Source organism: Krasilnikovia cinnamomea, from assembly GCF_004217545.1.
Taxonomy (GTDB): Bacteria; Actinomycetota; Actinomycetes; order Mycobacteriales; family Micromonosporaceae; genus Actinoplanes; species Actinoplanes cinnamomeus.
The window spans coordinates 978,804-1,209,489 of the sequence record NZ_SHKY01000001.1 but is presented as its reverse complement, the minus strand read 5'-3'; the positions used below and the strand labels follow the sequence as shown (position 1 = coordinate 1,209,489).

191 protein-coding genes, 3 tRNA genes and 1 riboswitch (2 of these 195 only partly in view) are annotated in these 230,686 nt (G+C 72.3%); of the genes, 91 read left to right on the top strand and 103 right to left on the bottom strand.

Translation table 11 applies throughout. The features are described 5' to 3' along the window. Nucleotides 1-364 carry the final stretch of a GNAT family N-acetyltransferase gene (locus EV385_RS05245; RefSeq protein ID WP_165449397.1) on the top strand. Its footprint begins 827 nt before the window's first position, so the window shows 364 of its 1,191 coding nt (coding positions 828-1,191); its start codon lies beyond the left edge, outside the window; the stop codon is at nt 362-364. A gap of 43 nt (nt 365-407) precedes the next feature. Here EV385_RS05245 and EV385_RS05240 read toward each other — a convergent pair whose 3' ends face one another. The 4 genes from EV385_RS05240 to EV385_RS05225 form a co-directional block, all read right to left on the bottom strand. Further along, the gene (locus EV385_RS05240; protein WP_130513093.1) at nt 408-1,142 is read right to left on the bottom strand and encodes an FAD:protein FMN transferase; all 735 of its coding nucleotides are present in this window, start codon (nt 1,140-1,142) and stop codon (nt 408-410) included. Nucleotides 1,143-1,173: 31 nt separating this feature from the next. Next, the gene (locus tag EV385_RS05235; RefSeq protein WP_130508425.1) at nt 1,174-1,674 is read right to left on the bottom strand and encodes an FMN-binding protein; all 501 of its coding nucleotides are present in this window, start codon (nt 1,672-1,674) and stop codon (nt 1,174-1,176) included. A gap of 11 nt (nt 1,675-1,685) precedes the next feature. Continuing rightward, nucleotides 1,686-3,239 carry a ferredoxin reductase family protein gene (locus EV385_RS05230; protein ID WP_130508424.1) on the bottom strand — a complete coding sequence of 518 codons (1,554 nt, stop codon included), beginning with the start codon at nt 3,237-3,239 and terminating at the stop codon, nt 1,686-1,688. A gap of 108 nt (nt 3,240-3,347) precedes the next feature. Then, nucleotides 3,348-4,367, bottom strand: coding sequence for a phosphatidylinositol-specific phospholipase C (locus tag EV385_RS05225; protein WP_130508423.1), 1,020 nt, complete (start codon nt 4,365-4,367; stop codon nt 3,348-3,350). A 200-nt stretch (nt 4,368-4,567) separates the two neighbouring features. On the opposite strand from EV385_RS05225, the gene cbiE reads away from it, so the two are divergent. The 3 genes from cbiE to EV385_RS05210 all read left to right on the top strand — a co-directional run bounded on the left by cbiE (nt 4,568) and on the right by EV385_RS05210 (nt 7,469). Further along, entirely contained in the window at nt 4,568-5,782 is a 1,215-nt protein-coding gene (gene cbiE, locus EV385_RS05220; protein WP_130508422.1) for a precorrin-6y C5,15-methyltransferase (decarboxylating) subunit CbiE, read from the top strand. Continuing rightward, complete coding sequence (gene cobM / locus EV385_RS05215; RefSeq protein ID WP_242624718.1) at nt 5,734-6,522, top strand: precorrin-4 C(11)-methyltransferase; 789 nt, start codon at nt 5,734-5,736, stop codon at nt 6,520-6,522. Before cbiE ends, cobM begins: the two co-directional genes overlap by 49 nt. Nucleotides 6,523-6,689: 167 nt before the next feature. After that, complete coding sequence (locus tag EV385_RS05210; RefSeq protein ID WP_341273918.1) at nt 6,690-7,469, top strand: cobalt-precorrin-6A reductase; 780 nt, start codon at nt 6,690-6,692, stop codon at nt 7,467-7,469. A gap of 100 nt (nt 7,470-7,569) precedes the next feature. On the opposite strand, the gene EV385_RS05205 is transcribed toward EV385_RS05210, so the two are convergent. From EV385_RS05205 to EV385_RS05195, 3 genes are read right to left on the bottom strand one after another with little or no spacing between them, the layout of a single operon-like run. Further along, complete coding sequence (locus EV385_RS05205) at nt 7,570-9,210, bottom strand: precorrin-2 C(20)-methyltransferase (RefSeq protein ID WP_130508421.1); 1,641 nt, start codon at nt 9,208-9,210, stop codon at nt 7,570-7,572. Further along, on the bottom strand, nt 9,207-9,824 hold the full coding sequence (locus tag EV385_RS05200) for a precorrin-8X methylmutase (protein ID WP_130508420.1): 618 nt from the start codon (nt 9,822-9,824) through the stop codon (nt 9,207-9,209). The genes EV385_RS05205 and EV385_RS05200 overlap by 4 nt, the downstream gene beginning before the upstream one ends. Beyond that, nucleotides 9,824-11,248, bottom strand: coding sequence for a precorrin-3B synthase (locus EV385_RS05195; RefSeq protein WP_207229752.1), 1,425 nt, complete (start codon nt 11,246-11,248; stop codon nt 9,824-9,826). Before EV385_RS05195 ends, EV385_RS05200 begins: the two co-directional genes overlap by 1 nt. A gap of 128 nt (nt 11,249-11,376) precedes the next feature. Then, a riboswitch (cobalamin riboswitch) is annotated at nt 11,377-11,448 on the top strand. Nucleotides 11,449-11,497: 49 nt separating this feature from the next. Between EV385_RS05195 and cobN the strand changes: the two genes are divergently transcribed. After that, the gene (gene cobN, locus EV385_RS05190) at nt 11,498-15,313 is read left to right on the top strand and encodes a cobaltochelatase subunit CobN (protein ID WP_130508419.1); all 3,816 of its coding nucleotides are present in this window, start codon (nt 11,498-11,500) and stop codon (nt 15,311-15,313) included. 34 nt (nt 15,314-15,347) lie between these two features. Here the strand turns inward: cobN and cobF are convergent, their stop codons facing one another. Together cobF and dinB are read right to left on the bottom strand one after the other, a co-directional pair. Beyond that, nucleotides 15,348-16,106, bottom strand: coding sequence for a precorrin-6A synthase (deacetylating) (gene cobF / locus EV385_RS05185; RefSeq protein ID WP_130508418.1), 759 nt, complete (start codon nt 16,104-16,106; stop codon nt 15,348-15,350). Nucleotides 16,107-16,173: 67 nt separating this feature from the next. Continuing rightward, nucleotides 16,174-17,364, bottom strand: coding sequence for a DNA polymerase IV (dinB, locus tag EV385_RS05180; protein WP_130508417.1), 1,191 nt, complete (start codon nt 17,362-17,364; stop codon nt 16,174-16,176). Between the two features lie 143 nt (nt 17,365-17,507). On the opposite strand from dinB, the gene EV385_RS05175 reads away from it, so the two are divergent. Further along, nucleotides 17,508-17,945, top strand: coding sequence for an Hsp20/alpha crystallin family protein (locus EV385_RS05175; RefSeq protein ID WP_130508416.1), 438 nt, complete (start codon nt 17,508-17,510; stop codon nt 17,943-17,945). Nucleotides 17,946-18,012: 67 nt separating this feature from the next. Here EV385_RS05175 and EV385_RS05170 read toward each other — a convergent pair whose 3' ends face one another. The 5 genes from EV385_RS05170 to EV385_RS05150 all read right to left on the bottom strand — a co-directional run bounded on the left by EV385_RS05170 (nt 18,013) and on the right by EV385_RS05150 (nt 24,166). Continuing rightward, entirely contained in the window at nt 18,013-19,062 is a 1,050-nt protein-coding gene (locus EV385_RS05170) for an ABC transporter ATP-binding protein (protein ID WP_130508415.1), read from the bottom strand. 11 nt (nt 19,063-19,073) lie between these two features. Continuing rightward, nucleotides 19,074-20,162, bottom strand: a complete 1,089-nt coding sequence (locus tag EV385_RS05165; protein ID WP_130508414.1) for an ABC transporter ATP-binding protein — start codon at nt 20,160-20,162, stop codon at nt 19,074-19,076. Between the two features lie 49 nt (nt 20,163-20,211). Beyond that, nucleotides 20,212-21,189: an ABC transporter permease gene (locus tag EV385_RS05160; RefSeq protein WP_130508413.1), complete on the bottom strand. Its 978-nt coding sequence runs from the start codon at nt 21,187-21,189 to the stop codon at nt 20,212-20,214. A gap of 168 nt (nt 21,190-21,357) precedes the next feature. Continuing rightward, nucleotides 21,358-23,106: an ABC transporter substrate-binding protein gene (locus EV385_RS05155; protein ID WP_130508412.1), complete on the bottom strand. Its 1,749-nt coding sequence runs from the start codon at nt 23,104-23,106 to the stop codon at nt 21,358-21,360. Between the two features lie 31 nt (nt 23,107-23,137). Then, nucleotides 23,138-24,166 carry an ABC transporter permease gene (locus tag EV385_RS05150; RefSeq protein ID WP_130513089.1) on the bottom strand — a complete coding sequence of 343 codons (1,029 nt, stop codon included), beginning with the start codon at nt 24,164-24,166 and terminating at the stop codon, nt 23,138-23,140. Between the two features lie 1,242 nt (nt 24,167-25,408). Between EV385_RS05150 and EV385_RS05145 the strand changes: the two genes are divergently transcribed. Further along, nucleotides 25,409-26,131 (top strand): dienelactone hydrolase family protein, encoded by a 723-nt coding sequence (locus EV385_RS05145; protein WP_130508411.1) that lies wholly within the window; start codon nt 25,409-25,411, stop codon nt 26,129-26,131. A gap of 4 nt (nt 26,132-26,135) precedes the next feature. On the opposite strand, the gene EV385_RS05140 is transcribed toward EV385_RS05145, so the two are convergent. From EV385_RS05140 to EV385_RS05120, 5 genes are all read right to left on the bottom strand, one after another. Continuing rightward, a complete protein-coding gene (locus tag EV385_RS05140) occupies nt 26,136-26,957 on the bottom strand; it encodes a hypothetical protein (protein WP_130508410.1) in 822 nt (273 codons plus the stop codon). A 194-nt stretch (nt 26,958-27,151) separates the two neighbouring features. Next, nucleotides 27,152-28,198 (bottom strand): LacI family DNA-binding transcriptional regulator, encoded by a 1,047-nt coding sequence (locus EV385_RS05135; protein WP_242624717.1) that lies wholly within the window; start codon nt 28,196-28,198, stop codon nt 27,152-27,154. A gap of 63 nt (nt 28,199-28,261) precedes the next feature. Continuing rightward, entirely contained in the window at nt 28,262-31,051 is a 2,790-nt protein-coding gene (locus EV385_RS05130) for a putative bifunctional diguanylate cyclase/phosphodiesterase (RefSeq protein WP_130508409.1), read from the bottom strand. 236 nt (nt 31,052-31,287) lie between these two features. Further along, a complete protein-coding gene (locus EV385_RS05125) occupies nt 31,288-31,716 on the bottom strand; it encodes a PPOX class F420-dependent oxidoreductase (RefSeq protein WP_130508408.1) in 429 nt (142 codons plus the stop codon). A gap of 64 nt (nt 31,717-31,780) precedes the next feature. Further along, nucleotides 31,781-36,082 carry a GH92 family glycosyl hydrolase gene (locus tag EV385_RS05120; protein ID WP_130508407.1) on the bottom strand — a complete coding sequence of 1,434 codons (4,302 nt, stop codon included), beginning with the start codon at nt 36,080-36,082 and terminating at the stop codon, nt 31,781-31,783. 338 nt (nt 36,083-36,420) lie between these two features. Here EV385_RS05120 and EV385_RS05115 point away from each other — a divergent pair, with 338 nt between their 5' ends. Next, a complete protein-coding gene (locus EV385_RS05115; protein ID WP_242624716.1) occupies nt 36,421-38,022 on the top strand; it encodes a tetratricopeptide repeat-containing diguanylate cyclase in 1,602 nt (533 codons plus the stop codon). 123 nt (nt 38,023-38,145) lie between these two features. Here the strand turns inward: EV385_RS05115 and EV385_RS34845 are convergent, their stop codons facing one another. The 7 genes from EV385_RS34845 to EV385_RS05080 all read right to left on the bottom strand — a co-directional run bounded on the left by EV385_RS34845 (nt 38,146) and on the right by EV385_RS05080 (nt 44,945). Beyond that, nucleotides 38,146-39,018: a hypothetical protein gene (locus tag EV385_RS34845; RefSeq protein ID WP_242624715.1), complete on the bottom strand. Its 873-nt coding sequence runs from the start codon at nt 39,016-39,018 to the stop codon at nt 38,146-38,148. Nucleotides 39,019-39,180: 162 nt separating this feature from the next. Then, nucleotides 39,181-40,140 (bottom strand): non-homologous end-joining DNA ligase, encoded by a 960-nt coding sequence (ligD, locus tag EV385_RS05105; RefSeq protein WP_130508406.1) that lies wholly within the window; start codon nt 40,138-40,140, stop codon nt 39,181-39,183. Nucleotides 40,141-40,175: 35 nt separating this feature from the next. Then, entirely contained in the window at nt 40,176-40,538 is a 363-nt protein-coding gene (locus EV385_RS05100; RefSeq protein WP_130508405.1) for a hypothetical protein, read from the bottom strand. 86 nt (nt 40,539-40,624) lie between these two features. After that, on the bottom strand, nt 40,625-41,521 hold the full coding sequence (locus EV385_RS05095) for a carbohydrate ABC transporter permease (RefSeq protein WP_130508404.1): 897 nt from the start codon (nt 41,519-41,521) through the stop codon (nt 40,625-40,627). Next, nucleotides 41,518-42,411: a carbohydrate ABC transporter permease gene (locus EV385_RS05090; protein ID WP_130508403.1), complete on the bottom strand. Its 894-nt coding sequence runs from the start codon at nt 42,409-42,411 to the stop codon at nt 41,518-41,520. Before EV385_RS05090 ends, EV385_RS05095 begins: the two co-directional genes overlap by 4 nt. Nucleotides 42,412-42,482: 71 nt before the next feature. Beyond that, the gene (locus EV385_RS05085) at nt 42,483-43,748 is read right to left on the bottom strand and encodes an ABC transporter substrate-binding protein (protein ID WP_130508402.1); all 1,266 of its coding nucleotides are present in this window, start codon (nt 43,746-43,748) and stop codon (nt 42,483-42,485) included. Between the two features lie 168 nt (nt 43,749-43,916). After that, the gene (locus EV385_RS05080; RefSeq protein ID WP_130508401.1) at nt 43,917-44,945 is read right to left on the bottom strand and encodes a LacI family DNA-binding transcriptional regulator; all 1,029 of its coding nucleotides are present in this window, start codon (nt 44,943-44,945) and stop codon (nt 43,917-43,919) included. 247 nt (nt 44,946-45,192) lie between these two features. On the opposite strand from EV385_RS05080, the gene EV385_RS05075 reads away from it, so the two are divergent. Together EV385_RS05075 and EV385_RS05070 are read left to right on the top strand one after the other, a co-directional pair. Continuing rightward, entirely contained in the window at nt 45,193-46,287 is a 1,095-nt protein-coding gene (locus EV385_RS05075; RefSeq protein WP_165449396.1) for an acyltransferase family protein, read from the top strand. Nucleotides 46,288-46,432: 145 nt separating this feature from the next. Further along, on the top strand, nt 46,433-46,891 hold the full coding sequence (locus EV385_RS05070) for a hypothetical protein (protein ID WP_130508399.1): 459 nt from the start codon (nt 46,433-46,435) through the stop codon (nt 46,889-46,891). 74 nt (nt 46,892-46,965) lie between these two features. Here EV385_RS05070 and rnhA read toward each other — a convergent pair whose 3' ends face one another. Next, entirely contained in the window at nt 46,966-47,442 is a 477-nt protein-coding gene (gene rnhA / locus EV385_RS05065; protein WP_207229750.1) for a ribonuclease HI, read from the bottom strand. 124 nt (nt 47,443-47,566) lie between these two features. On the opposite strand from rnhA, the gene EV385_RS05060 reads away from it, so the two are divergent. The 11 genes from EV385_RS05060 to EV385_RS05010 all read left to right on the top strand — a co-directional run bounded on the left by EV385_RS05060 (nt 47,567) and on the right by EV385_RS05010 (nt 61,741). Then, nucleotides 47,567-48,487: an ABC transporter ATP-binding protein gene (locus EV385_RS05060; protein ID WP_130508398.1), complete on the top strand. Its 921-nt coding sequence runs from the start codon at nt 47,567-47,569 to the stop codon at nt 48,485-48,487. Between the two features lie 41 nt (nt 48,488-48,528). Continuing rightward, entirely contained in the window at nt 48,529-49,287 is a 759-nt protein-coding gene (locus EV385_RS05055; RefSeq protein ID WP_130508397.1) for an ABC transporter permease, read from the top strand. Between the two features lie 473 nt (nt 49,288-49,760). Continuing rightward, nucleotides 49,761-51,323 (top strand): sugar transferase, encoded by a 1,563-nt coding sequence (locus EV385_RS05050; RefSeq protein WP_130508396.1) that lies wholly within the window; start codon nt 49,761-49,763, stop codon nt 51,321-51,323. Nucleotides 51,324-51,426: 103 nt separating this feature from the next. Further along, nucleotides 51,427-52,314 carry a phosphatase PAP2 family protein gene (locus EV385_RS05045; protein WP_341273988.1) on the top strand — a complete coding sequence of 296 codons (888 nt, stop codon included), beginning with the start codon at nt 51,427-51,429 and terminating at the stop codon, nt 52,312-52,314. Beyond that, nucleotides 52,311-53,282, top strand: a complete 972-nt coding sequence (locus tag EV385_RS05040; RefSeq protein WP_130508394.1) for a glycosyltransferase — start codon at nt 52,311-52,313, stop codon at nt 53,280-53,282. The genes EV385_RS05045 and EV385_RS05040 overlap by 4 nt, the downstream gene beginning before the upstream one ends. Before the next feature lie 8 nt (nt 53,283-53,290). Next, the gene (locus tag EV385_RS05035; protein WP_242624714.1) at nt 53,291-55,237 is read left to right on the top strand and encodes a delta-60 repeat domain-containing protein; all 1,947 of its coding nucleotides are present in this window, start codon (nt 53,291-53,293) and stop codon (nt 55,235-55,237) included. A gap of 102 nt (nt 55,238-55,339) precedes the next feature. Continuing rightward, a complete protein-coding gene (locus tag EV385_RS05030; protein ID WP_130508393.1) occupies nt 55,340-56,980 on the top strand; it encodes a hypothetical protein in 1,641 nt (546 codons plus the stop codon). Continuing rightward, the gene (locus tag EV385_RS05025; protein ID WP_242624713.1) at nt 56,973-57,896 is read left to right on the top strand and encodes a glycosyltransferase family 2 protein; all 924 of its coding nucleotides are present in this window, start codon (nt 56,973-56,975) and stop codon (nt 57,894-57,896) included. The genes EV385_RS05030 and EV385_RS05025 overlap by 8 nt, the downstream gene beginning before the upstream one ends. Beyond that, complete coding sequence (locus EV385_RS05020) at nt 57,889-59,259, top strand: O-antigen ligase family protein (protein WP_242624712.1); 1,371 nt, start codon at nt 57,889-57,891, stop codon at nt 59,257-59,259. Before EV385_RS05025 ends, EV385_RS05020 begins: the two co-directional genes overlap by 8 nt. Next, nucleotides 59,256-60,857 (top strand): lipopolysaccharide biosynthesis protein, encoded by a 1,602-nt coding sequence (locus tag EV385_RS05015; RefSeq protein WP_130508392.1) that lies wholly within the window; start codon nt 59,256-59,258, stop codon nt 60,855-60,857. Before EV385_RS05020 ends, EV385_RS05015 begins: the two co-directional genes overlap by 4 nt. After that, on the top strand, nt 60,854-61,741 hold the full coding sequence (locus EV385_RS05010; RefSeq protein ID WP_130508391.1) for a sulfotransferase: 888 nt from the start codon (nt 60,854-60,856) through the stop codon (nt 61,739-61,741). The genes EV385_RS05015 and EV385_RS05010 overlap by 4 nt, the downstream gene beginning before the upstream one ends. Here the strand turns inward: EV385_RS05010 and EV385_RS05005 are convergent. From EV385_RS05005 to EV385_RS04985, 5 genes are all read right to left on the bottom strand, one after another. After that, nucleotides 61,681-63,096, bottom strand: a complete 1,416-nt coding sequence (locus tag EV385_RS05005; protein ID WP_423203017.1) for a hypothetical protein — start codon at nt 63,094-63,096, stop codon at nt 61,681-61,683. The two genes, EV385_RS05010 and EV385_RS05005, sit on opposite strands and share 61 nt — an antisense overlap. 37 nt (nt 63,097-63,133) lie before the next feature. Then, nucleotides 63,134-63,973 (bottom strand): glycoside hydrolase family 16 protein, encoded by an 840-nt coding sequence (locus EV385_RS05000; RefSeq protein WP_130508390.1) that lies wholly within the window; start codon nt 63,971-63,973, stop codon nt 63,134-63,136. 115 nt (nt 63,974-64,088) lie between these two features. Further along, nucleotides 64,089-66,062 carry an ABC transporter ATP-binding protein gene (locus EV385_RS04995; protein WP_130508389.1) on the bottom strand — a complete coding sequence of 658 codons (1,974 nt, stop codon included), beginning with the start codon at nt 66,060-66,062 and terminating at the stop codon, nt 64,089-64,091. A 91-nt stretch (nt 66,063-66,153) separates the two neighbouring features. After that, on the bottom strand, nt 66,154-67,890 hold the full coding sequence (locus tag EV385_RS04990; protein ID WP_130508388.1) for an ABC transporter ATP-binding protein: 1,737 nt from the start codon (nt 67,888-67,890) through the stop codon (nt 66,154-66,156). A gap of 1 nt (nt 67,891) precedes the next feature. Next, entirely contained in the window at nt 67,892-68,539 is a 648-nt protein-coding gene (locus EV385_RS04985; RefSeq protein ID WP_242624711.1) for a TetR/AcrR family transcriptional regulator, read from the bottom strand. A 235-nt stretch (nt 68,540-68,774) separates the two neighbouring features. Here EV385_RS04985 and EV385_RS04980 point away from each other — a divergent pair, with 235 nt between their 5' ends. The 3 genes from EV385_RS04980 to EV385_RS04970 all read left to right on the top strand — a co-directional run bounded on the left by EV385_RS04980 (nt 68,775) and on the right by EV385_RS04970 (nt 73,468). Further along, nucleotides 68,775-70,478, top strand: coding sequence for an alkaline phosphatase family protein (locus EV385_RS04980; protein ID WP_130508386.1), 1,704 nt, complete (start codon nt 68,775-68,777; stop codon nt 70,476-70,478). Between the two features lie 92 nt (nt 70,479-70,570). Then, nucleotides 70,571-71,635, top strand: a complete 1,065-nt coding sequence (locus EV385_RS04975) for a LacI family DNA-binding transcriptional regulator (protein WP_130508385.1) — start codon at nt 70,571-70,573, stop codon at nt 71,633-71,635. A 126-nt stretch (nt 71,636-71,761) separates the two neighbouring features. After that, nucleotides 71,762-73,468, top strand: a complete 1,707-nt coding sequence (locus EV385_RS04970) for a glycoside hydrolase family 13 protein (RefSeq protein ID WP_130508384.1) — start codon at nt 71,762-71,764, stop codon at nt 73,466-73,468. Nucleotides 73,469-73,603: 135 nt separating this feature from the next. Here EV385_RS04970 and modA read toward each other — a convergent pair whose 3' ends face one another. After that, nucleotides 73,604-74,371, bottom strand: coding sequence for a molybdate ABC transporter substrate-binding protein (modA, locus tag EV385_RS04965; protein WP_130508383.1), 768 nt, complete (start codon nt 74,369-74,371; stop codon nt 73,604-73,606). Here modA and EV385_RS35605 point away from each other — a divergent pair. Then, nucleotides 74,310-74,438 carry a hypothetical protein gene (locus EV385_RS35605; protein ID WP_278045039.1) on the top strand — a complete coding sequence of 43 codons (129 nt, stop codon included), beginning with the start codon at nt 74,310-74,312 and terminating at the stop codon, nt 74,436-74,438. The genes modA and EV385_RS35605 overlap by 62 nt on opposite strands. A 282-nt stretch (nt 74,439-74,720) precedes the next feature. Here EV385_RS35605 and EV385_RS04960 read toward each other — a convergent pair whose 3' ends face one another. Beyond that, nucleotides 74,721-76,361: a beta-1,3-glucanase family protein gene (locus EV385_RS04960; RefSeq protein ID WP_130508382.1), complete on the bottom strand. Its 1,641-nt coding sequence runs from the start codon at nt 76,359-76,361 to the stop codon at nt 74,721-74,723. Between the two features lie 304 nt (nt 76,362-76,665). Between EV385_RS04960 and EV385_RS04955 the strand changes: the two genes are divergently transcribed. The 3 genes from EV385_RS04955 to EV385_RS04945 are packed head-to-tail and all read left to right on the top strand — an operon-like array spanning nt 76,666 to nt 80,999. Beyond that, complete coding sequence (locus tag EV385_RS04955; RefSeq protein ID WP_130508381.1) at nt 76,666-77,835, top strand: NAD(+)/NADH kinase; 1,170 nt, start codon at nt 76,666-76,668, stop codon at nt 77,833-77,835. 39 nt (nt 77,836-77,874) lie between these two features. Continuing rightward, on the top strand, nt 77,875-79,533 hold the full coding sequence (locus EV385_RS04950; protein ID WP_130508380.1) for an NAD(P)/FAD-dependent oxidoreductase: 1,659 nt from the start codon (nt 77,875-77,877) through the stop codon (nt 79,531-79,533). A 2-nt stretch (nt 79,534-79,535) separates the two neighbouring features. Then, the gene (locus EV385_RS04945; protein WP_130508379.1) at nt 79,536-80,999 is read left to right on the top strand and encodes an ATP-binding protein; all 1,464 of its coding nucleotides are present in this window, start codon (nt 79,536-79,538) and stop codon (nt 80,997-80,999) included. A gap of 1 nt (nt 81,000) precedes the next feature. Here EV385_RS04945 and EV385_RS04940 read toward each other — a convergent pair whose 3' ends face one another. Together EV385_RS04940 and EV385_RS04935 are read right to left on the bottom strand one after the other, a co-directional pair. Continuing rightward, entirely contained in the window at nt 81,001-81,501 is a 501-nt protein-coding gene (locus EV385_RS04940; RefSeq protein ID WP_130508378.1) for a mycothiol transferase, read from the bottom strand. Next, nucleotides 81,498-82,871 (bottom strand): MFS transporter, encoded by a 1,374-nt coding sequence (locus tag EV385_RS04935; protein ID WP_130508377.1) that lies wholly within the window; start codon nt 82,869-82,871, stop codon nt 81,498-81,500. The genes EV385_RS04940 and EV385_RS04935 overlap by 4 nt, the downstream gene beginning before the upstream one ends. A gap of 902 nt (nt 82,872-83,773) precedes the next feature. On the opposite strand from EV385_RS04935, the gene EV385_RS04930 reads away from it, so the two are divergent. Beyond that, nucleotides 83,774-84,742: an endonuclease domain-containing protein gene (locus tag EV385_RS04930; RefSeq protein WP_242624710.1), complete on the top strand. Its 969-nt coding sequence runs from the start codon at nt 83,774-83,776 to the stop codon at nt 84,740-84,742. Between the two features lie 172 nt (nt 84,743-84,914). Here EV385_RS04930 and EV385_RS04925 read toward each other — a convergent pair whose 3' ends face one another. The 8 genes from EV385_RS04925 to EV385_RS04890 all read right to left on the bottom strand — a co-directional run bounded on the left by EV385_RS04925 (nt 84,915) and on the right by EV385_RS04890 (nt 96,221). Then, complete coding sequence (locus EV385_RS04925; RefSeq protein WP_130508375.1) at nt 84,915-86,951, bottom strand: alpha/beta hydrolase family protein; 2,037 nt, start codon at nt 86,949-86,951, stop codon at nt 84,915-84,917. Between the two features lie 17 nt (nt 86,952-86,968). Beyond that, complete coding sequence (locus tag EV385_RS04920) at nt 86,969-88,741, bottom strand: N-acetylglutaminylglutamine amidotransferase (protein WP_130508374.1); 1,773 nt, start codon at nt 88,739-88,741, stop codon at nt 86,969-86,971. A gap of 10 nt (nt 88,742-88,751) precedes the next feature. Then, entirely contained in the window at nt 88,752-91,340 is a 2,589-nt protein-coding gene (locus tag EV385_RS04915; RefSeq protein ID WP_130508373.1) for a carboxylate--amine ligase/circularly permuted type 2 ATP-grasp protein, read from the bottom strand. 171 nt (nt 91,341-91,511) lie between these two features. After that, nucleotides 91,512-91,802, bottom strand: a complete 291-nt coding sequence (locus EV385_RS04910) for a hypothetical protein (RefSeq protein WP_242624709.1) — start codon at nt 91,800-91,802, stop codon at nt 91,512-91,514. Between the two features lie 299 nt (nt 91,803-92,101). Next, nucleotides 92,102-93,313 (bottom strand): MFS transporter, encoded by a 1,212-nt coding sequence (locus EV385_RS04905; protein ID WP_130508372.1) that lies wholly within the window; start codon nt 93,311-93,313, stop codon nt 92,102-92,104. A gap of 5 nt (nt 93,314-93,318) precedes the next feature. Next, on the bottom strand, nt 93,319-93,537 hold the full coding sequence (locus EV385_RS04900) for a DUF397 domain-containing protein (RefSeq protein ID WP_130508371.1): 219 nt from the start codon (nt 93,535-93,537) through the stop codon (nt 93,319-93,321). Nucleotides 93,538-93,555: 18 nt separating this feature from the next. Further along, nucleotides 93,556-94,434 carry a helix-turn-helix domain-containing protein gene (locus EV385_RS04895; RefSeq protein WP_130508370.1) on the bottom strand — a complete coding sequence of 293 codons (879 nt, stop codon included), beginning with the start codon at nt 94,432-94,434 and terminating at the stop codon, nt 93,556-93,558. Between the two features lie 140 nt (nt 94,435-94,574). After that, entirely contained in the window at nt 94,575-96,221 is a 1,647-nt protein-coding gene (locus EV385_RS04890; RefSeq protein WP_130508369.1) for an RICIN domain-containing protein, read from the bottom strand. Nucleotides 96,222-96,497: 276 nt separating this feature from the next. Here EV385_RS04890 and EV385_RS04885 point away from each other — a divergent pair, with 276 nt between their 5' ends. Then, nucleotides 96,498-97,088 carry a GNAT family N-acetyltransferase gene (locus tag EV385_RS04885; protein WP_130508368.1) on the top strand — a complete coding sequence of 197 codons (591 nt, stop codon included), beginning with the start codon at nt 96,498-96,500 and terminating at the stop codon, nt 97,086-97,088. A 106-nt stretch (nt 97,089-97,194) separates the two neighbouring features. After that, nucleotides 97,195-97,902, top strand: a complete 708-nt coding sequence (locus EV385_RS33770) for a hypothetical protein (RefSeq protein ID WP_165449394.1) — start codon at nt 97,195-97,197, stop codon at nt 97,900-97,902. Nucleotides 97,903-97,905: 3 nt separating this feature from the next. On the opposite strand, the gene EV385_RS04875 is transcribed toward EV385_RS33770, so the two are convergent. Continuing rightward, the gene (locus EV385_RS04875) at nt 97,906-98,271 is read right to left on the bottom strand and encodes a MerR family transcriptional regulator (protein ID WP_130508366.1); all 366 of its coding nucleotides are present in this window, start codon (nt 98,269-98,271) and stop codon (nt 97,906-97,908) included. 152 nt (nt 98,272-98,423) lie between these two features. On the opposite strand from EV385_RS04875, the gene EV385_RS04870 reads away from it, so the two are divergent. The 3 genes from EV385_RS04870 (at nt 98,424) to EV385_RS34245 (ending at nt 103,002) form a co-directional block, all read left to right on the top strand. Beyond that, nucleotides 98,424-99,497: an alkene reductase gene (locus EV385_RS04870; protein WP_130508365.1), complete on the top strand. Its 1,074-nt coding sequence runs from the start codon at nt 98,424-98,426 to the stop codon at nt 99,495-99,497. A gap of 78 nt (nt 99,498-99,575) precedes the next feature. Then, on the top strand, nt 99,576-101,483 hold the full coding sequence (locus EV385_RS04865) for a PAS domain S-box protein (protein ID WP_130508364.1): 1,908 nt from the start codon (nt 99,576-99,578) through the stop codon (nt 101,481-101,483). 382 nt (nt 101,484-101,865) lie between these two features. Beyond that, nucleotides 101,866-103,002: a glycoside hydrolase family 26 protein gene (locus EV385_RS34245; RefSeq protein ID WP_207229749.1), complete on the top strand. Its 1,137-nt coding sequence runs from the start codon at nt 101,866-101,868 to the stop codon at nt 103,000-103,002. 26 nt (nt 103,003-103,028) lie between these two features. Here EV385_RS34245 and EV385_RS04850 read toward each other — a convergent pair whose 3' ends face one another. From EV385_RS04850 to EV385_RS04825, 6 genes are all read right to left on the bottom strand, one after another. Then, nucleotides 103,029-105,998 (bottom strand): discoidin domain-containing protein, encoded by a 2,970-nt coding sequence (locus EV385_RS04850; protein ID WP_130508361.1) that lies wholly within the window; start codon nt 105,996-105,998, stop codon nt 103,029-103,031. Between the two features lie 14 nt (nt 105,999-106,012). Then, complete coding sequence (locus EV385_RS04845) at nt 106,013-107,614, bottom strand: glycoside hydrolase family 13 protein (RefSeq protein WP_242624706.1); 1,602 nt, start codon at nt 107,612-107,614, stop codon at nt 106,013-106,015. A 27-nt stretch (nt 107,615-107,641) separates the two neighbouring features. Next, entirely contained in the window at nt 107,642-108,592 is a 951-nt protein-coding gene (locus tag EV385_RS04840) for a carbohydrate ABC transporter permease (RefSeq protein WP_130508360.1), read from the bottom strand. A 10-nt stretch (nt 108,593-108,602) separates the two neighbouring features. Continuing rightward, nucleotides 108,603-109,490, bottom strand: coding sequence for a carbohydrate ABC transporter permease (locus EV385_RS04835; RefSeq protein WP_242624705.1), 888 nt, complete (start codon nt 109,488-109,490; stop codon nt 108,603-108,605). 2 nt (nt 109,491-109,492) lie between these two features. Then, nucleotides 109,493-110,842 (bottom strand): ABC transporter substrate-binding protein, encoded by a 1,350-nt coding sequence (locus EV385_RS04830; RefSeq protein WP_130508359.1) that lies wholly within the window; start codon nt 110,840-110,842, stop codon nt 109,493-109,495. A 241-nt stretch (nt 110,843-111,083) separates the two neighbouring features. Next, nucleotides 111,084-112,130 carry a LacI family DNA-binding transcriptional regulator gene (locus EV385_RS04825; protein ID WP_130508358.1) on the bottom strand — a complete coding sequence of 349 codons (1,047 nt, stop codon included), beginning with the start codon at nt 112,128-112,130 and terminating at the stop codon, nt 111,084-111,086. A gap of 187 nt (nt 112,131-112,317) precedes the next feature. Between EV385_RS04825 and EV385_RS35600 the strand changes: the two genes are divergently transcribed. The 5 genes from EV385_RS35600 to EV385_RS04800 all read left to right on the top strand — a co-directional run bounded on the left by EV385_RS35600 (nt 112,318) and on the right by EV385_RS04800 (nt 116,550). Continuing rightward, the gene (locus EV385_RS35600) at nt 112,318-112,824 is read left to right on the top strand and encodes a methyl-accepting chemotaxis protein (RefSeq protein ID WP_130508357.1); all 507 of its coding nucleotides are present in this window, start codon (nt 112,318-112,320) and stop codon (nt 112,822-112,824) included. Nucleotides 112,825-112,911: 87 nt separating this feature from the next. Then, a complete protein-coding gene (locus EV385_RS04815; protein ID WP_165449392.1) occupies nt 112,912-113,355 on the top strand; it encodes a YchJ family protein in 444 nt (147 codons plus the stop codon). A gap of 74 nt (nt 113,356-113,429) precedes the next feature. After that, a complete protein-coding gene (gene kynA, locus EV385_RS04810) occupies nt 113,430-114,305 on the top strand; it encodes a tryptophan 2,3-dioxygenase (RefSeq protein ID WP_130508355.1) in 876 nt (291 codons plus the stop codon). Further along, nucleotides 114,302-115,531 (top strand): kynureninase, encoded by a 1,230-nt coding sequence (gene kynU, locus EV385_RS04805; RefSeq protein ID WP_130508354.1) that lies wholly within the window; start codon nt 114,302-114,304, stop codon nt 115,529-115,531. Before kynA ends, kynU begins: the two co-directional genes overlap by 4 nt. Next, complete coding sequence (locus tag EV385_RS04800) at nt 115,528-116,550, top strand: amidohydrolase family protein (RefSeq protein ID WP_130508353.1); 1,023 nt, start codon at nt 115,528-115,530, stop codon at nt 116,548-116,550. The genes kynU and EV385_RS04800 overlap by 4 nt, the downstream gene beginning before the upstream one ends. A 146-nt stretch (nt 116,551-116,696) precedes the next feature. Here the strand turns inward: EV385_RS04800 and EV385_RS04795 are convergent, their stop codons facing one another. From EV385_RS04795 to EV385_RS04780, 4 genes are all read right to left on the bottom strand, one after another. Next, a complete protein-coding gene (locus tag EV385_RS04795; RefSeq protein ID WP_130508352.1) occupies nt 116,697-117,830 on the bottom strand; it encodes a glycosyltransferase in 1,134 nt (377 codons plus the stop codon). Between the two features lie 254 nt (nt 117,831-118,084). Further along, a complete protein-coding gene (locus tag EV385_RS04790; RefSeq protein WP_130508351.1) occupies nt 118,085-118,456 on the bottom strand; it encodes a VOC family protein in 372 nt (123 codons plus the stop codon). Nucleotides 118,457-118,539: 83 nt separating this feature from the next. Next, a complete protein-coding gene (locus EV385_RS04785) occupies nt 118,540-120,885 on the bottom strand; it encodes an ATP-binding protein (RefSeq protein WP_130508350.1) in 2,346 nt (781 codons plus the stop codon). A gap of 86 nt (nt 120,886-120,971) precedes the next feature. Beyond that, complete coding sequence (locus EV385_RS04780; protein WP_130508349.1) at nt 120,972-121,178, bottom strand: DUF5999 family protein; 207 nt, start codon at nt 121,176-121,178, stop codon at nt 120,972-120,974. A 218-nt stretch (nt 121,179-121,396) separates the two neighbouring features. On the opposite strand from EV385_RS04780, the gene EV385_RS04775 reads away from it, so the two are divergent. After that, nucleotides 121,397-121,675, top strand: coding sequence for a sigma factor-like helix-turn-helix DNA-binding protein (locus EV385_RS04775; RefSeq protein WP_242624704.1), 279 nt, complete (start codon nt 121,397-121,399; stop codon nt 121,673-121,675). Nucleotides 121,676-121,725: 50 nt separating this feature from the next. On the opposite strand, the gene EV385_RS04770 is transcribed toward EV385_RS04775, so the two are convergent. Further along, nucleotides 121,726-123,909, bottom strand: coding sequence for a peptidoglycan recognition protein family protein (locus EV385_RS04770; protein WP_207229748.1), 2,184 nt, complete (start codon nt 123,907-123,909; stop codon nt 121,726-121,728). 185 nt (nt 123,910-124,094) lie between these two features. On the opposite strand from EV385_RS04770, the gene EV385_RS04765 reads away from it, so the two are divergent. The 4 genes from EV385_RS04765 to EV385_RS04750 all read left to right on the top strand — a co-directional run bounded on the left by EV385_RS04765 (nt 124,095) and on the right by EV385_RS04750 (nt 128,560). Further along, entirely contained in the window at nt 124,095-126,410 is a 2,316-nt protein-coding gene (locus EV385_RS04765; protein ID WP_242624703.1) for a putative bifunctional diguanylate cyclase/phosphodiesterase, read from the top strand. 26 nt (nt 126,411-126,436) lie between these two features. Further along, nucleotides 126,437-126,958, top strand: coding sequence for a hypothetical protein (locus tag EV385_RS04760; RefSeq protein WP_130508347.1), 522 nt, complete (start codon nt 126,437-126,439; stop codon nt 126,956-126,958). A 68-nt stretch (nt 126,959-127,026) separates the two neighbouring features. Continuing rightward, a complete protein-coding gene (locus tag EV385_RS04755) occupies nt 127,027-127,623 on the top strand; it encodes a cysteine hydrolase family protein (RefSeq protein WP_130508346.1) in 597 nt (198 codons plus the stop codon). A gap of 7 nt (nt 127,624-127,630) precedes the next feature. Then, nucleotides 127,631-128,560, top strand: coding sequence for a GlxA family transcriptional regulator (locus tag EV385_RS04750; protein WP_130508345.1), 930 nt, complete (start codon nt 127,631-127,633; stop codon nt 128,558-128,560). A 60-nt stretch (nt 128,561-128,620) separates the two neighbouring features. Here EV385_RS04750 and EV385_RS04745 read toward each other — a convergent pair whose 3' ends face one another. Continuing rightward, on the bottom strand, nt 128,621-129,538 hold the full coding sequence (locus EV385_RS04745) for a DUF389 domain-containing protein (RefSeq protein WP_130508344.1): 918 nt from the start codon (nt 129,536-129,538) through the stop codon (nt 128,621-128,623). A gap of 160 nt (nt 129,539-129,698) precedes the next feature. Between EV385_RS04745 and EV385_RS04740 the strand changes: the two genes are divergently transcribed. From EV385_RS04740 to EV385_RS04720, 5 genes are all read left to right on the top strand, one after another. After that, the gene (locus tag EV385_RS04740; RefSeq protein ID WP_130508343.1) at nt 129,699-131,072 is read left to right on the top strand and encodes an FAD-dependent oxidoreductase; all 1,374 of its coding nucleotides are present in this window, start codon (nt 129,699-129,701) and stop codon (nt 131,070-131,072) included. A gap of 81 nt (nt 131,073-131,153) precedes the next feature. Further along, entirely contained in the window at nt 131,154-132,107 is a 954-nt protein-coding gene (locus EV385_RS04735; protein ID WP_130508342.1) for a hypothetical protein, read from the top strand. Next, nucleotides 132,104-132,559 carry an ABA4-like family protein gene (locus tag EV385_RS04730; protein WP_130508341.1) on the top strand — a complete coding sequence of 152 codons (456 nt, stop codon included), beginning with the start codon at nt 132,104-132,106 and terminating at the stop codon, nt 132,557-132,559. Before EV385_RS04735 ends, EV385_RS04730 begins: the two co-directional genes overlap by 4 nt. A gap of 4 nt (nt 132,560-132,563) precedes the next feature. Further along, the gene (locus tag EV385_RS04725; protein ID WP_130508340.1) at nt 132,564-133,739 is read left to right on the top strand and encodes a sensor histidine kinase; all 1,176 of its coding nucleotides are present in this window, start codon (nt 132,564-132,566) and stop codon (nt 133,737-133,739) included. After that, nucleotides 133,736-134,365: a response regulator gene (locus EV385_RS04720; RefSeq protein WP_130508339.1), complete on the top strand. Its 630-nt coding sequence runs from the start codon at nt 133,736-133,738 to the stop codon at nt 134,363-134,365. The genes EV385_RS04725 and EV385_RS04720 overlap by 4 nt, the downstream gene beginning before the upstream one ends. 146 nt (nt 134,366-134,511) lie before the next feature. Here the strand turns inward: EV385_RS04720 and EV385_RS04715 are convergent, their stop codons facing one another. Continuing rightward, nucleotides 134,512-134,733, bottom strand: coding sequence for a hypothetical protein (locus EV385_RS04715; protein ID WP_207229747.1), 222 nt, complete (start codon nt 134,731-134,733; stop codon nt 134,512-134,514). Nucleotides 134,734-135,281: 548 nt separating this feature from the next. Between EV385_RS04715 and EV385_RS04710 the strand changes: the two genes are divergently transcribed. The 4 genes from EV385_RS04710 to EV385_RS04695 all read left to right on the top strand — a co-directional run bounded on the left by EV385_RS04710 (nt 135,282) and on the right by EV385_RS04695 (nt 139,873). Beyond that, on the top strand, nt 135,282-135,881 hold the full coding sequence (locus EV385_RS04710) for a winged helix-turn-helix domain-containing protein (RefSeq protein ID WP_130508338.1): 600 nt from the start codon (nt 135,282-135,284) through the stop codon (nt 135,879-135,881). An 83-nt stretch (nt 135,882-135,964) separates the two neighbouring features. After that, complete coding sequence (locus EV385_RS04705) at nt 135,965-137,302, top strand: FAD/NAD(P)-binding protein (protein ID WP_130508337.1); 1,338 nt, start codon at nt 135,965-135,967, stop codon at nt 137,300-137,302. Between the two features lie 256 nt (nt 137,303-137,558). Beyond that, nucleotides 137,559-138,557, top strand: coding sequence for a S1 family peptidase (locus EV385_RS04700; RefSeq protein ID WP_130513076.1), 999 nt, complete (start codon nt 137,559-137,561; stop codon nt 138,555-138,557). Between the two features lie 122 nt (nt 138,558-138,679). Further along, nucleotides 138,680-139,873 (top strand): cytochrome P450, encoded by a 1,194-nt coding sequence (locus tag EV385_RS04695; protein ID WP_130508336.1) that lies wholly within the window; start codon nt 138,680-138,682, stop codon nt 139,871-139,873. A 38-nt stretch (nt 139,874-139,911) separates the two neighbouring features. Here EV385_RS04695 and EV385_RS04690 read toward each other — a convergent pair whose 3' ends face one another. After that, nucleotides 139,912-140,244, bottom strand: coding sequence for a hypothetical protein (locus EV385_RS04690; RefSeq protein WP_130508335.1), 333 nt, complete (start codon nt 140,242-140,244; stop codon nt 139,912-139,914). A gap of 186 nt (nt 140,245-140,430) precedes the next feature. Here EV385_RS04690 and EV385_RS04685 point away from each other — a divergent pair, with 186 nt between their 5' ends. Next, nucleotides 140,431-141,291, top strand: a complete 861-nt coding sequence (locus EV385_RS04685) for a serine hydrolase (RefSeq protein ID WP_242624702.1) — start codon at nt 140,431-140,433, stop codon at nt 141,289-141,291. 8 nt (nt 141,292-141,299) lie between these two features. On the opposite strand, the gene EV385_RS04680 is transcribed toward EV385_RS04685, so the two are convergent. Both EV385_RS04680 and EV385_RS04675 read right to left on the bottom strand, forming a co-directional pair. Then, nucleotides 141,300-141,914, bottom strand: coding sequence for a DedA family protein (locus EV385_RS04680; protein WP_165449391.1), 615 nt, complete (start codon nt 141,912-141,914; stop codon nt 141,300-141,302). Continuing rightward, the gene (locus EV385_RS04675; RefSeq protein ID WP_130508334.1) at nt 141,911-142,687 is read right to left on the bottom strand and encodes an MBL fold metallo-hydrolase; all 777 of its coding nucleotides are present in this window, start codon (nt 142,685-142,687) and stop codon (nt 141,911-141,913) included. Before EV385_RS04675 ends, EV385_RS04680 begins: the two co-directional genes overlap by 4 nt. An 84-nt stretch (nt 142,688-142,771) precedes the next feature. Between EV385_RS04675 and EV385_RS04670 the strand changes: the two genes are divergently transcribed. The 3 genes from EV385_RS04670 to EV385_RS04660 all read left to right on the top strand — a co-directional run bounded on the left by EV385_RS04670 (nt 142,772) and on the right by EV385_RS04660 (nt 146,414). After that, nucleotides 142,772-143,731: a diacylglycerol/lipid kinase family protein gene (locus EV385_RS04670; protein ID WP_130508333.1), complete on the top strand. Its 960-nt coding sequence runs from the start codon at nt 142,772-142,774 to the stop codon at nt 143,729-143,731. Next, on the top strand, nt 143,728-144,744 hold the full coding sequence (locus EV385_RS04665; protein WP_130508332.1) for a YihY/virulence factor BrkB family protein: 1,017 nt from the start codon (nt 143,728-143,730) through the stop codon (nt 144,742-144,744). The genes EV385_RS04670 and EV385_RS04665 overlap by 4 nt, the downstream gene beginning before the upstream one ends. A 179-nt stretch (nt 144,745-144,923) precedes the next feature. Beyond that, nucleotides 144,924-146,414, top strand: a complete 1,491-nt coding sequence (locus EV385_RS04660) for a phosphatase PAP2 family protein (protein ID WP_130513073.1) — start codon at nt 144,924-144,926, stop codon at nt 146,412-146,414. On the opposite strand, the gene EV385_RS04655 is transcribed toward EV385_RS04660, so the two are convergent. Together EV385_RS04655 and EV385_RS04650 are read right to left on the bottom strand one after the other, a co-directional pair. Beyond that, nucleotides 146,302-147,912: a tetratricopeptide repeat-containing diguanylate cyclase gene (locus EV385_RS04655; protein WP_130508331.1), complete on the bottom strand. Its 1,611-nt coding sequence runs from the start codon at nt 147,910-147,912 to the stop codon at nt 146,302-146,304. The genes EV385_RS04660 and EV385_RS04655 overlap by 113 nt on opposite strands. Nucleotides 147,913-147,992: 80 nt before the next feature. Next, the gene (locus EV385_RS04650) at nt 147,993-149,885 is read right to left on the bottom strand and encodes a fibronectin type III domain-containing protein (protein WP_130508330.1); all 1,893 of its coding nucleotides are present in this window, start codon (nt 149,883-149,885) and stop codon (nt 147,993-147,995) included. A gap of 87 nt (nt 149,886-149,972) precedes the next feature. On the opposite strand from EV385_RS04650, the gene EV385_RS04645 reads away from it, so the two are divergent. Continuing rightward, on the top strand, nt 149,973-150,971 hold the full coding sequence (locus EV385_RS04645; protein ID WP_130508329.1) for a hypothetical protein: 999 nt from the start codon (nt 149,973-149,975) through the stop codon (nt 150,969-150,971). Nucleotides 150,972-151,028: 57 nt separating this feature from the next. Here the strand turns inward: EV385_RS04645 and EV385_RS04640 are convergent, their stop codons facing one another. Both EV385_RS04640 and EV385_RS04635 read right to left on the bottom strand, forming a co-directional pair. Further along, nucleotides 151,029-151,484 (bottom strand): RrF2 family transcriptional regulator, encoded by a 456-nt coding sequence (locus EV385_RS04640; RefSeq protein WP_130508328.1) that lies wholly within the window; start codon nt 151,482-151,484, stop codon nt 151,029-151,031. Nucleotides 151,485-151,831: 347 nt separating this feature from the next. Continuing rightward, nucleotides 151,832-152,263, bottom strand: a complete 432-nt coding sequence (locus tag EV385_RS04635; RefSeq protein ID WP_130508327.1) for an SsgA family sporulation/cell division regulator — start codon at nt 152,261-152,263, stop codon at nt 151,832-151,834. A 332-nt stretch (nt 152,264-152,595) separates the two neighbouring features. On the opposite strand from EV385_RS04635, the gene EV385_RS04630 reads away from it, so the two are divergent. Further along, on the top strand, nt 152,596-153,027 hold the full coding sequence (locus EV385_RS04630; RefSeq protein ID WP_130508326.1) for a TIGR02611 family protein: 432 nt from the start codon (nt 152,596-152,598) through the stop codon (nt 153,025-153,027). 59 nt (nt 153,028-153,086) lie between these two features. Continuing rightward, nucleotides 153,087-153,161: transfer RNA gene (locus EV385_RS04625), tRNA-Val, on the top strand. A gap of 64 nt (nt 153,162-153,225) precedes the next feature. Here EV385_RS04625 and EV385_RS04620 read toward each other — a convergent pair. The 5 genes from EV385_RS04620 to EV385_RS04600 all read right to left on the bottom strand — a co-directional run bounded on the left by EV385_RS04620 (nt 153,226) and on the right by EV385_RS04600 (nt 159,502). Beyond that, the gene (locus EV385_RS04620) at nt 153,226-154,449 is read right to left on the bottom strand and encodes a tyrosine-type recombinase/integrase (protein WP_165449390.1); all 1,224 of its coding nucleotides are present in this window, start codon (nt 154,447-154,449) and stop codon (nt 153,226-153,228) included. 1,316 nt (nt 154,450-155,765) lie between these two features. Then, nucleotides 155,766-156,131 (bottom strand): helix-turn-helix domain-containing protein, encoded by a 366-nt coding sequence (locus EV385_RS04615; protein WP_207229746.1) that lies wholly within the window; start codon nt 156,129-156,131, stop codon nt 155,766-155,768. Nucleotides 156,132-156,284: 153 nt separating this feature from the next. Next, the gene (locus tag EV385_RS04610; protein WP_130508324.1) at nt 156,285-156,698 is read right to left on the bottom strand and encodes a hypothetical protein; all 414 of its coding nucleotides are present in this window, start codon (nt 156,696-156,698) and stop codon (nt 156,285-156,287) included. Next, a complete protein-coding gene (locus EV385_RS04605; RefSeq protein WP_130508323.1) occupies nt 156,695-158,068 on the bottom strand; it encodes a DUF3631 domain-containing protein in 1,374 nt (457 codons plus the stop codon). Before EV385_RS04605 ends, EV385_RS04610 begins: the two co-directional genes overlap by 4 nt. 711 nt (nt 158,069-158,779) lie before the next feature. Further along, entirely contained in the window at nt 158,780-159,502 is a 723-nt protein-coding gene (locus EV385_RS04600) for a hypothetical protein (RefSeq protein ID WP_165449389.1), read from the bottom strand. A gap of 604 nt (nt 159,503-160,106) precedes the next feature. Between EV385_RS04600 and EV385_RS04595 the strand changes: the two genes are divergently transcribed. After that, nucleotides 160,107-161,507, top strand: coding sequence for a helix-turn-helix domain-containing protein (locus EV385_RS04595; RefSeq protein ID WP_165449388.1), 1,401 nt, complete (start codon nt 160,107-160,109; stop codon nt 161,505-161,507). A 443-nt stretch (nt 161,508-161,950) separates the two neighbouring features. Here the strand turns inward: EV385_RS04595 and EV385_RS04590 are convergent, their stop codons facing one another. After that, nucleotides 161,951-162,190, bottom strand: a complete 240-nt coding sequence (locus EV385_RS04590) for a hypothetical protein (RefSeq protein ID WP_130508320.1) — start codon at nt 162,188-162,190, stop codon at nt 161,951-161,953. A 136-nt stretch (nt 162,191-162,326) separates the two neighbouring features. Here EV385_RS04590 and EV385_RS04585 point away from each other — a divergent pair, with 136 nt between their 5' ends. Then, the gene (locus EV385_RS04585; protein WP_130507934.1) at nt 162,327-162,758 is read left to right on the top strand and encodes a transposase; all 432 of its coding nucleotides are present in this window, start codon (nt 162,327-162,329) and stop codon (nt 162,756-162,758) included. After that, on the top strand, nt 162,755-163,780 hold the full coding sequence (locus EV385_RS04580; RefSeq protein WP_130507935.1) for an IS3 family transposase: 1,026 nt from the start codon (nt 162,755-162,757) through the stop codon (nt 163,778-163,780). Before EV385_RS04585 ends, EV385_RS04580 begins: the two co-directional genes overlap by 4 nt. Before the next feature lie 82 nt (nt 163,781-163,862). Here the strand turns inward: EV385_RS04580 and EV385_RS33765 are convergent. Beyond that, nucleotides 163,863-163,990: transfer RNA gene (locus EV385_RS33765), tRNA-OTHER, on the bottom strand. A gap of 280 nt (nt 163,991-164,270) precedes the next feature. Between EV385_RS33765 and EV385_RS04575 the strand changes: the two genes are divergently transcribed. The 4 genes from EV385_RS04575 (at nt 164,271) to EV385_RS33760 (ending at nt 166,099) form a co-directional block, all read left to right on the top strand. Continuing rightward, nucleotides 164,271-164,771, top strand: coding sequence for a hypothetical protein (locus EV385_RS04575; RefSeq protein WP_130508319.1), 501 nt, complete (start codon nt 164,271-164,273; stop codon nt 164,769-164,771). A gap of 347 nt (nt 164,772-165,118) precedes the next feature. Next, a complete protein-coding gene (locus tag EV385_RS04570; protein WP_130508318.1) occupies nt 165,119-165,445 on the top strand; it encodes a hypothetical protein in 327 nt (108 codons plus the stop codon). Beyond that, the gene (locus tag EV385_RS04565; RefSeq protein WP_130508317.1) at nt 165,442-165,756 is read left to right on the top strand and encodes a hypothetical protein; all 315 of its coding nucleotides are present in this window, start codon (nt 165,442-165,444) and stop codon (nt 165,754-165,756) included. Before EV385_RS04570 ends, EV385_RS04565 begins: the two co-directional genes overlap by 4 nt. A gap of 267 nt (nt 165,757-166,023) precedes the next feature. After that, nucleotides 166,024-166,099: transfer RNA gene (locus tag EV385_RS33760), tRNA-Val, on the top strand. Nucleotides 166,100-166,154: 55 nt separating this feature from the next. Here EV385_RS33760 and EV385_RS04560 read toward each other — a convergent pair. Then, complete coding sequence (locus EV385_RS04560) at nt 166,155-168,761, bottom strand: tetratricopeptide repeat protein (RefSeq protein WP_130508316.1); 2,607 nt, start codon at nt 168,759-168,761, stop codon at nt 166,155-166,157. A gap of 622 nt (nt 168,762-169,383) precedes the next feature. On the opposite strand from EV385_RS04560, the gene argG reads away from it, so the two are divergent. Next, nucleotides 169,384-170,805 carry an argininosuccinate synthase gene (gene argG / locus EV385_RS04555; protein WP_130508315.1) on the top strand — a complete coding sequence of 474 codons (1,422 nt, stop codon included), beginning with the start codon at nt 169,384-169,386 and terminating at the stop codon, nt 170,803-170,805. A gap of 15 nt (nt 170,806-170,820) precedes the next feature. Here argG and EV385_RS04550 read toward each other — a convergent pair whose 3' ends face one another. Continuing rightward, nucleotides 170,821-171,462, bottom strand: coding sequence for an MBL fold metallo-hydrolase (locus tag EV385_RS04550; protein ID WP_242624701.1), 642 nt, complete (start codon nt 171,460-171,462; stop codon nt 170,821-170,823). 134 nt (nt 171,463-171,596) lie between these two features. Between EV385_RS04550 and EV385_RS04545 the strand changes: the two genes are divergently transcribed. Further along, nucleotides 171,597-172,352 carry a M23 family metallopeptidase gene (locus tag EV385_RS04545; RefSeq protein WP_242624700.1) on the top strand — a complete coding sequence of 252 codons (756 nt, stop codon included), beginning with the start codon at nt 171,597-171,599 and terminating at the stop codon, nt 172,350-172,352. A gap of 152 nt (nt 172,353-172,504) precedes the next feature. Here the strand turns inward: EV385_RS04545 and EV385_RS04540 are convergent, their stop codons facing one another. Continuing rightward, entirely contained in the window at nt 172,505-172,849 is a 345-nt protein-coding gene (locus EV385_RS04540; protein ID WP_130508314.1) for a hypothetical protein, read from the bottom strand. Nucleotides 172,850-173,064: 215 nt separating this feature from the next. Between EV385_RS04540 and EV385_RS04535 the strand changes: the two genes are divergently transcribed. After that, the gene (locus EV385_RS04535) at nt 173,065-173,835 is read left to right on the top strand and encodes a hypothetical protein (RefSeq protein WP_130508313.1); all 771 of its coding nucleotides are present in this window, start codon (nt 173,065-173,067) and stop codon (nt 173,833-173,835) included. Between the two features lie 58 nt (nt 173,836-173,893). Here EV385_RS04535 and EV385_RS04530 read toward each other — a convergent pair whose 3' ends face one another. The 4 genes from EV385_RS04530 to EV385_RS04515 all read right to left on the bottom strand — a co-directional run bounded on the left by EV385_RS04530 (nt 173,894) and on the right by EV385_RS04515 (nt 179,902). Then, nucleotides 173,894-176,095 (bottom strand): MMPL family transporter, encoded by a 2,202-nt coding sequence (locus EV385_RS04530; protein ID WP_130508312.1) that lies wholly within the window; start codon nt 176,093-176,095, stop codon nt 173,894-173,896. A gap of 76 nt (nt 176,096-176,171) precedes the next feature. Further along, a complete protein-coding gene (locus EV385_RS04525; protein ID WP_242624699.1) occupies nt 176,172-176,789 on the bottom strand; it encodes a TetR/AcrR family transcriptional regulator in 618 nt (205 codons plus the stop codon). A gap of 96 nt (nt 176,790-176,885) precedes the next feature. Further along, on the bottom strand, nt 176,886-178,586 hold the full coding sequence (locus tag EV385_RS35595) for an urease accessory protein UreH domain-containing protein (protein WP_130508311.1): 1,701 nt from the start codon (nt 178,584-178,586) through the stop codon (nt 176,886-176,888). Further along, the gene (locus tag EV385_RS04515) at nt 178,583-179,902 is read right to left on the bottom strand and encodes a tetratricopeptide repeat protein (RefSeq protein WP_165449387.1); all 1,320 of its coding nucleotides are present in this window, start codon (nt 179,900-179,902) and stop codon (nt 178,583-178,585) included. Before EV385_RS04515 ends, EV385_RS35595 begins: the two co-directional genes overlap by 4 nt. Before the next feature lie 166 nt (nt 179,903-180,068). Here EV385_RS04515 and EV385_RS04510 point away from each other — a divergent pair, with 166 nt between their 5' ends. Then, the gene (locus tag EV385_RS04510; RefSeq protein ID WP_130508309.1) at nt 180,069-181,469 is read left to right on the top strand and encodes a DUF4331 domain-containing protein; all 1,401 of its coding nucleotides are present in this window, start codon (nt 180,069-180,071) and stop codon (nt 181,467-181,469) included. Between the two features lie 79 nt (nt 181,470-181,548). On the opposite strand, the gene EV385_RS04505 is transcribed toward EV385_RS04510, so the two are convergent. Both EV385_RS04505 and EV385_RS04500 read right to left on the bottom strand, forming a co-directional pair. Continuing rightward, nucleotides 181,549-182,691 (bottom strand): transporter substrate-binding domain-containing protein, encoded by a 1,143-nt coding sequence (locus EV385_RS04505; RefSeq protein WP_130508308.1) that lies wholly within the window; start codon nt 182,689-182,691, stop codon nt 181,549-181,551. 82 nt (nt 182,692-182,773) lie between these two features. Further along, nucleotides 182,774-183,292, bottom strand: a complete 519-nt coding sequence (locus EV385_RS04500; protein WP_130508307.1) for a DUF6879 family protein — start codon at nt 183,290-183,292, stop codon at nt 182,774-182,776. 134 nt (nt 183,293-183,426) lie between these two features. On the opposite strand from EV385_RS04500, the gene EV385_RS04495 reads away from it, so the two are divergent. Both EV385_RS04495 and EV385_RS04490 read left to right on the top strand, forming a co-directional pair. Continuing rightward, nucleotides 183,427-183,813 (top strand): PadR family transcriptional regulator, encoded by a 387-nt coding sequence (locus EV385_RS04495; protein ID WP_130508306.1) that lies wholly within the window; start codon nt 183,427-183,429, stop codon nt 183,811-183,813. Beyond that, nucleotides 183,810-184,820, top strand: coding sequence for a hypothetical protein (locus EV385_RS04490; protein WP_130508305.1), 1,011 nt, complete (start codon nt 183,810-183,812; stop codon nt 184,818-184,820). The genes EV385_RS04495 and EV385_RS04490 overlap by 4 nt, the downstream gene beginning before the upstream one ends. Nucleotides 184,821-184,991: 171 nt before the next feature. Here the strand turns inward: EV385_RS04490 and EV385_RS04485 are convergent, their stop codons facing one another. Beyond that, a complete protein-coding gene (locus tag EV385_RS04485; protein ID WP_130508304.1) occupies nt 184,992-186,239 on the bottom strand; it encodes a YncE family protein in 1,248 nt (415 codons plus the stop codon). A gap of 182 nt (nt 186,240-186,421) precedes the next feature. On the opposite strand from EV385_RS04485, the gene EV385_RS04480 reads away from it, so the two are divergent. The 3 genes from EV385_RS04480 (at nt 186,422) to EV385_RS04470 (ending at nt 189,125) form a co-directional block, all read left to right on the top strand. After that, a complete protein-coding gene (locus EV385_RS04480) occupies nt 186,422-187,600 on the top strand; it encodes an RsbRD N-terminal domain-containing protein (RefSeq protein ID WP_242624698.1) in 1,179 nt (392 codons plus the stop codon). A 101-nt stretch (nt 187,601-187,701) separates the two neighbouring features. Beyond that, nucleotides 187,702-188,352, top strand: coding sequence for a DUF6230 family protein (locus EV385_RS04475; protein WP_130508302.1), 651 nt, complete (start codon nt 187,702-187,704; stop codon nt 188,350-188,352). A gap of 38 nt (nt 188,353-188,390) precedes the next feature. Then, complete coding sequence (locus tag EV385_RS04470) at nt 188,391-189,125, top strand: hypothetical protein (protein ID WP_130508301.1); 735 nt, start codon at nt 188,391-188,393, stop codon at nt 189,123-189,125. A 6-nt stretch (nt 189,126-189,131) separates the two neighbouring features. On the opposite strand, the gene EV385_RS04465 is transcribed toward EV385_RS04470, so the two are convergent. Further along, nucleotides 189,132-189,839, bottom strand: coding sequence for a TetR/AcrR family transcriptional regulator (locus EV385_RS04465; RefSeq protein WP_130508300.1), 708 nt, complete (start codon nt 189,837-189,839; stop codon nt 189,132-189,134). A gap of 33 nt (nt 189,840-189,872) precedes the next feature. Here EV385_RS04465 and EV385_RS04460 point away from each other — a divergent pair, with 33 nt between their 5' ends. Next, nucleotides 189,873-190,811, top strand: coding sequence for a ribose-phosphate diphosphokinase (locus EV385_RS04460; protein ID WP_130508299.1), 939 nt, complete (start codon nt 189,873-189,875; stop codon nt 190,809-190,811). Between the two features lie 174 nt (nt 190,812-190,985). Then, nucleotides 190,986-192,776 carry a serine/threonine-protein kinase gene (locus EV385_RS34240; RefSeq protein WP_242624697.1) on the top strand — a complete coding sequence of 597 codons (1,791 nt, stop codon included), beginning with the start codon at nt 190,986-190,988 and terminating at the stop codon, nt 192,774-192,776. Between the two features lie 259 nt (nt 192,777-193,035). Here the strand turns inward: EV385_RS34240 and EV385_RS04445 are convergent, their stop codons facing one another. Then, nucleotides 193,036-193,839 carry an SGNH/GDSL hydrolase family protein gene (locus EV385_RS04445; protein WP_130508297.1) on the bottom strand — a complete coding sequence of 268 codons (804 nt, stop codon included), beginning with the start codon at nt 193,837-193,839 and terminating at the stop codon, nt 193,036-193,038. Nucleotides 193,840-194,078: 239 nt separating this feature from the next. Between EV385_RS04445 and EV385_RS04440 the strand changes: the two genes are divergently transcribed. Continuing rightward, nucleotides 194,079-194,486, top strand: coding sequence for a hypothetical protein (locus tag EV385_RS04440; RefSeq protein ID WP_207229745.1), 408 nt, complete (start codon nt 194,079-194,081; stop codon nt 194,484-194,486). 102 nt (nt 194,487-194,588) lie between these two features. Here EV385_RS04440 and EV385_RS04435 read toward each other — a convergent pair whose 3' ends face one another. Together EV385_RS04435 and EV385_RS04430 are read right to left on the bottom strand one after the other, a co-directional pair. Continuing rightward, nucleotides 194,589-195,302, bottom strand: a complete 714-nt coding sequence (locus tag EV385_RS04435; RefSeq protein ID WP_130508296.1) for a hypothetical protein — start codon at nt 195,300-195,302, stop codon at nt 194,589-194,591. After that, nucleotides 195,299-195,826, bottom strand: a complete 528-nt coding sequence (locus EV385_RS04430; protein ID WP_130508295.1) for a SigE family RNA polymerase sigma factor — start codon at nt 195,824-195,826, stop codon at nt 195,299-195,301. The genes EV385_RS04435 and EV385_RS04430 overlap by 4 nt, the downstream gene beginning before the upstream one ends. Before the next feature lie 139 nt (nt 195,827-195,965). On the opposite strand from EV385_RS04430, the gene EV385_RS04425 reads away from it, so the two are divergent. Continuing rightward, nucleotides 195,966-196,625: a hypothetical protein gene (locus EV385_RS04425; protein WP_130508294.1), complete on the top strand. Its 660-nt coding sequence runs from the start codon at nt 195,966-195,968 to the stop codon at nt 196,623-196,625. Here the strand turns inward: EV385_RS04425 and EV385_RS04420 are convergent. Then, complete coding sequence (locus EV385_RS04420; protein ID WP_130508293.1) at nt 196,622-197,464, bottom strand: patatin-like phospholipase family protein; 843 nt, start codon at nt 197,462-197,464, stop codon at nt 196,622-196,624. The genes EV385_RS04425 and EV385_RS04420 overlap by 4 nt on opposite strands. Nucleotides 197,465-197,611: 147 nt before the next feature. On the opposite strand from EV385_RS04420, the gene EV385_RS04415 reads away from it, so the two are divergent. Further along, nucleotides 197,612-198,364, top strand: coding sequence for a hypothetical protein (locus tag EV385_RS04415; RefSeq protein ID WP_130508292.1), 753 nt, complete (start codon nt 197,612-197,614; stop codon nt 198,362-198,364). Nucleotides 198,365-198,541: 177 nt separating this feature from the next. On the opposite strand, the gene EV385_RS04410 is transcribed toward EV385_RS04415, so the two are convergent. Then, entirely contained in the window at nt 198,542-200,416 is a 1,875-nt protein-coding gene (locus EV385_RS04410; RefSeq protein ID WP_130508291.1) for an IPT/TIG domain-containing protein, read from the bottom strand. A gap of 149 nt (nt 200,417-200,565) precedes the next feature. After that, nucleotides 200,566-201,720, bottom strand: a complete 1,155-nt coding sequence (locus EV385_RS04405) for a glycoside hydrolase family 26 protein (protein ID WP_130508290.1) — start codon at nt 201,718-201,720, stop codon at nt 200,566-200,568. Between the two features lie 338 nt (nt 201,721-202,058). On the opposite strand from EV385_RS04405, the gene EV385_RS04400 reads away from it, so the two are divergent. The 3 genes from EV385_RS04400 to EV385_RS04390 all read left to right on the top strand — a co-directional run bounded on the left by EV385_RS04400 (nt 202,059) and on the right by EV385_RS04390 (nt 205,247). Then, complete coding sequence (locus EV385_RS04400; protein WP_242624696.1) at nt 202,059-203,276, top strand: glycoside hydrolase family 64 protein; 1,218 nt, start codon at nt 202,059-202,061, stop codon at nt 203,274-203,276. A gap of 110 nt (nt 203,277-203,386) precedes the next feature. After that, the gene (locus EV385_RS04395; protein WP_130508288.1) at nt 203,387-203,815 is read left to right on the top strand and encodes a DUF6220 domain-containing protein; all 429 of its coding nucleotides are present in this window, start codon (nt 203,387-203,389) and stop codon (nt 203,813-203,815) included. A 7-nt stretch (nt 203,816-203,822) separates the two neighbouring features. Further along, complete coding sequence (locus tag EV385_RS04390; protein ID WP_242624695.1) at nt 203,823-205,247, top strand: multicopper oxidase family protein; 1,425 nt, start codon at nt 203,823-203,825, stop codon at nt 205,245-205,247. A gap of 7 nt (nt 205,248-205,254) precedes the next feature. Here the strand turns inward: EV385_RS04390 and EV385_RS04385 are convergent, their stop codons facing one another. The 7 genes from EV385_RS04385 to EV385_RS04355 all read right to left on the bottom strand — a co-directional run bounded on the left by EV385_RS04385 (nt 205,255) and on the right by EV385_RS04355 (nt 215,400). Next, nucleotides 205,255-206,430: a DUF5925 domain-containing protein gene (locus EV385_RS04385; protein ID WP_130508287.1), complete on the bottom strand. Its 1,176-nt coding sequence runs from the start codon at nt 206,428-206,430 to the stop codon at nt 205,255-205,257. A gap of 103 nt (nt 206,431-206,533) precedes the next feature. After that, complete coding sequence (locus EV385_RS04380) at nt 206,534-206,974, bottom strand: nitroreductase family deazaflavin-dependent oxidoreductase (protein WP_130508286.1); 441 nt, start codon at nt 206,972-206,974, stop codon at nt 206,534-206,536. Nucleotides 206,975-207,026: 52 nt separating this feature from the next. Next, entirely contained in the window at nt 207,027-208,196 is a 1,170-nt protein-coding gene (locus EV385_RS04375; RefSeq protein ID WP_130508285.1) for a VWA domain-containing protein, read from the bottom strand. A gap of 42 nt (nt 208,197-208,238) precedes the next feature. Continuing rightward, nucleotides 208,239-210,461, bottom strand: coding sequence for a DUF5682 family protein (locus EV385_RS04370; RefSeq protein WP_130508284.1), 2,223 nt, complete (start codon nt 210,459-210,461; stop codon nt 208,239-208,241). Beyond that, nucleotides 210,454-211,515, bottom strand: coding sequence for an ATP-binding protein (locus EV385_RS04365; RefSeq protein ID WP_130508283.1), 1,062 nt, complete (start codon nt 211,513-211,515; stop codon nt 210,454-210,456). The genes EV385_RS04370 and EV385_RS04365 overlap by 8 nt, the downstream gene beginning before the upstream one ends. Continuing rightward, nucleotides 211,512-214,484, bottom strand: a complete 2,973-nt coding sequence (locus tag EV385_RS04360) for an SWIM zinc finger family protein (RefSeq protein ID WP_242624694.1) — start codon at nt 214,482-214,484, stop codon at nt 211,512-211,514. The genes EV385_RS04365 and EV385_RS04360 overlap by 4 nt, the downstream gene beginning before the upstream one ends. Further along, nucleotides 214,474-215,400: an EamA family transporter gene (locus tag EV385_RS04355; protein ID WP_242624693.1), complete on the bottom strand. Its 927-nt coding sequence runs from the start codon at nt 215,398-215,400 to the stop codon at nt 214,474-214,476. The genes EV385_RS04360 and EV385_RS04355 overlap by 11 nt, the downstream gene beginning before the upstream one ends. A gap of 93 nt (nt 215,401-215,493) precedes the next feature. On the opposite strand from EV385_RS04355, the gene EV385_RS04350 reads away from it, so the two are divergent. Beyond that, complete coding sequence (locus EV385_RS04350; RefSeq protein ID WP_130508281.1) at nt 215,494-215,988, top strand: MarR family winged helix-turn-helix transcriptional regulator; 495 nt, start codon at nt 215,494-215,496, stop codon at nt 215,986-215,988. A gap of 15 nt (nt 215,989-216,003) precedes the next feature. Here the strand turns inward: EV385_RS04350 and EV385_RS04345 are convergent, their stop codons facing one another. Further along, nucleotides 216,004-217,008 (bottom strand): glutathione S-transferase family protein, encoded by a 1,005-nt coding sequence (locus tag EV385_RS04345; RefSeq protein WP_130508280.1) that lies wholly within the window; start codon nt 217,006-217,008, stop codon nt 216,004-216,006. 80 nt (nt 217,009-217,088) lie between these two features. Here EV385_RS04345 and EV385_RS04340 point away from each other — a divergent pair, with 80 nt between their 5' ends. Beyond that, nucleotides 217,089-217,874 (top strand): AfsR/SARP family transcriptional regulator, encoded by a 786-nt coding sequence (locus tag EV385_RS04340; protein ID WP_130508279.1) that lies wholly within the window; start codon nt 217,089-217,091, stop codon nt 217,872-217,874. A gap of 13 nt (nt 217,875-217,887) precedes the next feature. Here the strand turns inward: EV385_RS04340 and EV385_RS04335 are convergent, their stop codons facing one another. The 4 genes from EV385_RS04335 to EV385_RS04320 all read right to left on the bottom strand — a co-directional run bounded on the left by EV385_RS04335 (nt 217,888) and on the right by EV385_RS04320 (nt 222,359). Then, on the bottom strand, nt 217,888-219,432 hold the full coding sequence (locus EV385_RS04335) for a ricin-type beta-trefoil lectin domain protein (RefSeq protein ID WP_130508278.1): 1,545 nt from the start codon (nt 219,430-219,432) through the stop codon (nt 217,888-217,890). After that, a complete protein-coding gene (locus EV385_RS04330; RefSeq protein WP_130508277.1) occupies nt 219,432-220,115 on the bottom strand; it encodes a type II secretion system protein in 684 nt (227 codons plus the stop codon). Before EV385_RS04330 ends, EV385_RS04335 begins: the two co-directional genes overlap by 1 nt. Continuing rightward, the gene (locus EV385_RS04325; protein ID WP_130508276.1) at nt 220,112-221,872 is read right to left on the bottom strand and encodes a putative Ig domain-containing protein; all 1,761 of its coding nucleotides are present in this window, start codon (nt 221,870-221,872) and stop codon (nt 220,112-220,114) included. Before EV385_RS04325 ends, EV385_RS04330 begins: the two co-directional genes overlap by 4 nt. Nucleotides 221,873-221,987: 115 nt before the next feature. Further along, complete coding sequence (locus tag EV385_RS04320; RefSeq protein WP_130508275.1) at nt 221,988-222,359, bottom strand: VOC family protein; 372 nt, start codon at nt 222,357-222,359, stop codon at nt 221,988-221,990. A gap of 96 nt (nt 222,360-222,455) precedes the next feature. Here EV385_RS04320 and EV385_RS04315 point away from each other — a divergent pair, with 96 nt between their 5' ends. Genes EV385_RS04315 through EV385_RS33755 form a run of 3 tightly spaced genes read left to right on the top strand, consistent with a single transcriptional unit; the run spans nt 222,456 to nt 225,050 of the window. Further along, nucleotides 222,456-223,145 carry a response regulator transcription factor gene (locus tag EV385_RS04315; protein WP_242624692.1) on the top strand — a complete coding sequence of 230 codons (690 nt, stop codon included), beginning with the start codon at nt 222,456-222,458 and terminating at the stop codon, nt 223,143-223,145. Further along, nucleotides 223,138-224,490, top strand: coding sequence for a HAMP domain-containing sensor histidine kinase (locus EV385_RS04310; RefSeq protein ID WP_130508273.1), 1,353 nt, complete (start codon nt 223,138-223,140; stop codon nt 224,488-224,490). The genes EV385_RS04315 and EV385_RS04310 overlap by 8 nt, the downstream gene beginning before the upstream one ends. A 35-nt stretch (nt 224,491-224,525) precedes the next feature. Further along, the gene (locus EV385_RS33755; protein ID WP_165449386.1) at nt 224,526-225,050 is read left to right on the top strand and encodes a hypothetical protein; all 525 of its coding nucleotides are present in this window, start codon (nt 224,526-224,528) and stop codon (nt 225,048-225,050) included. 45 nt (nt 225,051-225,095) lie between these two features. On the opposite strand, the gene EV385_RS04300 is transcribed toward EV385_RS33755, so the two are convergent. Continuing rightward, a complete protein-coding gene (locus EV385_RS04300; protein ID WP_130508272.1) occupies nt 225,096-225,866 on the bottom strand; it encodes a DUF5995 family protein in 771 nt (256 codons plus the stop codon). Between the two features lie 162 nt (nt 225,867-226,028). After that, nucleotides 226,029-228,851, bottom strand: coding sequence for a helix-turn-helix transcriptional regulator (locus EV385_RS04295; RefSeq protein ID WP_130508271.1), 2,823 nt, complete (start codon nt 228,849-228,851; stop codon nt 226,029-226,031). A 174-nt stretch (nt 228,852-229,025) separates the two neighbouring features. Between EV385_RS04295 and EV385_RS04290 the strand changes: the two genes are divergently transcribed. After that, nucleotides 229,026-229,646 (top strand): adenylate/guanylate cyclase domain-containing protein, encoded by a 621-nt coding sequence (locus EV385_RS04290; RefSeq protein ID WP_130508270.1) that lies wholly within the window; start codon nt 229,026-229,028, stop codon nt 229,644-229,646. A gap of 158 nt (nt 229,647-229,804) precedes the next feature. After that, on the top strand, nt 229,805-230,686 hold the 5' portion of the coding sequence (locus tag EV385_RS04285; RefSeq protein ID WP_130508269.1) for a DNA gyrase/topoisomerase IV subunit B. The gene runs 1,176 nt beyond the window's last position; the window shows 882 of its 2,058 coding nt (coding positions 1-882); it begins with the start codon at nt 229,805-229,807; its stop codon lies beyond the right edge, outside the window.

The window sequence follows — 230,686 nt, the reverse complement described above, 5'->3', positions numbered from 1 at the left end:
GACCGAGGGCCGGGTGGCGTACCCGACCGCGAACTCCCCGATGGCCCGGCTGTTGTCGGTGGAGGCCCTGTCGGGCGCGGCGGTGGGGGAGGCTGCCGGGGTCACCGTGACGGTCGTCGACGACGACCTGATCGGCGGGAGCTACCGGCTGGCGGGCGTCGCCGGGCGCCTCACGGTGGAACGAGACCCCGGCGGCGGCGCTCAGGCAACGCTGAACTGCGCGGGCCTGTCCGGCCTCGCATACGGGGTACTGGATCCGGTCGACGTAGTGGTCCGTGGGTTCGGTCAGGTGGATCGGGAGGCGGTGGCGCCGCTGCGGGCGCTGTTCCCGCGCACGATGCCCTACGTGTTCGCAGACTTCTGACCACCACGGGCGAGGGCGGCCCGGGCGATGGACGGGAGATCGCCTACGCGTCGTCGACGGCGGGCAGGCCGGCGGTGCGGAAGGCGCGGCCGTCGTCGGTGACCGCGGCGGACTCGTACCCGTCGGCGGCGAGTTTGCCGAGCCAGCCGATGCCGGGCTCGCCCATGGCGAGCGCGGCGGTGGCGTACGCGTCGGCCAGGGCCAGGTCGGCGCCGGTCACGGTCACTGACCGCAGCCCCTGCGCGGCCTGCCGGGTACGCGGGTTGAACACGTGCGCACCCCGCTCGTACGTGCCGGAGGTGGCCACCGCCCCGTCCGTCAGCTCCAGCACCCAGCTCAGCTTGTCCGCCTGCCAGGGGTGCCGGACGCCGACCCGCCAGGGTCGGCCGTCCGCCTTGTGGCCGCGCATCCGGATGTCGCCGCCCGCGTTGAGGCAGTGGTTGACACTGCCCGCCTCGGCCAGCCGGGCCGAGGCCACCTCGATCGACCAGCCCTTGACGTAGCCGGACGGGTCGAGCGGCCCGGCGGCGTACGCGTCGAACCAGCCGTCGGTGTCGCGCCACAGGTCGGCGCAGGCGGCCAGGACGTGTCGCAGGTCGGGGGAGGCGTCGTCGGCCTTGAGCTCGCCCCGGCGCAGCCGCATGACCTCGCTGTCGTCGGCGTACGTGGTGAACCGGCGGTCCACCTCGTGCAACCAGTCGCAGGCGTCGCCGATCAGTGCGGTGAGCCGGTCGGCGGGCAGCTGGTCGGCCAGCTCGATGCTGACCACGGTGCCCATGACATGTTCGACGTGCCGCACCCGGTCGACCCTACGCGTTCGCCTCGTCGAGGGCGGCCTGCAGCGACTCCACGTACGACTTGCTGGTGATGGTGGCGCCGGAGACGGAGTCGATGTCGGCGCTCTGCGCCTGGAGAGTCTGCTCCTTGAGCTGCGCCACGGCGCCCGGGTTGATGGTGGCGCTCTCGCCGGTGGTCGGGTACGTGACCGCCGTCTTGCTGATCTTCCCGTCGGTGACCCTGATGCTGACCTGCACGGTGCCGTACGGGTTGCGGACGGCCTTGCCCTTGTACGTGCCGTCGGTCAGGCCGCTCTCCCCGCCCGCGGTGCCCGAGTTGTCGTCGCCCTCTTCCTTTTCCTTCTTCTTGCCGGACGACTTCGAGGGCTCGGGTTCGGCGCCCAGGTCGTTGTTGGCGACGTCGACGGCGGGTGGCGCGGCGGTCACTACGGGCGCGGACACGCTGAGCCGTACGCCGATGATCAGGGCGGCGCCGGTCAGGGTGCCTACGGCTGCTGCGGTACTACGTCGCATCGGTGTCTCCGTCAGAACTCGAAGGGGTCGAGGTGCATCTGGCTGTCGGGTACGTCGAGCTCGCGCAGGGTGCTCACGGCCGCGCTCACGAGCCCGGGCGGGCCGCACAGGTACACGTCCCGGCGGTTGACGTCGGGAACGAGGCCGAGCATCCCTTCCGGGGTGAACAGGCGGCGGGGGCCGGCGTCGGAGCGGGAGCCGACGATGTAGCGGACCCAGGCGTCGCGCCGCTCGGCCAGGTCCTCCAGCTCCTCGCGGAACACCAGCTCGTCGGGGCGGCTGGCGCGGTAGATGACGATGGTGTCCGGCGGCATGTCCTCCAGCAGCGCCCGGATCGGCGCGATGCCGCTGCCGCCCGCGATGAGCAGCGCCCGCCGCCGGGTGCGGTGCTGGGCGGTGAACGTACCGAAGGGGCCTTCCGCCCAGACCGGGGTGCCGGGCTCCAGGTCGCCCAGCCGCGCGGTGTGGCCGCCGGCGACGGTGACCGTGAGCCGCAGCCAGTCGGAGTTCGGGGCGGCCGACAGGGAGAACGGGTGGGACTGCCACCAGCCGTTGCGGGTCAGGAACCGCCAGCGCATGAACTGCCCGGCCTGGGCGGGCAGCCGGTCCAGGTTGTTGCCGTCGATGTAGATCGAGAAGGTGTTGGCGCCCTCGGGTACCACCTCGGCGACCGCGAAGCGGTGCCGCACGTTGAGCCACACCGGCTCGACCAGGCGGCCCCAGATCAGCGCGGCGATGACCAGCGCGCCGAGGCCGGGCCAGAAGATCTTCGCGTACTGGCCGCTGAGGTCGGCGCCGGTGGCCACCTGGTGGCCGTAGCCGAGCAGCAGCACGAGGTACGCGGCGAGGTGGGTGAGGTGCCACAGCTCGTACGGCAGCTTGGTGCGGGCGGCGCGGATCGACAGCAGGCTGATCACCACGAGCAGGACGGTGGCGACCGTGGCGCTGATCATGTCGGGCAGCGTGGTGATGATGTCGATGCCCTGCTTCACGACGTCGGCCTGCGCGGCCTTGGCGTACCCGAAGACGATGAACACGATGTGCGCCAGCACCGCGACCACGAGTGAGGTGCCGAGCCAGCGGTGCCAGCGCAGCAGGTCGCGGGCGCCGACCCACTCCTCCAGCCAGGACACCCGGCTCATCATCAACAGCTGGACGAAGAGCAGGTAGCCGCCGATCAGGCCGGTGACCCGGCCGACCGCCGTCAGCAGGGTGGCGGTGTCGTTGATCGCGCCGGGCTGGGTGTTGAAGACCCACAGGGCGACGCTGGTGCCGAGCCCGGCGAAGAACAGGATGATGGTGAGCAGCCGGTTGCCGGAGACGCTCTCGGCCGGGGGCCGGTCGTCGACCGGGACGGCCGGGCCCGACTCGGTGCCGCGCCAGCCGCTGGGGTCGGTGGGCGCCTCGACGATGATGTCGCCGCGGGCGTACTCCTGTCGCGGCTGGGTCCGCGCCAGGAAGCGGGCCGTCGCCACCGGCTCCGGCCGACGGTTGCGCTGGTCTTCGAAGGTCTGGAACGCCCCCGGCCCTTGTCGGCCGGCGACGTCACCCTGCACCCGCGCCATCGCCTCTCACCCGCCCAGCAGTCGTCGTCTCGCGTCTGCCACCCCCCGGCGGCGGACGTGACGACCGGAGGCCGTCGGGCTTTGGTACGCAGCGGGCGCCGCGAAGGCTCAAGCCGACGCGGAAAAACCCGGGTTGAACCTGATCAGCCGGTCGATGAGGCCGCCGCCCGGGAAGTCCATCACGACCATTCCGGTGCGGTGCGTGACGTGCCCCTGGTTCAGGTAGTCCAGCAGGAACGGGTTGACCCCCGGCACCCACAGCGCGCCGCCCGCACACCACTGGGGCTGCACAAACGCGCTCGCGCCGCTGGTGAAGTTCACGTACATCTTGGTCGGATCGCCGGCGTCCGTGGCGTCCAGGAAGCGGCGTACCTGATCACGCTTCGTGGCGATGGCGCCGATGTTCGGGACGTTGTAGTTGTCCTGCACGTAGGTCGAGGTGCCGTTCCAGTCCAGGAACTGGATAAGCCCGTAATGTTCGATCGGTCCGCCGAACGCACCGTGCAGCACCGCGAGGACGAGTTTGCCGCGAATCGCCCCGAGCGTGGGGGTGGCCGCGGCGGTGCCGCGCTGGATCGAGGGCTGCCAGAACAGGGCGGGACGTTTCGCGGCGTACAGGTCGAAGATGTCCGGGAAGCTCAGCTGGCCGGGCGCGTCCGTGCAGGAGCCGAGCTCGCCCGTGCACTCCTGCTTGAGCCGCATGACCACGGTCTCGGACGGGTGCGCGCCGAGAAACGCGGCCAGCTTGTCGAGCACGTCGTCGAAGTTCGCGTGCTGGTACACCGCGCCGTGGTGGATCGTGAACGTGTTGCCGCCGTTCACCCGGGCCCGGATGTCGATCATGCGGATGCCGGCCGCCAGCTGGGCCGTGAGGGTGCCGCCGCTGTCGCCGAAGTCCTCCTGGGTCTGCGTCGGCCCGCCGCCGTGGATCGCCATCGTGTCATGGGTCCCGGGCAGCGACAGCGCGGCCAGGCCGGTCGCGTCCGGCACGGCACGCATCCAGTCCGGGTGGTGCGCCGTGCTCAGCGTCCGGTAGGACGCGTCGGCGGCGACGGTGGCGGCCGCAGCGGGGTGGGGCGCCGCGACCAGCGTCGTGATCAGGGTGAAGACCGCGAGGGCGCGCTTCATGCATAGAAAGATATCGATCTAATCGTACGGCGGGAAGACGCGAACCCGGGTCAGTCGCGGATGATGTCCCCGACCACCACACGCACCGCGGCCCGTCGCCGGATCCTGTCGCATACCGGACCGTTCCCGCGCGAGACCCGTGCGGGCGCTCCGCGAGCCCTGCGGGCCGGTTCGCCGCTGGCGGGCGATAGCGTCAGGCCGTGACCGCCGAACCGCACCCGCTGACCGTCGTCGGGATCGGCGCGGACGGTTGGGACGGCCTCACCGGCCCGGCCCGGGCCGCGCTGACCGGAGCCGACGTCGTGTTCGGCGGCGACCGGCAGCTCGCGCTGCTGCCACCGGCCGTCGCCGCGCGACGCGTTCCGTGGCCGTCGCCGCTGCTGCCCGCCCTGCCCGGCCTGCTCGACGACCACCGAGGACAGGCCGTCAGCGTGCTGGCCAGCGGCGACCCGATGTGGCACGGCATCGGCGCCACCCTGGTCCGGCTGGCCGGGCCGGACGCCGTCCGGGTCCTGCCGCACCCGTCGTCGGCCTCGCTGGCCGCCGCCCGTCTCGGCTGGCCGCTGGCCGACACCGACGTGCTCAGCCTCGTGACCGCGCCCGTCGAGGAACTGCACCCGCTCGTGCACCCCGGCCGGCGCATCCTCGTGCTCAGCCGCGACGGCGCCACCCCCGCCCGGGTGGCCGCGCTGCTCACCGCGCGCGGCTACGGCGACAGCCCGCTCACCGTGCTGTCCCAGCTCGGCGGCCCCACCGAACACGCCGTCACCGGCACCGCCGCGGACTGGGCGCACCCGGACACCGACCCGCTCAACGTGATCGCGGTCGACTGCCGGGGGCCCGGCCGCCCCGTACCGTGCGTGCCCGGCCTGCCCGACGAGCTGTACGACACCGACGGGCAACTCACCAAGCGGGAGGTCCGCGCGGTCACCCTCGCCGCGCTCGGCCCGCAACCCGGCGAGCTGCTCTGGGACGTCGGCGCGGGCTCCGGCAGCATCGGCATCGAATGGATGCGTACGCATCGCTCCTGCCGGGCCGTCGCGGTCGAGTCGGCCGCCGAGCGCGCCGCCCGTGTCCGCGCCAACGCCGCGGCCCTCGGCGTGCCCGCGCTGCGGGTGGTGCACGGCCGCGCCCCGGACGCGCTGGCCGGGCTGGACGCCCCCGACGCCGTGTTCATCGGCGGTGGCCTGACCCGCGACGGCGTGCTCGACACCTGCCTGTCCGCCCTGCGCGGCGGCGGCCGCCTGGTCGCGAACGCGGTCACCGTGGAGTCCGAGGCGGTGCTGGCCGCCTGGCACACCCGGCTCGGCGGCGAGCTGAGCAGGATCGCGGTCAGCCGGGGCGCGCCGGTCGGTGGCTTCACAGGATGGAGAGCGATGATGCCGGTGACGATCTGGTCGGTGACCAAGCCGTGACGGTGCACTTCATCGGCGCCGGCCCCGGCGCCGCGGACCTCATCACCGTACGGGGGCAGCGGCTCATCGCCGCCGCACCCGTCTGCCTGTACGCGGGCAGCCTCGTCCCCGCCGAACTGCTGGCGTCGTGCCCGCCCGGGGCGGAACTGGTCGACACCGCGCGGCTGAGCCTCGACGAGATCGTGGCGCTGATGGTCGCCGCGCACGCCGACGGGCACGACGTGGCGCGGCTGCACTCCGGCGACCCGTCGGTGTTCAGCGCGGTGGCCGAGCAGATGCGCCGCCTCGACGCGGCCGGGGTGCCCTACGACGTGACGCCCGGGGTGCCCGCGTTCGCGGCGGCCGCCGCGTCGCTCGGGCGCGAGTTCACGGTCCCCGAGGTCGCGCAGACGGTCATCCTCACCCGTACCGCCGAACGGGCCACGGCGATGCCGCCCGGCGAGGATCTGACCACGCTGGGCGCCAGCCGCGCCACGATGGTGCTGCACCTGGCCGTGCAGCGCATCGACGCGGTGGTCGCGGAGCTGACCGGCAGCTACGGCGCGGACTGTCCGGTCGCGGTCGTGGCCCGGGCCAGCCGCCCGGACGAGCTGATCGTCCGGGGGACCCTCGCGGACATCGCCGGGCGGGTGGCCGAGGCGGGCATCCGGCGGACCGCGGTGATCGTGGTGGGTGCGGCGCTGACCGCGTCCCAGTTCCCGGACAGCCACCTGTACTCCGCGGACCGATGCCGGACCTGAGCCGGCCTGACGCGGGCGATCCCGACGTTGCCGGGCATGACGGCCCCGGAGGTGACCCCGACGTTGCCGGGCGTGACGGCCCCGGAGGCGACTCTGGCCTTGCTGGGCGCCATGACTCTGGAGGTGGCTCCGACGCTGACGGCGGGCTGTTCGGCGCCGGGCTGCGGGTGTTGATTCTCGGGGGGACCTCGGAGGGGCGCGCGCTGGCCGCCGCCTGCGCGGGCGTGGCCGGACTGCACGTCACCAGCTCCCTGGCCGGGCGCACCAGCGCGCCCCTGCTGCCAGCCGGTGAGCTGCGCGTCGGCGGGTTCGGCGGCGTCGACGGGCTGACCTCCTACCTGAGGTCCGAACGGATCGGTGCGGTGGTCGACGCCACGCATCCGTTCGCGGCGACCATGTCGGCGCACGCCACGGTCGCGGCCGCCCGGGCCGGGGTGCCGCTGCTCGTGTTGCGCCGTCCGGGATTCGTGGCGCGTCCCGGCGACGACTGGCACCGGGTGCCGTCCCTGGCCGCCGCCGCCGAACTGGTGCCCGCCCTGGGTCAGCGGGTGTTCCTCACCACCGGGCGGCAGAGCATCGCCGCGTTCGCCGGAGTCGGCGGGCGCTGGTTCCTGTCCCGGTCGGTGGAACCACCCCGGCCGCCTGTCCCGCCCCGGCTGGAGGTCGTGCTGGACCGGGGGCCGTTCACCGTGGAGGGTGAGCGGGCCCTGCTCGACAGGTACCGGATCGACGTGCTGGTCACCAAGGACAGCGGCGGACCGGCACCCAAACTGGACGCCGCCCGCGAACGCGGCATCCCGGTCGTGATGATCGACCGCCCACCGCCCCCCGGTCACGGGCCGCCGTTACCCAGCGGGCCGACCAGCACGAACCCCGTCGTCGCGACGGAGACCGTCGCGACGATCCCCGCGGCGCTCGCCTGGCTGACCGCCCGCGTCGCGAACTGACCGTCGCCGCGCACCGCCACCCCGATCTTGAGCACTTCCGGTCAGGAGCTGACCGGAAGTCTTCAACGAAGGGACGGGCCGCACGCAGGCGGAGCCGGAATCAGGTCGGGTAGTGGCGGGGAGTGAAGACCAGGGCCGTGCCATCGGGGCGGGTGGACGCGCGGGTCTGCGACGACCCCACGATGAGCAGGCAGCGCATGTCGATCGTGGCCGGATCCAGCTCGGCCAGCGTGGTCACCCGTACCGTCTCGGACGGGCCACCCACGTCGCGGCCCACCACCACGGGCGTCTGCGGAGCCCGGTACGCCAGCAGCAGCTCCCGGGCCCGGACCAGCTGCTCGCGGCGGCTGTTCGACGCCGGGTTGTACAGGGCGATCACCAGGTCGGCGCCGGCCGCCGCGGTGAGCCGGTCGGCGATGACCCGCCACGGCTTGAGCCGGTCGGACAGCGACACGATGCAGAAGTCGTGCCCCAGCGGCGCGCCCACCCGGCTCGCCACCGCCTGCGCGGCGGTCAGGCCGGGCACCACCCGCACCGGTACGTCCTTCCACTGCGGATCCTCGCTCACCTCCAGGACGGCGGCCGCCATCGCGAACACGCCCGGGTCACCCGAGGACACCACGGCCACCCGGCGCCCCCGCTTCGCCAGGTCCAGCGCGAACGCCGCCCGCTCCGCCTCGACCCGGTTGTCGGAGGGATGCCGGCGCTGCCGCGGGTTCGGCGCGACCCGGTCGAGGTACGGGCCGTACCCGATCAGATCGTCGGCCGCCGCGAGCGCCGCCTGGGCCTGCGGAGTAAGCCAGTCACGCCCGCCCGGCCCCAACCCGACCACGGTCACCGAGCCGGCCCCATCCGCCGCCACCGAAGCAGCCGGGCCCGCTGTCACCGAACCGACCCCGTCCAGCCCGACCGAGCCGTCTCGCGCGACGGAACCGTCCAGCCCGACCGAGCCCTCCGAACCGTCCAGCGCTACCCGGCTGCCCAGCGCCGCAGGTTCCGGCGCGACCGGGACGGCTGCCGGGACGGCTGCCGGGCTGGGCAGCAGGGCCAGTGAAAAGTACGGCACGGTGGCCGGATCGACTTCGGCCAGTGGCTCCGTCCGCTGCCGGTCCGTGGTGGCCCGCTCCACGTACCACGCGTCGTCGAGGCGGCCCGCCTTCTCCAGCGCCTCCCGCACGCCCGTGAAGGTGCGGCCCAGCTTCATGATCGCGGCGGGTCCGGCATCCGCCAGACGGGTCGCCAGATCGTCGGGGGCCAGCGTGCCGGGCAGCACCGTGAGCACCTCGTCGCGTTCCACGAGGGGACGGCCGAGGGCGGCCGAGGCCGCGCTCACCGAGGTCACCCCGGGCACCACCTCGGTGGGGTACCGGTGCGCCAGCCGCTTGTGCATGTGCATGTACGAGCCGAAGAAGAACGGATCCCCCTCGGCCAGCACCACCACGTCCCGGCCCGCGTCCAGGTGGGCGGCCAGCCGCCGGGCCGCGTCCGCGTAGAACTCGTCGATGGCACCCTGGTACCCGCCCGGGTGGTCTGTGGTCTCCGTGGTGACCGGGTAGATCAGCGGCTCCTCGACCTGCTCGGACCGCAGGTACCGCGCGGCGATCGCGCGGGCGTTGCTGCGCCCGTGCCGGGCCGCGTGGTACGCCACCACGTCGGCCGCCCCGATCAGCCGCGCCGCCTTCACCGTGATCAGCTCCGGATCGCCGGGCCCGACGCCCACTCCGTACAGCCGCCCGCTCACTCGTCCTCCGATGCCAGGGCGTTGACGGCCGCCGCCGTGATCGCGCTGCCGCCGCGCCGCCCGCGTACGATCAGATACTCCAGTTCGGAGGCGGCCAGCGCCTCCTTCGACTCGGCCGCGCCGATGAAGCCGACCGGGATGCCGAGCACCGCCGCCGGGCGGGGCGCCCCCGCCGCGATCAGCTCCAGCAGCCGGAACAGCGCGGTCGGCGCGTTGCCGATCGCCACCACGGCACCGTCCAGCCGGTCGCCCCACAGGTCCAGCGCCGCCGCGCTGCGGGTGTTGCCGAGCTCGGCGGCCAGGCCGGGCACCGCCGGGTCGCGCAGCGTGCAGATCACCTCGTTGTCCGCGGGCAGCCGCCGCCGGGTCACCCCGGACGCCACCATCTCGGCGTCGCACAGGATCGGGGCGCCGTCGCGCAGCGCCTTGCGGGCCGCGGTGACCACCCCGGGGCTGTGCCGGATGTCGTCCACCAGGTCGACCATCCCGCAAGCGTGGATCATGCGGACGGCGACCCGGGCCACGTCCTCGGGCAGCCGGGACAGGTCGGCCTCGGCCCGGATCGTGGCGAACGACCGGCGGTAGATCTCCGCCCCGTCGCGTACGTACTCCATCAGTTCCTCCTCGCGGTGGCGACCAGATCGGCCACCCCGTCCGCGCTCGCCCGGCCCGACCCGGCGGGGGAGCGCACCTCGTAGTCCCGGCCGGTCGCCTCGACCCGTACATGTGGCCCGGCCGGGCTGCCGCAGCCCCGCGCGCAGCCCACCCAGTGCACCGGCAGGCATCCGCGGGCCGCCGGGCCCGCACCCGGCTCTGTCCCGCGTACGGCCCGGGTGGCGTCGGCGCGCACGTCGGCCAGCGACTTCGCGCACCCCGGCAACCCGGCGCAGGTGGTCACCCCGGCCCACCGGGACCCTTGCGCGACCTCCAGGCCGACCCCGGCCAGCGCTCGCGACCACGACCCGGCTTCCGCGGGCCCCAGTCCGGGCACGACCACCCCGCGCCACGGCGTCACCACCAGCGTCGCGGCCCGTTCCAAGACCTTCATCTGTACGGCGCTCCACCGCCCGAGCGGCACCACCGCCCCGACACTGACCAGCCCGCCGGGCCCGGCGACCAGCCCGACCGGCGGCACCATCCCGGGCCGTTCCAGGGCAACCGGCTCGGCCAGTCGCACCCCGGTCGTAGCCGCGACACGCGCCGCCAGCCGGCCGGGCCCGTCCACCAACTCCCGCACCCGCCACGCACCACCCACCCCCGGCGCACTCGCGGTCCCATCGCCAGATCTTGGCGGCCGGTGGCCCTCCTGGGGGCCAGGAGCCTCCAAGATCTCGGAGGTCTCCGCCGGTGCCGTGTCGGCCAGCAACGGCGGGGCCGCGGGCGGTGCGGCCGGTGACGGCGCGGCACGGGGCGGTGCGGCAGCGGGTGGCGTGGGTGGGACCGTGGGCCGTGGTGCCTCGCGTTCGGACAGGAAGGCGTGCGCGGCGGTCAGCAGCGCGGGAACCACCTGTCCAGGGGGCACCCGCAGCCCGGCGTCGACACCCGCGAAGAGGATCGCGACCGCGTCACCGAGCGGGTACGCCGCCACGTCCGCCGCGAACGCCACGTCACCGCGCCCGCTGTCGAGGGCGAACAGGAACCGCCCCGGCAGCCCGGCGAGGGCGGGGTCCGCGCACAGTGCCCGGTCCAACGCGCCGACCAGCGGTGCCACGTCCAGGGCACCGCCGGGAAGGGGGGACGCGGCGATGTTGCGTACCAGCTCGTGGGTGGGTGAGGGCAGCAGGCCCGCATCCGCGAGCCGCCCGGCCAGCCGCCCGGCCGGGGCGGCGGTGAGGGCACGCAGCTGCACGTTGCCCCGGGACGTCAGCTCGACGTGCCCGTCGCCCCACTCGTCCGCCAGCTCGCGCAGCACCCGCACCTGGGCGCCGGTGAGCCGCCCGCCGGGCAGGCGGACCCGCGCCAGCGGCCCGTCGGCCGCGGCGTGCAGCCGTAGCGCTCCGGGGCAGGCGTCGACGCTGACGCGACGTGGGGAGGACACGGCCCGGATACTACGGGCGGGCGGCGACCGTTCCGCCGCACCCGTCGTTGTTGTCGGACGCGGCACGCCGCCTTGACGTGGTCGGCACCACTTGCGCAGAGTGGGAGTCCACGTGCGGCGACGCCGCGGAGGAAGCCGGTGCGAGTCCGGCGCGGTCCCGCCACTGTCACCGGGTCAGCTACCCCGGGAGCCAGGAACTCCGGTCGCCGTGACCCTTCGACCCGGGGCGCGGACCCCGAGGGGAGAGCCGTGTTTCTGCTGCTGTCGACGTCCGACACCGACCTGCTCAGCGCCCGCGCCAGCGGCGCCGCGTACCGCCTGGCCAACCCGGCCCGTACGGAGGTCTCCGAGCTGCCCGCCCTGCTCGAGGGTGTCGAGCTGGTGGTCGTCCGCATTCTCGGTGGCCGCCGGGCCTGGGAGGAGGGCTTGGACGCGCTGCTGGCCGGAACCGTCCCGGTGGTCGTCCTCGGCGGGGAGCAGGCTCCCGACGCGGAGCTGATGCAACTCTCCACAGTGCCCGCGGGGGTGGCGGCCGAGGCGCACGGCTACCTCGCGCACGGTGGCCCGGCGAACCTGGCCGCCCTGCACAGTTTCCTGTCCGACACGGTGCTGCTCACCGGGCACGGCTTCGCCCCGGCCGAGCCGGCCCCGGACTGGGGCGTGCTGGACCGTGCCACCGGCACGGGGGAAACGGCCGTGGCGTCCGAGGCCACGGTGTCGGGACCTACGACGGCGGGGACTCACGCATCGGGAGCCGTGGTGACCGGCGATGCGGCCTCCGGCGGCGGGCCGACGATCGCGGTGCTCTACTACCGCGCGCACCACATGGCGGGAAACACCGCGTTCGTCGAGGCCCTGTGCCGCGCGATCGAGGACAAGGGCGGGCGGCCCATGCCGATCTTCACGTCGTCGCTGCGGACCGCCCCGCCCGAGCTGCTGGCCGAGCTGCGCCGCGCGGACGCGCTGGTGGTGACGGTGCTGGCCGCCGGCGGCACCCGGCCCGCGACCGTCTCGGCGGGCGGTGACGACGAGGCGTGGGACGTCGGGGTGCTGGCCGAGTTGGACGTACCGATCCTGCAGGGGTTGTGCCTGACCAGCGGCCGCGCCGCCTGGGAGGACAGCGACGACGGGCTGACCCCGCTGGACGCGGCGACGCAGGTGGCGATCCCGGAGTTCGACGGGCGGATCATCACGGTGCCGTTCTCGTTCAAGGAGATCGACCCGGACGGCCTGTCGGTGTACGTCGCCGATCCCGAACGCGCCGCCCGCGTCGCGGGGATCGCGGTGGCGCACGCCCGGCTGCGCCACATCCCGCCCACCGAGCGCCGGATCGCGGTGATGCTGTCGGCGTACCCGACGAAGCACTCGCGGATCGGCAACGCGGTGGGCCTGGACACGCCCGCCTCGACGGTCCGGCTGCTGGCGGCCATGCGTGATCGCGGCTACCAGACCGGGTCGTTCCCGGGCTACGACGGCGACGGCCTGATCCACGCGCTGATCGCCGCGGGCGGCCAGGACCCGGACTGGCTGACCGAGGAGCAACTGCGGGGCAACCCGGTACGGATCAGCGGCGCGCGCTACGCCGCCTGGTTCGCCACCCTGCCCGAGGACCTGCGCGAGTCGGTGACCCGGCACTGGGGACCGCCCCCCGGCGAGCTGTACGTCGACGGCGACGACATCGTGCTGGCCGCCCTGCGCGACGCGAACGTGGTGGTCATGGTGCAGCCGCCGCGCGGCTTCGGCGCCAACCCGGTCGCCATCTACCACGACCCGGATCTGCCGCCGAGCCACCACTATCTGGCCGCGTACCGGTGGCTGGCCGACGACTTCGGCGCGCACGCGGTGGTGCACGTCGGCAAGCACGGCAACCTGGAGTGGCTGCCCGGCAAGAACGTCGGCATGTCCGCCTCGGACGGCACGGACGCGGCCCTGGGTGACCTGCCGCTGATCTACCCGTTCCTGGTCAACGACCCGGGGGAGGGCACCCAGGCGAAGCGGCGCGCCCACGCCACGCTGATCGACCACCTGATCCCGCCGATGGCCCGCGCCGAGTCGTACGGCGACATCGCCCGCCTCGAACAGCTGCTGGACGAACACGCCACGATCGCCACCCTGGACCCGGCGAAGCTGCCCGCCATCCGCGCGCAGATCTGGACCCTGATCCAGGCCGCCCGGATGGATCACGACCTCGGGCTGGCGCACCGGCCCGGCGACGAGGAGTTCGACGACTTCCTGCTGCACGTCGACGGCTGGCTGTGCGAGGTCAAGGACGCCCAGATCCGCGACGGCCTGCACGTGCTGGGCGCCGCCCCGACCGGCGAGGCGCGGATCAACCTGGTGCTGTCGATCCTGCGCGCCCGCCAGATGTGGGCGGGTCAGGTCGCCGCGCTGCCCGGCCTGCGGGAAGCCCTCGGCCTCACCGAGCCCGGCACACCCGGAGCCGAGGCGGCGGGCAAGGCCGGAAACGAGGCGGAAGGCAACGCCCGAAGCGAGGCGGCGGGTACGGCCGGAAGCGAGGCGGAAGGCAACGCCCGAAGCGAGGCGGCGGGCACGGCCGGAAGCGAGGCGGCAGGCGCGGTTGGCGCCAGGACGGGACGCATCAGCGTGGACGCGGTCGAGGCGACCGCCCGCGAGCTGGTCAACGCGATGGAGGCGCTTGACTGGTCACCCGCCGCGGTGGACCCCGCGGTCCGCGAGGTGCTCGGCCGCACCGACGAGACGGTGGCCGCGGTCCTCACGTTCGCCGCCACCGAGGTCGTGCCCCGGCTGGCCCGCACCACCGACGAACTGGACCACGTGCTGCACGCCCTCGACGGCGGCTACGTGCCCGCCGGTCCGAGCGGCTCCCCGCTGCGCGGCCTGGTCAACGTGCTGCCGACCGGCCGTAACTTCTACTCCGTCGACCCCAAGGCCATCCCCAGCGCCCTGGCCTGGGAGACCGGTCAGGCCATGGCCGATTCGCTGCTGGCGCGCTACCGCGCCGACACCGGCGACTGGCCGCGCTCCGTCGGCCTGTCGGTCTGGGGCACCAGCGCCATGCGTACGGCCGGAGACGACATCGCCGAGGTCCTGGCGCTGATGGGCGTCCGGCCGGTGTGGGACCAGGCGTCGCGCCGGGTCACCGGCCTCGAACCGATCGACCTGGCCGAGCTTAGCCGCCCCCGCATCGACGTGACCGTGCGCATCTCCGGGTTCTTCCGCGACGCGTTCCCGCACGTGGTGGCCATGTTGGACGACGCGGTCCGGCTGGTCGCGGCGCTGGACGAGCCCGCCGAGCAGAATTACGTACGGGCCCACGCGGTCGCCGACGAGTCTGCGCACGGCGACTGGCGCCGTGCCACCACCCGCATCTTCGGCTCGCGCCCCGGCGCGTACGGTGCGGGCATCCTGCCGTTGATCGACAGCCGGAACTGGCGCGGCGACGCCGACCTGGCCGAGGTGTACGCGGTGTGGGGCGGCTTCGCGTACGGCCGGGACCTGGACGGGGTGCCCGCCCGCCCGGACATGGAGAACGCGTACCGGCGCATCGAGGTGGCCGCGAAGAACGTGGACACCCGCGAGCACGACATCGCCGACTCCGACGACTACTTCCAGTACCACGGCGGGATGATTGCCACGGTGCGGGCGCTGACCGGCAGGGCGCCCGCCGCGTACATCGGTGATTCGACGAATCCGGACGCGGCCCGCACCCGCAGCCTCACCGAGGAGACCGCCCGGGTGTTCCGCGCCCGGGTGGTGAACCCGCGCTGGATCGCGGCGATGCGCCGCCACGGGTACAAGGGCGCGTTCGAGCTGGCCGCGACCGTGGACTACCTGTTCGGCTACGACGCCACCGCCGGGGTGGTGGCCGACTGGATGTACGAGCAGCTCGCCGCCACGTACGTGCTGGACCCGGAGAACCAGAAGTTCATGACCGAGTCCAACCCGTGGGCGCTGCACGGCATCACGGAACGCCTGCTGGAGGCGGCCGAACGCAGCATGTGGGCGGAGCCCGATCCGGACACGCTGGCCGCGCTGCGGCAGGTGTATCTGGAGGCCGAGGGCGATCTGGAGGGCGACGACTAGTCCGGCCCGGGGTGCCGATCGCGCCCCGCGCCGGTCACGCGCCGCGGCGGCGCAGCAGGTACGTGTCCATGATCCAGCCGTGCTTCGCGCGGGCCTCCGTGCGCACCCGGATGATCTCGTCGGCGACCTCGGCCAGCGGCCCGGACACCAGCAGCTCGTCGGGGGTCCCCACGTACGCCCCCCAGTAGATGTCCACCTCGGCGTCCCGGTACGCGTCGAACGCGTGCTGGGCGTCGAGCATCACGATCAGGTCGTCCACCTCGGACGGCCAGCCCTCGCCGAGGCGCCGCCCGGTGGTGACCTGGAACGGCCGCCCGACCCGGTTCAGCCCCACCCGGTGCTTGGCGGCGAGCGCGGAGACGCTGCTGATGCCCGGAACCACCTGGTACTCGAAAGTGGTCTCGCCCTGGGCGAGGATCTCCTGCAGGATCGCGATCGTGGAGTCGTACAGCGACGGGTCACCCCACACCAGGAACGCCCCGGTCTCGCCGTCGCGCAGGTGCTCGGCGATCAGCGCCTCGGTGATCTCGGCGCGGCGGTGCCGCCAGTCGGCGATCGTGCCCGGGTAGTCCGCGGGGGTGCGGTCGCGGTCGGGGTCGCGTCCCTCGGCGACCCGCCTGCCGGGCCGCCCGTACGCCTGCATGAGCTGCCGGCGCAGCTCGATCATGCTGTCCTTGGCCTCGCCTTTGTCGAGCAGGAAGAACACGTCGGTCCGGCCGATCGCCTTGGCCGCTTGCAAAGTCAGATGGTCGGGGTCGCCCGCGCCGATCCCGATGACGTAGATCTTCCGCACGCCGCCAGTCTGCCGTACCCCCGGCCCACCCCGCGCCACCGGCCCTGGCGCGGGACCGGCAGGCCTGTCAGTCCGGCAGGATCGGGACCGAAGGGCCAAGGTCGCGGCCGAGGTTGGCGGCCCGGGTCACGGCGGTGCCGCCGAAGCGGTCGCGTACCGCGTCGAGGGCGGCGTCGAGGCCGTGGTCGTCCTGCTGCTCGAACGGCAGCTCCAACTGCACCGCGCCGTCGGTGTCGAGGTTGCCGACCGCCACGCCGACCAGGGTGAGGCCGCGCTCGTCGATGAGCGGCCGGGCCTGCGTCAGCAGCGCCCGCGCGGTCTGCAGCACGACCCGGGTGTGCAGGGTCGCGGTGAGCAGGCTGCGGGAGCGGGTGGCCCGGGTGAAGTCGGCGAAGCGCAGCCGCAGCGTGACCGTGCGCCCGGCGCGGTGCGCCGCCCGCATCCGCCGGGTGACCCGGTCGACCAGCGCCGCGAGGGTCGCCTCCACCTCGGCGAACGGCCGGGGTCGGCTCCCCAGGGCACATTGGGCACCGATGGAGCCGCGACGCTGACCGGTGCGGACGCGGCGCGGGTCGCGGTTGTGCGCGAGGGCATGCAGGTGCCGTCCCGCGTGGGCACCGAGCATCGTGACCAGCGCGGCCTCGCCGAGGCGGGCGACGTGGCCGACGGTGTGGATGTGCCGCTCGCGCAGCTTGGCCGCGGTCACCGGGCCGACGCCCCAGAGCCGCTCGACCGGCAGCGGGTGCAGGAAGGCCAGTTCCCGCCCGGGTGGCACGACCAGCAGACCGTCGGGTTTGCCGACCCTGCTGGCCACCTTGGCGAGGAACTTGGTGCGGGCCACCCCGACGGTGATGGGCAGGCCGACGCGGGCCCGGACGTCGGCGCGCAGCCGGGTGGCGATCTCGGTCGGCGTGCCGCGGATCCGCAGCAGGCCGCCGACCTCCAGGAACGCCTCGTCGATGCTGATGCCTTCGACGATCGGGGTGGTGTCCCGGAACACCGCGAAGACGTCCTTGCTGGCCCGGGAGTAGGCCCGCATGCGGGGCGGCACGACGATCGCGCCGGGGCAGAGCGCCCGGGCCTGGGTGAGCCCCATGGGGGTGCGCACCCCGTACGCCTTCGCCTCGTAGCTGGCGGCCAGCACGACGCCCGCACCCACGAGGACCGGCCGGCCGCGCAGGCCGGGGTCGTCGCGTTGCTCGACCGATGCGTAGAAGGAGTCGAGGTCGGCGTGCAGGATCGTCGCCGTGTCAGCCACCGGCACATCCTCGCACACATGTTCGAACGACGAGGTGGTGGCCCAGGTCACACCACGACGCGGAAGACGCACGGGGCCCGTCCCGTTACAAAACTTGAGCGCGCCACGCTCAACCTTGAATCTGCTTAGCTGGAGGATCGACCATGTTGCTGCGCACCGACGCTTTCCGTGACTTCGACCGGCTCACCGCCCGGGTCTTCGACACCGCCCAGCGCGGCACCGGCGCCCAGCTGGACGCCTACCGCGACGGCGACGCGTTCGTCATCGCGATCGACCTGCCCGGCGTCGACCCGGCCGGCATCGAGGCGACCGTGGACCGCCGGGTGCTGACCGTGCGGGCCGAGCGCAAGCCCACCGCCCCAGCCGGTGCGAAGGTGGTCGTCCGCGAACGGCCGACCGGCGTGATCACCCGCCAGGTGGTGCTCGCCGAGTCGCTGGACGCAGACCAGCTGGAGGCGCGGTACTCCGACGGCGTGCTGACGCTGCGGGTGCCGGTCAAGGAGCAGGCCAAGCCGCGCCGCATCGCGATCGTCGCGGGTGGCGACCAGGCCGCCGGCGACCCCGAGCTGAACGTGGCCTGATCGAACACACGACACGGGCCGCACACCCATCGGTGTGCGGCCCGTGTCGCTGTTCTGGAACGCGCGGTCAGCCCGCCTCGGCGAGGATCGACTCGGCCGGCGGCTCGGCGAAGTGGCAGGCCACCCGCTGCGCGGGCGCCTTCTCGTCCAGCGGCGGGGCCACCTGGGCGCAGATCTCCTGCGCCTTCCAGCAGCGCGTCCGGAAGCGGCAGCCCGACGGCGGGTCGACCGGGCTGGGCACGTCGCCGAGCAGGCGGATCCGCTGCTTCGGTGGCGTACCGCGCACCACCCCGATGTCCGGCACCGCCGACAGCAGCGCCTGCGTGTACGGGTGGTGCGGGGAGCCGTACAGGCCGTCGCGGGTGCCCTCCTCCATCACGCGGCCCAGGTACATGACCGCGATCCGGTCGCAGAAGTGCCGGACCACGCCCAGGTCGTGCGCGATGAAGACGAACGCGATGCCGAACTCCTTGCGCAGGTTCTCCAGCAGGTTCATCACCTGCGCCTGGATGGAGACGTCGAGCGCGCTGACCGGCTCGTCCGCCACGATGATCTTCGGGCGGGCGGCGAGCGCCCGGGCGATGCCGATGCGCTGGCGCTGACCGCCGGAGAACTCGTGCGGGTACCGGTTGTAGTGCTCGGGGTTGAGGCCGACCACCTCCAGCAGTTCCTGGACGCGGGGCAGCTCACCCTTCTTGGACACCATGCCGTGGGTGCGCAGCGCGGTGCCGACGATGGCGCCGACGGTGTGCCGCGGGTTCAGCGACGAGTACGGGTCCTGGAAGATCAGCTGGATCTCCCGCCGGTACGGCCGCAGCTTGCGCTCCGACAGGTGCGCGATGTCGTGGCCCTGGTACAGGATCCGGCCCTGGGTGGGCTCCAGCAGCCGGGTGATCAGCCGGGCGGTCGTGGACTTGCCACAGCCCGACTCGCCGACCAGGCCGACGGTCTCACCGGCGTTGACCGTGAGGTTCACGCCATCCACGGCCTGCACCCACTTGGTGCCGCGGGACAGCATGCCGTCGCCCTTGGCCTTGAAGTGCATGGCCAGGTTGTCGAGCTGGAGCAGGGGGGCGCCGTCCACCTTGGGGACGCGCGATTCGGTCGAAGCGGTCATCGTCGGAGTCCTTACGGCAGCCGGGGCAGAACTTCGTTGGCGAACACCTGGTCGGGATCGCGCAGGTGGCAGCGCGCCGCGCGGCCCTGGTCGGCGGTCCGCGCCACCAGCTCCGGCCGGGTCGTGAAGCACAGGTCGCCGCTCACCCGGCCGCGGTACTCGCAGCGCGGGTGGAACGCGCAGCCGCTGGGCACCGCCAGCAGGCTGGGCGGGGAGCCGGGGATCGGGTGCAGCGGCTGGGGCTCTCCGGTCAGCGCGGGGATGCTTTCCAGCAGACCCCACGTGTACGGGTGCAGCGGGCTGCCCAGGATCTTGTCGACCGGGCCGTGCTCGATGGCCGTACCGGCGTACATGACCATGATGTCGTCGGCGATCTCGGCGACCACCCCGAGGTCGTGGGTGATGAAGACGACCGCCGAGCCGAAGTCACGCTGCAGGTCCGCGATCAGGTCGAGGATCTGCGCCTGCACGGTCACGTCCAGGGCGGTGGTCGGCTCGTCCGCGATCAGCAGCTTCGGGTCGTTGACCAGCGCCATCGCGATCATCGCGCGCTGGCGCATGCCGCCGGAGAACTCGTGCGGGTAGTTGTCGACGCGCCGCTTCGGGTTCGGGATGCCGACGCGGCCGAGCATGTCGATCGCGCGCTGCTTCGCCTTGCTCTTGCTCACGCTGTGGTGCGCCCGGTACGCCTCCATGATCTGGTCGCCCACGGTGAAGTACGGGTGCAGCGAGGACTGCGGGTCCTGGAAGATCATCGCGGCGTCGCCGCCCCGGAACGCCTCCAGGTCCTTGTCGCTCATGCCGACGATCTCCCGGCCGCCCACCTTGATGGAGCCGGAGATCCGTGCGGTCTTGCGGTCGTGCAGGCCCATCACGGCCATGCTGGAGACGCTCTTGCCCGACCCGGACTCGCCCACGATGGCGAGCGTGCGGCGCAGCGGCAGCGAGTAGCTGAGCCCCTGTACGGCCTTGACCAGCCCGTCGGCCGTCGGGAACTGCACCTGCAGGTCGGTGACCTCGAGGTAGGCCTCTTCGTTCTCCGCGCGGGTGCGGGGAACGCGCGTCACCGTGTGCGGGGCGCGGATGGTCTGGTCGCTCATGCTGCCGCCTTCGTGCTGCGGATATCGGGGATGGAGGGCGCGGTCGGGATCATCCGAGCCGTACCCGCGGGTCGAGGACCGTGTACGCGATGTCCACGATCAGGTTCATGACCACGAGCACCACCGACCCGACGAGCACGCCACCCATGAGGACGGGCAGGTCGTACTGGCCGAAGGCGCGCAGGGTGAGCAGGCCGAGCCCGGGCAGGCCGAAGATGCTCTCGGTGAAGATGGCGCCGGTGAGCTGGAAGGCCAGGTCGATGCCGAAGATCGTGGCAACGGGGGTGAGAGCGGCGCGCAGACCGTGACGGTAGACGACGCGGCGCCGGCTGATGCCCTTGGACGTGGCGGTGCGGACGAAGTCCTGACCCAGCGACTCGATCATGGAGGCCCGGGAGTAGCGGGTGTACGACGCCGCGTTGGTCACGCCGACGCACAGCCACGCCGCGACCAGACCGGTCGCCCAGGCCCAGGGATTCTCCGTGAACGGGGTCCAGCCCGACTGCGGCAGGAACGTCGCGTACAGCGCGACCAGGAGGGCGAAGACGAAGTACGGGAAGGACGCGATCACCAGGGTCGTGCCGACCGTGAACTTGTCCATCGGTGTCCCGCGGACCTGGGCGGCGATGGTGCCGGCCAGGATGCCGAAGGTGAGATAGACGACGGCCCCGCCGATGACGATGGAGATCGTGACCGGCAACGCGTTCGCCAGCAGCTTCGTGACCGGCTGGCCGAGTGTGTAGGAGTAGCCCATGCAGGGCGCGGAGCAGTGCTGGGTGACACCGCCCGAGGTGTACTCCCGGCCGACCACGAGCCCCTTCATGTAGGAGGCGATCTGCTGGACGGCCGGCTTGTCGAGGTCGAGGCTCTGCTCGATGTTCGCCAGGCGCTCGGGGGTGCAGCGAGGGCCGCAGATGACCCCGGCGGGGTCCGTCGGTGCGAAGAAGAACAGCGCGAAGCTGGCCACCAGCGTCACGATCACGACCGATATCGCGCTCAGGACGCGCCGAAGGATGTACAGCAGCACCGCTTGCTCCTCTTTTAAATCACGGCGCCGGGTTCGTGTCCCGGGGGAGAACGCCGCATGCCGGCCGGTCGGCCGTCGCGCGGCATGGGGGGTGTGGTTGGTGTCCGGGGTGGTCCGGCGACGCCGGTGACGGCGGGCCGGACCACCCCGGGTCCTGCTAGAAGAGCGTCAGCTCTTCAGGTACATCGAGGTGAACAGCGGCATGCCCATGGTCGGGTCGCCGACCGTGGTGCCGACGTTCGTGCCCTGCAGGACAGCCATCTTGTCGTAGTAACGCGGGATGGCGACGTACATCCCCATGATCTTCTTGTCCAGCTCGGCCCACTTGGCGGTGGCCTGGTCGGCCGGCAGGTTCGCGACGTCGTTGATCTCCTTGTCCAGGGCGGGGTCGCTCAGCATGCCCCAGCTCTGGCCGTCGGCGATGCTGTGCGTCTGGAACAGCACCGGGAACCACGAACCACCGGACGGCCAGTCGGAGCACCAGCCGGACGGGCTCTGGCCCAGGTTGACCGGGGCGTCGTAGTTCGACAGCTTGGCGCGCAGGTCGGCGGTGGCGACACCGATCGGCTTGACCTTGAAGCCCGCCTTGGTCAGCGCGTCCGCACGGACCTGGCTGGTCTGCTGCGTCTGCGGCTTGGTGTTGTCGAAGTACCAGCTGACCTCGAAGCCGAGCTTGCCGGCGGCCTCCAGCAGCTTCTTCGCACCCTCCGGGTCACCGGTGCCACGGCCGGTCAGGTCCGGCAGCGGCTCGTACTTGGTGTAGCCCGGGACCGACGGCGGCAGGACCGTGCTGGCCGGCTCCGCCACGTAGTCGTTGAGGCCCGCGACCTTCCAGATCTGGTCGCTCGGGTACGCCTTGGCGATCGCCTTGCGGACCTCCAGCGGGATCTTGCGGGTGTCCATGTTCACGACGATGGTGCAGGGGCTCTCACCCTGGACGAGCTGCGACTTCTTCTCGCCGTTGAGCTGCGGGATCAGCGTGGCGTCGAGAACGTCGTAGCTGATCGTGCTCGCGTCCTTGGGGTTCTTGCTGTTCAGCACGGCCTGCTGGGCCTTGACCGCGTCCGCGCCCCACGCGAAGTCGATGCCGTCCAGGTACTGGTGCCGCGCCGCGTCCGTGTTCGCGTCCCAATGCGGGTTCTTCACCAGGTTCAGCGAGGTGCCCGGGACGTAGCTCTTGAACATGTACGGGCCGGTGGCCAGCGGGTGGTTCTTGTAGTCCTGCTTGGTGTCCTTCGCCTTGGGGATCGGCGTGAACATCGGGAAGGTCATGTAGAACGGCAGGTCCGAGAACGGCTTCGCCAGGTGGATGATCAGGGTGTCGGTGCCCTGGGTCTCCACGCCGGAGTAGTTGTCGCCGCTCTTGTACGGGCCCTTGTACTTCTCGCCGTCCTTGAAGAACTGCATCTGGTAGGACGGGCCGTTGGCGTAGATGTCGTGCGCGAAGGAGCGCTTGATCGCGTACGCCAGGTCCTCGACCTTGATCGGGGTGCCGTCCTCGTACTTGATGCCCGGCTGCATCTTGAACGTCCACGTCAGCTTGTCGGCCGAGACGGTGCCGAGGTCCGTGAGGTCCGGCACGAGGGTCGGCTTGCCGTTGCGGATGTCGAACTGCGTCGGGGTACGGAACAGCAGCTTGCCGATCTCGTTCGAGTCGACGTAGTAGATGTCCGTCGGGTCGAACGTGTTCGGGGTGGTCTGCGCGACCACCTGCAGGGTGCCGCCCTTGCGAGCGCCGGGGACCTCGGGAGCCGGGCCCTTGGCGTTCGGGTCGAGCGCGTTCTGCTGCTGCGTGATCTTGCCGGTGTCGGCCTTGTTGCCCGAGTTCTCGTTGTTCGATGACGGGCTGCTGCAGCCGGTCAGGCCAAGGGCCACGGCGGCGGTCGCCGCGACGGCCACGTTAAGTCGCCTTGCCATATCTCCTCTTCTCATACTGGGCGTCACCACGTCACCGTCGGGTGCGGGGATCGAATGCGTCACGGACTGCGTCACCGAGCAGGCTCAGTGCCAGGACCAGGATCGTGATGGCCAGGACCGGGATCCACAGGTACAGCGGATCGGCCCGATAGAAGTTCTGCGCCGCGGCGATGGTCAGACCCCAGGACGGCGTGGGCTCCGAGAGACCGACGCCGAGGAAGGTCAGGCCCGCCTCCGTGACGATGTAGCTGGGCAGCGCCATCGAGACTGAGATGACGATGGGCGCCACCAGGTTGGGCAGCAGTTCCTTGAACAACACCTTGCGAGTGGGTACGCCGAGCACCTTCGCGGCGGAGATGAACTCACGCTCGCGCAGGGACAGCACCTCGCCGCGGATCAGCCGGGCGAGGCTCGCCCAGCCGAAGAACGACAGGACGATGATCAGGGAGTAGAAGCGCACCGTGGCCACGTCCTCGGCGGAGGCGTTCTCCGCGTCGGCGCCGATGAACACCGCCAGCAGCGCAGCCGGGACGGCGATCGCGAACAGCAGGTACGGCAGGCTCAGGACGAAGTCGATGACCCAGGAGAGGGTCCGGTCGATCCAACCGCCCAGGAAGCCGGTGATCAGGCCGACGATCACACCGACAATCGTGGTGACGATCGTGACCGTACCCGCGACCAGCAGGGACGGCCGGGCCCCGTAGACGAACCGGGCGAACAGGTCGCGGCCCGTGCGTGGCTCGACGCCGAACCAGTGCTCGCTGGTGGGCCCGATGGTGGGGAAGCCGTAGTCGTCGATCAGATCCAGGTGGTACGTCGTCGGGTCCTGGCCCTCCAGCTTGGCCAGCAGCGGCGCGAAGATCGCGATCAGCACGAAGAAGATGAAGATGCTCGCGCAGACGACGGCGACCTTGTCCTTGCGGAGGCGCGCCAGGGCGATGCCGGTCGGGGACTTGCCCCGGGTCTTGCCGGTCTTCTTCTCCGTCGCGGAGTTCGCGGCGGACGTGGGTCCCGAGCCGGACGGTAGGCCGGTCCTCGTGAGATCGGCTTCCTCAATCATCGGTTCCACGCGTTAGTCACCTCCATGGGACACGACACCTCCACGTGCGTCGTGCGTGAGAGGTATTCGGACGCTGCGCTTGGAACGTAGTCGGCAAGTGGGCCTTAGGAAATGAGTTGACGCATCGAATGAATAACAGCTCAGGTGCGATGGGCCATGATCGCCGTCACAAGTCCCCACCACACATAACGATCAAACACCAAGGACCAGCGAGAAGGCGGACTTTTCGCCTGACCGTTATGTCGGGTAGGCGTCGCTCTTCATCACATGGTGTAACGGCCATAGTGCCCACGGTACTTGCATCGGATTTGCCAACCCTCCGGTCAAGTGTTTCGGGCGGGTTTCGTGCTCGGCGGCGTGTCGCGGGAAGCGCCACGGCAGGACGCATGATCAACGGGAAGATCTTCGGTGACGAGCCGGGCATATCGACGGAACCGCGCGATCCGGCGCGACATGGATGTCGGCTCAGAAGGTGCCCATCGGGTGCCCTCGAGGGGCCCGGGGAGGCGTTCGGGGGGTGCCGCGCGGTGTCCTTCGCCACAGCCACGACGCCGGGCGAAGGCGGGGAATCGCACTCGAGAACGCATCGGCGTCAATGTGGCGACCGGCTGTGCGCCCTCACCGCGTACGCATGATGCCGTACCGGGGAAACCGGCAGCCGTATCCGGTGGGTGCCGATGGGTAATCGTTCGCGTCAATTCCGCGCCCGGTAGCTGGTCGGGCGGCCGTCCCGGGCGGTCGCCCCCTCCCCTGGGGCGACCGCCCGGGGGCGCCCGCACGGGCGCGGGCCTCCGGGTCCCGCACGGTCCGGCCCGGCGGCGCCGTGACCGTCGCCGTCCTGACCGGGATCGCCGCGAACGGCCGAGATCCGTCCGCCGGTGGCCCTTTCGCCCGACAATTCCGTGCAAATGTGTTCGCCCTCAGTTCAACGTCGCACGGAATGATGCCCGATAGTCCGGTTCGCGCCTATTCAGTAGGGCGGTGGTGCGATTCGGTTGATCGAGCTTCGGGCCATTCCCCGGACCGCGCCTTCGGTCCGGGGAATGGCGCGGGCTCAGTGGGCCGGGGGCGAGTCCGGTGAGGATCTTCTCGGCGCGATCGGTGGCCGCCCGCGGGCTGCGACCGATCAACCTGCGGTCACCGTATGCGGGGCCGTTCCACGGTGGCCCGGTCATTGCCCGCAAGGGCAGAACCTGCCGCGGGTCATGTCCACCCGCGCCGCGCGTCACTAGGATGATCACAATGGGATTCGTCGATCTGAGCGAGGCGAGCGCGGCCAACGCCGGCTCCCCGACGCTGCGCGCATACGTGGCCACGCCGCCCGGCGACGGACCGTGGCCGGGCATGCTGGTGATCCACGAGTCCTTCGGGCTCACCGACGTGGTGCTGCGCCACGCCGACCGGCTCGCCGCCGCCGGATACCTGACCCTCGCGATCGACCTCTACAGCGCCGGCGGTATGCGGCGCTGCCTGGTCTCGACGGTGCGCGCCGCCCGGCGTGGCGAGGGCCGGGCGTTCACGGATCTGGAGACGGGCCGGGGCTGGCTCACCGCCTCGCCGCAGTGCACCGGCAAGGTTGGGGTCATCGGCTTCTGCCTCGGTGGCAACTTCGCGCTGATGCTGGCCGGCACGGGCCGTTACGACGCCGCCGCGCCGAACTACGGCGAGTTGCCTCGCGACCTGGACGGCACCATGGCGGGCGCCTGCCCGGTGGTGGCCAGCTACGCGGGTCGCGACTGGCTGCGCGGGTCGGCCCCCAAACTGACCGCCGCGCTGACCCGGGCCGGGGTGCCGCACGACGTCAAGGAGTACCCGGCCGCCGGGCACTCGTTCCTGAACGAGGGACCGACCGGTCCCAAGATCCTGTGGCCGCTCATGCGGATGGCGAAGATCGGTCCGGAGCCCGGGTCCGCCGCGGACGCGTGGCAGCGCATCGAGTCGTTCTTCGCCGAGCACCTGCGCTGATCGTTCAGGCCGGGGCCTGTGCCCGCGCGTACGCGCGTACCGGCAGGCGCTGGGCGGCGGCCCGGCCCGGTGTGACGGTGAAGCCCAGCGGCGCGGCGATCCGCCGTACGTCCGAGAGGTGCAGGGATCCGTGCCGCTCCACCGTGAGCATCGGGGACGGGCCGGTGCCGGGGTCGTGGAACGACACGAGCGTCACGGACATCGGCAGATGCCGCGGGTACGCGTTGCGGGCCGCCTCCTCGTCGCGGTGCGCGATGACGGTCAGGTCCGGCATGTGGCGCAGGTCCACCTCCAGCTCGGCGGCACGCCAGTGCGCGGGCTCCTCCGCCGCCCCGGTCGCATGCCGGGAACGGTTCGCGGAGGTGACGTACAGGTGGTCGCGGCCCAGCGCCGCGGTCGCCTGCGCGAACAGCGCGTTGGACGGGCACGCGGTGCCGGGGGTGATCACCTGGGCGGTACGGACTCCGGCGTCCACCTGGGTCAGGTGCTCGGGCAGGTGCGGGGCGGCCGGGCCGCGGAATCCGATCGGTCCCGTCCGGGCCAGTGCCACCAGCAGCGCGGCCAGTCGCGGGACGTCGAGCCGCCGGGCGACCTCCGTCCAGTCGAACAGGGCCGGGATGCCGTCCGCGGCGGCCGTGACGCTGCCGATCTGACCGGCCGGGCGCCCCTTGGCGAGATTGACCCGGCGAACGGCCGTCGCCGACGGCTCGGCGACGATGGCGTAGATGTTGCCGAACGCGGTGGCGACCACCCGCCCGTCGTGCAACGCCCGCGCCGCGAGGGCGACGTCGGCAGGGCTGTCGATGGTCAGGAAATCGGCGGACATGCAGCCGTTTGTACCGGCCCGGCGCGTCGGGCCGGTCGGCCTGTCGGGTTTGCGATCGGCGCCCCGCCCGTGCGGGTGACGGCGCACCCCTTCCGAGGGACCCCCGTCCGGCGGCGCTGACCGACGCGGGACTCGCCGGGCGGGCGCTAGCGGCACTCGCTTCGCCGGGCCGGCTGGGCCCTCACTTCGCTCGCTTACGCGGTGTCGCGGGCGACGAGGGTGGGTTGGAACGTCACCGAGTCCGGCAGCCGCCCGGGCGAGGCGATGTGCGCCAGCAGCATCCCCGCCATCTCGGCCGCCATCTCCTCGACGGGCTGGCGGACCGTGGTCAGCAGCGGCCGGCAGTCCAGGGCCGCGCTGCTGTCGTCGAAGCCGACGACGGCGACGTCCTCGGGCACCCGGCGGCCGAGGTCCTGCACCGCGCGCAGCGCCCCCTCGCTCATCAGGTCACTGGCCACGAAGAGGCCGTCCACCTCGGGGTGGCGACCCAGCAGCTCGCGGGTGAGCCGCTCCGCCCCGGCCCGGGTGAAGTCGCCCTCCAGGTACGGCACCTCGGACAGGCCGTGGGCGGCCAGGTACGACCGGAAGCCGTCGAAGCGGTCGTGACCGGCGGGGGAGTCCAGCGGCCCGGTGATCGTGGCGAGCCGGCGGCATCCCCGGGCCAGCAGGCGGTCGGCGGCCAGCCGGGCGCCGAGGCGCTGATCCACGTCGACGTAGCTGACCGCCAGCGACCGCGGGGGCCGGGCCGACACGACGGCCGGGATGCCCAGGTCGAACACGAGCCGGGGGAGCCGGTCCCGCCCGTGGCTGCTGATCAACAGCACCCCGTCGACGTGGCCCTGGCGCAGGTAGCGCAGCACGTGGTGGTGGCCGGACGAGTCCGTCGGGACGATCACCAGGTGGATGTCGTGGGGGCGCAGCGCGCCGGTGGCCCCGGCGGTGATCCGGCCGAAGTAGGGGTCGGTGAAGACCCGGTTGAGAAACGACGAGTCGTTCGGGCGTTCGGGCTCGGAGATGACCAGGGCGACCGAGTTGGTCCGGCGGGTCACCAGGGTGCGGGCGGCGCCGTTGGGCACGTAGCCGGTCTCGGCGATGGCGCGCTGCACCACCTCGCGGATCTTCGCGTCGACCGTGGGCGCGCCGTTGATGACGCGGGACACCGTGGCCCGGGACACCCCCGCCGCCTGGGCGACCTGGTCCATTGTGGGGTTACGCCCACCGCGCGGGGGCCACGTACTCATGGCGATTGTTATAACACCGGGCTCGGCGGGTGGCGCGGGAAGCGTTTTCTCAGACCGGCCTGGTCAGGGGCGGTGTGCCGCCGCACCCTCCAGCAGCAGGCGGTGGGCCTCGTCGGCGGGCACGGGGTGGGAGAAGTAGAAGCCCTGCGCCTCGTTGCAGCCCATCTCGCGCAACGCCGCGAGCTGGCCGTACTCCTCGACACCCTCGGCGACCGTGGACATCCCCAGGCTCTCGCCGAGCTGCACGATCGTCTCGGCCAGCGCGGCGTCGTCGGCCTGCTCACCCAGCCGCTCCACGAAGGACCGGTCGATCTTCAACGTGTCGACCGGGAACCGCCGCAGGTACGCCAGCGAGGAGTAGCCCGTGCCGAAGTCGTCGATCGCGAGGCGTACCCCGAGCGCCTTGAGCCGGATCAGCTGCGCCAGGTTCTCCTCGGTGTCGGTCATCAGCACGCTCTCGGTCATCTCCAGGCAGAGCCGGTCCGCGGGCAGGCCGGACGCCGTGAGCTGCTCGGCGATCTCGGAGGCCAGGTCGGTCCGGTCGAACTGGCGGACCGACACGTTGACGGCCATGGTCACCGGCTCGGCGCCCTCGGCGTTCCAGGCGGCGGCCTGCCGGCACGCCTCGGTGATCACCCAGCGGCCCACCTGCGCGATCAGGCCCGTCGCCTCGGCCATCGGGATGAACTGCATCGGCTCGATGAGGCCGCGGGTCGGGTGCTGCCAGCGCACCAGCGCCTCGAAACCCACCACCCGGTTGTCCGCCAGATCGATCGTCGGCTGGTAGTGCAGCAGCAGCTCGTCGCGTTCCAACGCCAGCCGCAGGTCGGCTTCCAGCTCCAGGCGCTGGATCAGACCGGTCAGCATCTCCGGGTCGTAGCTGGCCAGGCCGCTGCCCGCCGACTTCGCCCGGTACATGGCCAGGTCGGCGTTGCGCATGAGCTGCTCGGCCTCGGCCGCCTCACCGGTCAACCGCTCCACCCCACCGGGTGTGGACTCGCCACCGGTGCCGGCGGCCGCGAGCCCGATGCTGGCCCGTACGTGCAGGTCGCGGCCGTCGAAGGTGAACGGCTCGTGCAAGCCCGCGAGGATGCGGCGGGCGACCCGCTCGGCGTCCGGTGCGTCGATGGGCGCCTGCACCAGCACCGCGAACTCGTCCCCGCCGAAGCGGGCCACCAGGTCGCCCGGGCGGACGCAGGCCTGCAACCGCTCCGCGACTCCGACGAGCAGCCGGTCGCCCGCAAGGTGGCCGAGGCTGTCGTTGACCTCCTTGAACCCGTCCAGGTCCAGGTAGAGCACGGTCACGTCGGTGTCGGGCGTGCGCTGCCGCAGGGCCGTGGAGACCTGCTCGTGGAACCGCGTGCGGTTGGCGAGCTGCGTCAGGGCGTCGTGGTACGCCGCGTGCACCAGCTGATCCTGCAACTGCTTGCGATCGCTGACGTCGCGCGTGTTGAGTACGAGGCCGCCCACGTTCGGATCGGCCAGCAGGTTGGTCACCGTCATCTCGGCCTGGCGCGGCCGGCCGCTGCGGTGCGGGACCAGGAGCTCCACCACGACGCTCTCGTCGGGCCGCTGCAGGACCGCCGCTAGCGCCCCGGTCAGCCGCTGCGCCGACTCGGTGTCCAGGAGTTCGGTCAGCACGCGCCCGGTCAGGTGCCCCGGGCGGAATCCCAGCACCCGCTGCACCGACTCGCTCTGGTACAGCACGCGGGCCCGCGGGTCGACGACCGTGATCACGTCCGAGCCGTACTGCACGAGGGCGTGGTACCGGTGCTCGCTGGCGGCCAGCTCGGCGGTCTGGTCCGCGACGCGGAACTCCAGGGTCCGGGTGAGGTTGCGGTTCTCGGCCAGGGCCAGCAGCTGGCGGCCCACGATGAGCAGGGTCAGCGCGGTCCGGGTGTAGGTGATGAACGTGCTGCTGTAGCCGTTGCGCGACGACCACCAGATGCAGACGGCCAGCGCGACGAGCACGGCCACGTACGGCAGCAGCACCCCGATCGGGCGCCGGGTCTCCACCCGCTCCTTGGGCACATCGTCGGCCTGGTCCGGCGCGCACGCCGCCAGTAGGAGCAACGCGAAGCCCGCGAACCACCCGGTGTCGGTGACCGCGCCGGAGGCGTACGTGCCGACCAGGTTGAAGTACGCATACCCGATGTCGGCGACCGCGAAGGCCGTCATACCGGTGCCGACCAACGCCAGGCGCACGGTCACCGCGTGGGTGCGGCGGCGCAACACGAACATGTAGACGACGATCGTGACGATCACGATGTCGGCCAGGGGATACGCCAGGCTGATGGCGAGCGCGAGGCCCCCGTTGCCGCCCGCGTGCAGCAGCGGCTCGATCGCCACCAGCCAGGCGACCAGCGCCAGCGAGGTGGCGACCATGAGCCCGTCGAGCAGGCTGCGGGCACGGTTCGCCAGGGTCTGCGCTTCCGCGGGCAGCACCAGCAGGCCGGCAGGGGTGAGCAGGACCATGCCGGCAAAGCCGATGTCGGCCACGGAGGGGAACGGCAGCTTGTCGGCGTGGACCAGAGCCAGATAGAGCCAGCACAGCTGGCCCAGTGCCCAGGACAGCACGCCGAGCCCGACCAGGGTCCAACCGAGCCGGCCGCGACCGGTGTACCTCCGCGAGCGGATCAGGATGGTGGTGGCCGTGACGAGCGCGGCGACCGCGAGCCCGACCATGGAGATCATCCGGGAGGCACCGGCACCGAACGGGTCCGTGCCCAGAATGCCACCGAAGAGGGCCACCACGACGGCGACCAGCACGCCCAGCCGCGCCCAGGCGCGCCGGTGCGGCGCGCGGCGCTCGGACGCGGCGGTGGGCACCGGCGCGTCAGTCACCGCTGCCATCGTTATCTCCGGCTCCAGGGGAACGCCCTGCGGGTCGGGTGGCCATGCCGCAGACATCGGGTCCGGGCCGTGCGACCTTGAGACAAACCTGCGGTGGAGACGCCCGGCGCGGGGTGCAATCGGGTTGCCGCCTTGCCCTGAGCCGCCGTGCGGGACCTCCGGCCCTTGCGCCGCACGGCTGGAGGCGGCTAAGGACCGCGGCCTACGTGCCGCACGTCACGGCATGCGGCCGGGGGTCAGGACAGCACCCAGCCGTACAGGCGCTCGACGCGCAGGCGCAGGACGAGGCGGCCGTCGGCCACCATCGCCCGCCGGTAGTCGTCCCAGTCGGGGTGCTCCTTGCCCGCGGCCTGCCGGTACACCTCGATCAACTCCTCGACGGTGGCGTCGTGCTCGTCGGCGGCGGGCGCGGACAGCTCGGCGGTCGCCTCGACGACCGCGTACCCGGCTCCGCCGGGCGCGGTGACCTTCAGGCTGGCGCGGGGGTCGCGCCGCAGATTCTTGACCTTGGCCAGTTCGGTACGGGTGGAGATGCGCAGCACCCGGGCGGCGGCGTCGGCGGTGTAGTTGACATCGGACAGCTGGGGCCGCCCGTCGCGCTTGATCGTGGCGAGCGTGCCCAGGTTGGCGGCGACGACGAGATCCCACAGACCTTGCTCAGACATGGGACCACTCTATGCAACACGCCGTGGTCCGGTGGGACCACGGCGCGTCGGCACTCCCGGCGGATCAGAGCGTGGCGCACTGACCCCGGCGCGGGCCGGACACCGTGTTGTCCAGGCCGTTGTCGACCGGCGCGGGATGGTTGCCCGTGCAGGTCAGCGCCCCGCCGATCGTATTGCCGGAGATCAGTGTGGTGCCGCGGTTGCGCAGCAACGACACCGGTCCCGAAACGGTGGAGTCCTCGATGGACACCGCGGTCGCTCCGGTCGCGGTGACCGGCCCCGTCACGGTGGTGTGCTGCAGCGACACCGTGCCGGCGTCCGTGGCGGTCAGCGCGGCGCGCAGGTTCGCGTCCGTGGCGTACAGCGAGGCGCCGTCGCGGACGCTGATCAGGCCGGTGACCGTGGCCCCGCGCAGGCAGGTCACCCCGGAGTGCACGGACAGGGCGCCAACGACCCGGTCCGCGATGGTGGTCGAGCACACCGGGGCGGGATGGCCGAGCAACTCCACCTCGGCCAGGGTGGTGCTGGGCTGGCCGGTGTTCCCGGTCACCTCCAGCCGGTAGTAGCGGTACGTGCCCGGCGTAGCGATCTTGAACGGCCGGGTCTGCAGCCGCCACTCGAAGCTCTGCGCACTGCGCTCGTCGATCGTCGTCCAGCGGGTGCCGTCGTACGAGCCGCGCAGCCGCCAGCCGGTCGGGTCGCCCGCGACCGCGCCCGAGGTGAGGGTGTAGAACTCGGCGCGCTCCCCGGCACCGGTGAACTGGTACTGCCAGGCCGGGGTCGCGGAACCGAAGACCGCCCGGGTGGCCGTCGTGTCGTCGACCAGGGTCGGGTCCGTCGCGGTGCCCTTGCCCGGGGCGGCCAGGTCGCGCAGCGGGTCGGGCGCGGCGCTGCCCGTGGTCAGCGACGGCGGGGCGGCGTCGGCGCCGGTGCCCCAGTCCGACGGCCGGTCGCCCATCGTGAAGTCCAGCGTCGCCCCGCCCGCCAGCAGCGCGTGCGGCAGCGACGTCGAGGTGTACGGCTGGCCGTTGACCGTCAGCGACTGCACGTAGACGTTGCGGGCGCTGTTGTTGCGGGCGTTGACGACGATCTTCCTGCCGTTCTCCAGGTTCACCGTCGCCTTGGTGAACAGCGGCGAGCCGATCGCGTACGCGGGGCTGCCCATCTGCAACGGGTAGAAGCCGAGCGCGCTGAAGACGTACCAGGCGCTCATCTCGCCGTTGTCCTCGTCGCCCGGGTAGCCCTGGCCGATCTCGCTGCCCAGGTAGAGCCGGGACAGGGCCTCGCGGACCAGCGCCTGGGCCTTCGCGGGCTGACCGGCGTAGTCGTACATGTAGATGATGTGGTGCGAGGGCTGGTTGCTGTGGCCGTACTGGCCGAGCCGGACGTCGCGGGCCTCCAGCATCTCGTGGATCGTGCCGCCGTACGAGCCGGGGAATCCGGCGGTCTCCGGGGTGGCGAAGAACGTGTCCAGCTTCTTGGCCAGGGCGTCGCGGCCGCCGTACAGGTTGGCCAGGCCCTGGCCGTCGTGCGGCACGTGGAACGCCATGTTCCAGCCGTCGGTCTCGGTGTAGTCGTAGCCCCACACCCGCGGGTCGTAGCGGTCGGCGGGCAGCCGCCAGGTGCCGCCGGAGTCGCGGCCCTGGAAGAACTTCACGGACTCATCGAACATGTGCACGTAGTTCTGGGCCCGGTTGCGGAAGTACTCGGCCTGCTCGGCGTACTCGGATGCCTTGGGGCCGCCCCGCTTGGCCAGTTCGGCGGCCATCCCGGCGATGCCGAAGTCGTTGATGTAGCCGTCCATCGCCCAGGACATCGCCTCGCCGGTGGCGTCGCTCGGCGTGTACCCCTTGAAGATCGACGTGGCGAGGCCCTTGCGGCCCACGTTGGCGTTCGGCGGGGTGACGGTCGCGTTCCTCAGCGCGGCCCGGTACGCCGTCTCCGCGTCGACCGTGACCCCCTTGCGGAACGCGTCGGCGAACGCCACGTCGGAGCTGGTGCCGACCATCAGGTTGGCGTAGCCCGGCGCGGACCACCGGGAGATCCAGCCGCCGTCGCGGTACTGCTGCACGAACCCGTCCACCATCTCGCCCGCCTCGCCCGGGGTGAGCAGTGCGTACGCGGGCCACGTGGTGCGGTAGGTGTCCCAGAAGCCGTTGTTGACGTACACCTTGCCGTCCTTGACCGGGGCGCCGGTCTCGGTGGGTGAGCTGGCCGGGGTGGTGGTCGACGACTGCACCGCGTGCCGGTACACGGGCGCCTCGGCGCTGCCGGTGTTCTCGTACCCGGAGTTGGGGTAGAGGAACAGGCGGTACAGGTTCGAGTAGAGGGTGACCAGTTGGTCCTCGGAGGCGCCCTCGACCTCGACGGTGTGCATCCGGGTGTCCCACTGCCGCTGGGCGGCGTCGCGCACCGACTCCACGGTCGCGGAAGCGGCGAGTTCCAGTTCCAGGTTGTGCCGGGCCTGCGCGACGCTGATCAGCGACGTCGCGATCCGCAGCGTCACGGTCTTCTGCGTCGAGGTGTCGAACGCGAGGTAGCCGGTCGACGGGCGGTTCCCGCTGGACAGCGAACCGCTGGCGGCCACCGGGCGGTCGGCCACGGCGTACATGAACATCCGGGTCCATCCGGCGGACAGCCCGCCGCTGTTCACGTCGGACCAGCCGGAGACGGACCGGTTCGCGGCGTCGATGCTCAGGCCCGCGTTGCCGTTGACGTTGTCCAGGATCAGGTTGCCGCGGTTGCCGGTGAACGTGAAGCGCATCAGCGCCGCATGATCGGTCGGTGCGATCTCGGTCTTCATGCCGTTGTCGAACGTGACCCCGTAGTAGTACGGGCGGGCGACCTCGTTGTCGTGCCCGAACGCCAGGGCCCGGTTGGCGCGGCCCGCGTCCGGCACCCCGGTGGCGGGTGACGGCATCACCTGGAAGGTCTGCCGGTCGCCCATCCACGGGCTGGGCTGGTGGCTGGCGGAGAACGCCTGGATGGTCGGCCGGTTTGCGGCGTTGTTGTCGCGGTGGTACTCGTACAGCCAACTGGTGGTGCCCGCGTCGGTGACCGGGGTCCAGAAGTTGAAGCCGTGCGGCACCGCGGTGGCCGGGAAGTTGTTGCCGCGCGAGTAGTCGCCGGACGACTGGGTGCCGCGCCGGGTGTCCGCGTACTCGGACAGGTGTGCCCGTGGCGGCGCGGGCGGCGCGACGCGCAGCGCGATGTCGTCGAACCAGGCCCGGAAGCTGGTCGGCCCGGCGGGCTTGTCGTAGCCCACCAGGATCCGGTCGACGATCCTGCCCGCCGCGACCGCGCCGATCCGGGCCGTGCGCTGGTTCCACTGCTGGGTGTAGAGCGTCTTCGCGGCGCCCTGGGCGGCCGGGCTGAGCACGACACCGTGCTGGTCGGTCGCCTTCAGATCAGACAGGTACGTGCCGTCGGTGAAGGCCAGATCCACCGCCGTGTACGTGGCCGGGTTGCTCAGGTCGTCCCGGTTGAACTCGGGGAAGACGAGGTACGACAGCTCGGTGTCGGCCGTCACGGTCAGGTTGACGTCGAAGACCTTGTTGTACGCGTACGCCCGGCCGCCGGTGAGGTGGCGGCCGCCGATCAGGAACGCGTTGCGCCCGGTGTAGCCGACGTTCGCCTTCGCGGTGGGTGAGGAGGCGGGGCCGCCGCCGACCCGGCTCTGCATGTTCGTCGCGGGCGGGGTGGTGGTGTCCTCGGTGGCGATCTGCCAGTCGGCGAGCTGGGTGAGGCTGCCGGACGGGTGGCCGGTGATGCTCAGCCGGTACACCGCGAAGGAGCCCGGGGTGGCCACCTCGTACGTGTGGGTCTGGAACCGCTGGTCGAAGCTCTGCCCGGTGCGGGTGTCCACGGTGGTCCAGGTGGTGCCGTCGGCGGAGCCCTCCACGGTCCAGTCGCGCGGGTCGCGTTCGGGGGCGTCGTTGGCGGAGGTGAGCGCGTACCGCACGACGCGGGCGGGGGAGTCCAGGGTGTACCGGGCCCAGCTCGTGGGGGTGTCGACGAGCCACTTGGTCGCCGGGTCGGCGTCGTTGAGGTTGGCGCCGTTCTCGTCCGGGTTCGGCTCGGCGTTCACGGCGATCCCGGTGACGTGCTCGCGGAGGCTGCCCGGCAGGCCGACCTGGACGCTGCCGTCGACGCCGCCGCTGCGCGGTGCGCCGTCCGGGCCGGTCTCGACCGTGTCGCGCCAGTCCGGCGCGGGCTCGCCCGGCTCGAACGAGGAGGCGAACGCCCCGGTGCCGCTTTCGCCCGGGTCGGTCGGCGCCGCGGACGCCGCCCCGCCGCACGCCACGGCGGCGGCCGCGACGACGAGGGGGACGCAGAACAGCGCGACAGCCCATCGCGACCGGTACATGCCGCCTCCTTCGCCTGGTGGCCCGTGAATCGGGCACTGGCGCGAGGGGTGGGCGCGCCGGTGCTCGAATCACGAACCTACGAAACGTCCGCGACACATGCTTACGTCCACGTCCATCGATGCGCAAGACTTTGACCACACTCGATTGACATCGATGTCAGGCGGCCGTCACCGGCGAGCGAGGAAATCGCTGTGAAGCAGCTCACTCCACGTGGAGATCAGGGTGCCTCGGGACGAACAAGGCATACCGGCCCGGGCGTGTGTCGCGGTGCATGGCACCGAATGTTCATCCCGCGCTCCGGCAAGCCGATCGGCACTACGACGACCGGGGGTGACTGGTGGACCGCAGTGTCCTGAGCGCGGAGGAGCTGTCGGCTGCCCTGCTGGCACTCGAAGACCAGGTCGTGACGCACATCGAGGACTGCTACACCGCAGCCGTCGAACTCGAACGGCTGGCCGCGCCGCTGGGCGACGAGGGGCTGCTGGCACGCGCCCAGCTCTGCGCGGCCGGCATGCGGCTGCGGGCCGGTGACGTCGCCACGGCCACCCGGCAGATCTACGCCATCCACGAGTGGGCCGCTCAGCACGGCGACCGTCGGCTGCAGGCACGTACCCACAACGCCTGCGCGCACGCCCACCGCTTGGCCGGTGATTCCGCCAAGCGGCTGGAGCACGCCCTGAGCGCGGTGGAGCTGCTGGACGACACCGCCACCCCGTTCATGCAGGTGTTGCACCGCCTGGGGCTGGCCGAGGCGCTGGCCCTCAACGGCGCGATGGAAGCCGCCCGGCCCCGTTTTAGCCAGGCCGAGCGGTTGGGCCGGGAACTGCAACAGTGGCGGCAGGTCACCGTCGTGCTCAACAACTGGGCGTACATCGAGTTCACCACCGGGGAGCTGGAACGCGCCGAGGAGATAGCAAACCGCCTCCTGGAACACGCGGGCGCACGCGGGCTGACCCTGTCTCCCGCCGTCCTGGACACGATCGGAGCGATTCAGATCGCCAACGGCCTGTACGCCCAGGCCGAGCAGACCCTACGGCTGTGTATCGAGCGCTGGGAGGCCGGGGAGAACGAGAACGCCGACGACATGGCCGAGTATCAGCTGACTCTGGCCCGGGCCCTGCGTGGCATGGGTGAACTGGACCGGGCTCAAGCCGCCCTGAACTCCTCCGGTGCGCTGTGCACCGAGCGGGGGATGCCCGAACTGATGGTTCGCGTACACCTGGAGCAGGCCGAGCTGTACGCCGCCGGCGGTGACCATGCCGCGGCGTTCGCCGAGCACAAGGCGTCCTTCGCCGCCCGGGAGAGCCTGCGCCGCAAGGAACGGCAGGCGCAGGCGCAGACCCGGCAGGTCATGTTCGAAACCGCCGAGGCCCGCCAGGAGGCCGAACGGTTCCGGGAGCAGGCCCGCCACGACCCGCTGACCGGGCTGCGCAACCGCCGCTACGTCGACGAGGAGCTGCCCGTCCTGATCGCCGCCGACCCGGACCTGGTCGTGGCGATCGCCGACGTCGACCACTTCAAGCGGATCAACGACACGCTGTCGCACGACACCGGCGACCAGGTGCTGGTGCGGGTCGCGAGAATGCTGGAGGCCGGGCTGGCCGCCATCGCCCCGGCGGGGTTCGTGGCCCGCATCGGCGGCGAGGAGTTCCTGCTGGTCCTGCCCGCCACCCCGGTGCCGTCCGCGACCAAGTACCTCGACGAGATCCGCTGCGCGATCGGCGAGTACGGCTGGCAGGACATCACGGGAGCACTGCCGGTTACGGTCAGCATCGGCGTGGCCGGGGTGAGCGAGAGCGTTCCGCCCAGCCAGGCGGGGGCGCTGTCCGCCGCCGACCGCAACCTCTACGCCGCCAAGAACGCCGGTCGCAACCGCGTCGTCGCGCAAACGCCACGAGAGTTCCGTACCCGCGCCCACCGCGACCGCGACCTGGCCTGACCCGCCACCGCGCCGGTCTGGACCGCCGCTTGGGCGACGACGACCTCGGCCTCCGGCACGCCGGCCATTGTCGCGGGGGCGACCACGGACGTCACCGCGTTTCTCGTGCGATTCGCCCAGTGTTCAGGCGGCGCTGTTGAGTTGGCGGACGAGAGACCGCAGCCACGGTTGCGCCAGGGCTGGCTCGCCGTCGATGGCCCGGGCGAGCGCGCGGCGGCCTTCGCTGCCGCGTCCGTAGGAGACAACGGCCACGGCCTCGGCAAGTGCCTGGCGGGTCCGCTCATCGCGTCGTGGGCCTTCCTCGGCGGCGAGCCAGCGGTCGGGGCGGAAGGACCTCGTGAGCTTCGTCTGGTAGTCGCCGAAGTACGACCACACCTCGGGATCGAGTGACACGTTCACGACGGCGCGGGCGGGGAGACGCCGGGTCCAGGAGGCGTGCTGCTGCCACCGCCACGTCTTGGGACTCGTGGCACGGCGCACCGTGATGCCCACGAAACGCAGCTTCTTCCGGATGACTTCCCACGGCTCGCGGCTCTCGACGATCCACTCGTCCAGCAGGGCGAACAGGTCGGCGAAGGTGCCGCCGGCATCCACCACGTCGACGAAGGTGGCGGGGCGGCTGCGGCGGGCCAGGGCGCGAGGCGTGATGCCGATGCTGCCCAGGAGGCGGCGTGCTGCTGCCTGCTGGTCGGCAGTCCACTTCGAGCGGCGCGGTTGTCCGGCCTGGCGTTGGAAGGAGAACGGTGCCCGGGCCACGAGGTTCGGCGCGGTCAGATCCGCCAAGGCACCGCTGAGTAGATCGAACATGGAGTCGAGGGACCGGCCCACGAAGAACAAGTCGCCGTTGCCACTACGGGCAACGACCCGGCCGGCACATTGCACCAGGTCCGGCATGAACCACAGGTCGGGTTCGGCGGTGCCCTCGAGCATCGAACCGAGTTCGTCCGGGCTGACCAGGTCCCATCGGAACGGTGGGCCGTCGACTGGATCAAGCACTCCGCGATTGTGCCTGCCCGTCCCGCACGCACGCTGTGAATTTCCTGACCCGGCTCGGTACGTTGAGAGCCGGGTGCGGGAAGCGCTCGACGCCGACCACCACGGGACACTGAGGTATCTGCAAGGCGGGCGCCCCGGGTGAGACCGCCGGCCGTCGGGGTGTCAGGGGGTGGTGTCCCGTCGCGCCCGGGCCCGGCGTTTGCCCTCGTGCATCGCCGCGACCCGCGCGATCGGGATCGTGTGTCCCTCCTCGACGAGGCCGGGGTCCAGGGTCTGCGGCGCGGGCATGGCGTCCGCCCACGGGTCGCGTCCGGCCAGCAGCGCGGGCGCGGTGTGCAGTGTGAAGTCGGCGGGGCCTACATCGTCCAGGTCGTCCCAGGCGACCGGGAACGACACCGGGACCCCGGGCCGCGCCCGCGGACTGTACGCGGCGACGACCGTCGCGCCGCCCGCCCGCGTCGAGTCTAGGAAGACCTTGCCGTGCCGGTCCTCGCGGATGAACGCGGTGGTGGTCAGGGCCGGGTCGAGCCGTTCCGCGCGGGCGCCCACCGCCCGGGTGGCGGCCGCCACGTCCGCCACGTCGACGTCGGCCGGCAGCGGTACGAACACGTGCACTCCCTTGGCGCCGCTGGTCTTCACCGCACTGGCCATGCCCGCGTCCGCCAGCACCTGCCGGACGAGCCGCGCCGCGCGGACCGCCAGCGTGAACCCGCCGTCCTCCGGTGGGTCGAGGTCCATGATGAGGTGGGTCGGGTGGTGGCTGCCCGCGAGCGCGAGCGTCGGGTGGTATTCGACGGCCCGCTGGTTGGCGAACCACAGCAGGGTGCGGCGGTCGTTGCACAGGGCGTACTGGACCTCGCGCTGGGACGCCTCCGCCCACACCGGCACCCGGGGCACCCAGTCCGGGGTGTATTTGGGGAGGTTCTTTTGCATGAAGCGGTCCTGTCCGCGCAGCACGCGCACCACCGACAGGGGGCGGTCCCGCAGGACCGGCAGGATGGCGTCCCGGGCGGCGTCGAGATAGTCGACCAGGTCCCGCTTGGTCGCCCCGGCGCCGGGGAAGAGCTCCTGGTCCAGGTTCGTCAGGGGTACGCCGTCGCGTTCCTCGCCGCCCGTACTCATGCCGCCCATCCTGCCCGACCGCGCGGGTGCGCGGGTCAGCTCGCCGCGCGGGCGATGATGACGGCGGGCACCACCATGGCCAGGGTGAGCACGACGTAGAGCCCGCCCAGCCAGACCCGGCCGTGCCGGGTCGCGATGACCGCGGCGACGAACGGCAGCAGCACCACGAGTACGGCCGCCAGCGTGAACGCCCCGCCGGGTGGGCTGCCGGGCGTTGCGGTGAACCCCCAGCCGAGCGCCAGCGACACCGAGACCAGCCAGGCCAGCGTCACGGCCGTCACCCGGAGCCTGACCGTGAGCCGCCGTTCCGCCTCGAGCTCGGCCTGCCGGATCTCCCGCGCGGTTCGGGCCGTGACATCGGTGCGCCGGATCAGCGGCGGCACGGCCTCGGGGGTCACTACCGCACTCTAAGCGCCCGGGCCGGTTCCCGCCCGGTGCGTGCGGACCCGAGAGATCGGCTCGGGGTACGGCCCGGGACGGGCGTTCAGCTCTTGACGGAACCCGCCATGAGGCCCCCGATGAACCAGCGGCCGAGCAGCACGTACACGATGAGCGTGGGCAGCGACGTGATGAGCGCGCCCGCCATCGACGCCGCGTAGTCCGGCGACTGGGCGCCCGCCAGCGCATTGAGCGCGATCGTGATCGGGCCGTTGCGGGTGTTGGACAGGAAGATAGCGAAGAGGTAGTCGTTCCAGGCCGAGGTGAACTGCCAGATGACCGTCACCACGAAGCCGGGGATCGAGATCGGCAGGATCAGCGACCAGAACGTGCGCAGCAACCCCGCCCCGTCCACCCGGCCCGCCTCGATCAGCTCCTCCGGGACGGTCGTGGCGTAGTAGTTCCGGAAGATCAGCGTGCAGATCGGGATGCCGTAGACGCAGTGCACGAATACCAGGGTGGGGATGCCCGGCGGGATGCCGATCGTCGTGACGATCTCCCGCAGCGGGATCATGACGGCCTGGTAGGGGATGAACATGCCGAACAGGATCAGCGTGAACACCAGGTCGGCGCCGGGGAAGCGCCAGCGCGAGAGCACGAAGCCGTTGGCCGCGCCGATGAGCGAGGAGATCACCGCGACCGGGATGGCCAGTTCGAAGGTACGGACGAACGACGGCTGCAGTGACCGCCACGCCTTGGCCCAGGACGCGGTCGTCCAGTGCTCGGGCAGGTTCCACTGGCCGGTCACCCCGATCTCGGAGCCGGACTTGAAGCTCGTCACGATCAGCACGTACGCGGGCATCAGCACGATGAACAGGAAGAAGAGCACGAGTGCGTACTTCACCGCGCGGCCCGCGACCGTGCGGGGCGTGCCGGAGCGCGCGGCGCGCGGGGCCGTGGACACCGGCTCGGCCGCCGACCGGGTCGTCGTGGTGGCGGTCATGAGCGCTGCTCCGTCCGGTTGGTCCAGATCAGGTACGGGACGATGACCATCGCGACGAGCAGCAGCAGGATGATCGAGATCGCGGCCGCCTTGGCGTAGTCGCTGGTCAGCAGCGCCTGCCAGACGTAGACCGCGGGCACCTCGGTGAGCCACTGGGCGCCGGACACGCTCATGATCAGGTCGAACATCTTCATCGACATGTGCCCCACGATGATCAGCGCGGAGAGCGCGACCGGGGTGAGCTGCGGGAAGATGACGTTGCGGTACAGCCGGTAGGTGCTGGCCCCGTCCATGGCGGCGGCCTCGCGCAGTTCCTGCGGGATGCCCCGGAAGCCGGCCAGGAACAGCGCCATCACGTACCCGGAGAGCTGCCAGATGGCCGGCATCGCCATGGCGGCCATGCCCCAGTTCGGGTTCGTCCACCACGTGTTCTGCAGGAACTCCAGGTGCAGGGCGCCGAAGACGGCGTTGAGCCCGCCCGCGTCCTCGCCCGTGCCGGGGTTCATCAGCCAGCGCCAGACCACCCCGGAGGCGACGAACGACACCGCCATCGGGAACAGGTAGACCGTACGGACGAAGCCCTCACCGCGGACCCCGCGCTCCAGCAGGAACGCCCAGAGCAGGCCCATCACCATCGTGCCGGCCATGAACACGACCGTGAAGATCAGCAGGTTCTTCAGCGAGTGCAGGAACCGGTCGTTGATGTCGTTGGTGAACAGGTTGACGTAGTTGTCGAGCCCGACGAAACCCTTGGAGCCGCGGGCGTTGTGCTCGTCGGAGACGGAGACCTTCGTGGTCCAGGCGATCAGCCCGTACACGAAAACGGCGAGCAGGATCAGTGAGGGGGAGAGCAGCAGCAGGCCCGGTCCCCAATGCCGGAGTCGGCGCATCGGGCTCCTTCGTGGTGGTTCAAGGGTGCGACGGCGGGGCGGCCGCCAGCCGCCCCGCCGTCGCGGTCTCGTTACTTGCCGGCGTACTGCTGCGCCGCGGCGGCGAGCGCCTTCTGCAGTGCGGCGGCGTCCTGGTTGGTGGAGAAGGCGCCGAGCGCCGAGTTGGCCGCCTGCTGCCAGCCCTGCGAGCAGGCGGAGCCGTGGGCGCAGGACGGTACCTGGGTGGCGGACTTCCAGTCGGCCATGGCGGACTGCTGGTACTTCGGGTAGTCCGCCGGGTTGGCGTCGGTCCGGGCCGGGATGGAGCCCTTCTTGGTGTTGAAGGCCTTCTGCCCGTCCGCGCTGCCGACCGTCTTCAGCCAGCACTTGGTGCCGTCGGGGTTCTTGGCGCCCTTGGGCAGCACGAACGAGTCGGCCAGCCACTGGAAGGTGGTGCCGTTGCCCGGGAAGGTGAACCAGCCGTAGTCCTTGAAGCCCTTGGCGTCGAGGTCGGCGGCCTCCCAGTCGCCCATCAGCTGGTAGCCGGCCTTGCCGTCCATCACCAGCTTCTCGGCGTCGGTCCAGTCGAGGGCGTCCCGGTCGCTGTTGGAGTAGGTCTGCAGCCGCTGGAAGTCGGCGATGGCCTTGGTGACGCTGGCGTCGTTCCAGTCCGTCTTGCCCTGCCACAGGCCGGTGAACTTCTCCGCGCCGAGGTCCGAGATCAGCACGGATTCGAACAGCATGAGCTGCGTCCAGTCCTTGCCGAGCGCCAGCGGCGCCTTGACGCCCTTGGCCTTGAGCTTGTCGAGGGCGGCGAAGAACTCGGTGAGGTCCTTGGGGTCGGCGGTGATGCCGGCGCCGGAGAGCACCTTCTTGTTGCTCCACACGACGTTGGCGCGGTGGATGTTCGCCGGCACCGAGTAGATCTTGCCGTCGACGGTGAGGTTGCCGATCAGGCCCGCCGGGAACGCCTGCTTCAGGCCCCAGCCGTCGTAGTCGGCGCTGATGTCCTCGACCTGGCCCGCGTTGATGTAGTCGAGCAGCTCGGCGCCCGCGTGTGCCTGGAACGTGTCCGGCGGGTCGTTCTGCTGCAGGCGGGACGCAAGCACGGACTTGGCGTTGGCGCCGGCGCCGCCGGCCACCGCGCCGTTCTGGAAGGTCTGGCCCGCACAGGCGGTGCCGAAGACGCCGACGAGGCCGTCGAGTCCGGCCTTCTCGCCCCCGTCCGCCCACCAGGTGAACACTTCGACGTTCTTGGATCCGGTGCCGCCGTCGCTGTCGCTGCCTCCGCACGCGGATGCCGTGAGTAGGGCGGCGACGCCCACTACGGCCACCGCGGCCCGTCGCGTAAAGCCCATGGTCCTCCCCAATCTTTGACATCGTTGTCACAGACAACGGCGAATACGCTGCTCCTTCCAATCAGGGGTGTCAATCGCAGGTCAGCGCTTGTATCCGTGTTGTAACGTGAGCGGTCTTGTTCGACTCGGATTGCGAGTGTGTCCGTCCCCGGAGCCGGGAGTCGGCGGTCAGTTCGGGGGGCGCTCGCCGGAACCGCGGGCGATCACCGACGTCGCGACGACGATCGTGCGGGCCGGGCCCTCGTGCCCGCCGATGCGCTCCTGCGCCAGCCGGGCCGCCGAGCGGCCCAGCGCCATCGCGTCGTGGGCGACCACGGTCGTACCGACCACATCGGCCAGGTCGAAGTCGTCGAAACCGATCAGCGCCGGCGGGCGCGGATGCCCCCGCAACGCCCGCAGCGCACCCGTGGTCAGCCGGTTGTTCGTGGTGAACACCGCGGTCGGCGCCGGGTCCGTCGCCAGCAGCTCGCGGACCGTGCGCTCCGCCTGCCGTACGTCGTGCACATCCGTGCGCAGATACGGCCGCCACTCGTCGTTGCCGGCCTCCGCCATCGCCTCGACGAAGCCGTCGATGCGTCCCCGCTGCGGCGCCATCCGGGCCAGGTCGGCGACCAGCGCGACCCGCCGGTGACCACCGGCCAGCAGGTGCAGCGCGGCGGCGCGGGCGCCACCGTGGTTGTCGATGACCACGGTGTCGGCGGCCATGCCGACCGGCGGCCGGTCGAGGAAGACGAACGGCACCCCGCGGGTGCCCTCGATCGCCAGGTACCCGTGGTCGGTGCCGCTGGGCACGATCAGCAGCGCCCGCACCCGGCGTTCCAGGAACGCGTCGACGAGGGCGCGTTCGCGTTCGGCGTCCTCGTCGTTGTTGGCGGTCACGAGCTGCAGGCCGTGCTGGCGCAGCTCGCGTTCGATGCCGCTGGCCACCGCCGAGTAGAACGGGTTGGTGAGGTCGCCGCTGATCAGGCCCACGAGCGCCGACGTGGCGCCCCGGCGCAACTCACGGGCGATGCCGTTGAGCCGGTAGCCGAGCTGGTCGGCGGCGGCGCGTACCCGCTCGCCGGTGGTCTCGGCGACGTTCGGTTCACCGTTGAGCGCCCGGGACGCGGTCTTCAGGCTGACGCCGGCGAGCGCGGCCACCTGGGTCAGGGTCGGCCGCCGTACGGCCTGCCCGTCGGCGGACCCGGGTGCGGACATGGCGCTCCGTACTGTGCTGGCGGGCATGCGGGCGTCGATCGAGGTCGCAAGTATGGCATCGATGTCCGGCCGTGGGTCGCGCTCCACCGCATCGACCGGCGCTCCCGTTCGGCGGAGGTACCTGATCGTCCGCCGAATCAGTGCCCGGAACTGGCCGTTCGGGGACTCCGCGAAGGTTGTGCAGAACACTACGTTTTGTAGCTGCCACGCGGGGTGGTCACCCACAGTACGAGCAGCTGGAGGCGTTGTGGCGGACGGTAAGAAAGCCGGCCGAGACAGGTACTTCGACACTCTCCGTGCAGTTGCCATCATCCGGGTCGTTCTGTTCCACGCCTATCCGGTCGCCGCGTTCGAGCTGATCTTCCCGTCCATGGGGGTGATGTTCGCGCTCGGCGGCTCGCTCATGGTCAAGTCCCTCGACCGCAACGCACCCCGGGCCGTACGTAACCGTCTGCGCCGCCTTTTACCAGCACTGTGGGTGATGGGACTCATCGCCGTGCCGGTCATGATCCACCACGGCTGGCCGGACCGCCCGTCCTGGCCGCGCCTGCTGCTGTGGGCGTTCCCCATCGCCGACCCGCCGTCCAGCGAGTTCGGCTACCCCGCCGCCGGCGTCCTCTGGTACCTGGTCACCTACCTGTGGCTGGTGCTGCTCTCGCCGGTGCTGCTCAAGCTCTACCGCCGCTGGAACCTGCCCACCGTGCTGCTGCCGCTGGTCGCGCTCATGCTGCTGATGGCGTACCCGGACATCGTCGGCGCGACGGTCTTCTGGGTGCTGCTGAACGTCCTCGGGTTCGGCTCCTGCTGGGTGCTCGGCATGGCGCACCGCGAGGGTGACCTGGCCCGGCTGCGTACCCCCGTCGTCCTGGGCATCGCCGTGGTCTGCGTGGCGGGCGCGCTGACCTGGGCGTACACCCACCCGGGCGAGCACGGCGTCAACATGGCCGACCTGCCCGTGGCGTACGCGGTCTACTCCATCGGCTTCGTCCTGGCGCTGCTGCGCTGGGCGCCGCGGATGGACTGGCTGACCCGCGCCCGCCCGGTGGACAGCTTCGTGTCCATGGTGAACAACCGCGCGGTCACCATCTATCTGTGGCACAACGTCGCCATCACCGTCGCGGTCGCCCTGATCGTCCCGCTCAGGCTCTGGGAGATCCCGAACGAGACGCTGCAGTATCTGGCAGACTTCGCGATCGCCATGGCCATGCTCGTGGTCTGTGTGCTCTCGCTCGGCTGGGTGGAGGACCTCGCCGCGCGTCGCCGTCCCCGCATCTCGCCGTTCGTGCGGCGGCGGCGTACCCGGCGTGCGACGCCGGTCGCCGTGCCGCCCGTCGTGGCCTGAAGCCCTCGTCCGGGCGGCGCCTGATGGGCGTCGGGCGCCACCCGGGCGAGGCCCCGTACGCCCCGGGGCGCAGAGCGGTACGTCGATCGGGGTACGTCAAACGGGCCATAGCTTGCGGTCTATCCCATTGGCCAGAATCTGTCGCATGACCGCCCCCGGAAACTCCACTCTGCTCCTGACGCTGCTGGCCGCCTTCATCGCGTGCACCGGGTACGCGGCCGGCCGCCTGCACCAGTGGTACCGGACGGGGCTGGACCGCGACGAGGCGTTCCGCGACGGGTACGACACGGCCACCCGCAGCGTGTTCAGCCTGGCCGCACGCATCATGGCGCCGCGACGCGGCGATCGGACCGCGATCAGCGCCTCGGCCGCGGTGATCGTGCCGCCGCCCGCGGTGGTGGAGGGCTCGGCGGAACCCCTGCCGGCCGCCGGGCCCTCCGGCCGTCATCAGGTGCCGGACGAGCTGGTCCAGGCCCCGACGTACCGGCTGCCGGCCGACCGGGTGGCCCGCGCCAAGGTGCACGGCGCCGGTGGTGGCGTCGACGCGGAGGTCGCGGCGCGCCCCACGACCCGCATCACCGTGCCGAAGCCCCGCTCGTCCTGAGCCGCTCACCCGCCCGCTGAGCCGCTCACCCGCCCCATGAGCCGCTCATCCGCCCCCCGAGGCCGGCCGGCGGGTCAGCCGGCGCTTGCGCGTGCCGCGCTGAGAGCCTCCTGCAGGCCGCGGGCGGCGAGGCGGTCGGCGCGCTCGTTCTCCGGGTGGCCGTTGTGGCCCTTCACCCAGTGCCACCGCACGTCGTGGCGCCGCACGGCCGCGTCCAGCAGCTGCCACAGGTCGACGTTCTTGACCGGCTGCCGGGCGGACGTCAGCCAGCCGTTGGCCCGCCACCGCGGCAACCACTTCGTGATGCCGTCGCGGACGTAGATGCTGTCGGTGTACAGCAGGACGGTCAGCGGCGCCCGGGTCAGGCTCTCCAGCGCCCGGATCGGGGCCGTCAGCTCCATCCGGTTGTTCGTGGTGGGGGTGGCCTCGCCGCCGCACAGGTCCTTCTCGGCGGTGCCGTAGCGCAGCACGGCACCCCACCCGCCCGGGCCTGGATTCGGGACGCACGCCCCATCGGTGTAGATCTCCACCACGGCGCTGTTGTCGGTCACGCGGGCACGATACCGAGCGGCGGGGACCGTCCCGCATACCCGGTGGGCACCGGTACCGGCGGTGACCGCGAGCACACCGGCGGGCTCGGTATCGTTGCCGCGGCGAATCCGACGGAGGGTTGACATGGGCGACGAAGACGCCGTGGTGGTGCGGGATCTGGTGATCCGGTACGGCACCCGCACCGCGGTCGGCGGGGTGTCGCTGGCCGTCGCGCGTGGCGCGGTGCTGGCGCTGCTCGGCAACAACGGCGCCGGCAAGACCAGCCTGCTGCAGGTGTGCGAGGGCTTCCGCAGCCCGGACGCGGGCACCGTGCGCGTGCTCGGGCTGGACCCCGTCGCCGACCACGACGCGCTCATGCCCCGGCTCGGCATCATGCTGCAGTCCGGCGGGATGTACCCCTGGGCCACCGCGGGCGAGATCCTCCAGCTGTTCGCCTCCTTCGCGGCGCGGCCGCTGGACACCGGGATGCTGCTGGACCGGCTGGGCCTGCGCCGGGTGGCCCGTACGACGTTCCGGCGCCTCTCCGGCGGCGAACAGCAGCGCCTGGCCCTCGCGGTCGCCCTGGTGGGTCGCCCCGAGCTGGTCTTCCTGGACGAGCCGACCGCGGGCATGGACACCGAGGCCCGGCACACCACGTGGGGGCTGGTCGAGGAGCTGCGCGCGGACGGCGTCACGGTCCTGCTCACCACGCACCTGCTCGACGAGGCCGAACGGCTCGCCGACCACGTCGTGATCATGCGGTCGGGGGTGGTCGCCGCCACGGGCACCCCGGCCGAGCTCACCGCCGCCGCCGGCATCGACCTGCTGCAGGTCCGCGCCGACCCCGGGCTGCCGGTCGGCGACCTGGCCGCCCGGCTGGACGGCGTCACGGTCACCGAAGCCTCGCCCGGTGAGTACGCGCTCGCCGGCCCGCTGCACACCGACGCCCTGGCGCGGGTGCTGGCCTGGTTCGCCGCGCAGGGCGCCCAGGTGACCAGCGTCGACACCCGGCGGCGCACGCTCGAAGACGTCTACCTGGCCCTCACGGCCGGGGCCAGCCGGTGAACGGCGCAGGTCAGCCGGTGGACAGCACAGGGAGGCCAGCGATGACGGGAACCTTCACACCGGCACCGGGCCGCGCGCCGATGCGCGCCGTCCTGTCCCGCCAGATCCGTACGGAGCTGCTGCTCACCGCCCGCCGGGGCGAGGCCGTCGTGCTGGCGATGGGCGTACCCCTGCTGGTCCTGCTCGGCGCCACCCTGACCCGGGCGACCAATGTGCCCGCCGCCGACCGCCCGGGCTACGTCGTGCCCGGCGTGCTGGCCCTGACGGTGTTGTCGACGGCCTTCACCGGCCAGGCCATCACCACCGGCTACGAGCGCGGCTACGGCGTCCTCAAGCGGCTCGGCGCCTCACCGCTGACCCGGCCCGGCCTGCTGGCCGCGAAGACGACGGCGGTGTGGTGCCTGGTCGCGGTGCAGCTGCTGGTGCTGGCGGTCGTGGGTGTCGCGGTGGGCTGGCGTCCGCAGCTCGGCCAGGTGCTGCCCGCCGTCGGTGTCACGGCCCTGGCCACGGCGGCGTACTGCGGTCTGGCGCTGCTGCTGGCCAGCCTGCTGCGGCCCGAGACGGTGACCGCCGCGGCGACCCTGATCTACGTGCTGATGCTGGCCGCGGGCGGGATCATGTTCGCCGCCCCGGATCTGGGCCCGGCCGGGTACTTCCTGCTGCCCGTGGCCGCGCACGCCGCCGCGCTGCGCGCCACCCTCACCGGCGGCGCCCCCGTGGACGGCTGGATCTGGGCCAGCCTCGCGCTGTGGGCGGCCGGTGCCCTGGTGGCCGCCGCCCGCTGGTTCCGCTGGGAGTGACCCGCTGACACCCGATCGGGTGGACCTCGGACCGCTTCCGGCAGGTTCGTGGCCGTCGATGCGGGTCATCGATGATCGGCAGTACCAGAGGCCTTGTCTGGGGTGTCTTTTGTGCTACCGTGCGGTGGCCCGATTCACACCGCCGGGCAAATCGTAACCGCCAATGCATAATCCGGTGCGGATGGTAAGGGAGCGCTTCCGCCTTCCGCGGGGGTCGATGCCCTTGCTATTTTGTCCGGCGTGGACGTGAGTCCATCCGCAATGCCACGGATGTCACCCGGGATCGGCGTCCGCGCATTGCTCCTGTCGTTTGTCGAAATCGCGATCGAGGGGTCGGGTTCCCACCTGGAAACAGTCCGGCGTCACCGCCTCTGACCAACCGCACTTCCGCGGGAGATCAGGGATGGGGACGTCTTGGTGCCGTGCATGAAAATGCCGAGTGGGCGTGGGGTCTCACTGGAGGCAAGGGCGTCGTGACTACGACGGATACCGCGGCGGACAACGCCGCGTCAGCTTCATTTGCCGCAACATCGTCATTTGCGGAAACAACACCGCCACCGTCGGCGACGGCGACGGCGGCGTATTACGGCACCACCGAAAGGGATCTCGGTGGGGTCGCCGGGCAGGCGCACGCCGACCGCTGGGTGTGGGAGGCGCGCTACGTCAGATATCTACTGATCATCGACGTCGGCGCGGCACTGATCGCCACCCTGGCCGCGTTCGTGCTGCGCTTCCAGGGCGCCCGCTACGCGAACTGGTACCTCGCGCTGTCCGTACTCATCCCGCTGGTGTGGGTCGCGATCCTCGCGCTGACCCGCGGGTACGAGCGGCGCCTGCTGTTCGTCGGCACCGAGGAGTACCAGCGGGTGCTGCGCTCCGCGGGCCGGCTCACGGCCGGGTCGGCGCTCGCCGCGTACGTGACCCATGCCGGGGTCGCCCGCGGCTACCTGCTCATCGTGCTCGTGCTCACCACGGGCGGCTCGCTGCTGGGCCGGTTCGCGCTGCGCCGGGCGCTGCACCGGGCCCGCCGGCGCGGCACCTGCATGCACCGGGTCCTCGCCCTCGGTCACGCCGACGCGGTGGCGCGGCTGACCCGCCAGCTGCACCGCAGGCACCACCACGGCCTGCAGCTCGTGGGCGCCTGCGTACCCGAGGGCCAGCTGGCCTCGGCGGCCGCGACGGTGCCGGTGCCGGTCTACGGCGCGCTGTCCGCCGCCGCGAACTGCGCCGCGGCGGCCGGGGCGGACACCGTGATGGTGCTGTCCTGCCCGGAGCTCGACGGCGCCATGCTGCGCCGGCTCGCCTGGGAGCTGGAACGCGACGACATCGACCTGATCGTCTCCTCGTCGCTGGTGGACACCTCGGGGGACCGGGTCACCGTGCGCCCGGTGGACGGGCTGCCCATGATGCACGTCGAGCACCCCCGCCTCGGCGGTGGCCGCCGCCTGATCAAGTCGGTGTTCGACCTGTCGCTGGCCGCGGTGCTGCTGCTGGTCTCCGCCCCGGTGTTCCTCGCGGTGGCGCTCGTGGTGAGGCTGGACACCGGTGGCCCGGTGTTCTTCCGGCAGACCCGGGTGGGGCGCGGCGGCGAGCCGTTCCGGATGTACAAGTTCCGGACCATGCACGTCGACGCCGAGCAGCGGCTCGACACCGTACGGGCGCAGAACGAGTGCGCGGGCGTGCTGTTCAAGATGCGCCGGGACCCGCGGGTCACCCGTTCCGGCCGGGTGCTGCGCCGCTGGTCCCTCGACGAGCTGCCCCAGCTGTTCAACGTCCTGCTGGGCGACATGTCGCTGGTCGGGCCGCGCCCGCCGCTGCCCGCGGAGGTCGAGCGGTACCCGCAGGACATGCGCCGGCGGCTGATGGTCAAGCCCGGCATGACCGGGCTGTGGCAGGTGAGCGGCCGCTCGGACCTCTCCTGGGAGGACTCGATCCGGCTCGACCTGCGGTACGTGGAGAACTGGTCGCTCACGGTCGACCTGGTGATCCTGCTGCGCACCGCGATCGCGGTCCGGCGCGGCGCGGGGGCGTACTGAGCAGCGCGCACGTCCCGGCGTGGGGGAACGGCGACCGGGCGCCGCTCGGATGGCAGGCAGTGCGGTCGGTACGCCGCAGGATGGGGACGGTTCGTTGGGCACGATGTACTTCGCGGCCGCGCTGGCGGTGCTGCTACCCGCGGTCGCGGGACCGGCGCTGGCGTGCGGGCCGGGCCGGCGCTGGCCGCGCAGTGGGCTCGCGGGCCGGGTCCGCGCCGCGCTGTCCGCCCTGGTGGCCACGATCGGGCGCCCCGCCACCGCGGTGGCGTTCCTGCTGGCCTGGTCGGCCGCCGTGGTGGCGGTGTTCTGGCCACTCGGTGAGCTGGCGCACCGGCTGGAGCCCACGGTCGACGTGCCGGTGCACGCGTGGGTGAGCACCCGTCTCGACCCGTCGTTCGCGCGGCTGAACTGGGCGTACACGGCGCTGGGTGACCGGGCCCCGCTCAAGGTGGTCACCATCGTCGGCGCCCTGGTCTTCGCGGCGCTGTGGCGGCGCCGGTTCTGGATCCCGCTGGTCGCGATCCTCGCCCAGTTCCCGCTGGAGCAGTACGTGCAGGCCGTGCTCGCGGGCATGGTGGACCGGGGGCACCCGCCGACCGGGCTGGGCACGTACCCGTCGGGCGGGATCGCCCGGATCGTGATGACCTTCGGGGCGCTGGCCCTGTTCGCGGCGCTGACCTTCCGGCTCGGCCGCCGGGCCCGCGTCGGCCTGGGCACGGCCGTGCTGGTGATGGCGGTCGCCGAGGGCTACACCCGGATGTACGTGCAGAAGCACTGGCTCACCGACGTGATCGCGGGTCTCCTGTTCGGACCGGCGCTGTTCCTCGGCTGGGCGGTCGCGGTTCTCGTCCTCGTGGGCCCGGCGGCCCGTCCACGGCCCGGAACCGGCGATGCCCGGCCGGCAGGTGGCGAGGCTTCGTCCGCGCCGGGCACCGTCATCTCGTCGGCGCTGGTCGCCGCGGGCGCGCCCGGCCCCGGGGCGGCGCGGTGACCACGCTGCTGGTGGCGTCCACGGGCGGCCACCTCGCCGAACTGCACGACCTGCGGCCGCGCCTCGGTGTGGGCGCGCACCGGTGGGTCACCTTCGACAGCCCGCAGAGCCGGTCGCTGCTGGCGGGCGAGGACGTCGTGCACGTGCCGCCGGCCACCAGCCGGGACCTGGTCGGCGCCGCCCGCGACCTGGCGGCGGCGCGGCGGCTGCTGCGCACCGGGCGCTACGACCGGGTGATCAGCACCGGCGCCAGCGTCGCCGTGTCGTTCTTCGTGCCCGCCCGGGCGGCCGGGATCGACTGCGCCTACATCGAGAGCGCCACCCGCACCCGGGGGCCGTCGCTGACCGGACGGCTGGCCGCCCGGCTGCCGGGCGTCCGGCTCTACACCCAGTACCCGGGCTGGGCCGGGGGCGAGTGGCGCTACGGCGGCTCCATCTTCGACGCGTTCGTCGCCGAGCCGCTGCCCGCGCCGCCGCCCGTACGCAAGGTGGTGGTGAGTCTCGGCACCCACCCCCGGTTCACCTTCCCCCGGCTGCTGAACCGGCTGGTCCGGATCCTGCCGCCCGAGCTGGAGGTGCTCTGGCAGGTCGGTGCCACCGTGGCCGGGCGTATGCCCGCCGGGGCCCGCGCCCAGGTCCCGGTCGCCGAGCTGCGCGAGGCCATGCGCGAGGCCGACGTGGTGATCACCCACGCCGGGGTCGGTTCCGCGCTGGCCGCGATGCGGGCGGGCCGCCGCGCCGTGTACGTGCCGCGGCGCCGCGCCCACGGCGAACACGTCGACGACCACCAGGCCGACATGGCGGCCGAACTCGCCGCCCGCAACCTCGTCGTCGCCCGCGAGGCCGACGAGATCGACCTCGCCGACCTGCGGTCCGCCGCCGCCTGGTCGGTCCGGACCGGACCGGCACCGCCGCCGTTCCGGTTCTGCCCCCAAGCCCCGTCCCACCACCCCTCATACTCCGAATAGGAGGGCACGTGTCCCTGCCCCGTCGACTTCGGCCCCGCGCCGCCGCCAGCCTCCTGGCGGCCGCCGCGGCGCTGAGTACGGTCGCCCTGACCGCCATCCCCGCCCAAGCCGTGTACGTCCCGCCGAACGTCACGTCCACCCTCGTCACGGCGAACCCGGCGGACACCACCCCGCACGTGCAGAACGGCAGCGTGCGGGCATTCGCCCAGATCGGCAACACCGTGTACGCGGGCGGCTCGTTCACCGGCGCCAAGAACGCCGGGGCCGGTTCCTGGACGACGGTCAGCTACCTCATCGCGTACGACGCGACGAGCGGCGCGCTCAAGACCGGCTTCAAGCCGACCTTCGACAACGCCGTGCAGACCCTCGCGGTCAGCCCCGACGGCAAGCTGATCGTCGGCGGCAACTTCGGCACGGTCAACGGCGTGGCCCGCAAGAACCTCGTCGAGCTGGACCCCAGCACCGGTGCGACCATCACCAGCTGGGTCGGGCGCGCCGACGGCGGGGTGGTGCGCCGCGCCATCGTGCACGGCAACCACCTGTACCTCGCGGGCGCGTTCCACTACGTCAACGGCACCAAGCACTCGCTGCTGGCCCGGCTGAACGCCACCACGGGCGCGATCGACTCCTCGTTCCAGATCGACGCGAGCGTCGCCCGCGCCAGCAGCGAACTGGTGTGGGCCCTCACCGTCTCGCCCGACGGCCGGACGGTCGTCGCGGCCGGCAACTTCAGGAAGGTCAACAACCTGGCCCGCGAGCAGGTTGTCATGATCGACGTGTCGGGCACGCCCAAGGTGGCCGACTGGAGCACCCAGCGGTTCGCCCCGGACTGCCAGATCGAGACGTTCCCGTTCTACGCCCGCGACGTCGACTTCTCCGACGACGGCAGCTACTTCGTCATCGGCGCGGACGGCGGCATCGGCGGCGACGCGTTCTGCGACACGATCAGCCGCTGGGAGACCTCGGCGCGCGGCAGCAACCTAGACGCCACCTGGGTCAACCGGACCGGCCACGACTCGATCACCTCGGTGGAGGCGGCCGACAACGTGGTCTACCTGGGCGGGCACTTCCGCTGGCTGAACAACGCCAACGGCGACGACAAGGCCGGTCCCGGCGCCATCGACCGGTACGGCTTCGGCGCCCTCGACCCGGGCAACGGCCTGCCGATGGCCTGGAACCCGGGCCGCTCCCCGGGCAGCCACCTGCCCTCGGGCGGCACCTCCTGGGGCCCGATCGTCTGGGAGATCTGGAAGGGGCCGTCCGGCCTGCTCATCGGGCAGGACTCCGACGGCGTGGGCAACGAGTACCACGGGCGGCAGGCGTACTTCCCGACCTCGGGTGGGCGTACGGTCGCGCCGGTCGACGCGCCGCAGGCGGCCTCCGGCTTCCTGTACCTCGGCGCGGGCAACGGCAAGCTGACCAAGGTGCCGTACGGCCCGTCCGGGGCCGGCGCGGCGACGGTGACCAACCAGCCGAACCTGACCTCGGCCAAGGCCGCCTTCTCGGTGTCGAACAAGCTGTGGTGGGCCAAGGGCGACGTGCTGCAGCTGTCCATGTTCACCGGCGGCACGGTCGGCGCCCCGTGGGTCAGCAGCGGCTTCAACTCCTGGTACCAGGCGGGTTCCATGACCGGCGCCTTCTACCTGCGGGGCCGCATGTACTACACGACCTCCAGCGGCAACGCGCTGTACTACCGCTACCTGGAGCCGGACGGCTCCATCGTCGGCTGCACCGAGTTCAAGCTGCCCACCTCGGGCATCGACTGGCGTACGGTGCGCGGTCTGACCTGGGTCGCGGGCAAGCTCGTCTATGGCTCGACGGACGGCTCGCTGCGTACGGTCGCGTTCGACCCGGCCGCGTCCACCGCCGTCAACGGCGCTTCGGCGACCGTCGTGGCGCGCAAGTCGACCGGGGCGAACTGGTCCAACCCCACCCTGTTCTTCGCCACCTCGTAGGCGAACGACCGCACCACTTCACCCCCGGCCGGACGCCGGTGCCGCACCGCAGCGGCCCGGCGCCCGTCCGGGGGCCGGGCACAAACCTGCGGGGAGAGACCCATGGATGTGACTGATGCCGCCGCCGGTGGCCGGCAGCGCGTCGTCGGCTTCGCCGACGTCGTCCGGATCCCGGTGCGCCGGTGGCGGACCGTGGCGGCGACCGCGGCGGCCGTCGTCCTGGCCACCGTCGGCTACCTGATCTTCTTCCCCGCCACCTACCGCGCGACCACGGTGGTCGTGCTGCGTCCCGTGGTGACCGACCCGTTCACGCTGCCCGCGGGCGGCGCGGACCGGGCCATCAACATGACCGCCGAGAACGGCATCGCGCTGGGCAACGAGGTCGTCGACGCCACCGCGCAGACGTTGGGCCGCGACGCCGACGACGTCCGCGACGCGCTCTCGGTGGAGGTGCCCACCGGCGGGCAGGTCCTGCGCTTCGCGTACGCGGGCGACACCGAGGCGCAGGCGATCACCGGGGCGAACGCCGCCGCGCAGACGTACCTGAAGGTGCGGGAGGCCATCTACCAGCAGCAGCGCGCCGCCCTGCTGCTCTCCTACGACAGCACGATCAAACAGGTCACCAGCCAGCGCAAGGCCGCGCAGAAGGAACTGCCGGAGGAGGGTACGACCAGGCCCGGCCCCGCCTCCCCGCGCGTGCAGGCCATGCTGGACCAGGTCAGCAAGCTCAACGACCAGCTCGCCCAGCTGGCCAACGCCCGCGCCAAGGTCGCCTCGGCGGACCTGAGCCCCGGCGCGATCACGGCCGCGGCGCGTACCCCCGTACCGTCCAGCCACGACAACGCGGCGCTGTACCTGCTCGGCGCGCTGCTGGGTGGCGCGCTGCTCGGCCTGATGGCCGCACACGCGCGGGAGGCGCTCGACCGCCGGGTACGCTCCGTCGAGCAGGCCGCCGACCTGGTCGGGGTGCCCGCCCTCGGGGTGGTGCGCGCGGGCGGCGGCGGTGACGCGGCCGCGGCCGCCGACGCCCGGTACGTGTCGCTGGCCGTACTGAAATGGCTCGGCCGCCATCCGGACCGGCCGCTGGTCGTGCTCTCCGGCCGGGACGACGAGGGCCGCACCGTGGTCACCGGCAACCTCGCGGTGGCGCTGGCCGAGGCGGGCCAGGACGTGCACCTGGCGGCCCCGGCCGAGAGTGAGGCCGAGCTCAAGCAGATCCTGTACGCCGCGCAGCGGCGCACCCCGCCCCGGCCCCGCCTGCTGCCCGAGGCCGACGCCGCGCCGCGCCTCAACGGGGCCGCCCGGCCCGGGCTCGCCCAGGGCGGTGCCCTGCCGATGCGGCCCGGCTTCGCCCGGCCCGTCGCGGGGATGCAGCCCGGCGCGGATCTCGACGCCACCATGGTCATGGAGGCGGCCGTGTCGCGCCCGAGCGCGGCACCGATGCTGGCGCCGCGCCCCGGCGACGAGGCCGACGGGCGGGGACCGCTGGCCGTGCTGATCGGCGGCGGCGCGGTACGCCTGCATCCCCTCGGGGAACTGCCCGACCACGGGGTGGTCGTGGTGGACGCGCCGCCCTCCGACACCGACGAGCGCGGCGTACGGGCCGCGCAGTCCGGGGTGGCCCTGCTCGTGGTCGCCCGCGACCGCACCCGCAACGCCGAGCTGACCCGGCTCGTGGACCGGCTGCGCTCGGCCGGCGCCCAGGCCGTCGGGTTCGTCCTCACCGGGGGCCGGCGTGGGTGAAATCGCCCTGCCGTACCCGTCGGTCAGCGTCGTGGTGGCCACCAAGGACCGTCCCGGCCTGCTGGAACGGGCCGTCGCGGCGATCCTCGGCCAGGTCTACCCGGGCCCGGTCGAATGCATCGTCGTCTACGACCACGTGCCCGTCCGCGAGCTGGACGTGCCCATCGGCGCCTACCGGACGTTGAAGGTCATCTCCAACGGGCGCCGCCCGGGTCTGCCCGGCGGGCGAAACAGCGGGGTCGACGCGGCCACCGGCGAGCTGCTGGCGTTCTGCGACGACGACGACATCTGGCTGCCCGCCAAGCTGAGCCGCCAGGTGGCGCTGCTGGCCGACCCGGCCGTCGGCGCGGTCAGCTGCGGGCTGCGCCTGCGGGGGCCCGGCATCGACACCGAACGGGTGCTCACCCGCGACCGGGTCATCCTCGACGAGCTGCTGGCCGACCGGGTGATGGAGGTGCACTCCAGCACGATGCTGCTGCGCCGCTCGGCCTGGCTGGCGGCCGGGGAGGTGGACGAGGACATTCCCGGCGGGTACAGCGAGGACTACGAGTGGCTGCTGCGGCTGGCCGCACACACCCCGATCGCGATCTGCCGGCAGCCGCTGGTGGTGGTCGACTGGCACGGCGGCTCGTTCTACTTCGGCCGGTGGGCCACGATCGTCGAGGCGCAGCGCTACCTGCTGCGCAAACATCCGGAGCTGGCGCTCAGCCGTACCGGCACGGCCCGCATCCGGGGTCAGATCGCGTTCGCGCTGGCCGCCGGCAACCGGCGGCTGGAGGCCATCCGGGAACTCGCCGCGGTGCTGCGGCTCAACTGGCGCGAGAAACGGGTGCTGGTCATCGTGCCCGTGATCCTCGGGCTGGTCACCGGCGAGCGGGTACTGCGGATGGCGCAGAGGCGGGGCCGCGGTGTCTGACACCGCCGTGCGCGGCCGGCGGCTGCGGTGGCCCGTACGGGCGGTCGCCGCCGTCCGGGCCCGGGCGGTCGCGCCGGTCGAGCCGGGGGTACGCGACCGCGGTGCCTGGGTGGTGCACACCGCGCGGCTGCCGGTGTGGCCGCTGACCGCGATGTTCGGGTGCATGCCGCTGTGGTGGGCGCTCGGCGCCTTCCAGCTCGCCTGGCCGTGCTTCGGGGTGCTGCTGTTCGTGCTGCTCACCACGCGCGGGCGGATCCGGCTCCCGGCCGGCACCACCGTGTGGCTGGTGTTCCTCGGCATCGTGGCGGTCAGCGCGGTACGGCTGAACCGGCCCACCGCGCTGGCCACCTTCTCCCTGCGGCTGGGCATGCTCGTCACTGCGTTCCTGGTCGGCCTGTACGTGTACAACCTGGCCCGGGACCGGGTGCCGTGGGCGCGCGTCGCGGCGCCGGTGTGCGTGTACTGGGTGGCGGTGGTGGCGCTGGGCTGGCTCGGTGTGCTGGCGCCCCGGTTCAGCGCGGCCAGCCCCGTGGAGCTGGCCCTGCCGGTCGGGTTGGCCGCGCAACCGTTCCTGCAGGACCTGACGCACCTGGACGCGACCGAGTTCAACCCGTACAGCGCCAATCCGATCTACCGGCCGGCGGCGCCGTACCCGTACACGAACAACTGGGGGACGGGGCTCGCGTTCCTGGTGCCGTTCGTGCTGGCGTACCTGACGGCGGTGCGGCGCGGCCCGCTGCGGCTGGTCCTGCTGATATCGCTGCCACTGTCGCTGGTCCCGGCGTTCCTGACCCTGAACCGGGGCATGTTCATCGGCCTCGGCGCCGGGGTGTTGTACCTGCTGGGCCGCGAGATCGCCCGGGGCCGGGTGCGGCTGCTGCTGCCGGTCGCGGTGATCCTGCTGGTGGGTTGGCTGGTCACCCTGATCATCCCGGTGGTGGACCTGATCCGGAACCGGACCTCCACGACGGACACCAACATCGACCGCTACGACCTGTACGTGCAGACGTGGGCCGCGGTCCTGCACTCCCCGCTGCTCGGCTACGGCCAGCCCACCTCCGTCGACACCACCCATTCGGTGGAGCCGCTCGGCACCCAGGGCCTGCTCTGGCAGCTGCTGTACAGCTACGGCATTCCCGCCGCGGCCTGCTACTACCTGCTGCTGCTCGTGGTGGCGCGGCGGCTGTCCGCCGCCGTGTCGGCGAGCGGGTTGTGGCTCAGCGCGCTGCCCGTCATCGCGGCCGTGATCACCCCGTTCTACGGGTACGTCGATCCGAACATGTCGGTGCTGTTCGCCGGGGTGGGGCTGGGCCTGGCCGCGGTGGACGGGGCGGTCAACCGCGATCCGGGAGTTCCCCGATGACCGCGATCGCCCGCAGCGGCGCGCTGGGTCTGCTCGGCGCGGCCGTGAACGGCGTGTGCGGTTTCGTGCTGACCGCGGTGATCGTCCGGGTGCTGGGCGCGCCGGGGGCGGGCGCGATGTTCGCCGTCATCGGGCTGGTCAGCATCCTCGGTCCGTTGTGCTGTCTCGGCGCGGACACCGCCCTGATGTGGGCGCTGCCGCGCCGCGCCGCCGGTCCGGCTGGAGACGCGGCCCGGCTGCTGCCGCTGGCCGTGGCGCCCACCCTCGCGCTGGCCACGGTCGTCGCGGCGGCCGGGTGGGTGGCCGCGCCCACCGTCGACGCGGCACTGCTCGGCTCGGGCGACGCCACGCTGGTGCGGCTGGCGTTCGCCGGGGTGCCGGTGTTCGCCGTAGCGACCGTGCTGCTGGCCGCGCTGCGGGCCACCCGCCCGGTCGCGGCGTACGTCGGGGTGCAGCTCGTCGCGGTGCCGGTGGCGCGTCCGCTGCTGATCGGCGCGGCGGTCGCGGCCGGTGGCTCGGTGACGGCCGCGTTCGCCGGGTGGCTGCTACCGATGGCCGCCGCCGGGGTGGCGGCGGTGCTGCTGGTGGCCGGGCCGCTCGGGCTGGGCCGGGGTGCCCGCCTGCGGCCCACGGCGGCGGACCGGCGCCGGTTCTGGGGATTCGCGCTGCCCCGCGCGGTGTCCACGGTGATCGACGCGGGTGGCATGTGGTTTGGGGTGCTGCTCACCGCCGCGCTGGCCGGGCCCGCCGAAGCCGGCGTGTTCGGCGCGGTGTGCCGCTACGCGCTGGCCGGGCTCCTGGTGATGCAGGGCCTGCGGGTGGCGATCGCCCCGCAGCTGTCCCGGCTGCTCGGTGCGGGACGCACGCCCGAGGCGGCCGCGGTCCACCGGCGGGTCACCACGGTCGTGGTGCTGCTGTCCTGGCCCGCGTACCTGTTGCTGGCGGTGTTCGCGCCCGCGTTCCTGGCGCTGTTCGGCGCGCCGTTCGCGGCCGGGGCCGCCCCGATGGCGGTGCTGGCGGTGGCGATGCTGGTCAACGTGGGGGTCGGCACGGTGCAGACCGTGCTGCTGATGAACGGCAACAGCCGCGGCCACCTTCTCGCCGCCGCGACCGGCCTGGTCGTGTACCTGATCGGCTGCCTCGTGCTCGTCCCCCGGCACGGTGCGCTGGGCGCGGCCGTGGCCTGGTCGCTCGGCATCGTCACGGAGAACGTCATCGCGGCCGTCCTGGTCCGGCGGGTACTGGGCGAGCCGCTGGCCGGACGTGCGGTGGCGGGTACCGCCCTGGCCGCCCTCGCCGGAACCGGCGCCGCGGCCGCCGTGGGCGCCGCGGCCGGGGGCCGTGGACCGGGTGGGCTGGCGTTGACGCTCGGCCTCCTCGCCATCGGCGCTCTCGCGCTTCTCCGCAGCGCCCGCGTCCGCGCGGCCCTGCGCGCCGCGCTCGTCCTGCTGCGCCCGGGCCGGACCGCGCCGGATCAGCCCGGCGCGACGCAGCCCGGCCGAGCCGGGCCGGATCAGCCCGGCGTCGCGGGCCGCCCGCCCGCCGCATCGACGTTCCATCCCCCGGATCGTCCGCACACACCGGAGGTTGTTCCGTGACCGTCAAGGACCGCATCAAGCAGGCCGCACCGCGGCAGGCCCGGGAGGGGGTGCGCGACCTGCTGGCCCGCTACGGGCAGCGGACCAGCGACCGCCGCCCGCTGCCCGACTTCCTGATCATCGGCACCAAGCGGGGCGGCACCACCTCACTGTGGCGCTACCTGCTGCGCCATCCGCTCGTGCCGCGCCTGTTCCCCGCGTGGAACACCAAGACCTCGCACTTCTTCGAGGAGAACTGGTCGCGGGGGGAGGCGTGGTACCGCTCGCACTTCCCGACGCAGCGGCAGCGGGCCGCCCTGGAGCGCCGGCACGGCGCCCCGTCCCGGGTCGGGGAGGCGGCGCCGCTGTACATGTTCCATCCGCTGGCGGCGGACCGCGTCGCCACGCTGATGCCCGGGGCCCGGATCATCGTGCTGCTGCGCGACCCGGTGCAGCGGGCGTTCTCGCACTGGAAGGAACGGCGCACGGAGGGCGTGGAGCCGCTGGACTTCGCGGCGGCGCTGGCGGCCGAGCCGGAACGCACGGCGGGGGAGCGGGAGCGGCTGATCGCCGAACCGGGCTCGCACAGTACGGCGTACGACTGGTATTCGTACCGGGCGCGGGGCCGGTACCTGGAGCACCTGGAGCCGTGGCTGCGCCGGTTCGACCGCCGCCGGTTGCTGTTCGTGCCGAGCGAGACGCTGTACCGCGAACCCGCCGCCACGTACGCGGGGGTGCTCGACTTCCTCCAGTTGCCGCGCCACGAGCTGCCGTCGTACGACGTGTTCAACGACCGGCCGGGCCGGGGCATGGACGAACAGGTGCGGGCGGAGCTGACCGCGTACTACCGGCCGTACAACGCGGCGCTGTCCGCGCGGCTGGGGATGTCCTTCGACTGGTCCTGATCGGGCGGAACGTCGCTCCTGGCGGCCCGGCTCGCCGGGCCGGGACCGAGCCGCTCCGTCAGCAGGTGCAGCAGGGCGGGATGCAACCGCGGATTCCACCCGGCTCCGCCGGCCGACAGCTCGTAGGTGCGCAGCCACAGCTCCACCAGGTACGCGTCGGCCACCAGCCGCTGGCGGGCCGCGTCGAGCCCCAGGCCCGGCCCGTACCGGCGCAGTGCCGCGTCGGCGGCGGCCGCGCAGTCCGCGGCGGGCCGCCCGTGCAGTGACAGCGCCGTCTGGAACGCCTGATGGGCGAGGTCGAAGCCGACCGGTACGCCGGATCCCCGGTTCTCCCAGTCCCACAGGTACAGGCGGCCCCGGTGCCGGGCCATGTTCCAGGGCACCCAGTCACCGTGCCAGTCCCCGAATTCGCATGCGAGATCCCCGTCGCGGGCCCCGATCGCGTCGATGGCCTCGCCGATGGACATCGCGGCCGGGTGCGCCCCGGATGGCGCGACCGCCGGGGCACCTGCCGCCCGGCGGCGCCAGTCGTCCAGCAGCGGTGCGTCGCGCAGCGGCCGAGGTGCCGTGGCCGGGCCGCCCCGGCGGGCGACCGCGAGCATCGCGGCCAGCCGGGGCCGGTCGGGGCCGCGCAGGCGGCGGACGCGCCGGGGCATCGGCGCCACGACCGCGACCTCCCGGTCCTGCCAACGGGTGTGCAGGACCAGCCCCGGCACCACGGGCAGCGCGCCGCCGGGCCGGGGCAGGTCGGCCAGGCAGGCCGCCTCCGCGCGGACCATCGCCCGGGTGCCGTCGTTCCAGCCGATCTTCGCGTACCCGCGCGGCCGTCCCGCGTCGTCGAACAGTTGCAGGGTCGGCTTGTGGTGGGGGTCGGGTGGCCGGATGCCGATGGCGGCGTGCAGCCCGGGCACGCCGAGCAGGCCGGCCAGATGGGCGCAGAGCAGCACCTCGCCCGGCTCGACCCCGGCAGGCACGTGCACGGACAGCACCGGCGCCCCGGTCAGCCGCAGCGCCCCGGCCCAGGCCAGCAATCCCACGGCGGCCCGTCCGGCGCGGACCCGGGGTGGCCGCAGCGCGTTGTACGCCAGCACGGACCCGGCGGTCACCCGCCGCCCGGCCAGGGGCAGCAGGAACCGGGCCCGCTCCAGCGACGGGACCACGGCGTACGCGAGCGTGGCGCCCGCGTCGGCGCCGAGGCTGAGCCGCAGCCGGGAGTCGCCGAACACCGCCCGGGTCACCCAGCCCAGCCCGTCGCCACGCCCGCGCGGATCCCCGGGGCTCGCGGCGGGGCCGGCGAGCGGGTCCGACGGCGCGCGCTGCCCCGGGACATCGACGCGGATGGAATGCTGCCGCACGCGCACACAATAGCGGCCCGCCGGTACGGCGGTCGGCTCAGCGCTGGTACACCCGCACGTAGTCGACGACGAAGTCGGCGGGGAAGGCGGTCCGCGCGTCCGGCTCCCCGAGCCACCCGCCGACCTGCAGGTTGAGCCGGATGTTGTACGGCTTGTGGAACACCTCGTCGAACCACCCCGTCGTGCCGCGATCCCGGCTCCACACCAGGGTGCCGTCCACGTACCAGCGCAGCGCGGTGGGGTCCCACTCCGTCGCGTACGTGTGGAAGCCGTCGCCGGGGTGACCACCGCCGGGGAGTGCGATCCTGGTGTCCTGCTTCACCGGCGAGTAGTCGTGGAAGATGGCCACGGTAAATCGGTCGTACCAGGCGGCGCCGCCGGGCAGTTCCGTCACGTCGATCTCGCCGTGCCCGGCGTCGTCCGGGCGCAGCCAGAACGCGGGCCAGATTCCGGCCGAGGTGCGCGGTCCGCCCGGTGACCTGGCGCGGATCTCGAACCGGCCGTACGTCCACGACGCCTTGCCGATGGTGTCCAGGTACGCCTGCGTGTACCGGCGCGTGGCCCGGCCGCACGGCACGTCCTCGCGCAGTGCGCGCAGGGTGAGGGTGCCGCCGGTGACGAAGGCGTTCCGTGGGCTGTCCACACTGCATCCCGAGTCGACGTCGCGGCCTTCGCGGCGGCGCAGGTTCCACCGGCTCCGGTCGAGGCCGGTGCCGTCGAACTCGTCGGACCAGGCGAGGCGCCAGCCGCCGCCGGCCGGCGCGGGTGTCCCCGGGGCACCCGGGGCGTCGCCGGGGATCGCCAGCACGGCCGCGCCGAGCACGAGCGCCGCGAGCGCTCGCCGGTACCGGACGGGCGGGCGGGCCGGGCGTGGCATGGGCGGTGGGTACCTCCGGGGCGGCGGGTCGTCCGGCGTCGCCGGTCGGGGGCGAGGATAGCGAGACGGTGGCGGGGCGGCCGGATGGGCCGCCCCGCCGCTGCCGGCCCGCGCCTCAGTCCACCTCGACCGCGGCCTCGGCGAACTGGGCCGAGTACAGCCGGGCGTACGCGCCGCCCGTGGTGATCAGCTCGTCGTGGGTGCCGTGCTCCACGATCGCCCCGGACTCCATGACCAGGATGACGTCCGCGTCGCGGATCGTGGAGAGCCGGTGCGCGATGACGAAGCTGGTCCGGCCCGCGCGCAGCGAGTTCATCGCCCGCTGGATCAGCACCTCGGTCCGGGTGTCGACCGAGCTGGTCGCCTCGTCGAGGATGAGGATGCTCGGCTCGGCCAGGAACGCCCGGGCGATCGTGATGAGCTGCTTCTGCCCGGCGCTGACGTTCGAGCCGTCCTCGTCGATGACGGTGTCGTAGCCGTCCGGGAGCATGCGCACGAACCCGTCCACGTGCGCCGCCTCGGCCGCCGCGGCGATCTTCTCCGGGGTCGGGTCGTCGGCGGCGTACGCGATGTTCTCCGCGATCGTGCCGCCGAACAGCCAGGCGTCCTGCAGCACCATGCCCATGTGTTCGCGCAGCTCCGGGCGGGGCATGGTGGCGATGTCCACCCCGTCCAGGGTGATCCGCCCGCCGGTCACCTCGTAGAAGCGCATGAGCAGGTTGACCAGGGTGGTCTTGCCCGCGCCGGTCGGGCCGACGATCGCCACGGTCTGTCCGGGTTCGACGGTCAGCGACAGGTGGTCGATCAGCGGCTTGTCGGGCAGGTAGCGGAACGACACGTCCTCGAACGCGATCCGGCCGCGTACCGGGCCGGGCAGCACCGGGCCCTCCGGGTCGGGGCTCTGCTCGTCCGCGTCGAGCAGCGCGAACACCCGTTCGGCCGAGGCCACCCCGGACTGCACGAGGTTCGCCATGCTGGCCACCTGGGTCAGCGGCTGGCTGAACTGCCGCGAGTACTGGATGAACGCCTGCACGTCGCCCAGCGACAGGCTGCCCGAGGCCACCCGCAGGCCGCCCACCACGGCGACCAGCACGTAGTTCAGGTTGCCGATGAACATCATCGCGGGCTGGATCAGCCCGGAGATGAACTGGGCGCGGAAGCTTGACGCGTACAGTTTCTCGTTGTGCTGCCGGAAGGTGGCGGCGGCCTGGGCCTGGCGGCCGAAGACCCGCACCAGCGAGTGCCCGGTGAACATCTCCTCGATGTGGCCGTTCAGGCGGCCGGTGGTGCCCCACTGCGTCACGAACTGCGGCTGGGCCCGTTTGCCGATCACGGTCGTGATCAGCACGGACACCGGTACGGTCAGCACCGCGATGAGCGCCAGCAGCGGCGAGATCCAGAACATCATGCCCAGCACCCCGATGATCATCAGGAGCGCGGTGACGAGCTGGGCGAACGTCTGCTGCAGGGTCTGGGCGATGTTGTCGGTGTCGTTGGTGGCCCGGCTGAGCACCTCGCCGCGCGGCTGCTTGTCGAAGTAGGACAGCGGCAGCCGCGACAGCTTGGCCTCCACCTCCGCCCGCAACTGGAACACGGTGGCCTGCACGACCCGGGCGGTCAGCCGACCCTGCAGCACGCCGAAGATCCAGGCGCCGGCGTACACCACGAACACCCAGGCCAGCAGGTGCGCCAGCTGGTTGAAGTCGATGCCCTGGCCGGGCACGACGTCCATGGACGCCAGCATGTCCGCGCGGTTGTTCTGGCCCTGGGCCCGCAGCGCGGCCACCGCCTCGGCCTTGCTCGCCCCGGGCATCGTCTCGCCCAGCATCTTGCCGACCACGCCGGAGAAGATCAGGTCGGTGCCGTGCCCGAGCAGTAGCGGCCCGAGTACGGACAGGAAGACGCTGCCGCCGCCGAGCCCCAGCACCATCGCGACCAGCCACCGGTGCGGCCGCATCAGCCCGAGCAGCCGTTTCGTGGAGCCCCGGAAGTCCTCCAGCTTCTCCGGCGGCATCCCCCCGGCCATCATCCGCGCGGCGGGTCCGCCCATGGGCGGACCCGCCGGGGGCCGCCGGGCCGGCGCCGTCATTCCCCGCCTCCGGACATGCCCTCGCTGCACTCGGTCATGCTGTGCCTTCCAGACATGCCCTCGCGGCCCTCGCTGCGCTCGGTGCACTCGGTCATGCGGCTGCCTCCTGCTCCGTGAGCTGGGAGAGCACGATCTCCCGGTACGTCGGGTTGGTGTCCATCAGTTCGCCGTGGGTGCCGGCGCCGACCACGACGCCGTCGTCCAGCACGACGATCCGGTCGGCGTCGCGGATCGTGCTGACCCGCTGCGCCACGATGACCACGGTGGCGTCGGCGGTGCGGTGCGCGAGCGCGGCCCGCAGCGCCGCGTCCGTGGCGTAGTCGAGCGCCGAGAACGAGTCGTCGAAGAGGTAGATCTCGGGCCGCTGCACGAGCACCCGGGCGATGGCCAGGCGCTGCCGCTGTCCGCCGGAGACGTTCGTGCCGCCCTGGGCGATGCGCGCGGAGAGCCCGCCGTCCATCCGCTCCACGAACTCGCGGGCCTGCGCCACCTCCAGCGCCTGCCACAGCTCCTCGTCGGTGGCGTCGGGGTTGCCGTAGCGCAGGTTCGAGGCGACCGTCCCGGTGAACAGGTACGGCTTCTGCGGCACCAGGCCGACCGTGCGCGACAGCAGCGTGCCGTCCAGTTCCCGCACGTCGACGCCGCCGACCAGCACCTGCCCACCGGTGACGTCGAACAGCCGGGGCGCGAGGTTGAGCAGGGTGGTCTTGCCGCTGCCCGTACTGCCGATGATCGCGGTGACCTCACCCGGGCGGGCCACCAGTCCCACCCCGCACAGTACGGAGGCCTCGGCCCCCGGGTACCGGAAGTCGACGTCGCGCAGTTCCAGGTGGCCGTGGCTGCGCAGCTCCCGTACCGGGTCGGTGGGCGGGCGGACGCTGGACTCGGTGCCCAGCACCTCCACGATCCGGTCGGCGCACACCTCGGCGCGCGGGATCATGATGAACATGAACGTGGCCATCATGATCGCCATGAGGATCTGCATGAGGTAGCTGAGGAACGCGGTGAGCGCGCCGATCTGCATCCCACCGGAGTCGATGCGGTGCGCACCGAACCAGAGCACGGCCCCGCTGGAGACGTTCACCACGAGCATCACGGTCGGGAACATCAGGGCCATCAGCCGCCCGGCGCGCAGCGACACGTCCATCAGGTCCTGGCTGGCCTCGCCGTACCGGTCCTGTTCGTGCTCGTCGCGGACGAAGGCCCGGATGACCCGGATGCCCGCGATCTGTTCGCGCATGACCCGGTTGACCCGGTCGATGCGCTCCTGCATGGACCGGAACAGCGGCCGCATCCGGGCGATGATCAGTCCGATCAGGATGATCAGGATGGGCACGATGACCAGGAGCAGGGCGGACAACGGTACGTCCTGGCGCAGCGCCAGCACGATGCCGCCGACGCACATGATGGGCGCCGAGACCAGCAGGGTGAAGGTCATCAGCACCAGCATCTGTACCTGCTGGACGTCGTTGGTGGTCCGGGTGATCAGCGACGGCGCGCCGAACTGGCCGACCTCGCGGGCCGAGAAGTCCTGCACCCGGGCGAAGATCGCGGCCCGGACGTCGCGGCCCACCGCCATGGCGGTGCGCGCGCCGTAGTAGACCGCGACGATCTGCGCGGCGATCTGGATGAGCGTGATGCCGAGCATCGTGGCGCCGGTCCGGATCACGTAGCCGGTGTCGCCGGTGACCACGCCCTTGTCGATGATGTCGGCGTTGAGGGTGGGCAGGTAGAGCGTCGCCAGCGTCTGCAGGAACTGGAACGCGACGATGAGCGCGATTTCTCGGCGGTACGGGCGCAGTTGCGCCCGCATGAGTTTGATCAGCACCTCATGGCACCTTCGGGGTCTCGGTCCGGGTGGGACGGTGATCTTGGTCGGAGTCGTTCAGCAGGCCGTCGAGCAGCAGCGACACCGTCTCGGCGCCGTCGAGGTGCTCCGGGTCGCCGAACGGCCCGTACGTGTTGGCCCCGCAGAACAGCAGCAGCAGCCGGGCGACGGCGGTGGGGGAGCGGCGCAGCCGCGCCGCGTCGGGTTCGATGACCGCGGTGAGCGCCGCGAGCAGCCGTTCCCGGGCGGCGGCCATGGCGTGCCTGGTCTCCGGGTCGGCGCCCGCTGTCCCGGCGAGGCGGCGGGCCCCGGCCATCAGGTGGGCGTTGCCCGCGAAGCGCCGGTGGATCAGGTCCGCGGCCTCGGTCATGCGTTCCCGCAGCCCGGCGCGGGGGTCGATGGCGGCCAGCGCGTCCAGGGTCGGCTGCGGGTCGAGGGCCTGCGTCAGCGCGGCCACGACCAGCGACTGCTTGTCGGGGAAGACGCCGAAGATGGTGCCCTCGGCCACGCCCGCGGCCTGGGCGATCTGCCGGGTGCTCACCTCCAGCCCGCAGCGGTGCAGCAGCGGCACGGTCGCGGCGACCAGCGCGGCGCGGCGTTCCTCGGGCGCCAGGGCGGGGACCCGGCGGCGGCGTTCCTGGGATGTCACCCGGCCGATACTAATGAGCGAGTACTCACTCAGCCACCGGTATTTTGTCATGGGCGTCGCCCGCCGGTCACCCGATCGGACCGGGTGACCTCCTTCTTCAGGCGATCCGGCATGGGCCGTAGATGATCGAGTTCACCGGTGTAGGGTCGCCGACCCCGTGCTGGTGAACCGACCCGGCGGCACGGACGTGTCACTAAGTGCTGTCGCTGCTCCGCCAAGTATCGAAGGAATCCCGGTGTCGCTTCTCACCCGCTTGCGTCCGCCGCCGCCCGCCCGCACGGACAACCCCGACGCCGGGGCCGTGCCGCGGCGCACCTGGCGGATCGTGCTGCGCCGTACGCTGACGGTCCTGTCCGCCGCCCTGATCGTCGCGGCCCTGCTGCTGCCGAACCAGCTCGGCCAGCTCACCCCGGCCGCCTTCCTGCGGGTGCCGGTGGAGGCGCTGATCGCGGTCGCGGTCCTGCTGGTGCTGCCGGGCCGCGTACGCGGCGTGGTGGCGCTGCTCGGTGGCACCATGCTCGGCCTGCTGACCCTGGTCAAGGCGCTCGACCTGGGCTTCTGGTCGTTCCTGAACCGGCAGTTCGACCTGGTGGCCGACTGGGGCCTGCTGGACGACGGCCTCGGGGTGGTGGAGGACTCGATCGGCCGCGCCGGGGCGCGCGCCGCGGCGGCCGGGGTGGTGGTGCTCGCGCTGGCCGTGGTGGTGCTGCTGGCGCTGGCCGCGCTGCGGCTGTCCCGGGTCGCCGGGCGGCACCGCACCGCCGCCACCCGCACCGGGATCGGGCTCACCGCCGCCTGGGTGGTCTGCGCGACACTCGGCGTCCAGGTGGTGCCCGGGCTGCCGGTCGCCTCGCGCAGTGAGGCGGACTTCGTCCGCGATCGGGCCCTGCTGGTCCGTCAGGGCGTGCACGACCAGCGGGCGTTCGAGCGCGCCGTCGAGGTGGACGGCTTCGGCGACATCCCGGGCAGCCAGCTGCTCACCCACCTGGCCGGCAAGGACGTAGTGGTGTCCTTCATCGAGAGCTATGGCCGGTCCGCGATCGACGACCCGGCGCTGGCGCAGTACGTCGACCCGGCGCTGGCCGACGGCACCAGGCAGCTCACCGCGGCCGGGTTCGCCACCCGCAGCGCGTGGCTGACCTCGCCCACGTTCGGCGGGTACAGCTGGCTGGCCCACTCGACGCTGCAGTCCGGGCTGTCCATCGACAATCAGCAGCGCTACCGCAGCCTCGTCTCCACCGACCGGCTCACCCTGACCGGGGCGTTCAAGCGGGCGGGCTGGGACACCGTCGGCTTCGAGCCGAACAACACGTACGCGTGGCCCGAGGGCGACTTCTACGGCTACCAGCGGGTCTGGGACGCGCGGAACCTGGGCTACCGGGGACCGCAGTTCAGCTGGTCGCGGATGCCGGACCAGTACACCCTCGCGGCGATGCAGCGCAACGAGTTCGGCCGGGCCGGGCGTGGTCCCCTGTTCGCGGAGGTAACGCTGAGCTCCAGCCACACCCCGTGGGCGCCACTGCCGCAGATGATCGACTGGGACGCGGTGGGTGACGGCTCGGTCTTCGGCGCTCAGGCCGCTGCGGGACAGTCCGCGGACCAGGTGTGGAAGGACCCGAAGCGGGTGCGCACCGAGTACGCGAAGTCCGTCGCCTACTCCGTCTCGGCGCTGACCTCCTGGGCGCAGAAGTACGGCGACGACAACCTCGTGCTGGTCTTCCTCGGCGACCACCAGCCCGCCCCGATCGTCACCGGTGAGGGCGCCAGCCACGACGTGCCGGTCACGATCGTGGCCAAGGACCCCAAGGTGCTGGACCGGATCGCGGGTTGGGGCTGGCAGGACGGGCTGAAGCCCGGGGCGCAGGCTCCGGTGTGGCCGATGGAGGCGTTCCGGGACCGCTTCCTGACCACCTTCGGCCCGCAGGGGGACCCGCACTGAGGTGCTCCCGCGCGCCGCGCCGGTCCCGTACGGCGCGCGGGGTGTTGAGCGCGATATCGTGATCGCCCATCACATCTGCGGAATCGGGGCGCATGGCATCGAAGAGGTCCGGTGCCGAGCCGGGCAGAGGCCGCAAGCCGACCTCGGGTGACGTGGCCGCGGCGGCCGGGGTCTCCCGCTCGGCGGTGTCGTTCGCTTTCAACAACCCGCAGCGCATCTCGGCCGCGACGCGGGACCGGATCATGGCGGTCGCCCAGGAGATCGGGTACACGCCGAACACCCTCGCGCGGATGCTGCAGTCCGGGGCCACCCAGTCGCTGGGGGTGCTGCTGCCGCAGCGGCTGGCCCGGATCCTGGAGAACCCGTACTACGCGCGTTTCCTCATGGGTGCCGGGCAGGTGTGCGACCAGGAGGGCTACACCCTGCTGCTGACCCCGCCGCTGCAGGATTCGGTGCTCAAGGCGATTCCGTACGCGGCGGTGGACGGCTTCATCGTCTGCGGGCTGGAGACCGACCGGGGCGAGGTCGCCGAGTTGCAGCGGCGCAACATCCCGTTCGTGCTGATCGACAGCGACGGGCAGTCCGGGGCGCCCAGCGTGGACGTGGACGACCAGGGCGGCGCCCGCGACGTCACCCGGCATCTGCTGGAGCTGGGGCATCGCCGCATCGCGGTGGTGTCCATCGGTGCCGGCGGCCCGGAGCCGGGCGAGCACTGGGGGCCGCTGGCCCGCCGCCTGGACGGCATCGCGGAGGCGCTGGCCGAGGTGGGCATGACGTGGGCGGACGTGCCCATGGCCGAGGTGCCGGTGACCCGTACGGACGGGTATCAGGTGACCCGGGCGCTGATGGCGCAGCACCGGCCGACCGCGATCCTGGCGCTGTCGGACGTGCTGGCGTACGGGGCCGTGGACGCGCTGCACGAGCTCGGCGTCGACGTGCCCGGTGAGGTCTCCGTGACCGGTTTCGACGATCTCGCGGAGTCTGCATGGTTCCGCCCCCGGTTGACCACGGTGCGCCAGCCGATCGTGACCAAGGGCCGGACGGCCGCCGACTTCCTGATCTCCGCGATCCGGGGTGAGGACCAGCACCCACACCAGGTGCTCGGCACGTCACTGGTGGTACGCGACTCGACCGCTCCACCCGTCGCCAGGGCGTAATTCCCGCCCTGGGGCCTTCCGTCGTGACTAACTCGTGAAGTAAAACGTGTTAGTCACTGTGCTAACGTGGCCCGTCTCACGCACCCGAACCCGTCCCTCGGGCGCCTGACCTCGCAGTGAGGACCCATGACCGATCAACTGACCGTCGCCACCGCGGACGAGAACGCCGCCGGTGCGGCCGGCCCCGCGCCCTGGTGGCGCGACGCCGTCATCTACCAGATCTACCCGCGCAGCTTCGCCGACTCCGACGGCGACGGCATCGGCGACCTGCCCGGCATCCGCAGCCGCCTGCCGTACCTGCAGGAGCTGGGCATCGACGCGGTGTGGCTCTCGCCGTTCTACGCCTCGCCGCAGGCCGACGCGGGCTACGACGTGTCCGACTACCGGACCGTCGACCCGATGTTCGGCACCCTCGACGACGCCCGGGAGTTGATCACGGACGCGCACGCCCTCGGCATGCGCGTCATCGTCGACCTGGTGCCGAACCACTCCTCCGACCAGCACGAGTGGTTCCAGCGCGCCATCGCCGAGGGCCCCGGCTCGCCCGCCCGCGACCGCTACCACTTTCGCCCGGGCAAGGGCACGGACGGCGAGCAGCCGCCCAACGACTGGCAGTCGCTGTTCGGCGGCCCGGCCTGGACCCGCACCACCAACCCGGACGGCACCCCCGGCGACTGGTACCTGCACCTGTTCGCCCCCGAGCAGCCCGACTTCAACTGGGAGCACCCGGCGGTCGCCGACGAGTTCCGTACCATCCTGCGGTTCTGGCTCGACCTGGGCGTGGACGGCTTCCGCATCGACGTGGCGCACGGCCTGGTCAAGGCCGAGGGCCTGCCGGACGCGGGCGACGCCAGCGAGCTGCACCTGCTCGACGTCGCCGCCAGCCCCTGCTTCGACCAGGACGGCGTGCACGAGATCTACCGCAGCTGGCGGCAGATCCTCGACGAGTACCCCGGCGAGCGCATCGCGGTGGCCGAGGCCTGGGCGCCCAGCCTGGAGCGGCTGTCGAAGTACGTGCGCCCCGACGAACTGCACCAGTCGTTCAACTTCAGCTACCTCGGTGCGGCCTGGACCGTCGAGGCGCAGCGAAAGATCATCGACGAGTCCCTGGCGGCCATGCGCTCGGTCGGCGCCCCGGCCACCTGGACCCTGTCCAACCACGACGTCGTGCGGCACACCACCCGGCTCATGAACTCGATCTCCGGCGACGCCGCGGGCCGCCGCCCCACCGCCGCGGACCCGGTCGCCGGGCTGCGCCGGGGTCGGGCCGCCACCCTGCTGATGCTGGCCCTGCCCGGCTCCGCGTACCTGTACCAGGGCGAGGAACTGGGCCTGCCCGAGGTCATCGACCTGCCGCCGGAGGTGCGCCAGGACCCGGCGTTCCACCGCGCCACCGGCCAGGACGGCTTCCGCGACGGGTGCCGGGTGCCGCTGCCCTGGTCCGGCGACGCGGCACCGTACGGCTTCGGGCCCGAGGGCGGCCCGAGCTGGCTGCCGCAGCCGGACAGCTGGGCGCGGCTCAGCGTCGCCGCGCAGGACGGGGTGCCCGAGTCCACGCTGGAGATGTACCGGTCCGCGCTGCTCATGCGCCGCGCCCACCCGGCCCTGGGCGCGCCGGACAACCTCACCTGGTGCGAGGCGCCGGAGGGCCTGCTCGTCTTCGAGCGCTCCGCGCCCGACGGTCCCGCCTTCCGCTGCACGGTCAACCTGACCGACGCGCCGATCGTCATCGCCAAGCCGGGCCAGGCCCTGGTGGCCAGCGGCCCGGTCGACGACGAGGCGGCGCAGGTGCTCATCCCCGCGGACACCACGGTCTGGTGGTCCGTGGCCTGACCGCGGGAACCCGCCCGTCCACGGACGGGCCGGCTGCGCCGCGCGCCCCGCTTCCCCGCTGGGGCGCCGGCGCAGTCCGGGTGCGCCTACGTCCTCGCCTCCCCGGTGGACGTCGGCGCGCCCGGGCCGGCCGGGTCAGGGCGATTGGAATCCGGCGTCCGCCAGCATCTGCTGGGCCTGGGCGCCCAGCACGTACGTCACGAAGGCGGCGGCACCGACCGGGTTGGCGGCGTCCTTGAGCGCCGCGATCTGGTACAGGTTGACCGCCTGGACCGACTCGGGGAACTCCACGCCCTCGACGCCGGAACCGGCGGCCCGGGCGTCCGTACGGTAGACGAGCGCCGCGTCCGCCTCGCCGCGCTGGACCTTCGCCAGCGCCGCCTTCACGTCCGGCTGCCGGGCGGCCGGCGTGAGCTCCACCCCCGCCGCGCCGAGCACCCTGGCCGTGGCCGTCCCGCACGGCACCTGGGCCGCGCACAGCGCGACCCGCACCCCGGGCCGCGCCAGGTCGGCCAGTGAGTTCAGCCCCTTCGGATTGCCCTTGGGTACGGCGATGACGAGCTGGTTGCGCGCGAACGTGTCCGGGGTGTCCGCGGTGTCCCCCGCGTCCGTGACCGTGCGCATCGTGGCGGCACTGGCGGCGGCGAAGACGTCCGCGGGTGTTCCGGAGACGATCCGCTGGGCGAGGTCGTCGCTGCCGCCGTACGACAACGTCACCTTCGTGTGCGGATGCGCCGTCTCGAACGCGGCCCCGATCCGGTCGAACGCCCCCTTCAACGACGCCGCCGCCAGCACGGTCACCGTGCCGGACACCGGGTCGACGCTGGAGGTGGTCGAGCGCATGCCGGAGTCGCACGCCGCCGCCGAACCCGGCACGACGATGCCGAGCATCGTGGCCACCATCGCGGCGCTCAGCCGCAGCCTCGGGCGTGACCCGCGCGGGCTCGGAGCGCCGGATGCCGCGCCCTGACGGCGTACTCCCCATCGCCGTCTCCGCCTCAACGCCCGTCCTTCCGCCGCACCACAACGGTGATCGTCCCGATCACCGGGGGTCTAACCCGCCGTGTGGCCGAGGTCAGCCGCCATGGGGGCGCCATCCGGGATCGCCCGGCTGGCCGCAGCAACAAGCACACCTACGGGGAAGAATAGGGCATCCGTCAGATATCGGTGGGCCTTACGAACGGACGAGCCGCCGCGGCGCGAGGCGCGCCGCGGCGGCATGCGGAGCACAGGCTCAGCCCGGATATCCGGCTCAGAACGGGGTCAGGGTGATGGTCGCCGTGCGCGGGTCACCGTCGTGCACCAGCGACTCCTGGTTCTGTACGTCGTCGAAGGCGAACGCGTACGCCTTGCCGTCGACCATGTTCTGGTGGATCACCTTGGCGTAGGTGTTGGGGTCCTCGCCGCGGTAGAAGTCGGCCGCGCCGCCGCTCGGCTGGTTGTCGAGCGTGCCCAACGTGCCCCGCGTCAGCGCCGCGCACAGCGTCCGGGCGATCGGGCCGACGACCTGGTCGTTCGGGGCACCCAGCGCGCCGTCGCAGCCCCACACGTTCGCGGTGCTGGGCTTCGGGAAGGACGCCACCGTCTTGCCCGAGCCGTCGGTGAAGTTCAGCACGTCGCCCGAGGTGCGGCCGAAGAACTTCGTGTCCGGCCGGTCGCTGAACGGCGCCACGGTCAGGGTTCGGCTCGCGTACGCCTTCCACGCCTCGTCGATGGACTCGTTGAGGTAGGTCGGGTCCATCAGGCCCGCGTCGGCGGCCTTGCCCGGCGCCAGCACCCGCAGCACCGTGCCGTCGGAACCCTTGACGACGCTCTTGGCGAAGTCCGAGTCGGCCTTGACCGCGTCGATGACCTTGTCACGGCCGTCGGCCTTGAGCTCACCGGTCTTGGTCACCACGCCGTTGCCGCCCTGGACGCTGACGATGTGCGGCACCGCGAACATGTCGACCTGCGAGCTGTTCAGGAACAGCCCGCCGTTGTCCAGAGTGAACTCGCTCCAGTCGAACAGGATGTTGCGGTTCGGGTCGCCGCCGGCCCACGGCGCGGGCTGCACCAGCCCGCCCGAGGTGAGCCGGAAGTCCAGCTTCTTGGCGAACGAGAAGTACACCCGGCCGGACAGTCCCTTCGGGACCTTGATGGTGGTGCTGGCGCCGTCCTTCGGCCCGGGGATCGACACGTCCGGCGCCGGTACGGGCTCCGCGCCCGCCCCCGGCCACGCCGTGAACGTGCCACCGGCGTCGACGTAGCCGAGCTTGCCGCTCTTGAGGTCGGTGCCCAGGACGTACAGGAACGTGTCGTCGCCGCGTCCGGTCCTGTTGCTGACCTTCAGCGGCAGCCGGTCCGCGGCCGGGGGCGGCGGGGCCGTTTCGCCGCTGGTCGGCGCGGTGGCCGGGGGTTCCGTGGGCGGCGTGGTCGCCGGGGCGGTGGGTGGCACCGTCGCCTTGGTCGTCACCGGGGTGGCGGGCGCGGAGGTCGCCGCCGACGTGGCGGGCGCGCCGCCGCTGCCACCGCAGGGCAGGCCGTTGAGCCGGCAGTTGGTGGGCAGCGGGCCGGAGCCGATGAAGCCGAAGGAGACCTTGTCGCCGACCTTGACGCCGCCGTTCCACGGACGGCTGCTGAACGTACGGTGGCTGCCCGTGGCCTTCATGTCGGCCTCCCAGAAGCTGCCGACCGTGCTGTCCTCGGGCAGGTCGAACTCGACCGTCCACGATGTCATCGCGGACGCGCCGGTGTTCGAGACGGTCACATCGGCCTGCCAGCCCGTGCCCCAGTCGGCGACCGTACGCAGCGTGGCGGTGGGGGCGGCGGCGGAGGCCGGCAGCGCGATCCAGGCGGTGCCGGCCGCGGCAACTGCGGCGGCGACGGACAGAATCAGTGTTCGCTTGCGGCGCATCGCGGGTGAGCCTCCGAAGAAGTGGGAAACAGTTCCCGCCGATTATGTGGACTCCGGAGCGCTTCACGGTTCTTTCTGTCGATCAATAAAGTTCTTTTAACCGCGATCGTCACGTACGGTCGCGTGTCGATGGCGGTCAGCGCGATCGGTGCGCGATAACACTTTTTCGAGCCCTATTCTTCCGTCGGCGCATTCGAATGAGCGTCGAATTCCGTCACCACGGCGTCACCGTGACCCGACGGATGCTCGCCGTTGTCGGTCCCGCGTGCGAGGCTGAAGGCCGGTGCGCGCGGAGGGGGCTGCGATGGGCATGATCGAGGTCGTCGGGTTGGTGTTGCATCCGCGGCGGGACTGCGGTGCGGCGATCGACGCGATCGTGGACTGGGCCGCCAGCCGCGACGTGACCGTGCTGGGGCTGCCCGACGAGATCACCCGGATCGACTGCAAGGCCGTGCCGGTCTCCGCCGACGAGCTCGTCGAGCGGGCCGGTCTGCTGGTCAGCCTCGGCGGCGACGGCACGATGCTGCGTACGATGCGGCTGGTCGAGGGGCGCAAGACCCCGGTCCTCGGGGTCAACGTGGGGCGGCTCGGCTTCCTCGCCGAGGTCGATCTGCCCGACCTGCCCTCGGCCCTGTCCGCCATCGACGAGCACAGTTACACGGTCGAGCCGCGCGCCGCCGTGCGCACCGTGCTGCCCGACGGCACCGAGGTGTCCGCGTTCAACGACATCGCCCTGGTGCGGGTGCCCGGCAGCGGGCTCGCCGGGATCGGGATCACGGTCGAGGGCAGCACCTTCGTCAACTACGCGGCGGACGCGGTCATCGTGGCCACGCCCACCGGCTCCACCGCGTACAGTTTCTCGGCCGGTGGCCCGATCGTGTCGCCCAATGTGGAGGGCCTGCTGGTCAGCGCCGCCGCCGCGCATTCCTCGTTCAACCGTTCGCTCATGTTGGCCGCGGGCGAGCACCTGGCGCTCGACGTGCTGCCCACCAGCGGCCGGGTCGCGATCGAGGTGGACGGAATCGTCGCCGGGCACGCCACCGGCGGCGACCGGCTGACCATCACGCAGGTGCCCGGCGCCGCCCAGGTCATCCGGTTCGGCCGCACCTCCTTCTACGAGCGGGCCCGCCGCAAGCTGCGGGTCGAGGGCAGCGCCCAGGTCGCGCCGGGCGGCGCCGCCGACGCCACCGTCGTGGACAGCTTCGAACACTCCCGGTACGAGATCCTGCTCGGCGGCGAGGTCGCCGGGGTGCTGACCTACCGGCGCGGCGACGGCCGCGTCGAGCTGCTGCACACCGAGGTCGACCAGGCGTACGAGGGGCGCGGGCTGGCCGGGCGGCTGGCCGCGGCCGCCCTGACCGACGCCCGGGCCCGCGCCACCACCGTCATCCCCACCTGCCCCTTCGTCGCGGGATACCTGCAACGGCACCCCGAGTTCCGCGACGTGCTCGATCCCGGGGCGGCTCCCCGATGATCGTGGCCCGCTTCCCACCCCGATAGGACGGACCGGCCCATGGGACAGCCCGCCATCCTCACGGTCGACGACGACCCGTCGGTCTCCCGTGCCATCGCCCGCGACCTGCGGCGCCGGTACGGCGAGCAGTACCGCATCCTGCGCGCCTCCTCCGCCGCCGACGCGCTCGACGCGCTCAAGGACCTCAAGCTGCGCGGCGGCCGGGTGGCCGTGATCCTGGCCGACTACCGGATGCCGCAGACCAACGGCATCGAGTTCCTCGAACACGCCATGGACCTGTTCCCGAACGCGCGCCGGGCGCTGCTCACCGCGTACGCCGACACCGACGCGGCGATCCAGGCGATCAACGTGGTGGACGTCGACCACTACCTGCTCAAGCCGTGGGACCCACCGGAGGAGAAGCTGTACCCGGTGATCGACTCGCTGCTGGAGGCCTGGCTGGCCACGGGCGACCGGGAGGTGGCCGACATCCGGGTGGTCGGGCACCGGTGGAGCGCGCCGTCGTACCAGATCCGGGACTTCCTCGCCCGCAACCTCGTGCCGTACCGGTGGCTCGGGGCGGACGAGCCGGAGGGCCGCCGCCTGCTGGAGGCGGCCGGGGTCGGCCCCGAGGCCATCCCGCTGGTCGTCACGGCCGACGGCCGGGCCCTGTCCCGGCCCGGCACCGCCGAGGTCGCGGAGGTCGCCGGGCTGTCCACCGCCCCGAACCGCGACTTCTACGACCTGATCATCGTGGGCGGCGGCCCCGCCGGGCTCGGCGCCGCGGTGTACGGCGCCTCCGAGGGCCTCAAGACCCTGCTGGTGGAGCGGCGGGCGGTCGGCGGCCAGGCCGGGCAGAGTTCCCGGATCGAGAACTACCTCGGCTTCCCCGACGGCATCTCGGGTGCCCAGCTCACCGACCGGGCCCGGCGGCAGGCGGGCAAGTTCGCGGCCGAGGTGCTCAACACCCGCGAGGTGGTGGGGCTGCGCGCGGACGGCTCGGCGCGCACCCTCACGTTCGCGGACGGTGGCGAGGTGTCCGCGCACGCGATCGTGCTGGCGACCGGGGTGGCCTACCGCCCGCTGGTGGCCGACGGCGTCGCCGAGCTCACCGGCGCCGGGGTGTACTACGGCTCGGCGGCCACCGAGGGCCCGTCCTGCTCCGGCTCCGACGTGTACATCGTCGGCGGGGCCAACTCGGCCGGGCAGGCCGCCCTGTTCTTCGCCCGGTACGCCCGCACGGTCACCCTGCTGGTGCGCGGCGACTCGCTGGAGTCCTCGATGTCGTACTACCTGATCCAGCAGCTCGACCGGATCGACAACATCACCGTGCGGACCCGCTGCGAGGTGGTCGGCGCCGAGGGCGGGGACCACCTGCGGGCGATCACCATCTGCGACGGCAAGACCAGCCAGCGGAGCACGGTCGAATGCGGCTCGCTGTTCATCTTCATCGGCGCCGAGCCGCGTACCGACTGGCTCGGCGACGTCGTGGCCCGCGACGAGCGCGGCTTCGTCTACACCGGGCCGGATCTGCTGTCGAACGGGCGGCGCCCGCCGGGATGGGATCGCGACCGCGACCCGTTCTACCTGGAGTGCAGCGTGCCCGGCATCTTCGCCGCGGGCGACGTGCGGGCCAACTCGGTCAAGCGGGTGGCCTCCGCGGTCGGCGAGGGCGCGATGGCCGTCACGCTGGTCCACCGGTACCTGGAGGCGCGATAACCATGACCGAACCGGAGGCGGTGCGGCTCGTACCCTGCGAGCCCGGGCGGCTGACGAACGACGAGCTGCGGAGCCTGTTCCTGTTCGAGAAGCTGTCGGACGACCAGCTCACCTGGATCGGGGAGCACGGCTGCACCATGCGCGTCCCGGCGGGCGGGCTCGTGCTGCGCGAGGGCGACCCGGCCGACCAGTTCTTCATGCTGCTCAGCGGCACGATCTCGCTGACCCGCCGGGTCGGCGACGACGACGTGCAGACCGTCCGCACCGAGCAGCGCGGGGTGTACATGGGTGCCACCCAGGCGTACCTGCGCGATGACGGTGTCCCCCGCACCTACCAGGCGTCGATGCGCGCGCTCGACGACGCCGAGTTCTTCGTCATGCCCGCGGCGGACTTCGGCCACATGATGCGCGACTGGTTCCCCATGGCGATCCACCTGCTGGAGGGCCTGGCGCTGGGCATGCGGGAACGCCAGGCCGTGGTCAGCGAACGGCAGCGGCTGGCCGCCCTCGGCGCCCTGTCGGCCGGGCTCATGCACGAGCTGAACAACCCCGCCGCCGCCGCGTCGCGGGCCACCAGCGCGCTGCGCCAGCGGGTCGCCGGGATGCGCCACAAGCTCGGCATGCTGGCCGCCGGCAAGGTCGCCCCCGCCCAGCTCAACGCGCTGGTCGAACTGCAGGAGGAGGTCATCGAACGGGCCGCCAAGGCGCCCGAGCTGACCGCGATGCAGGCCGCCGACCGCGAGGACGAGCTGGGCGACTGGATGGACGAACGCCAGATCACCGGCGCCTGGGATCTCGCACCGGTCTTCGCACAGGGCGGGATCGACCTCGACTGCCTCACCGCGATCGAGCGCAAGGTCGACCCGGGCCTGCTCGATCAGGCCGTGCACTGGATCGGGTACGCGATGGAGACCGAGCAGCTGATGAGCGACATCGAGGACGCCACCGGCCGGGTGTCCTCGCTGGTCTCCGCCGCCAAGCAGTACTCGCAGATGGACCGCGCCGCACACCAGTGGATCGACGTGCACGCCGGGATCGACAGCACCCTGGTGATGCTCAACCACAAGATCGGCGACGGGATCACGGTCGTCAAGCACTACGACCGCGCGCTGCCGCAGGTCCCGGCGCACCCCGCCGAGCTCAACCAGGTGTGGACGAACCTCATCGACAACGCCGTCCAGGCGATGAACGGCGCCGGAACCCTCACCATCTCGACGTACGCCGACGACGACCACGTCGTGGTGTCCGTGGGCGACACCGGCCCGGGCGTCCCGGAGAATCTGCGCAAGCGCGTGTTCGAGCCGTTCTTCACCACCAAACCCGTGGGGCAGGGGACCGGGCTCGGCCTCGACATCTCGTACCGGATCGTGGTGAACGGCCACGGCGGCGACATCCGGCTGGAGTCGCAGCCGGGCGACACCCGCTTCCTGGTACGGCTACCGGTGACCGAACCCCCGTCCGCGTAAGTCAGAGCAGGCCGCGGACGTACGCGGCCTGGCCGGCGTGCTGGGCGTCGTCGTCGATCACGCTGACCAGGCGGACACCCAGGGTGACCGGCGGATCCCAGCGCTCGTCGACGACCCGGTCCAGGTCGTCCGGGGCCAGCCCGGCGACATAGTCGCGGGTCCGCTCGTGCACCGCGGTGTAGTACTCGACCAGCGCCTGCCAGCTGTCCGGCCGCACCGCGGCCACCTCCGCCGCCGTGTGCCCGTACCCGGAATCGTCGGGGTCCGGCTTGCGCCCGAACCGGGCCGCCCAGTCGCCGGTCAGGTAGATCTGCTCCGCGCCGAGCAGCTCCGCCACGTGGCCGTCCTGCACCCGGGTCAGGTGCCACACCAGCCAGCCGATCGAGTTGGCGCCCGCGGCCGGGGCCCAGTGCAACTGCTCCGGGGTCAGGCCCTCGACGGCACCCCGCACCAGGTCGGGCAGCCGGCCCAGCGCCTCGTTCAGTACCTCGCTCACGTTCACCGTGCACGCTCCTTCGGGTGAGTACCCTCCGGATTGTCCCCCCGCGTCAACGTTTCCCGACGCCCGAACCACCCCCGGTCGGCCAGCACCTCACGCATCGGCCGCACGACGAGTCCCTGCTCGTCGGCCAGCCGCTGGCGGGCCAGCCGCCGGGTCCGCAGAATCCCGACCACCCCCAGGCCACCGATCAGGTACTGCACCGACATGGCGAGCTTGAAGTCGTCGATGCCGTACCCCGCCCGGCCGCCCGTGCGGGCATCCAGGACCAGGCCGACCAGCAGGATCGTGACCAGCGACGCCACGAACCCGCCCACGTTGACGATGCCGGTCGCGGTGCCCAGCCGGTTCGGCGGATTGAACGTACGGGCGAACTCGAAGCCGATCATCGAGCCGGGCCCGCCCAGCCCCAGCGCCAGCACCAGCAGCACGAGCAGCGGCAGCGGTGCCCGGCCCGGCCAGGCCAGCACGAGCGCCCAGGCGAGCGCGTTCGCGCCGATCACGCCGAGCACCAGCCAGGAGCGGCGCATCGGATGCCGCTGCACCAGCACCCCGATCACCGGCCCGGCCGCCATGCCGGTCAGCACGAACACGGTGAGCAGCGCGCTGGCCTGGCTCCGGGACAACCCCTCGCCCGCCACGAGGAACGGGTAGCCCCACATGAGCGCGAACACCGTACCGGTGAACTGGGTGCTGAAATGCGTCCACAGCCCGAGCCGGGTGCCCGGATGCCGCCACGCGGTCACCAGGTCGGCGCCGAGCTGCCGGGGCGTCATCGCGGCGCCGGAACTGACCCGTCGCTGCGGCGAGTCGTGCAACGCCGCCAGCGCCACCAGCCCCACGAACACCCCGGCACCGGCCGCCGCCCCGAACGCCGTGGACCAGCCCCGCCCCGCCAGCAGCGCCGCCAGCGGTACGGCGCTGAGCACCTGCCCGGCCTGCCCCATCAGCCCCGTCAACTGGGTCAGCACCGGCACCCGGCGGGTGGGAAACCACTGCGGCACCAGGCGCAGCACGCTGATGAAGGTCATGGCGTCGCCCGCGCCGACCAGCACCCGGGCGACCACCGCGCCGGTCATGTCGTGGGTGACCGCCATCAGCGCCTGCCCGGCCGCCATGAGCAGCGCCCCGCTCACCACGAGCCGCAGCGACCCAAACCGGTCCAGCAGTACACCCACGGGCACCTGCAGTGCCGCGTACACGAGCAGTTGGAGAACGGCGAACGAGGCGAGGGCGCCGGCCCCGGCCTGGAACCGGGCCTGCGCGTCGAGTCCGGCCACGCCCAGCGACGTCCGGTGCAGCACGGCCACGACGTACGCGGACAGGCCGACACCCCACACCGCCCAGGCCCGGGCCTCGGGTCGCAGGGCCATCTCACGCCTTCCCGTCGTGCGGGCACAGTCCGCCCTCAACCCTGCTTTCGATCCACCCCGATCACAGCGAGTTACCTCACAAATCCTCGGTGGTCCGCGTCACGGCCTCCTCGTGGTGGCGCGCTGGTTTCGCGGACCGTGCGCCTGGCTCCGCTCCGTGCCTCTGCCTGGGTTCTCGCTTGTCTTCCTGCCTCGGTACCCGTCCGTGCGTCCGCCCTGGTCTCGTCCTTGCGTCTGCCCTGGTTTCGCCCTTGCGTCCCGCCCTGGTTTGCCCTTGCGTCCGCCCTGGTCTCGCCCTTGCGTCTGCCCTGGTTTGCCCTTGCGTCTGCCCTGGTTTTGCCCTGGTTTTGCCCTTGCGTCCGCCCTGGTTTTGCCCTTGCGTCTGCCCTGGTTGTGGTCCCTTCGCCCGCCCGCCTGGTGGTGGTCGGGTCCTCGTGTTGGCGTAGGTGGGGGATACGTCCTTGATGAGTTCGGGTCAGCTCCTCACCCGAACTCATCAAGATCGCGGCCTGCGTCTGGGTGACCGCTTGGCGTGCGTGGGGCCGCTCCGAAACTTGGTGAGTTCGGGATCGCTCCTATCCAAGAGTCATCAAGATCCGGGCCTGCGGCGGCGCGGATTGCCCCGGTCCTGGCGCTGGCCGACCGGGTCGGTTCCGCGCCTGGAGCCGCCGGTCAGTTCGCCGCCGTGCGCTGTCCACAGTGGCTGCGCGTTCTGCGGCCGAGAGTGGGGGCGCGGTGTTCTGCGGCCGAGAGTGGGGGCGCGTTGTCCACAGGCGTCGCCCGCGCCGGCGTCGAAGGTGGGAAGGTGGCACCGGCGGCGATGACATCGATGCATAACGACTGTTTGGCCGGTGGTTCTCGGTGCGCCGAGGCGGCAGGTCATGAGAGACGTGGATGGTTGCGTGCGAGGTAATGGCGGTGGTGGTGGGCCCCGGCGCGACGCCGATCTTCTGGAGTGGATCGGTTTCGAGCAATGCGGCGTCCTGACGGTCGCACAGGCCGTGGCGGCGGCCGGGCGGGGTGTCGTGCGTGGACATCTGCGGCTCGGACGCTGGCGACGGATCTGTCGCGGCGTACTGCTGACCGAGAACGGTCGGCTCGGCTGGGATCAGCAGCTGTGGGTCGCGGTGCTGGCGGCGGGCCCGGGCGCCCTTCTCGGAGGCGTGACGGCCGCAACCCTCGGCGGCGTCCGTGGCCTGCGGGCCGGGCCAGTGGACGTCCTGATCCCCGCCCACCGCACGGTGACCCGACGGCTGACGGGCCTGCCGCTGGACATGCCCGGCGTACGAGTGCATCGGAGCACGCTGCTGACGCCCGGGACGCGACTCGGCCGACCGCCGCGGACGACGGTGGCCCGCGCGGTGGTGGACGCCGCCTCGTGGGCCCGTACGGATGACGAGGCCCGCGTCGTGCTGGCCGCGGCCTGCCAGCAGCGCCGGGTCCTGCCGTCGCAGCTGCACGAGGTGGTGGCCGCCCACCCCCGGTCGCCACGGCGGGCACTCATCCGTGCCACGATCTCGGATCTCGACGGCGGCGCCCAGGCCCTCTCCGAGCTGGACTTCGTCGCGCTCTGCCGCCGGTACGGGCTGCCGTCACCCGATCTTCAACAGCACCGTACGGACGCGCGGGGCCGTCACCGCTACCTGGACGCGTACTGGCGACAGTGGCGGCTGCACGTGGAGGTCGACGGCGCACACCACATGGACGTGCGGCACTGGGCAGCCGACATGCTGCGCCAGAACGAGGTGTGGATCTCCGGTGACCGGATCCTGCGCTTCCCGTCCTGGCTCCTGCGGGGCCGGCCCGACGAGGTCGCCGCGCAGATTCGGGCCGCCCTGACAGCGGCCGGCTGGCGCGAGCCACCGTCGTGACGATCAGCGCCCATCCCGGAGCAGTCGGCGCCGGGATCAGAAGGGCCGGGGTCAGGAGGTCAGAAGGGCCGGGGTCAGGAGGGTCAGGAGGGGCCGGGGGTCAGGAGGTCAGGAGGGCCGGGGTCAGGAGGGTCAGGAGGGGCCGGGGGTCAGGAGGTCAGGAGGGCCGGGGTCAGGAGGTCAGGACGTGTGCCTGCAGATGCTTTGCCAGCCAGTCGGTGGTCACTCGCAGGTATTCGGCGCGGGCGGCGCGGTGCAGCAGCTCGTGCCCTTCCCCGGGGAACAACAGATAGTGGTGCGGCACCCCGCGCTCGGCCAGGGCGGCGACCACCTGCTCCGACTCGATCACCGGCACGTTGCTGTCGTTCGCGCCGTGCACCACGAGCAGTGGCGCGCGCAGCCGGTCGATCCGGGTAATCGGGGACAGGTCGCGCAGCAGCTCGGCGTCGGCCACCGGGTCGCCGTACTTGGTGACTGCGGCGGCGGCGATCCATGGCTCGGTGTGCGCGTAGAACGTGGCGAAGTTCGACATGCCGCACACGTCGACGCCGACCGCGAACAACTCCGGGTACCTGGTCAGTGCGGCCAGCGTCAGGTAGCCACCGTACGAGCGGCCGGCGCAGCCCACCCGGGCCGGGTCGGCGATTCCGGCCGTGACCAGGTAGTTCACACAGGCGGCCACGTCGGCGATCGCGGCGTACCGCAGCGGGCCGTTGTCGGCGGCGACGAAGCTGCGCCCGAAGCCGGACGAGCCGCGCACGTTCGGTGCGAAGACGGCGACGCCGCGATTCACCAGCGACTGGAACAGCGGGTTGTGTCCGGGCCGTTCCTGCGCCTCGGGGCCGCCGTGCAGCCACAGCACGGCGGGGTGCGGGCCGTCACCTGCGGGCCGCAGCAGCCATCCGGTGATCTCCAGGCCGTCGTGCGACCGCAGAGTGTGCAACACCGGCCGCGCCGTGCCCCGTTGCGCTGGGGATGCGCCGGCTCCGGCCGGATGTGGCGCGTCGGCCTCGGCGGCCCGCAAACGGTCCCGCCCCGACGACCCGCCCGGGCGGGTCACGGAGTCGCCGTCGCCGATCCCGAACAGCTCGAGGGCGCCCGGTTCGACCGCGACGGGCAGCGGCTGCCCCTCGACCGGGCAGGTCCAGACGCCATGCGGCTGCCCCGGACCCTCGGCCGTGAACGCCAGCGTGCGGCCGTCCGCGCTCCACGCCAGGCCGCCGACCACGCTGCCCGGCAGCGGATCCACGACGCGGCGTCCATCGTGGGCGAGGTCGAGCAGCGCGAGTTCCGACTCCCCGCCCCGGACGTTCCACAACACGGCAACGGTACGGCCGTCCACCGTCAGCGCAAACGACTCCACCTCCCCGCGCCCGGCGTCGGCCACCACCTCGACCCCATCGGCCACCTGACCAGGCCGGGCGTCGGCCACCACCCCGGCGGCGTCGGTCACCACCCCGGCGGCGTCGGCCACCACCCCGGCGGCGTCGGCCACATTCCCAGGTCCGGTGCCGGCCGCCACCTCCCCGCCGTAGCTAGGCCACCGGATCAGCACCGGGAACTCTCCCGCGTCGCTGACCGCGTACACGGAATGCCCGTCCGGGCCGAAGCACCCTTGCTGGCCTTGGGTCACGTACCGTTCGAGGCCGCTGTGCAGGTCGCGCACGACAAGCCGGCGCGCCCCGCGCGGGCCGCGCCGCAGCAGCGCCCGGCCGTGGTCCGGGCTGACGTCGAGCAGCGCGATGAGCTCGCCCTCAGCGACGACGTGCCGTTGGCCGGTTCCGGCGTCGACGAGCAACGCCCGGCTCAGGTTCTCGGTGACCGCCAGCAGCGGGCGGCCGGGCAGCCAGCGGATCGCGTCGGCGGTGTCCGCGCCGAAGCCCGCCACCTGGTGCGACGCGGAACCGTCGGGACGCACCAGCCACACCTCGTGCCGGGGCGCCCCGCCGGGACTGACCTGGCAGGCCAGCCAGTCGCCGTCGGTGGACCAGTGCACCGCGGCGACCGGCTCGCCGCCGGTGTCGATGACGAACGCCAGGTCGCTGCCGATCGGCTGCACCCAGACCTGGGGGGTGCCGCCCCGGTCGGATACGTACGCCGCGTGCCGCCCGTCCGGCGACAGGGCCGGCGACCAACAGCCGGCTACCTCAGAGACCGGGGAGGTGATCCCTGCCACGGGCAGCACCGCCCCGTCGAGCTGTCCGGTCACCCAGCACTCCCCATCCGTCAGATTCCCTTGTCCTGCAACCACATCTCGAGCAGCCCGAGCTGCCACAACTGGTTCGCACCGAGGGTGGTGCGGGCGGTGTTCGGGTCGGCCAGCAGCGCGTCGACGTACTCCGCGCGGAACAGCCCCCGGGCCCGTGCCGCCGGTGCGTGCAGCGCGTCGCGTACCCGTTCCAGGATGGGGCCGTCGAGGTGCCGGATGGCCGGAACCGGGAAGTAGCCCTTCGGCCGGTCGATCACCTCGTCGGGCACCAGGCCGCGGGCCGCGTCCTTGAGTACGCCCTTGCCCTCCTGGGCCAGCTTGAGTTCCGGGGGGCAGGCCGCGGCCAGCTCGACCAGCTCGTGGTCCAGGAACGGTACGCGCGCCTCCAGCCCCCACGCCATCGTCATGTTGTCCACCCGCTTGACGGGGTCATCCACGAGCATCACCTGCGAGTCCAGCCGCAGCGCCGCGTCCACGGCGGTGACCGCACCGGGGCGGGCGAAGTGGGCCGCGACGAATTCCCGGCTCACGTCGGTGTCGGTCAGCCAGTCGGGGGACAGTTGCCGGGCCAGCGTCGCGTGCGGGCGGTCGAAGAACTCCCGCGCGTACGCGTCGACCGCGGCCGACCGGGGCACCCCCGACAGCGGCGGGTACCAGCTGTACCCGGCGAGGACCTCGTCCGCGCCCTGCCCCGACTGCACCACCGTGACGTGCTGGGACACGTCCTCACTGAGCAGGTTGAACGCGACGCAGTCGTGGCTGACCATCGGCTCGCTCATCGCCGCGACCGTACGTTGCACGGCGGGCAGGAAGCGCTCGCGTCCGATCCGGATCTGGTGGTGGTCCGTGCTGAACTTGCGGGCCACCAGGTCGGAGTACGCGAACTCGTCGCCGCTCTCCCCGGCCGCCGCCTCGAACCCGATGCTGAACGTGGTCAGCCCACGCTGCCCCTGCTCGGCCAGCAGCGCCACGATGTAGCTGGAGTCGAGCCCGCCGGAGAGCAGGACCCCGACCGGCACGTCGGCGACCATCCGCCGCCGCACCGCGGTACGCAGCGCGTCGTGCACCTGCTCGGCCCACTGCTCGCGGCTCAGCGACCGGGTCCGCTCGAAGGTCGGCTGCCAGTACACCCGCTCGTCGCTGCTGCCGTCGGCCTGGATGGTCCGGACCGTGGCGGGCGGCAGTTTGCGGACCCCGTTGAGGATCGTGCGCGGCGCCGGAACGACGGAGTGGAACGTCATGTAGTGGTGCAGGGCCACTTTGTCCAGGGAGGTGTCGACGTCACCGGCGGCCAGCAGGGCGGGCAGCGTGGAGGCGAAGCGCAGCCGCCCGGGTGTTTCGGCCAGGTACAGCGGTTTGATGCCGAGCCGGTCGCGGGCCAGCGTCACCGTACCGGTGGCGTGTTCGACGATCGCGAACGCGAACATGCCGAGCAGGTGCTGCACGCAGTCGGCGCCCCACCGGTGGTACGCCTTGAGGATCACCTCGGTGTCCGAGGTGGAGACGAACCGGTAGCCCTCGCCGCGCAGCCGCTCCCGCAGTTCCCGGTAGTTGTAGATGCAGCCGTTGAAGACCAGGGTGAGCCCGAGTGTCTCGTCGGTCATCGGCTGTGCGCCGGCCTCCGACAGGTCGATGATCTTCAGACGGCGGTGCCCGAACGCGACCGGCCCGCGCCGCCACACGCCTTCGCCGTCCGGGCCGCGCGACGCCAGGTGCGGCAGCATCCGCCGGACCGCGTCACTGTCCGCCGCGTTGCCGTCGAAGCGCAGTTCGCCGCCGATTCCACACATCCGTTCCTCCTCAGGGCCTGTCCAGCAGCCAGGTGTCCTTGGAACCGCCGCCGCGCGACGAGTTGACGATCATGCTGTCGGCGGGGGCGACCCGGGTGAGGGCGGCGGGTGCCACCACCGACTCGGTGCCGGTGAACACGAACGCCCGCAGGTCGACGTGGCGCGGCGCGAGTTCGTGGCCGTCGAACACCGGGTGGGTGGAGAGCTGCACGACCTCCTGCGCCACCCAGCGGTGCGGGGCGGCGAGGATCTGCCGGCGCACCGCGGCCAGGTCCTCCGCCGTGGCGTGCGGGCCGATGACGACGCGGTCGCCGCCGTACCCGTCGACCGGCTTGCAGACCAGCTCCGGCAGGCGCGCCAGCACCTCGGCGCGCTGCTCCTCGATGCCGCACAGGTAGGTCGGCACGTCCGCCAGCAGGGGGCGTTCGCCGAGGTAGTAGGTGATCAGCTTCGGCACGTACGCGTACACGGCCTTGTCGTCGCCGATGCCGTTGCCCAGCGCGTTGGCCAGCACCACCGTGTCGGCGTGCAGCGCGGCCACCAGGCTCGGCCCGAGCGGCATGCCGTCCGCGCCGGGGGAGTGCACCAGGCTGTCCTCGCCCATCCGCAGGTAGATCACGTCGACCCGGTGCCGGTGGCCGTCCGCCAGCCGGTACACGATGCCGTCGTCGACGAGCAGGTCCGTGCCGCGCACCACCGGCACCCCCATCTCTTCGGCCAGCATCCGGTGCTCGAACCACGCCGAGTCGTCCGGCCCCTGGCTGAGCAGCACCACCGCCGGGTCGTCGCCCGCGGCCGGTCCGGCCGCGTCGCGCAGGGCCTGCAACAGCATTTTCGGTACGCGGTCCGGCGCGGCCAGGCCGGCCGGGCGGGGCAGCTCCGGCAGGACGGCGTCGGTGAGCCGCCGGTTCTGCATGGCGTACGCGATCCCCGACGGCACCCGCAGGTTGTCCTCCAGCACGCACCACGTGCCGCCGGCGTCGCGGACCAGGTCGACGCCCGCCACCTGGGCACGCACCGCGGGCCGGTGCAGCAGGGCGCCGCTGGGCCGCAGTTCCGGCGAGCCCGTGAGCACCCAGCCGGGGATCACCCCGTCGGCGATCGCGGCGCGCTCGCCGTACACGTCGTTGACGAACGCGTCCAGGGCCCGGACCCGCTGCACCAGCCCGGCCTTGAGCCGCGCCCAGTCGTCCGCCGCGACGATGCGCGGCACGAGGTCGAACGGGAACAGCCGGGTGGCCGCCTCCCCGGCCACGCTGAACGTGACCCCGTTGGCGCGCTGCTCGTCGTCCTTGGCGTCCTCGCGGCGGCGCAGCCCCGCCGGGCCGAGGCTGCTCAGCACGTCGACGATGCCCTGGTAGACCGGCGCCACGTCGCCGCCCGGGAACGCCTCGTCGCCGATCGCCGCGTACGGGGTGAGCCCGGCGGGCACACTCTGCCCCTGCGGACCGATCCCGGTCGCGCCGCCACGGGTGTCCGCGAGGAGCAGGTCGACCACGTCGGACAGCCGCCCCCGGCGGCTCATCGCCCGCCGCTGCCGGGCCGCCGAGCTGCCCCGGCTGAGCGCCGACACCGAGAGGTCGACGACCTGCTCCCAATCGCCCAGCTCCTCCAGCCAGGGGCGCAGGTCGGCGACGAGCCGTTCCACGGCGACGGCCGCGGGCACCGGGGCGGGGGAGCGGGGCAGGTCCAGCAGGTCGCCTTCCAGACCGGAGCGGGCGGCCCGCCACATCGCCGCCCGGTGCAGCGGCGCCCGGACCCGCGCGGGCGGCTCCCCGGCCCGGTGCTCCTGGCGGGCCCGCAGCACCAGCGCCCGGAACAGGCCGGCCAGCAGCACCACGGTGTCGACGTCCGGGCTGGAGTCGGCGACCCGCAGCTCGACCGTCGGGACGTGCGCGGACGGGCGTACATCGAAGTAGATCATCTTGGGGTCGGTGATGGTGCCGGAGGCGATCAGGTCCGCGACCAGCGCGTCGTGGTCCGCCGCCGAGGTCACGGTGCCGCTGTCACCGGCGGTCGGCCAGCGCATCCAGATCAGCGACCGGGCGCTGGCGTATCCCGAGTCCTCCAGCATCCAGTACGGCGAGCTGGCCGACAGCGCCAGCAGCACCGGCAGGAACGGGGTTACCCGCTGCGTCACCGCGACCGCCTCGTCGCGGTCCGGCACCCCGACGTGCACCTGCGCGCCGCAGATCAGCTGCTCGCGGACGAGCAACTGGTAGTCGTCGAGCATGCGGCGAAACCGGGACGTCGGCGTCACCGGCGGGGTGTCCATGTCCGCCAGGGGTACCGTGCCCGCGGCCACCAGGCCCAGCCCCTGCGCCTCCGCGACGCCGATGGCCCGGCGACGCAACGCCACGATGCCGTCACGCAAGTCGTCCAGGGTGGCCGCGACCGGGGTGTTAGTCTCCACCACCGAGCGGTGCAGCTCGGCGGAGTAGTGGTCCTCGTCGAGGTGGGCGAGCACCTCCGGTGCCCGGGGCACCAGCTCGCGGGTGCGCAGGTCCACGACGTGCAGCTCCTCCTCGACGCCGAGGGTGAGAACCGCGCGACCCGGCGCCGGGGCGCCGTCCTCAGTGACGCTCAGTGACTCCGTCATGCGATAACCCGCCTTGTCGTTCTGTCCGGCGAAGCTGCCCTGTTCGGGAGCCTGGCCACCCCGTATGCCGAACATGTGACGTGCCCATTTCCGGCGTGAACCAAGCATGTCGATGGCTGCGCCGGGCCCGGGTAGGTCGAGGCCGGGGCGGGTTCCGGCCTGCTTCGGCACTCAACGGCGTGAGCGGGCCCACGCGAGGAAGCGGTCGTGCCAGTCCGGCGGTCGTGGCTGATCGGGCCCGTGCAGGTCGGCGAGCGCGTCATACATCTGCGCCGCCAGGTACACCGTCAGGGCCGAGGGCGCGGCCTGGAACTCCGCCAGCAGGTCGGCCTTCGCGGTCGCGCAGGGCCACGGCTCGGTGCAGGCTCGGCAGGACCAGGCGGGCCGGTCGGGGGTGTGCCTTTGGGTACGGGTCATCGCGGCGCGCGGCGAGCCGGTGCGCCCGTCCGATGCTGCGGACACTCCAGCGACCCACCACACACCGGACACCACCGCTGCTTCACCCTGAAGGTGAGTAGTCCGCCGAGAAAGCCGATCATCAGTGCGGCCACCACCGCTACTGCCAGCGTCATGAATCGCCCCTTCGGTGCGGGTGGCTTGGAGCACGCGTTCCTCCGGCGGCATCCGCGCCGTGTTCGGGGCGGCCAAAATGGCCCGCCTCCTCCGCTGCGGTCGGACCCACACGATTCATGCGTGCATGGATACTATGCTCGCATGCATGGCGGCGGCGCCAGGTGTGTCGCCAAGCGAGTTGAGGAAGTTCAGGCTTGCTGGGTCGTAACCTGCCAGGTCACTAGGCTCCCCAGCAGCACGACAACGGCGGCGGCAACGAGTGGTGCCACCGTCCCGTAATGGCTGGCGATCGCTCCGCCGATGAGCGCACCGATCCCGGCGGCGCCAATCCCGAACAACCGGAACGCCGCGACCACGCGGCCGAGCAGGTTGTCCGGTGTGAGCGCCTGACGTGCCGAGCCGACGGCCACGCTGGACAGTGATGATCCGGCACCGAGCACGGCCAGGAGGCCGGTGGCGATCCAGGCGTTGCCTGACCAGGCTATGCCCGCCCACGTCAGGGCTTGCAGCAGATGCGCGACGGCCATCGTCTGCCCGTACGAGAGTCTGCGGGTGAGAGGCCCGGCCTGCCACCCGGCCAGCACGCCCCCGAGTGCGCTCACCGCCAGCAGGATGCCGTACGCGGCATTCGCCACATGAAGCACGTCGGTGGCATAGAGCACGAAGGGCGCCATGGCCATGTTGAAGGCCCCGTTGTACGCCCCCATGCTGAGCGCGAGAGCCCGAAGGTCGCGGGTGCCGACGAGATGCCGCACCCCCGACCGGATTGCGGCCGCAACGCTCTCGTGTGGCCCGGCCGGGGGAGGAGCACCGGGCAGCAGTCGAAGCAGCGCGGCCGATGCGACAAAGGAAAGGGAGTCGGCAGCGAAGGGTAGGGCACGGCCGAGGGCGAAGGTTACCGAGCCCAACGGTGGCCCGACCAGGGCCCGGCCGGCGGTGTCGAGCGCCCAGTACCTGCCGTTTACCTTTGCCAGGGCGTTTTTGTCACGCCCGACGATCGTCGGAATGACCGCCTGGGCGGCAGAGTCGAAGAAGCATTGCGCAACCCCGACCAGAAGTACGGCCGCGACGAGCATGGGCAGGGTCAGGATGCCGCTCAGCAGCAACCCGACCAGCACAGCCAGCACTGCGGCGCGGAAGAGGTCGGCCGTGATCATGACTCGCCGGCGGTGCCAACGATCGACCAGGGCGCCCGCTGGAAGGCCGAACACGAGCCACGGTACATAGACAGCGGCAGTTACGGAGGAGACCGCGAGGGGATCGCGGGTGAGGGTGGCGGCCATCAGGGGAGCGGCAGCCAGGAATGCGCCATCCCCCGTGACGGAGATTGCGGTTGCAGCCAACAGGGGAGCGGCGCGCCGGATTCCCCGTGCGCGCTGCTCCGCTGCCTCCGCTGCCATCTGGCTCAGCTCGCGAGCCGCCCGATGTCGAATTCGCCGGCGCGAGCGCCGGCGAGGAATGCCGCCCACTCGCGTTCAGTGAAGGTCAGCACGGGGCCGCTGCCGCGATCCTTGGTGTCGCGGACGCCAACCTCACCGTTGACGCACGCGACCTCGACACATCCGCCATCGCCACTCACGCTGCTCTTTCGCCACCGAGCGGCACCGAGGTCCGGACGGTTCATTCCCAGCCGCCTCCCCACCTATGGAACTGCCACGTATCGCCGCACGTCAGTCGCAAGCGATCGAAGGTATCCAATCGAATGTTCGGCGGTCAGCGCAACGCCCCGCAGCTTCTTGAACAGTGCGGCGTAGCGGTTCACGTCCTCGGTCGCGGAGAAGTAGACGTCGCCGGTTGGTGCCTCGATCCATGCGACCGAGGGACTCTCGTCGGCCTGGAATTCGTAGATCGTGAACCCGACGGTAGAGAACACTGGCACGACAGCACCGAGTGGGATCACGCGCAGGTCCAGCCGGCGCAGCGTCTCGGCCCGCTCAGCGACGGCATGGAGCTGACGCTTCATCAGATCGACGTCGCCGACGCCCAGGAGCAGGGCGCGGGCATCCAGTACCACCTCGTACTTCGGACCGGCCTTCGCGGCCAGCATCTCCTGGCGACGCATGCGCGCGGCCGCGATGGCGTCGGGGTCTTTCGCCCCGGCGGCCGAGGCCACCGCGCGGGCATATTCGTACGTCTGCAGCAGGCCGGGCACGACGACGGGTTGATGATGCCGGATGCGTTTGGTGCCTGACTCGAGCGACGCGATCGAGTCCTGGCGGTGCGGGAAGCCACCCGCGCGCACGATCCATGCGCCCTCGCCGGTGTCCTCGGCGGTAGCACCGAGCAACTCTGCGCGCACGTCGTCCGGGGTTCCGTAGAGAGCCAGCAGGCTGGCCACGTCCTTGACTGTGAACGCGGTCCGCCCTGCCTCAATTCGAGAAACCTTGGGCTGCGACCAACCAAGCGTGCGCGCCACTTGCTCGCCCGAGAGCTGCGCCGTCTCTCGAAGGCGGCGCAGGTCGGCGCCGATTCGGAGCCGCTGGGCAGATGCGTCCGTGGGCACTCCGACCCCCTCATGCATGCATGAATGCCTGGAGGACGACCCTACGCTGGTGAGCCGTGGAAGTCGCCATGAACCTCCATGGCACCTCGTCAAGCACTGCGGTGAAACCAACCGGGGCCCGCGTCGCCCGACGCGGACCCCGACCCGGCTTCAGCCGGTCAGAACTTGTACCAGGTGGCGGCGGCTTGGCCGCCGCAGCCCCACTGCTGGGCCTTGGCGCCGTTCGCCGAGGTCGCGTTGTTCATCTCGAGGCACTTGCCGGTCAGCACGTTGATCAGGTTGTACTTTCCGGCGCCGAGGTGGCGCCACGTCCACTGGGCGGTGGGCTGGTTGCCGCACTGCCACAGCTGGGCCACCGCGCCGTTGAGCGTCGAGCCGTCCGGGATCTCCACGCACATGTTCGGGTGCGCACGGTGACGCAGCCGGTAGATCGGGTCGTTGCCGCTGGTGCCGACGAACTCCAGGTTCCAGTTCGCGGCCGGCTGGCCGCCGCACGTCCATTGCTGGATCTGGGCGCCGTTGTTGCCGGCGTTGTTGTCGGTCTCCAGGCACTTCCCACTGACACCATTGCGGACGGTGACCGTCTCGTCCCGGTGCCAGGTCGCGGCGGCCTGGCCGCCACAGCCCCACTGCTGGGCCTTGGCGCCGTTCGCCGACGTCCCGTTGTCCACCTCGAGGCACTTGCCGGACTTCACGTTGATCAGGTTGTACTTTCCGGCGCCGAGGTGGCGCCACGTCCACTGGGCGGCGGGCTGGTCGCCGCACTGCCACAGCTGGGCCACCGCGCCGTTGAGCGTCGAGCCGTCCGGGATCTCCACGCACATGTTCGGGTGCGCACGGTGACGCAGCCGGTAGATCGGGTCGCTGCCGTTCTTTCCGACGAACTCCAGATCCCACTTGGCGGCCAGCTGGTCACCGCAGGTCCATTGCTGGATCTGGGCGCCGTTGTTGCCGGCGTTGTTGTCGGTCTCCAGGCATTTCCCGCTGACGCCGTTACGCACCCCGATGGAACCGGTCCGGATGTAGGTGGTCATCCAGTCGTTGAGGTCGTCGACGCGGGTCTCCACCGCGCCCTGACGCGTTTCGGTGCTGCCCAGGCAGCCGCTCTGCGTGGAGCTGTGGTGCATGGCGACCAGCTCGACCTTGCCCGCGGCCTCGCGCAGCGCCGGGCCACCGGCGTCGCCCTTGCAGATGCCGCTGTCCGCCGGGGTCTGCGGGGCGATGTCCACCGTGTCACCGGCCACCGCGGTCACCGCGTAGGCGGCGGTGTGCAGTCGGTTCGGTACCCAGTCGGTCTTGGTCCGGCCGTAGCCGGCGACGGTGAGCACGTCGGCGGTGCTGGGCGCGGTCGTGGCGATCGCCACGGGCTGGACGGAGGTGACCGGGCTTACCAGCCGGGCGAGGGCGACGTCGCGGCCGGGCCGCGAGACGAGCTCGGCAACGCGCACGGCCTGACCGGCGGTCGTGGTGAGGTCCGCCCGACCGACGGTCACGGTGGTCGGCTTGCCGGGGGCCCCGAACGGCAGGGTTGTCTGGCCCGGCTCGAGGAAACAGGCCGCGGCGGTCGCCACCCACTGGGGGGCGATGAGCGCTCCGGTGCATGCCCTGCCACCGGCTCCAGGCTCGCCGATCTGGACGTGGGCGACGAATCCGTACTTGCCGTCGGCTGCCGGCTCGCCCTCGACCGCGTGCGCCAGCGTGGTCCCCGCCAGCAGGCCGGCGACCACGACGGCCGACAGCCCGGCTATCGCGACGCGCTTGCGGCGACGGGTCGAGGATTGTGGAGACTTGCGGATTTCACTCAACACTGAACCCTTTGCATGGAGGAGCCGTGCCGTCTTGCCGGCATGGCTCGCTCTTTCCCCGATGAACAGAACGCGCCAGACATTAACGGGTATGAGAGTTACGCGGTCCGACGTGTGATCTAGAGCAAGTTCCGAGCGGATGTTTGGTTCGGATTCGCGGGAAATAGCGGCATTGTGCCGACGGAGAACGTGGCGAAGTAGAACGCATGTGCGCCCCGATCATGCACACTGGATCGGGGCAATCTCATCCGCCTGGTGGACGGAGGAGTCTCGTACATGCCGGAACGTGATGTCGCCAGCAATGAGGCGTTGTGGACCACGCGGCTGTCGCTGCGTCGTCCTTCCCGTACGGATATTGAAGCCATCTACCGGATCCACAGCGACCGCCGCGCCTGTGCGCACAACCCCTCCGACATGCTGGCCGACCCCGCCGATGCCGAGCGCCGGTTCGTGCGGTGGAGCGGCCACTGGGAGCAGCACGGTTTCGGCTACTGGACCGTCCACGGCTCGCCGGACCTGCCCGACGATCATCCGCTCGGATTCTGTGGCGTCAAGCTGATGCGCCTGCACGGCCGGATCGTGCTCAACCTCTTCTACCGGCTGGATCCGCGGATCTGGGGCAAGGGCGTGGCCACCGAGGCGGCCGGCGCGGTGCTGCGGTGGGCGGTCACCCATCTGCCGGACCGCACGGTCATCGCCCGGGTCCGCCCCGAGAACACGGCCTCCCTCAAGGTCGTCACGCGCATCGGTCTGCGCCGCGCGCGGCAGTTGGACACCATCGGGTACGACGGCCCCGAACTCATCTACACCTCCAACGGCTGGGCGCGAACAAGCAGACGGCGGGCGGATCCTCCGGGATCACGCTGACCCCCCGCACGACGCCGGGTGACGTTCGCAAACGCGAATTTCCGGCGCCCGGCGTGGGCCGCTGCGCTCCACTGGACGTGAATCTCACGATGACCAGGGGGCGAACATGGCTGGTGGTGATCACGCGGGAACGGGTCCGGAGCCCGCCGCGCGGCTGGACGAACTCAAGTGGGGGCGCTCGCCTCAGGAGGCCGGCGAGGTCGGACTCGCATCCCTGCTGATGTCGCTTCAGCTGCTGGCCGACGACAAGGACCGGGAAGGCGCGGTCAGCGCGTCCTGGAACGCGGACACCCCGCCGTCCGTGCAGGCGATCAAGTCGGGAGCGACGGCCATCACCCGGGCGATGACCAAGTGGGTCGGCGGCGTGGGCGGTGTCGCCGCGGCCCTGTCCGCGGCGGCCGCGGTCGTGGTGCCCGTCGTGGGTCAGGTCGGTCAGGCGGTCGTGGTCGCCCTGATCGCCAGCGCGGCACTGCTGGGCAGCGGCGTGGCGATCGCCTGCGCCCTGCTCATCAGCGGCGACCTGCGGGCGCGTGGTGAGGCGACCGCCGCCCGTCATGCGGGGCGTGCCGAGGTGGCTTCGGCGTTCCTGCGGGCGACGGCGACCGCTCCCATGCTGAACCAGGTGCACCAGAACGACATCCTGTTCGCGCTGTCCTCGTTCCCGGGCAAGGTGCGACTGATAGCCAAAGGGGAGAATCATCCGGAGCTGGCGACGGGCATCAGAACCCAGGCCGATCACCGGGTGCAGATCGGCACGAAGTCCGGTGACTGGAAGTTCCTGGAGGAGATCGAGGGCTACACGACCAGCCCGTGAGCGCTATCCGGCGAGCCGGGCGCGGTGCTGGCGGTTCATCTCCATGAGCAGGTCGAGCGAGTCCCTGGCCCGGGTGAGCTCCTCGATGTTGGCGGTGATCCGGTCCCGTTCCTCGGTCAGCCGCTGCCACGCGGTGTCGGCGTTGTCCGCACTGGGTGAGTCGACGCACGGCAACAGCTCGGCGATCGTACGGCTGGAGAGCCCGGCCGTGTACAGGCGCTGGATGAAGCGCACCCGGGCGATCTCCTTCTCGGTGTAGTGGCGCTGGCCGCCGGGGGTGCGGGTGCTGGCGAGCAGCCCCTGCTCCTCGTAGTACCGCAGCGAACGCACACTGACTCCGGCGTGCTCCGCGAGCTCACCGATCCGCATGGGTGCCTCCCTGGATGTGATCCGCCGCGCAACGCTTGCATCTGACGTCAGTGTCAGGTCCTAGCGTAGCGGCACGCCCGATCGCTGGGCGTGACCGCCGGCCGCTCACCCGGGCCGGTGGCCCCGAGGCGGCTCCTGGAAGGCACTTACCCATGACGACCCTGTTCGACCGCTTCCAGCTCGGCGAGTTGGTCCTGCCCAACCGCGTGGTGATGGCCCCGCTCACCCGGGTCCGCGCCGCGGCGGGCGGCCTGGCGACCCCGTCGATGGCGACCTACTACGCCCAGCGCGCCACGGCGGGGCTCATCGTGACCGAAGGCGTTCAGCCCAGCGCCGTCGGCCAGTCCAACCCCGGCACCCCGGGCCTGCACACCGACGAGCAGGTCAAGTCGTGGCTGCAGGTCACCGACGCGGTGCACACCAACGGCGGGCGGATCTTCGCCCAGATCATGCACGGCGGCCGGGTGTCGCACGAGGAGACGACCGGGTTCCAGCCCGTCGCCCCCTCGGCGGTGCCGTTCGACGGGGAGATCTTCACCCCGACCGGGCGCAAGCCCGCGCCGGTGCCGCGCGCCCTGGAGACCGCGGAGGTGCCCGAGCAGGCGAACTCGTACGCCGAGGCTGCCCGGCGCGCGATCGACGCGGGCTTCGACGGGGTGGAGCTGCACGGCGCGAACGGCTACCTGATCTCGCAGTTCCTCTCCAGCGCGGCGAACCAGCGCACCGACAGCTACGGCGGTTCGATCACCAACCGGATCCGGTTCGCGGTGGAGGCGGTGGTCGCGACCGCCGAGGCGGTGGGCGCGCACCGTACGGGCATCCGGCTCTCGCCGGGCGCCGGCATCTGGGGCGCGGCGGAGACGGACGTCCCCGAGATGTACGCGGCGTTGCTGGCTCAGTTGGCGCCGCTGGGACTGGCGTACGTGCACCTGGAGCTGACCACGGCCGAGGAGGTGCTGGTCGGGCTGCGCCGGGCCTGGCCGGGCACCCTCATCGTGAATCCGGCGTTCCCGATGGGGCCGACGAAGGCGGACCGGGCGGCCGCCGACCGGTGGCTGGCGCTGGGCGCCGACCTGATCAGCTTCGGGCGCGCCTTCATCGCGAACCCCGACCTGGTCGAGCGGCTCCGCCTGGGCCTGCCGATCGCCGAGGACGACCAGCGCACCTGGTACGCGGGCGGCGACGAGGGGTACCTCACCTACCCCACGTACCAGCACGCGGCATAAGGCCCGTCCCGGGGCCACCAGCGTGTCATTCTGAGACGCGGTGGCCTTCCCCCGGGGAGGCCCAGACGGGGGCTGGGCATGAGGTACGGGATTGTGCGGCGGCAGCGTGCGGGGGCGCTGGAGAGCGGATGGCGCTCCGGGCTGCTCGTGATCGCGACCCTGCTCGCGATCGTGGCGGCCGTCGCCGACTTCCTGACCCCACCGGACGTGGTGTTCTTCTGGTTGGTCGTGATGGCGCCGGTGCTGGCGGCGACGCTGCTGCGCCCGTGGGCGGTGGCCGTGGTCGGGCTCGTCGCGCTGCTGATGGTCTGGGTCATGACCGTGCGGCACGGGTTGGCCGGCACCACCGCCCAGACCGTGCGCCTGGGCGCGATCCTCGGGATGACTGTGCTCAGCGCCGCGTTCGCCCACCGGCTCGGGGTTCTGGAGAGCCGGGCGCACCGGGGGGCCGAGAAGGAGTCGACGCTCGCCGCGATCGTGCACTCGACGGAGGACGCGGTCATCATGACCGACCTCGACGGCACCATCACCACCTGGAACGAGGGCGCGACGCGCCAGTACGGGTGGTCCGCCGAGGAGGCGATCGGGCGCGAGATCTCCCTCGTCTATCCGCCGGACTCAATGGACGGGCTGCCCGAGACCTTGGCGACGTTGCGCCGGGGCGACGGCACCGGTGCGTTCGAGGCGCGGCGGGTCCGCAAGGACGGCGCGGTCGTCGACGTGTCCGTCAGCATGTCTCCGGTACGCGACCGCCATGGCCGGGTGGTCGCCGTCGCGTGCATCGAACGCGACGTCACCGTCCTGAAGCGCGCCGAGGAGCAACGCCGCCAGATCATGGAACGCTCGGCGCTCGCCGAACGGCTGGAGTCCCTCGGTCAGCTCGCCGGTGGTGTCGCACACGACTTCAACAACCTGCTGGCGATCAATCTCAACTACCTCGACTTCGTGCTGGAGCAGACCTCCGACCCGGACGCCCGGCAGGACCTCACCCGCGCCCGGGCCAGCGCCGAGCGGGCCCGCGAGCTCACCCGGCAGCTGCTGCTGTTCGCCCGGCAGGAACCGGGCGACGGCGACGTCATCGACCTCGACTCGGTGATCGAGGATGCCCGGGCGCTGCTCGGCCGCACGATCGGCGGTCACGTCGAGCTGATCACCCGCCCGTCCCCGCAGCCGCTGGCCATCCGTGCCGACTGGGGGCGCATGGAGCAGATCCTGCTCAATCTGGTGATCAACGCCCGCGACGCGATGCCGGACGGCGGCACGGTCATCATCGAGGCCGCTCCCGTCGAGCTCGACGACGATCCCGACCGGCTGCCGCCGCTGCCGGCTGGTTCGTACGCGCAGCTTCAGGTGAGCGACACGGGCACCGGCATGACCCCGGAGGTCGCCGCCCGCATCTTCGAGCCGTTCTTCACCACCAAGGCCAAACAGCACGGTACGGGACTGGGCCTGGCCACGGTGTACGCCATCGTGACCGAGTCGGGTGGCGACATCTCCGTGACGTCGGAACCGCAGGTCGGCACCACCTTCCGGATTCTCCTGCCAACCGTCACCGCGGGCACGGCACCCCCGGACGACGCCGCCACGCAGGCGTCGGGCAGTGCGGGGCGGCGCGTTCTCGTCGCGGAGGACGACCCGGAGGTCCGGCGGATCGCCGTACGGATTCTGGAGACCAACGGCTATCAGGTCAGCCAGGCCGAGCACGGCCGGGCGGCGCTGGACCGGATCCACCGCCGGCCGTTCGACCTGCTGATCACCGATGTGATCATGCCGGAGATGTCCGGGTCCCGGCTGGCCGAGACGGTACGCATGCAGTACCCCGGGCTCCGCATCCTGTTGATCTCCGGGTACAGCGAGGAGACGGCCAGGGTGCAGCATCTGGTGATGGACGGGGTTCCGTTGATCCACAAGCCGTTCACGGCGGTGGAGCTGCTGGACGCCGTGCGCCAGGCACTGGGTGTGACCGCCGACGCCGCGAACACCTGACCGGCGGCGGATACCCCGCGAACCGCGCGAATCGGGCGTCTAGTCCAGGGTTTGCCGGGTCCGGCGCCAGGTGCGGACATCCGGCCACGCACCGTCGGCCGGAACACGTACCGGTGTGGGTTGATCGGAGACGGCGGCTCGCCGTTTCGACCGAGGCGGGCTCGCGGCAGACCCTCCCGCGAGGGCGCCGATCGGACACAAAATACGAAGCACGGCATTCTCCAAGAAAGCCCTACCACGGCTCAAATCTGGGTTTGTCGTATCCCGGAGTAATGCGGTTCCTTGGGCAAAATGCGCCGTGGGGAATGGTTGCCCACGACATATTTATGCGTTTCGGGCCGGTAGCCTTCGCCGCGGACACGACCCGTACGCGAGGAGAACCATGACCACCGCACCATCCGGCAGGCCCCGGCTTCCGCGCCGTGGGCTGCTCACGCTGGCCGCGTTGGCGACCCTCCCGGCCGCGTGCTCCCGAGTCTCCCGCGTCGCCGAGGCGGCGCCCGCGCCGGGTGCCACCCCCGCCGGTGCCGCCACCAGCGCCAGTGCCAGTGCCAGCGCCGCGAGCAGCGCCAGCCCCACCGCGAGCCCGTCCGCCACGGCGACCGCGCAGCCCACCCCGTCCCGGTCCGCCACCCCGACCGGGTCCGCGTCCCCCAGCACCCGGGCCGCCGCGGGCCGGTCGGGATTCGGCGGCCCGGTGCCGTTCGGGCAGGGCAAGGTGAAGCTCGGCGCGTACCTGAGCCTCAGCGGCCGCTCGCTGTCGTCGAGCATCTCCCTGCGCCGCGGCCAGCTCGGTCGCGAGCAGCGCATCGTGCACGCCTTCTACGGCTTCGGCGAGCGGCTGCACCGGCCCTCGATCGGCGACAGCACGCTGCTGGCGTCCTGGCACGGCGTGCCGTACTCCCGGATCAACGGCGGCGGATCCGACAAGCTGATCGCGTCGGCGGCGCGGGACCTGCGCGGGCACAAGCGGCCCGTGCTGCTGCGCTGGGGCTGGGAGATGAACGGCGACTGGTTCGAGTGGGGCGGCGCGAACAACGGCCAGGACACCGCCGGCTACATCCGGGCGTGGCGGCGCATGCACGACATCTTCCGCCGCGAGGGCGCCGACAACGTCGCGTGGGTGTGGAGCCCGAACTGGAACTCCGGCCCCAACACGTCGTGGAACAAGATGCAGCGCTACTACCCGGGTGACGCGTACGTCGACTGGGTGGGGGTGTCGGGCTACAACTTCTACAAGGAGTCGCCGCGCACCCTGTTCAAGCCGGTCGTCAGCGCGTACGGCGGGAAGAAGCCGATCATCGTCACCGAGACCGCGGCGATCGACCACGGCGGCAACAGCAAGGCCGACTGGATCGCCGACCTGTCCGCGTACGTGAAGTCGACGCCGCAGATCGGCGGGCTCGTGTGGTTCGACACCGACACCCATGACGCGCCGCACAACTTCCGGATCGACACCAGCAGCACGAGCCTGGCCGCGTACAGGGCGATGGCCCGCAGCTCCCGTTTCGCCGGGTAGGGACGGAAGCTGCGGGCCCGCCGTACTCAATTGCGGCGGATCGTGAACGTGGTGGTCGGGTTCTCGATGTCGCGGTGGTTGTTCGCCAGCCGCAGGTTGGTGAAGCTCACCTCGCCGACGGCCGGGCCCTGACCAGCCTCGGGCATCGGGTTGGCCCAGATGCCGAAGCCGGACTTGGCGTCGAACGCGTCACCGCTGCGCTGCGCGCCGGTGATGGTGACGTTCGTGAACGTCGTGTCCTTGATCGGGAACTGTGGTTGGCCGCCCACGTAGTTGGTCTGGAACATGATGCCCGAATACGTGGGGTCGATGATGTCCACATTGCTCACCCGGATGCCCTGGAACACCTTCGAGGCGGAGAACACCCAGATCGCGGGAAAGGTCTGCGCGCCCCAGAAGTGCCCGCCCGCGCGGACGATGGTGACGTTGTCGAAGACGGTCGGCGGGTCGGCGCCGAAACCGTTCATCGGGATGCCGAAGTCCAGCGAACTGATGGTGATGCCGGAGTACACCAGCGTGTCGGCGATGTAGATGTTGCGGAACTTGTTGTTGTAGCCGCCGTACACCGCGACCCCGGCGGCGCGCCAGGTCAGGATCGAGGTCAGGTTCTCGTACACGTTGCCGGTCTCGTCGGCGCCGCCCGCGTCGATCGCCGAGAACAGCGCGAAGCTGTCGTCGCCGGTCGCCCGCGCCTCGATGTTGACCACGTGGTTGTCCGTGCTGCCGTTGGTCATGTTGAGGCCGTCGGCGAACGTGTTCCGGATCCGCGAGTTGCTGAGGGTCATCCGGTCGGTGTTCGCGCCCCAGTACAGGCACACCACGTGCTCGGCCCAGATGTTGTCGATCGTGATGTCGGCGATGTTGCTGAAGTCGAACACCTTGCCGGGGCCGTCCCGGCGGATCGTGTAGTTGCCGAAGAACGCGAAGTTCTTGAACGCCGAGCCGCCCGCGCCGCTCTGCGCCGAGAACCCGGCGTCGGTCTCGGTCTGGTCGGTGGGCGTGGAGAAGCGGGTGTACCACGGTCCCGCGCCGACGACCTGGATCGCCCGGCCGAACACCTGGAACTTGCCCGTGGTGCGGTAGTCACCCGCGGGCAGGTACACCCCGGTCTTGCCGGTGTCCATCCGGGCCGCGTCCAGCGCCGCCTGCACGGCCTGCTGGTCGAACCCGGACGGGACCACGTACTTCGCCGGGTCGGGGTTCGCGATCGGGGTGACCTGTTCGGTGTTGATGAAGTCGATGGCGATCGGGCCGGGGTTCGCGCCGTCCTTCTGCAGGCGGATCGTGCTGCCCGCCGCCACGGTGCCGGTCAGCATGATGTTGGCCTCGTCGTAGATGTGCCGGGCGCCGGTGCCCGAGTTCTGCGGGTTGGCCTCCTCGCCGTACAGCCACGCGTACTTCGAGGTGAGGGGCAGGGTGCGGTTCAGGGTGCCGTCGACGTACACGTTGATCGAGCTGTTTGTGCCGTCCGGGATGGAGAAGCGGGCGACCAGCGTGTTCGTCTTCGCCTTGGTGGTCCACTGGACGGACGCGCCGATCTGGTTCAGCGTGACGGCCCGCCGCCCGGAGGCCTCCCCGGCGAGGTCGCCGATGGTGCGGTTCGGGCCGACGACCTGGGCGCCGCCGCCGAGCTGACCGTCCTCGGCCTCGTAGGAGTCGTACGGCATGTTCGCACCGCGACCCACCAGCAGCGGCGTCTCGGTGGTGTTGTTGGCCCTGCGGTCCGGCAGCTCGCCGGGGTCGTCCGCGATCACGGTACGCACGGTGTACCGGCCGGTGGCGGCCGTCCAGGAACCGAGCGCGATCGGCGGTGCCGAGGCGCCGGGCGCCAGGGTTCCGGTGTACGAGCCGGTCAGGGTGCGTACCGTGGTCGAGCCGTTGAGGATCGTGACCGTGACGGCGTGCGCGCCGGACGCCGAGGCGATGTTCCCGGCGTTGCGCAGGGTCACCGAGAAGGTGACCGGGTCGCCCGCGGCCGGGTTGCCCGGCGACCACGAGGCGGCGCCGACCAGGTCGGAGGTCTCGGGTTCCGGCACCGGGGTGCCGATGACCTGGAACTCCGCCACCTGGCCGCTCGGTGCTCCGGTGTTGGCGGTGAAACCGAGCCGCACGTCCGCGACGGTCGCGCTGACCGCGACGGTGACCGTGTTACCCGAGGCCGGATCGAAGCGGTACGTCGCGGATCTCACCAGCGTGGTGAACGCGGACGCGTCGTGCGCCCGCCCCAGGATCGAGAACGTCTGGGTGCGCGCCGCCCAGATCGGATCCGGGTTCAGCTTCACCACGACGGCCTTGGTGACCGCGTCGGAGCCCAGCTTCACGGTGAGGTTCGCCGGGTACGCGCTGCCCTCCCAGTAGGTCGCCACGTTGCCGTCGTTCGCGTTGGTGGCCGCGAACGAATACATCGTGGACGACGCCTCGATCGGCTTGCCGGCGGCGAGGTCGGTGCCGGTCGGTGGTGGTGTGGTCGGCCCGTACACCTCGAGCTCGGCCAGCTGACCGGCGGGCCAGCCGGTGTTCGCCGTGAAGGTCAGCCGCAGGTAGCGGGTGGTGGTCGCGGGCAGGTCGACGGTGACCGTGTTGCCGCTCGCCGGGTTGAAGACGTACCCGGCGCCCGGCTTCAGCTCCGCGAAGGTCGAGCCGTCGGTGCTGCCCCTGAAGGACACGGTCTGGGTGCGGGTCGCCCATGCCGGGGCCGGTGGCAGCCGCAGCACGACCTTGTCGAGCGCGACGGCCGAGCCGAGGTCGACCTGAATCCACTGCGGGAACGCGTTGTTGGCGCTCTCCCAGTACGTGTCCGCGTCGCCGTCGCCGGCCCTGCCCGGCTGGTAGACCTCGGTACTGCTGCTGGCGGTGAACGCCTTTCCGGCCGCCAGATTGGTCTCGGCGGCGCGGGCGGGAGCCGTGGCGGTGAGGGATGCGGCGGCGACGACGCTGGCGAGGACGGCCAGCAGGCGCCGCAGCCGGGGATGGGAGGGGGAGGGGCGGATGGCCATGGGGATCCCTTTCGTCAGGTGGCCAGGTGATCGGGAAGTCGGTCCTGCCGCAGGCGCAGCCACACCGCGGTGTCCGGGGGCAGCAGGTCACCGTCGAGGGGGCTGCTGGCCAGCAGGCGGGTCTCGTGGTCCGGCAGCGCGACCGGGGCCGTGGACAGGTTGACGACGCAGGCGAATCCGGGCCCGCGCGTGTAGGCGAGCGTGCCCGGCGCGCTCGGCAGCCACGTCATCGCCGGGGTGTGCAGGCCCGGCTCGGCCCGGCGCAGCCGGATCGCGGTGCGGTACAGCTCCAGCATCGAGCTGGGGTCGCCGCTCTGGGCCGCCACGGTCAGGCCCTTCCACTCCGGCGGTTGCGGCAGCCACGGCTCGGCGGTGCTGCCGGGGGAGAAGCCGAACGGCGGCTCGTCGCCGTGCCAGGGCAGCGGCACCCGGCACCCGTCGCGGCCGTGGCCCGAGCGCGCCCACATCGGGTCCTGCCGCAGCCCGGGCGGGATGTTCTCGTGCTCCCACAGGCCCAGTTCCTCGCCCTGATACACGTACGCGGTGCCGGGCAGCGACAGTGACAGCAGGGCGGCGGCCCGGGCGCGGCGGGTGCCGAGTTCCAGGTCGACCGGGGTGCCCTCGCGTTTGGTGGCGAAGCTGAAGGTGGTGTCGCGGCGGCCGTACCGGGTGACGTGGCGGGTGACGTCGTGGTTGGACAGCACCCAGGTGGCGGGGGCGCCCACGGCGGCGTGGACGTGCAGGGTCCGGTCGATGCACTCGCGCAGCAGGTCCGGGTCCCAGGCGCAGCCGAGGAAGTCGAAGTTGAAGGCGGCGTGCAGTTCGTCGGGGCGCAGGTAGCGGGCGAACCGCTCGGCGTCGGGCAGCCACACCTCGCCGATCAGCGCCCGGTCGGGGTAGCCGTCGGCCACCCGCCGCCAGGACCGGTAGATGTCGTGCACCCCGTCGAGGTCGTGGTACGGGTGCGGTCCGTGCTCCGGCACCTCGGGCAGCGCGGGGTCCTTGAGCAGCAGGGCCGCCGAGTCGATCCGGATCCCGTCGACCCCGGCGTCGAACCAGAACCGCAGGATGTTCTCGAATTCGGCGCGCACGTCGGGGTGGTCCCAGTTGAGGTCGGGCTGCTCGGGCGTGAACAGGTGCAGGTACCAGTCGCCGCTCACCGTGCGGGTCCAGGCGGGCCCGCCGAACTCGCTGCGCCAGGAGTTCGGGGCCGCCCCGCCCGGGCGGAACCAGAAGTAGTCGCGTTCGGGGGCGTCCGGCGCGGCCAGGGCGGCCGTGAACCACGGGTGGTGGGCGGAGACGTGGTTCGGGACGATGTCGACGATCAGCCGGATCCCGGCGGCGTGCGCCTCGCGGATCAGGGTCCGGGCCTCGGCCATGGTGCCGAAGACGGGGTCGATGTCCCGGAAGTCGGCCACGTCGTAGCCCGCGTCGGCCATCGGGGACGGATACCAGGGACTCATCCAGATCGCGTTGACGCCCAGGTCCGCGAGGTGCCCCAGGCGGCGGCGGATGCCGGCGAGGTCGCCGATGCCGTCGCCGTCGCCGTCCGCGAAGCTGCGCGGGTAGATCTGGTAGATCACCGCATCGCGCCACCACTGGGTAGCCACGGTCACCTGCTTTCTCCGGTAGGGAGGGTGGGGTCAGCCCTTGAGCGAGCCGGCGGACAGGCCGCCGATGATGCTGCGTTGGAAGATCAGGAAGACGGCGATCATCGGTACGCTGGCGATGACGAGCCCGGCCAGGAACTGTGTCGGCGGCACCTGGCTGGTGTTCGCCAGGCGGCTCAGTGCGACGCTCAGGGTCTGCGCGTCCGGGTCCTGCAGCACCAGCAGCGGCCACAGGAAGTCCTTCCAGGTCCCGATGATGGCGAAGATCGAGACGACGCCGAGGACCGGCCGTGACAGCGGCAGCACGACCGACCACAGCACCCGCAGCCGCCCGGCGCCGTCGATCGCGGCCGCGTCCAGCAGGTCGTTCGGGATCTGGTCGAAGAACCGCTTGAGGACGTACACGTTGAAGGCGTTCGCGGCGGCCGGCAGCCACAGCGCCCACGGGGTGTTCAGCAGGTTGACGTGCAGCAGCGGGACGTCCGTGACGGTCAGGTACGCCGGGACCAGCAGCGCGGCGGCGGGCAGCATGAGGCTGGCCAGCATGGCGCCGAGCACGACCCGGCCGAACATCGGCCGCAGCTTGGACAGCGCGTACGCGGCGGCCACCGCGACGGTGAGCTGGACGAGCCAGGCGCCGAGCGCGTAGCCGACCGTGTTGAGGAAGTACCGGCCGATCCGCATGGAGTCCCACGCGGTCGCGTACGTCTCGGGGTGCACGGTGTGCGGGACGAGGGTGGGCGGGTTCTGCGCGAACTCCTGCGGTGACTTCAGCGCGCCGCTCGCCATCCAGTACAGCGGGAACAGGAACACCAGGCAGAAGGCGACCAGGGTCAGCGCGAGCACCACGAGGTAGGCGACGCGGTGCCGGTGGAGGTCGGCGGCGGAGATCAGGGTGCGTGGTCCTGATGCCCGGGGGCGCCGGCGAGCCGGAGCCGTCGCGGGCGGGGTGACCCGCGTGGGGGGTGGGGCGGTCAGGGTCATGCGTCGCTCCTCAGTCCGCGTTCCGGGTCAGCCGCAGGTACAGCGCGGAGAACGCGCCGAGCACTCCGAACAGCAGCACGCTCATCGCGGCGGCCAGGCCGAAGTCGTTGTTGACCGTGAACGCGTACCGGTAGATCAGCACCATCACGGTGATGGTGTCCGGGCTGGACGTGCCGGTGAGCTGGAACGGCTCGATGAAGACCTGCATCGTCGCGATGATCTGCAGCAGCAGCAGGACCAGCAGGACGAACCGCAACTGCGGGATCGTGACGTGGCGCAGCCGCTGCCAGACGCTCGCGCCGTCCAGCTCGGCCGCCTCGTACAGTTCGCCGGGCACGCCCTGCAGCGCGGCCAGGTACATCAGCGTGGCGCCGCCCATGTTCGCCCAGGTGGAGACCAGGACCAGCGAGATCATCGCGGTGCGCGGGGACTGGGTCCACTGCGACTCGGGCAGCCCCACGCCGCGCAGGACGGTGTTGAACAGCCCGTCGCCGGGGTCGTAGAAGTAGCGCCACAGCAGGACGCTGACGATCGGCGGCAGCATGACGGGCAGGTAGACCAGCACCCGGAACAGCCCGGTGAGATGACGGAACTCGTTGATCAGTACGGCCACCGCGAACGGCAGCGCGTACCCGAGGACGAGCGCCATGCCGGTGAAGACCAGCGTGTTGCGCCAGGCGGTCCAGAACAGCGGGTCGTCGAAGAGGGCCCGGTAGTTGTCCAGGCCCACCCACCACGGGTCGGTGACGAAGTTGACCTGCTGGAAGCTCAGCACGATGCCGCGCACCAGCGGGTACCAGGAGAACAGCGCGAAGCAGGCGAGGCCCGCCGCGAGGAAGGCGTACGCCAACAGGTTGTCCGCGGCCTTGCGGCGCAGGCGGGCCATCGGCTGCGTCACGGCTACCGGACCCCGGCCAGGATCGAGTTGACCTGCTTCTCGGCGTCGGTCAGGAGCTGGTCGACGTTCGCGTTCCGGTCGGTGAGCACCTTCTGCATCGCGACGTCGAGCACCGCGTAGATCTGCTGGGCGTTCGGGGGTTCCAGCTTGACCGGGACGCGGCCTGCGACGAACGGCGCGTAGTTCTGCTGCGGGACGTTCGCGTACTGCTTGTCGGCGGCGGCCTGCTTGGCGGCGGCGTCGCCGGTGTAGATGGCGGGTTCGGGCAGGCCGACGGGCTGCTTGGTCTCGCTGGCCCACTTGTTCTCGGCGGCGATGCGGTCGGGGGAGGTGAACCAGAACGTCAACCACTTCAGCCCGGCCCGGATCTTCTCGGGGCTCAGCCCCGCCTTGAACATGTAGCCCTCGCCACCACCCAGCGTGCCCCGGCCGTCCGGGATCGGCCCCAGGCCGTACGTCTGGTAGTCGCCCTTGTACTGGTTGACGATCGTGGGGATGTTGTCGGCGGTGGCCAGGTACATGCCGAGCTTGCCGCCGCCCATCATCTGCAGCAGGTCGGCCCATTCGAGCAGCTGCCTGCTGCCCATCGAGTTGTCCGTCCAGCGCATGTCCTTGAGCTGCTGCAGGACCTGGCGGCCCGGTGCGGTGTTGAAGGCGGCCTTCCAGGTGCCACCGTCGTTGACGGCGACGTCGCCGCCGAGCGAGTAGAGCTCCGTGGTGAAGTGCCAGCCGCCGGTGTTGCTCTTGCTGTAGTCGCCGTACCCGACGTGTCCGGCGCCGAGATCGGCGATCTTCTTGGCGGCCGTGCGCAGGTCGGCCCAGGTCGCGGGTGGGGCGTTCGGGTCCAGCCCGGCCTTGGTGAACAGGTCGCGGTTGTAGAGCAGACCCATCGAGTAGTTCTTGTACGGCAGGCCGTACGTGCCGCCCTTGCCGTCTTGGAAGACCCGCAACACCTCGGGCTTGATCTGGCTGGTGGCCGGGAAGTCCTTGAGGTACTTGCTGACGTCGGAGACCTGGTGCTTGGCGATCAGCCCGGCCGGGTCGGTGAAGTAGACGTAGAAGACGTCTTCGAGCTGGCCGCCCGCCAGCTTGGCGGGGAAGGTCTGCGGGTCCATCTTGCCCTCGCGGGCGTCGATCGTGATGTCCGGGTTCGCCTTCTCGAACTCGGCGACGTTGGCCAGGAACCGGTCGTGGTTGGCCTTCTCGGTGGCCGGGGGCAGGCCGTTGATCACGAGAGTGACCTTGCCGTCCTTCGTGGCGGGGGCGTCGTCGTCACCGCATCCGGCGGCGGACAGGCAGACACCGGCGGCGAGCAGCAGCCCGAGCGCGGCGCGCAGCGTGAACGTGGACATATGACATCGCCCTTTCGCAGGGGTGGGTGAGGCGTGGGGATGTGGAGGGGACGGGGGTTCGAAGCCCCGTATGTTTCGTGGCGATGACGATACAAAGGCGAACTGAACTCCGCAAGAATCGGATCAGAAGAAGAAAAAACACGACTGCAACGAGGGCCGGGAAGCAGTGAAGGGCGGGCCGGATCGGCCCGCCCTTCGGCGTCGATGAATGTCCTGCGCTGCGGGGCCTGCCCCCGGGGCGTCAGACCGTCCCGGGCCGCGGCCCGGTGGCTGTCGCGGGAACGCGCGCCGGTGCCCGGCCGGTGGAGCCGCGCACCACCAGCTCCGGCTCGAACAGCAGCTCGTCCGTGCTGGCCGCGCCGCCCTCGATCTGGTGCACCAGGACGTCCACGGCGGCCTGGCCCATCAGCTCGATCGGCTGGCGCACCGTCGTCAACGGCGGATCGGTGCAGGTCATCAGCGCGCTGTCGTCGAAGCCCACGACCGAGACGTCGTCCGGCACGGCCAGCCCCAGCCGCCGCGCGGCCCGGATGGAACCCAGCGCCAGCACGTCACTGGCGCAGATCAGGCCGGTCGCGCCGCGCTGCATCAGCCGGGTCGCGGCCAGCCGGGCGCTCTCCATGGAGAAGGTCGTGCGCTCCACCAGCGCGTCACGGTCGGCCTCGGACCAGCCCGCCACGGCCGACACGGCCGCCAACTTGCGGCGCGACGGCACATGATCCTGCGGCCCGGTGACCAGGCCGATCCGCTCGTGGCCGAGCGAGCGCAGATGACCGTACGCCTGCTCGACCGCGACCGCGTCGTCCGTGGAGATGTGCGGGAAGCCCAGCCCCGGCACGCCCGCGTTGACCATGACCACGGGCATGCGCCGCTCCCGCAGTTGCCGGTAGTGGCCGTGTTCGGCCTCGGCCAGCGCGTACGCGCCGCCCGCGAAGACCACCCCGGAGACCTGGTGGTCGAGCAGCATCTCGATGTAGTCGCGTTCCGGGACGCCGCCGATCGTGCGCGCGCACAGGGCCGGGGTGAAGCCGCGCTGCGCCAGCGACGCGGTCACCACCTCGGCCAGGGCCGGGAAGATCGGGTTCTGCAGTTCCGGCAGGACCAGGCCGACGAGGCGGCCACGCTCCCCGCGCAGCTTCGTCGGTCGCTCGTAGCCCAGCACGTCGAGCGCGGTCAGTACGGAGGTCCGGGTCGCCGCGGAGACCCCGCTGCGCCCGTTGAGCACCCGGCTGACGGTCGCCTCGCTGACGCCCGCCTTCTTCGCCACCTCGGCGAGACGCTTGGTCACGCGCGCAATCGTACGTCGGATTCTTGAAATTCTTGCAGCAAGGGTGGTCGGGTCTTGCAGTCGCGGCCGGTGAGCGGTCGCCCGGGAGTCCGCGGATTCGACGAGTGCCACGAATCAGGCCAAAATGGTGCGCTTGCCCCGGTCGGGGTGCGATGTTGGGACCAGGGGGAAGGGATGGTCGCTAAGCATGACCGACTGGGACATCACCGCCACTGACGAACAGCAGGACGAGGGCACATACGAGTACGGCGGCGCAGGCCGCGGCGACTCGGTACAGCGGCTCGCCGACGTCAGCAACACCATGGCGACCGCCACCAGGCAGGCCGTCAAGGCGGCCGAGATGGCCGTCGCCGTGATCCAGCGGCTCGACGCGAGCAGCACCGAGATCGGCAAGGTCGTGCAGCTGATCGCCACGATCGCCAAGCAGACCAACCTGCTCGCCCTCAACGCGACCATCGAGGCGGCCCGCGCCGGCGAGGCGGGCCGGGGGTTCGCCGTCGTCGCCAGCGAGGTCAAGGACCTGGCCAACGAGACCGCCACGGCCACCAACGAGATCGGCGGACAGGTCGGCGGCATCCGCGCGGACACCCAAAACGCCGTGTCCGCCATCGAGGAGATGCAGCACCTCATCGCCGAGCTGGACCGCTGCCAGCAGATCATCAGCGGCATCGTCGCCGAGCAACAGGCCGGCTGACCGGCGCGCTTCCCGCTTGTCGCGCCGCAGCCGGCGGGATCACCGGTACCCGGTCGCCCGGCGGGGCCGATGCGCGAGGATGGGGAGATGGCTCGACGTACCGCGCGCCACACCGCGCCCCGCCCGACCGCCGACGCCGCGCCGTGCCCGTGCGGGCTCGGCCTGCCGTACGCGCAGTGCTGCGGCCCGGCCCACCACGGACACGCCCCGGCGGGCGCCGAGGCCGTGATGCGCGCCCGGTACAGCGCATACGCCCGCGACGACGACGGGTACGTGCTGCGCTCCTGGCATCCCGACACCCGGCCCGCCGAGGTCGCGGCCGCCCCCGGCCCGACCTGGACACGTCTCGACGTGCTCGGTACCAGCGGGGGAGGGCTGTTCGACGCCGAGGGGGTGGTCGAGTTCCGCGCCCACTACCGCGACCACGGCCGCCCCGGCGAGCTCCACGAGCGCAGCCGATTCGTGCGCCACGACGGGCAGTGGGTGTACTGGGGTCCCGTCCTCGGCGACGGCGACCTCGCGCACCCCTGAACCATGTGATGTGCTGAGCTTGGGGCGAAGAAGATCGTCAGCACGACAAGGATCAGCACAACGAGGAGCCGTCAATGTCGACGCGCAGCCACGAGCGACCACTCGAGGACGAGATCGTCCGCGACTTCAAGGTCAACCTCTCGTACGGCAAGTACCTGCACCTGGATGAGATCCTGTCCGCGCAGCACCCCGTCAGCGAGCCCGTGCACCACGACGAGCTGCTGTTCATCCTGCAGCACCAGACCTCCGAGCTGTGGCTCAAGCTGATCCTGCACGAGCTGCGCGAGGTGCAGCGCCGGCTGGCCGCCGACGAGCTGCGCCCCGCCCTGAAGGGCCTGGCCCGGGTCAAACACATCCAGCACTGCCTCACCGAACAGTGGTCGGTGCTGGCCACCCTGACCCCGACCGAGTACGCCGAGTTCCGCAGCTTCCTGGGCACCTCGTCGGGCTTCCAGTCGTACCAGTACCGGGCGATCGAATTCACCCTCGGCAACAAGGACCGGGCGATGCTGTCGGTCTTCGACCACGACCCGGCCGCCCAGGCGATGCTCACCGAGGCCCTGGAAACGCCCACCGTGTACGACGAGTTCCTGCGCCTGCTCGCCCGGCGCGGCCACGAGGTGCCCGCGACGATCCTGGAACGCGACGTCACCGAGGGCTACCAGATGCATCCCGAACTGGTGCCGGTGTTCGTCAACATCTACGAAAACGCGGGGCAGCACTGGGAGGCCTACGAGGCCTGCGAGGAACTCGTCGACCTGGAGGAGAACTTCCAGTACTGGCGGTTCCGGCACCTCAAGACCGTCGAACGCACCATCGGCTACAAGCGCGGCACCGGCGGCTCCAGCGGGGTCGCGTTCCTGCGCAGGGCGCTCGACCTGACCTTCTTCCCGGAGCTGTACGCGGTGCGCACGGAGATCGGCGTATCCGGCGGGAACGACGCCCCATGACCGACGACCTGCTCGCCCGCGCCGAAGCCCTCGACGCGGCGGACCCCCTGGCACCCCTGCGCGCCCGCTTCGTCACCCCCGACGGCCACGACGTCATCTCCTACCTCGACGGCAACTCGCTGGGCCGGCCCCTGGAGGCAACCGCCCGGCTGATGGAGTCGTTCGTCCGTGAACAGTGGGCCGGGCGGCTCATCCGTGGCTGGACCGACGGCTGGCTGGAATGGCCCCAGGTCCTCGGCGACCGGCTCGGCGCGGTCGCCCTCGGCGCCGGCCCCGGCCAGGTGGTGATCGCCGACTCCACCACCGTGCTGCTGTACAAGCTGGCCCGCGCCGCCGTCGACGCCCAGCCCGGCCGCCGCCGGGTCGTCCTGGACACCGACAACTTCCCCACCGACCGGTACGTGCTGGAGGGCATCGCCGCCGAACGCGGGCTGGAGCTGGTCTGGATCGAGACCGACCCCGCCACCGGCATCCACCCGGGGCAGGTCGCCGCCGCGGTCGGCGGCGACACCGCGCTGGTGCTGTTCAGCCACGTCGCGTACCGGTCGGGGTGGCTGGCGGACGCCGCGGAGATCAACCGGATCGCGCACGCCGCCGGGGCGCTGACGATGTGGGACCTCAGCCACTCCGTCGGCAGCGTTCCGGTCGAACTGGACGCGTGGCACGCCGACCTCGCCGTGGGGTGCACGTACAAGTATCTGAACGGCGGGCCCGGCGCGCCCGCCTTCGCCTACCTGCGCCGCGACCTGCAGGACCGGCTGCGCCAGCCGATCTGGGGCTGGATGGGCCACCGCGCCTCCTTCCACATGGGACCCGGCTTCGAACCGGCGCCGGGCGCCCGCGCCCTGCTCAGCGGCACCCCGCCGATCCTGGCCATGGTGCCGCTGCACGCCAACCTCGACCTGCTGGCCGACGCCGGCATCGCCGCGGTCCGGGCCAAGTCGGTGCAGCTCACCGGGTACGTGCTGGAACTGGCCGACCGCTGGCTCGCGCCGCTGGGCGTCGAGGTGGTCAGCCCCCGCGAGGCACACCGGCGGGGCGGCCACGTCACGCTGTGCCGGCCCGGATTCGAGCAGCTGCTGGACGCGCTGTGGGGGCAGGGGGTGATCCCGGACTACCGCCGCCCCGACGGCATCAGGATCGGGCCCGCACCGCTGAGCACGAGCTTCGCCGAGGTGTACCGCGGCCTGTCCGTACTGCGCTCCCTGCTCGAAAAGCAGCGATGAACCCGGGTACCGAATGGCTGGTGGCCGAATCGCTGTGGTGGGACGGGCGGCTGCGGCACGGGGAGGCGTTGGAGCTGCACGACGGGGTGCCGGTCGCAGCGGTGCCCGCCGCGCGGGTGCCGTCGGGCGCGGACCGCCGGCGGCTGCCCGGGACCCTGCTGCCCGGGCTCTGCGACGCGCACGCGCACTCGGCGCTGGTCGACCTCGGCGCCGTCCGGGCGGGCGGGATCGCGGCGGTCTGGGACCTGGGTGGCGTACCGGCGGCGGTCGCCGCGCTCGCCGACCGGGCCGCGCGGCCCGGCTCCGGCCTGCCCCGGATCCGCCACGCCGGGCCGTTCCTGACCGCACCGGGCGGGTATCCCAGCGACCGGCCGTGGGCGCCGCCGGGAAGTTGGCGGGAGGTGCGCTCACCGGCCGACGCGGCCGAGGCCGTGGGGGAGGCGCACGCGGGCGGGGCCACGCTGATCAAGGTCACGCTGCACGCCGGAGGGCCGATGCCGTCGCCGGCGACGCTGACGGCGCTGGTCGACGCGGCCGGCGGGTTCGGCCTGCCGGTGGTCGCGCACGCCGAAGGGCCGGGTACGGTCGCGGCCGCGTACCGGGCCGGGGCCGGGGTGCTGGCCCACACGCCGTGGACGGAGGCGCTCGACGCGGGGCTGGTACGCGACTGCGCGGCGCGGATGACCTGGATCAGCACCCTGGACATCCACGGGTGGGGGTCGCCCGACCCGGCCCAGGAGACCGCGATCGGCAACCTGCGCGCCTTCCTGAGCCAGGGCGGCACGGTCCGCTACGGTACGGATCTCGGCAACGGCCCGCTGCCGCTCGCGGTCAACCCGCGCGAGCTCCGGGCCCTGCAGCGGGCCGGGATGAGCCCGGACGACATCCTGACCGCGATGACGGCCCCGGCCGCCGAGCCCTGCTGGATCCCCGGTGGCCTGGGCCTCGACCCGGACACCTTCGCCGACGTGCTGGCCACCGCGCGGGTGGTCGGCCCCGAGGTACGGCCCCGCGAATGAAGGTGGAACTGGCCGCCGTGGACCCGGCGGTGCCGCGGCTCACCGGGCGTCCGGCCACGTCGTTCACGCAGGTGCTGGCCGGGCTGGCCGTGCCGTGGCGCGGGCTCGGCCGGGTAGCCGGGCGGGTAGCCGGGCGGGTTCGGCCGTCAGCCCCGGCGGCGGGAGGGCGTCACGGTCCGGCCGTCGCGTGGTTGGCGGGCCGCCAGCGCCCGGGCGTGCTGGAGGATCGACAGCAGCGCGAGGGTGGCCTCGGCGCCCTGGTGGTGATCCGGGCCTGCCGGGGTCAGGGCGTCGTATCCGCCGCCGGTCAGCGGGTCGTACATCACCTTGCCGGCGTCGTTGGCGCCGAGGAACCACGTGACGGCCTGGAACAGCGGGACGTCCCAGCGGTCGTCGCCGGTCACGGCCACGGCGGTGGCGCAGGCGTCCGCGGTGGCGGCGACCTCGGCCGGAAGCTGGGCGCCGGGCGCGGCCGGTGGGTGGGCGGCGTGTGCGGTTCCGCCGCCCGGTGCCCCGGGGCGCAGGCCGCCGACCGGGACCGGGGACAGGTGTCCGTCGTGGTCCTGGATGTCGCACAGCCAGGCGAGCATCCGTAGGCCCTCGGCGAGCAGGGCCTCGTCGCCGAGCAGGTCACCGGCCGCGACGACGACCTCGGCCAGGGCCGGATTCGCGGCTGTCAGCTCGGGTTCCGGCCACGCCCACGACGGGTCCCCGCCGGGCAGGCCGACCACGGTCGCGGCGTCGGCCAGCAGGTCCGCCGCAGCGGTGGCGCGCGGGTCGGCGCGCAGCATCTCGGCGGCGCCCAGCCCGGCGAGTGCCATGGCTCGCGGTTGAGGCGAGCGCAGGTCCGCGCCCAATCGGAACGCGTCCTGGGCGCCCTGGCGGATCCACGGCACCGGACTGCGGGCCGCGGCGGTGCCCAGGCCCCACATCGCGTGGCCCCACGGTTCGCCGGTCGACGGCTCGTCGAGCCAGTGCCGGTCGTAGCCGAGGCGACCGCGGAACGCGCCGTCCGGGGCCTGCGCGTGCAGGAGGAAGGCGAGATAGCGTTCGGTCAGGCCGACCAGCTGAGCGCTCGGGCGCGGGTCGCGGCTCGCCACGAGCAGGGCGCGGGCCGCGTCGGCCACGCGGTAGCCGTACTCGCGGCGGGCGATCGCGGTGTGGGCGTGCCCGAGCAGACCCGTGTCGTCGGTGAGCCGGGCGATCTGCGCCCAGCTCGGTGCGGGCGCGTCGGCAAGCCGGACCGGCGGCGGCACCAGCCGCAAGGTCTGCGCGGGCATGACCGGCCTCCCTGCTCGGCGGCTGCCTCCCCGCAGCACGGATGGGCGCGGTCCACCTCGCGACAACGAACCGGCCGGTTCCGGCATGACCGGGAGTACCGTGCGGACCGCGGGTCACGAGGGCATGTGGAACGGGCACACGTCCTCGGTCCCTCGGCGACGGTAACAAGCGGGACGCGGGTTCCGGCTCGTTCGCGGAAACCGGCCGGACCGGGTTGCCCCGGTCTTGTTCGCCGCACGGACCGCCTGCCGGCCTAGCCCTGTGGCCGCGCGCAGAGGTCGAACGGGTGGCCGCCCGGGTCGAGCAGCACCCGCCACCGCTGCGGCTCCGGCTGCGCGTCGGGCTTGCTGGCGCCGAGCGCGAGCGCCTGCTCCTCGGCCTTGTCCAGGTCGTCGACGTACAGGTCGAGGTGGAAGCGCTTCGGGGTGGTCTCGCCCGGCCAGCCGGGCCCCGCGTAGCCGGGCAGCCGTCCGAACCCGATACTCATCGTGCCGTCGCTGACCATCGCGTAGTCGTCCGCGCTGTGCACGACCTCCCAGCCGAGGAGCCGGGAGTAGAAGGAGGCGAGCGCCGCCGGGTCTGCGGCGTCAATGTTGATCATGGCCAGGGTGGCGATTCCCGACATGCCGGGGACCTTTCTCCGACGGGCGACGCCGTTCGTCGCCGACATCGCCGATCCTGCCCCAGGGGTCCGACAACTTCGGGCCGTCAGGAAGCGGCGCCGGGTTGCTGCTGCGCGGCCAGCCACCCGGCCACCTGGGCGCGGGAGGTGAAGCCGAGCTTGCTGAGGATGTTCTCCACGTGCCCCTCGGCGGTGCGCTGGGCCACCACCAGCCGGGCCGCGATCTCCCGGTTGGTCAGGCCCTCGGCGATCAGCGCCGCGACCTCCCGCTCGCGGCGGGTCAGCCCGAAGTCCGCACCGGCCGGGGCGTCGGTACGCGGCATCGGCACCCGGCCGGGCTGCTCCAGGGCCGCCGCGACCGCCTCCGCCGGGGTCCACTCGGCGCCGCGGCGCAGCGCGGCCTCGAACGCGCGCCGGCCCAGGCGGCCGCGCACCGCGGTGGCGCACTCGTCGTGGAACTCCTTCAGGCTTCGGAACGACGACAGCGAGGTGTGCATCGCCCGCCACATCCGGTCCGACGCGCCGAGCAGTTGCGCCGCCCGCTGGTCGCGGCCCTCGCTGCCGGCGATCCAGGCCAGCGACTCCAGCGACAGGCCGACCGTGAACTGCTCACCCGCGACGAACCGCTGCACCTCCAGGCTCTCCTTGGCCGCCTCGCTGGCGCCCGCGTCGTCACCGGCCCGCCAGCGCAGCACGCTCAGCGCCCACAGCGCGAACGAGCGCCACCACACCTCGCCGCTGGCGGCGCCCATGTCCCGGCAGGCGACCAGGTCGGCGTATCCGTCCGCCGGGGATCCGGTGAGTCCGCGGGTCAGCCCGAGCACGGCCAGCGTCCACATCTGCCCGCTGCGCCCGCGCAGCTCGCGGAACAGGCCCAGCGCCTGTTCGAACAGGGGCAGGGCGGTCGCGTGGTCGCCCGAGAAGAGGGCGATGTTGCCCTCCACCAGCGGGATGTACGCCAGCTCCACCGAGCGCGGCAGTTGTTCGGCCAGCTCCCGGGCGTCGGCCAGCAACGCCTGGGCCCGGTCCCGGTCGTCCTGAATCGTGGCGATCCAGGCGGCGACCCGCAGGGCCTTGACCCGGGTCCAGTGTCGCGGCGCGGGCATGGCCAGTGCCCGGTCGAGCCAGTGTCGGCCCTCGGACAGGAAACCCCGGACGAACCAGTGGTTCTCCAGGTCGGCGGCGAACCGCAGCGCCCGCTCGGCGGGGCCCGCGGTCACCGCGTACTCCAGTGCCACCCGCAGGTTGGCCTTCTCCTGGCGCAGCCGCAGCATGAGCGCCGCCTGGTCGGGGCTGACCCAGTGCCGGTCGCCGTACGCGGCGAGCTCGGCGAACCACCGGCAGTGCCGTTCCGTCACGGCCCGCTGCTCACCCGCCTCGGCGAGTCGCAGGGCGCCGTACTCGCGCACCACCTCGAGCATCCGGTAGCGGGCCCGCTGGCCGTCCCCGCTGCGGCTGAGCACGGACTTGTCGACCAGCGACGCGATCAGGTCGAGGATCGACTCGGCGGGCAGTTCGTCGTCCGCGCAGACCTGCTCGGCGGAGTCCAGCTCCAGCCCGCCGGAGAAGACCGAGAGCCGCGACCACAGCGCCCGCTCGGCGGGGGCGCAGAGGTCCCAGCTCCAGTCGATGAGTGCCCGCAGGGTCTGCTGGCGTGGCGGCGCGTCGCGGGTCCCCGAGGTGAGCAGCCGGAACCGGTCGGTGAGCCGGTCGAGGAGCTGGTCGAGGGAGAGCACCCGCAGCCGGGCCGCGGCCAGCTCGATCGCCAGCGGTACGCCCTCCAGCGCCTGGCAGAGCCGGGCGATGGTGGCGCAGTTGCCGTCCGTGACCGCGAAGGCGGGGTCGGCGGCGGTGGCGCGCTCCACCAGCAGGCTGGCCGACTCGTACCGGTCCAGTTCCCCGGCGGTGCAGGGGGTCTCCGGGTCGGGCACGGACAGCGGTTGCACGCTCAGGGTCGCCTCGCCGGCCAGCCGCAGCGCGTGCCGGCTCGTCGCCAGTACGCGCAGCTCAGGGCAGGTCCGAAGCAGCGTCTCGGTCAGTTCGGCGCAGGCCGCCACGAGCTGCTCGCAGTTGTCCAGGATGAGCAGGATCCGCTGGTCGGCCAGGAACTCCGCGAGCCCGGGCGCGCCCGGGCCGACCGCCTGTTCGCGGATGCCGAGCGCCTCCGCCACGGCGACCGCCAGCAGGTCGGGATCGCGCAGCTCGGCGAGCTCCACCAGCCACACGCCGTCGGGGAACGCGCGGCGCATCTCCGCGCCGACCCGCAACGCCAGCCGGGTCTTGCCGACCCCGCCCGCGCCGGTCAGGGTGACCAGCCGGCTGCTGGACAGCATGCGGCGGACCAGCGTCACCTCCGCTCGGCGGCCCACGAAGCTGGTCACCTCGGCGGGCAGGTTGCCCAGGAAACCGCGCGGGGTCGTGGCGGTGCTCATAGGAGCACCGTAGTGCCGTACCGGGCGGTCGCGGCGAGCGGATCGCCGCGCCGCGGCCGGTTTCGGCGCTGCTCGCGCCGGACGCCCTAGCCGACGGCTGCGGCGAGCTTGCGTACGGCGGGGCGGTGCGGGTCGACGACCGTGCCGTCCGGCAGGATCTCGCCCGTGTCATCGAAAGTCACCACTCCGTTACAGAGCAGGCTCCAACCCTGCTCAGGGTGAGTGGCCACCGCTCTCGCGGCGTGGTGGTCGGGGTCGGCCGCGCGGGGGCAAGGCGGCGCGTGGTCACACATGTCAGTCCCTCCTGCCTGCAACCATGCGCTCCCGTCCGGGGAACGGACACGGGTGAACTACCTACCCGGTACCCGAATTCCGGTGACGTTCAGTTCTGACACTACGAATACGGGTAGTGATCCGGGTAATTGTCCCGGTGGCGCCGCCGGGTGCCCACCGCACCATGGACCGCACCGCCCGCGCGGCGGTGATGTGTTCACGAGAGCGAGGTACGCGCATGGGCCGCCACGCCCGGCAGTCGCGGAACGGGCGCCCCCGGCTCGGCGCGGCGTCGGCGCCGCCCGGCACCACGGTGCTGCGGGCGCTGGACGAACTCTCCGCCACGCACCGCGACGTGCTCGTGGAGCTGTTCTACCGCGGCGACTCGCTGGAGGAGGCGGCCGCCGCCCGGGGCGTACCGGTGGAGACGGTCAAGTCCCGGCTGTATTTCGCCATGCGGGCGTTGCGCGCGGTGCTCGACCGCCAGCTCGCCGGGGACCCGCCGGGCGCCCGCTGACCCGGCGCCGCCCACGAAACGTGCCGGGACGGCACCACGCCGGGCGAAGATCAGCGCAGCAGGACCAGCCCGTCCAGGGCCACGCCCGGTCGCCCGGTCGTGCCCTGGACCACCACCCGTACGGTATGGGTCGCGCTGGCCGGCCACGAGCGGGCCCAGACCGCCATCCGGTGGCTCGTCGTGCGGGAGCGCAGGTCGACGACGCCGGAGTACCGGCCGTCCACGTAGACCTTCAACCGGCCGGAGGTGGGGGTCCGGCTGGCGGCCAGCGACGCGGACGAGCCGGTGAACGTCCACGTCATGCTCGACCCGGCGGTGATGCTGCGCAGCGCGCTGCCGCCGAAATACCCCCGGCCCGTGACGTTCGCCCAGCGCCCGGTACGCGCTGTGGTGCGCTCGGTGAGTAGCAGTGGCGTACGGGTCACCGTCGCCGTGCGGGTGTTGCCGGCCCGGTCGGCCGCCCGGATCGACCAGGTCGTCGGCCGGCCCGGCGTCGCGGTGCCCGCCCAGGCGCGCGCGGTGGTGCCCAGGGCGACGACGCTCGGCCTGGTCAGGGTCACGGAGCGCAGCCCGCCCGGGTCGGTCGCCGTCCAGCGCAGGTAGATCGGCACCGAGCCGTCCAGCGACCCGCCGCGCAGCCATACCGCCGGGCCGGACGTGTACGTCGGTGCGGTGCGGTCGACGACCAGCGCGCGGGTCTGGCTCACCGCGCGGCCGGACAGGTGGTAGGCACGCACGGTGACCACGTGCCGGCCCGGATTCAGATTGAGCAGCGTGGTGCGGTGCGCCCGGGGCGCGGAGGCGACCACGGCGCCGTCGACGATGACGTCGAAGCGGTTGAGCAGCGCGGTGGGGGTGGTGGTGGTCCACAGCGGCCGGACCGGGCCACGGGCGTAGAACGCGGCGCCGACCTGCGTGGCGCCGGTCATCCGGGCCATCTTGAAACCGGCGGGGGCGCCGCCCGCCAGGCCGCGGATCGTGCCGAGCTGCCCGTACAGGGCGTTGCCGGGGCAGGCCGTCCTGCCGGCGTCGCGGTGCCCGGAGACGCGGTTGAACGTGACCCGGGTGCCGGCGGGGAAGCGCTCGCCGCCCGACGACACGAGCGCGGTCCGCTCGGTGGCCAGATGGCCGTACATGCCGATTTTGTACGCGGCGACCTGCGCGATCACCCAGCGCACCTTCGTGGAGACGGCGCGGCCGGTGTAGTCGCCGATGACCGCGATGGCCGCACTGTGCGAGTTGAAGCCGAGGGTGTGCGCGCCGAGCACGGGCTGGTCCACCCCGCCCCCGCGCCCCTCGAACAGGGTGCCGCACTTGTCGACCAGGAAGTTGTAGCCGATGTCGTTCCAGCCGTTGCTGCGGACGTGGTACGCCTGGATGCCGCGCACGATCCGTGCCGAGTCCGCGCACGAGTAGTCGTTGCTGGTCGCTGTGTGGTGCACGAACAGCACCTGCACGTCGGTCGTGTATTCCGGGGGGTCGGCGACCATGGCCTCGTTCGCGCGCCAGCCGGCGCGGCTGACAACGGCGGGCGCGGGCCGCGGCGGCACGGCGACGGCGGTTCCCACGGCCGCCCGGCCGGTACCGGCGACCGAGCCACCGCCGACCTGCGCGGCGGAATCCGAGGCGCCCGAGGCGGAGGCCGAGGCGGCCGGGCCGGGGGAGGGGGTGCCCGCGACCGGCGCGGGCAGGTCGGCGTCGGGGTTGATCAGGTCCAGGCGCAGGCCTGCGGGCAGGGGCCGGGTCCCGTCGCCGGTCGCGACGCGGGCCTCGACCGCGTCGGAGTCGCCCACCCAGACGGGATCGGTGCTGCCGCGCCCGCCGGCGTCGGCGCTGCCCGGCGCGGCCGGGCTGGTGCCGTCCGATTCGAGGGTGCGCCAGGCGCTCCACCGGCCGTCGGCCGCGGCCCGGGTACGGACCTGCACGGTGCCGCCGAGCCGGGCCTGCGGATCGGTCCAGGTCGCCCCGAGCAGGCTGAACGGCTTCGTGACCCGCGGCGCGACCGCGAGCCCGGTCCCCCCGGCGCGGGCGGTGCCCGGCGCGGCGAACGACGTCCCGGCGGGCGTGGCGCCGGATGTTGTCGGCAGCGCCAGCGTCTGCAACGCCGGTTCCGCGGCGGGCGCCGCGTATGCGGGCGGGGCGGGTGCGGCGGTTCCGGTCACGGTGCCGGTGATGGCCACCGCCGCGCCGGTCACGGCGGCGACGATCCGGTTGCTGGTCCGAGTCACGTCCACGGATCTCCTGTCGGCAGGTACCGATACAGGATGAATCGAGCAACTCGGTTATGTCCGACGTTGCCGGGTCGGGTGACCGCGATCACCTCCTGGGAGGGGAGATTTGCCCGGATTCGGTTGCGCGCCTGCACAATTCGTAATAATGGCCGTCCGCGAGCCGATGGACAGGCGTGCTCTCTCTGTCTGTGCGCCCTGAGCAGGCCGGTGGCCAACCCCCCTCCGGCGGGTTCCGGCCAGCGCCCCAGCGCCGGGTCACCACGCTGGCGTGGGCCTTCGTGGCCGCCAGCGTCGGCGTGCTCGCGCTGGTCGCCTGGGGCCCGGCAGTGCTGCGCGCCCCGTTCACGCTGCTCGCTCTCGCGGGTGGCCTCTGGGCACTGACGTACGGAATGCGCCGCAACGCCGCCCCCGAGCAGCGCGGCCCGTGGCGCTGCCTGCTGGTGGCCGCGTGGCTGTTCCTGGTGGCCATCGTGCTGCGCGCCGTCGTGCCCGGCGCCGCCGCCACCCCGCCCGGACCGATGGTCCTGATCCCCGACGCGTTCGTGCTTCCGGCCTACCTGATCATGGGGTACGGCTTCGCGGGCATGCTGCGCCGCCGCCGCGCCACCGAGGACGCCCCCGCGCGGGTGGACGCCCTGCTCGTCGGGCTCGCGACCGCGTTCATGACCTGGACGTACGTCATCGCCCCGCAGCTCGGCCACGACGGCGTCAACGTCCTGCGGCTGGCGAACTCCTGCTTCCCCGTCATCGACGTGGTCCTGCTCGTGCTGGTCGCCCAGCTCACCCTGGCCGGCGGCGCCCGCCAGCCCGCGCTGTGGTTGCTCATCGGCGGGTCCACCGCGATGTTCGCCGGTGACTTCCTGTTCACCCTGCGTGACGGACAGATCCTGGACCTCTCCCAGCACACCGTGGAGACCCTCTTCGTCGCCGTGTTCCTGCTGGTCGGGGCGTCGGCGCTGCACCCGTCCATGCGGACGCTGACCCAGCCACAGCAGATCATCGCCCAGGACCTGAGCAAGGTCCGTACGGTCCTGATCGCGCTCGTGGTCGTCGTGCCCACGGTGATCACCACGCTGGAGCCGCCGCGCGGCGTGGTCGACGCCGCCGTCCGGTCCGTGCTCTGCGCCCTGCTTGTCATCGGCGTCCTGGCCCGGGTCGTCCGGGCCAACAACTCCCAGGCCCGCGCCGAGCAGTCCATCCGCCGCCGCGCCACCCACGACGCGCTGACCGACCTGCCCAACCGCGAACTGCTGGCCGAGACCATCGCCACCTGGGGCGACCGGGCGGTCGCCGAGCAGCTGGAGATCAGCCTGCTCTTCATCGACCTCGACCGGTTCAAGATGGTCAACGACCACTGGGGACACCAGATCGGCGACGAGCTGCTCTGCGCGGTCGCGGGCCGCCTCGGCACCCAGGTACGCGAGGACGACCTGGTGTGCCGGATCGGCGGGGACGAGTTCGTCATCGCCCTGGCCACCCCCTCGCACTCCCGGTACGCGGAGTCGCTGGCCGAGCGGGTGCTCGGCGAGTTCGTGCGACCGTTCCGGCTCAGCGTCGGCGAGGTGGTCATCTCCGCCTCCATCGGCGTGGCCAAGTCGCTCGGCGGGGCGCACGCCCTGGAACTGATCCGCGACGCCGACACCGCCATGTACAAGGCCAAGGGCTCCGGTCGCAACGCCTTCGCCATGTTCGACACGTCGCTGCGCGACGAGGTGCGCGACCGGATGAACCTCGAACAGGCGCTGCGTGGCGCCCTGGAACGCGACGAGCTGTCGGTGCACTTCCAGCCCATCGTGGACCTCGGCACCGGGGAGCTGGAAGGGTTCGAGGCGCTCATGCGGTGGCGGCACCCGGTGCTCGGCGCGGTGTCACCGATGCAGTTCATCCCCATCGCCGAGGAGACCGGTCTCATCGTCGAGGCCGGCGCCTGGCTGCTGCGCGAGTCGGCCAACCAGCTGACCCGCTGGATCGCCGAGCGGCCCGGCGGCGCCCGCGAACTGCACGTCTCGGTCAACGTCTCCGTGCGCCAGCTACGCGACGGCGCGCTCGTCGACGTCGTACGCGACGTGCTGGCCGAAACCGGCCTGCCGCCGCAGGCGCTCTGGCTGGAGATCACCGAGTCCGGCGTCATGGAGGATCTGAACACCGCGCTGGCCACGCTGCACGCGCTGCGCGAGCTCGGCGTCGTGCTCTGCATCGACGACTTCGGCACCGGGTACTCGTCGCTGAGCTACCTCAACCGGCTGCCGGTCGGCATCGTCAAGCTGGACCGCTCGTTCGTCTCCGAGGTCGGCGAGAGCGGTGCCAACGAGCCGATCGTGCGGGCCGTGCTGGCCATGACGGGGGCGATGAACCTGCGGGTGGTCGCCGAGGGCGTCGAGACCGAGGTGCAGCGCGACTGGCTCCGGGCCCAGGGCTGCGACCTGGCGCAGGGCTGGTACTACGGCGCCGCGAAGGTGGCCACCGACCTGGACGACTGGATCCGCCCACCCGCGACGGTCTGACCCCGCACCCTCGCTACCGTTGTCGGGTGGCTGAGATCCCGTGGTGGGGGCTGCCCCTCATCGCTGCCGTATTCGCCCTGGCCGGCGCCGGGGTGACGCTGCTTGTGACAGCCCGCGACCGCCGTCCGCGCACCCGTTCCGGCAAGGGCCACCGCTGGTACACCGAGCGCAGGGACGCGTACGTCGCGCTGATGGCGGCCTACGAGCGCGTGGTGCACCGGCTGCGGGCCGGATACACCGCCGGGGTCACCGAGCCGGATCCCGCCCGCTACTTCGACGAGGTCGGTCCGGCGCTCATGCGGGTCCGGCTGATCGCCTCGGCGCCGACCCGCAGCGCCGCTCTCGCCGTACATCTGGTGCTGGAGCAGCTGCACAACCGGTGCCCCGCACCCGGTACGGCCACCGACCGGCCGTTTCTGGAGCTGCTCGGACACGTACCGCTGCTGATGCACGAGTTCGAGGTGGCCGTCCGCGAGGAACTGGGCATCGAACCGAGCCCGCCGCCCGAGCCGGGCGAGGCGTCCGTGCCGCCGGTGCGCCCCCGGTGACCGGATCGTTCCGGTGCCGGACGTGATCCGGCCTTCCGGCGGGACCGAACCCGGCTCAGGATGAAGTCATGACCTCCGCGCTGCTCGTCATCGACGTCCAGGAATCGTTCCGGGCCCGCCCGCTGTGGCAGGCCGTCTCCAACCCCGCCCTGGTCACCCGGGTGCAGCGCCTCGTCGACGCCGCCCGCGCCGCGGCCGACCTGGTCGTCTGGGTGCTGCACGCCGAACCCGGCACCGGTGGGGAGTTCGACCCGGACAGTGGCCTGGTCCGCCTCATCGAACCGCTGCGCCCGGCCGCCGGGGAACCGGTACTCACCAAGACCTCGCGCAACGCGTTCACCACCACGAACCTCGCCCAGCACCTTACCGCGCGCGGCATCCGCGACCTCGTGATCTGCGGCATCCAGACGGAGCAGTGCTGCGAGACCACCGCCCGGGTCGGCGCCGACCTAGGGTACGCGGTCACGTTCGTCACCGACGCCACCGCCACCTTCCCGATCCCGCACCGCGACGCCCCGGCCGGACGCAGCGTGGCGGACCTGCTGGCGGACCCGCGTACGCTGCGCGCCGTGGACATCGTCGCGCGCACCGAGTACGCGCTGGCCGGCCGGTTCGCCACGATCCGGACGGTCGACGAGCTGACCGGCGCCATTGTGGGCCGGTGACCGGATCGTGAGCCGGGTGGTGTTCGTGCTGGCGCCCCGGGTGCACCTGCTCGACCTGGCCGGGCCCGCCCAGGTGTTCGGCACGGCCACCGACCAGGGCCACCGGTACGACCTGGCGTACGTGGCCGACACCCCGCAGGTCAGCAGCGCGCAGGGGCTGAACCTGCAGGCCACCCTGGACTGGCCCCCGCTCACCCGCGACGACCTGGTCGTGGTGCCGGGCTGGCGGGCGCCCACCCTGGCCCGCTCGGGCCGGTTCGGCCGCCCGACCCTGAGCCGCATCGCCGCGCACCACGCGGCCGGCGGGATGGTGGCCAGCGTCTGCGCGGGCGCCGACGCGCTGGGGCGGGCCGGACTGCTCGACGGGCGCCGCTGCACCACGCACCACGACGTGCAGGACGAACTGGCCCGGCGCTACCCGAGGGCGCAGGTGGTCCGCGACGTGCTCTACGTCGAGGACGGCCGGGTGGTCACCTCGGCCGGCATCGCCAGCGGCATCGACCTCGCGCTGCACCTCGTCGCGGTCCGCCACGGTCCGGCCACCGCCGCCCGGGTGGCCCGGCAGATGGTGGTGTACGCGCGCCGCAACGGCGAGGCCCAGCAGGCCAGCGCGATGCTGCGGCACCGGGGCCACCTCAGTGACGCGGTGCACCGGGTGCAGGACCGGATCGACGCCCAGTTCACCGAGACCCTGACCCTGGCCGACCTGGCCGCCACGGCAGGGGTCAGCGAGCGCACCGTGACCCGGCTGTTCACGGCGGCCATCGGGCAGACCCCGCTGCGCTACCAGCAACTGCTGCGGGTGGAACGCGCCGAGCACCTGATCTCCCAGGGCGCCACCGTGGAGGCCGCCGCTCGTGCGGTCGGCTTCTCCGACGCCCGCATGCTGCGCCGGCTGCGCGGGCGCGTCACCGTGGTCCCCGATCTCCGCCAGTGAACCTGAAGAGTTCAGGTTCGAAGCTGACCGGAATTCGTCAAGGTCCTTTGCGCCCCGGGCTCAGCTGCGCCAAGCCAGGCGCTGCACGATGAGGGTGAGCACGCCCGCGACCGCGATCGCGGCGAGGTTGATGACCAGTTGCAGCGCCGATCCGGCGGCCTCGTTCATCACCCCGTACGCGAGTGCCACGGCCGCGTTGGCCGCCGCCGGGACGGTGGTCACCGAGATCAGCACCCCGACGAGCGCGCCCGCCTTGGCCGACGTCAGCGACAGCATCCCGGCGACCCCGGCCAGCATGCCGACCACCCAGCTCAGCGCGTCCGGCTGCCAGATGAAGGCGGTCAGTGGGCGCTCACCGAGCAGCATGTCCTTGCTCACCAAGTCCATCCAGTCCAGCGCCCACGTGCTCAGCACCGTGCCCAGCATGCCGACCGGGAACCCCACGAGCAGGGCCGTCAGAGCGCGGCTGATCAGCCGGCGCCGGAACCGCACGATGCCGACGCACAGCGCGGCCAGCGGCCCGAACTCCGGGCCGACCACCATCGCCCCGACGATGAGGATGGGCTGGTCGAGCAGCACACCGATGCCCGCGATCGCGGTCGCCACGATCATGAACGTCAGGTACGCCCCCGACAGCTTGCACTCCTCGCCCGTGGCGTGCTCGATCTCCTCCCAGACGACCGCGTCCGCGCCGTGGCCCGGCACCTGGCGCGCCGCCCGGTCCGCGGCGGCGGACAGCATCGTGTCCACCCGCTCCAGCATGATCGAGCCGTCCTGGTCGATCCGGAGCTGCCGCAGCTGGGACAGCACCCCGCTGGCGGCCTCCCGGACCACGTCGCAATAGAGCACGTCACCGTTCGCCGGGTCGCGGGCCGCCCCGGGCAACACCACGAGGTGGGTGACGCCGGGGTCCCCGTTCAGCACCTCCTCGACCGCGGCGGTCCGGTCGGCGGGCGCGATGATCCGCAATTGCAGCACCGGGTAATCACATCACCGATCTTGGGTGGATGGGGCCGCCCGTGCCGCCGGGGCGGGCAGGATGTCCACTGAGCGTATCGGCCCAGGCACGCGCTGACGGAATCCCGACTGACGGGCTCGGCGGCCCGATCATAGGCTGCCCGCAACATCAGGGGGCGACATGCACGCAGCCATCGTCGGGGCGGGGCCGACCGGACTGTTCACCGCGATCGCTCTCGCTCGCCGGGGGCACCGGGCCACGGTGGTGGACCGCGACGCCGGACCGGCACCGGACGGCTCGTGGGACCGGCGCGGCGTCATGCAGTTCCACCACCCGCACGGCCTGCGGCAGCAGATCGTGGAGGCGCTGGAGGCGGAGCTGCCCGAGGTGCGCGACGCGCTGCTGGCGGCCGGTGCCGCACTGACCATTGTGCCGGCCGAGGGCGAGCACCCCTCGATGGTGGTCGGCATGCAGTGCCGCCGGTCGACGTTCGAGCGGGTGCTGCGCGCCGCGGCGGTCGCCGAACCCGGCGTCACGCTGGTCCGCGGGCACGCCGACGACGTGCTGCGCGGCCGGGGGCGGGCGGGCGGGGTGCGAGTGGACGGCCGGGAACTGGACGCCGACCTGGTCGTCAACGCCACCGGGCGCAGCGGGCGGTTCGCGGACGATCTGCGCGCGCCGGGCACGGCGGCGGACTGCGGCCTGGCGTACGTGTCGCGCCAGTACCAGCTGCTGCCCGGCGCCGAACGCGGGCCGGTCAACGCCCCGGTCGGGCTGATGATCCGGTTCCGCGGCTACCTGGCCGGGGTGTTCCTGCACGACAACCGTACGGTCTCCGTGCTGATCGCCCGGCCGAGCACCGACCGGGCGCTGGCGCTGCTGCGCACCACGGCCGCGTTCGACGCGGCGGTTCAGGCGATCCCGGGCCTGGACGCCTGGACCTCGCCGGAGCGCACCCGGCCGATCACCCCGGTGCTGCCGGGTGGGCATCTGCACAACACGTACCGTGGCCAGCTCGACGCCGACGGGCGGGTGGCGCTGCCGGGCCTGGTGCATCTCGGCGACGCGGTGTGCACGACGAACCCGACCGCCGGGCGCGGCATGGCCACCAGCCTCATGCAGGCACACCGGATCGTGCTGTCGCTGGCCGGGCACCGTGGCGACGTCGAGGCCGCGACCCGCGACTTCGACGCCTGGTGCACCGAGGAGATCCGGCCCTGGTTCCTCGACCACCTCGCGGTGGACGCGGACGAGACACGCATGTGGGCGGGCGAGGACGTCGACCTGAGCCGACCGCTCGGTTCGGGGCACATCGTGGCGGCCGCCCGGGCCGATCCGCGGCTCATGCGGGTCGTCGGGCCGTACCTGAGCATGCGGGCGCTGCCGTCGTCGCTGGCCGAGGCGGAGCCACGGGCCCGCGAGATCTACGCCGGGGGCTGGCGTCCGCCCATCCCGGACGGCCCGACCCGCGACGACCTGGCCGAACTGATCGCTCCGCTGGCGAGCGCGCCGTCGCGGGCTCTCCTGCCGCACCAGGCCCTCCTACCGCGGTAGGAGGGCGGCTCCGACCGGCGGCCGCGGGGTGCGGCCCGGGGACGGACGAAACGGTCCCGCGCGGCCGCGAACATCGATGGCATGACATCTCTCGCAGTGCGCCGGGTGGCCGGCTGGCACCGCCCCCTGGTGGTCTTCGCCGCCCTGATGGGGGTGGCGGCGCTGGCCACCCTGGTCGGGATCGTCGCGGACCCGCGGGTGCTCACGGGCGTGCCGATCTGGCTCAAGCCGTTCAAGTTCGCGGTGTCGTTCGGGGTGTACACCCTGACCATCGCGTGGATGCTGTCCCTGCTGCCGCGCCGCAGCCGCCTCGCCGAGTGGGCGGCGACCGCGATCGTCGCCACGGCGGCGGTCGAGATGGCCGTCATCGTCGGCCAGGTGGTCCGCGGCCAGACCAGTCACTACAACGAGACGACGCCGCTGAACGCGGCGTTGTGGCAGGCCATGGGTACGGCGATCATGGTGCTGTTCGCCGCGCAGTTCGTGGTCACCGCGGTACTGCTCCGGCAGCGGCAGGCCGACCGCGTCGCCGGGTACGGCCTCCGCCTCGGCCTCGGGCTGTCGCTGCTGGGCCTGGCCGCCGCCATCCCGATGGTGCTGCCGACCGCGGCACCGGATACGCCCGGCATCGCCGGCGCGCACAGCGTCGGGGTGCCCGACGGTGGTCCCGGCCTGCCGCTGGTGGGCTGGAGCACGGTCGGCGGGGACCTGCGCGTCGGGCACTTCGTCGGGTTGCACGCCCTGCAGGCGTTGCCGCTGCTGGCGCTGCTGCTGGGCCGGTTCGCGGGCCATCTGGACGAGGCCGTCCGGGCCCGGCTGATGCTCGTGGCCGGCGCCGCGTACGGGGGGCTGACCGTGCTGCTGACGTGGCAGGCTCTGCGGGGCCAGCCGCTGCTGCGCCCGGACGGCCTGACGCTGGCCGCGTTCGGCGTGCTGGCCGCCGCCACGGTGGCCGCCACGGTGGCCGTGCTCCGGGGCGAGGGCGGCAAGGACCGGGAGGGCAGGGCATGGGTGGCACAGGAGGCGCGGCGATGACGGAATCGTTGTTCACGCTGACGTTCGCGGTCGCGGCCCCGTTCTGGGCGCTGATGATCCTGCTGCCCCGGTGGTCGTGGACCGCACGGGTGGTCGGTTCTCCGCTGATCGTGCTGCCCGTCGTGGTGATCTACCTGGCGTTGGTGCTGCCCGCCCTCGGCACGGTGCTGCCCGCGGTGGCCTCGCCCACCCTGGACAGCGTGCGCGACCTGCTCGGCACCGACCGTGGTGCGGCGGCGGCCTGGGCCCACATGATCGGCTTCGACCTGTTCGTCGGGCGGTGGGCCTGGCTGGACTCCCGCGAGCGGGGCATCCCCGCGCTGGTGATCTCGCCGGTGCTGGTGCTCACGATCCTGCTCGGGCCGCTCGGCCTGGGCACATATCTGGTGCTGCGGTCCAGGTGGCCCCGGCCCGCAGCGGTCCCGGCGGCCGCCGAGCAGCGCCTAGGCTGATCGCGTGGGTTGGGTCAGCCGGCTGTTCGACGCGCGCGACACGCGCGTACGGATGCTGCTGCTCGATCTCAGCGGGGTCGCCTACCTGGTCTTCGGTCCGCACACCGGGCGCACACCGACGCCGACGCAGTGGGTGCTGGCGGTGGTCGCCTTCACCGCGGCGCTGGTCCTGCACCGCCGCCCGGTGGTGAACCTGCTGGTGCAGACCGCGCTGCTGGTGGTCGCGTTCACGGTGATCGACGACGCCACCATCAACGAGGTCGGCACCAGCTGGGCGCTGCTCGAGGTCACGATGGCCGTGAGCCGGGTGTGGATGATCTGGGCGGCGGCCGCCGTCGTGGTCGCCGCGCACCTGGTCGACTTCGCCGGAATGCCGCTGTCCGCGTTGCCGCAGTGGGTGCTCCGGCTGGTTGTCGTCGTGGGGCTGCCGGTCCTGTTCGGCCTGGTGATCCGGACCAGCCGGGAGCTGGCCCGGCAGGCCGAGGAGCGCGCCGCCGAGCAGCGGCGCCGCCACGAGTCCGAGGAACGGGCGGCCCGTGCCGCCGAGCGCGGCGCGATCGCCCGCGAGCTGCACGACGTGGTGGCCCACCACGTCGCGTCGATGGTGCTGCGGATCGGGGTGGCGCAGCACGTGCTGCCCGAGGCCGACCCGCGGGTCGCGGAGGTCTTCGACGACGTGCACCGCACCGGCACCGCCGCGCTGGCCGACCTGCGCCGCCTGGTCGCGGTGTTGCGCGACCCGGATGCCGAGGGCACCGACGCGGGCCTGACCGCGATCGAACCGGCCGCGCTGCCGGCGGCCCTGCGCGCGGCGGTGGACACGGCGGCCCGCGCCGGTCTCACGGTGCATGCCGAGATCGACCCGGCCGTGGGCACGCTGGACGCGGTGCGCGGGCTGGCGGTGCTGCGGCTCACCCAGGAGGCGTTGACGAACGTGGCCAAGCACGCCGGTACGTCGGCGCACGCCCGGCTGCGGGTCGGGATGCGCGACGGGGACCTGGAATGGGAGGTCCGCGACGATGGTGGCGGCACCCCACCGGCCGCGGTGCCGTCCGGCGGGCACGGCCTGACCGGCATGCGGGAGCGGGTGGAGGTTCTCGGTGGGCGGCTCTCGGCGGGGCCGGCCGAGGGTGGCTGGCGGGTGCACACCACGCTGCCCGCCACGGTGGGGCCCGCGTGATCCGCGTCCTGCTGGTCGACGACCAGCCGCTGATCCGGGCGGGCCTGCGGATGCTCTGCGACGCCGAGGAGGACCTCAGCGTGATCGGGGAGGCGGACAACGGGCGGGACGCGGTGGCGCTGGCCGGCCGCCTGGCGCCGGACGTGATCGTGATGGACCTGCGCATGCCGGGAATGGACGGCATCACGGCGACCGGGCGGATCCTCGCCGAGCGGCCGGCCGCCCGGATTCTCGTGCTCACCACGTTCGGTGACGATGACCATCTCTATCCGGCGCTGACCGCCGGGGCGTGCGGGTTCCTGCTCAAGGACGCGCCGCCGAGCGAGTTGCTCGACGGCATCCGCCGGGCGGCGGCGGGGGACAGCCCGTTCAGCCAGCAGGTGCTGCGGCGGCTGGTGCGGCGGGCCGTGGACGCCCGGGTGGAGGAGCCCCGCCCGGCGGCCGGGCTGACCACCCGCGAGCGTGAGGTGCTGGATCTGGTGGCCGAGGGACTGTCCAACATCGAGATCGCGGAACGGCTGCACATCGGGGTGACGACGGTGAAGACGCACGTCACGAGCCTGATGACAAAGACGGACAGCCCGAACCGGGTCCGTCTGGCCCTGTACGCCCGCGGCGTCGCCTGACCCGGCCGGAACGAGGAAGGCCGGGAGCCCGTGGCGGCGAGTTCCCGGCCTTGCTGCGTACAAGCTATCGCGACCCGCGCGGCCGCGTGGGCGGTTTCCGGCGGATGCGATCGTGCGGGTCGGCGCGGCCGCCTGGGGCACCGCCGCTACGGGTGGGCCGGGGCGCGGTCGGTGGCGAGGCGGACCGCGAGCCCGCCCAGCACGGTGCCCATGAACCAGCGTTGCGCCCGCAGCCAGCCGGGCCGGCGGGCGAGGAAGACCGCGATGGTCCCGGCCGCCGAGACGATAAGCAGGTTGACCGTCAGGCTGACCACGATCTGTACGCCGCCGAGCAGGAACCCCTGCACCCCGAGCAGCGACGTGATCATGTCATCAGCCTGGCCGGGCGGGCAGGCGCGGGGGAGAGCCAATGCACACCCGGTGGCCATATCCTAGTAAACCTATGGGGAATGGTTGACAAGGCCGGCCGGGTCGGCGAGAGTGATGGCCATGTCGTTCGTTGGCTCGGCTCCGGTCCCGCCTCCGGCCGCCGCGTCCACGTACCGGTCGTCGCAATCCACTGTGATGCGTGCGGAAATGCATTTGATGTGCGCCCCGTCACCCATTCCGGTGACAGCGCAAGTGTTTCCTCGTGACGCATTCCCGCATGGTGGATTATCTTTGACCTCTCAAGCCGGTCTCACAACGATGAACGGTATGCGGCTGCACGAGATCAAACTCACGGCCCGCCTCGCTATTGACCTGCTCCGATGCGCGAGCGCGCGGTGTTGCTCCGGTCGCTGATCTCCCGGTGACCTTCCCCGGTCGAGCCATCCACGCCAGCGCCATGCGTCCGTAACCCTATCCCGCACATGGGATAAGAATTGTTGCCGTCGTCGAGATCCGGCGGGCGGCCAGAGCATCCGGAGGAAAGACCATGTCCGTTCTCGCAGTCGCCGATCTCCATGGCTCCGCCCGTCCCACCCCTACGCGCGGGCGGTTGGGCCGGCGGCGAACAGCCCGGCTCCGGCCGTTGCCGGACAACGCGCGCTCGGTCACCGTGACGGTCACCATCGGCGTGGGCGGCTCGCCCGAGGGGGAGCGGGTCCTGGCCGCCCTGAACGACCTCGTCGCGGCGGCCGGGCCGCGCGCCGACATCGTCGTGGACGGCACCGAGCCGCTTGCCGCCGACACGCCCGGCGCGGCGCCGTTCGGGCTGGCCGCCCCCGCCCGGCCTGGTGTCCTGCGGCTCGATCCGCGCCCGCGCGCGGTGAGCCGCGACGGCGCGGCGCTGGAGCTCAGCCGCCTGGAGTACGACCTGCTGCTCTTCTTCGCCCGCAACCCGCAGCAGGTGTTCAGCCGCAGTCAGCTGCTGGCGCAGGTGTGGGGGCACACCCACACGACGGCCCGTACGGTGGACGTGCACGTCAGCCGTCTGCGCACCAAGCTGGGCGACGCCGACCTCATCACCACGGTCTACGGCGTCGGATACCGGCTGGCCGACGAGGCCCGGGTGCAGGTGATCGCGGCCGAGTGACCCCGCGCGCCTCTGGCGTCACTAACCCGCATTCCCTACCCTATTGCTAGGGAATGGCGGGTTTGGCTGACATGGGAGGCGCAATGGGGCGACGGACCGTGGTCGTGGTCGGGGGCGGATGTGCCGGCGTACTGGCCGCACGCGAGGTGTTGCGCGCCGGTGACGACGACGTGGTGCTGATCGAGCCGGGGCAGCTGGGCGGCGGGATCGCGTACGGCGCCGCACAGCCGTGGCACCTGCTCAACTCGCGGGCCGGTGCGATGAGCGCCGACCCGGACGACCCGGGCCACTTCGTCCGCTGGGCCCGCGAGCGCGGCCTCGGCGCCGACCCCGACGCGTTCCTGAGCCGCCACGACTACGGCCGGTACCTGCGCGACGCCTTCGACGAGGCCGTCGCCGCGCACCCCGGCCGGTGTACCGTCCGCCGCGCCCCCGTACGGTCGCTGTATCCCGGCCGCACCGGCGTGGCGGTGTCCCTCGCCGACGGCACCATCGTCTTCGCCGACCACGTCATCCTCGCCGTGGGCGGTCCCGCCGGGGCCCGGCCGCCCGGCATCCCCGCCCGCCTCGCGGGCCACCCCGCGTACGTGGCCGACCCGTGGCGTCCCGGCGCGCTGGCGGCGATCCCGGAGCGGGCGCCGGTCCTGCTGGTCGGCACCGGGCTGACCGCGGTCGACATCGCCCTGACCCTCACCGCCGACGGCGGCGGGCGCACGGTCGTCGCCGTGAGCCGTCGCGGCCGCCTCCCGCTGAGTCACACCGCGACCGCCGCCCCGCCCACCGTGCCCGCGCTCGCCGAGTGCCGCACCCTGCGCGACGTGGTACGGACCGTGCGCGCCTGCGCCGGTCAGGCCGGGGACTGGCGGACCGTGGTGGACGGCCTGCGCCCGCACCTGGACCGGCTGTGGTGCGCGCTCAGCCCGGCCGAACAGGACGCGTTCCTGCGTCACCTGGCCCGCCCGTGGGAGTGCCACCGGCACCGGATGGCGCCGCAGGTGGCCGAGCGCATCGCCGCGTTGCGCGCCGCGGGCGCTCTGGCGGTCCGGGCCGGCGGCCTCGCGGGCCTGGCCCCGGCGCCCGGCGGCGGGCTCATGGCCGACCTGGACGGGCGGGCGCGCCGGTTCGCGGCGATCGTCAACTGCACCGGACCGGGCCGGCTGCCCGGCGCGGCGCTCCCGCTGGTCGGTGCGCTGCTGCGGGCCGGTTTCGCCCGGGTCGGGCCGCACGGGCTGGGCCTCGACATCGACCCGGCCGGCCGGGTGGTGGCTGGTGACGGCTCGGTGCAGCCGCGGCTGTGGCTGGTCGGCCCGCTGCGCCGGGGCGCGCTGTGGGAGACGACCGCGGTGCCCGAGATCCGTACGCAGGCCCGGGGGATCGCGGTGGATCTGAGCTCCACCGGGGCCCTGAAGGTGGCGGCCTGACCCCACCGCGGCATCCCGAACTGGTGATAGCCCCGCGTTATGGCACGGCCATCGATGCAGGTCACGGCCGGTATGGCGAACGTCGAGGCAGGTTGTTCACATTCGTAACTAGTCTTGATATTGACATTGAAATATCTCGATACTGCGGGCAAGCGCCGGTACCCCCGGACCGGCGGACCTCTCTCACCCCCCTGGGAGGAACCCCGTGCGTATCCCCGTCAAGCCAGGACGGCCGATCGTCGGCCTGGCCGTCGCGATGCTCGTGGGTGGCGCGCTGGCCGCGTCACCCGCCGCGGCCGCCACCACCCCCGCCCGCGCCGCCGCCGACCCGTCCTTCGCGTCCTCCGCGCTGGCCGGCACCCTGGACGCCCGCTTCGGCACCCGCACCGCCGGCTCCTACGTGGACGACCACGGCGCCGTGGTCGTCAACGTCACCGACGCGGCCACCGCCGCCGATGTCCGCGCGGCCGGCGCCACCCCCCGGTACGTGACCCACAGCGGCGCCGCCCTCGCCGCCGCCGACGCCACGCTCCGGTCGACCCTGAAGATCCCCGGCACGGCGTTCGCGGTCGACCCGGTCGGCAACCAGGTCGTGGTCAGCGCGGACGACACCGTCACCGGCGCCCGCCTCGCCACCGTCCGGGCCATCGTCGCCAAGCTCGGCGACCGGGCCCGCCTGGAACGCCTGCCCGGCACGCTGAGCACCACGATCACGGGCGGCGACGCCATCTACACCGGCGGAGCCCGCTGCTCGCTGGGCTTCAACGTCCGCAGCGGTAACAGCTACTACTTCCTCACCGCCGGGCACTGCACCAACATCGGTGCCACCTGGACCGACGGCTCGACGACGCTGGGTTCGCGGGCGGGCACCAGCTTCCCCGGCAACGACTACGGGATCGTCGCGTACACCAACGCGAACGTGTCGCGTCCGGGCGCCGTCGGCTCGCAGGACATCACGTCGGCCGGCACGCCGGCGGTGAACTCGACCGTGTACCGCCGGGGCAGCACCACCGGCACCCACTCGGGCCGGGTCACCGCGCTCAACGCCACGGTCAACTACTCGCAGGGCACCGTCACCGGTCTCATCCGTACGACGGTGTGCGCCGAGCCGGGCGACAGCGGCGGTTCGCTGTACTCCGGCAGCACCGCCCTGGGCCTCACCTCGGGCGGCAGCGGCAACTGCTCCTTCGGCGGCACCACGTTCTTCCAGCCGGTCGTCGAGCCCCTGTCGGTGTACGGGGTGAGCGTCTACTGAACGTGTTCCCACGGTAGAAAGGGTCCCGCCGCCCCGCGGGACCCTTTCTGCGCGTACCGAATGACAGGCGCCGCCGGAACCAGCACAATCGACGGACCGCCCCGAGCCCGACAGGAGCCCGCATGACCGCCGAGACCCCGGTCCAATCGACCCGCAAGGTGGCCCGAGGCGAGCTGGCACCGGGCTGCCCGGCGCACGCCGATGCCGACGGGACCTGGCGGGTTCAGGACTTCGCCACCGCCCGCGCGCTGCTGCGCAGCACCGAGACGCGGCAGGCGGGCTTCAACATCGAGAACGCGCGCAAGCTCGAGGGCAAGATGCGCCTGCCGGTGCTGTACCGCGACGGCGCCGAGCACCGGGAGCACCGCCGCCAGACCGCGAAGTACTTCACCCCGAAGAAGGTGGACACGGCGTACCGCGGGTTCATGCAGCGGCTGGCCCAGCAGCAGTGCGACGAGCTGAGCCGCCGCGGCGAGGCGGACCTGTCGCACCTGTCGTTCGAGCTGGCGGTGGCCGTCGCGGCCGAGGTCATCGGCCTGACCGACGGCGGCGCGGGGATGGCGCGGCGGCTGGAACGCTTCTTCGCCGAGCAGGGCGGCACCCCGGGCTGGCGGAATCCGGGCGCGGCCGTGCGCGCGCTGCGCGGCAACGTCAACCTCGGCAAGTTCTACTGGTTCGACGTACGGCCCTCGATCGCGGCCCGGCGCGCGGCGCGCCGCGACGACCTCATCTCCCACCTGATCGACGAGGGCTGCTCCGCGAGCGAGATCCTCGGCGAGTGCGTCACCTTCGCCGCCGCCGGGATGGTGACGACCCGCGAGTTCATCACGCTCGCCGCCTGGCACCTGCTCACCGACGACGAGCTGCGCCACGACTACACCGGGGGCGACGAGTCCCGGCGGGTGGCGATCCTGCACGAGATCCTGCGCCTGGAGCCGGTGGTCAGCGACCTGTACCGGACCACCACGGCCGAGCTGGAGCTGCCGAGTGCGCAGGGTCCGGTGACCATCCCCGCCGGGGTCCGGGTCGACGTCGGCGTCGCCGCCGCGAACCTCGACGGCGCCGCGGTCGGTGCCGAGCCCGGCGCGGTCTGCCCCGGCCGGGCGCTGCCCGACGGGGTCGGGGGTGCGGGGCTGGCCTTCGGCGACGGCCCGCATCGCTGCCCCGGCGCGTACATCGCGATCCAGGAGACCGAGACGTTCCTGACCCGGCTGCTGGCGCTGCCCGGCCTGCGGATGGTCGGCCCGCCGCAGGTCCGCCTGCGGCCCGAGATCGCCTCGTACGAGCTGGTCGGCCTGCGCCTGCGGGTCGGCTGACCACGCGGCGTCCGGAACCGGGCTCGCGCCGTGGGGGCCTACGGCTGCGGGTCGCGGGAGCGGGCTCGCGTCGCGCGGGGCCGGGTGGCGGCGGGCCCGCCCGGGCGGCCGTCGTTCGCGGCGGCGATCATGGCCTGGAGCGCGCCGACCGCCTTCTCCGCCTCTGTGACCACCCCCTCCAGCCGCTCGATCAGCGCCTCGGTCCGCTCGGCCACCAGGGTGACCCGGCTCAGCAGCAGCTCGCCCTGCCCGAGCAGGCCCAGCACGCGCACGGGCACGGTCGCGATCGACGCGGCCGACTCGAGGATCTGACCCGCTGCGGCGCGGGCCAGGTCGGTGAGGGCGCCGGGCGTCGAGAGGGGGAAGGTCATCCGCTCATTGTGCGCGTACCCAGCGTGACGTAACCCGTGCCGAGGGTCGAAAGTTCGGGCCGATTTTCCCGGCGCGGGCCTTCGGGCGGGCCAGAAGGGCCTCCGACACGGCACTATGCATAGGTGCGACGTACCGGATTCTGGATTTCCGCTGTGGCGGCGGTGGTGATTCTCGGAGGTGCCGGCTTGATCGGCCTGGGCATGCGGGAGGGCGGCGGCGGCGGCGGTGTGCTGCCCGTCGCCGGCACGTTCGGCAACCAGCCCGTCACGGCCAGCGTCGCGCCCACCCCGACCGGCCCGAGCCCGCAGGAGCTGGCCCGCCTGGAGCACGCCCGCCGGGCCAAGGCCCTCGACGCGGCGCTGAGGAAGTACGCCGCGAGCGCGCCCGAATTCTCCGTCGCGGTGCTCGACCGTAAGACCGGCCAGCGGTACGCGTTCCGCGGCGGCGAGGCGTACGAGACCGCCAGCGTGGTCAAGGTGCAGGTGCTGGCCTGCCTGCTGCTCACCGCCCAGGACGGTGACCGCAAGCTCACCGCCAGCGAGCTGTCCCTCGCCAAGCGGATGATCCGGGCCAGCGACAACGACGCCACCACCTCCCTGTTCTCCCGCCTCGGCCGGGCGAGCGCGATCGGCGCGTGCAACCGGCGCCTCGGCCTCACCTCGACCAAGGTGAGCGGCTCCTGGGGCCTGACCCGCACGACGGTCGACGACCAGGTCAAGCTGCTGGCCAAGCTGGTCGACAAGAAGGGGCCGCTGAACGCCGCCTCCCGCAAGCTCGCCTTCGACCTGATGAGCACGGTCCAGCCGGACCAGGACTGGGGTGTGCCGGCCGTGGCCCGCGCCGGTGAGACCCCGACCGTGAAGAACGGCTGGCTGCCCCGCTCGACCGAGGGCAACCGCTGGATCATCAACTCGGTCGGCCGGCTCACCGACACCGACACCGACGTCTCCATCGCGGTGCTGTCCCACGGGCACCGCAGCATGTCCGGCGGCATCACGGTGGTGGAGAAGGTCGCCAAGCTGACCCGGCAGCACCTCAGGTACTAGCGGGGCCGTCAGCGTTCGGCGCAGGTGTCCGACGGGCTGGTGTCCCCGTTTGCGGGGGCCGGCTCCCGGGCGGCCCGGCGCCGGTTGACCAGGCTCACCACCTGGGTGATCAGCACGACCAGGACGATCGCGGCCAGCACCCCCTGCCACGGCTCCGGGAAGATGGAGCCGCCGGCCACGCCGATCCCGGCGTACAGCACGGACCACAGCAGGCAGGCCGGCGCGTTGGCCACCACGAACGTGCGCCAGCTCAGCCCCAGGACGGCGGCGGCCAGCAGCACTGGCACCCGGCCGCCGGGCAGCAGCCGGGACACCACCAGCACCGGGACCTGGCTGCGGTGCAGCCGCACCTTCATCGCGGCCAGCCGCTCCTGATCGCGCAGCCAGCGCAGGCGCCGGGCCAGCTGCTCGCCGCCGGCCCGGCACATCGCGTACATGACCAGATCACCCGCGTACGCCCCGGCGGCGCCGACCGCGATCACCAGCACGATCGTCAGCGGGTGGGTGTGCATCGCCAGCGCCGCGGCCCCGCTGACCGCCGCCCCGGTGGGCACCACCGGCACGATGGCCCCGAACGACACCACGAGGAACAGCCAGCTCAGGGCCTGCAGGGTGCTGATCACGCGTCCGGCCCGATCGTCAGCGTCTCGCCGTGGGCCAGTACCCGGACCTTCGTGTCCGGGCAGCTCGTGGCCGCGTGCCGGGCGAACGCGTCGCCGGGCTCGTGGAACATGTGCCGCCGGATCCGGCTCAGGCCCAACGGCCAGAACGTCCCGTAATGCACCGGCACCGCCCAGGACGCCCGGACCAGTCGCAGCGCCTCCGCGCCCGTGGCCGCGTTCAGGTGCTTGTGCGGGTCGAGGGTCGGTCCCCAGCCCCCGACCGGGACCAGCGCCAGATCCAGCGGCCCGAACGCGGTCATCCCGTCGAACAGCGTCGTGTCGCCCGCGTACCAGGTGCGGGCGGCGCCCTCGACCACGAAGCCGAGCGCGATCGCGCGGTGCCGCGACCACGGCGCCCGCCCGCCGTCGTGCGCCGCCCGTACGGCGCGGACCGTCACGCCCCGGACCACCGTCTGCTCGCCCGGCAGCAGCTCGACGCACCGGTCCGCGTACCGGGCGCCCAGGCCCCGGGCCACCAGATCGGTGGCGCCGCGCGGCAGGACCAGCACCGGCTCGCCCGGCACCGCGCGCAGCGACGGCAGGTGGAAGTGGTCCGCGTGCAGGTGCGACAGCAGCACCGCGTCGGGGGCGTGCGCCAGCCGCGGCGTCGGCCCGGTCATCCGGCGCAGGTGCGCCAGCCGGTCGGTGAGCACGGGATCGGTGAGCAGGGCGACGTCGGAGTCGGTCAGCCACATCGTGCTGTGACCCCACCACGTGACGCTCGTAGCACCCACGAAGACACCGTACGTGACAGGACCGCCACCCGTCCGGGTGCGTTCAACTCGCCGTGGTGATCACCCTGCTGCACACTGACTGGCATGGAGGCCCCCCGATCCGCCGTCGTCGTCAATCCGGTCAAGGTTCCGGACCTGGAGTCGCTGCGCCGTACGGTCTGCGCGGTGCTGGCCCGCGCGGGCTGGCCGGAGCCGGAGTGGTACGAGACCACCCGCGACGACGCGGGATTCGGGCAGGCCACCAAGGCGGTGGAGAACTCGGCCGAGGTGGTCTTCGTGTGCGGCGGGGACGGCACCGTCACGGCCTGCGTCACCGCGCTCGCGGGCACCGATGTGGCGCTGGCCGTGCTGCCCGCCGGCACCGGGAACCTGCTGGCCGCCAACCTGGGGCTGAACTCCGACGTCGCCACCGCGGTCGAGGTGGCGGTGCAGGGTGGCCGGCGCCGCATCGACGTCGGGGTCGTCGAGGACCGGTGCTTCGTCGTGATGGCCGGGATGGGCTTCGACGCCCAGATGCTGCAGGGCACCTCCGAGACGGCCAAGAAACACCTCGGCTGGCTCGCGTACGTGGCCGGGGCGGTCAAGCACCTGCGGGACCGGCCGATGCCGATTGTCGTCTCCCTGGACGGGGGCCCGCCGATGCGGCGGCGTTCCCGTACGGTGATCGTCGGCAATGTCGGCCGCCTGCAGGGCGGCGTCAAGCTGCTCAGCGACGCCGACCCGGCCGACGGGCTGCTGGACGTGGCGATCCTGAGCCCGGACACGCTGCTGCACTGGGCCGCCCTCGCCTGGGGAGTGGTGCGCGGACGGCCGCGCAAGCCGTTGATGGAGACCTACACCGCCCGGCGGGTCGAGATCCGCAGCGGGCGCCGGCAGCCGCGCCAGCTCGACGGCGACCTCATCGCCCCCGGCGCCAGCATGTCGATCACCCTGCGGCACCGGGCCCTGGTGCTCTGTGTGCCGCAGCCCGACAGCGACCCGGACCTGGCACACGACGTCGGCGCCACGCGGCGCGCGGCACACGGCGCGCAGGACGGCCGGTGAGCTCGGCGGAGCCGGTGCCCGAGACCAGGACGATGCCGGGCGACGAGTTGTCGGCCGACGACGCCTTCCTCGCCCTGCGCCACTACGGCCGCTGGCCGCTGGTGCGCGACGCGTTCATCCGGTTCCGGTACGGCGACGGGTTCAGCCACGCCCGCGCGTTCGCGCTGCAGCTGTGCCTGGCCATCGTCCCGTTCCTCATTGCACTGTCCGGGCTGGCCTCGGACCTGGGCGCCGAGGAGGGCGGGCGGGTCGTCGCCGACACCGTCCTGGCGCTCACCCCCGGCGCCAGCGAGCCGCTCGTGCGCGACCTGCTGGCCGACGACGACCGCATCTCGGACGCGGGCGAGGTCGCCCTCGTGCTCGGCCTGCTCACCGGCCTGGTGGCGCTCACCACGGCGATGGCCCAGGTGGAACGTGGCGCCAACCGCATCTACGGGGTCGAACGGGACCGGCCGGCGCTCGCCAAGTACGTCCGCGCGGCCGTCCTGGCCCTCGTGGCGGGCCTGCCCGCGCTCGGCGGCTTCCTGCTGCTGGTGGCCGGACGGGCCGCGGGCGACTCGATGGCCGACCACTTCGGCTGGTCCGGCGGCATGCGGCTGGCCTGGGACGTCGTCCGCTGGCCGGTCAGCCTCGGGCTCATCGTGCTGGCCGTGGGCATGCTGTTCCGCCACACGCCGCGCCGCCGGCAGCCCGCGCTGTCCTGGCTGCTGTTCGGCGCGACCGTCACCACGATCCTGTGGTGGCTGGCCAGCCTGCTGCTGGCCGGGTACGTCCGGGTCAGCGACGGCTTCGGCGCCACGTACGGCCCGCTCACGGCGGTCATGGGCCTGCTGCTGTGGGCCAACCTCACCGGCGTGACGTTCTTCCTGGGGCTGGCGTTCGCGGCCCAGCTGGAGGCCCGCCGCGTCGGGGTGCGCCGCCCGGCGCAGGAGGACCAGTGGGAGCCGGCCGAGGAGACGCCGTGGGTCCCGGGCCCACGCGACGGTGGTGTACGCAGCGACGCGACCGGGTAGAAGCGGCTCACCTCCGACCCCCCGGAAGTGAGCCCCCGACCGTGATCCGACAGAACACCCGCCAGCCGCGCACCGACGCCACGCAGGCCATCGATCCGCCGCGCACCGACGCCACTCTGGCCAGCGAGCCGCGCACCGACGACGACGCTCAGGCCCGCGAGCGGGCCGGGCGGGTCGCGTTGCGGCACTTCGCCGAGCGCAGCGTGTTCGGCCTGCTGGCTCTGGTCGCGATCGGACTCGGGTTCGGCACGCTGCTGCTGCTCGTCCGCTTCCACTGGGCGCCCCTGCAGCGCCTCGACCACGGGGTTGCCGAAGCGCTCAACCATCTCGTCGCCCCCCATCCGGTCATCGTGTCCGCGCTGAGTGAGGTGTCCGGCATAGGTGGCCGCCCGTTCATGCTGCGGCTGGTCGTGCTGGCCGTAATCGTGCTGCTCATCCGCCGGCGGACCAGGCTGGCGATCTATCTCGTGGTGGCCGGTGCCGGGGCGTTGCTGCTCGACCCGTCCGTCAAGACGCTCGTCGGCCGGGTGCGCCCCATCGTGGACGTGCCCGTCGCCGTCGCACCCGGCAACAGCTTCCCGAGCGGGCACGCGCTCGGCTCCATGGTGGTGTACGGCGCCCTGCTGCTGGTCTTCCTGCCCGCGGTGCCCCGCCGCGCACGGCCGTATCTCGCGGCCGCCACCGCGCTGACCGTGTTCGCGATCGGGGTCAGCCGGACGGCGCTGGGCGTGCACTACCTCTCCGACGTGCTGGCGGGCTGGCTGCTCGGCGCGGCCTGGCTCGGGGTCACCGCGTACGCGTTCCGGGTGTGGCGGCGGGAGGCGGGCGTTCCGGTGCCGCCGCTGGAGGAGGGGCTCGAACCGGAGTCCGCCCGGCAGTTGCGGCCCGCGCCGGACGAACGGCAGGTGCTGCCACATCCCTGGACCGGCGCCGCCGAGATCGTCACCGGCTGGGTGCTGACCTTCGGACTGCTGTACACGGTCGGGTACGCCGTCACCCACCTGACCGCCGGCACGTGGCTGGCGTCGTTCGACGTCGGGGTCCCCCGCTGGCTGCAGACCTTCCGTACCTCCGGTCTCGACCAGCTCAGCTACCTGTGGAGCAAGGCCGGTGACACGCACGCCATCCTCGCGGTCTGCCTGGTGTTCTGCCCGCTCGCGCTGGCGCTGTGGCGGCAGTGGCGGCTGGTGCTGTTCGTCGCCCTCTCCATGCTCGGTGAGCTGACCCTGTTCCTGTGCACCGGAGCGGCCGTGGCACGGCCCCGGCCACCGGTCGCCCAGCTCGACGGCCCCATGCCGACCACGTCGTTCCCATCCGGGCACATCGCCGCCACGATGTGCCTGTGGAGCGCGATCGCGCTGCTGACCGTCCCCCGGCTACGGCACTGGTGGCGCTGGGTGTTCGTCGTCCTGGCCGTGGTCATGCCCGCGGGCGTGGCGCTGTCACGGATGTACCGCGGCGAGCACCACCCCACCGACGCGCTCGGCGCACTGCTGCTCACCGTGGGTTGGCTCAGCGTCCTGATGTGGACGGTACGACCCAACGCGGACCTGGCGATCAGTCCGCGACGGCCACCACGCGGTCGCGACCACCGCGCTTCGCCGCGTACAGGCGACGGTCCGCCTGGGACAGCAGACCGGACGGCGTGCCCACACCCTCCGGGGTGGTGATCACCCCGATGCTCGTGGTCACCGGGACCGTGCCGGTGATCGGCTCCCAGGCGTGCGCGCGGATGCGCAGCCGCAGCCGCTCGCACCGCTCGGTCGCCTCGACCTCACCCACCCCCGGGAAGACCAGCAGGAACTCCTCGCCACCCATCCGGGCGGCCACGGCCGGGCCGCCCGCCGCCTCCTGGAGCAGCTTCGCCACGTGCTGCAGCACGGTGTCGCCGGTGTCGTGCGACAGCGTGTCGTTGATGCGCTTGAAGTGGTCCAGATCCACCAGGGCCAGCGAGACGGGGCTACGCCGCGAGGCCGCCTCGCGCAGCAGCTCCGGCAGCCGCTCGTTGACGTAGCGGCGGTTGTGCAGGCCGGTGAGCGGGTCGCGGTGCGCCATCTCCCGGAAGTGCTCGGTGGCCCGGCGGGCCTCGGCGGCCTCGAACACCGCCTGTAGCGCGCGGGCCCGGGCCTCCCGCTGGGCCGAGTGCAGCGCGGTCGCCTCGGCGTGGAACGCCCGGTGCTCCTCGTACGCCTCCAGGTGCCGCCCGGTCGCCGCGTACAGCGCCGCCTGCTCCTCGCGGATCTGCGCCCGTACGGCGGCCAGTTCGCGTTCGTCGCTCATCCCCAGCGCCGCGTCGAGGGCCTCCTGTGCCGCCTCGTACCGCCCGGCACGGCGGCGGGCCTCGGCGAGGGTGAGCAGGCACATGGCGATCGCGTCGCCCTCGTTGCCGAGCACCGTGGACTGCTCCGCGTCCAGGACGGCGTGCAGGGTCTCCTCGACCGCCGCGAACCGGCCGCCCATGATCTCCACGCGGGCGATGGTGTCCAGCTCGTTCGCGCTGAACGGGCGGCTGCCATCCGCCTGGACCTCGCGCATGTGCTCGATCAGGGCCCGGGCCGCCGGCTCGTCCTCGTTCTCGTACGCCGTATAGGCCATGTTGTTGAGGATGAACAGGGTCAGCTCGTCGTCGCGGATCGCGGTGGCGATGTCCAGCGCCTCGCGGAAGCGGCGGTCGGCCTCGGCGGCGGAGCCGCTCTCGTCGAGCGCCACCGCCAGCGACTGCAGATGCCGGGCGCGGACCCCGGGGGGCACGTCCTCCGGCAGGTGCGCGACGCACTGTACGGCGTGGGTCAGCGCCCCCGACACGTCGCCGACCTGCCGGTAGAAGATGGCCAGCTCGCGGTGCGCCCGGGCCAGCAGGTACTCGTTGCGGTTCTCCCTGGCCCAGGCCAGGATCTGGTGCACCGCGCGGCCGCCCTCGGCGGAGCGTCCTTCCCGCAACATCACCGAGATGCGCAGCAGCCGGGCCCGCTGGACGAGCTCCTGCGCGCCGAGCTCCTCGGCCCGGCGTTCCGCCTCGGCGGCCGGGCCGGGCACCGCCCGGAACTGGGAGCCGGGCAGGCGCTCCAACTCGGAGACCAGGGCGGCGAGCGTGGCACGCTCGTCCTCGGCCAGTACTGGACTGGCCGTCACCGCCGCTTCCGTGGTCACCGTGCGCGCCTCCGTCATGTTGGTCAGGGTTCACGATCGGTGCGGGGCGGTGGTTGTTGAGGTCTCGCTCGGGTGCAGTTCGGTTGCACGGGTGTGGATCAGCGGCGGTCCGTGCATGTCTGCGGTGCGGCGGCGACGTTGTCGACCGTGTAGATCACCGCCACCGTGAAGCAGTAGTTCTCCTGCTCGTTGAGCCCGTACACGACGTAGTCGGTGGTGCCGGCGGGCAGTTGCTGGAAGGCGCGCTGCTCCTGGCCGGTGCGGCCACCGGAGATCAGGACCGGGCCCTCGGCGCCCGGGGGGTATCCCCACTGCAGTGACACGCTGTCCCGGTTGTCCCGCAGCCGGACGTTCTCCGGCGCCCCGCCGGGTGCGGCTGAGCTGGGTGCCTCGGCGGCCGGGGCGCTGGACACGGCCGCCGGGGCCGCGGCGGCGGTCGTCGGTGCGGCGGCGCTCGCCTGCGGCTCGCCGCGCCCCTCGCGCGGCAGCGTCGCGGCCACCACCACGGCCGCGACCACGATCCCGGCCAAAAGTACGGCGACCAGCAGGGCGGAGTGCCGGGAGCGGGCCGGTTCCGGCCGGGCGACGGGTACGGGCAGCCGCCGGTCGGCGACCAGGCTGCTGCCCGGCTGGGCGGCTGCTCCGCCGCCCAGCACGGCATGGGGCGGCGGCGGGGTACGGACGGGCTCGGGATGCGGCGGCGGGAACACCACGGACGGCTGCCAGCCCATGGGAGCGGGCCGCCCGGCCGGTGCGGCGCCGGATCCGGCGTACGCGTGGCTCTGATCCGCCTGCGCGAGGTCCGGATCCGGCCGGACGGGGTCCGGCTCGGGGTGGACGGGGTTCCGCTCGGGGTGGACGGGGTCCGGCTCGGGGCGGACAGGGTCCCGCTCCGGTCGGGCGGGTGGGTCCCGGGGCGCCGGTGAGCTGACCGTTGCGGGCCGCTCGGGCGGGAGCGGCACGAAGCGCGGCGGGTCGGCGGGCGGTGGGGCGACCGTGGGCGGCCGATCGGCGGGTGGCGGGGTGACCTGCGGCGACGCGGGTGGTGGCGGCACGAAGCGGGGCGGGTCGGCCGGTGGTGGGGTGACCAGCGGCCGTTGGGCCGGGTGCGGCACGAAGCGGGGCGGGTCGGGCGGCGGCGGGGTGACCAGGGGCCGGTCCGCGCGGGCGTGTCGCCCACCGGGCCCACCACCCGTCGGGTGGACCGGTGTCACGCCCGGAGCGGCGCCGGAAACGTGCCGCACGCCCGGCGCCGGGGCGTCGGGGCCGACCGAGGGCGTGACCCGGCCGCACCGGTGCCGGTCCGGCTCGTTCCGGCGGGCGAGGGCGTTGACCTGGACCGCGAGCGGGTGGTCGGCGGGCAGGTAGCGGGCGCACAACTCCTGGGCCAGGGCGAGGTGCTCTCGTCCCGCCGCGTCATGGCCACACTCGCGTTGCATGGCGCCGAGGCGGGCCAGCATCTTGATACCGGCCGGGGCCGCGTCCCCGTACGTCACGCGGTGCCGTTCCCACGCCTGCGCCAGCCGCGAGCGGGCCGCGGTGCACTGCCCGGCGGAGTGCTCGGCCGTCGCGAGGTCGGCCTGGGCCGCCAGCACCCGCGGCGAGTCCGGCCCGTCCAGTGTGATCAGTTCCGCGACGAGGTCGTGGTAGAGCTGGACCGCCCGGCCGTGGTTGCCGGTCCGCTGCAGCACCGCGGCGTGGGTGGCCGCGGCGGCGATCGTCCGTTCGTCGTGCGGGCCGTGCAGCCGTTCCTCGGCGGCGTGGGCGAATCCGGCCCAGATCCGGGCGCCGTGCGGGTCGCCGAGGGCGATGAGGATGCGAGCGTGCAGTGCGGCGGCGACCGCGAGGTCGGCGGTGGCGCGCTGCGGGTCCGCGTCGGTCGGATCAAGCACGTCCGCGAGTACGGCCCGCGCCCCGGCGAGGTCCCCGGCGGACGTCAGCGACTGTGCATGCGCGGTGAGTTCGGCCAGCGGTGGGGGCACGTGCCTCATAGTGTCTGCTCAGCGACCCACGGTACAAGACCCGCGCCGCGCCGACCCGAGCCGACCTGCGCAACCCGGGGGCGGTAGAAAGCGGGTATGACCACCGACGACCACCTTGCTGAAGTCAGGCGTGAGGTGCTGGTGCGGCACCTGGAGGCGTGGGCTCCGGCCGCCCTGCACCGGGCCCGGCACGCCAGCTACGTGCACGGATACGCCGACGCCGACGGAGGTCGCGCGGCCGAGGCGGCGGTGCGGGTCTTCGCCGAACTGTCCGACCTGGTGCGCGGCCGGGAGTTGACCATGCTGGCGGTGGGCGACGACACCACGGCAGCGGCCGCCCGGCTCGCCACGGCGCAGCGCGAGGGCGGTGTCGCGGCCGGGCTGAGCGTGCACACCGTGGACGGTGGCACCGACGCCCGGCTGGCGGTGGCGCTGGCGGCGGGCGGGGCGGCCCGCGTACCCCTGCTGGGCTATCTCGATGCGACCGCCGCGCCGGGCCCGCCGGCCCTGGCCACCGTGGCGGCCCTGGCCGCGGGCAAGCCCGCGGAGGTGTTGCTGGTTCTCGCGCCCGGCGCGCTGGAGGGACTGGACGGGGATCCGGACGCGGCGGTCCGCGTGTTCGGTGGCCCGCCCGGGGACGGCTCGCGGGTGGACGCCTACCGGGCGGCGCTGCGCCGTGCGGGCTTCCCGCTGGTCGCCGCGGTGGAACTGGTCGCGAACGGGGGACCGGGACAGTTGCTGGTCTTCGCCACGGCGTCCGGAAAGAGCCTGGAGGGTTTCAAGGACACCCTGTGGGCGGTCGACGAGTACGCGGGCGTGCGTTACCGCGATCCCGGCGATCCGGAGGGGCATCTGCTCGACATCTCGCTCACCCCGCATCCGGGGCCGTTGCGGCGCGAGCTGCTGGGTCACCTGGCCGAGGCGGGCCCGGCGACCGTGACGGAGCTGCGGACGTTCGCGCTGACCGAGACCGTCTACCGGGCGGCGGACGCGACCCGGGTGCTGCAGGCGCTGCTGGCGGCCGGGGCGGTGACCCGGAGTCCCGAGCACGGCCGCCTCGGCGGCGACGTGGTGATCGCCGTCGCGGACGCGTAGCGCGCCTCGCCGGTGTTGCGGGAGCTCACCGGCCGAACAGCCACACGCGACGGTCCGTCAGCGTGGCTGCCAGGCGTCCGGGCGGGTGGTCAGCTTCCGTACGTGGGCGGGCATCCGTCCGCTGATCAGCTCGGCGAGGCTGACCTCGTCGACCACCTCGCGCACCGCCGAGCGGACCGCGACCCAGAGGTTGGGCAGGTTCTCGGCGGCGCCGGAGTAGGTGGTCTCCTCTGGACGCAGCCCGCGGACCCCGGCGAGTGGCCCGTCGACCGCGCGCAGGATCTGCCCGATGGTCACGTCACGCGGCGGCTGGGACAGGGTGTAGCCGCCCTCGGCGCCGCGCTGGGCACGAACCACACCGGCGCGGCGCAGGTCGGCCAGCACCGCCTCGAGGAACTTGCGCGGCATGTCCTGGTCCTGCGCGATGGCCTGTGCGGACATGAGCTGCGGGTAGGACTGCGCCAGGCTGAGCGCGGCCCGGACCGCGTAATCGCCACGAGCGGAGATCTGCACACCACTATCATGCCGGGTCGGTTCGGGCGGCTCGCACATACCCCATGAATCTGTGGGAATTACCGTCAGTCGGCGGACGGTGGCGGACCGGGGTCCCTTGGCCTACCGGCCCTACCGGTGGGGCCCGAAATTGCCCGGTCCGGTAACGCAGGGATTGGGTGAAAAGCGACATTGCGGACGTACTGGGCGGTGTGGGCGAGCCGGGGATTCCCTGGAATCCCGCGCATTGTTTGTCCGATTTATCCCGAGTTACTCGGAATGGTGCAATGCCAAAGACGGGGGTACGAAAGAAGCGACCCGTGCGGACCGGCAGTGTCCGCACGGGTCGCCCCGGAAAATGCGCGTCGCTATCGACCGGCCAGCAGCCGGTTGACCGCCGTGTCCACGTCCAGGTGTTCGGACTCGCGACCTCGCGGCACCACCACGTAGGTGCGCCGAAGGAAGCGGACGAGGACACTGCGGGGTACTTCGAACAGCGCGTTGCCGTCAGGTGACGACAGCGCGAGGGCGACGAAATCGCCGCGCGGCGTGGCCCACGGCCACACCCGGACGTCGCCGATCCCAGCGGGCTCGTCGAGCCCGGTGACGAGCAGTTCGCGCGCAAAGGACCAGCTCACGGCTTCCCCACCGGCTGATTCTGCGTGGAACAACACGTGCACGGCATACGGGTCGGCTGGGTCGTACCGCAGACTGGCGCGCACGGGCAGTGCCGTGGCATCTGGCGCTACGAGCCGTAGCGATGTTTCGACCTCGACGGTCGTTGGACGAATGGTACTCATGGACGAACTCCCCCCGGCACCGCTGCGGGGTCGGTAAACCCCGCTTTCCCATACTCAGGTGATCCCTGTCGTTACGCTCCGCCATACGCTGATCTCACCCAGTAGTGGGAAGACGGTTCCGAAAGCCCGTTCGAGCAGGACGTAAAGCGATATCTTGTCCTGTTCTGCCCAAGTACCCGGCTCCGCCCGGCGTCGGGTGGGTCCAGCAGTTGACTTACTCCGGTAACGTCCATTCCTCCCGGGTAGTGACGGGGCGCCGGAACACTGGGGGATGAATGACCAGGAAACCCAGCGCCTCGCCGCCGACGAGTCCGCGCCCCGAAAGTGATCAGATGCCCCGAACCGACCGTGTGAGTGATGAGCCGCGTACGGAAGAGAGCCACGGCCCCATCGGTCTGCTGCACCGGATCCGGGCCAACCCGAGCGGCCGGGTCGCCCTCAAGGTGGGCATCGGGGTGGTAGGCGGCCTGGTGGTCGCGCTGGGTGTCGTGCTGATCCCGTTCCCCGGCCCCGGCTGGGCGATCGTGATCCTGGGCCTGGCGATCCTGGCGCTGGAGTTCGCCTGGGCCCAGCACGTGCTCGAGTTCACCAAGCGGCACGTGCAGTCCTGGACCCACTGGGCCACACGGCAGTCGCTGCCGGTCCGCCTCCTCATCGGCGCCCTGGGCATGGTGTTCGTCGCGGCGATCCTGTGGGTGTCCGTCAAACTGAGCTTCGGGGTCGACCTGGCCGCGCTGGCGTGGGGCTGGCTGGGCGGCTCCTGACGCGCCGACCCCGGGTTCGCCCTCGGGGGTGGCCGTCCGGTACAGTCTGATCGCGTTGCGGGCGATTAGCTCAGCGGGAGAGCGCTCCGTTCACACCGGAGAGGTCACTGGTTCGATCCCAGTATCGCCCACCAAGATTTACCCGCAGCTCACAGCAAAGACGGCGCCCCCAGTCGAGGGCGCCGTCAGCGTTTCCGGCTATGCAGGGTCCTCGGAAGTCAGCAGAAAGTCAGCGAACGCGTCCAACACCCGCTTCGTACGCCCTGCCGAACCGTGTGTGTAGAGGTTCAGCGTCGTGGACGCCTGCTCGTGACCCATGACCTCTCTGACGTCGTTGACGGGCACGCCGCGCGACACGAGCCAGGTCGCGTACGAGTGGCGGAGGTCGTGAAACCGCAGCCCGTTGCCCGCCACCCTGGCGATGTGGCCGATGGCGTCCCGTTCGGTCGTGAATTCCTTGTCCCACCAGATGCCGTCAGAGTCCATCCACGCGGCCCGGAACTTGAAGTGTCCGAGGCGATCGATGCGGCCCAGCAGCCCTGCGCGGGCAAGAGCCGGGCGCCAGACCCGAGCACGAAAGAGCGTGCGACGCATCGGCCCGCCTGCGGTGTTGGTGAAGACCTCGCCAGCGGGACCGGCGGGGAACGTTTCCCGGTGGGCGGCCAGCAGGTCTGCGGTGAACGGGGGCAGAGGTACCGTTCGGCGTCCGGCGCGAGACTTCGGGTAGGGCTTGGTCGTGACAGTTCCAGCGATCTCGACCGCCACGCGCACGACGCTCACCGTGCGATTGATCAGGTCGACGGACTCCCAACGAAGCCCGACGCACTCACCCCATCGCATGCCGGTACCACCGGCCAGGGCGACGAGTGCCTGAAAGCGGTCTGGCAGGGCCGGAAGCAGGTCGTTGGTGAGCTGGCCCATCGTGATGGTGCGGCCGTCGGTGTCCTTCTTGCGACGGCGCGGCACCTTCACGCCATCGCATGGATTGGTGCCGATCAGACGGTCGCGAACCGCAGCTCGCAGAATCGAGGACAGGACGTGGTGGCAGTCGGCAACGCTCGCGGGCGAAAGGCCGCGCCCGGCGAGGTCGGTAACCCACTGCTGCACTGCCAGATGGTCGACCTTGCCGATCGGCGTGTCACCCCATCGCGGCAAAACGTGGGTACGAAGGACCGAGGCGACGCGTGCCCGTGTCGCGAGTTCGTCACTGCGCGCCTGCTGCCAGCGAGCGGCGAACGTACCGAGGCGCATTCGTCCAGCGTGCGGGTCGACGTAGGTACCGCGCGTCAGGGTGGACTCGATCTCGGCGAGAAACGCTTTGGCCTCCCGCTTCGTCTGGAAGGTCTTGGCCTTCTGCTTGCCAGAGGCGTCGCGCCAGTTGGCGCGCCAATTGCCTGCTGGGGTTGGGGTTGTGTGACCCACGGTGATGGATCTCCTTCGTGTGGTGGGTAGCGGGTAGCGGCACGCGGGGGTGCCCCTACCCCTGGTTTCCGGGGGTTTCGGCGGTGCGGTGGTGGGTGCCGCTACCCGCTACCTGGGGCCGTGTGGGCTGGCCAGGGCGGTAGCGGCTGAGGTAGCGCTGGCGCTACCCGGTAGCGGTCCGCTACCTCGGCCGCTACCTGTCGGCGGGCGGGGTGGCGGTGACCGTGTGTCGATGTGCCGGACGGTCTGATGCCGGGTCGCGGTCGCGGGCCGTGTGGCCCTCTGGCGCTGGTTCTCGGGGTGGTCGCGGGTATCGGCTGGGTAGGCGCGACCCGCGACCGGTGGGTGATCGTGCTGGTCGGTGCGGTCGCGGCTGGGGTCGCGTCGGCGCGACCGGTCGCGGGCGGCCCGCGACCGGGCCGGGGTGGGTAACGGCGAAAGGGTCGAGCGTCGGGGTGCCGGTTCGGCGGTGTTCGGCGGTGCGTTGGGGTGGCGTGTTACCGCCACCTTCGAGTCGTCGGCGAGGTGGCAGGCGGTGACGGCAGGGTGACGCGCGTGTTACCTGTCCGTCTGCCTCGCGGCTTGGCGGCGGGGTGTCGCGGATGGCCGTTCAGGCGGTTTTCGGGGGTGTGGCTGGTTGGGCCGCAATGCCGCTAGGTCGCTGGTCAGGGCCGCGAGGGTGTGGCATTGCGAACCCGCAATGCCTCGCGGGTCAGGCCGCAATGCCTTGCGGCGCTCCGTGGGGCTGGCGAACCGTTCGGATGTCTACGCGGCGTGACGGTCGCGGGTGTTGCCGGGGTTGGTGCTAGCGGCTGTGCGGGGTTGTCCCGGTCTGGCCTGTGGGCGGGTTTCGGGGGTGTGGCTGGGTTGGGCCGCGATGCCGCTAGGTCGCCGATCAGGGCCGCGAGGGTGGGGGGTAGCGGACCCGCGATGCATCGCGGTCCTCCCCGCGATGCATCGCGGGCTCGGCGGCGGTTGTCATGGTGACGCAGGGTGGCGGATTGTCGCGGTGTCGCACTGTCGCGTGCGACGACGGGACAGGCGTCCAACGCGCGCGCGTACGCGCGAGGAGACACGCGACGATGCGACACCGCGACTATGACTCTCGGTAGTGGACGGTGCCCGGTGGGGGCCGGGGGTGCTAGCGGCCGTTGCCGGGGTCGGATTCCGGTCTGGCGGGCCGGTTCCGGGGTGCCGGCTGATTCGGCTGCTAGCCGCTAGCGGCCTGGTCATGGCCCGGTCGGGCCGCTAGCGGTGCCGCTAGCGCTAGCGGGCCAGGGTGCTAGCGCTAGCGGCTGATCCGGCCGCTGGGTGGGTTACGCGCCGTGCCGTTTCGGGTCGTTGCGGTAGGCCCAGATGAGGTCTTTCTCGGCGTCGGTCAGCTCCCCGATCGACGCGCGGCGGTTGGCTTCGGCTTCGGCTGGGGTGGTCTCGATGCAGGAGTCGAGCCAGTCGTGGAAGGCGCGGCGGGAGATGACCCATCGGCCGCCGAGTTTGCGGGCGGGGATGTCTCCGGAGCGGATCATGCGGTAGGTGCCGCCGAGGTTGAGCGAGAGCATTTCGGCGACTTCTTTGACGGTGTAGGTCAGCGACCCGACCGGTGCGGGCCTGGCGCGCTGCGGAGCCTCGGCGGGTGCGGTGCGGGGAGTGAGCGGGTGAACGGTGGCGTGGGCGGTGCGCACGGTGATGCCTCCAATGTGGGTGGTGCTGGGCCGGGTGGGATGGTGCGGCGGTTCGGTCGCGGGCCGTGGCATCGGTGGGGCCGCTGAGAGCCACGCTGAGCCAAGATCCGGGCCGTTTTGGTGTCATCCGATGCGGCCGATCGGCTTTGTGGGCTATTCGGCGGTGTGGTGGCAGGTGTCGCAGAGGCCGTAGCCGAACAGGATCGGCCCGACTTGCGCGATCCCGGCCCACACCCGGTCGGAGTGTCGGCGGCAGCCGTCGCAGGTGCTGTCCTCGATCGGGTCGGGGGTGGCGAGGTGGCGGCAGGCGGGGCAGACGATCAGCCCTGGCGCCCAGGCGAACGCATGGACCACACGCGGCCCGGGGCCGAGGTGCGGACAGGTCCGGCCGTGTCCACCCAGCAGGGCCAGGGCGTGCCGCTGGAACAGAGAGGCGAGCCACGGCGGGGTGTCCGGGCTGGCGATCAGCCTGGCCCAGGGGTGTTCGGCGGCCCGTAGGAGGCGGTGGTGGGCGTCGGCGCTCGCGGCGTGGAGTTGGTCGGCGAGCGCGGTCGGATGCAGGGTCATGCTGCCGCTCCCTTGGTGAACGCAGAGTGAGGACCGGGGCGATCCGGGGTGGACGGTGGCCGGTTACCGCCGGGCACGGCCACGGGCGGCCAGTCCTGGTCGGTAATCTCGGTAACTTCGGTAACTTCCCTGGTCAGCGGGTTACCGATGCCGATGCGGGTTACCGATGGATCGGTAACCTGATCTTGCGGGTTACCGCTGGTTACCGACGGCTTTTCGGATCGGTAACCGGTCTGACCTGCCCGGTTACCGCAGTTACCGGAGTTACCGATACCTCCCGCCGGGAGGTACCGATCCCAGGCGTCGGCCAGGCCGAGATTCCCGGTCGTCGGATACGTGGTGTAACCCTTGGCCGTGCCCTGGCCGGTGTTGAACGCGGCCGGGGCGATGCCGTACCGGCCCAGTTCCTTCGACAGCCGTCGGGCGTCGAGTGGCTTGCCGTTCAGGTCCCCCCACGGGGCGTCCTCGGCCGTGGTGAGCGCGTCGAGGATGTCGGTGGTGGGCATCCGGTCCCGCCCGTCGTACAGGGTTCGCAGGTCGGCCAGCAGGCGCGTGCCGAACGTCGGCGCGGTCGCGGTGTCCAGCACGAAGTAGCGGGCCGCGTCGCGTCCGGCCTCCGGCCACCGCTCCCCGGCCTGGTCGGCGATGGCCAGCAGCGCTTTCCACACCTCGGCCGCCCGGTCCGCCACCCCGTCCGGCATCCGTGGCCGCGCCTTGGCGAGCGAGTCAGCCTGCTGCGACATCCACTCGGCCAGGGCGTCGCGAATCGGTGCGGCTTCGGCTTCGGCGTACTGCTCCTCGAACGGCTCCACCCGCTCCGACCGTGCCCGCCGCCGCATGTGGACCACCACGGCCCGGGTCAGGATCGTCGCGGGCATGGACCCGGCGATCCCGGCGAGCGCGACCGGGGCGAACACCACGAACCGGGCCACCTTCATGCTCTTGGCGTCGCCCACGCACCGGGCGATCGTCGCGCCGCGCTTGTACCCGGCGTTGAGCAGCGCCCGCAGATCTTCGTAGTTCCCGCCGGTCTTCGGGTTGAAGATCGCATCCACCTCGTCGAACAGGATCGTGTGCGGATGCAGGCTGATCAGCCGGAACAGCGCGGCCGTGCTGGCGCTGATCGTCATCTCCGGGTGCCGAACCAGCAGGTTCAGCAGCTCCAACACGCGGGTCTTACCGGAGCCCGGTTCGGCCGAGTCCAGGACCAGGCGCGGGGTGACGTAGAAGCAGCCCACCGCGTGCGTGTGCGCCGCCCACAACGTCACCGCCGTCAACGCGTGCTCGGACGGGAAGGCCACGTAGCGGGCGATGAACGCCGCGACCTGGTCGAGCACCGCCGCGCCCGGCGTGCTGCTGGTGTCGGTCATGGCCGCACAGCCCGACGCTGGCCCGGACGCGCGGCTGTTTCAGCCGATCCTCGTGGCGGGTACGGCTGGGGCAGGTGCCGGGGTGGTGAGATGCCCCCGCCCCGGCACCGCACAGGTCGGCCCGGTCGGGCGGCGGCGGGGGGCATCTCACCACGGTCTTGGCTGAAACACCGGGGCGTTCGGGCCGGGCCGGGTGCGGGCCTGACCGCCGGTCGTGGCCGGGCCTGGCCGTGTGGTGGTGTGGCTGGTCGCGGGTGTCGCGGACCCGGGTGTCGCCGGGTCCGGGCTGGCGTCATGGTGTCGTCAACAGGTGGCGGGTGCGGGTTCACGGTGTCGGACTCCCTTGTCGTCAAACGGTCGTCGTGTGGTGCGGGTTTGTGCTGCGTACGGGCTGGTTGGTGACGGCGCTGCGACGCGCCACCGGACCGGCTGGGGTCGTGGTGGCTGGCGTCAGCGGCGCAACAGGAGCGACCGGCGGATCGGCTGGCCACGCGCCGCGCAGCGGCGCCAGCCAGCAGCCCGGCTCTGCCGGTCGTCCTTGCTCTTGCTCGTGTCGTCCAGCACGGCCGGTCGGCCGTGCCGGTAGTGCCCTGTTGAGTTCTCAATGAGCCAGCGCCAAGCGCGAACGCCCACGCCTAGAGGTAGTGCGACCCGAACGGGGTCCGATGTCGTCAGGAGGTGGCCCGCGCGGGGCCGCCGGGAGAGCGGCTGTCAGGCGGCCTGTGCGGCGTCGAGCCAGGTGCCGTGCTGGCGCCAGAACCGTTCTGCGGTGCGGTGCACCCGGTTGAACCGGCCGCCCCACAGGCGGCGGTACTCGGCTGCCGCCGCGCGCCGGACCTGCCGTGACTGGCCGAAGCGCTGCGCGGCGACCAGCTCCTGCCACCGGGCACGCCACGCGGCCCGCTCGGCATCGTTGACCGCGGCGAGTCCAGCCCGGACCACGTCGGCCGGGTCGGCGGCCTGGTCCTCGGCCAACGGGGACGCGAACACGGCCGCCGCCACCTCGCCGTAGGTCAGCCCGAACAGTCGGTCGCGCAGCTGCGTCACGTCGAGGCGGGCCATCACGCGGCCCGCCCGGTCCGGGATGCTGCGCACCCACGGGATCGAGGCCGGGAACGTCGGCCGGACCGTGATACCGAACGCCGTTGCCACCCGCCGCTCGCACAACGCCAGGAACGCCCGCTCGCCCGGATCCGCCGGCGGATCCAGCAAGTCCGTCTGCGCGTCCCGGTGCACCGTGTTGATGCCGTCGAACGTGATGATGTGGGCAACCCAGCGGCGGACCTCGGCGTCGCTCATCTCGGCGAGGTAGTCGTACTCCATGCCTAGCGAGCGGCAGTACAGCGCCGCGACCAGCTCCAGCGCCGTCAACGGCACCGAGGCGGTCAGCACTGCCTCCGGGGCCTGGCCGTGAAGGTGGTCCCGGTCGTCCACGAACCCATCCGCAGACACCGAAGGCAGTGCGGTCCGGGTAGTCTTGACCTGCATCTTCGTACTCCAATCACACGGGAGAAGCGGGATGTATTGGCCTCGACGGGGGTAGGAGCCCGTCGGGGCCGCTTGCGTTGAGATGAGGCTATATGGCTAGCGGCTAGCCGTCTAGCCGTAGTGTGGCTAGCTGGTCACCTTGTACGCTGTTCGGCTATGGCAACCCTCGGAGAACTGCGAGAGTCCAGCGCTCGGGTCCGGTCCGCTGAGCAGGAGCTCGACGCCGCGCGCTTGGCGCGGGATGACCTCATCCGCGAGGTCCGTCGATCGACGAACCACACTGTGTCGGAGATTGCCGAAGCTGCTGGGGTTTCACTCGCCACGGTCAAGACCGTCGTTCGTGGTCTCGTCCGGCAGTAACCCTGTGCTGCGTCGTGTCCTGCGTTGGCGTCCGTTGTCATGCATTGAAGACAACCGCGTTTGCGGGATAATCCACAGCCGAACGGGGTATACAGCGACCGTATAGGAAATCTACATAGGAGCCGGGTGCATGACCTCGCGACACAAGCACGTGCCGACGCCGCCGCCTGACCTGTGGGAACGTCCAGATATGACGGACGCGTTGGCCCGACGTGACATCGGCGCGGCAATCCGGATCTATCGACGATGGACCGGCGCCAGTCAGACGGACATCGGCATGATGATTGGAATTCCCCAACCGCATGTCAGCGGAATCGAGCGCGGAAATAGGCAGGTCATAACGATCGACCTGATCGAGCGCGTTGCGGATGGACTGGGAATCCCGCGAAAAATGCTCGGCCTCGCTCCGCTGGAGGATGCAGGGCCGGAATCGGGTCCGGTGCCAGCGAGCCAGGGGGAGTGGCTATCGGGTAGAAGGTTCCTCGGTGCGCATCGCGGTGAACTTACCAAGGCCGTGTACGACCTTTATCCTGAATCTGTCCGGCTCGGCAATACGGGAATCCTGATCCCCCCGCAATGGAGATTGCCTGCGCCCATCGATCTGTCGGATGTGACGCTGCGGTGGCAGGAAGAGACGCCACGACCAGCGGTCAACGGTGGAGAGCGCGAAACCAAGCATGTTCGGCCATTGTTGTCGAAAGGTCGCGACTACAGCAGATATCACCGTGCCATGCGCGATTTGGCTCGTCCGCGACTGTTTGAAAATCGTCTCTGCTATCGCCTGCTCGATGTCGCGCCCGTCGGAGACAGAGGCGCCCAGCAGCTCGACCTTGACCTTACGTTGGGCGAGATGTGCTACTTCGACATGATCGACGTGGGCGAGGCGCTGGCACACGAGGCCGCATTGGCTGCTCGTACAGCCGAGGGAAAATTCAGCGCCGATGGCGTGGCATGGGAACACCTCCCATTTCGGCGACTCATTCGCGATCCGTTTGAACTCGCAACGTATCCATTGATGATTTCAGTGAGCACCCTAACCGTTCGCGCAAGTAGAGCAGGATCGACGTTCTACATGCTTCGACGCAACGCCGCGAAGGTCGCCATTGCGGGCGGGATGCTCAGCGTGTTTCCCACTGGCGTATTCCAGCCAGCGTCGGTTCTCCCGGCGCCAAATTCGCCGGACTTTGATCTGTGGCGAAATGTAATGCGGGAATACAGCGAGGAATTTCTCGGAAACCCGGAACACGATGGCGATGGGCCGCCGGTCGACTATGTAAACGACGAGCCGTTTCGCTCGCTCGATACGGCACGACGCGAGGGTAGAATACGCGTCTACTGCCTGGGTGTCGGAATTGATTCGCTCAACTATGTCGGCGACGTCTTGACGCTTGCGGTGTTTGACTCCGACGTGTTCGACGCGATCTTCGATGGAATGGTCGATCAGAACGACGAAGGCGACGTAGACACGGAAGAATACAACTTCACCCCGGAGGCGATGCGTCGCCTGCTAGACACCCAGCCGATCGCGCCCAGCGGGGCAGCCTGCCTGCATCTGGCGTCGGAGTATCTGTCCGAGGAAGTGCTGACGTAAGGGGCATCCAGGCCGTGGGGTCCGAGGCCAGGTCAACGGACGGTCAGGAGGATGGCGTACATCGAGCACCTACGTACGCCGAGAGATAGTCAGGCCCGTCAGGATTTCCATTGTGGAACGTTCCGGCCCGGGTCGCCGACAGCGACTCACCCAAATATCGAAGGTTCTTTAACACGCCCGCCCCTAGTAGCGCTACCTCGGAGCGAGCGAGTACGACATGCGGCCGTACGCCGACGCCATCCACGTCCGGCACTTCTACCACCTTTCGATCGATTTGCCCGAGGTTCCGGAGCGCTGGTTTACGGAGGAGCGGGGTGACGGCGACAGCGCGCCAATCCCATTTGAGTGTTACTGGTTGCCTCGCCCAGGGCCACGTGCTCGCCGCTGGCCAGTCCGTACTCCTCGGGCGACTCTTCGACCGAGCGTCCGGACAGCCCGGATGATCAGTCCTCGTCACGGAGTCTCTCGCGAGCCTGCTCGACAAGATCGACGTATCGCTCGGAGAACGGCTCGACCAACTCTCGTTCGAGCAGGCAGATGAGGTTCCACAGCGCCCGCTGCTCGGCCTGGTCCTGGACGAGACTGCCGAAGCCAGCAGTCTGCTTGTCGGTCCGGTTGAGCCACTCGAACAACACCAGGGCTTCGTCGCTGGTCAGCCGCAGGATGGTCCCTGGCTCCTCCACAGATGCAGGCTACGACATCTTGGGCTTCGGAGTCAGTATCTCTGGAGTCGTCGAGCCCTCCCTGTCACGCTGATGTGAGACAGCCCGTCTACCAGGGAATACTCTTCCTGGACGGCCCTGAGGAGAACACACCAGCATGACTTCGAAGCCCCATGAGAGCCCGGATCTGGACGCCCGGCCCCAGCGGCGGACATTCACCGCGGAGTTCAAGGCGCGGATCCTGGACGAGTACGAGTCGGCGCCGGATGCGGCGGCTCGCGGGGCGATCCTGCGCCGGGAACGACTGTATGGGTCACACATTCTCGACTGGCGCAAGGCCCGAGACGCCGGAGCCGCGGCCGGCCTGACCGACCGCCGTCAAGCGGCCGCGCGGGCAGCGAAGAAGGCCGAAAACGCTGAACTTGCCCGCCTGCAGCGGGAGAACGCCCGCTTGCAGGCCAAGCTGGCCAAGACCGAGACCGCGCTGGCGATCATGGGAAAAGCGCACGCGCTCTTGGAACTGCTCTCCGAGAGCGCGGATGCCGCGCCGATGTCGAACCCGTCCTCACCGAGGCGCTCCAGGCGCTGACCCCGGCGTGGGGCATCGCCGGGGCGTGCCGACTGACCGGCGTATCCCGCGCGACGCTCTACCGGCACCGCAACCCGCCCGCGCCGCCGAAGCCGCGGACTCCGCGTGAGCCGCCGCCCTCGGCGCTGTCGCAGGCCGAACGTGAGCAGGTCCTGCAGTTGCTGAACCGGCCCGAGTACGCCGACCTGGCGCCGGCGCAGGTATGGGCCCGCGAGCTCGACGAGGGCCGCTGGTGGTGCTCGGAGTCCACGATGTACCGGATTCTGCGGGCCGCCGGTCAAAACGGTGAACGCCGCAGCCAGGCCACGCATCCGGCCCGGACCAAGCCCGAACTCGTGGCCGACGCGGCGAACCAGGTCTGGTCCTGGGACATCACGAAGCTGCGCGGGCCGGTCAAGGGCGTCTGGTTCCACCTCTACACGGTGATCGACATCTGGTCGAGGTACGTCGTCGGGCACCTGGTCGCCGCGCACGAGGACGGGCAGCTCGCCGAAGCGCTGATCGCCGACGCCGCCGCCCGTGAACGCGTCGATCCCGATCAGTTGACCGTGCATGCCGACCGCGGCGCGGCGATGACCAGCAAGACCGTCACCCAGCTGCTGACCGATCTGAAGATCGGCCGTAGTCACAGCCGGCCGAAAACCTCGAACGACAATCCCTACATCGAGGCGAGCTTCAAGACGTTGAAGTACGACCCGAGCTTCCCGGACCGGTTCGGGTCGATCCAGCACGCCCGGCAGCACTGCGAGGCGTTCTACACGTACTACAACCACGAGCACCGGCACTCCGGGATCGGCCTGCATACTCCGGCCTCGGTCCATCACGGCACCGCCGGACAGATCCGTGAACAGCGGCAACGGACCCTCGACGCCGCCTGGGCCGCGCACCCCGAACGGTTCGGGCGCCGCCGTCCGCAGCCACCCCGCCTCGCTCACCGGGCATGGATCAACAAACCCGACAACAGCGACCTCGGACAAGTCGCCGTCGCGGCTGTGACCACCCTTCCAACAGCACAAAGCTAAAGAAGATCAAGAAACTGTCTCAGTTGACTTGACAGGTTCCGAGCGAGGCAGAAACACACCAGACCGGTAGTGCTAGGGCTCGCGGACCGGAGGGGATTTGAACCCCTGGTGGGGCGTGGCACGCCAGCGGCCCCACGCGCCTGCAAGGCCAGCGCGCGTGCGCGCTATCGACCTTTGGGCGCTGCAATAACCCGGCTCTGCCACCGGTCCATGATCAGTATTCCAGCGTGCCGGGCCTTGCCACAGCGAGTTCGGTTTGCGGCGGCGTCAGTATCTCTGGAGTCGTTGAGGGAGGCAGATTCACACCAAGGCGGCACAGCCAGGAATGACCTTTGAGGGAGCCGTTTGGTGATCTCCGAGTGGCCATTCGGTCAGCTCGGGAACGCTGATGCTGGTATCACCGGCTGCGTCGGCGGATGGGAATCCGCAGGTCACGGGCCTACTCTCCTGGTGTCCTACAGGCGGACGAGGGATGCAAGGGGGGCCGGGCGTGTACGAACCCATGTTCATCCTTCTCATGGTGTCCGCCGCCGCCGGGCTCTCGCTGTACATACGTCGCCGGTTTGGTCAGCTCGGCACCTCGCCTGAAGGTCGGGGGCTGCGCCGTGCCGGACACCAAGGCGTGTCGATGGAAACGGGCGCGCCGAGGCAACAGAAGACCGACGAGGGCCTGCTCCGGTTGCGCACCTCACCGCCCTTTCGGCGGGCGGTGTGGGCGTATCGGCTGATGCTGCCTACGCCGTTCCTCATGGTGCTGTCGGCGGTGGTTGGTGTATTGCTCCCGGGCCCGGCCCACGTCGTGTTGCTCGTAGGCACTTTTGGCCTCTTACTGGTGGGGCTGGTGCTCGGCTGGAGTGCGGTGTTGCCCTTCTCCCGCACGTTGCGGGAGACGCTGCCTAACCACCCACGGGACATCTTCGGGCCGGTCGGCGTGCCGACAGCGCTGATCCGCGACACCTTCCGCCGTAAGCCGGTTCCGCCCACGGCATGATCGACATCGGTACCGGTGGGCAATGGACCCGTGGCGTCGAGGCACCCGCACCCCGGCCCCCTGCCGCGGCTGGCTGACCATGTCCCAGCCGCTCGATGCCGCGAACTCTGGACCGTGGTGTCGTTATCTCTGGAGTCGTCCAAGGAGCAGGTTTCACACCAGCGCGATACGACTTTCGGATGAACGGCCGAGGGCCGTTTGGTGATCGCCAGCTGGTCGTTCGGCCAGCTCGTAGTTGCTGGTGCTGGTCTTGCTGGCTGCGTTTGGGGATGGGAATCCGCTGGTCAAGGGCCTATGCTGCCGGGTGCTCAACGAGGGGCCGAGAGACGCGAGGGAGGGACAGGGGCGTGTTCCAAATCCTGCAAGTCCTTCTCATGATCTTCGCGACGGCCTTGATCCTCTACGGGCTCTGGGAGATGAGACGGGGATGGCTCATCTCACGCAGCGGTGGATCGGGTGCACCGAAAGTAGCGGCTGGCGTGTCCAAAGTGCTGAACGGTGTTGCCGCGTGGGTGCTGATCGCGGTGTACACCGGGGCAGATTGGGGCCTCGGAGATGGAGGCGCCGCCGCCGCGCTCGTCGCCTATCTGGCGCTCCTGGGGCTCTCGCTGTACATACGGCGCCGGTTTGGTCAGCCAGCCGCCTCATCCGAGGCTCATAGGCTCAGGCCATGATTGTCCAGGCGGTGTTCGGGGCGTTGGTGGGGCTGGCCTTTGTTGGCTGGGGCGTCCGCGTCCTCGTACGTGGTGAAGTACCCGGGATTAAGTCCACCGGGCGGGTGTGGCGAAGCGTGTTCGCGGCTGTCATGTTCTGGTTCCTGCTGGGCGCGGCTGTCTTGGTCGGCCCTTTCGTCTGGATGGCGGGTACCGCCGGATGGATGGGGTCGGATGCCAGCTTCTGGGTCCTCTCGACGTCAGTCCCGATGGCCGTCTTTGCCGTCGTCTGTTTCAGGCCCCTGAGGACCACGGATGTGCGCAGACAGTAGTGGGACGCTGCCTCACTGCTGGCGGAGGCAGTATCTCTGGAGTCGTCGAACGAGTTCCCACGGCGCCCGCCCACGAATGCTGCCGTAGCCGCTTGAACCGAAGATCATCGGGCCCACGTGGGCGGCGAAGTTTGCGGCGGAACGAAGGTCTGGGCTGGGTAGCGCGGGGCGTCCGTCAGCGAAAAGTCAGCGACTCATCCGACATCAGACGGCAGCGGCTAACACCAAACGCCATGTGAGCTGCCGAAATGCGCAGCCCTCGACAAGGGGCGAACGGCTGGCAACCATGACTTCCGCGTTCACACCGGAGAGGTCACTGGTTCGATCCCAGTATCGCCCACCAGCACGTTGAACCGCGAAAACGCTCGGACCCATGAGCTACGGGTCCGAGCGTTTCGTCATATCCGGGACCGTACGGCGTCGAGTTCGGCGAGGCGGGCGCGGATCTGTTCGGCCTCCGGTAGGCCGAGATCGGTGTACAGGGCCAGCGCCTGCTCGTAGTGCTCCCGGGCCTCGGCGGGATCGCCGAGGGCGCGGTGCGTGTGGCCGAGACCGGCCCGGGCACGGGCCTGCTGGTTGCGGTAGCCCTTGTCCGTGGCGATGGTGCAGGCAGCCGTGTGGTGGGTGAGGGCATCGGCGGTCCGCCCGGCGGCGAGGGCGGCCTCGCCGATGCCGTTCAGAGCCCACGCTTCGAAGTGCTGGTCGCCGGTGTCGCGGAAAATGGTCAGGGCCTGCTCGTGGTAGCCGATGGCCTCGTCGGGCCGGCCCAGGGCGGTGTGCAGCACGCCCAGGTCGTCCAGCACAGCGGCTTCGCCGGCGCGGTCCCGGAGCTGCCGGAACAGCGCCAGCGACTGCCGCAGGTGCTCGCCGGCCGGCCCGTGCCTGCCGCACAGCAGTTCGGCGTAGCCCAGGCTGTCCAGCGCGATGGCCTCCCCGCGCTGGTTGCCGGTCTGCCGGGCCAGCGTCAGACCGTCCCGGTAGTAGTCGATGGCCTCCGAGACACGGCCCATGCTCTCCATGCACCGGCCCAGCCCGTCGATCGTGATGGCTTCGCCGGTCCGGTCACCGGCCCTGCGATACAGCGCCAGCGCCTGCCGCTGATAGTCGATGTCCTCTTCGTAGTGACCCGACCGGGACGCGACCAGGCCGAGGTTGAACAGCGCGCGGGCCTGACCGGCCGGATGGTCGATCCGCCGGAACATCTCGGCGGCCTGCCGGAGGTAGTCGCCGGCCCGCCCGACCCGGCCCGGGCCCAGGTGGGCGACGCCCAGGTTGAGCAGGGCATAGGCCTGTTCCATCGGGTCGCCGCTGTCGCGGGCGGCGTCGTGGGCATGGCCGTGCATGGTCAACGCGTCGGTGCAGAAGTTGTTGCCGAGGTATCGGGACACGGTGCGCGCCAGCCTGGTGGTGTGGCGGGGCCAGCCGGACGTCGCGGTGTGCGCGGCAACGGCGACGAGGGTGGGCCGTTCAGTGTCCAGCCAGGCCAGTGCCGCGCCTGGATCGGTCAGGTCCGGGGCGGGAGTGGCCGCCGGGGGGACCTGCGGCCGACGGTCGGCCTCTGCGGGATACAGGGTGTTCATGGCCGTCGCCGAGCAGGTGACGTAGTGGTCGAACAGGCGGGTCAGCGCGGCACGGCGCTCGGGCGGGGGACTCTGGTCCTGGGCGCGGGTGGCGGCGTAGGCGCGGACGAGGTCGTGAAAGGTGTACCGTTCCGGGCCGACCGCCTGCAGGAGGTGATCCCTGCACAGGTGGTTCAGCCAGGCCCGGGCGGTGGGCGGATCGGTGTCGGCGAGCGCGGCCGCGCTGTAAACGTCGAAGTCCTGGCCCGGGTGCAGCGCGGCCAGGCGCAGCAGCCGCTGCTCGTCGTCGGGGAGGTTCTGGTACGACAGGGTGAGAGCGAGTTCGACCCCGGTGTCCAGGCGCCGGTCGCGGTGGCGTTCGTCGAGCCGGTCGGCGTGGTCGGTGAGTGTCCAGCCTGGTGTGCCGCGGATGTGCCCGGCGATCAGGCTCAGCGCCAAGGGCAGGTAACCGCACCGACGGGCAATCCGTGCCGGGGCCTCCGGATCCGGGCCGATGGGCACCTCGGGTACGGCACTGGCAAGCAACGACAGCGCCTCCTCGGGGGTGAAGGCACTGACGGTGAGCTGGGTCGCCGGCCGCAGCTCGGCGAGGCTGCGCCGGCTGGTGACCAGGGTCAGGCATCCCGCGACGTCCGCCAACAGCGGGCGGACCTGTTCGGCGGTGGCGGCGTTGTCCAGCACCACCAGGGTCCGGGTGCCGGCGAGCCGGTCGCGGTAGGCGGCGGTCCGCGCGGGCAGGTGGTGCGGAATCTGCTGGCCGGGCACGCCGAGCAGACGGAGGAACCCGTCCAGCACGGCGGCTGGGTCGGCCGGGGGCTGTGCCCGATCGGCGTGGAATCCCCGCAGATCGACGAAGAGGACCCGATCGACCTCCTTGTCCCGGATCAACAGGTGTCCGGCGTGGATCGCGAGCTGGGTCTTGCCGACCCCGGCCATGCCCTTGATCGCGGAGACCACCACCGCGTCATCGCCCCGCAGGGCGAGGCGGAGCCGGTCCAGTTCACTGGTCCGGCCGGTGAACGAATCCAGATCCTGCGGCAACGAGTCCCGGACCCGAACCTGGGCCACCGCCTCGGTCTCCCCGCCGATCACCCGCAGCGTCTGGCGCCACTGGGCCACGTAACCCACATCCGGGTGCAGCGCCTGAACCACCGCGACGACGAGGTCGGTGTTGAAGCGTCGTCGGCCGGGCTGGAAACAGTTGGCCACGGTCGACCGACGCGCCAGCTCACCCGCCGGCCGGCCCGCCGCGGTCCAGGCCGCGTTGACCCGGTTCTTGATCGTCTCGTACGACGGGTCGCCGGCCCACACCTTCAACAGTCGTAGGCGTTCGACCAGGTCGTCGAGGGAGTCCGCCGGTGCCGGATCGGGCAACCCGGCGAACCCGCCCGTCGGCGCGGGCGCTGGTTTCTGCGACGGCGGCATCGCTCACTCCATGGACCACGCTCGGCATCTTGGGGCTTCCGAGGCTAGGCCGAGTGCCGACCGGCGTCCAAATTCGTCCAGACTTCGCCGCCCCCCGCCGCCGAGCCCGCAGACTCGATGGCGCCGGATCTTCCCAGCATTGGCCACGGGGGTCAGGGAGCCTCGAATCCCTGACTGGCCAGCCGCCGCGATCGGCCCCCGCCTCGGCGAAGGGGGCCGATCGCCGCCGGCGGGCGACAGCCAGTCGGAGCCGCCACGCGATGGGTATTCCACTGATCGACAAAGCGGTGCCGTTGCGCGCATGTTTCGCGCGGGAAACCCCTCGGAGAATCGCGCGCCATCGTCGCGATCGGGTTCTCCGCAAGAATGGCGACTTCCGCCCGGTCCCGAGCGACGAACCGTTCCGCGTGACGCCGGCGGCTGCCGTCCGCGCCTCGGCCGTGCAGTTCTCGTACTCCACTGTGGGGCCCGGATCCGACGCACCTGACCTGCGGCGTCTGGTAGGTCTGGCTGGGGCGGGTGGCGTCGTCAGGCGATCGCCGGACTCCTCCGGCACAGCGGATCGAGCGTATTCCCGATCAGGCTCGGTGCTCCAGGAATCGGCGTCATCTACACTGCCCGCATGTCGAAGGTCCTCAGAAAACTGCCGGTCGGCGAACGGATCGGAATCGCGTTCTCCGGTGGGCTCGACACCTCCGTCGCGGTTGCCTGGATGCGGGACCGGGGTGCTATTCCTTTCGCCTATACCGCCGATGTCGGCCAATACGACGAGCCGGATCTGGCGGATGTGCCCGACCGCGCGCTCGCCTACGGCGCCGAGCAGGCGCGCCTGATCGACTGCCGGGCGGCGCTGGTCGAGGAGGGCCTGGCGGCGCTGGCATGTGGCGCCTTCCACATCCGCTCGGGTCCGCAGACGTACTTCAACACCACGCCGCTGGGCCGGGCCGTGGTCGGCACGCTGCTGGTGCGGGCGATGCGGGACGACGACATCTCGATCTGGGGCGACGGGTCCACCTTCAAGGGCAACGACATCGAACGGTTCTACCGGTACGGCCTGCTGGCCAACCCCGGCCTGCGTATCTACAAGCCCTGGCTGGACGGCGAGTTCGTCGCGGAGCTGGGTGGCCGGCAGGAGATGTCGACCTGGCTGGCCCGGCACGACCTGCCCTACCGCGACTCGGCCGAGAAGGCGTACTCGACGGACGCCAACATCTGGGGTGCCACCCACGAGGCCAAGCGGCTCGAACACCTCGACACCTCCATGGAACTGGTGTCCCCGATCATGGGCGTGGCGTTCTGGGATCCCACGGTGGACATCGCGGCCGAGGACGTGACCGTGGAGTTCGCGCACGGCCGCCCCGTGACCGTCAACGGCCGGGAGTTCGCCTCCCCGGTCGAGCTGGTGCACGAGGCCAACACCATCGGCGGCCGACACGGGCTGGGCATGTCGGATCAGATCGAGAACCGGGTCATCGAGGCCAAGAGCCGCGGCGTCTACGAGGCCCCCGGCATGGCGCTGCTGCACATCGCGTACGAGCGGCTGCTGAACGCGATCCACAACGAGGACAGCGTGGCGATGTACCACACCGAGGGGCGCAGGCTCGGCCGCCTGCTCTACGAGGGCCGGTGGTTCGACCCGCAGGCGCTGATGATCCGGGAGAGCCTGGACCGCTGGATCGGCTTTCCCATCACGGGCAGCGTCACCATCCGGCTGCGCCGCGGCGCCGACTACACCATCGTCGACACCAACGGCCCGCAGTTCAGCTACCACCCCGAGAAGCTCTCGATGGAGCGCAGCCACTACCCGGCGTTCAGCCCGGACGACCGGATCGGCCAGCTGACCATGCGCAACCTCGACATCGCCGACTCGCGCGACAAGCTGGAGCAGTACGCCGCGCACGGTCAGTTGCCGCCGGGCGGCGGCCTCATCGGTGAACTGACCCTCGGCGGCGCGGCGACCATCGCCCGGATCGGCGGGGCGGAACCCGAGTTCGTCGAGGCCGACGCGCTCGACCGCGCCGCGATCGAATCCGGCACCGACTGACCGGACGGCCCGCGGCTACCAGCCGCGGGATCGCCACTCCGGGATCGCCGGCCGCTCCTTGCCGAGCGTGCTGTCCCGCCCGTGACCCGGGTAGAACCAGGTCTCGTCGGGAAGCCGGCCGAAGACCTTGGTCTCCAGGTCCGTCATGAGCGAGTCGAATTCCGCCGGGTTTGTTGTCCGGCCAGGACCCCCGGGGAACAGCGAGTCGCCCGTGAACAGGTGCGGGTGGCCCGCCGGGTCCTCATACAGCAGGGCGACCGAGCCGGGGGTGTGCCCGGTCAGCCGAATCACCTCGACGGCGACCTCGCCCCACCGGACGACCTCCCCGTCCTGCAACGGCACGTCGGTGGGCACGGCGATGCCCGCCACATCGGGCGCGCCCGCGTACGTGCGGGCGCCGGTCGCGGCCACGACGTCGGCGAGCCCGTTCTCCCAGTGGTCCCGGTGCTGGTGGGTGGTGACGATGGCGTCGAGCCGCCCGCCGCACAGCTCGACCAGCTTCCTGGGTTCGTTCGCCGCGTCCACCAGCAGCTGCGCGCCCGTCGCCCGGCAGCGCAGCAGATAGCTGTTGTTGTCCATGGGACCGACCGACACCTTGGTGATGGTCAGCGCGGCCAGCTCGCGCACCCCCGGCGCGGTACCGACATAGTCTGTCACGCCCGGAGACTACCGCCCCGGTACGGAAAGCCCTGAATGCGCGGGCATACACGGTCAGGTCGCCCTGAGCGCCGGCACCGGCCGCCCGTGCCGGTGCGCGCTATCTTGGGCGTCGCCACCAGCGGGGAGGGTTCGTGTTGCGGTCGAGGATCGGAAGTCTCGTACTCATCGGGGTGAGCGCCGCCGCGCTCGGCGGCTGCGGCGGACCGGAGGCCGACAGCGCCGGGGCCCCGGCCTTCGTCACGCCCAGCGCCACGCCCACCTTCGCCGCCCCGGGCGGCGCGGCCTCCCCGTCCACCCCGGCCGTCCCGTCGGCGCCGGCGCCGGCCACCAGCACGGCCCCGCCCTCGACCCCGGCGAAGGCGAGCGCGGTGACCTACGCCTTCCCCGTGGTCGGCAAGAACTCGTACGCCCGCGTCCACCACGACTATCCGGCGACCGACGTGATCACGGCGTGCGGGAACAAGGTCGTCGCGGTCACCAGCGGCACCATCACCTACGTCGTTCGCAAGGACACCTGGAACCCGAAGGTGAACGCGGGAAACACCCGTGGCGGCCTGTCCGTGGCGATCCTCGGCGACGACGGGGTCCGGTACTACGGCTCGCACCTGTCCGCGATCGACCCGGCGATCCAGGTGGGGGTGCGGGTCACGACCGGCCAGACGCTCGGACGGACCGGCGACACGGGGCACGCCAGCGCCTGTCACCTGCACTTCGGCATCTCCCCGCCGTGTGCCGGCGGCAGCGACTGGTGGACCCAGCGCGGGGCGATCTGGCCCTGGCCCTACCTCGACTCGTGGCGCAAGGGCGGCAACAAGTCGCCGGTCGCCGAGATCAACGCCTGGAAGACGAAGAACGGCTGCCCGGCCAAACCCCGCGTCAACCCGTAAGCGGGGGCCGGGATCGCACCGGCATGATCTCCGCGATGGTGTTGCGGGCAGGTCCGAGGAACGGCGAACGCTACGGATGCGATGCCGGCGGCCCGGGACGCCGTGCGGATGCGCACCGAGAGCGCAGGCGCCCCGCACAGCGGCCGGTCAGCTCAGCGGCGGATGGTCGCCTGCCGGAGCAGGTGTCGTTCCTCCTGCTGGCGGGCGTGCAAGACGATCTGTCGCGCTCCCCTCGGCGCGGTCGTGGACGACACGTCGTGCGTGCGGATGTCCGGATCCGGCGCTGACCCCGGTCCAGTGCGGACCGTACGCAGAATGGCGGCGATGTCGGACAAGCCGGTCACACCGGAGATGGACAAACTGAACTCTCCCCCCGTCGAGTGTTCGAGTTGGCTGGTGGATGCGGCGATGGTGCATCCCGCGTCGACGATGCTGGACCCTCCTATGTGTTCGATGGCGGCCGCGCGACGACACACGCGGCCAAGGGCGACGACCAATGTGCGCGCGTGAAGCGGGGGACACCAGCGCGCGGGTCGGACCTTGACCGAAGCGCCGAATCGGACGCGCGGGTTTCACGGGCACCGCCGCGCTCAACTATGATCAAGGGGACGGACGGCGGATCCTGCAACCCGGCCGCACCCGAACCGCACCCGTGCCGCACCCGTGCCGACCAAGCCTGGGACAGTTCATTTCCCAGTGCTTGGAGTTGCGCGTGTCGGACGGCGAGTTTCACGGCTACATCGCCCTGTTGATCTTCAGCGGCCTCGTGCTGTCCCTGCTGGCCGTCCGGGGGTTCGGCCAGACGGTCGGGGCGCGTCTGTTGGACGGCCTGTTCAGCCTCGGGTTTCTCGGGTACGCCGCGTATCTGATCATCGCGGATCCGATGGAGTTCACGGTCTTCTACTACGCGTTCGCGGCGCCGGTCTTCGCGGTCATCCACGTCTGGCGCTCGCGCGCGGCGACCCGGGCCAGCGCCCCGGCACCGTCCGAGGCGGCGAGCGCCGTCGGGTACGGCGCGGCGTTCGCGCCACCCGGCCCGGCCGATCACGGGTACGCGGCCCATCCCGCCACGCCGTCGGCCGGATTCGCCCAGCCCGGATTGGCCCAGCCCGGATTCGCCCAGCCCGGGTTCGCCCAGCCCGGGTTCGACCAGGTCGGCGCGGCGCAGGAGGCGCCGGTCCCCAACGCCTCCCCGGGGCAGTTCGCAGACCAGTACGCCTCGTACCACGACCTGCCGTCAGGGCTGGGCGGCTCGGCGTTCCCGGCGTACCCGGAGCACTCCGGTCATCCCGGTCCCGCACCCGCGCCCTACCCGCCCGTCGACCCCGTCGGGTACGCCCAGCCGGCCTACGACGGACAGGGAGCGCCGGCGGCGTACCCGAATCAGGACTACCCGCCGCAGTACCCGGACCAGGTCGGCGGCCGCCATGCCGCGCCCGAGGAGCCGTCGTCGCCCGGCCAGTGGACCACCTACGGTCACTGACCGGCGTGCACGACGCGGGGGTCGCCACCGTGGTGGCGACCCCCGCGGTCGTCAGGCGTCAGCGCAGTGCCGGTTCGGCCACCGGGACGTCCTCCGCGTCGCCGTGGTCGAGCTGCTGCAACAGCTTCTCGCCCTCGACGTCCACGTCGGGCAGTGCTCGGTCCAGCCACCGGGGCAACCACCAGGCGGCCCGCCCGAGCAGCGCCATGACGGCCGGGACGATGATCATCCGGACCACGATGGCGTCGAAGAACACGGCGATGCCGAGGCCGAAGCCGATCGACTTGATGATGGCCTCCGGGCCGAGCATGAACCCGAAGAACACGCTCATCATGATCAGCGCGGCGGCGGTGACGACCCGGGCGCCGTGGCTGAAGCCGCTGACCACGGCCTGCTTCGGCGCGCTGCCGTGGACGTGCTCCTCCCGCATGCGGGTGACCAGGAAGACCTGGTAGTCCATGGCGAGGCCGAACACGATCCCGATCAGGAAGATCGGCAGGAAGCTGATGACCGGCCCGGTGTGGTCGACCCCCAGCAGGTCGGCCAGCCAGCCCCACTGGAACACCGCGACGACCGCGCCGAAAGTGGCCGCGACGCTGAGCAGGAACCCGAGAGTGGCCTTCAACGGCACCAGCAGCGACCGGAACACCAGCGTGAGCAGGACGAACGCCAGCCCGATCACCAGCGCGAGGTACGGCGGCAGCGCGTCCGCGAGCTTGGTGGAGACGTCGAGGTTGATCGCGGTGGTGCCGGTGACACCGAGGTACGCGCCGGTGACCGTGCCATCGAGGCGCCGGATGGCCCGCACCAGGTCCTGCGTGGAGGCGGCGTCCGGTCCGGCGGTCGGGATCACGGTGAGGATGGCGGTGTCCCCGGCCGGGTTGGGCACCGCGGGGGTGACCACGGCGACGTTGTCCATGCCGCGGATGCGCCCGGCGACCTGATCGGCGGCGGCCTTGACGGAGGAGTTCGGGGTGTCCACCACCACCATCAGCGGGGCGTTGAAACCCGCACCGAAACCGGCCGCCAGCAGGTCGTACGCCTTGCGCTGGGTGCTGTCCGGCGCGGCCGTGCCGTCGCTGGGCATGCCCAGCCGCAGATCCAGGGCCGGAATGGCGACGACGCCGAGGCCGAGCACGGCGGCCAGCAGCGCCACGACCGGTCGCCGGACGATCGCCCGTGCCCAGCGGACCCCCAGGGTCGGCTTGTCGCTGTCGCCCTCAGGGTCGTGCTCCTTCAGGCCGGGGATGTGCCCGGCGGTGATCCGCCGTCCGGCGAAGGCCAGCAGCGCGGGCAGCAGCGTGAGGGCGATGAGTACGGAGATGGCGACCGTGCCCGCCGCGGCGAGCCCCATCTGGGTGAGGAACGGGATGCCGACCACGGCCAGCCCGGCGAGGGCGATCACGACGGTGAGCCCGGCGAAGACCACCGCGGAACCGGCGGTGCCGACCGCCCGGCCGACGGCCTCCTGCGGGTCGCGCCCGACCGCCAGTTCGTGCCGGTAGCGGGAGACGATGAACAGCGCGTAGTCGATGGCGACGCCCAGGCCGAGCATCATCGCCAGGGTCGAGGTGTTGCCGGACAGGTCGGCGAAGTGGGTCGCCACCGAGATGGCCCCGACCCCGATGCCGATACCGATGATGCCGGTGAGCAGCGGCAGCCCGGCCGCCACGAGCGAGCCGAAGGTGACCACGAGGACGATGGCGGCCACGACCAGGCCGATGACCTCGGAGGCGCTGCCGCCCGGCTGGTGCTGTACCGCGTCGCCGCCGGTCTCGACGGTCAGCCCAGCAGCGCGGGCACCGTCGACCGCCTTGGTCAGGGCGTCGCGGGCGCCGTCGCTCAGTTCCGGGGCCTGCACGGTGTAGGTGGCCTGGGCGTACCCGACCGTGCCGGCCTGGTTGACCGCCCGGGTCTGGAAGGGATCGGTCACGGAGGCCACCTGCGGGGCCGTCTTCAGCGCGGCGACCGCCCGTTCGATGACGGCCTTGTTGCCCGGCTCGGCCAGGGTGTGCCCGGCGGGGGCGGCGAAGACGATCCGGGCGGTCGCGCCACCGGCACCGGCCTGGGGGAACCGGTCGTGCAGCACGTCGATGGCCTGCTGCGCCGGGGTGCCGGGGATGCTGAACGCGTCCGACGTCGGCTTCGCCAGGGTGGCCGCGCCGATGAGGGTCGCGGCGAGCACGGCCAGCCACGCCAGCGTGATCAGCCAGCGCTGTCGGAACGAGAACCGGCCCAGCCGGTACAGCAGGGAAGCCATTACGATCTCCTGTTCGCAGGGCAAGGGGTACCGTCCGCCCGCCCCGGTCGGGCGGACGGCTCGAAGGAATCCGGGGTCAGGCGGCCGGTTCGGCGGCGCCCATGGGCAGGCCGGCGCGCAGTCGCGCCAGGCAGTCACGGATCAGCTCGGGCAGTGTCCGGTCGATGGCACCGCTGATCCACAGGTCGATGGAGGTGCTGATGGCGGCGCAGACGGCGGCGGCCAGCAGGCGGGGCCCCGGGTCGGCGTCGAGGTCGGTGGCGGTGCGTTCGGCGAAGATCGCGGCCATCTGGATCGCGGCGTCCTGGAACACGACGAGGTTCTGCGCCAGCATGGCGGGGTTGCGCCGGATCTCCTCGGCCAGCACGGCGAAGCTGTCGCGGTCACCGACGATCTCGGTGACCCCCTGCGGCAGTATCTGTTCCAGGCCGTCCCACAACGCTTCGTCGGCGGGGCGCCCGCGCAGCTTGTCGAGCAGCGCGAGGTGCCGCTGCAGGAGTTCGCCGAGGATCGCCTCCTCCCGGCTGGCGAAGTAGTTGCGGAAGGTGCGCGGTGAGACGTCGGCGGCCGCGGCGATCGCCTCGGGGGTGACGGAGCTGAGCCCGGCGGTGATCATCAGCGACCAGGCCGCGTGGCTGAGCGCCGCGCGGGTCGCCGCCTTCTTGCGCTCGCGCAGCCCTGCCGGTGAGGTCATGCCCCTACCATCGGCGAATCTTGCCGGGCTGGCAAGTTTTCCGGGTGGGCAAGAAAGTGGCGATGTTCATACGGGACCGGACGGAGAACGGGCGGATCAGCCCCTGAGCAGGCCGACCGTCGCGGCGGCGGCCATCCCGACGCCGACCGCGAGGATGATCACGGCGGTGGTCGCGGGCATCCGGTGCAGCAGCAGCCGGTTCCAGCGGTGCGCCCGTGCGCGATGCAGCCGCTCACCCCACCGGGCCAGCGCGAACCCGATGCCGGTCAGGGTCGCGGCCAGCCCGATGCCGTAGGCCAGCACGACCAGCACCCCGTACCACGCGCGGCCCAGGGCGGCGGCGCCCAGCAGCACGACCACGGCCGACGGGCTGGGGGACAGGCCGCCGGCGAAACCCATGACCAACAGGGTCCGTACGCGCAGCGGCTCATCGGGCGCAGGCACGTAGTGGGTGTGGGTCCGCCCGCCGTGGGAGTGCGACAACGGCCGTACCGTGCCGGTCGCCGGTGGATCCACCGCATTCTTGGCGAGTTCGGGTCGGTTCCTCACCCGACCTCTCCAAGAACGCTGGTCGGGTGAGTGGGTGTGCCCCGCCACCACCAGCTCACCGTCGTGATGGTGAGCGTGATCACTGCCGTCGTGACCGTGTACGTGATCGCCGCTGCCGAGGTGGCGGTGATCGTCGTGGTCGTGGTCGTGGCTATGACTGTGGTCGTCGTCGTGGTCGGGGTGGCGGTGGTCGGGGAGGTGGGCGGTGGCCCGGCGGCGGCGGGCGCGGGTCAGCATCTGGGCGCCGACCAGGGCGACCACGACGCCGCTGACCAGGCGTAGCCACTCGTACATGGCGTCGGGGGCGAGCTGGAGGGAGGTCGCCAGCACGATGCCGAGGGTGAGCACGCCGATGGTGTGGGTGGCGGCCACCGACACCGCGACCGTCAGCGCATGCACCAGCCGCCCCCGGGCGCCGACCAGGTAGGCCGCCATGATCGTCTTGCCGTGTCCGGGCGCGACCGCGTGGGCGCCACCGAGGACCACCGCGATGAGGAAGCCCAGAACTCCCACTCCGACCGTCAGCTGCGGCCGTCCGATCAGGTCGGCGAACCACGAGGTGAACCGGTCGACGCCGCGAGCTGGCGTACCCGGATCACCCGCGGCCGTGAACGGGGCGGGCGGCGCGGCCGGGCCGCCGGGCCGCACCGTCAGCGCGGCGGCCCGCACGTCGGAGGTGGGCGCTCCCGCCGGATACGCCGTGAGCCGCGCGCTGGCACTGTCCGCGGGCACGTCCGAGGCGAGCAGCGTGTACCGGTCGCCGACGGCCGTGATCTCCCGCCACCCCACGCGGTCGGCGAACAGTGCCGCCCGGTAGCCGATCGTGGCCTGCCCGGTGATCCGCGCGTCGGCGTGCAGCACGCACTGCAGGCGCAGGGTGGTCAGGCCGCCGGCGCCGGGCGGGAAGCTCACCCCGGCCGGGCGGCCCCGCAGCGGCCGGGGCTGACCGTCGACGGTGAGGGTGGCCGCCCCGGCCGCCGCGGCGCAGGTGCGTTCGGCGTAGGCGTCGCGTTCGGCGGGGGAGGCGGTGCCGTCGGAATCGGCGTCGACCTCCTCGTGCCACGCCTGGTATGCGGGCAGCTCGGCGAGGTCCAGCACGTAGTCCACATCGACCCCGGCGGCGTTCACCCGCAGCCCGGCGTACTGATTGGTGGTGAAGTTGCCGAGCGGGTGTGCCTGGGCGGGCGCGGGAAGCAGCAGCGCGCCGGCGAGGCCGAGCACGGCGAGGCAGAGCAGCCGGCGGATCACGCGCGACCTCCGAGGGTGGTCAGGGCCTGACGCGCCGCCGGACCGTAGCGCAGCGAGAAGTACGGGTTGATCGCCAGCGCCCGCCGCAGATCGGCGCGGGCACCGTCCCGGTCGTGCAGGGCGAGGCGGATCATGCCCCGGTAGTAGTGGGCCTTCGCGTCGCGGGTGCCCAGGCGCAGTCCCCGGTTCGCGTGGGCGAGGGCCTCGCGGTCGCGTCCGGCGGCGTGCAGGGCCCAGGCGTACGCGGTCTCCACGCTGACGCTGGGCCGGGCCGCCAGCAGCGCCCGCCCCTTGGCGACCGCGTCGGCCGCCGCGCCGTGATCGGCGTAGAAGAGCACCAGGTCGATGTCGGTGCTGGCCGGGGTGACTCCGGGCAGCCGGGCGCCGACGCGCACGAGCTCGTCGGTACGGGCGGCCGCCGCCCGGTCCCCGGCGGCGCTCAGCACCTCCGACTGGGTGACGAGATGGTCCACGGTGGGCAGCGCGGCGGTCGCGGCCCGCAGGTCGGTGAGCGCGCCCGCCAGGTCGCCCCGGGCGGCGGCGACCCTGGCGCGGCCGGCCAGCAGGGCCGGTTGACCCGGGGTACGGGCGAGCCCTTCGCCGAAGCGGGCCGCGGCGGTGGTGAGGTCACCGGCGTTGAAGGCGAGTTCCCCGAGGTGCAGCAGTGCGAAGGTGATGTCGCCGGGGCCGGTCGCGACGTCCAGCGCCTGCCGCATGAGCCGGGTCGCGCGGGCGGTGTCACCGTGCAGCTCGAACAGGTACGACGCCCGGGCGAACGAGCCGGTGTCGGGGCGCAGGTCGAGCATCCGCTGCACGGCGGCGGTGGCCTCGCGATAGCGGCCGAGTTCCACGTACGCGTCGGTGAGCACGCCGTACGCGTCGGCGGAGTAGCGGTCGGCGGCCACGGCGCCGCGGGCGTGGCGCAGCGCGCCGCGGAAGTCGTGCTGGGCGGCGGCCAGCGCGCCGAGTCCGGTCAGCGCCGCCGCGTTGTCCGTAGGCCGGACCCGCAGCGAACGGCGCAGCGCGGCCGCGGCGGCCGGGTAGTGCGCGGGGTCGTAGCTCAGCCGGGCGAGCTGCACGTGGGCCATGCCCAGCTGCGCCCAGCTCTGCCAGTCGCCGGGCACCTGCCTCAGGTGGGCGGTGGTCCGCGCGACGTACGCGTCGAGGTCGTGGGTCGCGGCTGCCGGCGCCGCCGCGTCGGCGGGCCGCCCGGGTTCGCCGGTGCGGGTGGGTCCGAGTACGACTCCCGCGCTCATCAGGGCCGCCACGGCCAGCAGGCTGACCAGCACCCAGCGCATCGTCCATCGTCCGCGCATCGCGCAGGGTCCTTTCCGCCGGGCCGCTACCCGAACACACGCGACGTTTAAGCACATTCGGGCCTAAATCACCATTAAACCGCCCAAAGCGCCTATACAGTAACTATCAACTCATCAGGGCGGCGGCGTACGCGCCGTCCGTCTTATCCACAAAATCAGGAGAACGATGAAACTCGTGCCCACGGGCCGTCGCGGCCTCATGGCCGCGGCCGCCATCGGCGTGTCGGCGGCGTGCGTCGCAGCGCTCGCTCCGGTCCAGAGCATCGCCTCGTCGCACCGCGAGGCGCCGCTGATCGCGGGGCTGCCCGCGCTCGACAACACCGACCTGTACGCCTTCGTCAGCCCGGACGCCCCCAACACCGTCACGATGGTGGCGAACTGGCAGCCGTTCGAGGAGCCCAACGGGGGACCGAACTTCTATCCCTTCGCGGAGTACACCGCGCATGACATCAACATCGACAACAACGGCGACGCCAAGCCGGACATCGTCTACCGCTGGACGTTCACCACCACGTACCAGAACACCAATACGTTCCTCTACAACACCGGCCCGGTCACCTCCCTGACCGACCCGGACCTGAACGTCCGGCAGTACTACAAGCTGGAGCGCATCACCAAGTCGGGCAAGCAGACGCTGCTGTCCAAGGCCCCGGTCGCGCCCTCGTTCGTCGGGCCCGCCTCCATGCCCAACTACCCGGCGCTGTCCAACGCGGCCATCACCTCGTACTCGTACGGCGGCGGCGGGAAGTCCTTCGCCGGCCAGGCCGACGACCCGTTCTTCCTCGACCTGCGGGTCTTCGACCTGCTGTACGGCGGCAACCTGACCGAGGTCGGCCAGGACACCCTCAAGGGCTACAACGTCAACACGATCGCCCTGCAGGTGCCCAAGACGGACCTGGCACTCAAGGGCAACCCGACCCGCAACCCGGTCGTCGGCATCTGGACCACGACGGCGCGGGCCAGCTTCGACATGAAGACCGGCAAGCCGCACGGCAAGTACCAGCAGGTGTCGCGCCTGGGCATGCCGCTGGTCAACGAGGTCGTCATTCCGGTCGGACGCAAGAACGAGTTCAACGCCACGACCCCGGACAAGGACGCCAAGTTCCTCAAGTACGTCACCAGCCCCGAGGTCCCCAAGCTGATCAAGGCGATCTACGGCATCCCGGCCCCGGCCGAGCCGCGCAAGGACCTCGTCGAGGTGTTCCTGACCGGCGTGTGCAAGGCGTGCGGCCCGGTGCAGGCGGACCTCAACTCGCAACTGCTCAACAAGGACGCCAAGAAGTTCACCCCGAGCGAGCAGCTGCGCCTCAACCTGGGCGTGGCACCCTCGGTCAGCCCGAACCGGCTCGGCGTGCTCGGCGGCGACTTCGCCGGCTTCCCGAACGGCCGCCGGCTCGCGGACGACATCGTGGACGTCACGCTGCGGGCGGCCGAGGGCGCGCTGCTGCCGGGTCACCCGGCCGTCGTGGACACGCTGGGCGACGCGGTGAACGTGAACGACCACCCGTTCCGCACGGAGTTCCCGTACGTCGCACTGCCCAACACGGTCGCGGTCAACCAGTCCTGACCCGCTGAGTGCGCTGCCCCCGCCGGCGTCCGGCCGGCGGGGGCAGTGGTGGGGCGCGATGTGGATGGTCTGATGGCGCCTACATGCAGGAGTAGGAGTTCGGTGTCCCCGGTGCGTCGGCGCGGCGGGGATTGTGCCAGTCACCCTGAACGGCACCGAGGATCGCCTGGAGGTTCTGGTCGTAGGCGGCGGCGAAACCGTCGTCACGGGCGAGGAACTCGTTGATGACGTCGGTCAGGGCCGCGCAGACCCGGGGATGGTTGTTGCGCAGGGCGACCCCGTAGCGCTGCAGGTCGCTGCTGCGCAGCGGGTCTCCGCCCGGCGGCGGCCCCGGGTCGAGGACGTAGCCGCGCACGTCGACGTCGCGCGGCAGGTAGTCGTTCCCGTCGAGGATGTTCAGGTTGGTGTCGGCGGCACGCAGGATGCTCCAGTCGGTGGCGACGAAGGTCGTCTTGTCGTCCCTGCGGCGGAGCTTGTCGATGCACTCGACCGTGGTCTGCTCGGTGTCCACGATCGCGAACTTGCGCCCCAGGTACTGCCGGCGGAACTGGCCCGCCGCGCCGACACCGGTGGTTCCCTCCGCCTGGCACAGCTTGGCCTCGTCCGGGGGCACGCCGGCCTTCGCGGCGTTCATCCACACCCCGGTCGTGTCGATGAAGTACGGCCCGGCCATGTCCACCCGCTGCGCGCGGGGCTCGTTGATCGTGAACGTCGCGATGATCAGGTCGACCTCACCCTGCTCCAGCATCTGCACCCGGTCGTGACCGAAGACCGGCACGGCCTCCCACGTGGTGTGGAACCTCGCGGCGATGAAGTCCGCGAGCGCGCTGTCGAAGCCGTTGCTCGACCCGCCCCGGCTCCAGCCGTCGAGGGATCCCGTCGTGACGCCGATCCGCAACGGCCTGCCGAGATACCGCTGCGGGTCGTCGTCCGTTTGCGTGCGCCACGGCGCCAGAACCGCCAGCGTCCCCATGCCGATGATCGCCAGCAGGCAGAGGCTCCCGTTGACGATGAGCCTGCGCTGCGAGACGCCGTCCGTACGGATCGGATTGCCCAGCAGGAAGCCCACGACCGCCGTCACCACCGGGACCAGCCAGGTCAGGATGCCGCCGCCGTCGGAGGAGGTGAGGTGGAACCGGATCCCGAACAGGATCCCCGCGACGGTGAGTGACAGCCAGAAGGCCCTCTGTAGATACTTCGTCCCCGTTTCACCTAAAGCCACGACCGGCCATCGTAGGGACGCTCAGACGATCCAGACGCACACTCTGTGCGGCATTACCCAAGTCGGTGGATCGTGTCGGGGGCTACCGGTCCGCATAGTCCGAGTGCGGGATCGCGCGAGTCCAAAGATCGTCCCGTACGCGGACACATCGCTGCACGATCGCCGGATCCCGGGTCTCCGCTCCGCCGCAGAACGCTCCGTCGGGAGTGAAGACCGTGAAGACGACACGGCTGCGGTCGAACAGCCAGAAGTCGTCGGCGGTGATGTCCGACCCATCCAGACGGTCGCGTGGCAGCCAGCGGATGTCCTCCCCGGCCGCGATGTTGAGTGGTGCGACAGTCAGTCCCCACCGGGTGTAGTCGACGTGTGGCACGGAGACGACGCGGACCCGCTCCACCGACCTGCCCGACTTCGTGGTCTCCCGGACCAGGTCCAGCCAGGCCCGATGCCAGGCGAAGTCATCCGGTTCCCCGGCCAGGAACTTCCGGAACGGTTCGGACTCCTCTGGGGTGTCGTACGTGTCGTCGACCTCGAGGTGGAATGCGGTGTGCTCGAACCTCCGGAAGAGGTCCTCGAACAACGGGCCCTGCAGTAGGCGCACCCGGCACTCCTTTCGTCGCGCTCGACTTCGGTGCCCGGTCGGTGACGTACAGCTTGGGGCAGCGGCGGCCCGTCGGCAATCCGGCAGACACCCCCTGGCTACCGGTATACCTTCGTAGCCGTTATATTGCTCGGGTGACTTCTCCGTTGCGTGAACCGACGTTTCTCATCCTCACCGCGCTGGCCGACGCGCCACTGCACGGCTACGGCGTGATCGCCGAGGTCGACCGGCTCTCCGAGGGCCGGGTCAGCCTCCGCCCCGGCACCCTGTACGGAGCCCTCGACCGGCTGGCCGACGACGGCCTCGTCGTCTCCGACCGCGAGGAGGTGGTCGACGGCCGGCTCCGCCGCTACTACCGGCTCACCCCCGACGGCGAGAACGCCCTGCGCGCCGAGACCGAACGCATGCGCCGCCACGTCGAAGCGGCCAGCGCCCGCCTGAGCCGGCGCAAGGGCACCGCCTTCGCCTTCGCCGCCGATCCGTTCGGCCTCAGCCGACTCGTCCGGGAGGTGTGGGCGTGAGCACCGACGAGACCCTGGCCCGGGCGTACCGGCGCCTGCTGTTCGCCTACCCGCGCCGCTACCGCAGGGATCGCGAGCGCGAGCTGATCGACACCTATCTGGAGGCCGGGAGCGACCGGCGCCGTCCCAGTGCCGGCGACGCCGCCGACCTGTTCCTCGGCGGGGTGCGGCAGCGGCTGCGCGCGGCCGGGCTGTCGGGTGTGGTGGACGGCCTGCCGATCGCGGCGGTGCTGGCCCTGGCCACGGCGGCCGCCATCTCGGTCCACTTCCTGCTGTCCTTCGAGAGCGCCACCCCGGGCAGCCTGTGGCGGGTCCGGCCGTTCACCAGCCTGGCCGGGCTGGTCTACGTCGGGTGGCTGCTCACCGCGCTGACCGCCGTGGTGTGGCCGGGCCGTCCGGCCCGCCTCGCCGCCGCCGGGACGTTCGGGCTGCTCGGCGCGGTGACGGTGGTGGCGGTGGCGCGGCCCCCCGCCGTGTCGTTGCCACCGTTCGTGCTGCTGCCGTTGCTGGTACTGGGCGCGCTGGCGATCGCTCAACCGGCGAACCCCTCGTGGTCGTTGCGGCTGGCGCCGGTCGGGGCCGCGGTGGCGACCCTCGCGGGCGTCGCCGCCACCGGCGGGCCGCACACCGCCCGGCTCGGGCCGTACCTGGAATGCTGCGACGGCCAGGGGCCCGTGGCGTCCGCGCTGCACCGGGCGGCGATGGGACTGCTCGTCGCGGCCCTGGCCGCCGCCGTCTGGTACGGGCGCCGCCGCGACCCGCGCGGAGCCTGGGCCCTGTTGCTGCTGGCCACCCCGGTCGTGGCGCTGGAGTCCATGTGGATGTACGACCTTGATCCGTTCCGCACCATCGCCTACTCGATGGTCGGCTCCAACCCGGTGCAGGTCGGTATCGCCGGGCTGCTGGCGGTCGCCTGCGCCGGGGTGCTGCTGCCGCTGCTGGTCGGCGGGCTCGTGCGGGTCGCCCGGGCGCGCCGCGCCGATGTCTCCGGGGACGTCGCGCACTGACGACGGGCCCCGCCTCGGCGGGCGGGTTCGCCCTCCCGCCCGCCGAGGCTTTCCCATCGCTGGCGCTCGCGTCGGCGTCGCGGGCGCCGGGTCCGTGCCGGCCGTTCGGCCGTGGTGCCGGGTGCCGCCCCGGACGGTCCCGAGTGGACCGGGGCGGGTTGATTCGGGCGGTCACGGTGCGGCCGGCGGGGTCCAGCCCGGTGCCACGTGGCCGATCCGTACGCGTTGCGGGTGGTCGCCGACCGCGACGCTGGCCACCCGCTGGCCGGTCGCGAAGCTGATCGCGCTGACCCGGTCGGCGCCGGACTCGGAGATCACGCAGTCCCGCCCGTCGCCGCTGACCGTCGCCCAGTACGGCTTGTCCGCCCCGACCAGCGGCCCGGGTGCCAGGGTGGCCCGGTCGACGATCGTGGCGTACTGATCCATGGTCCCGGCGACGCAGAGCTTGGTGCCGTCCGGGCTCATCGACAGCCCGTGGTGTCGTGAGTCGTTGACCCAGGTGGTGCGGTCCTCGTTGGTCGCGGGGTTCGTGGGCAGCTCCGCGACCCGGGTGATCCGGTCGCCGGCCACGTCGTACTCGACCACGCCGTGGAAGAACGACACCTGGAAGTACAGGGTGGACTCGTCCGGGGTGAAGACCGCGGGCCGGACGGCGTCGGAGAGGTCCTTCCGCCCGGCGGCGTCCAGGCGTGGCCGCATGTCGATCGTCCTGACCTGCCGGAACGTCCGGCCGTCCACGACGGTGACGTGCCGGTCGCCCTTCGTCCAGTCCCAGGCCGGGTCGTCCAGCGCGGTCTCGACGTTGCCGATGGACATGTTCCACAGGTACGCGCCGCCGCCGGTGTAGACGTTCTCGTGCGGCTTGTCGCCCGTGGTGAACGACCCGACCTGCCGCCCGGTGGTGATGTCCAGGACGTGCACGGTGTTGGTCAGCGACGCCGACACCGCGACCTGGGTGCCGTCGGGGGAGACGGCCATGTGGTCGGAGCGGAAGCCCGACACCGGGAACCGCCAGCGCAGCGCGCCGGTGGTCAGGTCGATCGAGGCGACGTCGGCGAAGCTGGGCCGCGACACCACCAGCGCGCTGCCGTCCGGCGTGGTGTACATGTCGTCGACGAGCTGGTCGTGTCCTTCCCCGGGTCCCTGCCGGATGCCCAGGTAGAAGGCCAGCTTGACGGGGTTGAGGTAGATCTCCCAGAGGCGCTGCTCGCGGTCCGGGACGGCGTTGACCCGGCCGAGTCTCGCGTACGTGCCGTGGGAGGCGATCACGTCGACGGTGCCGTCCCAGTTGTTGCCGACGAACATGACCTCCTGCGGCGGGGCCGCCGCGGACGCGGGCAGCGGTCCCGACATCAGCGCGGTCAGGACCAGGACTGCCAGGGCGGCGGTGCGCCGCGGGCGCCTGCGGTGAGCATTCATGGCAGCTCCTGAATGGACACGGATTCGACATTCCGTTGGGCGGCACCCGGTGTTACCTTCCGGTAACGAGAAGGAAACAACGGATCGGTGCCCATCCATAGGCTCCGGGCGCCAAGGCCCGGACCTGCCGTTGTGCGCGGGCCACAACGGCGCCCCCTGCGGAAAGCGGGATCGCGATGGCGATGAGACAGCGGGACGCGTCGATCCGTACGCTGCTCGACGACCTCGTCTCGGACGGCCGCATCCTCGACGAGATGGTCGAGGTGGCCCGGTCCCGCTCGCCGGAGGTGGCCCGGCTGCCGCACCTGGAGAGCCGCCGCCACATCCAGACCCTGCTCTCCACCGCCGTCACCGCCCTGGACCGGCTGGGGGAGCTGGGGGATCGGGACTTCGCCCAGGCCGCCCGGCTCGGCGCCGAGCGCGCCGCGCAGGGGGTTCCGATCGGCGCTCTGCTGTACGGCGTGCAGGCCTGCCGCTCACGCGCCCTGGAGATCGTGGTGAGCCACGGGCGCGCGGCCGGCATCCCGGACGAGGCGCTGCTGGAGGCCGTCCTCGACGTGGACCGGTACGCCGCCACCCTGGAACGGCACGTCATCGAGGGGTACCGGGCGGCGGAGCGGCGATTGGGCCGGGGGCACCGGGAGGCGCGCTCGCGGATGCTGCGCCGGTTGCTGCTCGGCGAGCACGGTGGGGTGCCACCGCACGAGCTGAACCGCTTCGGGTTGCGCGCGGACGGCCGGTACCACTGCGTCCTCGCGGAGCTCGGCGACGTGACCCGGATCAGTCCCGTGGAACAGTCGTTGTCCGCGCTCGGCGCGGTGGTCGGCACGGTGGACGGCCGGCTCGCCGCGCTGGCCCCGCGCCTGCCCCCGCCCATCGCGCTCGGCCGTACGGTCCCGGCGGTGGCGGCGCCCGCCCGCCCCCTCACGGAGATCCGCGCCGTGTACGGGCTGTGCGTCACCGCCCTGCGCACGGCCGTCCGGTGTGGCCTGGCCGGGCTGCACGACGTCGTCGACCTGGCCGCCGAGACGGCCCTGACGGCGCAACCGCTGCTGGCCGAGCTGCTGCGCGACGCGCTGCTGGACGCCCTGCGGCCCGGCGACGACTTCCACCGGGAACTGGTGGCGACCGCGCTCGGCTACCTGGATCACGGGCTGCGGCTGGATCAAACCGCGACGGCGCTGCACGTGCACCCGAACACGGTGCGCTACCGGCTGCGCCGGCTGCACGAGATCACCGGTATCCCGGCGCTGGGCGGGGAACCGGGGGAGCGGCCGGGCGTGCTGGAGACCACCCGCCTGTGGTGGGCGCTGCGGACCTGGCTGGGGCTGGCGCACCGACCGGATCGTACTGGCGAGTAAATAGATGCTTGACGATGCCTCGCGCGGCGGTCTAGCGTGCCGCGCTATGAGACGCAGTTCACTTTCCCGATCCAATCGCGACTGATGGAGGTGGGTTCCGCATGACGGCAACGGATCCGGTGCCGGGCGAGGGGTATACCCGCTGGCGCCGATTGGCGGCACTTCTCGGCCTCAGCGCCGCCGCCACGGCGGTCCTGCTCGCCATGGTCGCCAACGGAGCGGTGGCGGCGGGCTTCACGGTCTCCGGTCAGCAGTTCAAGGTGAGCGCCGACGAGCTCGTGGCCACCGGCTTCATTCAGTACGGCACGGTCGACGCGCGCGTCGAGCCGGGCGGTGACAACCAGATTCCCGAGCCGGTGGCGGTGTCCGCCATGAAAACCGCCACCCTGAAGAACCTGTGCCAGTCCGTCGTCACCGACCTCGGTGACTTCGGTTCCGTCTCGCTGAAGATCCGCGCCGGCACCGGCGGCGACCCGGCCACGGCGCGGGACATGGTCGTGGACATGAGCCAGCTCGACGGCAACGCGAACTTCACCAACATCGAGATCGGCCGGGACGCGTCCACTCTGGACAAGGGGCCGACCAACGACCCGGGCGAGCAGGCCCAGCGGCGCCAGGGCATGTTCAGCCAGCAGGCCGACACGGTCACCATCACCGACCTCAAGCAGGTCGCCTGGGCCACCGCCGCGGGGCAGTTCAACCTGCGCCACCTCTCCCTGCGGCTGCACTGGGGCCGTGACGAGTGCTTCTGAACCCTGACGCTTGCGTTCCCCGAACAAAGGAGTTCGAGATGGGTCGTTCCCCCACGTCCACTCTGCGCCGCGGGGCGGTCTTCGCCGCCGCGACGGTGATGGCCACCGCCGGCCTGACGGCGCTGTCCGCCGGGCCCGCCCTGGCCGCCACCGGGACCACGGTCAGCCCGGCCGGCCACGCGTTCAGCGCCGCGCTGGTGTCCGGCACCACGGTCACGTTCACGGTCGGCACGACGACCTCCACCTGCAACCAGTCCGGCAGCTCCGGGACCGTGCCGGCCGAACCGGCCAACAGCAACCCGGACGGGCCGGTCGTGAACACGCTGGCCCCGGCCAGCTTCTCGAACAACGGCGGCGCGTGCCCCACCAACGTGCCGTTCACCACCGCCCGCACGACCTCCAACTCGACCAACGGCGACTGGACGATCTCCCTGCAGTACGACCCAGCCGGTTCCGTGGGGACCATGACCATCCCGCAGGGCGGATCCATCACCCAGATCTCCGGGCTCGCATCGTGCACCGCCACGGTGGCGCCGGACGGGCCGGTCTCGATCAGCGGCGCCTGGGTCCCGGGCACCGACACGAGCCCGCCGGTTCTCGACCTCTCGGCCGGCGTGTCGCTGCCGGTCCGGGTGACCGGCGGCCTGGCCTGCCCGACCGGCGCGACCAGCGCGATCCTGAAGGCACGCTACGCGGTCACCGACACCACCGACCCGGCCCAGCAGATCACCGTCTCGGCCGGACTCGCCGAGCCGCCCCCGGCCGTGCGCTGACCGGGATCAGAGCGGTACGACGGGCTCGGCGGCCACCCGCGCGGCGGCCGCCGGGCCCAGGAACGGCACCAGCACCAGGTACGTCAGGTCGGGCAACCGATCCGGCAGCTCACCGACCCGGCCGGTGCAGACGTGGTCGTAGATGACCCCGTACACGCCCGCGACCGCCGCCTCGGTCACGCCGCGCGACACCGGGGGGCGACCCGCCCGGCGCGGCGCGTCGGCGAAGTACGCCAGGTACCCGTGCAGCATCTCGCGGCGACGGGTACGGGCCCGGGTGCCCGCCGCCAGCACCTCGACCACCGCCAGCGCGGTGAAGGCCGGTTCGGCCGCCAGCGTCCGCAGCAGGGTGTCCAGTCCCCGGTGGATGCGCCGGGGCCACGTCGCGGGCTGCGCGTACGCCGCGGCCACCGCCGTCTGCAGCAGCTCGGCGCCGATTTCGAAGGCGGCCAGGAAACACGCCTGCTTGTCCGCGAAGTGCTCGTAGAACGCCCGGGTGGACACCCCGGCGGCGGCGCACACGTCGCTCAGCGGTGCGGCGGTGTAGCCGCGTTCGGCCACCGTCCGGGCCATCGCGTCGATCAGCCGGTCACGCTGGGTACGGGCAACGAATTCGCGCGTCAGGTCGTGCCGTCCGCGCGGCAGCCGCCGCTCCGGCTCGGTCGCCGAGCGGGAGCCGGGGATGCGCGGGCGTTCTCGCGTCACGTCGGACACGGGGTCAGCCTAATGGTGATCTAGGGTGGGCGCGTGCGTGACATCGCGGTGTTCTCCGGCAGTGCCCATCCCGAGCTGGCGGCTCAGATCTGCGAGCAACTGGGGGTGCCGCTGCTACCGGCCAAGGTCTCCCGGTTCGCCAATGACTGCCTCGAGGTGCAGTTGCAGGGCAACTGCCGGGAGCGCGACGTGTTCCTCATCCAGCCGTTGGTGCCGCCCGTGCAGGAGAACCTCGTCGAGCTGCTGTTCATGCTGGACGCTGCCCGGGGCGCCTCGGCCGGTCGGATCACCGTGGTGCTGCCGCACTACGCGTACGCCCGCAGTGACAAGAAGGACGCCCCGCGCATCTCTATCGGCGGGCGCCTGGTCGCGGACCTGTTGCAGACCGCGGGTGCGGACCGCATCCTCGCGATGACCCTGCACTCGCCGCAGGTGCACGGCTTCTTCAGCGTGCCGGTGGACCACCTGCACGCGCTGCGCGAGCTGGCCCACCACTTCCGGGGGTACGACCTGAGCGACACCGTGGTGGTCTCGCCGGACCTGGGCAACGCCAAGGAGGCGGCGGCGTTCGCGCGGATGCTCGGCATCGAGGTGGCCGCGGGCGCCAAGCAGCGGTTCGCGGACGACCGGGTCGTGATCAGCTCGGTCATCGGTGAGGTCGCCGACCGGGACGTGATCGTCCTCGACGACGAGATCGCCAAGGGCAGCACGGTGTTCGAGCTGCTGAACCGGCTCCGGGAGCGGAATGTGCGCAGCGTCCGGGTGGCCTGTACACACGGGCTGTTCAGCGGTGACGCGATCGCCCGGCTGTCGGCCGAGAAGGAGATCAAGGAGATCGTCTGCACCAACACGGTGCCGATCGCGCCGGGCAAGGCCACGGAAAAGCTGACCGTGCTGTCGGTGGCGCCGGCGCTGGCCGAGGCGATGCGCCGGATCCACAACGGCGAATCGGTGAGCGCCCTGTTCGGGTGACCGGCCGGTGCGCGTCCACCCCCACGAACGAGGGGGGTGGCACGTGGTGACGGCTTTGTCGGGACTCCTACCCTTCGTGCGAACTCGGGCCGTGACGCTTGCGTACCAATAAGGACAAAAGCAAGATTCCGGAACGGTTAGGAAAGGCAGCCGGCCGGAAGGACACGACCTCAGGTGACCCAGGATCCCGCAAGCGGTGCCGCCCCGGCGGATGCCGACGATCCGTTCACCCTGGATCTGAGCGGCCGGTGCGTCGGCGGCTCGTACCAACTCCTCGAACCCATCGGGCAGGGGGCGACCGGCCAGGTGTGGCGCGGCGTCGACCGCGCCACCGGTGCGCCGGTGGCCGTCAAGGTCCTGTACGAGGGGCTGCTGCACCAGCCGAGGCTGGTCTCCCGCTTCGTGCAGGAACGCACCATCCTGCTGATGCTGCGACACCGCAACGTCGTCCGGGTGCGCGACCTGGTCAGCGTGGGGGAGACCCTGGCCCTGGTCATGGATCTGGTGCCGGGCGGCAGCCTGCGAGACCACCTGCGCGAGCACCGTACGGTGGCCCCGGGCGAGGCGGCACGGCTGACGGCCCAAATCGCCGGAGCCCTGGCGGAGGCGCACGAGCTCGGGGTGGTGCACCGTGACCTCAAGCCGGACAACATCCTGCTGGAGGTCGAGGACGGGCGGCTGCGTACGCGGCTGACCGACTTCGGCATCGCCCGGATGCTCGCCACCCCGAGCCTCACCATGCCGCACTCGGTCGTCGGCACCCCGCACTACATGGCCCCGGAGTCGTTCCAGAAGGTGCCCGCCAGCCCTGCGGCGGACGTGTACGCGCTCGGCGTGCTGCTCTACGAACTGCTCACCGGCCAGCCACCGTACGAGGGTGACTCGGTGCCCGAGCTGATGCGCCGGCATCTGGCGGGTCAGCCGGTGCGCCGCCCCGGCATCCCGGATCCACTGTGGGAGGTCATCCGGCGCTGCCTGCGACCGGAAGCCGGGTCGCGGCCGACCGCCGCCGCCCTCGCCGCCGAGCTGGAGGCCCAGGCCACAGCCGGTTTCACGGCACCCGTGCCGCCGGGCTTCTCGTCCCCGACCCAGACCCTGGCCAAGGCCGGGTTCGGTCTCGCCGGCAGTGCCGGGACCGGCCCGGAGAGCCCGCCCGGTCCGGCGGTGCCCACGCTGGTCGGCCCGGCGGTGCGGCCGTCCCGGTCGCGCCGCCCCGACCCGGCCGGGGACCGGCGCTGGGCCCGCCCGCTGGTGGCGGTCATGCTGGTGGCGGGCGGCGCCATGGTCGCCGCCGGCGCAGCCACGACCGCGTCGCGACTGGGCCGAGTGGACGACGCGATCGGCGGCACCGTGCTCGCGGGCCCGGACGCGGTGCTCCCGGCCCGGTCCCGCTCCGTGTCGCCGGTGCCGGGGCGGTCGGCCGCCGGCCACCCCGCCGGTGCGGCCACGCCTGCGCGGTCGGCGCCCGTGCGCCCGGCCCGCCGTCAGATCGAGGCCGCGGTCACCCGTACCGTGCCGGCACCGCCGCCCACCGCGAGTGTCCCGGGCCCCGCCGTGACCGGGCCGTCGTCTCGCCCAGCCACCCGGTCGCCCGAGGTGAAACAGTACGGACCGCCGCGGTGCGGGCAGGAGGTCAGGCCCGCCGGTGCGGGCCCGATCGTCGTGCAGGCCTGCTTCGCCCTCGGCGCCGACGTACGGGTGCGGGCCGACCTGACCGGTCCGGCCGGTGGGCGGGCGGGGATGGCGGTGTTCCTCCTCGACGCCGGCACCGGCCGCCCGGCCGGGAACGTGAAGGAGTGCCGCCGGGTGCGCGACGCCGATCCGGGGATCCGGCGGACCTGCGGGCCCACCGCGCTGAACCCGCCGCGCGGGCACCGGTACCAGGTCGTGGTGCGCTGGCAGTACCGCAGCCGCGGGACCGGCGAGGTCAGCGGCCGCAGCGTCAGCGACGTCTTCGCGTGGTGACGGAGCGACCCGCGCGCCGGGCGCGTTCGCGGGGGCGGGGCCGCGCGTTCTCGGGGAAACCACTGCCGGGCCGCCACACCTGGCCTTTGCTGAGGCGTACCGGCCGGGCGGGACGCCCGGCGACGAACCACGCGATCGCGCCGATCGGCGAGAACAGCAGGACCCACACCCCCCGGTTCAGTGCTCCGGGCGCCCCGCGATGCGGCGTGGTGACGGCCCGGCGGCGTGGTGGCCGCCGCCGGGCCGCGTCGAGAGGGGTTCAGCTGAGCGCGTCGACCAGCCCGGGCAGGTAACCGTACGTGTAGCCCTGCTGGGTGGGGTGGAAGGAGTTGGTCGGCGGGATCACCGTGAGGCCGTTGATCCACGCGTTGCTGGCGCAGATCCCGTGACCGTCGAAGTGCGTTCGGACCTCGGCGTACGTGAAGCCGGCCGCACGGGCGCGGTCACGGATGATGTCGTTGAGGTCGTTGTCCCCCGCGTTGATCATCTCGCGCTTTGCGATGCTCAGGCCCGCGAAGCCGCAGTCCGCCGACGTGGTGTCGAACAGCACGGGGTACCCCAGCACGACGACCCGTGCGTTCGGCGCGTGCTTGCGGATGTCGCGGTAGGCCGTGTCGAGCTTGCCGGGAAGTACGTCGCGGACGTAGTCGTGCGCGATGTCGACGATCGCGGCACAGCCCTTGTCGGACGTGATGGTGCAGGACAGCACGACCGGCCCGAAGCCCGCGTCATTGCCGCCGATCGTGACGGTGACCAGGTCGGTCTTGTCGTTGAGGGCGCCTAGCTGGGTGAGCCGCATGGTGTCGATGGTGGCGCCGTAGCACGAGACATTCGTGTATGACTTGGGATGGTTCTGCGCGGCCCATTGTGTTGGGTAGGCCCAGGAGCCGCGCAGGCACAGCCCGTTCTGGTCCGGCGCGCCGGCGCCGGACGTGTAGGAGTCGCCGAGGGCGACGTAGTCGGTGTTCTCGTAGGTGGCCGCTGCCTGGGCGGGGGCGGCGGTCAGGGCGGTCATCAGGGTCGTGGTGACGAGGCAGGCCAGGACGGAAAGGCGTCTGCTCATCGGTTGGCCTCCGGATCCGCGATGGGAAGGGGGCCGAAGCGCTCCGGTTACCGCAGAGTAAGTCAAGAGCAGAGGTAAAGAAACACAGTGACATCTGTGTTACCTCGTAGTAACATCCGTCGATGCGACCTGCATCTATGCCATGCAGTGATGTTACGTGCGCGAATAGTGGTACCACTCTCACCGGCTCTTCAGCCGGCCTTCAGGGTGCCCACATATTCGTCCCTTAATTTCAGAACATGGATGCAGAGCGAGCCGCCCGGATCGTCGAGGCACTGCAAACCCGCAACGTTTTCGCGCATGTGAAATTGCCACATGCCGGCCTTACCCGGCACGGCATCCGCGTCGTGCTGACCGGCGGGCGTGAGGCGGTCTGGGACACCGACGGTACGGCCGGTCTGGAAGCCCAGGTCATGCGCGACGGCATGCTGGTCGGCTTCGTGCCCTCCATCCCGGGGTCGGAGAACTTCGGCGACGCCCAGATCGTCGAGGCCATCGCCACGGCGGACTACGACCGGGCGGGCGCGGCCAGCCGCCCGGCCACCCCGCGCGACCGCGTGGCGGCCGCGCCGCGTCCCGGCACGGTCTCGGCCCCGCCCAGCCCGCTCGGCCTTGCCGCGCGCCTCCGCAGGACTTTGCGCGACTGACCTCAGGGGTCGGTCCGACCGCGCGAGGGGTTCTCCCCGCGGGTCGGCCCGCGAGCGCCCCGGGGGCCGGTGTCCGCCATCCCGGCCCCCGGGCCGCCCGGGTCAGCCCACGCCGACCGTGGTGTCGCCGGCAGGCAGCACCCGGCCCTGCGCGTCCTTGGCGGTCAACTTGGTCAGTTTCGTGTTCGGCGTGACGTCACGCGGCCGGAACCAGAACACGGTGACGGACGGGTCCTCGCTCCACACCGCGCGTTCGGCGGTCACCGTGCGGCCGCCCGCGCGGGCGGTGATGGTCGCCGGTGAACCGACGTAGTAGCCGAAGGTCAGCGTCGTCCCGGCGTCGATGGTCATGGCCCGCTGCACGGCATGGAAACCCGGGGCCCGGTCCGAGCCCTCGACGTCGTTCGTCATGACCTCGTCCCGCAGGGACCCGTCGGCGGACCGGCGGCCGAGCTGGAACCCGAAACGAACGCCGGACTGGCCAGGCAGCTCGACGGGTTGTGCGTAGATCACCCATTCGGCGGCGCCGGTGCGTACCCCGGTCGGCATGACCTCGCCCAGAACCCGGCCGTCCGGAACGTCCGCCACCTGGGCGGGATTCGCCGGCGCCGGGGGCGGGCCGCCCGCCAGCCGGGCCACCTGGCCGCCACCGACCAGCAGGACGGCCACGGCCAACGCGGAGGCTGCGCCCACGGCGAGCCGGCGCCGGCGGCGCAACCGGCCCCCGGCCGCCATGACCTGATCCAGGTCGAGGACCCGGGGCGCGAAGCCCGGCGGCGACTGCAACGCGTCGCGCAGGTCGTCGAGGTCGGTCATCGGTGTACTCCGCTCTCCTGATTCCTCCGTTGGCCCGGCACGGGTGGTGAGTCCACCGCGACCCGCAGCTTGGCCAGGCCCCGAGAGTTGAGGCTCTTGACGGTGCCGAGGGAGAGGCTCAGCTCCCGCGCCACCTCCGCCTCGGACAGATCCACGTAGTGCCGCAGCACGATCACCGCCCGTTCCCGGGGTGAGAGCACGTCCAGCGCGCCGAACAGCCAGCGCCGCCGGGTCACGTCGTCGGCCAGGTCGCGGGGAACCGGCCCCTCGGGCACCTGTTCCGTGGCGTACTCGCGCAGCGGGCGGCGCCACCGGTCGGTGACCAGGTTGGCCAGCACCGTCCGGGCGTACGCGTAGGCGTCGCGGCGGCGGACCCGCGACCATGCCGCGTACGTGCGCACCAGCGCGGCCTGCGCCGCGTCCTCGGCCTCGTGCCGGTCGCCGGTCAGCAGGAACGCCACGTGCTGTAGCCGCGCCGAGCTCGCCGTCGCGAACTCGACGAACTCGTCGTCACCGCGCGCCATGCGCTGCCATCTCTGCCACGGCCGCAACTACGAGCGGGGGCCCCGAAAGGTTGCCGGCCACGGCGGCAACTTTTCGCCGCGACCACCCGTCTCGATCTGCGCACCACACCACGCGATCATCGAGGAGGGGATCCACCCCATGAAAAGCACGAGGACCCGTTGGCTGTACGCGGGCGGCTCGGCCGTGGCCTGCGCCGCCGTCATCGCCGTCGGCACGGTGGCCGCCAACGCCGGGATGACCGGCCGGACCGGTGGCGCGGCCGCCGGAGCGGGAGCGGCCCCGGCCGCGCCCGTGCCGTCGACCAGTGCCGCAACCAGGCGGCCCGACCCCAGCCCGCCGAAGCCCGAGCCGATCGGCGCGGTCATCGACAGTGGCATCGCCGCCCGCGAGGGCTCCTGGGTGTTCTACGGGGTGCCGGTCGCGGAGCCGGCGCTGCCGAAGGTGCGTTTCGGCGTGATGGCCGGGCGCCGCCTGCCCGGCGGCACGCTCACCGCGGACGTCATGACCAACGAGGTCACGGGTTCCGACCGGGCGCCCGGATTCCACGCCGTCCAGGCCGGGATGGGCATCGAGGCGGGTCAGTCGCCGACCTTCGGCTACTACGCCGGTCCCGCGGCCCGGATCACCGGCCGCGCGAACGGCCGTACGGTCACCGCGCATCAGGCGCGGTGGAGCGAGGACCGCTCCGTGGTGGTGTTCTGGTTCGACCCGGCCGTCAAGGGGATCGGGAAGCTCGCCGCGTACGACCAGGGTGGCCGCAAGCTTCCCACGGGCAACGCCGGTGTCGGGGTCGGCTAGGTCCAGACCTCGCGGATCCGCGCCACGGCCGCGGCCGCCTGCGCCCGCCCCGCTTCGGCGGCGGGCGCACGGCGGCCCGGGTCGAGCGCGTTGGGCCCGATCGCCGTGACGGCGGCGGCGTCGGGGCCCACCACGACGGAACGCACACCCGGGCCCAGCGCCGCGGCCTGGGCATCCGGGCGGCCCGCGCGGCGGGCGGAGCGGGACATCGGCGCGATCACCACGACCCGCTCGTGGCCCTTGGCGAGGTCGACGTTGGCCACCGAGCGCACGCCGCCGTCGACGTACCGGGTTCCGTTCACGGTCATCGGCGGCCAGACCAGGGGGACCGCGCAGCTCGCCGCGACCGCGTCGACCAGGGACACGCCGCTGTCCTTGTCGAAGACCTTCGTTTCGCCGGACTCCGCGGCGACGGCGGGGATGAGCAGCCGCTGGTCAGGCCATTCGTCCGTCTCGATTCGGCGCGCGATGACCGCGCGGCGTTCGGCCTCGGTCGCCGCCGTACGGGCGCGCAGCGCGGCCCGGCCGATCCGGGCGCGGGCCTGGCGGCGGTCGCCGGGCCACAGGCCCGCCACCGCGAAGCGCAGGTAGAACCCGACGCCGATCCGGGCCGCGATCTCCCCGGTGGCGGCCGCGCGCTGGGCGGCGTACATGTGTTCCAAGGGGTTGCCGGTGGTCACCTGGGCGGCCACCACGGAACCCGCGGAGGTGCCGACGAACAGGTCGGCGCCGGTCAGGTCGAGGCCGTGCTCGGCGAGGCCGTACAGCAGGCCGATCTCCCAGGCGACGCCCGTGACGCCGCCCCCGCCCAGTACCAGTGCTCTGCGGTCACCCGTCATGGCGCCATCCAAGCACGGCCATCGATGACCCACCAGTGGACGAATGCGCCTTGTTTTGGCCCGATATATCCGTACGGATGGGACGATGGATGTTCGGGGCCGTCCCCGCGGGGCGACCCAGTCGAGACCCGCAAAGGACTTTCCAGCATGCGCAACGCAGAGCACGACGACTCCGCCCCCGGGCAGCCCGTGCCGGACGGCATGTACGCGTCCGCCGTGGTGCGCCGTTCCCGGCACCGCAAGCAGATCCTCGCCGGGGGGATCGGCCTCGTCGCCATCCTGGGCGCCGGGGCCTATCTGGCTGCCGAACGCACGTCCGAGCACGCCGCCCGCACCGCCGACACGGGCGCTGCGCCGCTCCCGGCGACGGGCACGACCGGTGGGGCCACCAGCGCGACCGGGGCGGGCGGGACCGCGTCCCACGCCGCCGCGCCGAAGGCGGGAGTCAAGCAGAACGCCGCGTCCAGCCCGACGACCCCGCGCCCGAAGACCACCGCGGAGCAGATCGCCGAGGTGCGCAAGGCCGCGCGCTCGGCCGGGAAGAAGATCCATCGCCCGCTGCCGGGCCCGGCGGTTCCGGTCTCTCCGCAGGATGTGACCACCACGACGGTGCGGCGCGGCGGCGAGACCGTCACGGTCTTTTCGGCCCGTAAGGACCTCACCCGGTACGGCCCGCTCGGCTGGGTGGCCGACAAGGGGACGAAGGCGGGCGACGCCCGCTGCACCCAGCGGATCCGGAGCAGCACCAACACCGAGGCCAAGGTGCGCCCGACGATGCTGATCTGCTGGAACACCAGCGCCAGCCGCAGCGTCTTCACGATTGCCGTGAAGTCCTCCGGGCGACCGTCCCCAGCGAACAGCGCCGCCGTCATCGACCGTACGCTGGCAGCCATGGGCTGAGGCCCGCACCCACCTCGACCGGCCCGGCCGCGCAGCGCGGCCGGGCCGGTTTCTGTCGCGCGCACCTGGTGGGCACGTGGCGGCGGCCCGGAGCGCTCGCTCCGGGCCGCCGTTGGTACTTCACTTCTTGGTCAGGCGATCGTCCTTTCGGATCAGACGATCAGTGCGGTGCACCGGTCAGAACGAGGAGACCGTGAACGTCGAACCACTGGAGATGATCGACGTGTCCGTGCCCGCGACCAGGGTCGCGCCCGGTGTGGCGTCGGAGACCACCATGACCGTGTACGTGCCGGTCGGCACGGCCACCGCCGGAGCGTTCTGCGTGCCGTCGGTGTCCAGTGTGTTGGACAGGTCGAGCGAACAGATGATCTCCGCGTCGCTGATCGGGATCACGCCGGTGCACTCCTGGACCGGCGCGTTCGTCCAGGAACCCGCGGTCGCCGGTGGCGTGCCCGCCGTGCCGGGCGCACGGTAGCCGTTGTTGTCGACCAGGAAGACGCGGGCGTTGTCGGCCGGAGCGGGCGAGGCAGCCGCCGGGATCGTCGGGTTGCCGGTGCCGAAGGTCAGGCCCGAGAATCCGGCGCCCAGGATGTCCAGGAACACCGTCGAGCTGGGCGCGGCCGTGTTCGGCGTGACGGAGATGCCGTACGAGAACGTGTACGCGTTGCTCGCGGTCTTCGTTCCGGCGGCCGTGGTGACGCTCAGCGTGGCGGGCCCAGGAGCGTGTGCCGTGGTGACGCCGGTGATCGCGCTGGACGACACCACGGTCACGTTGGTCAGCGGGCTACCGCCGAGGGACACGCTCACGGCTGCGCCGGGGGCGGTCGGGAAGCCCGAACCGTTGATGGTCACGGTGCTGCCGCCCTGGGCCGGGCCAGCGGTCGGCGTGACCGGCGCGACCGCCGGCGGCCCCACGATGCCGAGCGTGACGTTGGGCGCGATCGTGTAGGTGCCCGCGGCCGCGATGAGCACGTCACCGGCGGCGGAGCCGGCGTAGGTGCACACGTTGTACGCCGCGGTCGTCTCGGCAGGCGGGCCGGGAAGCAGCGCGACGGTGGCCGGCACGGTGGCGACGAGCTTGCTGTTGGTGATCTTGGTAACGCCGGTGGCATTCTCCTGGCCGCTACCGCCGCCGTACGTTCCCGGGCAACCGTTGCGGTTGAGCGTGACGCCCGGCTGTCCGGTGACCCCGGTCAGGAACGCGGTCGACCCGGTGACGGTGATCGGCGTGGTTACGCCCGACGGCCCGACGGCCGGATTGATGGCGACGCCGGGAAGCACATTGAAGGCAGCTTCGCTCTTGCCGACGAGCTTGCTCGTGTTGGCGGCGGTGCCGTTGTAGAGGCACACGCTGTACGTGCCGTTCGCGAGCGTGGCGGGCGCGGTTATCGAGGCAGCGCCGTTCGCGGGCGTCGGCGCCACGGGTGTCGCGACCTTCGTCGGGGTGGCGTTGGTGACGCCCGTGGTCGTGTACAGGGCCGGGCAGGTCGCCGCGGTGCTGAAGAGTCCACCGAGCGTGGTGACGGTCTGCAGGAACGGGTCGGTGCTCGAGAGCGTGATCGGGGTGGCGAGACCGGAGCCGCCGCTCGTCGGGCTCGCGGTCGTCGTGGCTTCAATGACGCTGTACAGGTTGGACGAGTGACCCGCGATGGCCGCCGTCGAGGCGGAGCTCGCGTAGAGGCAGAGCCGCCAGCTGCCCAATCCGACCGCGGCGGGCACGGCTGCCGTACCACCGTCGGCGGGGGTGGTCCCGTCCTTCGTCACGGTCACGATCACACTCGTGGCGGTCGAGCCGGTGCCGAATGTGGTGGGACAGGTGGCGAGGGTCGTGACGCGTCCGGTCGGCGTGGTGATGCCGTTGAACACGTTGGTACCGGTGAAGCTGATGGTGCTGCCGCCCAGTGGTCCGGACAGTGGTGAGTTGGTGATGGTGACCGTTACGTCGACCGCGAAGGCGGCGGTGCTGGTTGCGAAGACGGCGGTGGCCACCGCCGCTGTCGCGATACCGGCGCGTAACCAGTGCGCGCCGGCCCTACGTTGGGACTTCCGCATGCGAGGGTCCTCCTACGGTTTCTGTGAACCGCTCATGGATGGGTGGGCCCGCGCGCGCAGCGGCGTCACCGGGCCATCTCGCTCGGAGCCTAACTCGGCTATTCCGGACAAATGCGGAGAGTGATGAACTTGATTAGATTTGTACCTTTTTAGGGGCCGAACAGTCCCCGGTAGACCTTGGCCGAGCCCGGATTGCCCGTGCAGCGTGGGTCCACCCGGAACAGGCTGGACTGGACACCTCCGGCGTCACAGTTGGAGAAATACGCCTCATAGGCCAGATGGGGCGCTCGCGCCGCGAACCATTCATGCATCCAGCGCACGAACTCCGGGTTCTCCTTTCCGGCGTCCCCGGTCGGCACCACGCCCCACTCACCCACCGCGAACGGCTTGCCGTGGCGCAGCGCGAACTCGTACAGCCAGGTGAGGCCCTCGGGGCGCGCGGCGACGCGGTCGAAGTCCGCCTTCGTGGGCGACCACGGATAGTGGTCGTAGTTGTCGATGCCGATGATGTCGACGTACTCGTCGCCCGGGTAGCAGTTCGTGCTCAGGCCACCGCAGAGGTGGCGCGGCGTGCTGTGCGCGTTGATGGTCCAGTCGAACAGCACGGCGGGGTTCGTGGCGCGAATGGCGTCGGCGGCGTGGCGGTAACAGGCGATCCAGGTCTGCGCGTCGGTCGCCCCCCACGGGCTCGTGCGCTCGTTGAACTCCCACCCCAACCGTACGATCGAGTCACCGCGGCCGTGCTGGACCATGAGATTGCCGAAGTTGCGCCAGGACTCGTCGAACTCGCCCCGCGCGCAGGCGGGCAGCGCGGCCTCGCCGCCGATCGGCACCAGGCCCTGCGAGATGACCAGCACACCGTCGAAGTTGGCGAAGTACTCGAACGTCCAACCGGTGCCGCTGGTCATGGTCTCGTAGGTGGTCCGGTCGGTGTAGGTCTGCGCGACCCGGCAGGCCCGGCCACGGGCGGAGCAGAACTGCGCCACGCTCGCGGCGTCCAGTACGGGGTCGCCGTTCACGCCGGACAGGCCGTTCGGTCCGGGCCAGGCGCCCGCGGCCCTCGGGAGGGCCACCAGGGTGCGCGCCGAGCGCTCCGGCGGGGTGGTGACGGGCCCACCGGTCGGTGTGGAGGCGGCCGGGGGTTGCGCGGGGACGCGGGTGACCGGTGGGGGCGCCGGTGCCGTGTGGTTGGTCTCGGCTCTCGTCTGCACGGCGGTCGCCGCGCCCAGCCCGAGCAGTGCGAGGACCACCGTGCCCGTCGCGATCCAGAGGGAGCGTCGGCTGGACGCGGGCTTGCTGGCCATGCGGAAGAAGCCTCCTGGCAGGTGTGCGGGCTGCCCGCGGGCGCGGCGTCGGGCCGGCGGTGGTCGGCGCGTACTCGCGCGCCGTCGCCACCGAGGGTAGCCGCCGCCGGGACGCTCATCTGACGCCCCACCTGCGGAGGCGGCGTGTTGCCGGGCGGGATCAACCCGAAAGTGCGGTTCCGTCCGATCGCATTCCGCAATCTGGCGTTAACGCAGCATTGACAAGCATGACTTACTCCACGGATGCTGAGAGCGCTCTCACGGCCGTGAAGCACCGTCCCGCCACCGCCGGCGCCGTCCCCGCGCCGGCGGACCCGACGTTGCCAGGGGGTTCCACCGTGTTCGAGCAACCTCGCCAGCCCCGCCGACGCCGCCTCGCGGCCGTCGCCGCCGCACTCGCGGTCGGTGTCAGCGCCGTCGTCACGGCCATCCCGACGACCGGCGCCGAGGCCGCGGTCACGGCCGACACGATCCCGCTGACCATCGCCAACCACTCCGGTCGCGGCGAACACGTGTACGTCTACAACATCGGCACCCTGCTCAGCACCGGCCAACAGGGCTGGGCCGACGCGAACGGCACCTTCCACCCCTGGCCCGGTGGCGGCTCACCGCCCGTGGACGCACCGGACGCCTCGATCGCCGGACCCGCCGACGGCGCCAGCCTCACGATCCGGATGCCGAAGTTCTCCGGCCGGGTCTACTTCTCGTACGGCCGCAAGCTCGTCTTCCGGCTCGCCACCGGCGGCCTCGTCCAGCCCGCGGTGCAGAGCCCGACCGACCCCAACGCGGACATCCTGTTCAACTGGACGGAATACACCCTCAACGACGACGGCCTGTGGATCAACAGCACCCAGGTCGACATGTTCTCCGCCCCGTACTCGGTCGGGCTCACCAGGGCCGACGGCACCACCCTCAGCACCGGACGGCTCAAGCCCGGCGGCTACCAGGCGTTCTTCGCCGCACTGCGGGGCCTGCCCGGCGGGTGGGCGGGCCTGATCCGTACCCGCGCCGACGGCACCGTCCTGCGGGCCGTGGCGCCCGGCCACGGCATCGAGGCCGGCGACCTGCCCCGCACCCTGCTGGACGACTACGTTAACCGGGTCTGGGCCCGGTACCGCGGACAGACCCTGACCGTCGCCCCGTTCGCCCAGTCGCCCGAGATCGAGTACTACGGCCGGGTCACCGGCGACGTCATGACGTTCACGAACGCGGCCGGGCAGGTCGTCACCACCTTCGGCAGGCCGGACTCCGACAGCATCCTCGGCTGCTACAAGCAACTCGACGCCCCCAACGACCTGGTCCGCGGTCCCATCTCGCGAACCCTGTGCGCCGGATACAACCGCGGCACGCTGCTGTCCAGCGCGGACCAGCCGTACACCGAGGCGGGCGGGTTCTACGCCGACGCCGTCACCAACGAGTACGCCCGCCTGGTGCACGCGCAGATGGTGGACGGCCGGGCGTACGCGTTCGCCTTCGACGACGTCGGCGCCCACGAGTCGCTCGTGCACGACGGGGCGCCGGCGCAGGCGTCCATCACGCTCGACGCGCTGGACTGAACGCTCGGCCGCCGCGTCGCTGACCACGCCACGCCGGGGCGTGCCCGGGCGGCGCGGCGGCATCCACTAGCCTGTGCCGGTCTCGTCCCGCCGCTGCACAGGAGGCGCAGATGCGCACCGCCTACCGGGTCCTGGCCCTGCTGATCGCCGTCGGCGTCGTGGTCCAGGCCGCCACCGTCGCGTACGCCTGGTTCGCGGTCCTGCACGACACCGACTCCGGCGGCGTGTTCGACAAGAACACGCTGAACGGCGGCCACGAGGCGCACGAGGTCATCGGCATGATGGTGCTGCCCACGATCGCGGTGCTGCTGCTCGTGGTCGCGTTCTTCGCCAAGGTGCCCGGCGGGGTGATGTGGGCCGCGATCACCCTCGGCGTGGTCCTGCTCCAGGTGGTGCTGGGCACCGCCGGGGCGTCCGCGCCGTTCGTGGGCCTGCTGCACGGGATCAACGCGTTCGCGGTGGCGGGGGTGGCCTCGGTCGCCGCCGCCAAGGCGCGCCGCGCCGGTGAGGCCGCGGCCGCCCCGGCCACCCCGGCCTGACCGGGCCGTGTCCGCCCGCCTGCGCCTCGTCGTCGCCGTGGTGGCGGCCCTGGCCGTGCTCGGGCCGCTCGGCTGGTTCTGGCAGCGCAGCCTCGTGCCGGACAGCTACGACATGGCCGCCATGGGGTATCCCGACGACGGTGGCGGCCCGCCCGGCCACGGGCACGCCGGTGGCCTGAGCGTCACCGACCTGACCGGCCCATCCGGCCCCGCCGACGTGTCGGTCGCCCTCACCGCGCGCCGGGAAGGGGCCGGGTACACGCTCAACCACGTGTCGCCCGGACCGGAGATCCGGGCCCGGCAGGGTCAGCTCGTCGAGGTCCGGCTGGTCAACGAGTCCGTGCCGGACGGGGTCACCCTGCACTGGCACGGGGTGGACGTGCCCAACGCCGAGGACGGCGTCGCGGGCGTCACCCAGGACGCGGTGCCGCGCGGCGGGTCCCACGTGTACCGGTTCGTCGTCCGCGACGCGGGAACCTACTGGTACCACTCCCATCAGGTCGGCCACGAGCAGGTCCGGCTGGGGCTGTTCGGCGCGCTGGTGGTCACGCCCGCCCCGGCGCCCCAGCCGGGGTTCGACGCGGACCCGGTCGTCGCGGTGCACACGTACGGCGGGCGGCGCACGGTCAACGGGCGCCCGGGAGTGGGCCACCTCGCCGCCCGGCCCGGCGTCAGCGTGCGCGCCCGGGTCATCAACACCGACGCCGGGCCGATCCGGGTCTGGGTGAGCGGCGCCGCGTACCGGGTGGAGGCGGTGGACGGGCGGGACGTGCACGAGCCGACACCGGTCTCGGACACCGCCGTGCTCGTCACCGCGGGCGGCCGGATCGACGTGGCGTTCACCGTGCCGGACACCGGAGCCCGGGTCGAGGTGGGTGCGGGCACGGCGCTGGTCGTCGGCCCCGGCCCGGACGCGCCCGCCACGGCGCAGCCGCGGGCCACCCTCGACCTGCTCGGCTACGGCACGCCCGCCCCGCTCGGCTTCGACCCCGCCAAGGCCACCCGGGTCTTCCGGTACGAGGTCGGCCGCCGCCCCGGGTTCCTCGACGGCCGCCCCGGTCTGTGGTGGACGGTCAACGGGCACCTGTTCCCGGACCTGCCGATGTTCATGGTCACCACCGGCGACGTCGTGCGGATGACGATCGCGAACACCAGCGGTGAGGTGCACCCCATGCACCTGCACGGCCATCACGCCGTGGTGCTCAGCCGCAACGGGGCCGCGGCCACCGGCAGCCCGTGGTGGGTGGACTCCCTCGACGTGGGCGACGACGAGACGTACGAGATCGCGTTCGTCGCGGACAATCCGGGCATCTGGGTTGATCACTGCCACAACCTGCAGCACGCGGCGGAGGGGCTGCTGGCCCACCTCGCCTACCACGGCGTGAGCACGCCGTACCGGGTCGGTGGGGCGGCCGGCAACCAGCCCGAGTAGGGCTGACTCAGAGGTAGAGGCCGGTCGCGGGCGGTGCCGCGGTGACCGTGAAGGGCCGGGCGTCGGCGCGCAGCGCGTACAGTTCGGCCAGGGTGGCGCCGTCCGGGCCGATGCCCGTCGGGCGGCCCAGCCAGGTGACCGCCTCGGCGTACGGCAACCGGCCGACCTCGATGCTGGCCAGGCAGCGGCCCGGACGCACGACGGCCGGATGCAGCGACGCCAGGTCCTCGTTCGTGGTGATCGCGATGAGTGCGTGGCGGCCCTGGCCGAGCAGCCCGTCGGTCAGGTTGAGCAGCCGCGACAGCGACTGCCCGGCGTTCGCCTTGGCCTGGCCGCTGATCAGCTCGTCGCAGTCCTCCAGCATCAGCAGCCGCCAGCGCGGCTCGTCGTCGTCCCCGCCGCCCAACGCGACACTCATCAGATACGCGGGATCGCTGAACAGCCGCTCCGGATCCAGCACACAGTCCACCTGGCACCAGGAACGCCACTGCTGGGCCAGCGCCCGCAGGGCCGTGGTCTTACCCGTGCCCGGTTCCCCGTGCAGGAGCAGCAGGCGGCCGTTGATCGACGTGCCGTCCAGGGCCATGAGCTGCTCGAGGGTGCGGGCCACCGGGCTCGCGTAGTTGTGTCGGATCCGCTGCCACCCGGCCGCGTCGATCTCGCGCGGCACCCGGCGCGGCCCGTGCTGGCCGAAATGCCAGAAGCCGATCGGTACGGTGTCGGCCGCGGGCGCGGGCGGCTCCACCGCGCCCTCGGTCACGCTCGCCAGCACGCGCTCGGCCAGTTCCGCGGTGGTCGCGGTGACGGTCACCCGGGCGCGCCGGCTCTGCGGCCACCGGATCACGTGCAGGGTCCACCCGTCACCCACGGCGAGGCGGCCGTGGATGTCCTCCTCGCCCGCGTCCCGCACGACGCGGGCGTCGTCGGTGCTGAGCGGGGCATCCGCCCGGACGTTCTCCAGCGTGCTGGTCCGGCCGAACGGCTCCCGCCCGGTCGTGAACGCGTCGAGGGCCAGCAGGTCCACCACGTCCACCAGCCGGTCGGCGTCGTCGAGGCTGCCGGACACCGGCACCGCGCCGGGCGCGCGCGACCGGGCGGCGGCGCCGGTGGACGCGGACGGGTTGACCGCCTGTTCCACGGCGCGGCCGCCTGGCCGGTCGACGGTCTGGTGGGGGGCACGCATGCCTTCCATGATCGACCAGGATGGCCGAAGCGGCATCCCGTTTTCGCAGGTCTCTGACCACGGCGGAGCAGACGGGCACCCGGCGCCGGGCGCCTCCCGCCGGTCAGTCCGTGGCGGGAGTGAGCACGAACACCGGGATGACCCGCTCGGTCTTGCGCTGGTAATCCGCGTAGTCGGGGAACGCGGCGACCGCCCGTTCCCACCACTGGTCGCGCTCCGCGCCTTCGGTCTCGTGTGCGAGATAGTCGCGCCGGTCGGCGCCGTCCTGCAACTCCACCCGCGGGTGCTTGCGCACGTTGTACACCCACACCGGGTGCTTCGGGGCGCCGCCCAGCGAGCCGACCACCGCGTACCGGCCGTCGTGCTCCACCCGCATGAGCGGGGTCTTGCGCAGCTTGCCGGTCCTGGCCCCCACCGAGGTCAGCACCACGACGGGCAGGCCCCGGAGGGTGCCGGCCTCGGCGCCGCCGGTCTCCTCGTACGACTCGGCCTGTTTGCGGGCCCAGTCCGTAGGGCTGGGTTCGTACTCTCCGGTCAATGGCATGGTGATCCCCTCTGCCGGTCGGTTCGACATCGCATGCACAGTAGACACTGATTTAGCCCATAGTGTGGCGTTGGGCGAACGCCACGAGGTCGCGCCGCTCGATCGCCGCCGCCATCAGCTCCGGGAACGCGTCCGGCGTGCAGGCGAACGCGGGGACCCCGAGCGCCGCGAGCGCCGCCGCGTTCTCGTGGTCGTACGCCGGAGCCCCCTCGTCCGAGAGCGCCAGCAGCGCCACCACCTGCACCCCGGCGGTGGTCAACTCCGCCACCCGGCGCAGCATCTGTTCCCGGGAGCCGCCCTCGTACAGGTCGCTGACCAGCACCACGATGGTGTCCCGGGGCCGCGTGACGAGTTGCCGGGTGTACGCCAGCGCCCGGTTGATGTCCGTGCCACCGCCCAGTTGGGTGCCGAACAGCACCTCGACCGGATCGCTGAGCTGCTCCGTCAGGTCGACCACCGCGGTGTCGAAGACCACCAGCGAGGTCCGCAGGGACCGCACCGAGGCGAGCACGGCCGCGAACACCCCCGCGAAGACCACCGAGGAGGCCATCGAGCCGGACTGGTCGACGCAGAGCACGACGTCGCGGTGCACCGCCGAGGCGCGGCGGCCGTAGCCGATCAGCCGCTGCGGGATCACCGTCCGATGTGCCACCTGGTAGTGCCGCAGATTCGCGCGGATCGTACGGTCCCAGTCGATGTCGGCGTGCCGGGGACGGCGGATCCGGGCCGCCCGGTTCAGCGCGCCCGCGACCGCCGCGCGGGTGCGCTGGGCGAGGCGCCGCTCCAGGTCGTCGACGACCGTGCGGACCACCCGCCGGGCCGCCTGCTTGGCCTCGGCGGGCATGACCCGGTTGAGCGACAGCAGGGTGCCCACGAGGTGCACGTCGGGCTCCACCGCCGCCAGCATCTCCGGCTCCAGCAGCAGCCGGGTCAGCTCCAGCCGCTCGATCGCGTCGGCCTGCATGACCTGCACCACCGTGCTGGGGAAGTACTCCCGGATGTCGCCGAGCCAGCGCGCGACGCGGGGGGCGGAACCGCCGAGCCCGCCCGCGCGGCCCGCGCGCCGGTCACCGTCGCCGTCCTCGGGGGCGTCGTACAGCGCGGCCAGCGCGGCGTCCATGGCGCCGTCGCGGCCGGTGGCGGCGCCGAGGGAGTCCTCGGCCGGGCCGCCGAGCACGAGCCGCCAGCGGCGCAGTCGCTCCCGGTGGTCAGGATCGGTCATCGGGCACCTCCGGCGCGTGGAACTCGGGGCCGGGCACGGCGTTCAGAGTCGTTCATCTGATGTCTCCCGCGCCTGGATCTCGTGGCCCAGCAGGGCGCTGAGGGTCGGCAGTAGGATCGCCGCCCGGTCGTGGTCGAGCGGCCCCATCGCGGTGCCGGTGCTTGCGCCGGACGCCGAAGCGCCGGCCACCCGTTCGCCGATGGCCCGCCGCTCACCCGCCGCGAACCCGCCGAACGTGCGGCGCAGCAGCGGCAGCACCTCGTCGAACGCGTCGGCCGGGATGTCGGCCAGCCACGCGTCCAGCAGACGCAGCAGCGCCTCGTCGTGCACCAGCAGCAACCCGCCGCCGGCCAGGAAACCCTCGACCCAGGCGGCCCCGTGCGCCGGGGGCGTCCCGACGGTCAGCGGCAGCCGCAGCCGCCGGCGCACCTCGGCCTCGTCGAGGAGTCCGGCGTCGTGCAGCAGCCGGGTGATCCGGCCCGCCAGCAGCCCGTGCAGGTCGGCGCGGGCGGCCACGGTGGCCAGCGTGGCGAACCACCGTTGCCGCAGGGGCGCGTCGTCGAGCAGCGCCACCGCGGCATGCACGCCGTCCAGGTGCCCGCGCAGCTCCCGCGCCGCGGAGTCGGCCACCGCGCCGGCCGCCGCGGGCAGGCCCGCGCAGACCCGGTCGAACAGGCTGGTGGTCACGGCGGCGAGCCCGGCCACGTCGGTGCGGCGGACGTCGCCGTACCGCAGGGTGCGGGCCAGGGCCGGGAGGGCGGCCATCAGGTGACCGACGTCGGCGTCCGCGGCCGCGTGGGCGTCCAACGCCGACAGCACCGGCGGATACGCCTCGCCGAGATCCGCCAGCAGGCATGCCTCCACCAGCGCGGTCACCTCCGCCAGCGAGGCGGCCGCACCGGCGGCGTCGGTGACCCGCGCGGTGGCCGCGGCGCTCACCGTCGTGCCGTACATGCTGTACTCCACGAGCCGGACCGCGAACTCCGGCTGCCACCGCAGCCGCCACGCCTCCCGGAACGTGCCCGTGCCGCGCCGGCCCGCCTCCGGCTCGCCCCACGGCACGCCGATCCGGCGCAGCCGGTGCAGCAGCCGGCTGCGCCGCAGGTCGATGTCGCGGCGCAGGTCCAGCTCCAGCACCCGCTCGGCGGGCTCCGGCTTCAGGCGTACGGACCGCTGCTGCGCCGCCAGATCGCGGGCCAGCGGCACGGCCGGCATCGCCTCCGGGACCCCGCCGAGCCGCTCGCCGACGATGAGCCGGCGGCCGATCAGCTCGGTCCGCAGCGGCTCACCGTCGCACATCACGGCCTCGGCCGCCTCGGTCACCTCGGCCAGCCCGGCCAGCGGCCGCCCGCGCAGCGTGGCCAGCGCCTCGGCCAGCCGGGTCGCCTCGATGACGTGCGCCGACGAGGTGGGCACCCCTTCGGCCCGCAGCACCCCGGCGGCCTCCACCAGCCAGCGGGGCACGACCTCCTCCGCCGTGGCGAACAGGTGGTGGTACCAGCCGGGGGAGCGCACCCCGGCGCCGTAGCCGGACGCCGTGGCCAGCCGCCCGTACGTCCAGGGCACCCAGGTGCACGCGACCTTCGTCTTGCGGCGGCCCTTGAGCAGCGCCGCGTCGTCCTTGGCCGGGATCCGGCGGGCCAGCGCCGGTACGTGCCAGGCGCCGCACACCACGGCCAAATTCTCCCGGGTACGGCGCACCTCCCGCAGCACGGTGCGCATATACGCCTCACGGACCAGATCCTCGGGATCGTCCACGGTGGACTCGCGCAGGGCGGTCATGGCCTCGGCGATCGCCGCGAACGCGGGCATGCCCCGGTGTTCGACCACGTCCTCCCACCAGCGTTCCGGGTCGTCGTACCCGGCCGCGGCGGCCAGCTCCCCGATCGGGTCGGCCGGGCGGGACCGGCCCCGCACCCCCGGCCCCTCGGGCGCGTCCGCCAGGCCACCGGCCGCGTGGTACGCGTACGGCAGGTCGAAGAAGCGCACCGGCACACCGTGCGTCACCGCCCAGCGCATCGCCTGCCACTCCGGTGAGAACACGGCGAACGGCCAGAACGCGGCCCGGCGCGGGTCGTCGACGGCGTACCCGAGCAGCGCCACGGGCGGCGCCAGCTGCTCGTCGGCGACCCAGCGCACCAGCTCGTCCGCCTCGGGCGGGCCCTCGATCAGCACGATGTCCGGGCGCTGGCGGTCCAGCTCCTGCACCAGCGCGCGGGCCGAGCCGGGACCGTGATGGCGGATGCCGTACAACCGTTCAGGCATCGCGGGCGGCGCGGTAGAAGTCGCTCCAGTCGGGGCGTTCCCGCACGACGGTCTCGAGGTACTCGCGCCACACCACGCGGTCGGAGACCGGGTCCTTGACGACCGCGCCGACGATGCCGGCGGCGACGTCGGCGGCCCGCAGCCGCCCGTCGCCGAAGTGGGCCGCCAGCGCCAAGCCGTTGGTCACCACCGAGATCGCCTCGGCGGGCGACAGCGTGCCGGTGGGGGACTTGAGCTTCGTCCGGCCGTCCTCGGTGAGCCCGCCGCGCAGCTCCCGGAACACGGTGACCACCCGCCGGATCTCGTCCAGCGCGGCCGGCACCTCGGGCAACTCCAGCGCCCGGCCCAGCTGGGCCACCCGGCGGGCCACGATCTCGACCTCGTCGTCCGCGGACGCCGGGACGGGCAGCACCACCGTGTTGAACCGGCGGCGCAGCGCGCTGGAGAGCTCGTTGACGCCCCGGTCACGGTCGTTGGCGGTGGCGATGAGGTTGAACCCGCGCTGCGCCTGCACCTCGGTGTTCAGCTCGGGCACGGGCAGCGACTTCTCCGACAGTACGGTGATCAGCGCGTCCTGCACGTCGGAGGGGACCCGGGTCAGCTCCTCCACCCGGGCGATCGCGCCGCGTTGCATCGCCCGCATCACCGGGCTGGGCACCAGCGCGGCCTCCGTGGGGCCGTCGGCCAGCAGGCGGGCGTAGTTCCAGCCGTACCGGATGGCCTCCTCGGGCGTGCCGGCCGTGCCCTGCACGAGCAGCGTCGAGTTGCCGGAGACCGCGGCGGCCAGGTGTTCGGACACCCACGTCTTGGCGGTGCCGGGCACGCCGAGCAGCAGCAGCGCCCGGTCGGTGGCCAGCGTGGACACCGCCACCTCGATGAGCCGGCGCGGGCCCACGTACTTGGGGGACACCTTCGCCCCGTCGCCGAGCAGGTAGGTGACCACGGCCTGGGGGGACAGCCGCCAGCCGGGCGGGCGGGGCCGGTCGTCGGCGGCGGCCAGCAGGGCCAGCTCCTCGGCGTACTGGTCCTCGGCGTGCGGGCGCAGAACGGTCACTGCAACTCCTGAAGCATCTCGTGGCGGAAGGTGAGGGTCCGGGCCAGCTCGGCGACCGGGCGGACCCGGGACGGGTCGGCGGGTTCGGCGTCCAGTTCGGCGGCGAGCCGGGCCACGGCCCCGGCGTACCCGGTCGGCATGGCCATGGCGGCGGCCCGGCACAGCTCCCCGAGCTGCCAGCTGTGCCGGTCGGTACGGGCACGGTGCGCGATCGTCTCGATCACCGCCACGGCCAGCTCGTCGGGCCACCGTCCCGGGTGGACGGCCAGCAGCCGGTGCGCGACGTGGTCCTCCCGGCGCAGCGCGTCGGCGGCGAGGCGGCCCAGCTCGGCGGGCGGCAGGATGAGGTGCAGATCCCAGCGCACCGCCTCGCGCAGGCCCGCGGCGCCGCGCCGGGAGTCGGCGGCCAGCAGCGCGGCCGCCCACGCCGGGTCGCGCTGGGCGATCGCCGCTTTCGCCCAGCCGTGCAGCAGCGGGGTCGCCCAGTCGTGTCCCCGGCCGAGCTCCACGACGGCCGCCGGGTCACGGTGCAGGGCGGTGGTCCACGTGTCGAGCGGGGTCCCGGCCACGACCTCTTCCAGGAGCCAGGCCCCGATGCCCATGCCCCGGGCCGGGGTGGCGCCCACGCCGTCGCGGCGCAGCGCCGGGTCCAGGGTCTGCGGGGGGTCGACCACGAGCCGCTCACCGCCGCGTGTCCGCTCCAGCCGGACGGCGGCGTGTGCCCGCCGCGCCATCCGCCGGCTCAGCCCGGAGGCGGGCAGCCGGCGCAGCAACTCCAGCGCGGCCTCGCGAACCTCCCGGCGGGGATCGTCGAGCACCCGTTCGAGGAACGCCTCGTCGGCCGCCGACAGACCGGCGGACAGCGCGGCCACGAACCGGGCGCGTTCCTCGGGTGCCTCGGTGTCCCAGCCGGCCACCAGCTGGTCCCGCGCCGCGTCCGGGTCGTCGGCCCGCATCCGGGCCAGGTACGCCAGCCGTTCGCCGGGCGACCCGGTCCGCCACACCTCCGGTTCGGCGGCGGCGGCGCCGGGTGCCTCGTCGAGCAGCCACCGCCAGTCCGCCCGCTGCGCGGCGAGCCAGCCGCCGCGCCGCCCCGCGACCATCCCCAGGGCGGGCCGCAGGGTGGCGTTGCGCCGCCCGGCCTCCAGCAGCGCGGGCAGGGCCTGCGGTGGTACGTGCCCGCCGCGCCGCGCCGCCGCCGCCAGCCACTGGGCCAGCAGCTCCTGCACCGCCTGGGCGCCGCCGGGAGCGTCGCCGTCGACGAGCCGCAGCAGGCGGTCCGCGGCCGCCGTGGGCAGCGGTGCGGCCTGCTCCGGGGGAGCGGCCGCCACTGGCCGGTGACCGGTGGCCGGGGTGGTGCCCGCCCGCCCGTAGGCCAGCGCGGTGGCGGCGGCGTCCAACAACGACGCCGGCGCTGACGGCGCAGATCCGGACGAGGCGGATGCTGGTGGAGTGGGCCCGGCGAGCGTGCGCCCGGCGAGGCGTGCGCCGGGCTGTGTCCACGGGCGGCGGGCCGTACCCAGCAGCGCCGCCGCGAGCAGGTCGGACGGTAGCTCGGGCGGCAGATCGGGGCCGCGGGAGTCGAACAGGGGAGCGGGGGCCGGAATGTGCCGCCCGCCGACCCAGGCGGCGAGGGGTCGCAGCCCGGCCGGGCTCCACTCGGCGGCCAGGGTGGCCGGTGCGCCGCCCGCCGCCGCCAGCAGCCACCACGGCTCGTGGTGGCCGGGTGCCAGCGGCAGCGCCTCGCCGGTGGTGTCGACCACCCAGCCCGTCCCGGTCGGTGTCACACCGGCCAGCAGCACCGGCGCGTCATGACGCCACGGATCGGACGCCAGCGCGGCCGCCCATCCGGCCAGGGCGGCCCGGGCGGGCAGCGCACCGGCTGGCGCGGCGTAGGCCACCGCGGCGCTGTGCCGCTCGGCGACCAGGGCGCGCAGCGGTGTCGTGCCGGGATAGAAGCACAGGTCGGCGCGCAGCTCGGTGCCGGGCGCGAAGTCGGGGTTGAGCGACTGGCCGGCCGCCGCGAACGCCAGCACGAGGGCGAACCGTCCACTGTCGGCGCCGCGCAGCCACGTCCGCCGGGTGGTCAGCGCGCCGTCGTCGGTCTCCACCTGGCCGAGCACCTGCCAGCGGTCGGTGACCCGGGGACCGGAGAGCACGTCGTCGGTGGCCACCGGGAAGCCGATGCGCGCCCGGACCGTGGCGGCCAGGCCGGGCGGCAGCTCGTCGAGCCGCTCGTGCCCGGCCACCAGCAGGCGCAGCAGACCCAGCTCCCCGAGCAGCCGGTCAGCCCACAGTGGACCGACGCCGACCAGGCCGCCGAGGCGCCGGACGGCGGTGGCGGCCGCGGGTGCCTGCGCGTCGACCAGCCGGGCGGCCATCGTCTCGTACGGCCGGTGACCCGCCTGCTCCGCCGCGGCCAGACCCTGCTGCACCTGGTCGTCGAGCCAGCGGCGCAGCTCGGTCATCCCGGCCGCCACGCGTTCCGCGCGTTGCCGGGCCCGCTGGTGTGCCCCGGCGGGGTCGGCCGGGGCGCCGCCGGGCGGTGTGGCGGCCCGGGCGGCCCGGGCGGCCCGCGCCGCCTGCCACTCGGCCGCGAACGCCGGCGCCGGCTCCGTCGGCAGGTCGGGACCGTCCACCCAGCGCAGCAGCAGACCCAGCGCGTGCTTGCAGGGGATCTTGCGGCTCGGGCAGGAACACCGGTACGCGGGACCGGCCAGGTCCACGCAGACCTGATAGGGGCTGCTGCCGCTGCCCCGGCACAGTCCCCAGAGGATCTCGCCGAGCAGGCCGGTGGCCGCCCAGTGGCCGGCACCGCTCACCGCGCGGGCGGCCCGCAACGAGCCTGCGTCGGGGGCCAGCGCGGCGACCCGCGCGTCGTTCCACCGAGGCACGTCCGGCGGCTGGGCCGCACCACCTAGGTCGGCGGTGCCGTCCGGCTCGGCGGTCGTCCATCGTTCAACGGGCACACGCCGCACTGTAGGCGCGCGGTACGACGCTTTCGACCGTCACGGGGGCCTCCGTCACCGGTTCGCTGCGGGAACGGCGTGGCGCCCGCGACCCGACCAGTACGGCGCCGAACGCCACCACCATGCCCACCAGCTGCGCGGCGGTGAGCCGTTGCCCGAGCACCGCCCAGCCCACCACGGTCGCGACCACCGGGGAGAGCAGCGCGAGCAGCGAGACCTGCGCGGTGGGCAGGCGCTCCAGGCCCCGGAACCACACCGTGTACGCCAGGGCCGTGCCGACCACCGACAGGTAGGCGTACCCGGCGAGGTTGCCGCCGGTGAGCGAGCCCGGCAGTCCCTCGACGGCCAGGGTGATCGGCACCAGCATCAGTCCACCGGCGGCCAGCTGCCAGCCGGTCGCCGTGAGCAGGGACGCGTCCGGGCGGCCCCAGCGCTTGGTCAGCACCAGGCCCAGCCCCATCGACACCGCGCCGCCCAGCCCGGCGAGGACCCCGATCGGGTCGAGCCGGGCCGAGGCCGTGAGCACGGCCATGGCCACCCCCACCACACCCGCCAAACCGGCGAGCACCGTACGCAGGGCGACGCGCTCGCTGAGCATCAGCACGGACAGGCCCGCCACGACCAGCGGCTGGGCGGCGCCGAGCACCGCGGCCATGCCGCCGGGCAGCCGGTACGCGCTGGCGAACAGCAGCGCGAAGAAGATCCCGATGTTCAGGGCGCCGAGTACCGCGGAGCGCCACCACCAGTCGCCCCGGGGCAGCCGGCGGGTCATGGCGAGCAGGAGGAGCCCGGCGGGCAGGGCGCGCAGCGTGGCGGCCAGCAGCGGTCGGTCCGGAGGGAGGAACTCGGTGGTGACCGCGTACGTGGTGCCCCAGACGACCGGGGTCAGGGCGGTGATCAGAACGATCCGCCGCACGACCAACTCCCTCGACGTAAAGTATCTCGACATGAAGAGACTCTCTCGCGTTCTTCTCCTTGTCAAGAAGCTCGACGTCGAGAGAATGGAGACATGGGTCATCCCCGCGGCGTGGACCGCATCATCGACCAGTGGGCCCGCGAGCGCCCCGACCTCGACACCACCGCCATGTCGATCTTCGGCCGGGTCTACCGGCTGGCCCAGGTGTCGGGCGACGAGGTGGCCCGGGCGTACGGGCGGCACGGCATCGGCCGCCCCGAGTTCGACGTGCTGGCCACCCTGCGCCGCGCCGGGGAGCCGTTCCAGCTGTCCCCGGGTGCGCTGGCCGCCTCCATGATGCTCAGCAGCGGCGGCACCACCGCCCGGCTCGACCGCCTCGAGAGGGCGGGCCTGGTGCGCCGCGCCCCCGATCCGCACGACCGGCGCGGCGTCCTGGTCAGCCTCACCGAACAGGGGTGGCAGGTCGCGGACCGGGCGGTCGGCGCCGGGCTCGCCGAGCAGCAGCGGCTGCTGGCCCACCTCACCCCCGCCCAGCAGCGCGACCTCGAAGCGCTGCTGCGCGCGGCGCTGGAACCGTACGAAACCTGATCAGCCCGTGGGGACTCAGGCCGCGCCGTGGCCCGCGGGCACGACCTCCTCCGGGCGCGGAGGCGGCGGCGGGGTGCCGTCGCCGAACGGCCGCCCGCCCAGCGCCGCCCGCCCGTGCTCGGTCAGCCAGCCCGCCAGATCCGGACCGGCCGGCACGACCTGGGTCGGATTGATGTCGGTGTGCACGACGTAGTAGTGCCGCTTGATGTGCACGAAGTCGATCGTGTCGCCGAAGCCGGGCGTCTGGAACAGGTCCCGCGCGTACGCCCACAGCACCGGCATCTCGCTCAGCTTCTGCCGGTTGCACTTGAAGTGGCCGTGGTACACGGGATCGAACCGGACCAGCGTGGTGAACAGCCGCACGTCCGCCTCGGTGATGGTGTCCCCGACGAGGTAGCGCTGGGCGCTCAGCCGGTCCGACAACCAGTCGAGCCGGTCGAACAGCCGGTGGTACGCCTTGTCGTACGCCTCCTGGGTGCCCGCGAAACCCGCCCGGTAGACGCCGTTGTTGACGTCGGCGAACACGTAGCGGTTCACCTTGTCGATCTCGTCGCGCAGCGCCTCCGGGTAGAGCTGCGGCGCGCCCTCGCGGTGGTACCGGCTCCACTCCAGACTCAGGTCGAGGGTGATCTGCGCGAAGTCGTTGGTGACCACCTGTCCCGTCGGCACGTCCACGATCGCCGGCACCGTGATGCCCTTGTCGTAGTCGGGGAAGCGGGCGAAGAACGCCTCCTGCAGCCGTTCGATGCCGAGCACCGGGTCGCGGCCGCCCGGGTCCAGGTCGAAGGTCCAGCTCCGGGGGTCGTGCGTGGGACCGGCGATGCCCATCGAGAGGGCGTCCTCCAGGCCGAGCAGGCGGCGCACGATGATCGTGCGGTTCGCCCACGGGCAGGCCCGGCTCACCACCAGCCGGTACCGGCCCGGCTCGACGGGGTAGCCGTCGCGGCCGTCGGCCGTGACGCGGGTGGCGATGTAACGCTGATCGCGGGTGAACTCGCCGGACGGATTCACGTACGCCATGGCCTCCATCCTGCCGCGTCCGGGGTGTTCCCGCCCGGTCGTTGCGCCTGCGCCCCGCCCCGGACGGGTAGCGTCTGCTCGTGGCCGGGGAACTGACTTTCCATCTGTTCGGGCCGCTGCGGGTCTGCGGCGCGGACGGGCGCTGCCTCGCGCTCGGGTCCCGTACCCGGCGGGCCGTTCTCGCCGTGCTCCTGCTGCGGCCGGGCCAGCTCGTGCCGGTGGAGCGGATCATCGGCCAGCTCTGGCACGGCGCGCCGCCGCCCGGTGCCGCCGCGCACGTCCACGACCAGGTGGCCGCCCTGCGCGAGGCGCTGGAGACAGCCGGGAAGTCGCTGGTCGGCCGCGAGAACGGCTACCTCATGGACGTGGCACCCGAGCGGATCGACGTGTGCCGGTTCGCCGGGGGAGCGGCGGCGGGCCGCGAGGCGCTGACCGGTGGGCAACCGGCCGGGGCGGCGCGGACGCTCGACGCGGCGCTGGCCGAGTGGCGGGGTGACCCGCTGGCCGACTTTCCCGGTGAGCCGTTCACCGGGCCCACGATCGCCCAGCTGGAGAACCTGCGCGCCCAGGCGGTGCAGGACCGCGCGGAAGCCCGCCTGCTGCTCGGCGACGCCGGCTGGTGCGTCACCGAACTCGACCGGCTGGTGCGCGAGACGCCGTACCGGGAACGGCTGTGGGAGCTGTACGCCGCCGCCCTGTACCGGGCGGGGCGCCGCGACGACGCGCTGGCCGCGATCGCGCGGGTCCGCGACCTGCTGTTCGAGGAGCTCGGCCTGCAGGACGGTCCCGGACTGCGGGCACTCGAACGGGCCGTGCGCGACGACGACCTCGCGGCCATCCCCGGCGGTGCCCCGCCCACCGGGTGAGCGGGGCGGCGGCTCAGCCGGTCCGCTCGTGGACGTCCCGCAACGGCGTGGGCAGCGACAGGTCCGCGGGGGCGTTCCACTTCTGCGCCGCCTTGCCGTCACACGTACGCAGCACGATGCGGGCGATCGGCGGGCCCTTGTACCTGGCGGGGTCGTACAGCTGCGGCGGTGTGGCCTTCAGGTCGGCCGCGGCCAGGCACAGCCCGGCGGTCGTCGGGTGGGCGCCGTCGACGATCTGGTAGCTCGTCGCGTAGGTCCCGGTGTCGCCGTACACCGTCCAGGTCAGCTCCGCGGGCAGCGTGCCGCTCGGGCACGCCGTCACGGTCGGGTACGCGTTGGTCGAGCCGGGGCTCTTCAGGCAGTACTCCCTGCCGCCGACCGTGACGGTGATCGGGCCGGTGCCGGTGTTGCTCGTCCCGCCCACCGCGGGCAGCTTCCACCGCTGGTTCCAGCCCACGTTGTTGGGGTTGGGTGCCTGCTTGCACGGCCACGCGATGAGATATCCCGCGCCCGTGTTCTTCTCGGTGACGTCCAGGCAGCGTCCGAACTGCTCGTAGTTCACCAGCTGGCCGGTGGCGGCCCCGGCGGCACCGGCGCCCACGGCCGGATCCGGCTGGAACGTCTGCTTGTTGTCGTAGTCGCCCCAGCAGTTGCCGCCCGTGCCGAGCACGACCGTGCTGCCGACGGTGTCGGGCTGCAGCACGTTGAAGCAGAAGTTGTCCAGGCTCGTGCCGTCGCTGGTGCCCATGAAGTTCGCGACGTCGTTGGCGCTCCACTGCTGGCGTGCCGCGGCCGGGCTGGTCCCGGCGCACCGCTCTACCCGCACCGTGGCACCCGCCGAGTGCGGCGTGCCGGCGTCCAGGCACATCCCGGCCGGGTTCGCCGAGGTCCGCGACGACACCAGCGTGATGGTCAGATCGGGGTTGTACGCGAACAGCTGCGACGGCGGCTGCGGCGCGTCCACGCACGCCTGCATCGTCACCGCGGTGCCCGGCGCCGGGTCGGCCGAACCGGCGTCCACGCACAGGTCCGCGCGGGCGCTGCGGACATGGATCTGGCCGCCCGGGATGTGCTCGTTCGACGTACGGAACGAGTAGGTGGCCCGCAGCGTACGGGCGCCCGCGGTGCGCGCGTCGAAGGCGCCGTCCGGGCCGGCGACGCCGGTCGAGGTCAGCACGGCGCTCCCCGGCTGCTCGGTGATGACCGGGCCGAGCGGGTTGCCGTCGAGATCGCGGTACGCGAACGTGACCCGGTAACGCTGGCCGCCGTCCGGTGCGGCGTTGCCGTCCAGCTGGCCGGTCGGCAGGCGGGCCGCGTCACCCGCGCCGGTGCCGTCGACGGCCGCCCGGATCTGGCCCATCGCGGCGTCCAGGCCGGCCTCGGCGGCGTGCAGCGCCCGGGTCCGCTCGGAGGCGCCCTGGGTGCCGCGCACCTGCTGGACCACCGCGGGGACCAGCAGCGCGCTCATCGCCAGGCCGACCAGGGTGAGCAGCATGGCGATGGGCAGCGAGCCCCGATCGGCGTCGGGGCGGCGCAGTGTCCGGCTGGGGAGCCTCACTACGGCCTCCCCTCGCGGCAGACGTTGTCCGCGGCCGTGTCGCGGGAGGTGTTGAGGGCGGTGAAGGTCATCCGGGCCGTGCTGGTGGCCCGGCCCGCGCTCGCGGTCAGCTGCAGCCGCAGGCGCATGAAGTCCGGCGTGAAGGCACTCCCGACCGGGGCGCTGGGCTGCGACCTCGTGCCGGCCATCGTCCGCTCGAACGGCACCGGGACGTTGCCGCCCGGCAGCACGATCTGGGAGGCGATGGTCTGCCCTGCGCTGCCCGCCGCCGGTGGGTGCCCGGGGATCCAGCGCAGCAGCTGGAGCACCCCGACCGCGCCGGTCGACCCGGCGCCCGGCGCCGGGGCCAGGCGCAGCTGGTGGCACTCCTGCTGCGAGTTGGTCGGGTTGATGGTGAGGTACTCCACGTACCAGGCGCCGCCGACCGGGGTCGTGTTGGGTTCGGTGATCCCGGAGGAGTAGCGGACGTTCTGGTCGAGCCGCTCGACGCTGAGGTGCAGCTGGCTCTGCACCGCCGCGCCGTTCTCCGCGCGGTCGACCAGGTGGTAGACCTCCAGCACCGCGTTGGTGAAGATCATCATGAGGACACCCAGGATGCTCATCGCGAGCATCACCTCGAGCAGGGTCATGCCCTCGTCGTCGCGCCGGTTCCGGCGCCGCCACGCGCGTACGGCGGCCCTCACGGCAGCACCGTCCAGTCGAAGACCACGAGCGCGTACTTGTTGGTGGAGTCCACGACCTTGAGCGTCACGCGGAACGTTCCGGCGGTGGTCGGGGTGCCGGTGATCACGCCGCCCTGGCTGCCGCGCGCCCTGATGGACAGGCCCGGCGGCAGGCCCACGGCCGACCAGGTGACGTCGCTGCTGCTGCCCCCGGTCAGGTCCGTGTTCAGGCTGACGGCCCGGCCCACGGTGCCGGTCTGGTCCGGGGTCGCCGGGTCGGGCGCGGTGATCACCAGGTCGTTGGGCTGGCTGGCCCCCACGTTCCACAGGAAGGTCGTGCTGACCTCGTCGCCGTTGGCGTCCTTCACGTAGACGGTCGTGAAGAAGCGGTTGGCGTACGCGACGCGGCCGGAGATCACCCCGGTGGCCGGGTCGATCGAGATGTCCCGGGCCTCACCCGGAACCCCCTCGATCCGGTACGTGTACGGCCCCACGCCGCCCGTGGGAGCGGGTGCGGAGAAGTTCACGCTGTCGCGGATCCGGTCCGTGCGGGTCGCCATCGCGGGCACCGCGAGGGTCACCACGGTCCAGTTGAAGCTCACCTGACTGCTGCGGCCCGGCTTGTCCGTGGCGGTGACCGTGACCCGCGAGACCGTACGGCTGGTCGCGGTCGGGGTGCCGGAGATGACACCGGCCTGGTCGATGGACAGGCCCGCGGGCAGCCCGGTGGCGGTCCAGGCGACCGGGTCGACCGCGTGGGTCAGGCCCATGGCCAGCCACGTGGGTGAACCGGTGTGGGTGCTCTGGTCGCCGGGGCTCATCAGCACCGGGGCGGCCCAGACGGTCCACGGGAAGCTGGCGCTGTCGGTGCGGCCCCGCCGGTCCTTGACCGTGGCCGTGACGGTGTAGACCACGTTGGCGCCGGGATCGTCCGGCGTGCCGGTGATCATGCCGCTCTCCGCGGCGGTCAGGCCCGGCGGCAGGCCGGTCACGGTCCAGACCAGGGGCAGGGTCCCGCCGGTGGAGGTGAGCTGCAACCCCGGTGTCGCGATCTTGGCGTAGCCGGTCTGCGGGCCCGGGTCGTCGACCTTCGGCGCGGGCCGGTCGAGGTTGAAGACCGGGTCCGGCGCGGCGCTGATCAGCGTGGTGGTCACGTACGTGCAGGAGCGGTCCGGGCAGGACCCGTCGGGCCACGTCACGGTGGCGACCACGCGCAGGAACGGCACGTCGGGCCGGGCCGGCTCCGGGTCCGGCCCGGCGGGATCGTCGCACGGACCGCCGCTGCCGAACTGCTGCCGGCAGGTGCCCAGGTACCAGTTCTGACTGTACGAGAGGCCGTTGACCGGCACCTCGACGGCGCTGGTGGGCAGCCCCGCATCGACGCCCGCGCTGGGGTCGATCTGCTTGGAGGTGTCCCAGGCCGGGGACATCGTCCGCAGGTACGGCCGCACCGCCGCCGGCGCGGTGATCCACTGCGCGTTGGTGGCCGCCTCGCTGCGCCCGGCCAGCGCCGTGGTGCCGGTCAGCGCGCGGGCCCGTTCGATCGCGTCGCCCGCCAGCTGGACGGCCACCTCCCGGTTGCGCTGATCCGCGACCACCGCGAGGGAGCGGATCAAGAACGGCGCCAGCGCGGTCATCACCGTGCCGATCACCGCGAGCGAGACCAGCACCTCCACCAGCGTGAAACCGTCATCATGACCATGGGCGGAGCGGGGGCCGACCCGGCGCCGGGCGCGCTGCGGCGAGCACGCGGCTCGGCATGCTGCAGCGGTGCGCATCGGCTCTCCCTGGCCGCGGGGGCGGCGACGGTGCACTGGACTTCACACCGATCGGCGAGCGCGCGGCCCGGGTAAGGAATCCGGCGGGGCCCGCGTCCGGAGAGCCGGGCGCGGATCAGGCGTTCTGCCAGAGGCCGATGAGGTTGCCCTCGGTGTCGCGCACGTACGCGCTGAAGCCCATCTCCCCGACCGGCTGCCGCCCGATGGCCACCTGGCCGCCCAGCTTCTCGACGCGGGCCAGGGCGTCGTCGATGTCCTCGACGTTGATCGTGATCACCGGCGAGGTGATCTGGCCCCGCTTGAGCATGCCGCCGTTGATCCCGCCGGGCTCGCTGGGCCGCCCCCGCTCGTCGGTCGCGGTGGTGGTCACCATCGTGTACGCGAAGTCCGGCATCGAGTCGAGCTTCCAGCCGAACGCCTCGCGATAGAAGGTGGTGGCCCGCTCGGCGTCGTCGAACGGGACCTCGAAATGGACGACACTGTCCATGAGCTGCCTCCTTGTGAACCCGGTCAGCCTATGCCCGGGCCCCGCCCTTACGTTGCCCGAACACCGGGGCGCGGACCCGCCCGGCATGATGGGTCCGTGACCGAATCGCAGGCCGGCAAGGGGTTGGTGCTCGTCGTCGAGGACGAGCGCCCGATCGCCGACCTGGTCCGGCTGTACCTGTCCCGCGACGGCTTCGGCGTGCACGTGGAGCACGACGGCGCCGCCGGCCTGGCCGCCGCGCGCCGGCTGCGCCCGGTGGTCTGCGTGCTGGACATCGCGCTGCCGGGCATGGAGGGCACCGAGATCTGCCGCCGGCTGCGCGCCGACGGTGACTGGACCCCGGTCATCTTCCTCACCGCCCGGGACGACGAGGTGGACCGCATCCTCGGCCTGGAGCTGGGCGGCGACGACTACGTCACCAAGCCGTTCAGCCCCCGGGAACTCGTCGCCCGGGTCAAGGGGCTGCTGCGCCGCGCGGCGGGACCGCCGGACTCCCCGGTGCGCACCCTGGGGCCGGTGACGCTGGACCCGGCCCGGCGCCAGGTGACGGTCGACGGCAGCCGGCTGGCGCTGACCCCCACGGAGTTCGACCTGCTCGGGCACCTGCTGGGCCGCCCCGGGCGGGTGTTCACCCGCGAGGAGCTGCTGGCCAGCGTGTGGGGGTACGCCTCGCACGCGGGCACCCGTACGGTCGATGTGCATGTCGCGCAGGTCCGCGCGAAGCTCGGCGACGCCGCGCACCTGATCCGGACGGTCCGTGGCGTCGGCTACACCGCCGATGCGTGACTTCTTCCGCACCCTGGCCGGGCGGGTCGTCCTGGTCACTGCGGCCACGGCGGTCGTCGCGGTGATCGTCACGGCCCTGGTGGCGGTGCCGATCGCGGTCCGCACCGCCAACACCGCGGCCCGCGTGGACCTGCAGGACAAGAGCGCCATCGCGGTCGAGCTGCTGCGCACCGAGCGCCCGGCGGCGCGCGAGAAGATCGTCAGCCAGCTGCGCGAGGAGGGCGTCCAGGTGTACCTGATCCGCCGCGGCGTGGCGGACACGCCCGGCCTGCCGCCGCGGATCGTGCAGCAGGTCGCGAACGGCTCGCAGGTGAACACGCGCGGCGTCGTCGGGGGCCGGGCCATGCTGATCGCGGGCCGCCCGCTGAGGGGCAACGACGCGGGGGTGGTGCTCACCCGCCCGGCCACCGGCACCGCTGCCCGGGTGCTGCGCGGGGTGTGGCTGGCGCTGCTGGCCGGGCTGGCCTGCGGGGTGCTGGCCGGGGCCCTGCTGGCCCGGTTCATCGCGCGCCCGATCCGGCAGGCCGCGGCGGCCGCCGCGCAACTGGCGGCGGGGGAGCGCACGGTGCGGCTGGCGGTGCGCCCGCCCGCCGAGGCCACGGAGCTGGCCGGTGCGTTCAACCAGCTCGCCGCGGCGCTGGAGACCAGCGAGGGCCGGGAACGCGACTTCCTGCTGTCGGTGTCACACGAGCTGCGTACGCCGCTTTCCACGATCCGGGGGTACGCCGAGGCGCTCGCCGACGGGGTGGTGGGTGCCGAGGGCGCCCCGAAGGCCGGAGCCACCATGCTGGCGGAGGCGGAACGGCTGGACCGGCTCATCGCCGACCTGCTCGTGTTGTCCCGGCTGGAGGCGGCCGACCTGCCGATCGACGTCGTCGAGGTGGACCTCGCGGAGCTGGTCCGCGCGGCCGCCGAAGCGTGGGCGCCCCGGTGCGTCCCGGACGGGCCCCGGCTGCTGGTCGAGGCGCCGCCGGAGCCGATCGTCGTGCACACCGATCCCGGCCGGATCCGCCAGGTCCTCGACGGGCTCTGCGAGAACGCGCTGCGCATCGTCCCGCCGGGCGCGCCGCTGGTGCTGGCCGCCCGGGCCGCGGCCACCGGCGGGGTGGTCGAGGTGCGCGACGGCGGCCCCGGCTTCACCGACGACGACCTGGCCGTGGCGTTCCAGCGGGGTGCGTTGCACCAGCGCTACCGGGGCATCCGCAAGGTCGGCAGCGGGCTCGGCCTGGCGCTGGCCGCGCGGCTGGTGGCGCGGCTCGGCGGCACGATCGAGGCGGGCCATGCCGCCGAGGGCGGCGCCCGGTTCACGGTCGAGCTTCCTTACCCGGCCCGAACACAGCGCTGACCAGCCCCGAGCACGGCCCGGGAAGGCTGATCACCATGACACGTACCCGGATCGCCCTGACCCTCACCACGGTGTCGCTGGCGGGCCTGCTCGGCCTGACCGCGTGCGGCGCCGGCCCGAGCACCCCCGCCGCGGCTGCCGCGGACGTCTCCGACGAGGCGACCGTGCTGGCCCAGGTCGGGTTCGAGACCGGGCTGGAGGACGACACGACGCCGTCCACCGCGGCCTCCGCCGACGCGAAGAGGCACGGGCCGGGGCAGGGCACCGGCCGCCGCTTCCTGCGCAAGAACACCCTGCACGGCGAGGTCACCGTGCAGACCAAGAGCGGCGTCAGGACGGTCGTCGTGCAGCGCGGCACGGTCACCGCCGTCAGCGCGGACGGGGTGACCGTGAAGTCCACCGATGGCTTCGCGCAGACCTGGAGCTTCGGCGACAGGCTGAAGGTGCGGCAGGACCGCAAGCCCGCCGAGACCTCCGCGATCAAGGCCGGCGCGCAGGTCGGCGTCGCGGGCCTGAAGGACGGCGACACCGCCACGGCCCGGCTCATCGCCGTCAAGTGATCCGCGACCCGGGCCCGCGTCCTCCCCGGCGCGGGCCCGGGACGCTCACTGCAGGAAGGCCCCCAGAGGAGACAGCAGCAGGCGGCCCAGGCTGGCCGCGTTCTGGTCGAGCCGGTCACGCTCCTGCGCCAGGCCCGCGAGATCATGACGTACGGCCCAGAGCTTCTGCGCGTTGCGCCAGGCCACGTCGCGGGTGTACTCGATCAGCTCGCCCTGCCACCAGTCGTCGAGGTCGCCGTTCATGGTGTCGATGAGCAGCTGCCACCGCTCCAGGTAGCCGCGCCGCAGACCCGGGATGTTCTCCGCGAAGATCTCGTTGATCTGCAGGTAGTCGCGGTGCTGGTCGCTGTCGTCGATCGGATCGCTGCCCAGGTGGTCGAACGTGGTGACCAGCGCGAACGGCAGGTCGAAGTTGATGTGGGCGTTGACCCCGGCGGCGGCCGACGGCAGCGGGCGGCAGTCCGGACCGGCGACGCGGCGCAGCAGCACGCCCCAGGCCCGGGGGCAGCAGGTGCTTCCGTCGCCGAACTGGCGCAGCGCGTCGAAGTAGCGGGCCGCGAACTCGACGTCCAGCCGGGCCAGGAACGCCGGGTCGGCGAAGCGTCCGGCGTAGAGCCGTTCGAGTACGGACGTAGTGATCTTCAGGTACAGCCGGTTGAAGTCCGCGAGCGGGTTGCTGGCCAGCAGCGGCGGCACCCGTTCCAGGACGTCCTGCAGCTTGGTGAGCTGGTCCACGACGGCGGGCACGTCGTCGGGATGCCCGCTCAGCAGGGCGGTCATGTCGTCGTGCACGGATCCCCAGACCGACTCCGTCATCGGTTTGCCTCCACCAGCGTGAGTCAGGTCCTCCGGGGCCCCCTAGCACCGCCCGGCGACCTCGTCACCGGGCGGTGCTCCCCCGTGCCAACAGCCTTGCATCCCGGATGCGTACGGGGATCCGTAGAACGACGTATTCGGCGTACGTAGGTCACGGAAAGGTCACGCCGCACGCAGGAAGACCCTGCTGGCCTGCACCCGCGTGCGTACCTGAAGCTTGTCGAAGATGTGCCCGACGTGGACCCCGACCGTCCGCTCGCTGATGAACAGCCGGTGGCCGATCTCCTTGTTGGTCAGGCCCTCCGCCACCGCGGCCAGCACCTCACGCTCGCGCTCGGTCAGCACACCCAGCTCGTCGGCGGGGGCCGCCGGACCCACGTCGACCGTGTCGTCGCTGGTCAGCGGCACCCGCGCGCGGGCCGCCAGCGCGCTGATCTCGGCCGCGAACGGCCGGGCACCCATCGCCTGGGCGGTCTCGAACGCCTGCCGCAGCGCGGTCACCGCGACGGCCCGGCGGGACTTGCGGGCCAGCGCCGCCTCGGCCTGGCGCAGCCGCGCGTACGCCGCCGGGTAGGGCTGTTTGCGGCGGTCCCAGGTGGCGGCGGCGCGGGCCCACGGCTCCGGGTCGGGCCGGTCCTCCAGGCGGCTCAGCTCGGCCGCGCACAGCTCCACGTACCCGTCGATGACGGCCCGGACCGGGGCGGCCGCGTCACCGGCACCCTGACCCATCCGGTCCACGACCACCTTCAACCGGCGCACCACAGCGGAGTCCACGGGCACGTCGCCGGACGCGTGCGCCTCCGCCTCCGCCCGCAGCCCGTGCCAGGCCAGCACCCCGAGCAGCACCAGATCGTCGGAGCGGGTCTCGGTGAGCCCGCGCTGCACCGCGGCGCGCGCCTCCGCGTGCCGGCCCCGCCACATCGCCAGCCCGGCCCGCAACGTCAGCATCGGCAGCACATGCCGGGCCCCGCCACCGGCCAGCATCGTGGCGATCGCGTCCAGATCCCGGTCGGCGGCCTCCTCGTTGCCGAAGCCCACCCACAGCCGGCACCGGGCCAGCAGCAACTCCACCGCGTCCGCGCCGGACGGGCGGTGCCGCATCGCGTCGGCCAGCACCCGGTCCGCCTCGGCCCACTGGCCGACCCGGAACAGCCCGTTCGCGGCGATCGCCAGCAGCCGCGTCTGGTACGTGCGCCCCACCCCGAGCGCGGCCAGCTTCTCCGCGCCCCGGCGGGCCACCAGCACGCCCTCCTCCAGGCTGTTCAGCGGCCCGGTGAGCAGCTCGGCCAGGTGCAGGTACGCGCAGCCGATGTCGTCGGGGTGCCCCGAGCGTTCCGCGATCTCGACCGCGTGCCGGATCACCGCCAGCCCCGCGTCCGGATCCTCCCGGAACGCCGAACTGAAGCCCAGCGCCGCGCTGGCCCGGACCAGGTCGGCCGTGGCGCCGTCCAGCTCCGCCAACTCCAGCGCCTCCCGGGCGCGGGCGTTCGCGTCGGCGTACCGGCCCAGGTGCAGCAGCAGTTCCGCCAGGTGGGCCGCGGCGCTGGCCTTCTCCCGCGGGGTGCAGTCGGCCAGCGCCAGCGCCTTCTCGTACTCCGTCTCGGCGGTGGCGGTCCGGCCCGCCGCCGCCAGGTACTTGGCCCGGCGCAGGTGCAGCGTGCAGACGCCCGGGGCGTCCGGCCGCCCGGCCAGCTCCTCCAGGCGGGCCAGGGCCAGCGCGTGCTCCCCGCACTGGTACGCCGACTCGGCCGCGTGCGACAGCAACTCCGTGCGACCGGTCTCCGGGGTGCCCTCGCCGGCCAGCTCCAACGCCACCGTCCAGTACCGGTGCGCCTCCGAGAAGCCGTACAGTCGCTCCGCGTCGCGGGCCGCCGCCACCACGGCGGGCAGCGCCCGCAACGGTTCGCCGGCCTGCTGCCAGTGGTGCGCCAGCGCGGCGTGGTCGGCGGCGGGATCGGCTTCGAGGGCCTCGGCGTACCGGCGGTGCAGGGCGGCCCGTTCGGCGGGCAGCACCTCCTGCTCCAGCACCTCGGCCACCAGCCGGTGCCGCAGCCGGTACCCGTCGGCCTCGCCGAGCACGAACCGGTGCGCGACCGCGGCCCGGACCGCCTCCAGCAGCTCGCCGTCGCCCAGCTGCACCACCCGGGACAGCACCGGGTGCTCCACCGGCTCCACCCCGGCCGCGATCGCGTGCACCACCGCGTGCGCGTGCTTGGGCAGCTCGTCCACGCGGGCCAGGAAGATCTCCCGCAGCGTGTCGGACAGCTCGGCCCGGCCGTCGCGCAGATCCCGCGCCAGTTCCTCGGCCACGAACGGGTTACCACCGCTGCGCTTGAAGACCCGCTCGGCGTCCTCGGCCGCCACCTGCTCACCCGCGATGGCCCGGACCAGCTCCCGGGTGCCGTCCTGATCGAGCGGGGCCAGGTCGAGCACCCGTACCGATCGCAGCCGCCGCAGCTCCGCCAGCACCCGGCGCAGCGGGTGCGCACCCTGCAGCGACTCGGCCCGCACCGCGGCCAGCACGGACAGGTTGACCTCGCCCAGCCCGGCCAGCAGGTAGAGCAGCAGCTGCCGGGTGCTGCGGTCGGCCCACTGCAGGTCGTCCAGGACGAGCAGCAGCGGGCGGTCGCCCGCGATCGCCTGCAACCGCTGCGACACCCACTCCAGCAGGGCCCCCGCCTCGTCCGGCGGCCCGCCGGTCGGCGCCGCGTCCGGCGCCGGGCCGCACCGGCGCAGGGCCTGCAGCACCGGGTGCAACGGCGAGGCGTCACCGATGTCCAGACAGGCCCCGGAGAGTACGGCGGCACCCGCCGCACGCATCGCGTCGGCGGTCTCCTGCAGCAGCCGGCTCTTGCCGACGCCGCTCTCACCGGTCACGAAGACGGCGGCCGTCCCGGCCGGGCCGACGTCCGAAAGGTCCGAACGTAGCTCAGCCAGTGTGGCCGCGCGCCCGACCAGTGGCGCCTCGTCCCCCTCGCTGGCCATGCCCGGCAGCCTAAACCGAAAGGGGCTAGCACGTTCTCCCCGGTTCGGACTGTTCTGCGTCACAAACCTGACCGTCGATGGCCGTGTCAGAGATACGTCGTTCTGCGGATCCCTCCGAAAGGCCCGGCTGGCAGCGTGAGGACACCAACACGACCGCGGGGAAGCGAGGTGGCCATGAACGTCGTGACGAGCCCAGCCCGGTGCCGTCGGCAGCACGTGACGGTCATGTTCATCGACATCGTCGGATACACCGCCCTGGTGGAGGAGCTCGACTGCGCCGAGGTACGGGCGCTGCAGATGGAGTACTTCGCCCGCGTTTCGACCGTGGTGCGCCGGTTCGGCGGAGTGGTGGAGAAGTTCGTCGGCGACGCGGTCCTGGCCGTCTTCGGCGTCGACGGCGACCCCGTGGCCGCCGCGCGCGACGCGGTGCGGGCCGGGCTGGCCGTCCAGCAGGCGCTGCGGGGGCGGCTGCTGGCCGGGCTGTTCACCGTACGGACCCGGGTCGGTGTCGCCACCGGCGAGGTGATCGTGGACCTCGACGCGGCCCGCGACGGCGGGCAGGGCATGGTCAGCGGCCGGGTGGTCATCACCGCGTCGCGGCTGCAGACGTACGCCCCGCACGACACCGTGGTGGTCTGCGCGCAGACCCGGCAGGTCACCGACACGCTGATCGCCTACCAGGAGCTGCCCCCGATGGCGATCACCGGCCGGCCGTACCCCGTCGAGCTCTGGCGCGCCCTGAGCGCCGCCGTCCCCGCCGCGCGCCCCGCGGAGCGCGCCCTGGTCGCCGCGTAGTGCATTGCCACGGACGTGTCGTCGCTCACGCCCTGACGGCGTTTGTCCGTCTTGTGCCCGGGCGCGACCCGGCGGGCTCCACTCATCTCCGCAATCTCGTCGGAGGTGACCGGTAGGCTCGCCGGGTCGATCGCCACCTCGCTCGGGAGTACCACCTCGTGACTGCGCAACCGGAGACCTTGTACGGGGCCGACGACCTCACCCACCTTGAGGGCCTCGACGCGGTGCGCAAGCGCCCGGGCATGTACATCGGCTCGACCGACAGCCGGGGCATCAACCACCTCGCCAACGAGATCATCGACAACTCGACCGACGAGGGCGTCGCCGAGTTCGCCACCACCGTCGCGGTCACCCTGCACGCCGACGGCTCCGTGCAGGTCGACGACGACGGCCGCGGCATCCCCACCGACGTCAACGCCAAGTCCGGCCTCACCGGCGTCGAGCTGGTGCTCACCCGGCTGCACGCCGGCGGCAAGTTCGGCGGCTCGGGCTACAAGACCTCCGGCGGCCTGCACGGCGTCGGCGCCTCCGCGGTCAACGCGCTCTCCCTGCGCCTGGACGTCACGGTCAAGCGCGGCGGCAAGGTCCACGAGATGTCGTTCCACCGCGGCGTGCCGGGCGTCTTCGACGGCCCGGGTCCGAACGCCAAGTTCCACCGCGAGTCCGGCCTGCGCATGGTGCGCAAGATGAAGCGCGGCGAGGCCACCGGCACCTCCGTGCGCTACTGGTACGACCCCCGCTACTTCGAGGGCGCCGCCCGCCTCGACGTGGAATCCGTGCGGGCCAAGCTGCGCAACACCGCGTTCCTCGTCCCCGGCGTCACCTACTCGCTGCGCGACGAGACCCGCCCCGAGCCCACCACGGAGACGTTCCACTACCCGAACGGCCTCACCGACATGGTGGAGTTCCTGGCCCCGCCGGGTGACAAGCCGGTCTCCGGCATCCTGCTGGTCACCGGCGAGGGGACGTACAAGGAGAACGCCGCCGACGCCAACGGCGTCATGCAGTCCAACGTGGAGCGGCGCGCCGAGGTGGAGATC

Excerpts from the sequence above, each read along its gene's own strand:
- EV385_RS05240 (WP_130513093.1), bottom strand. The coding sequence starts at position 1,142 with ATGGGCACCGTGGTCAGCATCGAGCTGGCCGACCAGCTGCCCGCCGAC.
- EV385_RS05235 (WP_130508425.1), bottom strand. The coding sequence starts at position 1,674 with ATGCGACGTAGTACCGCAGCAGCCGTAGGCACCCTGACCGGCGCCGCC.
- EV385_RS05230 (WP_130508424.1), bottom strand. The coding sequence starts at position 3,239 with ATGGCGCGGGTGCAGGGTGACGTCGCCGGCCGACAAGGGCCGGGGGCG.
- EV385_RS05225 (WP_130508423.1), bottom strand. The coding sequence starts at position 4,367 with ATGAAGCGCGCCCTCGCGGTCTTCACCCTGATCACGACGCTGGTCGCG.
- cobM (WP_242624718.1), top strand. The coding sequence starts at position 5,734 with ATGGAGAGCGATGATGCCGGTGACGATCTGGTCGGTGACCAAGCCGTG.
- EV385_RS05200 (WP_130508420.1), bottom strand. The coding sequence starts at position 9,824 with ATGGAGTACGTACGCGACGGGGCGGAGATCTACCGCCGGTCGTTCGCC.
- EV385_RS05175 (WP_130508416.1), top strand. The coding sequence starts at position 17,508 with ATGTTGCTGCGCACCGACGCTTTCCGTGACTTCGACCGGCTCACCGCC.
- EV385_RS05170 (WP_130508415.1), bottom strand. The coding sequence starts at position 19,062 with ATGACCGCTTCGACCGAATCGCGCGTCCCCAAGGTGGACGGCGCCCCC.
- EV385_RS05165 (WP_130508414.1), bottom strand. The coding sequence starts at position 20,162 with ATGAGCGACCAGACCATCCGCGCCCCGCACACGGTGACGCGCGTTCCC.
- EV385_RS05155 (WP_130508412.1), bottom strand. The coding sequence starts at position 23,106 with ATGGCAAGGCGACTTAACGTGGCCGTCGCGGCGACCGCCGCCGTGGCC.
- EV385_RS05150 (WP_130513089.1), bottom strand. The coding sequence starts at position 24,166 with ATGATTGAGGAAGCCGATCTCACGAGGACCGGCCTACCGTCCGGCTCG.
- EV385_RS05145 (WP_130508411.1), top strand. The coding sequence starts at position 25,409 with ATGGGATTCGTCGATCTGAGCGAGGCGAGCGCGGCCAACGCCGGCTCC.
- EV385_RS05140 (WP_130508410.1), bottom strand. The coding sequence starts at position 26,957 with ATGTCCGCCGATTTCCTGACCATCGACAGCCCTGCCGACGTCGCCCTC.
- EV385_RS05135 (WP_242624717.1), bottom strand. The coding sequence starts at position 28,198 with ATGAGTACGTGGCCCCCGCGCGGTGGGCGTAACCCCACAATGGACCAG.
- EV385_RS05130 (WP_130508409.1), bottom strand. The coding sequence starts at position 31,051 with ATGGCAGCGGTGACTGACGCGCCGGTGCCCACCGCCGCGTCCGAGCGC.
- EV385_RS05125 (WP_130508408.1), bottom strand. The coding sequence starts at position 31,716 with ATGTCTGAGCAAGGTCTGTGGGATCTCGTCGTCGCCGCCAACCTGGGC.
- EV385_RS05120 (WP_130508407.1), bottom strand. The coding sequence starts at position 36,082 with ATGTACCGGTCGCGATGGGCTGTCGCGCTGTTCTGCGTCCCCCTCGTC.
- ligD (WP_130508406.1), bottom strand. The coding sequence starts at position 40,140 with ATGAGTACGGGCGGCGAGGAACGCGACGGCGTACCCCTGACGAACCTG.
- EV385_RS05095 (WP_130508404.1), bottom strand. The coding sequence starts at position 41,521 with ATGACCGCCACCACGACGACCCGGTCGGCGGCCGAGCCGGTGTCCACG.
- EV385_RS05090 (WP_130508403.1), bottom strand. The coding sequence starts at position 42,411 with ATGCGCCGACTCCGGCATTGGGGACCGGGCCTGCTGCTGCTCTCCCCC.
- EV385_RS05085 (WP_130508402.1), bottom strand. The coding sequence starts at position 43,748 with ATGGGCTTTACGCGACGGGCCGCGGTGGCCGTAGTGGGCGTCGCCGCC.
- EV385_RS05080 (WP_130508401.1), bottom strand. The coding sequence starts at position 44,945 with ATGTCCGCACCCGGGTCCGCCGACGGGCAGGCCGTACGGCGGCCGACC.
- EV385_RS05070 (WP_130508399.1), top strand. The coding sequence starts at position 46,433 with ATGACCGCCCCCGGAAACTCCACTCTGCTCCTGACGCTGCTGGCCGCC.
- EV385_RS05060 (WP_130508398.1), top strand. The coding sequence starts at position 47,567 with ATGGGCGACGAAGACGCCGTGGTGGTGCGGGATCTGGTGATCCGGTAC.
- EV385_RS05055 (WP_130508397.1), top strand. The coding sequence starts at position 48,529 with ATGACGGGAACCTTCACACCGGCACCGGGCCGCGCGCCGATGCGCGCC.
- EV385_RS05045 (WP_341273988.1), top strand. The coding sequence starts at position 51,427 with ATGTACTTCGCGGCCGCGCTGGCGGTGCTGCTACCCGCGGTCGCGGGA.
- EV385_RS05030 (WP_130508393.1), top strand. The coding sequence starts at position 55,340 with ATGGATGTGACTGATGCCGCCGCCGGTGGCCGGCAGCGCGTCGTCGGC.
- EV385_RS05015 (WP_130508392.1), top strand. The coding sequence starts at position 59,256 with ATGACCGCGATCGCCCGCAGCGGCGCGCTGGGTCTGCTCGGCGCGGCC.
- EV385_RS05000 (WP_130508390.1), bottom strand. The coding sequence starts at position 63,973 with ATGCCACGCCCGGCCCGCCCGCCCGTCCGGTACCGGCGAGCGCTCGCG.
- EV385_RS04995 (WP_130508389.1), bottom strand. The coding sequence starts at position 66,062 with ATGACGGCGCCGGCCCGGCGGCCCCCGGCGGGTCCGCCCATGGGCGGA.
- EV385_RS04975 (WP_130508385.1), top strand. The coding sequence starts at position 70,571 with ATGGCATCGAAGAGGTCCGGTGCCGAGCCGGGCAGAGGCCGCAAGCCG.
- EV385_RS04970 (WP_130508384.1), top strand. The coding sequence starts at position 71,762 with ATGACCGATCAACTGACCGTCGCCACCGCGGACGAGAACGCCGCCGGT.
- EV385_RS35605 (WP_278045039.1), top strand. The coding sequence starts at position 74,310 with ATGCCGGAGTCGCACGCCGCCGCCGAACCCGGCACGACGATGCCGAGC.
- modA (WP_130508383.1), bottom strand. The coding sequence starts at position 74,371 with ATGGTGGCCACGATGCTCGGCATCGTCGTGCCGGGTTCGGCGGCGGCG.
- EV385_RS04960 (WP_130508382.1), bottom strand. The coding sequence starts at position 76,361 with ATGCGCCGCAAGCGAACACTGATTCTGTCCGTCGCCGCCGCAGTTGCC.
- EV385_RS04955 (WP_130508381.1), top strand. The coding sequence starts at position 76,666 with ATGGGCATGATCGAGGTCGTCGGGTTGGTGTTGCATCCGCGGCGGGAC.
- EV385_RS04950 (WP_130508380.1), top strand. The coding sequence starts at position 77,875 with ATGGGACAGCCCGCCATCCTCACGGTCGACGACGACCCGTCGGTCTCC.
- EV385_RS04945 (WP_130508379.1), top strand. The coding sequence starts at position 79,536 with ATGACCGAACCGGAGGCGGTGCGGCTCGTACCCTGCGAGCCCGGGCGG.
- EV385_RS04935 (WP_130508377.1), bottom strand. The coding sequence starts at position 82,871 with ATGGCCCTGCGACCCGAGGCCCGGGCCTGGGCGGTGTGGGGTGTCGGC.
- EV385_RS04920 (WP_130508374.1), bottom strand. The coding sequence starts at position 88,741 with ATGTGTGGAATCGGCGGCGAACTGCGCTTCGACGGCAACGCGGCGGAC.
- EV385_RS04915 (WP_130508373.1), bottom strand. The coding sequence starts at position 91,340 with ATGACGGAGTCACTGAGCGTCACTGAGGACGGCGCCCCGGCGCCGGGT.
- EV385_RS04905 (WP_130508372.1), bottom strand. The coding sequence starts at position 93,313 with ATGGCAGCGGAGGCAGCGGAGCAGCGCGCACGGGGAATCCGGCGCGCC.
- EV385_RS04900 (WP_130508371.1), bottom strand. The coding sequence starts at position 93,537 with ATGAACCGTCCGGACCTCGGTGCCGCTCGGTGGCGAAAGAGCAGCGTG.
- EV385_RS04895 (WP_130508370.1), bottom strand. The coding sequence starts at position 94,434 with ATGCATGAGGGGGTCGGAGTGCCCACGGACGCATCTGCCCAGCGGCTC.
- EV385_RS04885 (WP_130508368.1), top strand. The coding sequence starts at position 96,498 with ATGCCGGAACGTGATGTCGCCAGCAATGAGGCGTTGTGGACCACGCGG.
- EV385_RS33770 (WP_165449394.1), top strand. The coding sequence starts at position 97,195 with ATGGCTGGTGGTGATCACGCGGGAACGGGTCCGGAGCCCGCCGCGCGG.
- EV385_RS04875 (WP_130508366.1), bottom strand. The coding sequence starts at position 98,271 with ATGCGGATCGGTGAGCTCGCGGAGCACGCCGGAGTCAGTGTGCGTTCG.
- EV385_RS04870 (WP_130508365.1), top strand. The coding sequence starts at position 98,424 with ATGACGACCCTGTTCGACCGCTTCCAGCTCGGCGAGTTGGTCCTGCCC.
- EV385_RS04865 (WP_130508364.1), top strand. The coding sequence starts at position 99,576 with ATGAGGTACGGGATTGTGCGGCGGCAGCGTGCGGGGGCGCTGGAGAGC.
- EV385_RS34245 (WP_207229749.1), top strand. The coding sequence starts at position 101,866 with ATGACCACCGCACCATCCGGCAGGCCCCGGCTTCCGCGCCGTGGGCTG.
- EV385_RS04850 (WP_130508361.1), bottom strand. The coding sequence starts at position 105,998 with ATGGCCATCCGCCCCTCCCCCTCCCATCCCCGGCTGCGGCGCCTGCTG.
- EV385_RS04840 (WP_130508360.1), bottom strand. The coding sequence starts at position 108,592 with ATGACCCTGACCGCCCCACCCCCCACGCGGGTCACCCCGCCCGCGACG.
- EV385_RS04830 (WP_130508359.1), bottom strand. The coding sequence starts at position 110,842 with ATGTCCACGTTCACGCTGCGCGCCGCGCTCGGGCTGCTGCTCGCCGCC.
- EV385_RS35600 (WP_130508357.1), top strand. The coding sequence starts at position 112,318 with ATGACCGACTGGGACATCACCGCCACTGACGAACAGCAGGACGAGGGC.
- EV385_RS04815 (WP_165449392.1), top strand. The coding sequence starts at position 112,912 with ATGGCTCGACGTACCGCGCGCCACACCGCGCCCCGCCCGACCGCCGAC.
- kynA (WP_130508355.1), top strand. The coding sequence starts at position 113,430 with ATGTCGACGCGCAGCCACGAGCGACCACTCGAGGACGAGATCGTCCGC.
- kynU (WP_130508354.1), top strand. The coding sequence starts at position 114,302 with ATGACCGACGACCTGCTCGCCCGCGCCGAAGCCCTCGACGCGGCGGAC.
- EV385_RS04800 (WP_130508353.1), top strand. The coding sequence starts at position 115,528 with ATGAACCCGGGTACCGAATGGCTGGTGGCCGAATCGCTGTGGTGGGAC.
- EV385_RS04795 (WP_130508352.1), bottom strand. The coding sequence starts at position 117,830 with ATGCCCGCGCAGACCTTGCGGCTGGTGCCGCCGCCGGTCCGGCTTGCC.
- EV385_RS04790 (WP_130508351.1), bottom strand. The coding sequence starts at position 118,456 with ATGTCGGGAATCGCCACCCTGGCCATGATCAACATTGACGCCGCAGAC.
- EV385_RS04785 (WP_130508350.1), bottom strand. The coding sequence starts at position 120,885 with ATGAGCACCGCCACGACCCCGCGCGGTTTCCTGGGCAACCTGCCCGCC.
- EV385_RS04780 (WP_130508349.1), bottom strand. The coding sequence starts at position 121,178 with ATGTGTGACCACGCGCCGCCTTGCCCCCGCGCGGCCGACCCCGACCAC.
- EV385_RS04775 (WP_242624704.1), top strand. The coding sequence starts at position 121,397 with ATGGGCCGCCACGCCCGGCAGTCGCGGAACGGGCGCCCCCGGCTCGGC.
- EV385_RS04755 (WP_130508346.1), top strand. The coding sequence starts at position 127,027 with ATGACCTCCGCGCTGCTCGTCATCGACGTCCAGGAATCGTTCCGGGCC.
- EV385_RS04740 (WP_130508343.1), top strand. The coding sequence starts at position 129,699 with ATGCACGCAGCCATCGTCGGGGCGGGGCCGACCGGACTGTTCACCGCG.
- EV385_RS04735 (WP_130508342.1), top strand. The coding sequence starts at position 131,154 with ATGACATCTCTCGCAGTGCGCCGGGTGGCCGGCTGGCACCGCCCCCTG.
- EV385_RS04730 (WP_130508341.1), top strand. The coding sequence starts at position 132,104 with ATGACGGAATCGTTGTTCACGCTGACGTTCGCGGTCGCGGCCCCGTTC.
- EV385_RS04715 (WP_207229747.1), bottom strand. The coding sequence starts at position 134,733 with ATGATCACGTCGCTGCTCGGGGTGCAGGGGTTCCTGCTCGGCGGCGTA.
- EV385_RS04710 (WP_130508338.1), top strand. The coding sequence starts at position 135,282 with ATGTCCGTTCTCGCAGTCGCCGATCTCCATGGCTCCGCCCGTCCCACC.
- EV385_RS04705 (WP_130508337.1), top strand. The coding sequence starts at position 135,965 with ATGGGGCGACGGACCGTGGTCGTGGTCGGGGGCGGATGTGCCGGCGTA.
- EV385_RS04700 (WP_130513076.1), top strand. The coding sequence starts at position 137,559 with ATGCTCGTGGGTGGCGCGCTGGCCGCGTCACCCGCCGCGGCCGCCACC.
- EV385_RS04695 (WP_130508336.1), top strand. The coding sequence starts at position 138,680 with ATGACCGCCGAGACCCCGGTCCAATCGACCCGCAAGGTGGCCCGAGGC.
- EV385_RS04690 (WP_130508335.1), bottom strand. The coding sequence starts at position 140,244 with ATGACCTTCCCCCTCTCGACGCCCGGCGCCCTCACCGACCTGGCCCGC.
- EV385_RS04670 (WP_130508333.1), top strand. The coding sequence starts at position 142,772 with ATGGAGGCCCCCCGATCCGCCGTCGTCGTCAATCCGGTCAAGGTTCCG.
- EV385_RS04655 (WP_130508331.1), bottom strand. The coding sequence starts at position 147,912 with ATGACGGAGGCGCGCACGGTGACCACGGAAGCGGCGGTGACGGCCAGT.
- EV385_RS04650 (WP_130508330.1), bottom strand. The coding sequence starts at position 149,885 with ATGAGGCACGTGCCCCCACCGCTGGCCGAACTCACCGCGCATGCACAG.
- EV385_RS04645 (WP_130508329.1), top strand. The coding sequence starts at position 149,973 with ATGACCACCGACGACCACCTTGCTGAAGTCAGGCGTGAGGTGCTGGTG.
- EV385_RS04635 (WP_130508327.1), bottom strand. The coding sequence starts at position 152,263 with ATGAGTACCATTCGTCCAACGACCGTCGAGGTCGAAACATCGCTACGG.
- EV385_RS04630 (WP_130508326.1), top strand. The coding sequence starts at position 152,596 with ATGCCCCGAACCGACCGTGTGAGTGATGAGCCGCGTACGGAAGAGAGC.
- EV385_RS04610 (WP_130508324.1), bottom strand. The coding sequence starts at position 156,698 with ATGACCCTGCATCCGACCGCGCTCGCCGACCAACTCCACGCCGCGAGC.
- EV385_RS04605 (WP_130508323.1), bottom strand. The coding sequence starts at position 158,068 with ATGACCGACACCAGCAGCACGCCGGGCGCGGCGGTGCTCGACCAGGTC.
- EV385_RS04595 (WP_165449388.1), top strand. The coding sequence starts at position 160,107 with ATGACGGACGCGTTGGCCCGACGTGACATCGGCGCGGCAATCCGGATC.
- EV385_RS04585 (WP_130507934.1), top strand. The coding sequence starts at position 162,327 with ATGACTTCGAAGCCCCATGAGAGCCCGGATCTGGACGCCCGGCCCCAG.
- EV385_RS04565 (WP_130508317.1), top strand. The coding sequence starts at position 165,442 with ATGATTGTCCAGGCGGTGTTCGGGGCGTTGGTGGGGCTGGCCTTTGTT.
- EV385_RS04560 (WP_130508316.1), bottom strand. The coding sequence starts at position 168,761 with ATGCCGCCGTCGCAGAAACCAGCGCCCGCGCCGACGGGCGGGTTCGCC.
- argG (WP_130508315.1), top strand. The coding sequence starts at position 169,384 with ATGTCGAAGGTCCTCAGAAAACTGCCGGTCGGCGAACGGATCGGAATC.
- EV385_RS04530 (WP_130508312.1), bottom strand. The coding sequence starts at position 176,095 with ATGGCTTCCCTGCTGTACCGGCTGGGCCGGTTCTCGTTCCGACAGCGC.
- EV385_RS04525 (WP_242624699.1), bottom strand. The coding sequence starts at position 176,789 with ATGACCTCACCGGCAGGGCTGCGCGAGCGCAAGAAGGCGGCGACCCGC.
- EV385_RS04515 (WP_165449387.1), bottom strand. The coding sequence starts at position 179,902 with ATGCGCGGACGATGGACGATGCGCTGGGTGCTGGTCAGCCTGCTGGCC.
- EV385_RS04510 (WP_130508309.1), top strand. The coding sequence starts at position 180,069 with ATGAAACTCGTGCCCACGGGCCGTCGCGGCCTCATGGCCGCGGCCGCC.
- EV385_RS04485 (WP_130508304.1), bottom strand. The coding sequence starts at position 186,239 with ATGAATGCTCACCGCAGGCGCCCGCGGCGCACCGCCGCCCTGGCAGTC.
- EV385_RS04480 (WP_242624698.1), top strand. The coding sequence starts at position 186,422 with ATGAGACAGCGGGACGCGTCGATCCGTACGCTGCTCGACGACCTCGTC.
- EV385_RS04475 (WP_130508302.1), top strand. The coding sequence starts at position 187,702 with ATGACGGCAACGGATCCGGTGCCGGGCGAGGGGTATACCCGCTGGCGC.
- EV385_RS04470 (WP_130508301.1), top strand. The coding sequence starts at position 188,391 with ATGGGTCGTTCCCCCACGTCCACTCTGCGCCGCGGGGCGGTCTTCGCC.
- EV385_RS04445 (WP_130508297.1), bottom strand. The coding sequence starts at position 193,839 with ATGAGCAGACGCCTTTCCGTCCTGGCCTGCCTCGTCACCACGACCCTG.
- EV385_RS04440 (WP_207229745.1), top strand. The coding sequence starts at position 194,079 with ATGGATGCAGAGCGAGCCGCCCGGATCGTCGAGGCACTGCAAACCCGC.
- EV385_RS04435 (WP_130508296.1), bottom strand. The coding sequence starts at position 195,302 with ATGACCGACCTCGACGACCTGCGCGACGCGTTGCAGTCGCCGCCGGGC.
- EV385_RS04430 (WP_130508295.1), bottom strand. The coding sequence starts at position 195,826 with ATGGCGCGCGGTGACGACGAGTTCGTCGAGTTCGCGACGGCGAGCTCG.
- EV385_RS04425 (WP_130508294.1), top strand. The coding sequence starts at position 195,966 with ATGAAAAGCACGAGGACCCGTTGGCTGTACGCGGGCGGCTCGGCCGTG.
- EV385_RS04420 (WP_130508293.1), bottom strand. The coding sequence starts at position 197,464 with ATGACGGGTGACCGCAGAGCACTGGTACTGGGCGGGGGCGGCGTCACG.
- EV385_RS04415 (WP_130508292.1), top strand. The coding sequence starts at position 197,612 with ATGCGCAACGCAGAGCACGACGACTCCGCCCCCGGGCAGCCCGTGCCG.
- EV385_RS04410 (WP_130508291.1), bottom strand. The coding sequence starts at position 200,416 with ATGCGGAAGTCCCAACGTAGGGCCGGCGCGCACTGGTTACGCGCCGGT.
- EV385_RS04405 (WP_130508290.1), bottom strand. The coding sequence starts at position 201,720 with ATGGCCAGCAAGCCCGCGTCCAGCCGACGCTCCCTCTGGATCGCGACG.
- EV385_RS04395 (WP_130508288.1), top strand. The coding sequence starts at position 203,387 with ATGCGCACCGCCTACCGGGTCCTGGCCCTGCTGATCGCCGTCGGCGTC.
- EV385_RS04385 (WP_130508287.1), bottom strand. The coding sequence starts at position 206,430 with ATGCGTGCCCCCCACCAGACCGTCGACCGGCCAGGCGGCCGCGCCGTG.
- EV385_RS04380 (WP_130508286.1), bottom strand. The coding sequence starts at position 206,974 with ATGCCATTGACCGGAGAGTACGAACCCAGCCCTACGGACTGGGCCCGC.
- EV385_RS04375 (WP_130508285.1), bottom strand. The coding sequence starts at position 208,196 with ATGACCGATCCTGACCACCGGGAGCGACTGCGCCGCTGGCGGCTCGTG.
- EV385_RS04370 (WP_130508284.1), bottom strand. The coding sequence starts at position 210,461 with ATGCCTGAACGGTTGTACGGCATCCGCCATCACGGTCCCGGCTCGGCC.
- EV385_RS04350 (WP_130508281.1), top strand. The coding sequence starts at position 215,494 with ATGGGTCATCCCCGCGGCGTGGACCGCATCATCGACCAGTGGGCCCGC.
- EV385_RS04345 (WP_130508280.1), bottom strand. The coding sequence starts at position 217,008 with ATGGCGTACGTGAATCCGTCCGGCGAGTTCACCCGCGATCAGCGTTAC.
- EV385_RS04325 (WP_130508276.1), bottom strand. The coding sequence starts at position 221,872 with ATGCGCACCGCTGCAGCATGCCGAGCCGCGTGCTCGCCGCAGCGCGCC.
- EV385_RS04320 (WP_130508275.1), bottom strand. The coding sequence starts at position 222,359 with ATGGACAGTGTCGTCCATTTCGAGGTCCCGTTCGACGACGCCGAGCGG.
- EV385_RS04310 (WP_130508273.1), top strand. The coding sequence starts at position 223,138 with ATGCGTGACTTCTTCCGCACCCTGGCCGGGCGGGTCGTCCTGGTCACT.
- EV385_RS33755 (WP_165449386.1), top strand. The coding sequence starts at position 224,526 with ATGACACGTACCCGGATCGCCCTGACCCTCACCACGGTGTCGCTGGCG.
- EV385_RS04300 (WP_130508272.1), bottom strand. The coding sequence starts at position 225,866 with ATGACGGAGTCGGTCTGGGGATCCGTGCACGACGACATGACCGCCCTG.
- EV385_RS04295 (WP_130508271.1), bottom strand. The coding sequence starts at position 228,851 with ATGGCCAGCGAGGGGGACGAGGCGCCACTGGTCGGGCGCGCGGCCACA.
- EV385_RS04290 (WP_130508270.1), top strand. The coding sequence starts at position 229,026 with ATGAACGTCGTGACGAGCCCAGCCCGGTGCCGTCGGCAGCACGTGACG.